Here is a 171,807-nt window from a genome sequence, read left to right as displayed (position 1 = left end):
TTATTTGTTGTTATTCTTTTTCAAAAGAATTAAAAAGCGAATTGACTTCGCAAATGTTTAATTTTAAGTTCTACAACCTAAAATTACCTTACACTTGTAATCAAAATCTTGTTCAGTTTTCAAAGATCTACTCTGACGCAACGTCGTCTTATTATACCTCAACGCCGCATGTAATAATATACCATGTGGTTAATTTATTGTCAATAGAAAGGTTTGACTAATTTTAACCAAATTGTTTTGGCGCACTTAACGACAAGAACTACTATACCAAGGAAACAAAATTACGTCAAGACTTTTTTACAAAAAAAGCATTTAGATCTCTATCTAAATGCTTTTTCTAATTATTTTAGTTCAGGAGCATCAGTATGATACATCGGAACCGTGGACTTGCCACCATTTTGATCAATTAAATCAGTTTTACGTTCTTTGTCAGCCTTATCCAACTGTTCCATTGCATTCTTCGGCTTATAATTATAGTCTTTTCGATCCACAGGCTTAAATCCCTTAGGATGATAGAAACGAAGTAAATCACCATAGATAACTCTATCAGAAAGAGACAAATCACTAGTTACATAGTTCTGAATTCCATCTACTTCCTGTTGTTGTTGCTTATCCGGCTTAATAACTTGACCCGTCTTAGAATCATAGATTGTTCCACCAACCTTAGTGTATTTAGGAGTTACAAAATCTCCATCCCTAAATGGAACAATTTGATTAGGATTATTCCCTAACAAATCATGTCCAAACTGGATCATATCATCATTCTTAATTCCTAATAAATGAAGTAGCGTTGGTAAGACATCGATTTCTCCACCATAAGTATGATCAACGTGCCCATCCAAATTATCAGCATGGATCATAAATGGCACCTTCTGAAAGTTAGCCAAATCATAGTTATTAACCGACTTTTTACCTAACATCTTAGCAATTGCAGGACGATGATTATTAGAAATCCCGTAATGGTCACCATATAATACAATGACACTATTCTTCATTAATCCCGTTGCCTTGAGATATTGTTCAAACTCACCAAAAGATTGATCTAAATAATGAGCCGTTTGAACATAAGGATCAACGGTACTATCCCCCGTTTTAAGAGCAGGGAAAGAAACATTTTGTTTATCTAATTCATAAGGATAATGATTAGTCAAAGTGATAATTTTGGCATAGAACGGCTGTGGTAGCTTTTCAAGATATGGAACTGAATCTTTAAACATAATCTTATCTTTCATTCCATATCCAACATTATACGAAGGTTTCTTCTTATAGTAGTTACTATCAAAGAAGTACTGATATCCCCAAGACTTATAAGTATTATCTCTATTCCAAAAGCTCGGAACGTCTCCATGAAAGACAGCCGTCGAATAACCCTTTTGGTCTAAGATTGCTGGAGCCGCCTGGAACGTATTCTGCGAACCATACGTAACCATCGCAGATCCCTGGGGCAACCCATACAATGAATTTTCAAGCATCATTTCAGCATCTGAAGTCTTACCTTGAGCAACTTGATGGTAAAAGTTATCAAACGAAATCGTATGCTTATCACTATAAAACTTATTAATATTCGGAGTAACTTCCTGTCCATCAACTTTATAGTTGATTAAGAACTGTTGAAAACTCTCCAAATGAATAATAAAAACGTTTTTACCCTTTTCTTTCCCAAAATATTTAACGCTTGGATACGTCTGATGTTGATTAATAAACTTCTTGACACTATTTAAATCTGAAGCTTTAGCCTTTGCTCGCGTGGAACTCTCTTGGTGAGTTTGATATGCATTAAAAGCAGCATATTCATTCAAGCCCAGATACTTAACGATATAATTATTATCAAACGTCCGAGTTAAAAGACCACTCCGGTCCGAATTAGCGAGAGAATATTCTCCCCCCATAAGCAAAACCGAAAGTAAAGTAATTCCAATGGCGTAGCGATACTTAAAGGGACGGTAATCGATTTTAATAATCCTGAAGACTAACAGTAAGATTAAAATCACAACATCCAAATAAATCAAAAAATCCGTTGGATGAAGAATTTCCATCATACTCTTGCCCAAATTATTTTGGACGTCTCCGGTTCCTTTAATAATACCAATTGACAAGAAGTCAGAGAATTCTCGATAATATAAAACATTAGCAAACATCCAAGTCGACTGTAGAAAATCAATTATTAGCATCAGCCAATAAGAAAGCTTGCCACGAAAGTACAAAGCAATCCCAAACAAGAGCAGTCCTGATGGAATTGGATTAACAATCATCAAAAAAGTTTGCATGCCACCCTTAACGCCCAAACTAAAGTCGACGTTATAAACAACCAGAGTAGTTATCCAATACAAAACAACTACCAGCACAAAGAAACCGATAGTAGTATTAAAAAAATTACGAATGCTTTTTAATATTCGAGACATTCTAGCTTCCTCCAAAACTCTTATGACTTTCGCTTTTTAATATCTTCCTATTCTTTTTCTTTTGCGCCTTTTTACTTGGCTTCATCACTAAGGCAAAGGCTCCCAAAATCAAACCTAAGTAATACGTAAGAATCCGCCACAGGATCATCGCAAGTACCAGCTTACTCCCATTAGTAATATAACTTCTAAAAATCATCTCAAAGCTATACTCAGCTCCACCTGCTCCTCCAGGAATTGGAAAAATCGAGATGATCATCACAATCAAAATGTGGAGACTGGTTACCATTACCACATTAGCATTGGTATAACCTAACGAAAGCATAATAAAGTAAGGAATTAAGTAATAAAAAAGCAACTGAAAAAAAGTGATTATGAATATTTTAGCCATCAACTTCCCCTGGTGACCAATTCTCACACTCTCTTTATAAAAGTTATCAATCTTCTTATTTAATGTATTTACTAACTTATAAAATGTAGCATCTTTTACAAACCATTTCACTGGTTTGATACAAATATTAACAAATTTTTTAGTAAATGAATGCCAATACATGATCATAAGTAGTGAAACAATCACAAACATGTGAATTCCAAATCCAAACACAACAAACCATGCCAGAGCGTGCATTTTGTCAATAACGTAGTTAAAACCGATTATTAACGCAATAAAAAAATTAATCACTATCATGGCTTGGTAAACAACAAATTTCATCAATAGTGCAGAACTAGCCCGACCACCATCAACTCCTGATTGAATTAAAACAAATAGTTGAGCTGGCTGACCACCAGATGAAAACGGAGTGATCCCATTAAAAAGTTGCTCCACTAATGGTACCCGAATTGCATCCCGAAAAGTAAAATTTGAATCACTATTTCGAACTAACATGTACGTAATCACGGACTCAAGAGCAAAATAAAGCAAAATGCACCCTAAAGCAACTAATAACCACCAAGGATTAATTTCAACAATATCTCTTATAAGAACGCTAAACTTAATATCTCTAGCTGCATACCATGAAATAAGTAATCCAAGGGCAATCATGATAAGTAGTGAGATTTTATTTCTCCTGGACATTCAATTACCCCTTTTTCGCCTGGTCAAAATAAAAATCATGCCAAGTCTTGGCTAGATGATCCTCGGAATAATAATCAGATGCTTTAAGTGATTTTTCAGCATATGCTTTCAGAAGCTTAGGATCATTTAACAACATCTTAAGTTTTTTATCCATTTCAGCCTCATTATTGGCTGAAATGTAATACCCGTCAATAATTTTTTTATACAAAGACAAATCCCGTAACATAACAGGAATCCCGCAGGAAAACGCCTCTAAAACAGACATCGGGAATAACTCATTATACGACGGTAAAAGAAATAAATCAGCCATATTATAATAATTTACTAATTCTTTACGATCCACAATTCCCGGAAAACTAAGATTTTGAGGTGGATTATCAACCAATTCTTTCAACTCAGAATATCCAGCTGTCATTTTGCCAAATGAAAATCCCCCTGCCCAAATAAATTGAACGTTGGGATTTTGCACTGCTAACTTGCCAAAGTCAAGAACACCCTTTCTGGTCTGAACTTGACCGGTTCCGAGCACCGTAAACCGTTTTGTTCGATAACCATAACTACTTCTAAGAGCTTCCTGTTGGTCTTTTGAAACCGGATAGAACTCTTTTTTACTTACAAAATTTGGAATGTATGTAATTTTCTTTTTATCAATCCCATATTTTTCAAGTTTGGGTATAAAAGTTGGATTTACGACGACAATATGATCCATCCGTTTATAAAAGGCAATTACATACTTATAAAAAATTTGTCGAAATGGAGTAGGAATTTTTAAACTCCCCTCAAGCGTTTCCGGCAAAAAATGAACGTAGCCAATCTTTCGTCCCCGTTTTTTTGAAAATGTAGATAAATAAAACGTTGGATTAATAGTGTGGTAATGACTAATATTCGCTTGATTAAATTTATTAATCTCAATGTCAAACTCGTTTGGAAAATGTTTCTTTAACATCTTAATTAACTCAATGTATGCACTACCAACTCCCTGCCCTTTTACTTTGTCAGCAGTTGAAAACATATCGATCTTTAACATCAACAAAACTCCTCAGTCAGATGTGTTAGTTTGCTTAGCTTTAGTTCGATCAAACTCCTTAATTATATCATCATAAAAGCTCAACATCTGATCCACAAAATATTCAGCTGAAATTTCATGTAATTTTTCTTCACGAACATTTTTTGAATCGGGGTATTCACCACGATGTTCCAAATAATCAACCGTTTCAGAAACAAACTTTTCTTCTGACTCAAACGTCATTCCAATTGATTTATCATCAATTAAGTCATCGGTGTATGGACTTCTTGCCACTACAACTTTGGTGCCAGCAGCAACTGCTTCAATGTATGTTAACCCCTGAGACTCTGAATTAGAAGTAGAAACAAAAACATCTGCCATCCGATAATAATCATTGACATGATCATTATTAATTTCCCCGGTGAAAATAACATGGTCGTTAAGTTTCATATCAGACACTTGCTTCATTAAATCATCTTCGGCAGGTCCTTCACCCACAATTACAAGCATGGCATTCGGAACTTGATCCAAAATCTTAGGTAGTGCATCGATCATTTCAGAGATGTTTTTTTCATAAGCAACTCTACTAACGGAAACCATCAATGGGGTCTCATCACTGATGCCCAATTTTTTTCTAATATCAATATGATCATTTTCTTCATAATGTTTAACGTCAATCCCCGTAGGAATAATTCGAATGGGACTTTTAACCCCATAATCAGTAAGCTTGTCTAGAACACGCTTACTTGGTGCCACCACACCGTCCATGTGGTGGCAAAAAGCTAACATCATTTCTTTTACGTGAACTGGTTTTAATAATTTGCCGTTAGCAACATAGTGCAAATAATCTTCATACATTGTGTGATAAGTGTGAATACAAGGAATATTCAAATTCTTAGCAACAAACTTCCCGATAATTCCAAGTGAAAATTCAGTTTGGGTATGAACAATATCTAGTTTTAATTGTTTAGCAATTTGATAAGCCTGAAATATTCCTCTGACAGCAATTCTTCTTTCGGTAAAAGAAATAAAGGGAACACTTGAAAAACGATAAATGTCTTTTTCATCATCATCATTTTTTTCAACGTTAGGATCAGTTGTAGTAAAAATATAGACATGATTTCCACGCCTTTCCAACTCATCCTTTAACGTTTTGATTGACGTAGCAACTCCACTAACTTGTGGAAAGTAAGTATCTGTAAACAAACCAATATTCACGTTGTTTTCCCTTCTCTCTTTAACGTTAAACAAATGTAATTATATGGGTTTCCCGCATGGTTTGCAACTTTGTGCCAATCTGTTCAAATCTTAATAACTTATCTAATCTGGTATTTTAAAATAAAATCATTAGTCATATGATTAACGTCACTAGTAGTACTTGCATTCTTAATAATATTATCTGATAGTTTACTTGCTGACTTAGAATTAATCTTACTAATATAAGCCCTAGTTTTTAAGATTTGGGATGGAGTGGCTGACAATTCATCAACTCCTAACCCAATCAAAAAAGGAATTACCTGCGGATCACATGCGACCTCACCACAAACGCCAACGGTCTTAGAAGCGTTATGGACGATTCTAACGACTCTTTCAATTAAGCGAAGCACAGCTGGATCACAAGCTTGGTACAAATAGGAAACACGGTCGTTTAACCGGTCAACGGCAACCGTGTATTGAACTAGATCATTAGTTCCAATGCTTACAAAGTCTACTCTTGAAATAATCTTATCAATCATAATTGCCGCCGCTGGAACTTCAATCATCGTTCCTAACTGAACTTTCCCGAGTTTAACTCCACTATCAATCAAATTCTGGCGTTCTTCAGTGTAAATCGAAAGCACCTGATCCAGCTCTGAGACCGTCGATATCATCGGAAACATGATCCGAATTGGCCCATAAGCAGAAGATCTAAGGAGTGCCCTGATTTGGGTCCGAAAAACCTTGCTTTCACCTAAACTATAACGAATGGCACGATAACCAAGAAAGGGATTCGACTCATTATGGGAAATATTAGGCAAATAATTAACTAACTTATCTCCGCCAACATCCATTGTCCTAAAAGTTAACTGCTTTCCCTTCACCTTTGAAACAATGTTTTTGTATATTAAAAATTGTTCGTCTTCATTAGGAAGATGGTCAGAATTCATGTAAATGTATTCGGTACGAAATAATCCAATTGAATCAGCCCCAACTTCTAAAGCATTATCAACCTCGTTTTCGTTACTAACATTAGCACCCAATAGCAGGGAGTGTTCATCCAATGTTTTGGTCGAGCGACCCTTGAACTTTTCCCATGATTTTTTTTGTACTCTAAATTTTTCAAGTTTTGTCTGGAATTTCTTGACTTCATCTGAATTGGGACTTGCAATAACGTTGCCATTACTTCCATCCACAATTAATTGTTCACCATTTTTCAAACGCTTTAGACCGTCCTGTAATCCTAGTACAGCTGGAACATCCATACTTCTAGAGATAATGGCTGCATGAGAATTCTTGGTGCCAACAGCTGTAACAATTCCCTTAATGTTTTTCTTTTGAACTTGTGCAATCTGAGTTGGAGAAATGGAATTAGCAACAATAATCACCGGCTGGTTAATTAGTGACAGATCCGGAGTGTCGACTCCGAGTAGACGTCCCAAAAGTTGGTCGCGGATATCTTCAATATCATGAACCCGTTCCCTTAAATACGGATCATTCATATTCAAAAAAATAGCTGCATATTGATTGAATACACGATTCAATGCAAATGCAGCATTCTTTTTTTCTTCTGTTATGACTCTTTTAACTTCATCAATCAACTCTGGATCAGATAAAACTTCTAAATAAAAATCTAAAATATCAAGATACTTTTTAGCCATAGCACTCCTATTACTTTGTTTGATTTTTATAATAGTAGTTTTTGTATCTTGAAACGTTTTTTTAAGGCGTGCTTTTTCTTCGTCTATACCCAAAAAGGCATCTTTATTAAAAGTTAAATCTGGCTTAGTTAAACAATAAGCTTTTCCAAATGCGATCCCATCACTAACACCAATACCTTTAAAGGTAGTCATATTAGTCGATCAATCCTTCATCTTTCATGGTTTTAGCAATTGCATCAAGAGCTTCTTTAGCATCGTCACCATCGGCTGAAATGGTAATATCAGCACCTTGGCCAACTCCTAATGACATGACACCCATGATTGATTTTAAGTTCACAGATTTATCACCATATTCAAGACTAATATTTGAATCAAATTTGCTAGCAGTCTGAACTAACAAAGTTGCTGGACGAGCATGAATGCCAGTTTCTGCCGTGATTTTGAATTGACGTTTCTCCATAATGAACGCACTCCTTTAATCGTTTATTTAACTCTATTTACAGTTTAAGAATATCAATTTATCATCTAAAAAACAAGTAATTATCATAAATCGCTTACATAATTGTTATGACGCTAATTTTCAGACGAATAATGATAGGTTAAAATGCCCTTTTCGCTGGCTTTTCCTACGATTCTTTTTCGTGTTGGAAAGCTCATAAAAGCCTGTTGAAATTCAGGAAAATCTTTTGGCTCAACCGTCAAATCTTTGATTTTTCCATCCTTTAATTGGTTTAAGAGTTCGGTAAAGTCACTTTCATTTTTATCCATAATTATTGCCTCCTAATCGGTTTCAATGTTACCACATTAAAATAATTTCTAGATCAGTCAAAATACTTGATTGAATGTTATTAGTGCGTATAATATTCATGAATGGTCAATAAAGGTCAGACTTTCGTCTGACAATTTAGTTAAGCAAAAGGAGGCTTAAACTATGGAAGGACAAGGTTCATACGGATTTGGTAGTCTAGATGACTTTCTTCGTGCTATGCAAAATGGCCAAGTCAATGATTATCAAGTTCCACCACAAAGTGGACGCGGCAACGGCCGAAATGGTGCAAAATCAATTCTTTCAACTTATGGAACTGATTTAACTAAAAAAGCTAAAGCCGGAAAACTTGACCCAGTAATCGGTCGTGATAAAGAAACGGCTCGCGCAATCGAAGTTTTAAATCGTAGAGGAAAGAATAACCCGGTCTTGATTGGTGAAGCCGGAGTTGGAAAAACAGCAATCGTTGAGGGTCTAGCTCAAAAAATTGCTGATGGTACTGTTCCAGAAAAACTTCAAAACAAACAAGTAATTCAATTAGACATGGTTTCAATGGTTCAAGGCACAGGTATTCGTGGTCAATTTGAAAAACGAATGCAACAATTAATTAAAGAGGTTCAGTCAAACCGTAACATCATCCTATTCATTGATGAAATTCATGAAATCATGGGTGCCGGTAATGCTGAAGGTGGGATGGACGCAGGTAACGTCTTAAAACCCGCTCTTGCACGTGGAGACTTTCAATTAATTGGGGCAACCACCTTAAAAGAATATCGTGACATTGAAAAAGATTCTGCCCTTTCAAGACGACTTCAACCAATCATGGTCAAAGAACCAACGGTTGATCAGTCCATCAAGATTTTAAAGGGTCTACAAAACCGTTATGAAAACTACCATCTAGTCAAGTATACCGATCAAGCAGTGAAAGCGGCAGCTACCCTTTCCGATCGTTATATCAGTGATCGTTACCTTCCAGACAAGGCAATTGATTTACTTGATGAAACTGGTTCCAGAAAGAATTTAACTTTAAACATTGTTGATCCAAAAACAATTGACAAAGAGATTGACAGTGCTGAAAACGAAAAGAAGACGGCTTTAGATAAAGAGGACTACGAACAAGCCGCTTACTACCGTGATAAAATCAAACGACTTCATCAAAATAAGGATAAGGGTGCTACAAGTGAGAAACACAACACCGTTACCGAAAAGGATATGCAACAGGTTGTTGAAGAAATGACCAATATCCCAGTTGGAGAACTACAAACCAAAGAACAACAACAGTTAAAGGATTTAGCTCCAAACTTAAAGCAACACGTGATTGGACAAGACAAGGCGGTTGACTCAGTTGCTAAAGCCATTAAACGAAATCGAATTGGTTTCAATGGAAGCGGTCGTCCAATTGGTTCATTCCTATTCGTTGGATCCACTGGAATTGGTAAGACTGAAATGGCTAAACAACTTGCCAAAGAATTATTTGGATCAGAAGATTCAATGATTCGATTTGACATGTCAGAGTACCGTGAACCACAATCAGTTGCTAAATTGATTGGTTCACCACCTGGCTACGTTGGTTACGATGAAGCTGGCCAATTAACAGAAAAAGTCCGTCGTAATCCTTACAGCTTGATTCTGTTAGATGAAGTTGAAAAAGCTCATCCAGACGTTCTCCACACATTCTTACAAATCTTAGATGACGGTCGTTTGACTGACTCACAAGGTCGAACAGTTTCCTTTAAGGATACTGTCATCATCATGACTAGTAATGCTGGAAGCGATGCCGAAGCAAGCGTTGGGTTTACACCAGAATCAACTGGTAAAACTCATTCTGTGATGGATAAATTAGGACTTTATTTCAAACCTGAATTTCTCAATCGTTTTGATGACATCGTTGAATTCAATCAACTTTCTAAAGATAACTTGAATCAAATTGTTGATCTGATGATTAAAGATATGAATAACATGTTAGCGTCAAGAAACGTTCACATTGATGTTTCCAAATCGGCCAAAGCAAAAATTGTCGAACTCGGTTACAATCCGTCAATGGGTGCACGTCCACTTCGACGAGTAATTCAAGAACAGTTGGAAGACCAAACGGCTGACTACTTCTTGAATCATCCAGAAACTAATAATCTGGTTGCAGATACGGACAAGAACAACAACATCGTTATTAGTACTAAGTAGTAAAAGAGACCTAGATTAGAATTTTAATCTAGGTCTTTTTTTATTCCCAGAAATGGTAAAATCAATATAAACCATCTTTGGAGGAAAATTATGTTTAATTGGATGAAAAAAATTTTTTCAAAAAATAATCATAACTACAAGCACTCAAAACAGCGCATAAAGCGATCGTTCAGACAAACTAATGTTAACGAAAAAAACTCCATAGATCCAATTGTAACTTCCCCCGCCAATCCATTACCTAAAGAAAAGCATCAATCCATTCCTAAAAAAGAAGTCATCAGAAATCCAAGCACTATTTTTATGGAATTTGTTGATCAAAACGACCTTCAACTAAAACCAACCGAAATTATTAGTGGTACAGTTGGTGACCCAATTAATTTCATCGTTCCCAAAATAAAAAACTACATATTAATTAGTGTTGATGGAATGACTAAAAAAATGCAGGCAAAAAAACAATGGGTCAAGTTTCATTACATCCCTAAGTTAGGCCAACCAGTTAGCGTTTATTGTTTCGATTTTGATTCATTTCGTTTGCTTCTTCCTCCCAAAATCGTGAATGGTCCACTAAGACAACGATTTACATTAAAAGCTCCTATGATTCCTAATTACCAGCTTCACCTGTCGGTTGGTGACTTAAACGGTCAATTCACAAATAAAACCAAAAATATTATCTTATACTACCGCCGTTCTAACTGGAAAGTGGTTCAGTCAGTCAATTATTTAGTTCAAATGAAGATTCCCACCTCCGTTTATGATTCACCAGCGCAAAAGCGAAAATACGATCAAATTTTGCCAGCTGGATCAACTTGGCGAGTCTTTACGGAAATTCGAACTAATCAAGATGATTGGTTAAATCTCGGTGGATCACAATGGATCAAAAAACGATCCACGGTTCGCACCCATAATAATGACAAACGTCTAACCTAAAAAATCCCACTCAATAAGAGTGGGATTTTTTTACAAATTTTTGTCCATGTTATATGTCAATTTAGAGAGTGTAAAACCCTTTTCCATCAATTCATGCATAAACTGATAGGTTCGACTCCTCATTTCTTTGACCAATCGCTGATTCTGATCCTTCAAAAATTCAGATGCATCCTGATCATTCATATTAGCAGCTTGACCCATCGTATCTGATATATGCCCTAAAAATAACTCGTTAGCATGTTTTTTAAAATCACGATCCTGTTGAATAAAATTACTGTAATGAGATTCAACGATCATCGATAGTTTACGATACATCCAGTAAGCACTCTTATCATCCATCGTTAGAGGGGTAACCTCATAACTTGGGTCAGTCTCGTTAACGTTAGCAAAAAATGGAACATATGGACTAAAGGCAGGAATTCCAAAATTTAGCCACATAATTGCTGAACATTTATCACTTACATCGTTTCTAATTTGTAGAACATGTGAATTTTGGGTTCGATTCATTGAGATTGGTCTAAACTGAGTATTCGATTCTTTTGGATCCTTAGCTAATGGATCATATTTGGTTTCGTTATAATGAGAACTCAAAATAAACTCAACATCACTAACTTCAATTTTACGGCTTGCTTTTCTAATAAATGGGAGGTCATTTGAGGTTGGCTCCTGCTCAATCTCAGGATTTAGCACCCTTTGACCATACCAAACCCGAGGTGTGTTGTAATGGTGATCAAATTCATTATGAGTTCCAAAGATATGTCTAAAATTAAATCCCTCTTTATCAGGATTTAACTGGTACTTTTCAACAAACTCTTGTAACCCATCGGAATACATAAAGTTCTCAGGATCATCAAAGTCAACCTGTTGAATTGCAACTTCGTTTGCTACGACCGCATAACAATCGTCAGGAATTCGCTGTGCGACCCAGTGGTGACCAGTAACGATCTCCATGTACCAGACTTCGTTCTTGTCACTAAAAAGGACCCCATTTCCCTCTGGTGAACCATACTTTTTGATTAAATTTCCTAGATAAGTAACTCCATCCCTTGCAGAATTAATGTAAGGAAGAACCATCGATTGTAAAGAATCTTCGGCTAGCCCATGCTGAACAAGCGGATCATGAGCTAAAGCATGCTCGTTTCCATAAACACTTTCAGTGGCACTCATTGCAACATTCTTTTCATTAAATCCACTTTCAGCATAAACGCCTTCTTTTTTAACGTCAGCGTTCGGTGTCATCAAAATTCGGTAACCCGACTTTGGCATTGGGGCAGTAAAACCATTTTGGTTGGATTTCCAAATTTTGTCCTCGTTATGATATGCAGGTTGAACATAAAAACGTTGAGGCGTTAATGGTAAAAAGGTATCATCATTTCGCGAAATCATCGTTGACCCATCAACACTAGCGTCTTTACCAACCATCACACTGGTACAAGCACTTAACTTTTTCATAATTCATATCCACCTTTCACAAAAACTAGTTTATATCGAATATTACGTCAATTCAATCCTAAAGCTTGGCAGTTAACTTGACATCAGGATATTTATCTTTAAACCAGCGTTCTGCAAACTCATTTTCAAAAAGGAATAACGGATCCCCCTTTTGATCCCGTACTAAAATATTTCTAGACGAAGACATCTTTTCGTCCAGCTGGTCAGGGTTAATCCACCGGGCAATTCTATGCCCCATTGGCTCCATCACAACATCTGAGTTATATTCATTTTTCATTCGAAACTGAAATACTTCAAACTGAAGCTGACCGACTGCTCCTAAGATATACTGTCCCGTACTGTAATTAGTGTACAGCTGAATGGCTCCCTCCTGTACTAATTGTTGAATGCCCTTATGAAACGACTTCTGCTTCATAACATTCTTGGCTGAAACTCTCATAAAGAGTTCGGGAGTGAACTGTGGTAGTTTTTCAAATGTAATCGGCTTTTTCCCGGTATAAATGGTGTCGCCAATCTGAAAATTACCAGTATCATAAAGCCCAATAATATCTCCAGCAACCGCTGTTTGAACGTTCTCACGAGTATTAGCCATAAACTCAGTAACGTTTGATAAACGAATCGGCTTTTGGGTACGATCAAGGGTAACATCCATGCCTTTCTGAAATTCACCAGAGCAAATTCGTACAAAGGCAATTCGATCGCGATGACGTGGATTCATATTGGCCTGAATCTTAAACACGAATCCAGAAAATTCTGGTGCTGTTGGTTCAATTTCACTTCCTTGAAGAGTCTTATGAGGACCAGGAGCTGGTGATAGCTTCAAATAAGCGTCCAAAAAAGTTTTAACCCCAAAGTTAACCAACGCTGAGCCAAAGAAGACTGGTGTTTGGTCACCATTGGCAATTTTTTCTCTACTAAATTGATTTCCAGCTTCAGAGATTAAATCCATTTCACTTCGAGCGTCTTGATAAATGCTATCGTCTGCTAGTGAGTTGTCCCTAGTAAGATTGCCATCATCATCTAGTTTAATGAAGGTCTGGCCATCCGCTTCTGGTTTATAAAGTTCAACCCGATGATTATAACGGTCGTATAACCCTTTTAAAATTCGACCAGAGCCAATCGGCCAGTTCATCGGATAAGCCTCAATCCCCAGTACATCTTCCAATTGATCGATTAATTCCATGGGATCCTTGCTATCACGATCAAGCTTATTCATGAAAGTAAAAATTGGAATTCCACGCATTTTACAAATTTTAAATAACTTTTTGGTTTGCGGTTCGATCCCTTTAGCGGCGTCAATCACCATCACGGCAGAATCCACTGCCATGAGGGTCCGGTATGTGTCTTCTGAAAAATCTTCATGTCCCGGTGTATCAAGAATATTAATCCTTTTTCCCTGATAATCGAACTGCATAACCGAACTAGTAACTGAAATTCCACGCTTCTGTTCAATTTCCATCCAATCTGACTTAGCAAAATTCCCACTTTTTTTCGCCTTAACGGTTCCAGCTTCCCGAACAATCCCACCAAAGAGGAGTAGCTGTTCGGTGATAGTGGTTTTCCCAGCATCAGGATGAGAAATAATGGCAAACGTTCTTCGTTTATCGACTTCTTTTTCTAGGTCTGCTTTTTTCATCTTTACTTCCTTTCTGTTATAGATTAATTGTATACCATCAAACAAAAAATCCGGAAAACTCCGGATTATTTTTAACGAATTTGTTGCATTACATAATTAATCGTCTTAATCGAACTAAGTCCATCGTTAATTCGACAGAAGCGATTGTAAAATTGCATAAATTTAGGATCGTTTTCAACGTTTTTGTCTTTTAAATCAGTTGAGATGCCCTTCATTAACTCATCAGAATCATAGACGATCCTTCCAGGCAAATCTCGTTCATAATTCAAGTAAAAACCACGCAATTCGTCCTTATACACGTGATAGTCATAAGGATAGAACAAAATTGGCCGTTTAAGGTAGGCGTAGTCAAAAAAGACTGAGGAATAGTCAGTTACCAGCAAATCCGAAATTAAATATAAATCAGAAATGTTGGAATAGTTCGATAGATCATAGACGAACCCTTTGTAGTCAGAGACGTCTAATGCATTTGAAATCAAGTAGTGCATCCGTAAAATTAGGACGGTGTCACTTCCAAAGTGTTGTTTGAATTCTTCCAAACTAAACGGTAGCTTAAAGGTATATTTCCCCTTGCTCTCAAACTGATTATCTCGGTAAGTGGGCGCATATAGGACAACTTTCTTGTCCCGTGGGATCCCCAATCGATCCTTAATCTTATTAATATCAGTAGGATTATTCCCGTTAATCAATTCATCATTTCTCGGATATCCTACCTTTAAAATCTTATTTTCATAACCGAAGGCACTCCTAAAGACCTTGGTTGAAAAATCGTTTGGTGAAATCAAAGCATCCCAACGATTAGCTTCTTTAACAAAGTTATCATGGTACTTATTGGTTGTCGTACCAGGCATTGAAACTCGTTCAATATCTAACCCTAATTTCTTTAAGGGTGTGCCATGCCAAGTTTGAACATACGTTACATAGTCTGGTTTAACGACCCATGCAGGAAATCTAGCATTGCTAATCCATACCTTAGCCTTTCCCATGGTACGAACCCAACGTCCCGTATTTTTAATTACATAATTAATGTTGTGGTCTTTACAAAATTGCTTTTGTGACTTTTGAATGGACCAGATAAAGTTAATCTTAGGATGTAATTTTTTAAAAACCTGATAGATAGCATAAGGACTATCACTCACTTGACGTCCACCAAAACTCTCAAACACGATCGTCGTAGTAGCAAATGGTGTATGCCCCCGTTTAAACAACTTCCTTAAGCGCAAACGATTAACTTTACTTAATAAGATTTTAAACGATTTCCACAAATGCTTAGATTTCCCGTAAAACTTAGTAAGTCTTTTTGTAGGAGACGGCCGTCTTCTTTTAATAACACGAAGTTGACCTTGCTTTCCCTCTTTTAATACTAATTCACGATTATCACCTAACGAAGAGACGGTTTTAAATGATGAAAGCGAAACATCCATCACCAATCTTTGCTGAAAATGCTTACCATGATAATCATACCTGATATACAAACGATATGTATCCTCATCCTTTAGCTCTTTAAACGGAATGGTAATCGCAAAAATCCCCTGAAACGGTGAATCAGTGATCGGATAGAGCCGTTCACTTTGATCACTTGCTTGCTTAATTACAATTGCCATCTGATCAAGTTTTTGACCGTCAATGTGGTTAAACCCCGTTAATCGTAAATTACCGCCACCAAGCAAATTAACCGAGTTCATCACAAATTGCTTTTTGGATCGGTTCGTTCTGACATAAAAGACCGCCATGCCAGAAGGGTCAATCTCATATTGATAATATGCGTTTGACCCCATCCGCCGAACGGCGCTTACATATTCACTTTCAACTTGGATAAGGGTCCGGTTGTCACGATTCCCACACGAATAATAGAGTTGCCATTCAAATTCATCCTGCCCCACAGAGTCAAAGTGAAATTTATTTGGATCAATTATAATTGCTGCTTCATTGCCACTTACGTCCCTTTTAAGAATGGGAACGGTGATTGAGGCTAAGCTTTCTTTTTCAATCAAAGTAACAGTTGCATCTTCATCAGCGTAACTAGGATTGATTAATTCAAATTCAATTTTCAACTTTGTTTGTTTTGGTATAACGTTAGAAAGTATTGCTCGCATTATTTCTCCTTAATAGTTGAAAATCACGTTTTTACCAAGATATTCAGAAAAGTTAACCATATCATCCAAATCGATAAAAATGGTAGTCTCATTGCCTTCAGCATACTTATTAACTAAGGCAACGTTAAATTCTGACATATCATTATAACGGCTCGCATTGCCATAGTCTGAAATGACATATGATCGAGCATCTGAACCCTTAGACAAATACTTCAAATTACCTAGACTAACATCATAATCGATTAAATCACTAGTTGGTCTAGCAATCTTTAAACTTGTTTTTGGAGGTGAAACAACCGAAGTTTTACTAAGATAAAAAATCCGAGCTGTTCCGCCGTCACTTTGATCCACCCGGCATGCCACGTCACCACGTTGATTTAAAAATTTAATTACTTGATGTTCCTCATTAATCCGTTTGAAAACGGCAGTAGCGTTATCATGATTGTCATAATAAATCGTTTTACTAACGTGGGGCCCGTCATAAAAGATCACTTTGAATAAACCTGATCCAGCCAAGATTTCCTTTCGTTCAGCTTGAACCACCCCATTATGGTCACTGTAGACTTGAACGGGCTGGCCTCTAACCACTCTGTCGTGAACGTTAAATTGGGTTAAATCATTATTTACATCATGATTCTGATCAGAAATACCATGTTGTTTACTAAAAATGTCACACAATTGGATGATTTCTAATCGCGTTTGCTGATGAAAAGAATCAGCTAACTTCCTAATCAAAGTGGCCACGTACTGTGATTGATCGTAGTTTAAAATGGAAATTACAACTTTAATTGAATCACCATCATCGATCATTCTTTCCAGTCGTTCTTTAAATCGGGGCTTTTCAGCTCCATGAACTGAAGTTACTAAAAAAAGTGCTTGTTTCATTTTGCTCCCCTTAAACTAAAACATTCTAATAAATAAAACGAAGAATCCTTGGACTTAAACTAATCTTTCCAATCCTTTTGGCTCGTGACACCTAAATCAGACTTGATCTTAGACGTTGAAATTCCTTGGGTTCGCGGCAGATAAATCACTTTACAATACTCTTTAAGAAAGTCAAACTTACCATTCCAATCGTCACCCATCACAAAGATATCAATCTTATGATCTTTAATATCTTGAATCTTCTGGTTCCATCCCTTTTCAGGAATTACCTCGTCAACGTAGCGGATAGCGTCTAAAATGTACTTACGATCCTCATAAGAATTATAAGCACGTTTCCCCTTTACGGCATTAAACTCATCCGTCGAAAGACCTACCGTCAATGAATCACCTAATTCACGAGCACGTTTTAATAAACGCACATGACCCTTATGAAGCAGATCAAATGTGCCATACGTAATTACTTTCGTCATAATATCTCCTGTCAGAAGACTTTAATTAATACTCCTACTTATCAACAATTAAATGTTAGCATATCTTCCATTATCGTCAATAAAATTCACGATCAATAACCAAAGTTTAATTTGTCTCATCTTTTGATGAATTAGTGGAGTTCGAATCGTCATGTTGAACTAACCAAATATTGTAACAATATTCAATCACAACCTTTGCAATGGCATAAACTGGAATGGCTAGAATCATCCCAAACAACCCAGCAATGTGGCCAGCTGCAAGTAAAATGATAATAATGGTTAGTGGGTGAATCTTTAACGATTTCCCAATCACATTTGGGTACACCAAATTTCCATCAATTTGTTGAACAATAATGACTACCACAATTACCCAGATAACTTGCATAATATTATCTGAAAAGGCAACAAAAAGTGATGGAATGATTCCAATGTATGGACCAACGTACGGGATGATATTACATAATCCGGCGAAGACCCCAAGCAAAAGAGCATACTTTTGGCCAATCAGAAAGTATCCTAAAGTGGTAAACGTTCCAACAAACAGACACTCAATGACCTGGCCACCGATGTAACGTGAGAGGGTATGATTCATTTTTTTAAGTAACGTTACCGTTTGTTTTCTGTGGTGTTTGGAAAGTCCGGGAGTTAATTTTTCAATGCTTGGAAGTAGTTTATTTCCATCCTTTAACATGTAAAACAGAATGACAGGAACAGTAATTGCCGTGATAACCACGTTCGTGGCCATTGAAATAATCGTTCCCGCACTATTCGTCAAATTAGCTAGAACTGTTTTCAAATACGATGAATATGAGGACTGAATCTTGTCAACAATGGGACGCCAGTCCACTTTTTTCAAAAATCCATAACGCGTGATTTTAGTTAGTAATTCCTGCCCTTGTTTAGCAAATTCAGGCGCTGCCCCTACCATGTTAGCCACCTGAGTAATCAACCGTGGTACAAATGAAAACGCCATGTAAACAATAACCCCAATCACAATCAAAAATACAATCGCGGTAGCCCAGGTACGATTAATGTGTTTTGTTTTTGTGATTTTTATTTTCATTAGGAGGTTAACGATCGGATTCAACATGTAATACAAGAATCCCGCTAACAAGAGTGGAACGAAGATTGTTGACACAAAAATTACAATCGGCGAAAAGACAAAACTAATTTTGGAACATAAATAAACGATTCCAACCGCAATCAGAATCTCAACCGTCCAAAAAAATAAAGCCGAATTTTTAAATCTATTCATTTGATTCACTCCAATTAATTTTCTTTTGTGTCCAAGAATTGATCAATATCATCAAGATCAAATCCCTTTCGATATAACGACTGCTTGGCTTTCTGACGTCGACTCATATCATTATACTTTTTATACTTATTCCAAGCCTTGTTACCTTCTTTATCAAGCAACTCATTTTGATGATCGGCATCACTTTGAAAGTCTAGTTCACTAATAATTGTATCAATATCATCAAACGAGTATCCCTTTCGGTACAAAGTCGTCTTGGTTTTTTGAATCCGCTTGTTAAAAGGATAGCGCTGATTATGAGCAAAGATTTTTTGGGCCTGTTTTTTACCATTTTTCAGCGTCATTTCGCTCGAATAATTAACTGAAATTGCCTCATTTATGTATTCATCTGCAATTCCTTTTTGTTTTAAATACCTTGAAACGGCCATGGGGCCTTTATTCTGTTGTTCAACAATTCCCTTGACGTAGGTATCAGCATAATGTTCATCATTAAGTAGATTAATCTGTTCTAGTTTTTCGATCGCTTCATCAACTGCTTCAAGATTGTCTGAATATGATTTTAACTTATCTCTAACTTCTTTTCTTGAACGAGTCTGATACGAAATAAAATCAATAGCCTTATTATATAACTTTGAAACATCGTCCGCCGCCTTAATTTTGTCAATCTCACCTTGGCTTAGCTCAGATCCCTTGAAGATTCCAAACTGAATCATTACTTCTTCACTCACAGGAAAAGCATAATGATCATTGACGTATACATTATATCTTCCCGGTCTTTTTTGAGAAACAATCTTAGTGATCTTTAATTTATTTGCACTTTGCTTATCCATCAGCGCTAACTCCCATCAAATTAACAATTTGAAACTATTCTGATATACTTATTTGAAAACACTAAAAAGGAAGTGGTTTCACTCATGCCAAAAGCACACGTGATTTACGCCACCATTACTGGCAATAACGAAGACGTTGCTGATATCGTCACCGAGGGACTTGAGGACCTTGGCGTAGATGTCGAAGAAACTGAAATTTCTCAAACTGACGCGGACGAACTTAAAGATACCGATATTATTGTGATATGCCCATACACCTACGACGAAGGAGCTCTGCCTGAGGAAGGAATGGACTTTTTTGAAGATTTAGATTCACTAAACTTAGAAGGAAAAGTCTTTGGAGTGGCTGGTTCTGGGGATGTTTTCTATCAAGAATATTATAACGTTGCCGTCGATGTATTTACCAAAGCCTTAAAGGAAACTAACGCTACTCAAGGAGCTAAAAGCGTCAAAATCAATCTTGAACCTGATGAAGGTGACATCAAAGTTCTTGACCAGTTTTCTCGTGAACTAGTGAAAGCCAGTGAAAAATAATTTAGCAAAAAACATCACCACTTAATTCTGGGTGGTGTTTTTCTTTTTGGAACGAAATTTACGTGCACTAGAAATAATAGACCGAACGGATCCGTTTGTTGATTCAATGTTACCAGTAAAGTACTCTTGCATACTGGCATTAATAACGGCGCCAAACATCAGCACGAGTCCAATAAAATACAGCCACAACATCACTACTATAAAAGTCCCTAACGTCTTATAAGCGGTAATATTTCTAAAAAAATACTCAATGATTAGCGAAAAGGCTTGTGACAAAATCATTAAGCCAAGCACAGATATCGCTGAGCCTAAAATCGTATAACGAATCTTAGTTTTAACGCTTGGTACAAAATAGTACAAAAGCATCACAACTATGAAAGATACGGAAATAATAAATGGAATCCGAATGTATGCAACCACTTGCGTTGCAATGGTTGAAAGATGCAGAATTGGTCTTAAGTACGTGATAATTTCTTGACCAAACCCCTGTAAAATCATTAAAACAATCAACAATAGTACCAATAAAAGCATCCACACAAAAGAAATTAACCGATTCATGACGGCATTCTGAGTATCGGCTACGCCATAAGTTCGGTTAACCGTTCGTTGAAATGCAGCCATCGCCTGACTAGCTGACCAAATTACCAGTAACAACCCGATCGATAAGCTACCACCACTATTATTATTATCAAAAGCCGACTTAATCATGGGCAAAAGCATTGTATAAATCGATGATGGAACCGCCGTTCTGATATACATTAAGATATCATTAGGATCTCCGTGTAAAAGTTTAATGATGCTACCAATCATGATTAATATTGGAAACAGTGATAAGAGGGAATAATACGCCAAAACGATGGCAGAATCAGAAACGTTCCCCATCTTAAAATGTTTCATAATTAACTTAACAAATGAAATTACTTTTTGGTTTGTTTTTCGTTCCACAAGCTAGGACTCTCCTTTAAAAGTTGCCTCAATTGCAGATAAGATTTGCTTAGCTGCCGTTCCATCCCCATAAGGATTATGAGCATCAGCCATTTTTCGGTAATCATCTGGATTATCAAGTAAATCCACCATCGCATTTTTAATGGCCTTAGGATCAGTTCCAACTAGTCTCAAGGTGCCCGCTTTAACTCCTTCGGGTCGTTCAGTTGATTCTCTAAGAACCAAAACGGGCTTCCCAAGTGAAGGTGCTTCTTCTTGAACCCCGCCAGAGTCAGACATGATAAAATAACTTCGAGCCGCCATGTTATGAAAATCAATCACATCTAAGGGTGCAATCAAATGAATTCTAGAGTCGCCCTTAAAAATCCGTTGGGCCATCTTTTGAACCACGGGATTAAGATGAACCGGATAAACAACATCTACATCAGGATGTGAATCAACCACCTGTTTAATTGCCTGAAACGTTTGTTTCATCGGTTCACCTAAATTTTCACGTCGGTGCATTGTAAGTAAGATAATCCGGTGACCGTCATCAATATCATCTAAAATTGTATGATGGTAATTATCACTCACCGTTTGATGAAGGGCATCAATGGCGGTATTTCCTGTAACAAAGATGCTCGATTCAGGATGATTTTCCCTTATTAAATTCTGTTTACTTAATTCCGTTGGTGCAAAATACAAATCTGCTAAAACATCGGTTAATTGACGACTCATTTCTTCGGGGTACGGCGAATACTTATTATGAGTACGAAGCCCTGCTTCAACGTGCCCTAACATTTTTTTGTGATAGAAAGAAACGACTGAAGCGGCAAACGTACTGGTAGTGTCACCATGAACCAGGATAATATCGGGATTCGTTTCAGAAATAATCGGTCCTAACTTAGCGATCACAGAAACAGTAATATCTCCGAGTGTTTGATCATTCTTCATAATGTTTAAATTATAATCAGGAGTGATTTGAAAAATGTCGAGCACCTGCTGCAGCATTTCACGATGTTGACCCGTGACCACTGTGATTGGTTTAAATTTGTTTCGATTTCGCTTCATCTCTAAAATAATTGGAGCCATCTTAATGGCCTCCGGTCGAGTTCCAAAAACAATCATAACTTTAATTGGTCTGGTCACATTTAATCCCTCCCATTTGACTAGTACCTTAAGTATATCAAAAGATTTACCTAATTCCGATGCCAAACCACTTTAAATAATGATAAAATGATATTAAACAATCTGTAAATAATTGGTAATGTATTTTTAAATTTAAAAGTTTAATTGCCAAGTACTAAGGAGTAATTAATTTTGGAAAAAATTAGTCTGATTGTTCCTTGTTATAATGAACAGGAATCAATTGAACTTTTCTACAAAACTGTGGAAAAGGTTTTTGCACAAATGAATAAAGACGGTGAAAAGTATGAGCCTGACTATCTTTTTGTAAATGATGGATCAAGCGATAATACCTTTAAGATCATTAAGGATCTTCACGAAAAACACCCTGACACCGTCCATTTCATCTCATTTTCAAGAAACTTCGGAAAAGAAGCTGGGATGGCTGCTGGGCTAAGAAATGCCAAAGGCGATTACATTGCACTAATGGACGTTGATCTCCAAGATCCACCAGAACTACTTCCTAAAATGCTCAAAATCATTCAAACCCAAGATTATGATTGCGTTGGCTGCGTCCAAACAAGCAGAAAACAAAATCCAGTTCGAGCATTCTGTTCTTCGATGTTCTATAAGGTCATCGATAAAATGTCAGACGTTAAAATTAAACCTAACGTTCGAGACTACCGCTTAATGTCTCGACGTTACGTCGATGCTGTAAATGAATTAACAGAATACAATCGATTCTCAAAGGGTATCTTTGCTTGGGTTGGTTTTAACACCAAATACTTAGAGTATCAAGGAGTTCCGCGAGCTGCTGGAGAAACTCATTGGTCTTTCTCACAATTGGTAGAATACTCGATGGAAGGAATTATTGATTTCTCGGATGCCCCACTAACCTTTGCCACTTACGTTGGGATAATTTCATTTTTACTCTCCCTCGTTGGGATTGCTTTTGTCGTTATCAGAGCATTATTCTTTGGAGGCGCAGTATCTGGTTGGCCTTCTTTAGTATCAATTATTCTCCTAATCGGTGGAATCCAACTCTTCTGTTTGGGCATTCTAGGAAAATACATTGGAAAAATTTATTTAGAAACAAAACACCGTCCTCAGTACATCATTAAGGACGAAGCATAGTTTAATCGAAAACCGCCTATAACTTTATAAGCGGCTTTTTTATACAAAAAAAGACTTCACATAAAGTGAAGTCTTTTTGAATTTATTAACTAATCTAGAACATTCCCAGAATTCCATTCAGAATCAAGACCATTATCAGCCCCACAACTGAAATCACGGTTTCTAGCACCGTCCAAATTGAGAAAGTTTGTTTCATAGTTAAGTCAAAGTATTCTTTAAACATCCAGAATCCAGCATCATTAACGTGTGATGCGGCAAGTGATCCAGCACCAATGGCTAGTGCCATCATTACCGGGTTAACGTTCAATGAAGACATCAGTGGCATTACTAGACCAGCAGCGGTCATTCCAGCCACCGTCGCTGAACCCAACGATACACGAAGAATAACAGCGACTAACCAACCAAGGATGATTGGAGATAATGATGAGTGCATCATGATGTTCTTAACGGCATCACCAACACCACCATCAATCAAGACTTGCTTGAAGGCACCCCCACCACCAATAACCAATAGAAGCATGGCAATTGATTTAACAGAGGCTTCAATACTCTTAGAAACGTCACTCATTTTCTTACCACGATGGAAGCCCATTGACCAGATGGCAAATACTAAAGCAATTACCATGGCAATCATTGGGTTACCTAACATCGAGATAATGGCATCAAATCCTGATGGCTTAGCAACGGCCTTCCCACCATGGAAAATTAACTGATAAATAGTGTTAACCGCCATGAAAATAGCTGGTAATAATGAAGTCAAAACCGAAAGACCAAAGCTAGGAGTTTCGTCTAACTTGTATTCTTTAACTTCACCAAAAGCTGGCAGGCTCTTCTTGACTACGAAAGCGCTTGGCACAAACTTTTCGGCAAACTTCGTAAAGACAGGACCCGCAATTAAAACGGCCGGAATTGCAACAATGATACCAAAGAGCAATACCTCACCAATGTTAGCGCCCAAGGCTGTTGCCACAGCCGTTGGAGCAGGTTGTGGTGGTAAGAATCCTTGGGTTGCCGACAAAGCGGCAGCCATTGGAATTCCTAGATAAACAAATGGTACATCGGCTTCAAGGGCAACTGCAAAGACGATTGGGGTAAGTAATACCAATCCAACTTCGAAGAACAATGACATTCCGATAATGAACGAAGCAATCACGATCGCAATCTGTAACCGTTTCTTTCCGAACTTGTCGATCAGAGTCTTAGCGATTCGATACGAACCACCAGAATCAGAAACCAAACGACCGATCATGGCACCGAATCCGAAGACAATGGCCAATTCACCTAATGTACTACCAATACCAGTCTTAATGGCATCGGCAATTGATGCTGGGTTCATTCCTAATCCAAGCGCAACTAAAATAGCTGTGATGATCAAGGAAACAAAAGTATTTAGCTTAAGTTTGATGATCATGAAAAGGAGAAGTGCGATTCCTAAAATCAACACTATGAAGGGCATGTATGACATTTCTTTTCCTCTTTCCAATTATTAAATTAAAACAACGCTATAAATTAATTGTATACGGTTTCATGCTAGTTTTCAACACCAACTTTTAAAACTTAAAAAAAAGAGACACTTAAAGTGTCCCTTTTTTAGTGAAATAAGATTTTAGATAAAACTTGTAATGACACCACCAAGAATGACACAAATCATTCCAAGTGTGACGAATACTAGTTCTTTCTTCGTCTTGTGTTCGTGAAGAACTATGATTCCACCAAAGGTTGAAATAACAACACACATCTGAGAAATCGTAAATCCAGTGGCAACTCCGTTTAATTCAGTCGAAATTAGATAGAAGAAGGCACCAAATCCGAACAAGAATCCGGTAATAATATTTTTATATGAAACAGCTTGTTTAAACGGATTAACCTTGGTTTTATAAGCACTAATAATAACAAAGATCGTTCCCATGATGACCATTCCGATCGTCTGGGGTAGAAATGCTGACCATCCATTGGTATTAGCAATCCTTGGAAAATCAGAGTAGCCGATATATCCAAACATCCCAATTACTAACAGAATTAAACCATTCCGTGTATGCTGGGCGGCATTCTCTTCAGCTGTCTTAGGTTCATTACTGCCATTGTCCTTCAAAGTTGTTAGTAAAACCCCAATGATAATCAAAATAATTGATCCAAAACCAGCTAGCTTGGGAATTAAGCCAGCCCATTCACCAAAGAAGATCACTCCTGTAACTGAAGTACCAACTAACTGCAAACCAGTTGAAATTGGCATCGTTCGCGATACACCAATTTGAGTGAAGGCCATGTACTGAGTCATTTGACCAACTGCCCAAGCCATCCCGGAAAGTAAACACCACCAAAAGTCCTGCATGGTGATCACCGGTTGCTTAAAAATAAAAACAAGTATGGCAATGATTAATGCACCATATGTAGTTCCCATCAACTGATTAACTGGCTTACCACCAATTAACCCAGTTGCAATAGGAAGAAGACCCCAACCTAACGCTGGGAGTAAAGCAATTAAAATATTCAATATAATTTCCTCCTAAAATGTAAATCCTTGTAGAACCCATTATAATCGCCCATAAGCCCAAAAATCAATTAATTAATTGTCATCAGCAACATTTGCCCAAATAAAAAACACCTCATTTAGATGAAGTGTTTTAACGTTTAAAAATGACCCCACTCAGACTCGAACTGAGATCGACCGCTTAGGAGGCGGTTGCCCTATCCAGTTGTGCTATGGGGCCAAAAACATTTTCTATTCTATAACGAATAAAAAATTTAGTAAAGAAACAAACTAATGGTGGTTTTTATGACTACTTGGCTTACCCTTATTCTTTTGTTTTCGTTTTCGGTGTTTGTTCTTTTTAGGTTTAGACTGAACGGACTCACGGGTTTGCTTTTTCTTTGCCGCTTCTCTTTGTTTAAGCTCTTTTTGATGTTCTAACTGTGAATCATCAATGTGATCAACGATCTCACCATTGAAGTAATAAATTGGTTTTAATTCATATTCACTATTATCTAAAACGTGTTTTAAATCACGAAGATCATGATCATCTCCAAAATTAATTACTAGCCCTGGTTCACCCATTCGACCTGTTCGACCCACGCGATGAATATAGGTATTCAATTCATTTGGCAAATCATAATTAATCACTGCTGGTAACTTAGCAATGTCAAGTCCTCTTGCGGCCACATCTGTCGTTAATAATAATTTGATTCTTCCCAACCGAAAATCATCTAGCGCCTTTTTGCGGCTCTGTTTACTTTCACCTGCAGCTAATTTTTGTACTTTGCCATTTCCCTCGTGTTTAAAGAAATTAAAAGCACGATTAAGCGTATCAGTCTGATTAAAAAATACTAATGCTTTAAAACCTTGCATTTTAGATAACCGATTTAACATCTCATTGCGTTTGACACGCGAAATTTGGAAAAGACCGTGAGTTACCTTACCTCTTGTTTGATCAACATCCCTAACATCAATTATATCAGCTGATTTACCCATCTTTTCTTTTAAATGATACAAAACATCAGTATCCGTAGCGGAAAAATAGGCTGCCTGAGCGTCTCTTGGCACTGCGGCAATAATATTTTTAACCTGGTCTAAAGAGGTATCGTTCAACAAATCGTCAGCTTCATCGATGACCACCGTGTCAACATCATTGACCTTCAGTTTGCGTTCGTTAATCAGACTAAGAATTCTTCCGGGGGTCCCAACAACAATCTCGGGGTGTTTTTTTAACTGTTCCTGTTGCCGTTTAACGTTTGCTCCACCAATTAAAGGCAAAATTTTCACTTTAAAAGGAACCGCCCAATCCCTGATCACACCGGCTACTTGCATTGCAAGTTCTTGAGTTGGTTCAATCACAATGACCTGCGTGCCAACCCCCGGCATCGAATTAGCCAAAATTGGCATTGTAAAAGCCACGGTCTTGCCAGAACCAGTTGGTGATAATGCGACAATGTCATTTTCACCCTCAATCATTGGTGCATAAACAGCTTTTTGGATGGGCGTCTGTTCTTTATATCCTAATTTTTCAAAACGTTTAACAAATTGTTCGAGCACACTATTCTCCTATTTGTAAATAATGAATTCCAGCACTATCAGCAAGACGTCCCATTAAAGCATTAACTTTCTGCATCAAATTCAACCCCGCAACGTATCGATTTTCGTAGACAGGATTCCCTGGATGATTTATGACTTCAGCAAAATCATTTGCTTCTGGAATCATCGGATTGTCGGTATAAAGAGGCGAAATCTCACTTTCTTTGCCTTCATTCATTAACTTAGCCGCCGTAAACTCACCAGCATTATCAACTAAAACGGTTTGCTTTCCACAGTAGATTTCTGATTGTTGATACGAAGTTGTCACCTTACTAAAGTTTAAAGTAACATCAAAAGTACCATAATTTAAAACAGCCACTCCACCACCATCGGCTCCCGTTTCAATAAACTTTGGATAATACATCTGGGTTCTTGGTAATCCAAACAAAGCAACGGCATCATATACGGGATAAACTCCTAAGTCTTCCAAGGCTCCGCCACCAAATTTAAGGTTAAAGACATTTGGAGTCTCACCACTAAGCACCTTATCGTAGCGAGAAGAATATTTGCTAAAAGTAAATTCTGCCCCATCAATTTTAATGTCATCAATTTGATCTTGAACCGCTTTAAAAGCGGGCATGTGAACGTTTCGTGCTGCTTCCATCAATCGTGCTTTGGGATGTTGTTTTAAAGTATCAATGGCAGACTGGAATTGATATGGTCCAATAAAAGCAGGCTTCTCTACAATGACATTCTTGTCGTGCTTAAGCGCATCAATGACCTGTTGGTAGTGAATGGCATTTGGTGAAGCAATATAAACTGTGTCGAATTTGTCAGATTCGAAGAAAACCTGTAAATCATCAAAAATGTTGTCACAATCATTTGGCTGAGCAAACTTGCGTGCCGTATCTAATTTTCTTGAATAAACAGCGTTCAACTTATACTTACCAGTACTAATGGCAGCATCAATAAACTTTTGTGTGATCCAGTTAGTTCCAATTATTCCTAATTTAATCATTATAGTTCTCCCATTGCATTTCTTCATTATTTACAATATTTACCTGACCAAGATACTGATTCCACTGCTTCTGATTCCCATTAAAAGCCACAGAATCAAAACTCCCCTTCTGTCCATCAATGTTCAAATGATCAGCAGAATTCATGTTGATAAAGCGCACGTGTGGTTGTTTTGCATCGCCCTCACTATTCAACCAAAAAGCAGCATGTGGAATTGATTTAAACTCTTGGTACATCTTCTCGTTAGTATTAATAATAACAGGTCGATCGTATCTCTGGTACAAAAACTGAACGAATTCATTAATCCGCTTCTTTTGTTGCTTTAAATTTACGTTGTTTTCGTCGTATGGATAATAGTATTGAACTTGAATGACGATTGGAAGCGTCCCGGTATTATCTTTGACTTGAGTTGTAAAATTACTCTCCTGGTCCTCAATACTACTCTTAAATCCGTAAGTATGATAAACCCCAATCTTTAACCCTGATCCCTGACTGCGATTGTAATTATTGTAAAAATTATCGTCAGCAAAGCTTGCTCCTTGAGTAGAACGAATGTACACGAACTTTTGACCTTTCTGTTTAAGTGCCGTAAAGTCGATGTACCCATCGTCTTGATTTACCGTCACACCTTGAACTGGATACTTTTTCAAAAGTAATTCGCGATCACGATTTTTATGGGCAAAGTACATCCAAATGGAAATAACGATAACTAGTAGCAGTAAGCTAACCAGTCCAATTAATGCCCACCGGGTTAATTTTTCTTTTCTTGCTTTTTTTCGAAGGTTGGACCGGTTAATCTCAGTCATTTGGACCTCCTCAATTATTTCTTATAATTAGTATAATTATAAATCAATATTATCACTATTTATTGATATTCGCTTGAATTCAAACGTTGATTTCAATATAATGAAAGCGTTATAAGTAGTATAATTTTTTTACTCGATCACTTGATAAAGTTGGCATAGAATCTGTCATAGAGTGCATCAACTAGCATGGAAGGGAAAGATTATAATGGAAAACGTAATTGGGGTCGACATCGGAACTACAAGTGTCAAAACCGTTTTATACGATGACAAAGGTGAAGTTAAGGGTTATTCAAACGATGGATATACTTTGTATCAAGACACTGCCGACATGGCAGAAGAAGATCCAGAGGAGATCTTCTCAGCGATGATTCAAGGTCTACAAAATGTCCTTAAAAAAGTAGACCCTAAAAAAGACACCATCAAGGGAATTTCATACTCGTGTGCGATGCACAGTTTGATCCTCTTGGATGAGAACCACAAGCCACTTACCCGCGCAATCACTTGGGCAGATAATCGTGCCGTTGAATACGCGGATAAATTAAAAGAAAATGGCATTGGAATGGAACTTTACAAAAAGACTGGTGTTCCAACCCATCCAATGACTCCACTTGTAAAGGCAATGTGGCTCAGAAATGAAAAACCTGATTTGTTTAAAAAAGCCCGTTATTTTGTTGGTGTTAAAGAATACATTAACTACAAATTATTTGGGGTTCTAAAAGAAGACTATTCGATCGCTAATGCAACTGGTCTATTCAATATTTTTGACATGGACTGGGACGATGAAGCATTAAAAGTTGCTGGCATCAAGCGTGATCAACTGCCTGAATTAGTAGACACCACTTATCAATTAAAGGGCTTAAACGAAGAATACGCCAATAAGATTGGAATTGATAAAGATACACCATTTATCATTGGTGCTTCTGATGGTCCCCTGGCTAACTTAGGGGTAGATGCCATTAAACCTGGTGTAGTAGCTGTCACAATTGGAACTTCTGGTGCCGTTCGTGTCGTTAACGACAAGCCAACGATTGATCCTAAGGGTCGTGTATTCTGTTACTACCTAGCTAAAAATATGTGGGTTGTCGGTGGACCCGTTAATAACGGTGGAATTGTCTTCCGTTGGGTTCGTGATCAGCTTTGCTTGCCAGAAAAAGTCACTGCCGAACAGATGAATATTGATGCTTACGATCTTCTAACTGAGATTGCTTCTAAGATTCCAGCAGGATCCGAAGGGTTAATCTTCTTACCGTTCTTGGGTGGTGAAAGAGCTCCGATCTGGGATGCCGACGCTCGTGGAACATACTTCGGTTTGACCAGAAAACATACCCGTGCCCACATGATTCGATCTGCTCTTGAAGGAATCGTGTATAACCTCTACACCGTTATGTTAGCCCTTGAAGAAGTTGTTGGCGAACCAAAGAGTATTCAAGCAACTGGTGGTTTTGCTCGTTCAGAACTTTGGCGTCAAATGCTAGCCGATATCTTTGAACAAGACGTTAACATTCCAGAAAGCTTCGAAGGTACGGCTCTTGGAGCTGCTACCCTCGGAATGTACAGTTTGGGTATGATTGACAGTCTTTACGACGTCAGCAAGTTTGTTGGGGTTACCAACACTCATAAACCAAACCCAAAGAATTACCAAGCTTACCGTGAATTGATTCCAATTTACATTCGCCTAAGTCGTCATCTTCAACCAGAATACAAGAACATCGCTAATTATCAACGTGAACACGAAAATGATTGGAAAACTGGTCCAAAAGACGAAGACTAAATCAATAACATTAGAAAAGCATCCAACTGGATGCTTTTTTATTTTATGTACTGACTTCGATTTGGCCCCATGCTATAATTAATCATTACGCAAAAGGAGTGGATCAAATGCCTCAAAGCAACTTAAAGAAAAATATTGGAATCGGTGCCGCCCTGTCAACTGTCATGGGAACCGTGATCGGTGCTGGGGTCTTCTTCAAAACCGCGAGTGTCGTATCTAACACTCATTCTGTCACTCTCACCATCCTAGCGTGGGTTATTGGCGGTCTTTTAACAATTTGCGGTGGACTAACGGTTTCAGAATTGGCTGCGGCCATTCCTAAAACTGGCGGAACCATTCAATACTTAAAGTACACTTACGGACCGTTAACCGGATTTTTACTGGGATGGGCTGAAATCCTTGTATATTTTCCGGCCAACCTAGCGGCTCTCTCAATTGTTTTCTCCACTCAACTAATTAATTTGTTTCACTTATCAACATCACTCTCAATTACCATTGCAATTATTTGTGCATTAAGTGTTACGTTAATTAACCTTTTAGGATCAAAAGTAGCCGGAAGGGTCCAATCTTTGACACTAATCGTCAAATTAATTCCTATCTTTATCATTGTAATTGCTGGACTATTACTTCCGGGTCACGTTGACGTATCTTTTTGGCCCCCAATCCAGAACCATGGCTCCACTAACCTCTTAACTGCTTTTGGTGGCGGATTACTGGCCACAATGTTTGCATACGATGGCTGGATCAACATCGGAAGCATCGCCGGCGAAATGAAAAATCCCCAAAGGGACCTGCCTAAGGCTATTATTTTGGGTTTAACTTTTATTATGATCATATACGTTTTGGTAAACTGGGTTTTCTTAAAAAATATGCCACTTGATCAAATTGCTGGGAACCAAAACACCGCCTACGAAGTTGCCATGAAACTATTTGGTGGCATTGGCGGAAAATTAGTGACCATTGGTATTTTAATTTCCGTTTATGGCGCTATGAATGGTTACATCTTAACCGGGATTAGAGTTCCGTATGCAATGGGTAAAGACGATCAATTACCATTTAGTAAATACTTTGCAAAACTTTCTAAACACACTGCTACCCCCTATATTTCAGGATTATTTATGTTTATGATCGCTGTCATTATGATTTTCATGGGTAGTTTTGATATGCTAACTGACATGTTAGTTTTCGTGATGTGGATATTTAACTGCCTTTTGTTCGTTGCTTTATTCATTTTAAGAAAACGTGAACCGGAATTAGTTCGCCCATATAAAGTACCGTGGTATCCAATTGTCCCAATTCTCGCATTAGTCGGAGGGATTTTCATCTTAGTTTCAACGATCCTGACCCAAACCGTTTTGGCTATCATTGGTATCGTAGCCACTTTAATAGGAATTCCAGTTTATTATTGGCATAAAATGATGAAAAACAAAACTTCAACTGAAAAATAAAAAGAATCTAGCTCGCTAGATTCTTTTTATTTGCCTTTTTCCAATACTGTTACACTTTCAACGTGTGGTGTTTGTGGAAATTGATCAACTGGCTGAGTAGGTTGTTTAATTTCATAGCCACCATCAATTAAAGCCTGACAATCTCGTACCAGAGTAGCTGGATTACACGAAACATATACTAATCGTTCTGGCTTCATCTCTAAGACACTAGCAATAAAGGTTGGATCGATCCCCTTTCTTGGCGGATCAACCACTACGACATCTGGTCGAATACCCTGTTCTGCCCATTTTTTCATCTGATCTTCAGCCTTTGCAACCACAAAACTAACGTTATCAATATGATTTAATTTAGCGTTTTTTCTGGCATCTTCAATTGCCTCAGCAACCACATCAACTCCATACACATGCTTAACTTTTGGTGCCATTGCCAATGAAATTGTTCCAATCCCGCAGTACGCATCAACCACCACATCATCTTGCGATAATTGTGCCTTATCGATGGCCAAAGAATAAAGTTTTTCAGTCTGAACCGGATTAACTTGGTAAAACGACATTGGTGAAATCAAAAACTTGGTGTTTAAGAGTTCATCCTTGATGTAAGCTTTACCTGATAACAGGATGTTCGTGTCCCCCATCAATCGATTCCCATGAGAATCATTGACATTTTGAATTAAGCTATCTAAACCAGGCAACTGATCATTAATGGATTTAATAATTTCGTCTTTATGTGGCAAGTTTTTACCGTTGGTAACCAAAACCACCATCATCTCACCGGTTGCTTTTCCATAACGGACCATGATATTTCTGATACAACCCTTGTGAGTTGCCTCATTGTAAGCACTAACATGATAAGTTCGTAAAACATCACGAACCTTAATAATGGCATCATCGATGTGAGGGTCTTGAATGTAAAAATCTTCAATTGGAATTAAGTCATGACTATGGCGCCGATAAAAGCCCGTTTCCAGTCTACCATTTAATTTTCTAACCGGAATCTGAGCTTTATTTCGATATTTTGATGGATTATCCATCCCAATCGTTTGAGCAACCTCAACTTTTAAATGATCCTTCTTAAACAATTCCTCAATCTGATGTTGCTTAAACTCTAATTGTTTCGGATATGCAAGATGTTGTAATGGAGCAATTCCAGACTGCGTATACCGTCGATCAATTGCTTGAACTCGATTGGAACTCGGCTCAATAATCTTCTCTAATTTTCCAAAGGCGAAGTTCTTTTTAACTTTAATCACCTTAATCTGAACTTGCTCTCCTGGAAGAGCATCTTCAATAAAAATCGGAAAGTCGGAAACCTTACCAACCCCCATTCCTTGGTAAGTCAAATCAATCACGTTTATAGTGAGGTTTTGGTTTTTCTGTACTGGAGCTTCTTTTTTAGTGCTCATTTGTTCTCCTTACTAAAAAGTTTTGCCGTTACCCGGCAAAACTTATTTTTTACTATCATACGGAAGTTCATCGACTTTTCTGACGAACTTCTTTTCAACATTTTTGACCTGTGGCGCAACACTAGCAGACTCACTGATATCATCGGTCTTAAGGTTGGAATAAATACTAATTCGCTGTTTTAAATCAACAAACTTCATCGGAGCATCACCACCGTATTCACCATCAAGATTAATCTGTAAACGACTATCATCCTCAGGAAAAGCCTCAAATGTATTGGTCTTTTTGTATATAATCCTAGGATCATCAATGTGACGGCCGCCATTAAACGCTTTAGCAATTAATTGCAACATTTCAACTAAATTACCAGTTTTAACGATAATCATGGTAAATTTACCATCATCCATGGCTGCGTTTGGGACAATTTGCTCAAAACCACCCACTGAATTAGTCATCGCTAAAAAAAACATTGAAGCTTTCCCACGATATTCTCCACCATCATATTTTAACCACATCGGAACCGGCTTCACATTTGGCAACATTTCTGCTCCCTTTACTAGGTATGCAAGATATCCAAAAATAGTCTTTAAATCAGAAGGAACATTATAAGTTAATTCTGTCATAAAGCCACCGGCAGCGATATTAATAAAATAATTTGTTAATTCATCATTATATGCTTTACCAACGTCCATTTTGGAAACATTGCCCTTAGTGATTACTTTAGCAGCCTCAACGTAATCATCCCTTGGAATATGCAGTGCACGCGCAAAATCATTGGTAGTACCAGCGGGAATGATTCCTAATTGTGGACGGTAATCACGTGGAGCAATCCCATTAATCACTTCATTGATGGTTCCATCACCACCCGCTGCAACGATTAAATCAAATCCTTCTTCAGACGCACGGGCGGCTTCATCACGTGCTGAATGTGGTTTTGGGGTGGTCGCAAAAGCACTGGCTTCATATCCACCATTCTCCAAAACATCCAAAATATTAACCAACTGCGGTTTTAACATTTCACGTCCAGACGTTGGATTGTAAATTACTCGTGCTTTTTTGACCATTCTTACATCACCCTATTTATCTAAAGAACCTTTCAATAATTTGTTTACAACTTGCGGATTAGCTTGTCCGTGAGTTTGTTTCATAATTTGTCCAACCAAATATCCAACAGCTCGATCTTTACCATTATGATAATCATCAACTGACTGTTGATTGTCCTTTAAGACCCCATCAATAATTGGTTGCAGTTTTTTAGGATCAGATAATTGAACCAATCCTTTTTCTTCAACGAATTTCTTTGGATCTTGCCCTTTAGTAACTGCTTTAAATACTTTTTTAGCCATTTTACTTGAGATGGTATCGTCCATAATCATTTTAATCATGGTTGCCATCGCTTCAGGCGTGATTTTGGTGTCTTCTAAGTTAGCTTGATTATCATTTAGATAAGCATTGACATTATCTTGAAGATAGTTAGCTGCTAACTTAGGATCCGCACCTAATTTAACCATTTTATCATAAAAGTCAGACATTTCTTTGGTCTGAGTGATAACCATTGCATCATAATCCGTGATTCCAAGTTCATTAACGTAACGATCACGACGTTTAGCTGGCATCTCAGGCATGGATTCTTTTAATTCGTTAATCCAATCATCAGAAATACTTAAAGTTGGTAGATCTGGTTCAGGGAAATAACGATAATCATCTTTCCCCTCTTTGACACGCATTAACTCAGTCTTACCCGTCGTTTCATCAAAGCGTCGGGTCTCGGAATTAATCTGTCCTCCAGACATCAACACTTGCTGTTGACGTTGTTCCTCATACGCAAGTGCTTTTCGGACGTAGTTAAATGAATTAAGATTCTTCAATTCAACCTTTTGTCCCAGTTTTTCACTGCCAATGGGACGAACCGAAACGTTAACATCAACACGCATTGATCCTTCTTCCATCTTGACATCTGAAATTCCAGTAAACTGAATTCGTTGTCTTAATCCCTCAAGATAATCGTATGCTTGTTGGGGAGTAGTCATATCCGGTTTCGAGACAATTTCAATCAAAGGGGTCCCTTGACGGTTTAAATCAACGTACGAATACTTCTGTTCATGGGTATTCTTACCAGCATCCTCTTCAATATGCATCTCTTCGATTCCAATTTTCTTCTTACCATTCTTGGTTTCGACTTCAATCCAACCATTTCGAGCCGTCGGCGTATCATTTTGCGTCACCTGATACCCCTTGGGATTATCAGGGTAAAAGTAATTTTTACGGTCAAAATGAGGGTGCTTTTCAATGTTAGCATGCAAAGCCAAAGCCGCCGTTATACCATCAGCAACAACCTGTTTGTTAACAACCGGAAGTGTCCCTGGGTAGCCCCAGTCAATCACGTTCGTATTACTATTGGGCTTGTCCCCAAACTGTGCGGCAGATGGACTGTAAATTTTGGAATTAGTTTTAAGCTCAATGTGGACTTCTAGACCAATGGTTGTTTCAAAATTCATGACTATTTACCTCCCATTTTTGGTGTTTGTTTGTGGAAATCGGTATTTTGCTCAAACGCATATCCCGCCTTGTAAACGGTCTCCTCATCAAATGGTTTCCCCATTAGTTGCATCCCAATCGGAAGACCCTGACTAAAGCCAGCAACTTGTGACATAGCGGGAACCCCAGCCATATTAGCTGGAATGGTTAAAATATCATTCATGTACATTTCAATTGGGTCCTGATCTTCGACTCCAATTGTAAAGGCCGTTACACGAGAAGTTGGACTTAAAATTAAATCATGGTCAGCAAATACCTTTTTAAAATCATTAATGATTAAAGTTCTGATCTTAGCGGCCTGTTTATAATACTTGTCAACATTATCATACGAAAGTGATAAGGTTCCAAGCATAATTCGCCGTTTAACTTCATCACCAAAACCCTCTGATCGCGATTTGATGTACAGTTCATCCAACGTTGTGGCATCGGGTGCTCGATATCCATAACGAATCCCATCAAATCGTTCTAGGTTAGAAGATGCTTCGGCCGTTTGAAGAGCATTATAAGCGGTAACGCCATATTTTGAATTAGGCATTGAAACCCAATCAACCTTTGCACCTAATTTTTTAAACGTCTCTGCGGCATTTTTGATTGCTTGTGAAACATCAGGAGATAACTTATTAACGTATTCCTTGGGAATACCGATTCTCATCCCCTGGACTCCATCTTTAATGTGTTCAGTAAAATCAGGAACTTCCTGTTTTGAACTAGTTGAATCATGTTCGTCATGCCCTGAAATTGCGTTTAAAACTAGAGCATTGTCAAAGACATTTCTAGTAAGGGGTCCAATTTGATCAAAGCTTGAAGCCATCGCAATAAGTCCAAAACGTGATACACGACCATAGGTTGGCTTCATTCCAACAATTCCGGTGAACGAAGCTGGTTGTCTAATTGAACCTCCTGTATCTGATCCAAGTGCAACTGGAACTTCACCGGAAGCAACTGCGGCAGCCGAACCACCGGACGAACCGCCAGGAACTTTGCTGTAATCCCACGGATTGTGAGTGGTTTTAAAGGCTGAGTTTTCAGTTGAACTTCCCATTGCAAATTCATCCATGTTAGTTTTTCCAACGTTGATGGTACCAGCGTTAGAAAGTTTCTTAGCTACCGTGGCATCGTAAATTGAAGTGAAATTTTCTAGCATTTTTGAAGATGCGGTCGTAGGCAATTCTTTAGTAACAATATTGTCCTTTAATGCTAAAGGAATCCCATCTAAAACATTACTTTGATCAATACCACGTTCATCAATGGCTTTAGCATTTTCAATCGCTTTATCATTTAGATTATTAAAAGCATCAATGTTTTGGTCAGTAGTTTTAATGTTACTAAGAGTTTCTTTTACCAAATCAACGGCTGAAACTTCCTTATTAACCAACATTTGGTGAAGTGAGTTAAGATCTTTGTCCAAATAATTCATTATTCATCCTCACTTTCATCAATAATTGCTGGAACTTTAATTAAACCATCTTGCGTGTCAGGAGCGTTATTCAACAAGGCCTTCTGCTCGTGCCAATCTTCGGCCACGTCTTTTCTAGTAACATTGATTCGATCAGTTACTGTATAAGTAGGCTCAATGTCAGTTGTATCAACCTTTTCAAGGGTATCCAACATTTTCAACAAATCATTTAATTGTTGGGTGAATTCAGGTAATTCATCTTTTTTTAATTCAAGTTTAGCTAACCCAGCAATATGTTGGGTTTGTTCTTCCGTAATCTTATCAGCCATTTTATCCCCTCTTTTACTAAATCACTAAATTTTAATAGCTATTAAACACGTGCGAACTGAAGGACTTACCCCCAGCATTCCGGTTCAAATAACTTTGAATTCCATCAGTTGATTTCACGGTAATATCAATTGGTACACTGCCAGGAAGGTATTTCTGAGCAGCATTCTGTAGGTATTGAGTAAAACTGATGATTTCAGTTTGACTATAAAATTGAGTTGTAATGTTAATGTGCATTCCTTGAAGTTGCTTACCCTTGTATTGAGCCTGTGCGGTAATCCCGCTCAAGTTAGGGAAGAAATTCTGAACCTGTGATTTAAATTGATTAAAAGCAGATAAATCATTCGTATTAGGTCCCTTAGAACCATTGGCAATCGGGAACACATATGATTTTTCATTAATTGGTTTCCATGAGTTTACTGACGTCGTCCCCGGATTATTAACCGATGAGGCAAAGAAATTACCACCAGTCAAACTATCGTTTGGAGCTTGCTTATACAATGCGATCACAATTGGAATATTCTTTAATTCTTTATTCTGTCTCAATCGTTTAAGGATAGTATTAGCCATCTCTTTACCTTGTTTCTCAACTACATCATCGGGAATCTTCTGTTGGTACTGACTCCCATACTTCTGTTTAGTGTAGTAGTACACTGAATTGATCCCAAGGCCAATGGTCATACCTTTCATGGTCATTTTATTACCATTTGGAACTAAGAAATCCTGTTCATCCATCTGTTGTAGGTACATCGGGGTTACTTTGCCCTTTTGTTGCGATGGATTTAGTCCCTCAGGATTTTGCTTTGACTTACGATCGAGCCACTTCTCGGCAGTGTCAGTAGAGATGTATTGTCCCTCCTGAAAAACATACTTATCAGTCGAGAAATTCTGCTTGGAAATCCCAAGCAAACCATTCTGAAATCCCTTCAGGTTAAACTGATTATCATTTTGTTGAATGTCAACTCCACGTGATTTACTGGTTTGATAATGTCCATCTTTAATAACACTCTGATAATTCTTACCACCAGTTTCTCCGGTTAATTGTGTATTCTTATTATTTGTATTAGTGGTACTCTTATTAGTACTTCCACAAGCTACTAACATCAACGCGCTAGCCGCCACCATTAAAATTACTTTTAAGCGTCTCAACTTAAATTCCTCCGACTTCTTATCATTCTTTTTGCATTTCATTTTTAAAATGATCTTCATCCCAGACCGGAACCGAAAGAGATTGAGCTTTGGTTAGCTTACTACCTGCATCCTCTCCCGCAATTACTAGGTCGGTATTTTTAGAAACACTACTCGTGACATCCGCTCCATGGTTTTCAAGCCATTCACTGGCTTGTCCCCTAGTTAAATCAACCAACTTTCCGGTCAATACAACTCGTTTCCCATTGAAAAAGTTATCTGGTTGTACTGTCTCTTCATTATTTACATAGTCCATATTAACACCAACATCAACGAGTTCGCCAATTAATTCTCTGCTATCGGCGTTTTCAAAATAAGTATGAACGCTATCAGCAATAACTTGACCAATGGTGTCAATTGAGGCGATTTCTTCGACACTTGATTTCATGAGGTCATCCATGGTTTTAAAGTGGGCAGCAATTAATCGCGCTGCTTTAGCACCAACATGTCTGATGCCTAACCCAAAAAGCAATCTTTCAAGTGAATTACTCCGACTGTTATCAATGGCAGAAAGTAAATTGTTGGCAGACTTATCACCAAACTTGTCAAGAGTGAGCAGTTCATCATAACTAAGGTGATACAAGCTGGCCACGTCTGAAACCATCTTTTTATCAAATAACTGCTTCACAATCTTAGGACCTAAACCATCAATATCCATCGCATTTCTAGAAGCAAAATGATTAATCTGTTCCACTAATTGAGCCGGACACTTCGGATTAATGCAACGTAAGGCAACTTCACCATCTAAGTGGACCAATTGAGCACCACACGAAGGACATTTATCTGGGATGGCGTACGGAACTGAGTCTTTTGGCCTTAAGTCAGGAAGATATCTTTCAACCTCTGGAATAATGTCACCAGCCTTATACAAAACAACGGTATCGCCGACACGGATATCTTTTTTCTCAATGTAGTCCGGATTATGGAGTGACGCCCTTGAAACGGTAGTACCAGCCAGTTGAACCGGATCCATAATTGCGGTGGGAGTGACAACTCCCGTTCTTCCAACGGTCCACTCAATCCTTTTAATCTTAGTATGAACCTCTTCTGGCGGAAACTTGTAAGCAATCGCCCACTTTGGGACTTTAACCGTATGCCCAATTTCCATTTGTAAGGGAAGTGAATTGGTCTTAATCACAATGCCATCGATACCAAAAGTGAGATTATCTCTTGCTTCTGAATATTTTTTAATGTAAGCATCGATTTGATCCATATTGTCAGCCACTTGATAATGCTCATTGATGGTAAAGCCTAATTCTTTTAGTTCCTCTAAAAGTCCACTCTGAGTGGTAGCCTTTAAATCATCATAATTAGCAACGTTATACATAAAAGTACTTAAATGCCGATCCTTAGTAACTTTCGGATCCAATTGTCGGAGACTTCCAGCAGCAGCATTTCTCGGATTAGCAAACGTTGGTTTCCCGTCATTTTGTCGCCGTTCATTTAACTTTAAAAAGGCTTCTTTTCCCATATAACATTCGCCACGCACTTCAATATCAATGGGCCGACTTAATTTTTTAGGGATGGACGGGATGGTTTTCAAATTTTCGGTGATATCTTCACCAATTTGTCCATTTCCTCGAGTTGATCCCTGAACGAATACCCCATGCTCATAACGAAGTGAAATAGCTAATCCATCAATCTTCAACTCACAATTATACTCAGTATCCTTAGGATAATTGTGCTTAAGTCGAATCACAAAATCCTTAAGCTCTTGGGGTGAAAATACGTCACCCAATGAAAGCATTGGAATCTCGTGATTGACTTTTGTAAATTCATTCGAAGTTGCCCCACCAACGTGCTGAGTCGGTGAATCAGGAGTGATAATTGCTGGAAACTTAGCTTCCAGATCCTGCAAGCGAGCATAGTTTCGATCATATTCCGCATCTTCTACGGTTGGTTGATCCTGTTCATAGTACTGTTTTCCCCACTTAATTAACTTTGGTCTTAGTTCTGCGGCCTCTTTTTTTGCTTCACTTTCATTAACCTGATCCATTGGAATCTTAAACAATCTTACCACTCCCTTACTAAGCTATTGAATTTTTGATATGGGTGCAAATGCAGCTAATAGACGTTTAATTCCTTTTTCTGGAAAGGCAATGTCAAGTTCCATATCTTCACCAGTTCCATTAATTTTAACAACAGTTCCAGTTCCCCACGCCTTGTGTTTGACTTTATCACCAATATTCCATGACTTCTTGTCAGCACCAGTTCCTTTAGGCTTTTCGACTTGTTTGTTAGGTCGATGATATGGTTCACTAAAGGATCGATTGGTTCGTTTATTATACTCACTACTGGTGTCAAATGGAGTTTTAGGTCCGGTTGGAATTGAACTTTCATTATCAAGGACATCAGAATTAATTTCATCCATAAATCGTGACTCGGGATTATTTTGCATTCTCCCATATAACATTCGTGAATATGCATTTGTCATATAGAGTTTGGTCTGAGCCCGCGTAATTCCTACATAGGCTAACCGTCGTTCTTCTTCTAACTCACTTTCCTTTTCAGTAGCTCGACTAAGAGGAAAAATTCCTTCTTCCATCCCAACCATAAAGACGACCGGAAATTCAAGTCCCTTAGCAGCATGCAAAGTCATTAAAGTTACCTGTTTAGCCGATTCATCAACATCGTCTTGCGCCGATACAAGGGCCAAATCCGCCAAAAAATCTGTCAAACGACTATCACTACTACCAGTTTGTTCATCATACTTTAAATCAGAATCTTTTGTGACAGAAAGAAATTCTTCAATATTCTCGATCCGTGTTTGTGACTCAAGTGAATTAGTTTTCTTTAGATCTGCCATATATCCAGATTGATCCAAAAGTGCTTCGGTAATTTCCGTAACGGTCATATCTTTTTGCTTTTTTTGAACGTTTGATATGACGTCAGCAAAATTAGCAATGGCATTCCGAGCACGACTGGAGATATTATTGGCCAAGTCAACATTTTGAGCTGCTTCCAGTAGGCTCCATCCATTCTCTGCCGCAAACATTCTCAACTTTTCCACACTCGAACTACCAATTCCGCGCTTAGGAACGTTAACGACCCGTTCAAAACTTAATGAATCACTGGGATTAGCAATGAGGGTCAAGTACGAAAGAATGTCCCGGATTTCCTTACGGTCATAAAATTTATGCCCACCAACCATCGTATATGGAATATTTGATTTCAAGAAAGTCTCTTCAATTACACGCGACTGGGCATTCGTCCGGTACAGAACTGCAAAATCGTTATAAGAATAATGATGTTTACTAACTTCGTCTTTAATCTTGGACACCACGTAATGAGCCTCACTAGCCTCACTTTGAGCACGATAGTACGTTACCTTTTCGCCAGTATCATTTTCCGTCCACAGATTTTTATCTTTTCTCTCAGCATTGTTTTGAATAACGTCGTTTGCAGCACTTAAAATATTCTTAGTTGAACGATAATTCTGTTCTAGTTTCACAACGTGTGCATTTTTATAATCATTTTCAAAATCCAAGATATTATTCATGTTAGCACCACGCCAACCGTAAATGCTCTGATCAGCATCCCCAACCACACACAAATTTTGATACTTTTTGGCGAGCATTGATACTAATTTATACTGTGCCTCGTTGGTATCCTGATATTCATCGACATGGATGTAATGAAACTTATCTTGATAATAATTCAAAACCTCTGGATACTGCTTAAACAATCTAATCGTAAGCATAATCAAATCATCAAAATCGACAGCTTGGTTTTCTTGAAGTCGTTTTTGATATTCGGAATATACCTGTGACACCACTTCTTCAAATGGACTGTTAGCTGAATGTGACTTTTGATAATCTCGTGGAGTCTGTAAATTATTCTTAGCGTTTGAAATGGCACCTAAAATAGCTCTTGGATCATTCTTTTTCGGGTCTAGATCTAAGTCTTTTAAAATTCGTTTTACAAGGGTCTTTTGTTCCCCTGAATCAGTGATAGAAAAAGCACGATTATAACCTAATTTATCAATGTCACGTCTCAAAATTCTCACGCCAAGTGCGTGAAAAGTTGATACCCAAACATCGTCACCACCGACGCCAAGTAATTTACTAACACGTTCCTTCATTTCGCGAGCAGCTTTGTTGGTAAATGTAATCGCCAAAATATTCCATGGCATCACACCTTTTTCCTCAATTAGATAAGCAATTCGATGAGTGAGCACCCTGGTCTTACCACTTCCAGCACCAGCCATAATCAAAAGTGGACCTTCAGTTTGTTCTACCGCTTCTTGTTGCTTATCGTTCATTGTTTTTAGTAGGTCTGTCTTTGACACGTTAACCAATCCTCTCGCTTTGTAAATCCATCATTAATTATAGCAAAATAGAGCCGACAAATTGCCGACTCTTCAATTTTAATAACATTTAATTTTTGGTCCAAATTCCCGTATTCACAATTCGATAAAACGTCTCTTCGACTGAATTGGTTGGAATTAAAATCACTCCAACTACATCATCATCACGTGCATTACTGTGATAATTAAAATAAAATTGCCAGTTTGGTTGAAGAATTCGTTGTCTAAGAACCTGTTCATATTGCTTTTTCGTAAACAAACGAGCAACAACATCACTAATCTTATTAATCTTAGCTAATGGCAATCCTGAAATTGCTCGAAGATGTTGATCATACTCGCTGATATCAGTAGCTAAATTAAACAAAAAACCGGCATTATTAACGGTTGGATCAATGTTTGTAACGTAAATGTTTTGGTCAGCCGTTACACCGAACGATACCTCAAATGAACCAACGTATTTAACATTTTTGCCGATTTGATTAACAATTCTAATCATTTCGTTAATAACGTTAGAATCTGTTTTAGAAGTATCAGTACTTACCGTTTGGAGCATGTTCCCTAAGTAACTAGTTTTAACGGCAGGAAATTGTTGTAAGTCATCTTTAACCGACTTAGTAGCAATAATTGCGTATTCGGAACGATAGGGAACGTAAGATTCAAGGATATAAGGTCCCCTTTTTAACATGTCGGACGCAAGCGCAATATCATTTGATTCATTAATAACAAGTTGTTGATTATTAGTCATGTGTCGTTGAATTGGTTTTAAAATCGCAGGATACCCAATTGAATCGATTGCTTGGTAGATATCTTCCAAATTAATAATAGTGACGTATGGTGACGTATTGACGTTAATTTGATCAAAAAAGGCTCTCTCCATCACACGGTCCTGACTAATCTCTAAAAGAGATTCGCCCTGAGGAACATAAGTATACTTTTCAATTTCACTAATAACCTGAGGATCAATGTCATTTGAAACGTATGTAACTAAATCACACTTTTCAGAAAATTCCCTTAAAGTATCAACATCATTAACGTCACCTGTAAATGCGTAATCAGATTGTCTAGCGATCTCGCTATCTGAATTAGAACTATAGGTAGCAATTTTCAATCCCGCATCGCGGGCCACGTTAACTAATTGCGTGCTACTAAAATAGTCACCAATAATTCCAATTGTGCTTCCTGGGTAGAGTAATACTGAATCCATAGTTTAACCTCCAATAAATCTTTTGTTACATCATTGTTTATCGTATTGATTAAGATGATATTTTTTAATGATTTTAATTATTTTTTCTGCATAAGCTGGGTCCGTTGCATATCCATCGGTACTGAGAGCCTTAGCAGAATCAACGTAATTGTCCGCCGACACAACTTCTTTATATTGCATGGGGTTCCAGTCTGTTCCATGAGCTAGTAAAACAGCATGATCTTCAATTGACTCATCCCAATTATCGTAAACGCGAAAGCTTCCGTGAACCATTGCAGGTGATCCACTCGTATATTCAGTCGTGTTCAAAGTGACACTCTTTTGTCCAGCACCGGCTTTAACACCAAAAAGATTATTATACTTTGAGGCCAAAGTACTTTGGCCCCAATCTGATTCTAAAATAGCCTGGGCAAGAGTAATGCTAGTCAAAATTTTGTACTTCCGTTGCATCTCAACTGATTTCGGTAAAATCTTGTTGATAAATTCCTTATGTTGAACACTAACATTGTTTTGTTCATACCGCGGATTAAAATGAGAATTGCCTAAAATCATCACAGCACCAACGAACATGACTAGCAGGATTAGCACGGTCAGGACATAAGCAACTAATTTGTTTGGCTTTTGCTTCTTTTTCCTAGCCACACTAACCCTCCTTACAAATAAATTTACTGTTTAAATTGTACTACAAAAATGTTAAAAATTGACAAATGTTAATTATTCGTTTATATTTCATTAGTTGAATACAATTGGAGGTGGTCAGTTTGGCAAAGAAACACGATGAACAAACGGAGACCGAAAAATCACCCTTTGAAGTTGGCGATGAAGTATCGTTTAAACTTGAAAAGAATGATTTTACCGGTTATATTGATAAAGCTTACAATAATGCCTTTTTGATTACATTTGAATCTGATGATCCAGAAATAATTGATAAGTATCATAACAAGACCGTTATTAATCACAAAGATCTTAAAATGATTAAGCAAGCTCCACGAATTCAAAAAGATCCTGATGAGGGATCAGATGATGATTCAAAACAAGACGGTGACAAAAAATCATCGGACGCATCAAAGTAACAAAAAGCAGATCGTAATGATCTGCTTTTTTATTTTTGGATTACTTTATTTAACGAAATAATGATAATTGGACAAACAATTGCTGTAATAATCATTTCTATCAGACCGTTGGTTCCAACTACCCCTAATAAGGCATAGATAATTTTATCAACGCTCACATGGTACAGGATTGGGGCTTGTTTTCGATTAAAAATATAAATAAATAACAGCACTAAAATTGTATTGGTCATTGAACCCAAAGCACATGCCATCACAAGTGAAAGCTTATTATTAAGTAATTTTTTTAACCACTTGTAGGAAAAGTAAGCAACTACCGGGATTAGAGCCCGCGGTAAAATGGCCGTAATCGGATTCTCAAAAACAAGTGGAGCAATTGGACTAGTAGGCCACGTAAAGGCCCTTACAAACACAATTACACCCCAGAGCGTGCCAAGAATAAAGCCATCCTTTAAACCAAGCACTAGGGTTGCTACAATCACGGTAATAGGGATTAACGTAATACTTAGTGGTCCAACGGGAATATATCCTAAAATAGGAACAAAGTTTTGAATCAAAATAATGGCAATAAAAACTGACAAAATTGCAATATGATAATTTCGTGTCTTTTTCATTTTAAATTCACCCATTTAATAAAAAAGCGCTCATGCGGACATGAGCGACAAAATATAATCTTCTGATTAACGTTTTGAGAATTGACCAGCCTTACGAGCTTTCTTAAGACCTGGCTTCTTACGTTCCTTCATACGAGGGTCACGTGTTAATAGACCAGCCTTCTTGAGGGCTTCTCTAAAGTCTGGATCAACTTCAAGTAAAGCACGTGCAATTCCTAAACGAACGGCACCAGCTTGTCCTGAATATCCACCACCATTAACGTTAGCTAACGTGTCATAGTTACCAAGTGTTTCAGTAACATTGTATGGTTGTAAAATGATTTCTCTTAAATTAGGAAATGGAATGTAATCTTCAACATCTTTGTCATTGATTACAACTTTTCCAGTACCTGGTACTAAGCGTACACGAGCAACTGAATCTTTACGGCGACCTGTGCCGGTATATTGTACTTTAGCCAATTGTGTTTCCTCCTTAAATTAGGTTCTTAATATCAAGAACTTCTGGTTTTTGAGCTTCATGAGTGTGATCTTCACCTGCATAAACGTGAAGTTTCTTAGCGATTTGACGACCTAATGTACCGTGAGGAAGCATACCTTTAACTGAAGTTTCGATAAGTCGATCAGGTTTCTCTGCTCTCATTTGACCAGCAGTAATTGACTTAAGTCCACCAATGTAAGATGTGTGGTGATAATAGATCTTGCCACTAGCTTTCTTACCAGACAATGCAACTTTAGATGCATTGATTACAATAACATTGTCACCTGTATCTACGTTTGGCGTAAATGTAGGTTTGTTTTTTCCGCGTAAAATAGAAGCAACGACACTTGAGAGACGACCTAATTCAACGCCATCTGCGTCAATAACGTACCACTTGCGATCTACTTCGCCGGGTTTAGCCATATATGTTGTATGCACTTTTAATTCCTCCATGTTTCCGTGTTTGTTCGACACCTAATAAGTTTCCGGGGCTTATCGTGGGGCAAACAATACCAGTTACAATAGTACTAACATTTCCACTGAAAGTCAAATTCATTTTAATCATCTGGATGATGTTTTCGTTTTGAATGTTTTGGATCATCTCCTGGATAATAAACCTTTTTTAAGTACAAGCCATTAGCTGGCATCGTTAAACGGGCCTCGTTTCGATCCTTCACTTTGAATAATCGTTGGATATCATGAACAGGCCGCTTTCCCCGTCCAATCTCCATCAGCACCCCAACCATAATCCGAATCTGATTGTACATAAAACCATCACCATAAAACTCGAACTGCATCTCATTAGTAACTTTATCTAAGTTAGCATCAACCGAGAAAACTGTGCGAACTCGACTTCCCTCCTTTGCACCAGAAGCAACAAAAGACGAAAAGTCATGTTTGCCAACGTAATCATGAATGGCCGCTTCAATCCAATTAAAATTAACGGGAAAACGCCAATGGGCAGTATAATTTCTTTTAAATGGATTGGTAAAGCGCCCCAAATCCAACCGATACAAGTACTTTTTCCCCGTTACATCATAACGAGCATGAAAGTCAGCATTAACCCTTTGCACACTTATTATTTCAATATCCAAAGGACACATACTGTTTAGTCCCTTTAGCATACTTTCCTCACCTAGATCATAGGGAAAGTCAAAATGGGCAACTTGACCTAGGGCATGAACACCTGCGTCAGTTCTTCCAGATCCATAAAGTAAAACATGTTGGCCACTTTTTTGGGCCATTTTGTTAATAATATTAGTTAAAGTACCTTCCACCGTCCGCTGCTTTGGCTGCGTTTGAAAACCAGCAAACTTAGTTCCATCATATGCAAATGTAATTTTATACCGAGTTTTCATCTAATTCCTCACTAAAATAATTACAACCGTTAAAACCATCACGAGCATTAAAGCAACCCAATCAAGGACCGTCCAAGAGACGAGCTGATAATGAGTTCGTTTGACCTCATCAGAGTATCCACGAGCTTCCATGGCATCCGCAAGTTGCTCAGCATGACGAAAAGAAGAAACAAACAAAGGAATAATCAGCGACACTAGGCTTTTAGCTCGTTTCATTAATTTGCCTTTACCAAAATCAACCCCCCGTGCTCTTTGAGCGTTCATAATGTCATTTAACTCATCGATTAGAGTCGGAATAAATTGGAGTGCAATTGAAACCATCATCCCAATCGTTTCAGTCGGAACTTTAACCCACTTAAGCGGTCTCAGAATCGTCTCAACACCAAGTGCAATCATCGATGGACTGGTTGTGATAGTCAAAATAGTAGCAATCGTGATAATAAGGACCAATCGAACAAATATCATGACCGCATTAATAATTCCCGATGAAGTGATGGAGATAAACCATAAATGAAAATAAACCGTTCCGCCATGTCCAAAAAAAACTTGAATCAAGACCGTAAAAATAATTAGCCACAGAATGGGTTTGATCCCCTTTAGAAGCATCTTAATTCGAGAATGGGATAAGTATATCAGTACCAACGTAAAAAGCGTCATACATCCGTAACTGACCCAATTATTGCACATCAAAATAAGCGTAATAATGACAACGGAGCCTAAAATCTTAAATGCTGGATTTAAACGATGAATGAATGAATTTCCAGGAAAGTATTTTCCAAACACAAATTGATCGATTCTACTTCACTCCACTTCGTTTTTGCGTAATTTCGTCAACAACTTCATCAGCTGTTAACGGAATCTTGTTTAATCTGATACCTCGATTAATTAAATCATAGTATATCTGGACAGAATCGGGAAGCGCTAATGAATTTTGATCGATTAACTTGTAATCGCCAAATAATTCCCTGGGAGTTGAATCAGAACAAATTTTTCCATCATTCATAACCACGACGCGGGTAGCGTTTTGTGCCACCACATCCATGTCGTGAGTAACCATGATGATGGTTACCCCATTTTTGTTTAGTTGATTGATGATCTTTAATATCTCAGTCTTGCCGCTAGGATCTAATCCCACCGTGGGTTCATCTAAGATGAGAACGTTTGGATCACATGCAATCGTTCCAGCAATTGCAACCCGACGCATTTGACCGCCAGACAACTCAAAGGGTGAACGTGAATATAGTTCTTCACTAATGCCAACAATCGAAAGCGCCTGAATGGCTCTCTTTTTAGCAACTGCTTCATTTTCGCCAAAATTAAGTGGACCAAAAGATACATCTTTTAGAACATTATCTTCAAATAGTTGTTTTTCCGGAAACTGGAAAATCATCCCGACTTTTTTCCTGAGCTCACTTAGATTATGGTTGTTAGTTTCACTGTTGATTTTAATTTTGCCAACGGTAACACTCCCTGAAGTCGGTTTTAACAATCCGTTAATCATCTGAACTAACGTTGACTTTCCGCTACCAGTCTTTCCAACAACGCCCAAAAATTCACCCTTATTAATCTTTAAACTAACATTACTTAAAGCCTGTCTTTCTGAGGGTAGACCGGGTTGATAAACAAAATCGACGTTATTTAAAATAATGTGCTTATCCATTGACTCATCCCCTCATCATCCATGTACTCGTCAGTAATGTCATATCCTGCATCAAGAAATTTTTGCCTCAACTTCTCACTAAAGGGAAGATCTAAATCCATATCAGCAATTAACTGATGCTTCTGAAAGAAAGCACTTGGTTTTCCGTCAAATACAATTTTACTATTATTAAGTGCTAAGATCCGATCAGATTTAGCCGTCACATTGATATCATGCGTAATGGAGAGAATTGTCATATTTTGCTTTTGATTTAACTGGTTGACAACTCTATGAATTTGTCTAGTAGCCAAGGGATCTAGCATACTTGTTGCTTCATCCAGAATTAAAATTTTAGGATCAAGCACAATCGCTCCTGCAATTGCGACCCGTTGCTTCTGTCCACCAGAAAGACTGCTAGGAATCTCATCTCGATATTCCCACATTCCTACCTTTTCTAACGCCGATTTAACTTTTGGCTTCATCGCATCTCTTGGGACCGCTCGATTTTCAAGTCCAAACGCAACGTCACTTGCTACCGTGGCACCAACAAATTGATCATCTGGATTTTGAAAAACCATGCCGATTGCTTTTCTTGTTTCGCGATCATTACCATGAGAATCCAACTTGATTCCGTCCACCTGAATTTTTCCTTCACTGGGAGCCAGAAGACCATCAATGAGTTTGGCAATCGTACTTTTACCACTCCCGTTCCGACCAATTAATGAAATGTACTCACCCTTTTCACACTGAAAAAAGATATCATCTAATACCTTATGATCATCTTCATTATTATATTTAAAAGAAAGATTGGAAACATTAATGATTGGATTCATGGAATCAGCTCTCCCATTATTAAAATTATGTATAAAAAAATCACTAAAAGATTAAGGCGCATGGAATTGACCACATTCAAGCTAGACTTGGAAAATCCATCATCGTAACACTTTATACCTTTAACCTTAGTGATTCCTATAGTGAAATATTTATTATTCTTAACAAATATCGAAATTATTCGACAAATTGCAAGATTACCATTGGTGCACCGTCACCACGACGAGGCATTGTTTTAAGAATACGTGTGTAACCACCATTTCGGTCCGCATACTTAGGTGCTACTTCGTCAAACAACTTTTGTAATGCACTAGTTACTTTGATACTATCTCCGTCTTCTTTTACATCAGCAATGGTGTTTTGCAAGTAAGCTGCGGCTTGACGACGAGCATTCAAATCACCTTTCTTGCCCAAGGTAACCATCTTGTCGGCTAATGATCTAACATCCTTAGCGCGAGCTTCTGTTGTTTTGATTTGACCGTTAACAATTAAGTCAGTAGTCAAATTACGAAGCAAAGCACGACGTTGAGCACTCGTACGTTGTAATTTGCGATAACTCATAACCGGATATCCTCCTTTTTAGTCTTCTTTACGTAAAGATAGTCCTAATGCTGCTAATTTTTCCTTAACTTCATCGAGTGACTTACGGCCAAGATTTCTAACCTTCATCATGTCAGCTTCAGACTTATCAGTTAATTCTTGAACAGTATTAATCCCAGCACGTTTCAAACAATTGTATGAACGAACTGAAAGATCCAATTCTTCAATTGACATTTCAAGCATTTTTTCTTTATGGCTTTCTTCCTTCTCAACCATAACATTGGCATTCTTTGCTCTGTCAGTTAAATCAATAAATAATTGGAAATGTTGATTTAAAATCTTAGCTGCCAAACTAATTGCATCAGAAGGAGTGATTGAACCATTAGTCCAAACGTCTAACGTCAATTTGTCGTAATCATCACGTTGACCAACACGTGCATCTTCTACTTGATAATTAACACGTTCGATTGGGGTATAAATAGAATCAACTGGTAGAACACCAATTGGCATACCATCGTTTTTGGCTTTGTTTTCTTCAGCAGAAACGTAGCCACGACCTTTGTTGGCAGTCATGTTCATGTGGAATGTAGTTCCGTCAGCAACCGTTGCAATGTGTAAATCTGGATTTAAAATCTCAACATCACTATCAGTTACGATATCGCCCGCGGTTACATCGGCTGGTCCAGTTACATTAATACTCATTGACTTAGTTTCATTGTCATCTGAGTTGATTTTCAAATTAATCTTTTTAACGTTCAAGATAATTTGAGTAACATCTTCAACTACACCCTTTACAGTTGAAAATTCGTGTAGAACACCATCAATTTGGATACTAGTAACCGCAGCTCCTGGTAATGAAGCCAACAAGACACGTCTGAGTGAATTGCCTAAAGTGGTACCATATCCTCTTTCGAGTGGCTCTACAACTATTTCACCATAGTTGTCTGTTTCTTCAATTTTGTGAATGTTTGGCTTTTCAAATTCAATCATTGTAGTCTCTACCCCTTTCAAAACGCATTGAGCAATTTAAAACTTTAACGTTCATTAAATATTAAACTCTACGACGTTTTGGAGGACGAGAACCATTATGTGGAACTGGAGTTACATCACGAATTGCAGCAACTTCCAAACCAGTACTTTGTAAAGCACGAATAGCTGACTCACGACCAGATCCAGGACCTTTAACAGCAACTTCTACTGATTTCATTCCATGTTCCATTGCAGTCTTAGCAGCTGCTTCAGCAGCCATTTGAGCAGCAAATGGGGTAGACTTACGACTTCCACGGAATCCTAATGCACCAGCTGATGACCAAGCAATAGCATTCCCTTGAACATCGGTAATCATAACCAAAGTGTTATTAAAAGTTGAGTGAATGTGTGCTACACCAGACTCAACGTTTTTTCTTGCTTTACGCTTACGAGTATTTTTAGTTTTAGCCATAGAAACTGATAGCCTCCTTCTTTATTATTTTTTACCAGCGATTGTGGTTTTCTTACCTTTTCTTGTACGTGCGTTATTCTTCGTGTGTTGACCTCTAACGGGCAAACCACGACGATGACGCATCCCACGATATGAACCGATTTCTTGAAGAGTCTTGATACTCATAGTAACTTCTCTACGTAAGTCACCTTCGATTGTGTAACCATCAAGAGCTTCTCTGATCTTATCTTCTTGATCAGGTGTTAAATCACGTACACGAACGTCTTCTGATACCCCAGCTTTTTTCAAAACTTGCTGAGCAGTTGTGTTTCCAACACCATAAATGTATGTTAACGCAATAACAATTCGCTTATCACGTGGTAAATCAACTCCGGCAATACGAGCCATTAAAGTCCACCTCCTATAATTTTAATTTGTTTATTTTCCTTGTCTTTGCTTGTGCTTAGGGTTTACTGGGCAAACCACCATCACACGGCCTTTTCTCTTAATAATCTTACAATGTTCGCACATTTTTTTTACTGATGGACGTACTTTCATTTTTATAACCTCCTATATGAAGGGCTTACTTAAATCGATAAGTAATTCGACCCTTTGTTAAATCATACGGTGACATTTCAACGGTTACACGATCTCCTGGCAGGATCCGAATGTAATGCATTCTGATCTTACCAGAAACGTGTGCCAAAATTTCATGACCATTTTCAAGCTCGACCTTAAACATTGCATTAGGTAAAGTCTCTGAAACCTTACCCTCAACTTCAATTACATTATTTTTAGACACGAATAATCCTCCAAAATTACTAAACTCGTAAGCATCACTTACAAATAGACATACAAACTATAATATACCACAACATTGACATTCCAGCAATTAAACGACTTTTACTAATTTAAACTGCTTAGAATTTTCTTAATGTCTTTATTAACGTCTGCAATGTCTTGATCACCCTTAACTGAATGCAAAATTCCGCGATCTTTGTAAAAGTCAATTAAAGGAGCATTACTCTTCTCATTGATTTTCAGACGATTCTTGACAGTCTCAGGTTTATCATCACTTCTTTGATAGAAGACGTGAGCACCGCAAACATCACAAGTACCATCAACTATAGGTTTTTTATATAATTTATGATAAGTTGCGCCACAGTTTTTGCAGATGAAACGACCCGATAAACGTTTGATTAAAACGCTTGGATCAACTTCAATATTAATGACTGCATTCAACTCTTTGCTCATTTTCCTAGTCATTTCCTCAAGACTTTTAGCCTGATCAATGTTTCTAGGAAAACCATCTAACAAATAACCCTTGTCGGTATCAGGTTGTTTAAGGCGATCTTCAACAATCCCACAGGTAACATCATTAGGAACTAATTCGCCCTTATCGATGTATTGTTGAGCCTTAATTCCCATGGGAGTTTTGTTCTTCATTGCTGCCCTAAATATGTCTCCAGTTGAAATATGTGGAATTCCATATTTTTCAACAATGAATTCAGCTTGAGTACCCTTTCCTGCTCCTGGAAGACCCATTAGTAATAAATTCATTGACATTTAAATTCCTCCACTACTTGTTATCATCCGGAGTACTTTGAATAAATCCAACGTACTCTTTTCTCATCATTAATCCTCTAATTTGTTGAATGGTTTCAATAGCAACTCCAACGATAATCAAAAGGTTAGTACCACCTAGTCCAATTGATTCGTTTAAGTTCCAAACATTTTGTGCAATCAATGGAATTAGAGAAACAACACCCAAGAACAAAGCACCAACGGTACTAAGCCTCATCAACAATCGAGAAATATATAACTGAGTTTCACGACCAGGCCATACTCCTGGAATGTAGCTACCTTGTTTTTGTAAGTTTTCCGACAGTTTCTGTGGATTAACTTGAACAAACGCATAGAAGAAAGTAAATACAACAATTAAGAGGGTGTAAAACGCAGCTCCAAGTGGGGTCTGCATGTTAAACAACTTACTTAAAAATTCATACCATCCGGATCCCTGAAAGTTTTTGGTGAAAAACATCAAAATCGTTTGGGGAGTGGAAATAAATGCACTTGCGAAAATAACTGGAATAACTCCAGCAACGTTAACCTTCAAGGGAAGGTAACTGCTGTCTGGTGAACCTGATGTTCTTCTAGTATATTGAATTGGAATTCTACGTTCAGCTTGTTGTACCCAAGTAACAAAGGTAACAATAATCAAAATTACAATAATCAAAGCAATAATAAACAAGGCTGGCTTCCAAATCTCATTCATTGGTGTACCTTCAACGTATTGACGATAAACACTCATAATTCCACTTGGCATTTCAGCAACAATTCCGGCAAAGATGATCATTGAAACTCCCTGACCAATTCCCTTGTCAGTAATCATGTCACCCATCCACGTGGTGAGCATTGTACCAGCAGTCAAAATTAAACCAATACTAATGTAAGTTCCCATTCCGGGATTCTTAACTAGATGAAGACTACTTAAAGCATTAAATCCAGCCGTAATACCAATTGACTGGACAAATGCTAAAACAATCGTTAACCATCTTGTTACCTGATCCAGTTTTTGCCTTCCGACTTCACCTTGTTTTCCCCATTCAACGAATCGAGGAACGATATCCATCTGAAGTAACTGAACAACAATTTGTGCAGTAATGTATGGTGAAACTCCCATTGCAAACAATGAGTAATTAGTTAATCCACCACCACTAAACATATTCAATACATTAACTAAACCTGAGGATGCAACACTTTGCAAAGCTTCCGCATTGATTCCAGGTACAGTAATGTAAGCACCTAAACGGAAAACTGCCAATATAAAAAGGGTAAATAAGATCCTTTTTCTAATATCTTTTTCTTCAAAGGCATTCTTTAAGGTAGTGAACATTAAATCACCTCAGCTTTACCGCCGGCATCTTCAATTGCTTTTTCAGCACTCTTTGAGAACTTGTTAGCTTTAACAGTGAGCTTCTTAGTTAACTTGCCATCTGCAAGAACTTTAACGCCATCATTTGAGCCCTTAATCATTCCAGCTTTAATCAATACATCTGGAGTTACTTCTGAGCCATCATCAAAATTATCTAAATCAGCTAAGTTAACGATCGCTAAAACTTTTCTGTTGAAGTTGGTAAATCCACGTTTTGGAATTTGACGATATAAAGGCATTTGGCCACCTTCAAAACCAACACGAGTTTTGCCACGAGCCTTTTGACCCTTTTGGCCACGACCTGAAGTCTTACCTTTACTACCAAGACCACGACCTAAACGAGTTCTTGATGAACGTGAACCGTTAGCAGCTTTTAATTCATTTAACTTCATTGAATTGCACCTCCCTATCTTTTAAAGAATATTAATCAACTTGTTCAACCTTAATTAAATGAGCAATCTTGAATAGAGCACCACGAGTTGCTTCATTATCAGGTTTAATAACACTACTATTTACTCGTCCCAATCCAAGGGCCTTAACAATCTTACGTTGTTTAGGGAGACGGTGAGCAGCACTATGAACTAAAGTAATCTTTAATTGAGCCATCTTCTAACCCCTCCTTATTATTCGGTTAAGTGATCTGATGAGACACCACGTAATGATGAAATTTCTTCAGCATTCTTAAGTTCCTTAAGACCTTCAAAAGTTGCACGAATTACGTTAACTGGTGTATCAGAGCCTAAACGCTTACTAGTAACATCGTTTACCCCAGCTAATTCCATAACTGATCGAACGGCACCACCAGCAGCAACTCCGGAACCTTCTTCAGCAGGCTTCAACATAATCTTTCCACCGCCAAAACGACCGATAACTTCGTGAGGGATAGTAGTTCCAACGATTGGAACTTCAATTAAGTTCTTTTGGGCACTATCAACGGCTTTTCTGATCGCTTCAGGAACTTCTTGAGCTTTACCAGTACCAAAGCCAACGTGGCCATTCTTGTCACCAACAACAACTAATGCAGCAAAACGTAGTCGACGACCACCTTTAACAACCTTAGTAATTCGGTTGATAGCAACAACGTTATCTTCTAAGTCCAGTTTGTCTGGATTAATAAACTTTGCCATGTGCGTTATATTCCTCCTTTTTTAAAATTCAAGTCCATTTTCACGTGCTGCATCTGCAAGGGCTTGTACACGTCCGTGATATAAGTATCCACCACGATCAAAAACAACATTCTTAACATTCTTTTCAACTGCACGCTTAGCAACTAAAGCACCAACGCTTGCGGCTTGTTCTGATTTGTTGTCTCCGGAAACTTCCTTGTCAACAGTTGAGGCACTAGCTAGCGTTACACCCTTTACGTCATCAATAACTTGAGCGTAAATGTTTTTATTAGAACGGAAAACGTTCAAACGTGGGCACTCAGCAGTACCAGAAATTTTACTTCTAACACGATTATGACGAACTTTACGTGTTTTATTCTTGTCTGGTTTGGAAATCAAAATAGTCACCTCTTATTTTTTATATTGTTAAATTACTTACCAGTCTTACCTTCCTTGAGGGTAATATGTTCATTTTCATATCTGATTCCTTTACCCTTGTAAGGTTCTGGTGAACGGTATGAACGAACTTCGGCAGCAAAATCACCAACATGTTGCTTGTTGATCCCACTAATGTTAATAGTAGTGTTATCTGGAACAGCTACGGTAAGATCTTCTGGAACTTGAACTTCAACAGGGTTTGAGTAACCAACGTTTAGAGTCAAAGTACTACCCTTTAATTGAGCACGATATCCAACTCCAACTAGCTTAAGTGTCTTGTGGAATCCCTTTGTAACACCCTCAACCATGTTGTTGAAGTTAGCACGTGTTGTACCGTGTAGGGCACGTTCTTTGTTGTCATACTTACCAGTTGGAGTAAAGTTCACTTCGTTACCCTTAACTTGCATTTTAATTTCTGGTGAAATTGTAGCATTTAAAGTACCCTTGGGTCCTTTAACAGTTACGTTAGTACCTCTATGATTTACTTCAACACCATCTGGAAGATCAACAGTTTTATAACCAATTCTACTCATATTAACACCTCCAATTCTTTTTTAATTTTTACCAAACGTATGCTAATACTTCGCCACCGACTTTTTTGTCTCTAGCTTCTTTATCAGTAATAACACCATCTGAAGTTGAAATGATAGCAATTCCTAAACCGTTTAGAACTTTAGGAACATCATCTGATTTAACATATGAACGTAATCCTGGCTTTGAAATTCGCTTTAAACCAGTGATTACACGTTGATTATCTTTTCCATACTTAAGGTATACACGGATAACACCTTGTTTATCGTCATCGATGTATTCCACATCGCGTACAAAGCCTTCACGCTTCAAAATTTCGGCAATGTTTCTTTTGATTTTTGATGCAGGAACGTCAACTGAATCGTGTCTTGCCATATTGGCATTACGAATTCGAGTTAAAAAGTCTGCAATTGGATCTGTCATGGACATAAACGTGAAACCTCCTTTTCAGTTTTATTATTTTACCAACTAGCTTTTTTCATGCCAGGAATTTGACCCTTATGGGCAAGTTGTCTTAAACAAATTCGGCATAAGTGAAACTTTTGGTAAACCGCACGAGGTCGACCACAACGTTCACAACGAGTGTAGTTCTGTGTTGAGAACTTAGCTGGACGTTCACTTTTTTTAATTAATGATTTTTTAGCCAATATTAAACCTCCTATTTAGCGAATGGCATTCCGAATTGAGCTAACAATTCATGTGATTCTTCATCCGTATTAGCGGTTGTTACAAGTACGATATCTAAACCTCTAACACGGTTAACATCATCGTAATTAATTTCTGGAAAAATTAGTTGTTCTTTGATACCCAACGTGTAATTTCCACGACCATCAAATGATTTGTTGCTTACACCGTGGAAATCTCGAACACGTGGCAATGAAACATTAACTAACTTATCCAAGAAGTCATACATTCTTTCTCCTCTTAATGTAACTTTGGCACCAATTGGCATTCCTTCTCTAAGACGGAAACCGGCAATTGATTTTTTAGCCTTAGTTACGATAGGCTTTTGTCCAGAAATTAAACTTAATTCATGAACCGCCTCATCAAGGTTTTTAGAATTTGTTACAGCATCACCAACACCCATGTTTAAAACGATCTTGTCAAGTTTTGGGGCTTCCATAACTGATGAATAATCAAATTTCTTAACGAGCGTTGGGAGAATATCTTCTTTGTATCTTTCTTCTAAGCGAGCTGCCATGCGATTAATTTCCTCCTTTCAATTCCAATCCTAGTCGATTGGTTTTTGTGATTTTTTTGAAATACGAACTTTTTTACCATCTTTAACCACGAAGCTTACTTTTGTAGGCTCATTGGTAGATGGGTCGATTAACATTACATTTGAAGCATCAATTGGAGCATCAACGTCAGCAATTCCACCTTGGGGATTGTCTTGTGAAGCTTTTTGATGTTTCTTGATCTTGTTGATTCCTTCAACAACTACACGGTTCTTAGCAGCAATGGTTTTAACGACTTTGCCGTCTTTACCCTTGTCTTTACCACTAATAACACGAACTTTGTCACCAGTTTTCAAGAACATAATCCTGGCACCTCCTTGTTTTCCAATAGTATTAAAGTACTTCAGGCGCTAATGAAACGATCTTCATAAAATTATTACTACGTAATTCACGAGCTACCGGACCGAAAATACGGGTACCTTTAGGACTCTTATCATCGTTAATCAAAACAGCGGCATTTTCGTCGAAACGAATATATGAACCGTCAGTTCTATGTGCAGCAGACTTAGTTCTAACTACCACGGCTTTAACGACGTCTCCCTTTTTGACAACGCCACCTGGTGTTGCTTGTTTAACAGTAGCAACAATCACATCACCGATACCTGCATATCTAACTCTTGAACCACCTAAAACTTTGATAGTCAAAAGTTCACGTGCACCAGAGTTATCAGCAACCTTTAAACGACTCTCTTGTTGGATCATGGTTAGTGTCCTCCCTTCAACTTAAAATCAGAATACGATAGATAAAAAAGCTAGATAATAACTGCCTTTTCAACAACGTCTACTAGACGGAAGCGCTTAGTCTTAGACAATGGACGAGTTTCCATGATGTCAACAATATCGTTAACTTTTGCTTCGTTATTTTCATCTTGAACTTTATATTTCTTAGAATATTTAATACGTTTCCCGTAAGTTGGATGAGTCTTGTAAGTTTCAACGACAACAGTAATGGTTTTGTCCATTTTATCTGAAACCACACGACCTCTGTAACTTTTACGTTCGTTACGTTCTTCGCTCATAAAGTATTAACCTTCCTTTCTATCGTATTCTATTTCTTCAGTTCTTGTTGTCTAAGTGCTGTCTTGATTCTAGCGATTGTCTTTCTGACAGTCTTCAATCTAGCAGTATTTTCCAATTGACCAGTGGCTAATTGAAAACGAAGATTAAACAATTCTTTCTTGTAATCTTGTTCCTTAGCCCGCATTTCATCAGTGGTTAATTCATTAATTTCTTTAGCCTTCATTTGATTCGCCACCTACTTCCTCACGTTTAATAACTCGGGTTCTAACAGGTAACTTCATTGAAGCTAAACGTAAAGCTTCTTCAGCAGTTTCTTTGGAAACACCACCAACTTCGAAAAGAACCTTTCCGCGCTTGACGGTTGAAACCCAACCTGCTGGGGTACCTTTACCTTTACCCATTCGAACACCGATACCTTTTTCAGTATATGATTTTTGAGGGAAAATTTTGATCCAAACTTTTCCACCACGTTTCATATAACGAGTCATGGCAACACGGCAAGCTTCGATTTGTCGGTTACTGATCCAATGTGAATCAAGAGCTTGCAAACCGTAATCACCAAAAGTAACAGTGTTTCCACCCTTTGAATGACCACGCAACTTACCTCTGTGTTGTCTTCTGAACTTAACACGTTTAGGTACTAGCATGCTTATTTCCCTCCTTTTTCAGTTTTTTCCTCCGGTTTATCGGGCAAAACTTCACCACGGTTGATCCAAGTCTTAACACCGATTTTACCGTAAGTAGTATCTGCTTCATTCCATGAATAGTCAATATCAGCTCTAAGTGTATGAAGTGGAACACTTCCGTCTGAGTATCTTTCAATTCGTGTCATATCAGCACCATTTAAACGACCTGAAGATTGAACTTTAACGCCTTTAGCTCCAGAACGCATAACTCTTTGCATTGCCTGACGCATTGCACGACGGAATGCTACTCGACCTTCGAGTTGACTTGCAACGTTTTCACCAACAAGATCAGCTTCTAAATCAGGTTTTTTAACTTCAACAATGTTGACATGAACACGACGTCCAGTCAATTTGTTTAATTCTTTACGAAGACTTTCAACTTCTGCTCCACCTTTACCAATAACCATTCCAGGCTTGGCAGTATGGATAGAAACATTGACACGTTTTGCAGCACGCTCAATGTCAACACTTGATACAGAAGCATCAGCGAGTCTCTTTGCTAGATAGTTACGAATTTTTAAATCTTCGTTTAAGTATGAAGCGAATTTATCGTCGTTAGCATACCATTTAGCTTGCCAACCACGGTTAACGCCAATTCGTAAACCATTTGGATTAATTTTTTGACCCACGTTTATCCCTCCTACTTTTCTGACACTACAATTGTAATGTGACTAGTTCTTTTATTGATTGGTGAAGCAGAACCCTTAGCACGGGGACGGAAACGTTTTAAAGTTGGTCCTTCGTTAACGTATGCTTCACTAACAACTAGATCTTGGCGATCTAAATCAAAATTATTTTCTGCATTTGCTACAGCTGACATCAAAACCTTTTCTACAACTGGTGAAGCACCTCTAGGGGTGAATTTCAAAATTGCAGTAGCTTCTGATACGCTTTTACCTCTAATAAGATCTACAACAAGGCGAACCTTACGAGCGGCGATACGAACAGTCTTTGCAGTAGCTTTTGCTGATGTAACTTGTTGTTCAGCCATTGGTTATCCTCCTTGCTTAAACTGTCTTTTTATCTGCGTCGCCATTTCCATGTCCATGGAAAGTACGAGTAGGTACGAATTCTCCGAGCTTGTGGCCCACCATGTCTTCTTGAATGTAAACTGGGACATGTTTTCTACCATTGTAAACAGCAATGGTGTATCCAATGAAACTTGGGAAAATGGTTGAACGACGTGACCATGTTTTAATTACCGATTTTTTATCTTGATCTTTTTGTGCATCGATCTTTTTTAATAATGATTGATCGGCAAAAGGTCCCTTTTTTAAACTTCGACTCATTATGAAACCTCCTCTGCGATTACTCAATAAATAAATAATTCAGACTACATCTTTGAACCCTTACGGTGTCTAACAATAAACTTGTTTGAACGTGCTTTCTTTGATCTAGTCTTCTTACCAGTTGTCTTCTTATGCCATGGAGACAATGGACTTGGGTAACCAACTGGAGCCTTACCTTCACCACCACCATGTGGGTGATCGTTAGGGTTCATAACAGATCCACGTACGTGAGGTCTTTGACCACGGTAACGAGTTCTACCAGCTTTACCCCATACAACTAATCCATGTTCATCATTACCAACACTACCAATAGTAGCTCGGCAAACTGAAAGTACCATTCTAACTTCACCAGATGGTAATTTAACTAAAGCATACTTTCCTTCGTTACCAAGTAACTGTGCTGAAGCTCCAGCAGAACGAACAAGTTGTCCACCCTTGCCAGGTTTCAATTCAATGTTAAAGATGGTTGAACCAACAGGAATATCAGCTAATTGAAGGGTGTTACCAGCCTTAATATCAGCATCCTTACCAGATTCAACAACGTCTCCGACTTTTAATCCTTTAGGTGCAATGATGTATGATTTAATTCCGTCTTCATAAACGATTAAAGCAATATTTGCAGTTCTATTTGGATCATATTCGATGGTTTTAACGGTTGCAGGAACACCATCATGATCACGTTTGAAATCGATAAGACGGTATCGATGTTTGTTTCCGCCACCACGATGTCTAACAGTCATCTTACCTTGACTATTACGACCACCGCTGTGAGCATTTGACTCAACTAAACTTTTTTCTGGCACGTTAGTAGTAATTTCACTATAGTCAATACTAGTCATATTACGACGGCCATTAGTAGTTGGTTTGTACTTTTTTAGAGCCACGTTATTTCCCTCCTATTCAAAGATTATTCTTCTGAGAAAATTTTAATTTCGTCAGAATCGTTGGACAAAGTAACAATAGCCTTACGACGTTTCTTAGTACGTCCAACATATTGACCTTGTCGCTTTTTCTTACCTTTTACATTCATAATATTAACTTTAACAACTTTAACGTTAAAAATCTCTTCAACAGCATTTTTAACTTGAGTCTTAGTTGCTCGTACATCAACATCAAAAGTATATTTTTTGTCGTCCATTACATCGGTTGAAGCTTCAGTAACTACCGGACGTAAAATGATATCTCGTGCTTCCATTATGCGAGCACCTCCTCTACTTGAGAAAGAGCAGCCTTTGTAATAACAACCTTGTTGCTGTTTAATACATCAAGTGTGTTAACACCCTTGGCATTAATAACTTGCACATTCTTGATATTTCTTGCTGAACGTGCAGCGTTTTCATTGTTATCTTCCAAAACTACTAATGTCTTAGTTGCAGCATCAAGTTTCTTCAAAAGATCTGATAAGTCTTTAGTTTTTGGAGCCTTGTAGTCTAACGAATCTACTACCACTAAATCACCATTGGCAACTTTTTCAGAAAGAACTGATTTAACAGCTAATCTAGTAACCTTCTTTGGAAGGTGATATGCATATGAACGAGTAGTTGGTCCGAAGACAACTCCACCGCCAACCCATTGTGGGGCACGGATGGAACCTTGACGAGCACGACCAGTACCCTTTTGACGCCATGGTTTCTTACCACCACCACGCACCTTACCTCTAGATTTAACACCATTAGTACCTTGGCGTTGTGATGCTCTTTGCATTACGACAGTATCGTAAACAACGTTTTCATTTGGTTCAACGGCAAAAACAGCATCGTTTAAATCAACTGTTCCTTGTTTACTACCATCTTGTTTGTATAATGTTACGCTTGCCATCTACGGTTCCTCCTTTCTTATTTTCTTGATTCGATAACAGAAGTCTTAACTGTTACTAATGATTTATTTGCACCAGGAACGTTACCTTTGATCAATAATACGTTGTTATCAACATCAGCATTAACGATTTCAAGATCTTGAATGGTAACACGGTTGTTACCCATTCGTCCTGGTAATTTCATCCCTTTAACAACTCGGTTAATGATGACACCTAATGAACCGGGACGACGGTGATATCTTGATCCGTGGGTTTCAGGACCACGACGTTGTCCATTTTTGTGGATGTTACCTTGGTAACCATGACCTTTAGTAGTACCCGTTACATCAACGACGTCACCTGGTTTAAATACGTCAGCTTTGACTTCGTCTCCAACTTTGTAATCTCCCAAGTCAACATCTCTGATTTCACGAATGAAGCGCTTAGGAGTAGTTTTTGCTTTTTTAACATGACCTTGTTCAGGTTTATTGCTTAATACTGGACGTTTGTCATCGAATCCAAGTTGAATTGCATCGTAACCATCCGACTTGCTGTTCTTAACCTGTAAGACAACATTAGGAGTTACATCAACAACCGTAACTGGAACGAGTTCCCCGTTATCAGTAAAAACTTGGGTCATTCCGACCTTTTTACCTAAGATTCCTTTTTTAGCCATGAGTACACCTCCGATATTCTGTAATTATTATAGTTTGATCTCGATGTCAACACCGCTTGGCAAGTCTAATTTCATTAATGAATCAACAGTTTTAGGTGTTGGATTCAAAATATCAATCAAACGCTTGTGAGTTAACATTTCAAATTGTTCTTGAGCTTTACTGTACTTAAATGGTGATGCCAATACGGTATATAGAGTTCTGTCCGTTGGTAATGGAATTGGACCAGAAATAGTAGCACCAGTACGTTGTGCGGTTGCCACAATCTTGTCAGCAGCTTGATCTAAAATACGGTGTTCATAAGCTTTCAAACGAATACGAATCTTCTCTTTTGCCATGTTTTTCCCTCCTTCGTCTATTTTCAAAATAAGACTAGCTCCGTGGAAATTACCGGCACATCCTCGCATGGCAAAGCGGCCGGGTGTGTCGCAACCTCCCACATCAAAGCTAAATATTGTACAAATTTTGGACAGTCTATCCCCCAAAACCGAGTACTTAACTATCATACCCGATATTATCTTATTTTTCAAGGCTTCTCATCACATTAAGTATAAAAAAAGTTCCAGAAACTTTTTCAATTTCTAGAACTTTTACAAAAAATTACTTTTCTTCTTTGTTGTTTCCACCATTTTTCTTAATGATGTCTTCTTGGATGCTCTTAGGAACAGCACTGTAATGATCAAAACTCATCACGAATGTTCCACGTCCCTGAGAAGCGGAACGTAAGTCAGTTGCATATCCAAACATCTCTGATAGTGGAACCATCGCATGAATGTTTTGTGCTTTGTCTTGGGCTTCCATACCTTCAACGTTTCCACGTCGTGCGGTAACTTGTCCCATGACATCACCCATGTATTCTTCTGGAACACGAATATCAACTTTCATGATTGGTTCAAGAATAACTGGATCAGCTTTCTTGGCAGCTTCTCTCAAAGCAATAGAAGCAGCAATCTTAAAGGCAGCTTCACTTGAATCAACTTCATGATAACTACCATCATATAACTTAGCTTTCAAGTCAATCAATGGGTATCCAGCTAGTACACCATTCTCCATGGCTTCTTTTAGGCCTTGTTCAACTGAAGGAATGAATTCTCTTGGAACAACTCCACCAACGATGGCGTCTTCAAATTCGAATCCTTTTCCTTCGTCATTTGGTGTAAATTCAATCCAAACATCACCATATTGACCTTTACCACCAGACTGACGAATAAATTTACCTTCAGCCTTAACTGGCTTAGTAAATGCTTCACGATAGGCAACTTGGGGAGCACCAATGTTAGCTTCAACATTAAATTCACGTCTCATCCGTTCAATCAAAATGTTTAACTGAAGTTCACCCATTCCAGCAATCAAAGTTTGACCAGTTTCTGGATTAGTTTCAGCTCTAAAAGTTGGATCTTCTTCAGATAACTTTTGCAAAGCATCATTCATCTTATCCTGATCAGCCTTAGTCTTTGGTTCAACAGCAACCTGAATAACTGGTTCTGGAAATTCCATTGATTCAAGACGTAATGGGTGGTCTGGATCAGTTAAAGAATCACCAGTAGTGGTATTCTTCAAACCAATGGCAGCTGCAATATCACCTGAAAATACTTCTGGAATTTCTTGACGATTATTTGAGTGCATTTGTAGTAGACGACCTACACGTTCACGTTTACCATTCGTAGCATTCAAAACGTATGAACCAGCCTTTAAGGTACCACGATAGACACGGATATAAGTTAAACGTCCAACGTATGGGTCAGTAGCAATCTTAAATGCTAATGAAGCAAATGGCTCCTTATCGTTAGCACGGATGTCAACTTGTTTGTCGTCATCATCTGGGTCAGTAGCAGTGTATGGACGAACATCAAGTGGTGATGGTAAGTAGTCAACTACTCCGTCCATCAACATTTGAACACCCTTGTTCTTGAAGGCTGAACCAGCAAATACTGGGTAAAAATCAAGATTCAAAGTTGCTCGACGAATACCCGCTTTAAGGTCTTCTTGTGAAATCTCTTTACCGTCAAGGAACTTTTCCATCACAGCGTCATCAACGTCTGCAACGGCTTCAATCAAAGCATCATGACGCTTCTGAGCTTCCTCTTGCATGTCAGCAGGAATCTCATCAACATCCCACTCTGAACCTTCCTTGTCTTCATCATAGACGTATGCTTGCATGGTGATTAAATCAATGACACCAGCAAAGTCAGCTTCAGCACCAATTGGCATTTGAACGGCCTGAGCATTAGCACCTAAACGGTCGTGCAGACTTTTAACTGACATATCGAAGTCAGCACCAACTTTATCCATTTTGTTAATGAATACAATTCGTGGAACAGCAAAGTCTGATGACTGACGCCATACGGTTTCAGTCTGTGGTTCAACACCAGCTTGACCATCCAAAACAACAATACCACCATCTAGTACACGTAACGAACGCTCAACTTCGGCAGTAAAATCAACGTGTCCTGGGGTATCAATGATGTTAACACGGTAACCCTTCCATTCAGCAGTGGTAGCAGCTGAGGTAATAGTAATTCCACGTTCTTTTTCTTCTTCCATCCAGTCCATTTGTGAATCCCCTTCATGGGTTTCACCAATTTTGTGGATACGACCGGTATAATACAAGATACGTTCAGTAGTAGTAGTTTTACCGGCATCAATATGGGCAACAATACCAATATTACGAGTTTTGTCTAACGGAAATTCTCGCTTGTTAGCCATTATTTAACTCCTCTCAATCATTCACAATTTCATTATTTTAAAAAAGTGGCTAAATCACTTTAGCCACCCACTTACAGTTAAAAACTAAAAGCTGATTACCAACGATAATGTGCAAAAGCACGGTTAGCTTCGGCCATTTTGTGAGTATCCTCACGCTTCTTAACTGCTGCACCGGTGTTGTTTGAAGCATCGATGATTTCTTTTGCAAGACGCTCGGTCATGGTATGTTCACCACGAAGTCTTGCATAGTTAACAATCCAACGTAAGCCTAAAGTAGTTCTTCGATCAGGACGAACTTCGATTGGAACTTGGTAGTTAGATCCACCAACACGACGGGCCTTAACTTCAAGAACTGGCATAACATTCTTCATTGCTTCTTCAAACACATCAACTGGATCGTTACCAGTCTGTTCTTTAATCATGTCAAATGCACCATATAAAATTTCTGATGCAGTCCCTCTTTTACCATCTAACATCAAATGGTTAATTAATTTAGAAACCAACTTTGAGTTGTAGATTGGATCAGGAAGGATTTCTCTCTTTTGCACTTTTCCTTTTCTAGGCATGTAAAAGTCCTCCTCAATAATAACTTAATTAATTGTCTATTCCTTAGGTTTCTTAGTACCGTATTTAGAACGACCTTGACGACGATCACTTACACCCGCGGTATCTAATGCACCACGAACAACATGATATCTAACACCAGGCAAATCCTTAACACGTCCACCACGAATTAAAACAACACTATGCTCTTGCAAATTGTGTCCAATTCCGGGAATGTATGCGGTAACTTCAATCAAGTTAGAAAGTCTAACACGAGCATACTTACGTAAAGCTGAGTTAGGCTTTTTAGGAGTCATAGTACCAACACGAGTTGCAACTCCACGTTTCTGAGGTGCAGGGTTCTGTGTGTTTTTCTTTTTGTAACTGTTATATCCGAAGCCTAAAGCTGGGGATTTTGATTTAGAAGTTCTAGATTTACGACCTTTACGAACCAATTGGTTAATTGTAGGCATCTAAAAAGTCCTCCCTTTCCTAATATAATATATTTTTTAAGTCCACACATCCAGGCGGTTCTTTTTTGAAGTTAAAAAAATCGCTTAGTTGTTTATAAGCACAATAAGTAGAATACCACGTAGAAAAGGACGTGTCAATAAGACTTCAATTAATTTCCGTACTTTTTGGTGGAGGTTTTGTTGATGATAATTTATTGGTTTATTGTTGGTAGCATCGTTGGATCTTTTATAAACGTTATGGTTGATCGAACCATTACGCACGAAAACTTTGTCTTCGGTCATTCTAAATGTAGTAACTGTGGCAAGTTTCTAAAGTGGTACGAACTCATCCCGATCGTAAGTTACATGATTCAATTCGGAAGGTGTCGGACATGTTCAACTCAATTACCACTTTATTTACTGTATTTTGAGGTAACCGGGGCCACCGCTTTTACTTTATTTCCACCTGTTTGTTTGGATAACATCGAAAATTTATCGCTACTTTTAGTCATGCAGGTTATGGCAACTTTTGACTTGTTAACCTACCATTTCCCTGCGGCATATTCACTTATTGCAGTAGTAATAGCTCTTATAATTTCTAATCCCCCAACAATGATGACTGGAATTTATATTATTGGATATTTAATATTGGTAATAATAAATCATTACTTCCATTTCATTGGTAACGGAGATTTGGATCTCTTTTTGGTCATTTTAATTGCATACGGAATTACTTTTACCAATCTTGTTGTTTTAACCGGATCAATCATAGCAATCATTTACGCCATTTTATTTAAAAAACGTGCGGTTGCTTTTATTCCATTCATATACATTGCCACTCTAATTACATTAATTTGGTTTGCTTAAAGTTAAAAATTAAATTATGATTAATATAATAAGTAAAGTTCTAATATATAGTCGTAATGGGTCGACAGTCTCTACTTGGAACCATAATTCCAAACTATTAGGAAAAAGACCCCAAACTTCTATGTTAGGGTCTTTTTGAATGGGAGATTATTATGAAAGAATTAGAAAAAGCAATCAAAGAGAAGGGACAGGTTCTTCCTGGAAATATCCTAAAGGTCAATTCGTTTTTAAATCATCAAATTGATCCTAATTTGATGTACTCCGTTGGCAAAGAATTTGTCAAACGCTTCTCAAACGATAACATTACTAAGGTAATCACGGTTGAATCATCTGGAATTGCCCCAGCCGTTATGACTGGCTTAGTATTGGGCGTTCCCGTGGTTTTTGCTCGAAAGAAAAAACCATCAACTCTAAACGATGCGGCCTACTCAGCTGATGTATACTCATACACTAAGCAAAAAACTAATCGCATCTTTATTGAGAAAAAGTTTCTCTCACCTGACGATAACGTCTTAATCATTGATGATTTCTTAGCAAACGGCGAAGCCACGAAAGGGATGATTAAGATCGTTGAAGCTGCTCAAGCCAACCTAGTCGGAGTGGGCATCGTGATTGAAAAATCATTTCAACCGGGCGCTAAGTGGATTAAGGAACATGGAATCCACTTAGAATCGCTTGCTCGTATTTCATCCCTTGATAATAACGAGGTCAGCTTTAAAAAAGATTGATTAATATGTATCAAAAAAGGAGCTCATCATATGATGAGCTCCTTTTTTGCTTAACAACTAGTTTTTACTTGAATCTTTTTGTTGCATTTCTTTTTCTACATCACTTAAAGAAGTGACACCCTTGGTATCAGTCTTACCGTCTTCTTCTGGTTCGATGTTTTCATACTTTCCAACACCAGTTCCAGCAGGTAACAATTTACCAATAATAACATTTTCCTTCAAACCAACTAATGGATCAACCTTACCACGAATTGCAGCATCAGTAAGAACACGAGTGGTTTCCTGGAATGATGCAGCTGACAAGAAACTGTTAGTTTCAAGCGCAGCCTTGGTAATTCCAAGTAATACGGGACGAGCCGTCGCAGGTGTTTTACCACTAATCACAGCATCCTTATTACGATCCTTGAAATCATCAATATCCATCAAAGTACCAGGGAGAATGTCAGTGTCACCTGGGTCCATGACACGAACCTTACGTAACATCTGTCTTACCATGATCTCAGCGTGCTTATCGTTAACTTCAACACCTTGTCTTCTATAAACTTCTTGAACCGCAGTTAACAGGTAAGTCTCAGTTGACAAAACATCTCGAACTTTAAGCAATTCCTTTGGATCAATTGAACCTTCATTCAAAGCATCACCACGACGAACCTGATCGCCTTCTGAAACCTTCATGCGGGCTTTAATTGGAACCTTGTACTTCCGGGTATCAGACTTACCTTTAATGGTAACCTCTTTGATGCCTTCAGCAAGATCTTCTTCAATTAATTCAACCGTACCGGTAACTTCACTGATAATTGCTTTACCTTTAGGATTACGTGCTTCCATAATTTCTTGAACACGAGGAAGTCCTTGGGTAATATCTGAACTACTTGCAACACCACCGGTATGGAAAGTACGAAGAGTTAACTGGGTACCTGGTTCACCAATTGATTGAGCAGCAATGGTACCAACAGCTTCACCAACTTCAACTTCATCACCAGTAGCAAGGTTTCGACCATAACACTTCTCACAAACACCGTGAGCAGTGTTACATGTGAAGGCAGAACGAATCTCAACTGAATCAATTCCAGCGTCCACAATTTCTTGAGCAACGTCTTCATCAATCATTTCATTCTTCTTAACAATCACTTTACCAGTCTTAGGGTTCTTAACGGTCTTCATTGCGTTACGACCAAGGATTCTGTCGTACAATGGTTCGATCATTTCGTCTCCTTCGGTAATGGCACGAACAACAAGACCACGATCAGTTCCACAGTCTTCTTCTCTAACAATGACATCTTGGGCAACATCAACAAGTCGACGAGTCAAGTAACCAGAGTTAGCAGTCTTAAGTGCCGTATCAGTCATCCCTTTACGAGCACCGTGGGTTGAAATGAACATTTCCAAAACTGAAAGTCCCTCTTTAAAGTTAGAGGTAATTGGAAGTTCCATGATTTCACCATTTGGTGAAGCCATCAAACCACGCATCCCAGCTAACTGAGTAAAGTTAGAAATGTTACCACGAGCACCAGAGTCACTCATCATAAAGATTGGGTTCTGGGGATCGAAGTTTTTCATTAATTTGTTTTGAATCTCGTCTTTGGCATCATTCCAAACACTAACAACTCGTTCATAACGTTCTTGGTTAGTAATTAAACCACGACGGAATTGTTTAGTGATGGTATCAACTTTCTTATGAGCGTTAGCAACAATTTCTGGCTTTTCCTTTAAATCAGTAATGTCAGAAATACCAACCGTCAAACCAGACTTAGTTGATTTATCGTTCCCCAAATCCTTAATCCGATCAAGAAGTTCTGAGGTTTCAGTAACTTGGTATTGGCTGTAAACTTCGGCAATGATGTCACTTAAAAAGCCCTTCTTAAATGGTTTAACCAATTCAGCGTTCTTTAAGTGTTCATGAATGTCTTCGCCAGGCTTCAAGAAATACTTGTCAGGAACGTATCCGTGCAAGTTAGTTGAAGTTGGTTCATTCAAGTAGGTAAACTTCTTTGGAAGAATTCCATTGAAGATCACTTTCCCAACAGTGGTTACTAAAATCTTATCTTTTTGATCATCAGTAAATGGCTTGTCTGGGAAGGCACTAGCTGGGATACCAATTCTGGTATGCCAATGAACCTTTCCATCACGGTAAGCTAATTCAACTTCGTCTGGGTCGTTGAAAATCATACCTTCACCTTCAGCTCCGGCTTCTTCAAACGTTAGATAGTAGTTACCAATAACCATATCCTGTGAAGGAGTGACAACTGGCTTACCATCTTTTGGAGCCAAAATGTGTCCGGCAGCAGCCATCAATAATCTTGATTCGGCTTGAGCTTCATCAGATAACGGAACGTGAATGGCCATCTGGTCACCATCAAAGTCAGCGTTGTATGCAGCACAAACTAATGGGTGTAAACGCATTGATTTTCCGCTAACTAGAACGGGTTCGAAAGCCTGAATTCCAAGTCGATGCAAGGTAGGAGCACGGTTCAAAAGAACCGGATGTTCCTTAATGACATCAGGGAGAACTTCAAAGACAGCGTCGTCTTGACGTTCAATCTGACGTTTAGCGTTTTTAATGTTAGAAGCTAGACCACGTTTTACTAGCGCATGCATGATGAATGGTTTAAATAATTCCAATGCCATTGATACTGGAAGTCCCATCTGACTTAGTTTCAAGTTAGGACCAACATCAATAACTGAACGACCGGAATAATCAACACGCTTACCTAACAGGTTCTGTCTGAATCGTCCTTGCTTACCCTTTAATAAGTGTGAAAGAGATTTGAGTGGACGGTTACCGGGTCCTGCAACAGGACGGCCACGACGACCATTATCAATCAAAGCATCGACAGCTTCTTGGAGCATTCTCTTTTCGTTCTGAACAATAATGCCAGGAGCGTTGAGGTCTAACAACCGCTTCAAACGGTTATTTCGGTTAATAACCCGACGATATAAATCATTTAAATCAGAGGTAGCAAAACGGCCACCTTCAAGTTGAACCATCGGTCGTAAGTCAGGTGGCATAACTGGAATTGCATCCATGACCATCCATGACAATTGATTCCCAGAAGTAGCAAAGGCCTCAAGAATGTCTAGACGACGTACAGCACGAGTTCTCTTCTGACCAGTTGCTTTTTTAAGCGTATCTTTTAACTCTTTGACTTCTTTATCGATGTCAACATCGTTTAATAAGGTTCTGATTGCTTCCGCACCAATTTCAGCGTGGAAACGATTGCCGTACTCACGCTTTTTGTCACGGTATTCTTGTTCTGAAAGCAACTGCTTCTTCTCCATTGGTGTGTTACCTGGGTCGGTAACAACGTATGAAGCAAAGTAGATAATTTCTTCAAGAGCCCGTGGACTCATGTCAAGAACTAGTCCCATTCGGCTAGGGATTCCCTTGAAATACCAAATGTGGGTTACAGGAGCTGCTAATTCGATGTGCCCCATTCGTTCACGTCTAACCTTTGAACGAGTAACTTCAACACCACAGCGATCACAAACGATGCCCTTGTATCTTACACCCTTGTATTTTCCACAGGCACATTTCCAGTCCTTAGTTGGACCAAAAATTCTTTCATCGAACAAACCATCCTTTTCAGGCTTTAAAGTTCGATAGTTAATCGTTTCTGGCTTTTTAACTTCTCCATATGACCAACTACGAATGGTCTCAGGTGAAGCTAAACCAATTTGCATACTTTTGAATTTATTAACATCAACCATTGGCGTACCCTCCTTTATTATTTATTGTCGTCATTTGTATCATTTTTTGAGTCGGCATCAGATGAAGTTGGAGTTTGTTTCTCATTTTCATCTTTCTTTTCTTTATCCTTCTCATTTTTATCATCTTGTTTTTGAGCAAACTTACTCAATGCGTTCACGTTAACAACATCTTCGTCATCGTCCATGTCACGCAAATCAATTTGTTTGTTTTCGGCATCAAGAACCTTCATGTCCAGTCCCAATGCTTGTAATTCTTTAACTAGTACTCGGAATGACTCAGGAACACCCGGTTTAGGAATTGGATCGCCCTTGACAATTGCTTCATAGGTCTTAACACGTCCAACAACATCATCTGACTTGTAAGTCAAGATTTCTTGGAGAGTGTGGGCAGCACCATAAGCTTCAAGAGCCCAAACTTCCATTTCACCAAAACGCTGTCCACCAAATTGAGCTTTACCACCAAGTGGTTGTTGCGTAACTAGTGAGTAAGGTCCAATGGCTCTCGCATGAATCTTGTCTTCAGCCATATGGTTAAGTTTCAAGTAACCCATGACTCCAACAGCGATTCGTTTGTCAAATGGTTCACCGGTTCTACCATCATACAGAACGGTCTTACCATCAGCTGGCATGCCAGCTTCCTTCAAGGCTTCGGTAATATCTTCACTACGAGCACCATCAAATACTGGGGTGGCTACGTGAATACCAAGCTTCTTAGCAGCCATTCCAAGGTGCATTTCAAGCACCTGTCCAATGTTCATACGTGATGGAACACCCATGGGACTCAATAAGATGTCGATTGGGGTACCATCTGGCATATATGGCATGTCTTCTTCAGGGATGATAACGGAAACGGTACCTTTGTTACCATGCTTTCCAGCCATCTTATCTCCAACTTGAAGTTTACGTTTCTGGGCAATGTAAACTCGAACCATCTTGTTTACACCGGGCTTTAATTCGTCACCGTTTTCTCTAGTAAAGACTTTAACGTCTTGGACAATTCCACCGGCACCATGAGGTACTCGAAGTGAAGTATCACGAACTTCTCGAGCCTTTTCACCAAAGATAGCATGAAGAAGTCGTTCTTCAGAAGATAATTCAGTAACACCCTTAGGAGTTACTTTACCAACCAAAATATCGTTGTCATGAACTTCGGCACCGACTCTGATAATTCCGTCTTCGTCAAGATCCTTTAGAGCATCTTCACCGACGTTAGGAATTTCTCTAGTCATTTCCTCAGGTCCAAGTTTGGTGTCCCTAGTTTCTGATTCATACTCTTCAATATGAATCGAAGTGTAAGCATCATCTTTAACTAGTCGTTCAGAAATAGCAATGGCATCTTCAAAGTTATAACCCTGCCATGTCATAAAGGCAACGGTTGGATTTTGTCCTAATGCAAGTTCACCATTTTCCATGGCTGGACCATCAGCGATAATTTCATCGGCATCAACATGATCCCCAATTTTTACAATCGGAGTTTGGTTATAGTTCTTACCACCGTTAGAACGCATAAACTTCATCAATTTGTACGTATCTAAAGTGCCATTATCACGTCTTACCCTGATTTCTCTTGCGTCAACGTACTCAACGGTCCCAGGATACTTAGCAATCTTAGCAACTCCAGAATCATGGGCTGCTTGATATTCCATCCCAGTTCCAACAAGTGGTGCGTGTGGTCTGATCAAAGGAACAGCCTGACGCTGCATGTTAGCACCCATTAGGGCCCGGTTTGAGTCATCATTTTCTAGGAACGGAATACATGCCGTTGCAACCGCAACAACTTGCTTTGGTGAAACATCCATGTAGTCAACGTTCTTTGAATTCGTTTCAACGTATTGAGACTTATCACGTGCCATAACCTGATCGTCTTGGAAGGTTGCGTCTTCATTTAATGGAGAGTTAGCCTGTGCAATCACGTATTTATCTTCATCGTTAGCAGTTAAGTAATCGATTTTATCGGTAACTTTGTGAGTAGTCCAGTCAACACGACGATATGGAGTTTCGATGAATCCATATTTGTTAACCCGAGCATAACTTGAAAGTGAGTTAATTAGTCCAATGTTAGGACCTTCGGGAGTTTCAATTGGACAGATTCGACCATAGTGGGTGTAGTTAACATCACGAACTTCGTATCCAGCACGGTCTCTAGTGATACCACCAGGTCCTAAAGCAGATAAACGACGTTTGTGGGTCAATTCACCTAACGGGTTAGTCTGATCCATGAATTGTGAAAGTTGTGATGAACCAAAGAATTCTTTAACAGAAGCAACCACTGGTCTAATATTAATTAGTTGTTGTGGTGTTACCGTTGAAGCATCCTGAATGGACATTCTTTCTCTAACAACTCGTTCCATCCGTGAAAGACCAATTCGGAATTGGTTTTGCAGTAATTCACCAACTGATCGAACACGACGGTTCCCCAAGTGATCAATATCATCAACAGATCCAATTCCCTCTTGAAGATCCAAGAAGTAATTGATTTCAGCCAAGATATCTGCTGGGGTAATGTGTTTATAGTCCAGATCAATATTGTCATTACCAATTACTGGAACGACTTTGTCTGGATCTGTATTTGAATATACTTTAATTACTTGAACAGTAACTGGATCAGTTACGACAGCTTGATCGGAAGGATTAAAGGTGTAAGCCTTAAAATCTTTGTTAGCCAAGTACGGCTTCAACTTTTCCATCAATTCTTTGTCAATCACATCACCTTTATTAGCAATGATTTCACCAGTATCTGGGTCAGCTAGGGTTTCGGCCAAAGCTAATCCCATTAACCGAGTCTTCATGCTCAATTTTTGGTTCGTCTTGTAACGACCAACTGGTGCCATGTCGTAACGTTTTGGATCAAAGAATCTTTGGGTTAACAAGTTTCTTGCTGACTCAGCTGTCTTTGGTTCACCAGGACGCAAGCGTTCGTAAATATCCTTTAATGATTCCTCAACACGAGAATCATCGGCATCCTTATGGACGTCTTTTTCAAGGGTAAGTGAGAGACTATCATTAGTATTTCCAAAAATCTCAGTGATTTCATCATCTGAACCAAAACCAAGGGCACGAACTAATTCAGTCAAAGGAATCTTTCTAGTACGATCAATTCGAACGTATGAGATATTCTTTGCATCAGTCTCAAATTCCATCCAAGCACCACGGTTAGGGATCACAGTTGAACTGTAAATTTCACGACCATTTTTGTCGAGATCTTTATGGTAATAAACACCTGGTGATCGCACTAATTGAGAAACGATAACACGTTCTGCACCGTTAATGATGAAAGTTCCTTGGTCAGTCATAAGTGGAAAGTCACCAAAGAAAACATCTTGAGTCTTAATCTCACCGGTTTCATGGTTGGTTAACTTGAGAGTGACGTGTAATGGGGCTGAATAATTTGCCTCATGAGCACGTGCTTCATCAACCGTGTACTTAGGTTCCAATAGTTTATAATCAACGAAATCTAGTGAAAGCTTTCCCTGAAAATCCTCAATTGGCATAATATCTTTAAACATTTGACGCAAACCTTCGTCTAAGAACCAGTTATAAGAATTAGTTTGAATCTCAATCAAATTTGGAAGATCCAATACCTTCTTAATTCTGGAATAACTTCTACGGGTTCTGTGTTTTCCATACTTTACAATGTGTCCTGCCAAGTTATTCACCTCTCCCTAAAATTCCACGAAAAAGAAATGTTACGTTTTTGTTACAAAAAGCCATATTTCTGGTTTTTGAGCAAAAAAAATCCAAAAATAAGATCTAAATCTTACTTTTGGTTCTTATAAACGCCATCACGGACAATAGATCGCAATGACTCATTTCAATTCCCAGTTACATACTCTACATATAATACAAAGAATCAAAGTAAAAGTCAATCAATACGCACAAAAACTCTCAGCAAAATTTTACTGGGAGTTTTAACGTTATTTACTTAGAATTTCTTCTTTAGGATTCTTAACTTCACGTCTATTGATCGTAATCTTGTTTTTATGCGCACCGATCGTAATCTGATCACCAGGTTTGAACTTACCCGCTAGTAAGTCTTCACTCAGTGGATCTTCAACTTTATCCTGTAAAGCTCTTCGAATTGGTCTTGCACCATAAGTTGGATTGTAGCCAACTTCAGCAACTAAATCAATGGCAGCTGGAGTTATTCTAACCTTGTAACCCAATCCATTAGCACGATCAATCAGTTCTTGAGACATTAATTTAACGATTCGGTGTAATTCTGACTTAGTCAAGGAATGGAAGATCACCGTATCATCAATTCGGTTCAAAAATTCTGGTTTGAAGAATTTCTTCAACTGTTCTTGAATCGTGGCCTTCATAGCATCGTAGTTATCATCATTACCGGACTTTTCAGCGGCAAATCCAACGGTGTTCTTGTATTGAAGCTCAGTAGCACCAATGTTGGAAGTCATAATGATAACCGTGTTTCGAAAGTCTACTTTTCGGCCCTTGGCATCGGTTAGGTACCCGTCATCTAGAACTTGAAGTAGCAAGTTAAAGACGTCAGGATGAGCCTTTTCAACCTCATCAAGTAGAACAACCGAGTATGGATGCTTTCGAACCTTTTCGGTAAGTTGACCACCTTCATCGTAGCCAACGTAACCAGGAGCTGATCCAACCATCCGGCTAGTCGAATACTTTTCCATGAATTCACTCATGTCAACTCTGATCATGTCATCTTCTGAGCCAAACATTGCCTTAGCTAAATCCTTGGCAAGTTCAGTTTTACCAACTCCAGTTGGCCCAAGAAACATGAATGATCCAATGGGACGATTGGGATCTTTAAGTCCACTTCGTGCCCGACGAATTGCTCTTGCAACTGCTGAGACAGCTTCATCTTGTCCCACAACTCGTTCGTGTAAAATCTTTTCTAAGTTTACTAAACGCTTCTTGTCAGACTGTTTCAAATGAGTAACTGGAATTCCAGTCCATTCGGAAACAATTTGAGCAATATCTTCAGCATTTTCTTTTAATTGATAATTATGGGTCTTGTTAGCATCATTTTCTTTAATGCGTTGTTTTTGGGTTAAATCAGCAATCTCTTTTTGTAACTTTTGTTCTTGCTTACGAATTGAAACCGCATCTTCAAAGCGCTGTTCCTCAATGGCTTTGTCCTTATCATTTTTAACGGAACTAAGTTTTGACTCAGCACTTGCCAATTTGTCATCTTTTCCGGTTGAATCCAGTCTAACTTTAGCGGCACCTTCGTCCATCAAGTCAATTGCCTTGTCAGGAAGATAACGATCACTAATGTAACGACTAGATAAATCAACGGCCGCATTAATGGCATCATCAGTGATTTGAACGTGATGGTGTTCTTCGTATTTGGGACGTAATCCCTTAAGAATCTTCCGTGATTCATCCTTACTTGGTTCTTCAACTTCAACCGTTGCAAAACGACGTTCTAACGCTTCATCAGATTCAATGTACTTCTGATATTCATCTAAGGTAGTAGCCCCAATGACTTGAACCTGACCACGAGCAAGAGACGGCTTTAAAATATTTGAAGCATCAACTGATCCCTCAGTTCCACCAGCACCAATCAAGGTATGCAACTCATCAATAAAGAGAATGACATTTCCACTATCTTCGACTTCTTTTAAGACCTTCTTTAAACGATCTTCAAATTGGCCACGATACTTAGTACCAGCAACCAGTGATCCCATGTCTAATTCCATTACCCGCTTATTTTGCATATCAGCAGGAACGGATTTATTCACAATCTTTTCCGCTAAACCTTCGGCAATGGCAGTCTTACCAACACCAGGTTCACCAATTAAAACTGGATTATTTTTAGTTCTTCGACTCAAAACCTGAATGACACGACGAACTTCAGAGGTTCTTCCAACCACTGGATCAAGCTGATTATCTCGAGCAGCTTTCGTCAAATCACGTGCTAGTGAATCTAAAGTTGGAGTTTCGCTTTGTTCTGACTCACCATTTGAATTGTTTTCAGAAGCCATATTAGTATCTGCAACCCCCATTTTCCGGATCGTTACTTTCCGGACTTGTTCTGGGCTAACTCCCAGGTTAGTCAAAATTCTTGAAGAGAGCATCGCATCATCACTAGTTAAAGCTAGCAAAATGTGTTCAGTTCCTACTTTGGTTGAGCCATACTGTTTAGCAATCTTCCCAGCTAAAGCTAAAATTTCCTTCATTTTCGGAGAATACGGCAAATACGTGTTTCCATCTACCTTCAAATTACCATATCCAGCCAACTGCTCAATTTCTTCTCTAACGTCCGCCTCGCTGACGGCAAGTTGTTGGAGAGTTTGATAAGCAATCCCATTCTTCTCAATGGTAAGTGCCAATAGCATGTGTTCGGTTCCAACAGCTTGGTGCTGGAAACTCTTAGCTTGTTCTTGGGCAATTACCAAAACATTTTTTGCACTAGGGGTAAATAAATTATGCATATGCAAATCTCCCTTCATTTCTCTTCAAATCATAATCCATAATCAAACTAACACTCATATTTAAGCCGGTAAAGTAAAGCCTCCAGAACACTCGCTCTAACCTGATATTCCATTGCTTGATCAGGCAGTTTAATTGCCTCTTTCTTTAAAATAGCAGCAATCATGTTCTTCTCTTTCTCGGTAATGACTCCATTAGCATATAAGGTGGTTAAAATTGATTCTTCATCCTTCTCGGAAATTTCATCACCGATTGAATCAATCAAACTGTCTAGGACATCCGAATTATCCATTAAATTGATTTTTTCAATCCTGATGTAACCACCACCACCACGTTTGCTTTCAACTAAATAACCATTACGCAACGTAAAACGCGTCTTAATTACATAGTTAATTTGTGACGGCACCACGTCAAAATGATTGGCAATGTCTGATCGACGAATCTCGACTCGTTCTTGATCATTATCACCTAGCATATCCTTCAAATAATCTTCAATAATGTCCGATATATTACGGCTTGCCATAAACTCATCTCATCTCTGACTAATGTTGACTATTATTATACAAAGAAGATTCGTAAATTCCAAGTAAATACTCTTGGAAACCAAGGTAATAAAAAAATCGGGAAAACAAGATTCGAACTTGCGACCTCCACGTCCCGAACGTGGCGCTCTACCAAGCTGAGCTATTTCCCGATGCTTAAATATTAAAAAGTATATAAAAATCGGGAAGACAGGATTCGAACCTGCGACCCCCTGGTCCCAAACCAGGTGCTCTACCAAGCTGAGCTACTTCCCGATGAATGCACCTAGTAGGAGTCGAACCTACAACCTTCTGATTCGTAGTCAGACACTCTATCCAATTGCGCTATAGGTGCATAATTATTAAACGTTCACATTCATCAGCGAACATATATTATTATACCAGAAGTATCCGAGTTTGGGAAAGAAAAATAAAAAAAGTAACCAGAAAAAATCTAGTTACCTTTACCACCACAATAATACGCCCACTACCACGATAATCGTAACGACTAGAATCGAAACATAGAACCATTCGTTCTTTAACTTGGAATCATTTTTGACGTTAATTCGAATGTCGTGACGTTTAGAAACGTGTTTTTTATTATTTAATTTAGGATCATCGATAATTTTTAAGAAGGTTTGTTGGGCAGACTTCCCTTTGGGATGCTTGAACTTAAAGTACTCACCATCAGGCTTTAAAAAGCTCCCATCCACATCATCTTGAGCGTAAATGTCGATGATGTTTAAAAGCTGTTGCTTTAGTTTTGGATCAAGAATTGGCGCCGCTAGCTCGACTCGATTATCCATGTTTCTTGTCATTAAATCCGCAGAAGATATCCACAATTTAGAATCATCCTGAGTGAAGAAGCCATAAATTCGGCTATGTTCCAAAAACTCACCAACAATACTCGAAACTACAATTTTTTCTTTTTTCCCGCAAATTCCAAGTTTAAGACAACAAGCTCCTCTAACAACGAGCCTAAATGGTACACCCACTCTAGCTGCATCGTAAATGGCTGAAATCACTTCTACATCAGTCAACGAATTAATCTTTAAGAAGACTGCTCCCTTTCCAGTTCTTAAATAGCTTTCTTTAACTTCTTGGATCCCATCAATCACTTGATCTTGGATTTGATGGGGAGATGCCGATAACACTTGATAACTTGGCTGAGCAGCGTCCGGAGCCTGTAAATAATCGAAAAACTTCGCTAAATCCTGAACATAGTCATCCTTACTGGTAAAAAAACTAAGGTCGACAAATCCCTTCGCCGTCTGCATGTTGTAGTTTCCCGTTCCAACTTGGATATAGCCCTTTGGATGATCGCCATCTTTTGTTAAAACCAAACAAGTTTTGCTGTGAACTTTCATGTCTTTCTTTCCAAAAATAACATGAACGCCAGCATTTTTCAGTTTTTCAGTCACCTTCAAGTTGTTCTTTTCATCAAACCGAGCTCTTAATTCAACCACAACGGTGGTTTTAATTCCCTTTTGAGCGGCTTTTGCTAGTAAATCAACCACTTCAGAGTGTTTGGAAACACGGTACAGGGTTTGTTTAATCGCAACTGTTTTAGGATTTTCGACCGCTTCTTTTAAGAACTGCAAAAACTGACTAAACGAATCATACGGATACTGGATAAGAAGATCCTTTTGATCCAAATACGAAAGCATTGAGGTAGAAGCAGGCCAAGTTCGTGGGTTAAATTTGGCGTAACAATATTCGGGATAATCAGGCGAATACTTGCTGACGATCTCAAACAGATAAGTTAAATCAACTGGCCCAGGAATCTTAAAAATGGCATTCTTTTCGATCTTAAACTTATCAATAAAATCGTTTAAGAAATCACTATCGGTATTACCATCAAATTCCTCAACTTCAAATCGGGTTACCTTCCCCTTTTCCCTATCAACCAGATACTGACGCATCCGAGAAATTGTTTCAAAGTTATTATCCTCTTTTTCAACATCTAGGGTGGCATCAAGGTCTCTGGTGACTCTAAAGACGACCGTTCCACTAATTTCTTTTCCATTAAAGAGACGTTTGAGGTTATGGTTAATCAAATCTTCAAGTAAGATATATGTGTCAATCCCATTCGACTTAACCGAAACCAAACGATCAAACTTAGAAGGAATGGGAATAATCCGAATGGCTTTTTTATCATCACCCTTGACTAGGACACCAATTGCAATTTGTTTATTGGAAAGAAATTTTAATCCATAATTTTCATAAAACTCTTTAAAAACGAGTGACGGTTGAATTTTTTGAATAAAATATTGATTGACCTGATCCTTCTGTTTGTCATTCAGTTCTTCATAGGACTCAATTGAACAAATGTCTTTATCGTTTAACTCTTGATTTAATTTATCGTAATCATTGTATTGGATCTTAAAATTCTCGTTATTACGATCATGAATCTGGTCCAGGATCTGGCTATAGTGAAGCCCCGACTTTTTTTCAATCCCATTATCACTGAGCTCCATTTGTCCCTGAACGCTTGGAACCCTGACACTATAAAATTCATCTAAATTATTTGACCCAATTGCTAAAAACTTCAGCTTTTCCAAAAACGGAGTGAACGATTCAGTCGCTAAATTAATCACTCTTCGATTAAATAAAGTCCAACTCAAATCCCGGTTATAGCATGAGTCAACGTACTCTTCATTTCTCTTCATGTTATTTCAAATCCTTAATAAACGTATCATAATCAATCTCAACTTGTCTCATGTATTCATTAGCGAACTCAATGAATGATTTTTTGACTTTGTCGCTATTTTTTAGGTAACCAATAATCATCGGAAACGTTGGTGATTGACTGTGTGCTCGTGCAAGTAAAATCACACAAACTAACACGTAATCCTTAAAAGCGTCTAAATCCAACTTATTAAGATTTACGGAACCTTTCATATCTTTAAACTGACGAACGTAATAACTCTTATTACTAGTATTAAACCACCCTAAAAATGGGTCCGAGGCAGTTTGAAGAATCAGCTGACAATCAACAATATTTTCACCCAATGAATCATTTTTATTCATACCAATAACGTTATTTTTATAAATTGGAAGTGCTTGTTTAATCTGCAAAACCAAGTAATTATTGTTAGCATCCTCTAGTAAAACTAAAAAGCAAAGGGTTCCAACACTTCCCACTCCCACACTGTGTCTTACAATGTCGACAATCTGGAAGTTAGAGAGAAAGAAACGAATATCACTCTTGGTATGGTTGTAGTAACGATCAAGTCCATCACTAATTTTCTGGTAATCTTTTTTTCCGATGTGAACCGTAACTGGTTCGTTATCAATAAAACGCCGCTCCCCGTTTTTAAGAACGGTTGTATACTTTTCCACCGCGTAGTCAGAAGTACTTCTAAGGGCCTTGTTAATACTCTTAGCGGTGATTTTTTGAAACGATTTTTTGAAATGCTTCTCACCGTCTTTTAATGTACCAAAAATCTTAGAAATATTTCTGATGGAATTAGGCAATGTCAGTTTATCCATAGCGGGAATCTCCGTCATTCTGACCAATGCACTACGATAGGCTTCCAAGACATCCCTTAAAAACGGATTGACTTCATTTTCGATGTCAAATCCTTGCTGTTTAGCAACAAGTAAGGCGCTTACCAGAAAACGCAACAAGTCATCTTCAAAGTGACCTACGTGAGATTCGTCAAAATCATTTAAATCAAACAAAAGTTGGTGCTCTGGAGAACCATAAAAACCAAAGTTACCAAGGTGAGCGTCACCCGCAATCAACAGATTGATATCACTCATGGGAATGGTAGCTAAATCATGATTCATTAGCTCGACGCTTCCCCGATAAAAAGAAAACGGATTTTTGGCCATTCGTTCTCGTTTTAATCCCAGAAGTCCACTAAGTAGCAGTGAATCACGTTCAGTCAAAATTGGCTTAATGTCCCGCTTTCTAGCTTTGAAATTCCGCATGGCTTCCATGTTGGCATCATTACTCATCTTCTCACCAACATGAATTAATTGATCATCATTCATCGAAACGTCATTAAGTAAAGCACTTACGTTATTGAGCCCATAAGGCGATTTTTTCTCGAGTTTCATATCGTTTCTCCTTTATTTGATCAATCATCTTGTTATCGTAATTCTAACTTGTCATGTAACTGGAAATCAACTTATTACCCATATCACAACATTAATTTAACTCTATGATAGCGCTGTCTGAACCGTATTTCTACCTTGAATCGGTATTTTAAATAAAAAGAGAGTCCTATTACTAGGGCTCTCTTACTGTTTTAAATTTTAAATGCCGGGGACCGGGATCGAACCGGTACGGTCATCACTGACCGCAGGATTTTAAGTCCTGTGCGTCTGCCAATTCCGCCACTCCGGCATGATGATAACAAAAAAGCGGAAGACGGGATTCGAACCCGCGACCTCCACCATGGCAAGGTGGCGTTCTACCACTGAACTACTTCCGCATATGCCGACTATAGGATTCGAACCTACGACCTCTTCATTACTAGTGAAGCGCTCTAGCCAACTGAGCTAAGTCGGCGAAAAATCAATGCGGGCGAAGGGATTCGAACCCCCACGTCCTAAGACACTAGAACCTAAATCTAGCGCGTCTGCCAGTTCCGCCACGCCCGCATAATAATGTGTTACTGGCAATGAGCCGTGGCGGGTTCGAACCGCCGACCCTCTGATTAAAAGTCAGATGCTCTACCAACTGAGCTAACGGCTCAAATGGAGGATACAGGGATCGAACCTGTGACCTCCTGCTTGTAAGGCAGATGCTCTCCCAGCTGAGCTAATCCTCCATTGATAGATATCATTGCAATGAAGCGCAACGACAACTATTAAATAATATCATTTTGATGTTTAAGCGTCAAGAACAAATTGGTTACGCTTCAACCATCAATTCTTCTCAAACCAGTCATACAACAAATATTATTATACCGGAATGTCTTATTGATTTCTACTATTTTTGTTAAAATTTTTCATTTTTTACAATCTTCTTCATCCCATGCATATAAGGTTGAAGAACTTCGGGCACATTCACCGTTCCATCTTCATTTTGATAGTTTTCAAGGATAGCGGCAACCGTTCTACCAACGGCTAAGCCAGAACCGTTTAACGTATGAACGTACTGCAATTTGCCGTTCTCATCTCTGTATTGGATGTGAGCTCGTCTTGCCTGAAAATCAAGTGTGTTAGAACAACTTGAAATTTCGCGATACCGATTTTGAGCTGGCATCCAAACTTCAAGATCATGGGTTTCGGCGGCAGTGAAGCTCATGTCACTTGATGTTAGCGTGATGACATGATAAGGAAGACCGAGTTTTTGAAGTAATGTTTCTGCTTGATGCGTGATTTCTTTTAAAGCATCCCAGGACTCTTCGGGCTTAGTAAACTGGACCATTTCAACTTTGTTAAATTGATGCAATCGAATTAAGCCCCGAGTATCTTTTCCGGCACTTCCCGCTTCTGATCTAAACGCCGGGGTCAAGGCGGTGAACTTCACTGGCAGTTTTTCTTCTGGAATGACTTCGTCGCGATAGAAATTAACCAGTGGAACTTCAGCAGTCGGAATCATGGTCAGGTCACTATCCTTAATCTCAAACCCAGCCTTATTTTCTAGGAATTTAGGAAACTGCCCGGTCCCAAACATTGAATCAGAATTAACCATGTAGGGGGGTAAGACCTCGGTGTAGCCAGCATCGGTATTTTGGTCCAAATAAAAATTATATACCGCCCGTTCTAATTTGGCTCCTGCGCCTAGATAGTATACGAAACGACTTCCTGATACTTTAGCACTTCGCTTGAAATCTAAAATATCTAAGTCTTCGCCAATTTCCCAGTGGGGTTTAGGGGTGAAATCAAACTTCCGTGGTTCACCAATTCGTCTTAACTCTTTTGAACCCTCTTCAGTTAAACTAACGGGAACTTCATCAGCGGGAACATTGGGTAAATGAGCCTCAATATCGTGTTGTTCGGCTTTGATAGTCTCTAGTTTTTCATCTAGTTCTTTGATCTCTTTTCCCACTTCTCGCATCCTGGTAATTTGATCATTGGCGTCTTCTTTGTTTCGTTTTAACTGCGAGATTTTTTCGGATACTTCGTTTCGTTCAGCTTTAAGTGACTCACTTTTAACGATCAGATCACGCCGTTCTGAATCTTTTCTAAGTAAATTGTCAATCACTTCGCCAGGCACATTTCGCTCGGCTAGCTTTCCCTTATACCAGTCTGGATTACTTCTAATCAACTTCATATCTAACATTTTAATTTCCTCCCTTAAAAGACACAAAAAGACCCTCGTCATGTTGGGACGAAAGTCTTTTCGCGGTACCACCCAAGTTCCAATTAAGGCACTCGATTAATTAATAACGGTAATTGCCGTGCGGGATTAGCCGCCCGAAATACGTGCTGGAATTTTCAAATGACAATTCTCACCGACATTGTCTCTCTGTGATTCTACTTAATAGGCACGTCACGTTTACTTATTGCGTCAATTATACAATAATCTTCTAAATTATCCTAATACTTCCTGAATTTTGTCAGAAAGTCTCTTTAAAACTTTGGTTCTCGCGTTCGCATCTTCGACAAAATCATACTTATCCCCGTTAATCCTAATTTTGGGAGATAAGTCATAATCCTCGTACCATTTTGAATATCTCTGGTTTAATTCCCGATAGTATTCATACAAACTACTGTCATTATCGATTTGTTCGTACTTTCTTCCACGCTTTTTAATTCTTTTGAGCATCGTATCAAAAGAAATATCAATATAAATCAGTAGGTCCGGCGTTTTCTTATACTTACCGTTAGGGATCGGCTCCATCATGTTCTTTAATAAAGAATCATAAATTTGAACTTCTGTTTCAGTTGCTCGACCAAGGTCAGCGTTTAGATGAAACAGTAATGAATCTTCAAAAATTGAACGATCCATCACGCTGTACTTATCAGAAGAAGCTTCTTTAATGCTATCCAAACGTTTATTTAAAAAATAAATCTGAAGCAAAAAAGCATACTTCTTTGGGTCTTTGTAAAACAACGGAAGAATCTTATTATCATCAACGGACTCGTAATAGGCTGGTGAGTTTAATTTCTCAGCCAATAATGTCGTTAACGTGGTCTTCCCTGCTCCAATAGTTCCTGATAATACAATCATTTATTTGATCCCCTTAGACTAGTTTAAAGAATTTGCAGTTGTAATTGTACCATTTAAAAATCATGAATTTAAGACTGGCTTTCATTCTTTTTAATTTCATCCGTGTAATCTTCTGAAGGTGAGACATCCACTTGATCGAGTGGAATTATATGGGTATGATGAACGAATTTGTATCCAAAGTACAAGATGATAACCAATGGAACACTCATATAGGTGACCGCAATCTCAAATAAGTTAAAGTGGGCAAACGCACCAATATCTTGACCACAAATAACCACGATACACAGGATTAAGGTGATAATCGGTCCTACAGGGAACCAGGTTGCATGATATTTAAGTTCTGAAACCTTGTGTCCTTGTTTTATAAACGCCCTTCTAAATCGATAATGCGAAAGAGCAATCCCGAACCAAGCAATAAACCCAGTTAAACCGGAAGCAGCTACTAACCACATGTAAATCTTAGATCCAAAGATACTGGTCATAAAAGTCAACAACGAAATTACCATGGTTGCTAAAAGTGCTAGCACGGGAATCCCACGCTTTGATACTTTCCCGAAGACCTTTGGAGCATAGCCTTCATCAGCCATCGAATACAACATTCGCGTTGAAGCGTACATCCCAGAGTTAGCTGAAGAAATTACGGAGGTTAAGATGACCGCGTTCATGATACTTGCAGCTCCAGCTAATCCGGCACGTTCAAACACGATCGTGAACGGACTAATGGCAACATCTGAGGCACTTGATCCCAACAAATCGGGACTTGTATAAGGAATGATGGCAGCGATCACAACAATTGCCAGAATATAGAATAAAATGATGCGCCAAAATACTTCGTGAATCGCTTTTGGAACCGTCTCCCGCGGATTCTCTGACTCTCCAGCGGTAATTCCAACTAACTCAGTCCCTTGAAATGAGAATCCAGCAATTACGAAAACACTCAGAATTCCGGGAATTCCGTTGACGAAGGGAGCCTGCTTATAGGTAAAGTTCCTCATTCCAATAAAGTGACCACCCATAATTCCAAAAATGGTCAAAACTCCAACGGCTAAAAAGATAAAAATCGTAATCACTTTGATCAATGACATCCAGAACTCAGTTTCTCCAAACGCCTTGACGGACAAGATATTAATTAACAAAATCAGTGACAGAGCCGCTAAACTCCAAATCCAGCTTGGAAAATGTGGTAGCCAGAATTGCATGACAATTGCTACCGTACTAACGTCAACCGCCACCGTAATTGCCCAGTTAAACCAGTAGTTCCAACCCATCGCAAACCCTAGAGCCGGATCAACGTACTTAGCTGAATATGTAGCAAATGATCCAGAGACTGGCATATTAGTGGCCATTTCCCCCAAACTGGTCATCAAAAAATAAACCATGATTCCCATACATACATATGCTACTAACGCACCACCAGGACCAGCGTTATGAATTGCTCCACCACTAGTCACAAAAAGACCAGTTCCAATACAGCCACCAAGGGCGATCATGGACACATGACGAGACTTTAATCCCCGCTTCACCTGTCCGTTTCCATTTTTTTCAGACATAAATTCTCCTCCTAAATAATTAAGAAGAAACCTAATAACAAAACGACAAAGAAAAAGACCCTCTTGAATAACTTCCAAAAGAGTCCACAAATTCTTACTAATCGTAATCTTAGAAAGCTCTCCGTGCAATACACGACAGTCCTTAATTTATTAAATCAAGACCCAACCAATCATTTACCACGTGATCAGTTTCGGCAACTTTCCCTTTCATAAGCCCTCATCGATTAAGTGAATCTCTGGCCAATTACTGATAAAAGTCGCGCCTCTTCTTAGAATTCATATTTCATTATAGATAAAGTATAAGTGATAAGTTAACGATTATCAATCACTTTCATGAAATTAGTAAATTGTATTCTGAAAAATCCTCGTTATACTTAATTCTTTGGCCCACTTTACGTACCCATATTCACAAATTTGAAGCCATGTATAAGCAATTAAAGCAGCGCCAACGGTATCTGAAGGAAAATGAGCATTCAGGTAAACCCGTGAGATCATCACTAGGAAAAGAACAATTGCTAAAATAGTTCTGATAATCCATTTAGTTGACTGGCGATTAATCATTGGAACCACTATGATCCACAGAACACTAATCACTAGAAAAGCTCCTAAAACATGTCCACTAGGATAACTAAAGCCAGTGTCACCCGGCAAATGCATTGAGGGACGGGGCTTCGCTACGATGTGTTTAATCACGAATCCAATGGCATCTCCACCAAAAACCAGTACCAGCGAAAAGAATGCCGGTATCTTGTACTTAAACCACCACAACAAGATAGCAATTATAAGTATCCACACAATGTCCATCTTGGGACTCGCGACAAAACTAATCATTGAGAAAATGGTTTCTTCAAATGAAGATGGATACCCTTGAATGGTCCCGATTATCATTGAATCTAAAAAACCAACGTATCCAAAACTCATCTTGACTCCAATCGTCAGAATTAACGATAAGAGAAACGCAATTGTTAATTTGTACGGACGACTAACGTCCTTTCCGATCATCATAAATGCCTTACCTCCAAGAATTCATATAAAAAAAGTATAACATAATATCGATTAGCCGATTGAAAGAAGCGCCAAAATCGCCGTGATTGGTGTGATATAATTGCACTATGAATTTTATAGATTGGAGTCTTATTAATGATTCACAGCCTTATTATCATGTTACTGGTAGGAGTTTTTGCGGGTGTGCTAGGTTCAATTCTAGGAATCGGTGGTGGGATGATCATTACCCCGGTTTTAACCATCGGATTTAATCTCGACATTAAATATGCGATTGGTGCAAGTATCATTGCCGTGATTGCCACCAGTTCAGGAGCAACGATCGCCTATCTAAAAGACAACGTATTAAACTTACGGGTAGCCATGTTTCTAGAAATTGCCACCTCCATTGGTGCCGTTGCCGGTGCTTTACTAACTGGAGTGATCAATCCAATCTTTCTCTACGTTTTATTTGGCCTGTTACTCTTCTTTTCCGGTTTAAACATGGTTAAAAAAATTTGGGGAAAACAGGTTCAAACAAATGCAACTAGTGAAGATAAGATCGCAAAAGAGCTCAAACTAAATGGTTCTTACTACGACAAAAACCTAAAAAAACAGATTGACTATAAGGTGACAAACGTTCCAGCTGGTTTAACCGTAATGTTTGGCGCCGGAATTGCCAGTGGCTTGCTGGGAATTGGATCTGGTGCCTTTAAGGTGATTGCAATGGACACCTTCATGAAGATGCCACTCAAACCATCAAGTTCCACCAGTAATTTAATGATGGGGGTCACGGCAGCAGCGAGTGCCACCATTTACTTTTTCAACGGATCAATTTTGCCTCAGATTGCCGTTCCACTGGCACTTGGGATTATCGTTGGAGCAACCGTCGGGTCACGCGTAATGCAAATCATGCCTTCCAAGTTAATTCGAATTATTTTTATTCCCATCCTAATTTACCTTGGCGTTCAAATGATTCTTAAAGGATTTGGGGTGAACTTCTTATCATGAGCACTCAAAATAATGTAAATCAAAGTGAAAAAAATCAAAAAGCTGAAAACATTCGAATTGAACAATTAATCGGAAAAATTATGCGTATCGGCGTGATTGTTTCCGTCATCATCATGATCTTTGGACTTGCCTTGTACCTAATTACCGGAACGACTGGGTTTGGTAGTCATTATTACCTAACCTCGTTTGGTCAACTGCTAAAAGGAATTATTCAATTAAAGCCCTATTCCATCATGATGCTAGGTGTTTTTGCTTTAATCTTAACGCCGGTTCTAAGGGTGGTCGTATCAATCTATTCATTTTATAAAGAACACGATAAGATGTACGTCATCATTACCACCATCGTTTTCATCATTTTGATGATTAGTTTCTTCCTTGGAACGTACCTGCATCTTTAAACAACTCTAAGCCAAAAGCGGAATTAGACAAACTGTCTAATTCCGCTTTTTTTGAATAATCAACTTAATTTAAATAGTCTTCCATCCGACTTAGTGCTTCCTTTAAATCATCACTAGAAGCAGCGTAGGAAATTCGCACGTGGCCCTTACCGGCATCACCAAACGCTGATCCGGGAATTACTCCAACTTTAGCGTTTTGCGCTAAATCTTTGGCAAAACGAACGTCATCATTTCCGTAAGTTGCTGGAATTTTTACGAAGATATAAAACGCTCCGGTAGGATCAATCGGGTCAAGTCCCATCTTCTTTAAACGTGGAATGGCCTCATCACGATTTTTCTGGTATTCGTCTCGCATCGAAAAAGCATCATCCATCCCATTCTTAAGTGCCTCAAGTGCGCCATACTGAGCTGGATCTGATGGTGACGAAACTAAATAACCATGCATCTTATTAGCCTGGGTGATAAATTCAGCGGGTCCAACCGTGAATCCCAGTCGATAACCAGTCATTGCGTGAGATTTAGACACTCCATTAATTACAATCGTTTGATCAGGTAAATACTCTGCCAGTGAATGATGCTTAATATCATAGGTTAACTCACTATAGATCTCATCGGTAATCACAAAGAGCGAATGTTGTTTAAGAATTGGAACCAGTGCTTTTAACTGCTTTGGCGTATATTCAACTCCCGTTGGATTATTTGGATAATTTAATATCAAAGCCTTGGCACTGGGATGCTTTGAGAGTGCCTCATTCAATTCTTTAGGGGTCAAAACAAAATAAGAATTGGACGTATCAATAAACACTGGTTTTCCACCAGCAAAGCGTACTAATGACTCATAAAGTGGGTAAAAAGGCGCCGGGATTAAAACCTCATCGCCAGGATTAACCGTGGCAAGAATCGACGAAGCAAGCGCTTCGGTTGCTCCCATGTTAACCATTACTTCAGTATCAGGATCATACTTTAAATTATATTTCTTTGCCATAAAGTTGCTGATGGCATCTCTTAAGGATTTGATTCCCTTATGAGGAGAATAATGTGAGTGGTTATCTTCAATACTCTTCATCATTGCTTTTTTAACGTGTTCAGGAGTGTTAAATCCTGGTTCTCCCACCGATAGCATAATCAACCCGTCAATATCAGAAATCGACTCCGAAAAAGCTCTAATTGCTGATGGCTGCAGTTGAGTTAAATTCTTGTTAAACCGATTTTGTAAGTTTTCATTTAAAGTAGGCATGTTAATCCTCTTCCTTATCGTCATCGTCAAGAAATTCAATCATTAAATTAAATCTCTTTTGACTAATTCTTCGCCAATTTCAACCGTATTTAGTGCAGCACCCTTTAACAAATTGTCCGCTACGACCCACATGTTATAGGCATCATCATTTTCCTGGTCCGGTCGAACTCTTCCAACGTATGTATCTTCCTTACCGGCAGCGTCGATTGGTTGTGGGTAGAGTTGTTTTTTGGGATCATCTTTAAGGGTTACTCCAGGGGCATCACTTAAAATCCTTTGGATCTTTTCACGACTGGCGGCTTTCGCATCCTTAACAGTGAAATAAACTGACTCACCGTGACAAATCTCTACTGGAACTCTGACACAGGTAGCAGTCACTTTAATATCTCCAGAATCCATATCATTCAGCATGATTTTCTTTGTTTCGTGAATCATCTTCCACTCTTCATGGGTATAACCGTCTTTTTCAAACACATCGATTTGGGGCAAGAGGTTGAATGCCAACGGATAATGTTCCTTTTCACCTTTGACTGGGAAAATGTGAGCATCCATTTTTTTGCCATCAAGGTGTTCTTGTGCTTCATCTTTTAATTCATCAAGTCCACTCTGACCGGCACCTGAAGCAGCTTGATAAGTAGAAACAATAATTTGTTTTAACCCAAACTGCTTTCTAATCGGCTCTAACGCCACTACCATTTGAATGGTGGAACAGTTTGGATTGGCAATGATCCCATGATGATTCTCTAAAGCATCCGGGTTCACTTCTGGCACAACCAGAGGAACATTTGGGTCCATTCGAAACGCACTCGTATTGTCAACCGCAACGGCACCACGCTTCACGGCTTCTGGTAACAATTTTTTGGAAACCGAACCTCCGGCTGAAGCAAGGACTAAATCAACACCGTTAAATGAGTCGGGAGTGGCCTCTTCGACGGTTAACTCGTCGCCTTTATACTCGAGCCTTTTCCCAGCGGATCTTTTAGAAGCCAACAATTTCAGACTTTTAACCGGGATACTTGATTCAGCTAACTTATCCATGAGACGTGTTCCAACGGCACCAGTGGCACCTAAAATTGCGACATTATACTCTTTCATTACTACTTGCCCCTCTATAAAATATTTTCTAATCCAATAACTAACCCATCTAAACCGTCAACTCTTTCAATGGCAACCTTTAAACCATTCATAAATGAATCACGATCAAAGGAATCTTGACGAATGGTGAGCGCTTCACCATCTCCGCCAAAAAGCACCTGTTCATGGGCAACGTATCCAGGAAGCCGAACGGAATGAATCGGAACTCCGTCATACTCAGCTCCGCGAGCACCCTTTAACGTTTCGTCGGTTGAAACGGGTTCTGGTTGTTTCTTTCTCCCCTCACTGATTAACTTTGCGGTATTAATGGCGGTCCCAGACGGAGCATCCTTTTTATCCTGATGATGCATCTCGATCACCTCAGCATCAGGGAAATACTGAGCTGCCTCTTTAGCAAATTTCATTAACAATACCGCCGAAATTCCAAAGTTAGGGGCAATAATCCCACTCACATTTTCATCGTCCGCTAATTTTCGCAGCTCAGCTAGTTGATCATCACTTAACCCACTGGTTCCAATGACCGGATGAATCCCATTATCCAAGGCAAATTTAGTGTTTGGATAAGCTGCTTTTGGAACCGTAAAATCAACCCAAACGTCTACATCTGGTCCCTTAATCTGATCAAAATCGTTATAGACTTTTACGTCTTTAGGTAAATCATAACTTTCAGGGCTTAAATCGCCCGCTTTCGGGTCATATACACCTACCAACTTAAAATCATCATTATTTTCAATCATCTTAACGGCTTTTTGACCCATTGAGCCACGAAAGCCCGCTACTAATACTTTAATCATTTAAGATATCTCCTAGTGAATTGACATCTAGTGCTTTTGCCAATTCTTTTTTCTCATCTTTATTTAGGGTAGCAATTGGTAAACGACAGCCACCCACACTTAAACCGTTAGCATTTAAAGCTGCTTTAGTTGGTGATGGGGATGGATACATAAATAACGCTTGCATCTTTGGTGTTAACCAACGTTGAAGCTTACCAGCCGCTTTGTAATCCCCCTGATCTAAATCATCGTACATTTCCCTTAATTGCTTGCCATAGACATGCGAAGCAACCGAAATGACACCACTGCCACCCAACATTTTCGTTGCCAGAGCTTGAGGATCTTCACCACTGTAAACCAAGAAATCATCTGGAGTGTTGGAAATAATGTACTCCATATCAGGCAGTGAACCGCACTGTTTAATTCCGGCGATGTTATTGTATTCGGATAATTCCACGACCGTTTCCTTATCCATGTTGACTCCCGTTCGTCCGGGAATGTTATAGATGATGATTGGTTTGTCCGAATGATCGGCAACGTACTTAAAGTGTTCCTTCATGCCCCGTTGATCGGGTTTGTTGTAGTAAGGTACCACTACCAAGCCGTAATCAATCCCATCTAATTGCATCACTTTTTGGTTAAACTCAGCCGTTTGTCGCGTATTGTTAGAGCCAGTTCCTGCAATCACTGGATATTTATCCCCAACAATTTTGCCAAATTCGCCGTACAGTTTCATTTTTTCGTCTTCAGATAATGTCGGAGTTTCACCAGTCGTTCCGCCGACCACAAATCCATTGGTCCCTGTATCAACCAAATGTTTAATCAGCTTCTTAAGCCGTGTAATATCAACTTCCCCGTCATCACCAAACGGAGTGACGATGGCCGTTAATAAATCTGCTTTTTCTACCATGATTATGATCTCCTCTACTTTTTTGTTCCTTGTTGCATTCGATAATTCAAAAATCCGATAATAGCTCTACTTCCAATCGCAATTGCCTTTGGATTGGGAGTAAGCGTCGCCTCATGAAGCTGAGACTTGGGGTCACCAATGCCCAACCAGAACATTGTTCCCGGGATTTTTGACAACAAATAACCAAAATCTTCCCCCGTCATGGCGGGCATCGTGTTAATAAAATCAACGTCTTTTTGATTTTCCATGTAATTAATAAAATTACTAGTTAACTTCGGATTATTCTCGACTGGCAAATAACCACCCTGATTCAAGTTGAGTTTAACCTGGCAGTTATAACTTACTGAAATCCCATTAGCGACTTCTTTTAACCGCTTATCAATCAATTCAATCATTTTCTGGGTTAGACCCCGAATCGTTCCTTCAATTCGAGCATGACCAGCGATCACATTTCGAATGGTGCCGGCTTCCATTTTTCCAAAGGTAACGACTCCGCCTTCAATTGGATCAACACTCCTTGATACAATCGTTTGAACCTGATTAATAAACTGACAGGCGGCCACAATCATATCGTTAGCGTCTTGTGGATAAGCAGCATGACCACTTTTACCGATCAGGTCAACGTTGACCTCGGTTGTCCCAGCGAACAGCGTGCCCATCCGACAACCGATTGCCCCAACAGGAAGCTGGGGGTTGTCATGTAGACCATAAAATTCATCTGGATGCCACTTCCCGGTAAAAATACCGTCCTCGTATGCCACCTTACCGCCATTTTCACTTTCTTCAGCTGGCTGAAAAAACACTAACAAATTATCTTGGGGTTGATGAGCGGCATAGTAATTCAGGATACTCAACGCAACCGTCATGTGGATATCATGACCACACGCATGCATCACACCATCATTTTTTGATACAAATGGTAAATTCGTTTTTTCTTTAACTGGTAACGCATCAATATCCGCTCGGTATCCAATGGTGCGCTTGGGATCAGTTCCATGGATCAGCACCAAAATCGCAGTTGGTAACTTTTCTGGTACGTTAACTTCCATATAGTCCGCTTTAAATTTATCAATGACTTCTTTTAGATATTCATGGGTCTGAAACTCATGCATCGCTAATTCCGGAATTTGGTGAAGATGACGATAAATTTCAAGGAGATCATCGTCACTCAACCTAGTCGAGTTATCTGACACATTCATCACTTCCTTAAATCGTCTTCAAGTTTAGTCTTGGACTTGGTCTGCGTGTCAATGTCTTTGATCTTTTTAGCGGGAACCCCGGCAACCATGGTATTGGGCTCAACATCATGTAAGACCACCGAACCGGCTGCAACTACAGCACCCTCGCCAACGTGAACTCCTTCAATCACCACGGCGTTGGCCCCAACTAGCACGTTATCATCAATTCGAACTGGTTTAGCACTCGCTGGTTCAATCACACCGGCCAAAACAGCACCAGCACCGATGTGACAATGCTTGCCAACAATCGCACGACCACCAAGGATGGTCCCCATGTCAATCATGGAATCATCACCAATCTCAGCTCCAATGTTGATTAATGCTCCCATCATTATGACAACATGCTTTCCAATTGAAACTTGATCACGAATAATAGCACCAGGTTCAATTCGAGCGTCCAAATTCTTGGTGTCAAGCAACGGAACTGCCGAATTTCGTGCATCACTTTCAATTTCATAACTACTGATTAATTTTTTATTCTTTTTAAGAAACTTTGAAACGTTAGTCCAGTCACCAAAAATGACACCAGTTTTGTTAGTGGTAAAATTTTCAATTCCTTTCGGAAACTTGATCTTTCCTAACTTACCTTTCAAATAAACTTTGACTGGGGTCTTTTTGTCTGAGTTAGAAATAAATTTAATGATTGACTGTGCATCTAATTGTGCCATCTTCTAGTTCTCCTTTAATTTCTTATCTAAGTGGATCAGGTCCGCATAACTCTCACGTTGGACCGCTAACTGTGATTTACCATCTTCAACAAACACAACGGCTGGACGCGGATTTCGATTATAGTTGGAAGCCATTGAGTATCCGTAAGCCCCGGTGTTAAAGATTACAAAAATGTCTCCCGGTTTGCTCTTTGGAAGAGGCTGATTCTTAATCAAGATATCACCTGATTCACAGTATTTCCCAGCAATTCGAACGGTTTCAACTGGCTTTCCATCAGCATTGCCTGCAAGAGCGCCTTCATAGTCAGCTCCATATAAAGCTGGCCGAATGTTATCGCCCATCCCGCCATCAACGGAAACGTACGACTTAATCCCGGACACATCTTTTCTGGAACCAATCGTGTACAAACTATAACCTGCTGAACCGACGATTGAACGACCCGGTTCAATCCAAATTGATGGAGTTGGTAAATCATCCTCAGTTGTTTTTGCTTTAATCTCATCCACAATGGCTGAGACAAAGTCCTCTGGGGCGACGGGATGTTCTTCATCGGTGTATTGAATGCCAAAACCACCACCAACGTTGATTACTTTTGCCGTGTAATCAAAATCGTCATGCCAGTGCTTCATTACGTCAACAAGTTTATCGGCAGCTCCCACAAAGCCTTCGGGTGAAAAAATCTGAGACCCAATGTGAGCATGGACCCCTTTCATATTCATTCGCCTCTCGGAAAGGACCTTTTGTAAAGCTTCATCAGCTTGTCCTGATGCCAGATTGAACCCAAACTTACTGTCGACCTGACCCGTTTGGATGTACTCATGAGTGTGAGCTGAAATACCGGGGGTAATCCGTAACATCACGTCAATGTTTTTACCTTGCTCTTCTAGCACGTCGTGGAGTAACTCAATTTCATGGAAATTATCCAACATAATCGTTCCCACTCCGTTTTTGACAGCCATCGTTAGTTCGTCTTTTGATTTATTATTGCCGTGAAAACTGACCCGTTCCATCGGAAAATCAGCTTGAAGCGCGGTGTACAACTCACCACCGGAAACTACGTCAATTCCAGCTCCCTCTTGCTTCACAATTTGATACATTCCAACCGTGGCAAACGCCTTACTAGCATAATTAACCGAGTAACTAACTTTACGGTCTTCAAAAACCCGTTTAAATTTTTCAATTTGACTCTTGATCTTACTAACGTCATAAACCTCTAGGGGTGTTCCATATTCTTTTGCTAAATCACTGGCTTTAATCCCACCAATGTACAAATCATGATTCCTTATGTCTTGCTTATCAATAACTGACTTCATCTCGCACCTCTTAAATAATTTATAAAAAAAGATCTTTTTGCTCAGGAGTTGAACAAAAAGATCTAAAAATAATTAATTTGACATTATTTGATCAAATATTCTTGAATAGCTCCCCGCAGAATATCTGCGACAGTCCGCGATTTATTAAATCACGTCCCAGCACCAGTGTCATTGCTCTGACAGAATGCTTCGGCAAACAACCCTTTCACTAACTTCTTCGACGAGTAAATCTCCATTAGCTAATCTTGTTACCTGCAACCTCTATTTAAATTTGTTAAAAATATAACCCATTTTGACCTGTTCGTCAATTAATATCATCTAAATTAATAACTATTTCACATATTTTGGGTTCCAAGATTGATAAATTAAAAATTAATGCTACAATTCAACTTAATTAAATTCTTAAGGATGAATAATTCATGAAAGTAACCAAATTCGGTGGAAGCTCACTAGCCAACGGAACCCAATTTCAAAAGGTAATTAACATCATCAAATCAGATCCAGATCGGAAGGCAGTCGTTGTTTCTGCTCCCGGAACTCGCTTCAAGGGTGACGTAAAAGTTACCGACCTATTAATCGAGTACGCTAACAAAGTTCTTGACCATGAAGATTTTTCTGACGTTCTTAATCAAATTATTGATCGCTATCAAGAAATTGGTGAATCATTTAACGTTCAGACGAAACAAATTAACCAAATTGTCTCACAGTTAAGAGAATTACCTAATCAATCGTTCCCGGATTTTGCTCATTTAATGAGTACCTTTAAAGCTCAAGGAGAATACCTCAACGCACAAATGTTGACGATGATTTTAAACCAACTGAAAATTCCCGCAAAGTTTATGGATCCAAAAGAAATTGGTTTTAAAGTCACCGGCGACGTTGCCGGTGCACAAATCAATCCCGTTACCTACGGAAACATCAGAAGATTTCGTGACGTTAAAGAAAAAATGATCTTCCCGGGATTTTTTGGGGTCAATGATGATAATCAAATCGCTACCTTTTCAAGGGGTGGTTCCGATATCACCGGCTCAATCGTGGCTCGTGGACTTCAAGCTGATTTATACGAAAACTTTACCGATGTCAACGCAATCTATTCGGTTGACCCGCGGGTGGTTAAAAACCCGAAAGCTATCGACGTAATGACTTATAGAGAAATGAGAGAACTCTCGTACGCTGGCTTTTCAGTCTTTCATGATGAAGCCATCATTCCAGCGATTCAGGTTGGCATTCCCATTAACGTGAAAAACACATCGGCTCCTGATCTACCCGGAACCCTGATTGTTCCTGAAAATAAATTTCAGCCAACTCGCGTAATTACCGGGGTAGCCAGTGCCAAGCACTTCTCAGCACTGTACATTCATCGCTACCTGCTTAACAAACAAGTGGGTTTTACCCTTAAGATTCTCAAAATTCTGTACAAATACAACGTGTCATACGAACACATGCCCTCTGGAATCGATGACCTGACCATTATCTTTGATAAGGCCCAACTAAATGACCATATCGTCAAAGAAATTACGAGAGAAATCAAAGATGCGCTTCATCCCGATCAGATTCGTTGGATTAATGACTATGCCATCATCATGATCGTTGGCGAGGGAATGCAGTCTGATAATCACACCATTGAAAAAATCATTCGGCCATTAACTGACAATGGCATCTCCATTCACATGATTAATCAAGGGGCTTCCAAGATTTCCGTCATGCTTGGGACTGACATTAAAGACTCAGACAAAGCGGTCAAGTTAATCTACAGAAACTTCTTTGACAACAACCGACTAATTTATTAGGAGACTAAATTATGACTAAATTACTTAAAGTACACGGATCCGAAAATCAATTCTTTATTTTAGACCAAACTGAATTAAATCAAAAACTAACTGACTCAGAACTTAAAAAACTTGCTCAAACCATTTCAGACCCCAAAAATCACATTTTAAACGGCGCCGATGGGGTCCTGGTGGTTGATTCATCAAATCACCCCAATGCACTGGGAAAAATGCGAGTCTTTAACGCCGATGGTAGTGAAGCTTCAATGTGTGGAAACGGACTTCGGACCGTTTCACGGTACTTGTCACAAAAGTTTGGTCAGGATGCTTTCAAGGTTGAAACCAACGACGCAGATCTAGATGTCACAAAAGAAAGTGACATTGCACCTGGAGTTCCCGCCTTTAGTGTCCAAATCTCACCAATCTCATTTGATGCTAAGAGTCTGCCCCTTGAAAACATCAAAACCCCACTGTTAGATCAGCCTGTCAATGATTTCATTTCTGGATTAGATTATTCAGCGGTCGCAGTACCTAATCCCCATCTCATTAGTTTTATGAGTATGAATCAAGTGAAATCAGACGATTTAGTTAAGTTAGGCAAAATGCTAAACGGAAAAAACAAATACTTTACGGACGGTGTAAACGTTAGTTTTGCTAACGTCATGAATCAAAATGAACTTTTCGTTCGAACCTTTGAACGGGGTGTAGGACTTACAAATGCCTGTGGGACTGGAATGACGGCCACTAGTCTAATTTACGAAATCCTAACTCATGATTCAGACTTTGACGAAACCGTCAATATTTATAATCCAGGTGGGATGGTAAAAACCCACATAAAACGCAGTGGGGTTCACTACGATCTTCATTTGATTGGAAATGCGACTTTTACTAACGAGTTAAATATTAGTGAAAGTGACCTAAGAAACGCCAACCTCGATAGTATTCAAATCACAGATACCGGTGAGGAACAGGATTATCAAGACTTTGTCAAACAGCTTCAAACTAACTAAAAACCACATTGACCTCGGTCAATGTGGTTTTTACTTTCAATTAAGATACGATTCCCTTCAAAAGATGGGTAATGTGAAAGAACAGTTGAATCGCCAACTCGGCTAGTAAGAATCCAATTGCCAACGCTCCTGCAATCATCGCAACTTGCATTAAGTAAACAAACGCTAAGTGCGTGTTTCCCGTTGCAATGTATTTCATAACTTCATAGGCCTGTCCTCCGGGAACAAGCGGAACGAGCGCTGGAATGTTAAAAACGATGATTGGCATTTTTTTGTACCGAGCTGCCAGCATTCCCAAGATACCAATCGTAAATGCCCCAAAGACATTTCCACCAACGTAACCACCAAAGATCGAATTGTAGGTTAAGTACACTAAATAACTGGCAACTCCAACCAATCCACCTAAATTAAGCGCACGTGGTGGAACGTTGATCAAAATTGCAAAACAAAGGGTGGCAACGTAAACTCCAATTATTTTCACTAAAATTTCAATCATAAACACCCCTATCCAAACCACTTCAAAGCAAGTGCCACTCCAAATCCTAAAGCACAGGCTCCCATAATGGCTTCCATTGCTCTTGCTGGTCCACTCACAAGGTTACCAGACATTAAATCTCGAACCGCATTAGTGATTTGGACTCCAGGAACAAGCGGCATCACACTCCCGATAATCATATTATCCACACCACTTCCAAGTCCCAACTTTCTCGCTAGCATGGCTAACATGCCAATTGAAATGGCCGCAGTAAATTCGTTTATAAACTCAACTTTCACGATACGATTCAAATAGTCAAAAATAATCCAACCTAACATCCCGATTAGACAGGTAATAAAGAACACCGAATAATCACCACGAAAAACCACTTCAATGGATCCTGAAAGGACCGCAGCCGCTAACATTTTCATCCAATACGGAAAATAAGTATCTAGATCACTAACGTGTTGTAATTCTTGGTAGAACTGCTCTAGCGTTGTCTTGTGTTCCGCAAAACGTCGCGATAAATCATTCACAGCCGTGATTTTCCTTAGGTCAAAAGCCCGCTTATCAATCTCAGTAATCTGAGTTTCAGAATTATCATTAACGGAAATCATAATTCCAGTAATCGTAATGTAAGTCTTCAAGTTTGGCATCCCAGCATTTCGTGCGATTCGTTTAATGGTGTCATTAACTCGTGTCATTTCTGACCCATTCTCAATCATGATTTTACCCGCTAACATACAGGTCTTAATGACCAAATCACTATAATTACGAAAACGCGAATCTGGATCCAGTTGATTCTTCCCAAACATGCGACTCACCCCTTTTCTTTAATATTTCTAGCATATCAAAATATAAGTAAAAAATCTCATTGAGTTTTCGTTACAAAAAACTATTTTACGAATGGTACCCAGACAGATATAATTAAATTAGATTTGTAACGGTATCATACAGGAGGAAAAATATGAGTGACAATGTAAAGTTTAGTGATTTAAGTGAGCAGGCCCAAAAAAAGGTTGTTAACGATTTTGTTCCTTTCTACATCAAACTATTTAGGAACAACAACTTGGAAGTGATGAGTACTTTTGACGGTGAATCTGGTGTAATTGCCGATTTAAACCGTGAGATCGTTACCCTGAGTAATAATAGTCCACGAGACGTTGTCGCTGATATCATTGAACTTGATTACGATGATTTCGCTAGTCTTTTAAGTAAATTAAGTCAGACTTACTTTGAAAACGGCAATCCCACCACTGATTGGTCAGAATGGTATGTTAACGAAACCAATAAATTAGATCCAGACAGCACTTTATAGATCACTTTAAAATCACAAAAAAACAGTTTCTTTCTCTAGCAGATAGAAACTGTTTTTTTATATGTCTTTGCCGTTATCGTAGAATAAATCATCATGTCTTCCACGGTCAACTTCTGGTTGAATCGTGACATGGTCAATGTGATACTTACCCTTCAACAATTTATTAATCTTATCGTAAATTAATTGAACCTGGTCTAGGGGCATATTTTTCATATTAACGTGAGCCGAAAAAACGATGCTGTTCTCATCCACCATCATCGCGTGGACGTGGTGAACGCTGGTCACCCCATCAATTTTTAATAAATCTTTTTTAATGGCAGCGTAATTTAGTTTGGGTGCACTTTCCATCAAAATGCCAACCGTTTTTTTAATAATGGGCCAACTTTCCCACATAATATAAAGTGCGACTAAAACCGTCACAATTGGATCCACAATTGTCCACTTAAAAAGCGAAATAAGAATTCCACCAATAATAATTCCTAACGAGGATAACGAATCACTCAACAAGTGCAGGTAGGTGGCTCTCATATTTAAATTATGTTTAGCCCCCTTATTCAATAAAAAGGCGGAAAAAAAGTTGGCAATGGTTGAAACCACCGCAACTACCAACATCACCGGACCATTAATTGTTTCTGGATGTGAAATTCGCTTAACAGCTTCAATAATTAAGAAAAGCGAAATTAAAATCAAAAACAACGAATTCAGAAACGCCGAAATAATTTCGGCTCGTTTAAAGCCATAAGTATTCTGTTTGGTTTGCTGCTTTTTACTGATTCGATGAGCAATATAGCTCAATACAATTGAAATGGAATCCCCCAAATTATGGAAGGCATCCGAAAGAAGTGACAAACTTCCCGAAAAGATTCCACCCAAAAATTCAAGAATCGTAATGACTGCATTTAATACCGTTACTTCGAAAAATCTCATTCCAGATAATTGATCATTATTCATAATCTTTCTCCTTTAATTCGATTTAAAAAATGTTCCCTGTATAGTGACTCTCTGGCATCTTAGTAAAATCATAAGCCTGAAGTTGCTCGCCATTTTTCAGGTAAGCATGCAAACTTTCTGAGATCATTAGGTTAAGTGGTTCATCCTTTTGCTGAAAAACCACAACGGGCTTTCCCATTTGAACGCCTGCGCCAATCTCATAGGCCGTCCCACTATCAACATTATTACCAACAAAATCAACCACAGCCACCACGGCCTTAGCTGCTTTTAGGTTTTCCATGTCACGATGATAGATCTCGTTTGCCCATGGAAGGGTGAACTGTTCATTTTCAGCATCCTGATGTTTACGTGGCGAATAAAAATCAGTCACCGTTGAGTTTGCTTCTAATGCGTGTTCAACAACTTCAATTCTTTGAATTTGTTCGTCACTAAAAAATGGACTTGCTAAATAAATTTGGGCCATGTTAACTCTCCTATTCTCTGTTTAGTCTTCTACCATTCGCCATTCACCCTCACCAGCTTTTGAAATTAAATTCAAAAAGTGAAGAGCTTCTTTCGCTTGGTCCTGATCGTGTTTATATAGTTCGTTTAATCCGGCACCCGTATTAACTGGTCGTGACAAATCAAATTGACCATTTTTACCCGACTGACCAGTTGCCATTGCTACCACAATCTCGCCACTATCAACCTTAGTAACAATGAAAAAAATGGTAAAATCATCGTCTTTTTTCATGTAAGCAGGCATTGCCCAAATGTCGTCAGCAATTTGCTGCATCTCATAATCTTTGAACTTATAGTCAAGGTGATTCTTCTCATTCACCGGCTTATTAAGTACAAACATCATTTTATCAAAAGATTTTTCACCTAACTGGATGTTATCTTCCATGGAACATTCTCCTTACTGTACTAATTTTATTGTAGCAAACTTTAAAAAATTTACATACTAATTTTTGGAAATCACCTTTTCCATATCATCAGGCAACTTGGCTTCAAAACTTAACTGCCGTTCTTGAAATGGATCAAAGAAAGAAAGTTTATAGGCATGTAACGCCTGCCGCGTAATCCCCCGATCAAGTGAACCATGATAAAGTTCATCACCAAGTAACCGGTGCCCAATTGACGTCATGTGAACCCGAATCTGATGGGTACGTCCAGTGTGAAGTTTAATTTCCAATAATGAGGCATTATTTAGGTCTTTTTTAACCCAGTATTCCGTCTGCGCGGCCTTTCCAGACGCAATTACCTGTCTCGCAAAATTATCACCAATTCGTCCGATCGGTTGATCAATGATCCCATGTTTTTGGGCCATTTTGCCAGAAACGATTGCTAAATATCGCTTATCAATTTCATGACGATTCAATTCTTCATTGCCATAACTATTTGCCAAACGATTTTTGGCAACCAAGACCACTCCACTAGTAAACCGATCCAAACGGGTAATAATGTGCGGTCGTAAATTGGCGGCTTTTTCGTTTACTAAGTGACCCTTAATCCGATTCACCAGTGTATCAGATTGATTGCTTGGACCTGGAACTGACGTTAACCCAGCTTCTTTATTAACCACTAGCCAATTATCATCTTCGTAAATTACATTAATTGGTTCAAAACTAATCGCAATTCGTGGATCAGATAATTCATTTGGAATAAAAACGGAGACAACATCTGCAAAGGAAACGTTAACCGACGGCTTGACGACCTTCCCATTAATCTTAAAAGCATTTTTTGTTCGCTTTAGGTCTGCATACATCCGGTGACTAATCCCATGTTGACCCAAAAAAGCCTTTAGCGATATGGGACTAGTATGAGAACTTTTAAAATTAACCTTCATGGCTTTTACTCCTTTGACCAAAATAAATAAGGCGGTGCATCAACTGCACTGCCCTAATTAAATATTTTTCTGCGTAAGAATTTAATGTCCCATACACCAACGGCTCCCATAGCTAGTAGAATAATTCCACAAACTACAAAAGTTAATGCCGGTTTGTTTGAACTAAAGACTGAATCAATCCCACCTAAAGCAATCGGGGCTAAAAAGATTCCACAATTACTACCAATCAACAAGATTGAAGTGGTTAAGTTCAAAGTTCCCTTGGATGAGATTTCAGTTGCAATGTTTAAAATGTAAGAGACCACAATCGCATCAAGAAAAGTTACTAGGAAAAAGCCAAGCGCTGCACTAAAGAACGAGTGTGATAACCCAATCCATAACTGACAAACTCCACTAGCAATAATCCCGACGGGTAATAAATACTTCTTCAACTTCATCAGTGCCATACTGAAGATTATACCACCAACTAAACCAAAGATTGGCGCAATACTGATAACAACCGCTGACTGTTGCGTGGAGCCAATGCCGGTTCCCTCAATAAATTCAGCAATTCGAACGGTAGCTCCTACATACGTAATCTGATAGCCAGCAAGTAACATGGTCCAGAAAAGAACATCAGTATTAATCTTTGGAAAGTACTTGTTTTTCCGTTCCGCCTGATAATGTTCCACTTTTGGTGGCGAAGGAACAAAGAAGAAGAACAAGATGGCAACCGGAAATGCTAAAGTATAAATTAGAAAGGCACTATGCCAACCAAAATCAACCAGTAATGCACCAGCAACATACGCTGAAATAGCATTACCTAACATTTCAAATCCACTTCTAACTCCCATCAGTTGATTCTTTTCTTTTCCCTTAAAGAAGGTTCCAATCAGACTGACGGCTAGTCCATTTAACAAACCCAGTCCAATTCCAAAGGCAAATCGCGAAATAAGCATTACATAATAATTAGTAACAAAGATGGGAATCACTCCAGCGATTCCACTGACCAATAGCCCGAGTATAACGGTTCTTTTAGCACCAATCTTTTTAGCAATCCAACTGCTTCCAAGCAGGAAGATAATCACTGCTAATGCTGGCATGGTGGCAATTAACTCAATACTTGAATATGAATGCCCCGGAAATGCACGCTGCCATTGTGGTACTTCAGCTGAAACTGACAGTGATGACGCTAAAACTAACGAAACCGCCAACAACGAAAACTTCATCATTGGAGAATACTTTTTCTTTTGTTGATCCATGAACACCCACCATCCCTTGTTACTTAATTTGTTACTTAATGAGTCGATTATACAAAAAAAGAGTGGCAAATGGAAGCCACTCTAGCTTAATCAACAAATTAATTGTTTATTCTTTAATCTTTCCCATGTGAAGGGTGAACGCATTCACAGCCACAATGATGGTTGAAGCCGACATAATCAAGGCACCAACGGCTGGAGAAAGGATAATTCCAATCGGAGCTAAGATCCCAGCAGCAAGGGGCATGGCAATGATATTGTAGCCAGCTCCCCACCAGAGGTTTTCAACCATTTTCCGGTTAGTTGCTCTGGCAAGATCCAAGAAATCAATGATATCTTCTGGATCACTTCTAACCAAAACAACGTCAGCCGATTCGATGGCAATATCAGTTCCAGCACCGATAGCCACTCCAATGTTAGCACGTGACAAACTGGGAGCGTCATTGATACCATCACCAACCATCATGACATCATTGCCTTTGCTCTGGTACTCTTTAATAATTTCTTCTTTGTTTTGAGGGAGGAGTTCTGAACGATAATCAATATCACCCAACTGATGAGCAACTCGCTTAGCGGCCAAGTCATTATCACCAGTGAGCATCACAGGAGTAATGTTCATTCTTCTAAGTGCCTTAATTAAGTCAATTGACTTAGGACGAAGAACATCTCCTTGGGCAATCACACCAAGTACTCTATCATCACTTACCAAATAACTAATTGAATTACCCTGACTAGCAAGATCATCAAATTGTTTCTGATCGTAGTCCAAGTGATTATCAGTCAGATACTTAGCGGTTACAATCTTATACTCTTTTCCATCAATTTGTCCCGTTAGTCCAACTCCTTGAATGGCTTGAACGTTTTTGGCTGGGACGACTGTAACTTGCTCCTTTTTAGCCTTAGCTAGGATTCCAGCAGCTAAAGGATGACTGGAATTAGCTTCCAGATCAGCAAACTTAGTCAAAAGTTCTTCGTTACTCATGTCTGAATCAGATACTACCTCATTGACCTGAAAGACTCCTTCAGTCAAAGTCCCAGTCTTATCCATGAAGACGTAATCCAAACGTTTAACCTCTTCAATTGACTGACGATTTCTGATTAACAGTCCATTTTGAGCGGCAATTGAGGTGCTTCTAGCCACAACTAGTGGGATCGCTAATCCTAAAGCGTGAGGACATGCGATAACTAGAACCGTAATCATTCGTTGAAGCCCATAACTTAATCCGCTTAGAATCGTCCAAACGACCAATGCCAGGATTCCAATGATCAGAGCGCCATAGAACAACCAGCGTGAAACCTTGTCAGCTAACGTTTCCGCCTTTGACTTTTCCTTTTGGGCGGCTTGTACCATTTTAATAACTTGAGCTAAGTATCCATCTTTAGCAGTGGCAGTAACCTTGACTTGCAAACTACCATCACCATTAACGGAACCACCAATTACTTTACTTCCCTTTTTCTTAGTGACTGCCTTCGATTCACCAGTTACTAAAGCTTCGTTTACAGCACTAGTTCCAGAATCAACCACGCCGTCAGCTGGAACTTTTTCACCCGGTTGAACCAAAACAACGTCGCCAGTTTTTAGCTGGTCTAGTTGAATATCCTTGGTTTCTCCATTAGGCTCAACCAAGTGGGCAGTGCTTGGAAGGAGCGCAGCCATTTTTTTAAGCGCATCACCCGCGTTCATAACCGCATCCATTTCAATCCAGTGACCTAGTAGCATAATGACAATCAAACTTGCTAGTTCCCAGAAGAAATTCATCACATGACCGTTTGGATTGATGAAGGTGTTCATGATAAAAGCATACAAACTATAAAAGTATGAAGCTGAAATACCAAGTGTAATCAACGTCATCATCGCCGGAGCATGATTTTTCAACTCATTTTTGGCCCCACTAAAGAATGGTTGACCACCATAAAAGAACAGAATGGTTGAAAGAATCATTACAATCCAATCAGACCCCGGAAAGGTAATCTGAAACGGTAATTTCATTCCCATAAACGGAGAAAGCAGCAAGATGGGAATCGTAATAATCAATGAAATCCAAAAGCGCCGTTTGAAGTTACCCATGTTCATCATGTGGCCGCCGCCCATATCCATTGAACCGTTCCCCATGTTCATGGATCCATGATCCATCTTCATCGAGCCGTGGTCCATTTTCATTTTAGAATTACTCTTCATGTTCATTTGGTTATTATTACCGTTTTGGGGGTTCATATTTTTCATATTATGATCATCATGATTCATATTCATTTTCCCCATTGAATCATGTTTTCCATTGTTCATATCCTTCATTAAAAAGCTCCTTTCTACTGACAATCCATGCCCATATCGCCTGGCAAGCAGTTACAATCCACTTTATCGGGTGCGGTTTTTAACTTTTGTCTCAAAACTTCACCTAACTTGTGAATGTCACTCTTACTAATCTTACTTTGACTAATCAAATCCATAATGGTCTGACCCTTACGCATGTCACACATTTGTTCAAAAAGTTCTTCCGCACTTAGATTCATCGCATTCTGTTCGTTAACAGTTGGCGAATAAACAAAATAACGTCCTTTTTTAGACCGAGTCAACAATCCCTTCTTAACCAATCGACTAAGTAATGTTTTAATCGTGGACTCTTTCCAATCACGTTTTTTCGCAATCGTGTCAATGATTTTTCGTGATGAGCTATCCCCCATCGTCCAAATCAATCGCATAATCTGCCATTCAGCGGGCGTAATTTCTTCAATTTTTTTGGTTTGATCCAAATAATTCACCTCCAACCTACGGTTTACATTTGTAAATTCATTTTTAATCATAATCTACATTTGTAGATTATGCAACCATTTAATCTATTTCTCCATAAAAAAATCGCTCAATCATTGAATTATAACGATTGAACGATTTTTACTTTAATATTTTCTAAGATAAACTTTATCAACAATGTGCCCCTCACCCTTATGAATAATAAGGTTGGCTCTTTCACGTGTTGGTAAAATATACTCATTTAAGTTCGGTAAATTGACGGTTTTCCAAACGTTCTCTGCCATTTTAACCGCCTGTTCCGGTTCCTCTTTTGCGTACTTATAGTAATAATTAGTCGGATCCTTAAAGGCCGTTTTCATCAACTTCTTAAAGCGGTTAAGGTACCAGGTCTCAATTAGTTCCGGCTTAGCATCGATATAGATCGAAAAATCAGTAAAGTCACCAATGTAGAGCTTCTGATGATCAGGAATTTGAAGTGTATTAATTCCCTCAATGATTAAAATATCGGGATTGGTGATGACATCATAACGATGAGGAATAATGTCATACGTTTGATGAGAGTATACTGGCGCTTTGACTTCTTTTACGCCAGCCTTAATCTTAACCAAGAACTGAATCAATGATTCCATGTCATAACTTTCAGGAAATCCCTTGCGATCGAGAATGCCCTTTTCTTTTAAGATTTTAGTTGGATACAAAAACCCATCAGTCGTGATTAGTTGCGTTTTCATGTCCGGTAATAAATCAGTAAAAAGGTATTGAAGTAAACGCGCTGCGGTTGATTTCCCCACGGCTACACTTCCCGAAATTCCGATGATAAATGGAATTTTAGGCGTTTTACGCTTTAGAAAATCACTTTCAGTAAGTTCCCAATCTTGGTAGTGCTTGGAAGCCAGTTCCAATAAGCGTACCAATGGCATGTAAATATCAGAAACATCATCAAGTGAGATCTGATCATTAAAGGCCTTTAATCTTTCCAAATTAGCCTGTGTAATCGGAGCCGATTCATTTGGATAAAACTGCTTCCATTCATTTTTACTGAATTCATAAAAATCCTTCAACAAAATTCACCTACTTGGTCACTAAATCATACTCATCTTTAGGCACGTCCTTGAACGTCGGTGATAACTCTCCAACCGAAATCACATCCAGACGGTGCATCGCCCGACTACAGATTGTGTACACTAACTGGTCATCACGTTCAGTTGGATATTCCGTTTTAGAACCATTCCACATTACAACGGCGTCAAACTCGAGTCCTTTAGCTAAATAAGCTGGAACAATAATAACACCCTTTACTAACCGCTGATTTTCGGTTTGAATCAACGTGGATTTAATCCCATCTTCTTTTAGCTCATCATGAACCCGTCGACACTCGTCTAACGATTTAGCGATGACGGCCGTGGTATCATTTGCTTGATCATTTGCCTGAATCGTATTCTTTAAAACGTTTATTCCATTATTGAAGTCTTTGACAACGTTAATTTTAGGAAGCTCACCACTTCTAGCAAACGATTGGATCTTACTGCCATCTGGGATCAGATATTTGGTAAAATCAGTGATTTGTTCGGTTGACCGATAAGACTTATTAAGTTCAATGACCCTGGTTTTCTCGGGATCAAACATCGTCTTCATTTCCCGCAAAAGGCTATTGCTACTCTCATGAGTAAAGATCGCTTGGTTAAGGTCTCCTAGTAAAGTAAACTTTGCCCTCGGAAAATTAAACTTGAGGTAAGCCAACTGAAATGGGGTATAGTCTTGAACTTCATCGGCAAACAGGTAACGCATGTGAATATCAGGACGTTTCCCAGATATTAAATCATACAAGTAAAGATAAATTGAAATATCAGCATCACTAATTTTGCCATTTTTCAATCGCTCAATTGATTTTTCAACCCCGTCATTCCATTCCTGTTCATCAATTCCGTACTTACTCAAATCGGTAATCCGAGGAACGTTTCTAATCAGATTAACGAACTGACGATTGATACTAACAAACCGACCACGAGTAATGGCCTTTCTAACATTTCTAAAGGCGTTTTGAACAATCTTTTTAGCTAAGAAATTATATTCCTTATCAGGATTATCCATGCTTTCACCATACTTAGCATAAATTGCCTGAAGCTGTTGCTGGTCAAGTCCTTCAATGGTCTCTTCAACCCACTTCTTTTTCATCTCACTACCAATGTGACGATTTAAAATCTTATTAAGTTCTTCCTTAGTAGCTTCTAAACGATTTCGTAAGTTATAGTTCTCGTTAAAACTGTAGTAAATTTCGCTAATATCTTCCTTTGAAATAAATACATTATCTTCAAATTTAATGTCTTTAAACTGAAAGTTCTCCTTATTTAAATGGTGGGCGTACTTTCCAACTAGATCAAAGAAATCTAGGCTGTTCTTAAAGTCAACCACCTTCTGTTGGTGTTTTTCATGGGTTTCTACAAAGCGTTCACCAATGGTTTCAACCTCCAGGTGGGGAACCCGGCGGTTAGTATATTGGTAATACGTCATTTGAACCATATTTTGTTCCCCTAATTCGGGTAAAACTTCATTGATGTAGTCATTAAACAACTGGTTAGGTGAAAATAAAATTACCTGACCCGAATTCAAATTGCCACGATAACGATAAAGTAAGTATGCAATTCGTTGCAAAACCGCAGCCGTCTTTCCTGATCCGGCCGCTCCCTGAACAAAAAGCAAATCAGAATCAGTGTCACGAATGATCTGGTTCTGCTCCTTTTGAATCGTGGTAACGATACTCTTCATTTTGGTATCAGACTGATGACTGAGATTTTCGAGAAGTAAGTTATCCCCAAGGGCCTCGTCTGTGTCAAAGATGGTTTCAATCTTACCGTTCTTAATTTCAATCTGTCGCTTTAACTTTACGTCAACCTTTTGGGGACCAGCTGGTGAATCATACGTCATTTCACCAATCCCACTATCGTAGTAAATACTAGAAATAGGTGCCCGCCAGTCGTACACCAGATAATCGTCTGGATTATCGGTAAATGACGCTAGGCCAATGTAAATGGTCTCGGTGTGCTTCTCGCCTTCTTCGTGAAAATCAATTCGAGCAAAGTAGGGATTTTGGTCCAGCCGTTTTAGCGTATCAAGGTCCCTTGCAGCGTTCTTCCAGCGGTTCTCACGCTCCGAAAGTAATTGTTGTTGCTGTCTAACCGAGACGCCCGTCTCCATCTGTCCACTATATGTACTTGTCTTTAAACGAACATCGTTAAAAAAGTTCTTTTGGATTTCCGATTGGTCACCCTTCGCTTTTTTAATTTTTTTAGCAGCATCGACCTCTGCCATTTCAATTTTGCTTTCAACAAAATCAAGGTGCTTCTGTTCTTCATCTTTAATTGAATTTTCCAACGGATAATCCCTCCTGCTTGCTAAACTTGACTAAATATTCTAACATATTAACTCAGCTGAACAAAATATATAAACCAAGGTGATCGTAATATGGATTCAATCTCATTAGTAATTGTTCTACTTGCGGCCTTAATAACTCCATTAGTGATGGCACGATTCCACATTTCAATGCTGCCAACCGCAGTCGTTGAAATCTTAGTTGGAATCATATTAGGCCCCAGTTTATTCAACATCGTTTCTGACTCAAACATTTTATCCATTCTTTCCAAGATTGGTGTAATTGTCCTACTGTTTTTGAGTGGAATGGAAATCGATTTTTCCTTATTTAAGCCCAAAAACAAAAATCCCAGTGAACTAGAAAAAAAATCAAACCAAACTGCTCCACGATTTTCCTCCGTTCAACTAGCCTTTATGGGTTATGCAACGGTTATCATTCTAGCATTAATTTTAGGATACTTCTGTAAACTAACCGGACTATTCAGTGACTTCTGGTTAGCTTCAATCTTGTTTGCTACCATCTCACTTGGTGTGGTCATCGCAGCTTTAAAGGAAAAAGACGTTACTGGAAGCGCCTTTGGCCAAACCATTCTGTTAATTGCCGCCCTTGGTGAAGTGTTACCGATCTTTGCCTTAACGATCTACGCCTCGGTATTTGGAACCGACAGTAAATCATTATGGCTCATCCTGATTCTATTTGTCGTAGCAGGCTTTTTACTGTGGTGGTTCAAACGTTTCTTCAAGTTTTCAGACAAAATCAATAAGTCAACCACCCAAATTGACATTCGGTTAGCTTTCTTCATCATCGTTTTACTATCAACGATTGCCGTCTTTGTTGGATCAGAGGATATCTTAGGGGCATTCATCGGTGGAATGGTCTACAAATTACTACAACCATCAGAAACCACGAAGGATCGACTCGATTCAATTGGATATGGGCTCTTCATCCCGGTCTTCTTTATCATGAGTGGTGTCGGTTTGAATGTCAAAGAGTTACTGTCAAACCCAGCGACTTTGGTCTTAATCCCCGTCTTCTTCGCTAGTTACATCATAGCGAAGTTAGGCCTTTATCCCATCTTTAGGTTACGTTTCAATAAGCAAAACTCACTGGCTGGAATGGCCCTCCCGAGTGCAACCATTACCATGGTTCTAGCAATCCTCCAAGTTGCTAAGGGGATGAAGGTAATCACATCACAACAGTCTGGGGCATTTTTGCTTGCAGCGATTATTACCTGTATCATTGGACCACTGGTCTTTAACAAAGCCTTTAAAGTCGAACCAGAAACCTATCCTAAGATTAAGGTTAATTTCTTTGGGGTTAACTTAACTACCATCCCAGTTGCTCAACAACTTTCCACTGGGTGGTACGACGTTAACGTATACACTGATAATCAGGAACACTACCGCTCGTATAACAGTCAGGCTAATGTTCATCTTGTTTCTAAACTTGACCCAAGATTCTTAATCGACAATGGCTATTTTGACTGCGACATCGTTGTAATGGCCTACTTTGATTCAGAGAAAAGTTACGAATTGGCCAAATCGGCTAAAAAGTATGGTGTCAAACGGGTTATCGCTCGTTTTGAGAATCGCGACGTCCTTGATAAGCATCAAGATGAACTCCTCTCTCTAGGAGTTGAGATATATAACAACCTTGCCGTCAATATTGCCATGCTAAGAGAGTTGATTGAGGTCCCGTCAACGTTTAAGATGATTGAATCTAACGAATCAGTTCTCCATGAAGTTAAACTAACTAATCCGAGTTTGGCCAATACTGCAATTAAAGACCTTCCCTTTAGTAATGACATTACCATTAACGAAATCTTTCGCGACCATAAACTACTTCACCCGACCGGTGAAACGATCCTAAGATTAGGCGATCAAATTATTTTCTCCGCCCAAAAGGGAACCGGCATTCAAATCAGAAGTGATTTTAACCCGGAAGCATCACAAAATTAGATTAATTAATCCACTGACATCATCTTAGTCAGTGGATTTTTTATCTGGTTCACGATGATTTACGTAAAACAATATAATGATTATTTTAAATGATTACTAAATTATACCAATTCCACCCGTCCCGTTTATCTTGGACGTTAAAATATGCTAGAATTAAGCAACTAGTGAATCAGGAGGAAATAAAAATGACTTCAATCAATTTATATTTTGTCAGACACGGCCAAACATATTTGAATCGTTACCATCGCTTACAGGGATGGGCAGATTCAGCTTTAACCGATAAGGGAATCACCGATGCAATCGATGCCGGAAAACACCTTAATAAGGTTGATTTCAACAAGGCATACAGTAGTGATACCAAAAGGGCCCGTGACACTGCTGAACTAATCCTAAAGGAAAATCCATCAGGACTAATTGAACCGATCGAAATGGAAAACCTCAGAGAAGAAAATTTTGGATACTTTGAGGGCAATGACATGGGACAAGTTTGGCACATCATCGGGGGACCGTCCGGCGCTGATTCATATGGTCAAATGATCGCCACTTATACGATGGAAAAGACCCGCGACATGATTGCTGACGCCGATCCATACGGGGATGCCGAAAATGATTCACAGTTTTGGGAACGAGTTCAAACCGGACTGGACGAAATCGTTAACAATGCTGAAGATGGCGATGATATTCTCATCACCGCTCATGGAACTCTCATTCGCAGTATCGTTAGTCGTTTTAGCGATATCGATATTAGTGAACCCATTCAGAATGGCAGCGTCACTAAGGTTGAGTATAAAGATGGTGATTACGTTATCAAATACTATAACAATATTTCAGATCCAGTCTAAAGGAGTATAAATGATCGACAACTTTACTGATGTAATTACAATTGGTTTAGACTTAAATGACGCCAATTTTCAGTACTCAATGGAGGAACTTAACAACTTGGTCACTGCAAACAACATGCACAGCGTTGAAACTGTGACCCAAAAATTGGATCATCCTGATCCGGCAACCTACTTTGGCAAAGGTAAGGTTGAATTTCTAGAACAACTCGTCAAAACGACTGGGACAGACATCATTGTAGCAAACGATGAACTCAGTCCCAGTCAAATTCGAAATCTAGAAAAACTAACGAACGCTAAAATCATTGACCGAACTGGTTTGATTTTGGAGATCTTCGCAAACCGTGCCCGTTCTCGTGAAGCGAAGTTACAGGTCCAACTGGCCAAATTAAACTACCAACTCCCGAGGCTTCGTACTAGTGCTAGTCAACGATTAGACCAACAGTCTGCTGGTGGCGGACTAGCTAACCGTGGTGCTGGTGAAACTCAAATTGAATTGAATCGGAGAACCATTCAACATCAAATCACGCACGTTCGTCACGAATTAAAGGAAATTGACAAATCGTACGACACTCAAAGTAAAAAGCGCAAACAAAATGATTTAAAAACCATCGCTCTTGTCGGTTATACCAACGCGGGGAAATCCACGATTATGAATCAACTGGTAAAACGATTTGGTGAAAACGAGGAAAAAGAAGTCAACGTTAAAAACATGCTGTTTGCTACCTTGGACACGAGTGTAAGAAAGATTGAATTGCCAAATCACAAGCGCTTTCTTGCAACCGACACGGTTGGTTTTGTCAGTCAACTTCCCCACCAACTGATTCAAGCCTTTCAATCAACTTTAAAAGAGGCCAGCAACGCTGATCTTTTGGTACAGGTGGTTGATTACTCCGATCCCAACCAAGAACTAATGATGCAAACTACTGAAAAGACTTTAAGAGAAATTGGAGTCCCTGATATTAACATGATTAAGGTCTTCAATAAAGCTGATAAGAGTGGAGAAAATTACCCCGTTCGCGAGGGCAATAACATCATCATGTCAGCTCTTGACCCTGATTCAATTAATTTATTAATCGACGTAATTTCTCAAAACCTGTTTAAAGACTACGTCAAAAAGACATACCTCATTCCTTTCAGTAATGGGCAAGTGGTTTCAGACCTAAATGAAAACGAAACGGTCTATCAAACTGACTACACCGATCGGGGAACCAGGCTGAAAGTGGAACTTCCCGAAACATCGGCTAAAAAATACCAAAAATACGAAGTTAATTAATAAAATCCCATTGACATTTAATATGGATCGCGGTTAAATGGTCCTATACTAATTTAAGAGAACAATATTTAAAGAAACCGTCCAAGAGAAGCCAACGTTATTCTGGAAGTTGGCTGACTAATCTTTATTTAACCACCTCTTAAAACACATTAATACACAACAAAAAGCGCTCTGAATATTTCAGAGAATTTTGGGTGGAACCGCGCACATTTGCGTCCCTGACATTTAGTTGTCAGGGACTTTTTTATTCTCAAAGGGAGGAATTTTATATGAAGAAACCAAAAGAAGAGTCAAATGTAAAGTTAAACCGTTCTTTAGGAATCTGGTCCGCACTCTCACTTGTAGTTGGAACCATCATCGGAGTTGGAATCTTTGTTAGACAAGCGGCCGTCCTAAATGACGCGGGATCTGCAACTGGTGCCATGCTAGCTTGGCTAGCCGGTGGACTTTTGACCTTAGCTGCGGGACTTTCAATTGCCGAGATTGCCTCACAAATCCCTGAAACTGGTGGACTATACGCATACATGGAAGTTATTTATAACAAGTTTTGGGGCTTTTTATCAGGATGGATGCAGATCATTGTTTATGGTCCCGCGATGATCGCTTCACTTGGAGCTTATCTTGCCATCCTATTAGGTGACTTTTTTCATATCTCACCAGAATGGAACATCCCAATCGCAATCATTGCAGTTGTTGCGGTTGGTCTATTAAATACCTTTCCCAATCGATTTGGAGCGGCTTTTTCCATCATTACTACAATTTGTAAGCTCGTCCCAGTCGCAGCGCTTATTATCTTCGGACTTTTCTTTGGTCACGCCGATGCTTTTACTCAGAGTGTTAGTGACGTCCATTCCTCCGTTGGTGGTTTTGGAGTTGCCATGTTAGCCACTCTATTTGCCTTTGACGGGTGGATCCTAGTTGCTAACCTTGGTGGGGAAATCAAAAACCCCAAAAAGATGCTACCACGCGCTATCACCTTCGGAATTTTAATCGTCATTGCCATTTATATGCTAGTTTCATACGGTGTTTTAAAAAGCATTGGACCTCAGAAAATTCATGATCTTGGAACAAATGCCATTCCATACATGGCTAACAAAGATTTTGGAATGATTGGTGGAAAGATTTTAAGTATCGGTATCATTATCTCAATCATCGGTTGCATGAACGGAAAAATCATGACCTTCCCCCGTATCATGTATGCCATGGCGAAAGAAAACCAACTTCCATTCTCTAAGCAGTTAGCTTATCTCAATCCGAAGACCAGAACGCCAGTAGTCTCAATCGCTGCTGTTCTGATGATCGTAATCATCATGATCTGTTTCTTTGATGCCGACCGGCTCTCAGAACTATGTATCTTTACCGTCTATTGTTTTTACGTGATGGCATTCTTTGGAGTTTTCATCCTTAGAAAACGTCACCCCGACCGAAAGCGAGTTTTCTCAGTTCCACTGTATCCATTTACACCAATCGTAGCTATTTTGGCCTCCCTTTTCGTAATCTGTTCAGAAATTGGATCAGACTTCATTGGGGTCGTTTGTTCACTAGGAATTGTTGCACTCGGGATTCCAATCTATTACTTTGAAGTTACTCTCAAAAGAAATAAGGCGAAAAAATAAGAGATCTCGTTGAGATCTCTTATTTTTTCTGATATGCAATTTTAATCTGAACCGCATAGTCGTCAGCCCCATCAATTAAGCCAGCTCGACCAGAAGTCTTGTATCTTCCCCCAACCAAAAAGGCTTCAGCTAGATACAACTTAACTTTATTCTTATCGATCCTTTGAATATCCTCAAAACCAGCTTTAACAATGTGACCAACGGGTTCACAATTAACCTGATTCATCCCTGCATATACTTCATACTGACCATTTTCTTCTCTTAAATCGAAGTAAGGAATTAACACTCCATCACCCAAAGCGTAGACGCGATGCTTAGGATTAGCTTTAATTTCGGAAAGAAGCGCCCGATCGCCCAATCCATTGTAATCATCACTCGCAACTTTTTTGGTAATCATGGTATCGGCTAACTGATGAATGTTATGTCGTTCACTCATTGTCGATTCCAATTTAGCTGGCATCGTTTTTCTTTCATCAAATAAACCGTTGGCCGGAATATTACGATAACGACGGCTTCCACCACGCGCCTCGGTTTGTTGATCAGTTTCCTTGGGCTGAATGTGTAAGACCTTATTAATGACCGGTGTAACATCAAACTTCGCCCGTTTCTTAGTAAAGTAATACATGATGTTTAGGTACAAGAAGTACGCCAAAATCAAGACAACTAAGAAGACTAGAAAACCCCTAATCATAAAACCATTTACAACAAAACGGTAGGCAACGTACAAAAGGTAAAAGTCGCCTAGAATCCCTAAAATGACGTAAATTCGGCTTTTGGTGTTTGTTTCAATCGTTATATATCCAAGATAATGATTAATAATATCTAGAAAACTAAACATTAATGTTCACCCCCAGGATTAGTCGTATTGGCTTGGGTATTATTCTGAGTATTGTTAGAAGTAGTTCCCGTACCGTTATTAGAATTACCGTTATTTCCGGTATTCTGACTTGATTTTTCGGTATTTCCACCGTTATTATCAGTTGTCTTCTGATTGTTATTACCAGTCTCCGAATTATTTCCATTCGTGCTGGTCGAATTATTTTGCTCCTGTCCACCAGAAGTTGTTTTACCTTGTTCATTATTTGGTGACTTACTATTACCAGCGTTATTGTTATTATTCATATTATCTTGTTTAGTCCCAGAACTATTGGATTCATTTTTACTATTATCGTCATTAGAATTCGAGTTCTGATCCTTATTGCCCTTATTGTTGTCATTATTCTTCTTAAAGTCAAAAATAGAACGTTTCTGACTTTGATGGGTAGTAACCTTAGCACCCTCATGGGTATTGGTAGCTTTATTAACAACAATATTGGTAGCTCCTAGCGCTAAACAAATTGAAATAATGGCAAATGGAGTAAGAAATGGTGGCACTCGATTTGGCATTTAATCATCCTCTCAACGTATATTCTCTTTTGTGAAGCTTAATTATTGCACTTAAAAGTAAAGAATTTATTCCAGTCGATAAAAGAATTCTTTAAAGTTGGCTTTTTAGATTTAGTACAATTTGATCAATCTGATTCTTAGTTTGACTCCATTTCTCATTATCAATCACAATTGACCGATTTTCCAAAGCAGCTGGAAGCTTTAAATCACGCGCGTCTTCTTTACTTTCCATCCGAACTTTAATCTGAGCTAGAGTGTCCCCACGATCAATCATGCGCTTTTTAAGCTCAGCCGGATCTTTAACTTTCAAAAAAATAACAACCGCTTCTACTCCTAATCGATCCTTGTACGTAATGGCACCCTTCGTGTCTAACACAATTGAAACAATGGGAGACTTTGAAAAAGCACGATCTAATCCTTCGTACGATGATCCATAACAGTGCCCTGAGTATTTTACTGATTCTAAAAGATGAAGTTCTTTAAAACTTGTCGGCGATTCAAAATAATAATCCACTCCATCTTTCTCTTGATCTCGTGGTGCCCTAGTCGTATGAGTAATCACCTTAGGAATCCCATATTTTTTCATTAAATAATCCGAGATAGTGGTCTTACCAGTGCCAGCGGCTCCAGTAATCACAATTACAAATCGTTTATTTGACATAGTGGTCCTCAATGTATTCGTTGGCCTTTTTAAGTGGTGGAAGCAAGTTATCGTATGTAACTAACTTCAAAGCTTCTTCGTAAGTGCACCAACGATCTTCACTAATCTCTTCCTTCTGTCTGGTAACCGAAGTGTCAACCGGAACTTTCGTCACAAAGAAAGTTACCACTTTGTGGTGGCCATTCTTCATGTCATACTCGACCTTTACATCAAAACCATCATCAATTTGACCATGAATTCCCGTTTCTTCTCTTAATTCACGTTTAGCAGCCTGTTGTAACGTTTCATTTCCCTCAACGTGGCCTTTAGGATATCCCCAAAAATCACTAGTTGCACTTTTTAAAAGTAAATATAGTGGTTGGTCGTCTTTTAACTTAAAAACAATCGTTCCACCGTCAATTTCATTAATCATAAAAATGCCCCATTTATCTGTTTCTTTCATTGTACCAAAAAATCAAAAACTACACTGATTTAATACTGAACTTAAGCATAATTGGTGAAAGGATCGTCGAAAGTACAATTACCATAATAATCTCGGAGTATAGTTCAGGAGCAAGTAGATGACTAGCTAATCCAATTTGAGCGACAATGAGAGCCATTTCACCTCTTGACACCATTCCTGCACCCACCACATTAGCGTCTTTTAGGGTTAATCCAGTCAATTTTGCTCCAATACCACATCCAATCCACTTGGTAAGGACTGCTAGGATGGTCATTACTACAACAATTAACCACGTGCTTGAAAGCCCCTTAAAACTCATCTCCATCCCAATTGCAGCAAAAAAGATTGGGATAAAGAAGGAATAACCAATTCGATTAGCACTTTCAATCACCTGATTATGAAGTGGCGTACGCCCAATTGCAATTCCAGCAAAGAACGCCCCTAACACCGTGCTTAGATTGGCTGCTTCAGCCAGATATGCCATGATCAAACAAATGCTAATCCCCATAATCGACACGGCTGAATTGGCAGGAAGAAGGTCAGCTAACCGCATGAGCCAAGGTGCAATCCATTTGATGACAACAAAAATCAATCCAAAAAACAAGATCTGAAACGTAAACAGAACAAACAGGTTTTTAGATCCTGATCCCGTCCCAAACACACTTGAAAAAACACTCAACAAAATAATTGAAATCACATCGTCAACCACTGCAGCCCCTAAAATGGTTGCTCCCGCGACCGATTTCAGCTTACCAAACTCTTGAAGCACTTCGACACTAATGGATACTGAAGTGGCTGAAAAGATTACTCCCCAAAAAAGCGCTCTTTCAATCCCCTGGCCCAGTATTTGACCATAAAGGGTAAAAGCGACCACCGGTAAAATGACCCCACAGATGGCAACGCTAACGGCTGGCTTTAAGTACTTCTTGACCAGCTCGAAGTCACATTCTAATCCCGCAATAAACATCAAAAAGATGACCCCAATTTCGGATCCAACCGAAACCAGATGATTTAAACTAACCAGGTGCAAAACCGCGGGTCCAATTAATAAGCCGGCCAAAATCTCTCCTACCACCGCCGGCATCCCAATCCTTTGACTTAAAACTCCTAAAATCAACGTTGAAAGTAAAATCAATCCAATTGTTGCTAAATATTCCATATAACCTCCGTTATCCCTCAAAAAAAGCAGAGTTTGCCAATTTGACAAACTCCACTAATTTAATAAAACTTATGTTCTTTTATCATTTTCTTTGCATTAGGGTTAGGTTTGGACCTAGCTTCAAACAAGTAATAGGTAGCTCGTCTTTCCTCAAACATTTGGGCATGACTACTACGCAATTTGTAATTCTTAATTAACGCATCACGTCCACCCTTTCTAGAGCCACTGCTCATGTACTTGTACAACTCAGCGTTACTCTTGTTACTTGTATTGTCAACCCTAATTACCAACCATTGAACTTGTTTCTTCTGATCCACCTTGTTAGCTGATCTCATCATTTTAGGATAAGCGCGGCTAGGAATATTATTACGTTCGAAGAAATAATGAGTTGGGTACGCACCGGAACTAGTGTAAAAACCATTCTCCAAACGACTGTATGTTAGAAGAGTCGGAGTTCCCTTACTCTCGTCTCTAATAATCTTTCCAAACGAAACTTGAGCAGGTTGTTGGTACTGCCCCTTCTTAGGATTAAGAGTAACGTATAAATTTTGGGGATGCAACTTCGAATAAATAAAGTTATTGTTTGATCCAAGGACAAAGGTTAAGGCCATACATAGTGTTACGACAACAAACGTCCAAGGGAGAGCGAGCTTTCTGTTAGATTCAAAGTGTCTGATAAAAAACACCAGTACAAAGATCGTTGTTACCATGATAAATGGGAAATACGCTAATTGATAGTACTGATAGATTTTACCAAAGGTATGACCATATACAGCTACAATCGCATTTACAATCATCATGAACAAGAAGAGCGACTTTGAAATTCCGTCTTTAAAGATTTCATGGTCAAATAAAACATAGATTAAGCCCAAGAGACCAAAGACCACCGTGATCGGATACTGCGTCAGAAATTTCATAAAGAATCCAGTTGCCATTAGAATCTTCGTTGGTACAATTCCAGAGGAACCGTAAACGGTCATGTTAATGGTAAAGTAAACGTGGATAAAGGACTTAAGACTTCCCGTTACCAAGAAGTAGATTAACCATGGAACAAGTGCGATTAAGAAACTTAGTCCACTAAAGAAAATCAATCGCCACATTTCTTTAAAGCGGTGATGATAGACGTAGAAGACAAACATAAAGACATAAAATCCAATCCACGGACCAAGTAAAGTGTACTTCGAAAAGAAGACCACTCCGACCATGAATCCTTGAATCATCCATTCCCACCATTTGATATCAAAATCATTTTGGCAAGCCTTTAAAGCAACATAAATCAAGTATAAAACGGCTGGGAATACGAAGAATTCAACCGAACCACCATAGTCATAAAATGGCTGAAGCACGGAAAAGACTGGCATGAACAATGAAATTACAAATGACCAATTCTGTGACAAGTATAATCTAGCAATCTTGTAAGCCATGGTCATAATAATGATCATCGCAATAATCTCAAACGGTACCATTCCAACGAGCGATCGTTTTGTGATTAGTGAGGCTAGTCCATAAAGCAAATAAACAAAGGGCCCCTTTTGTTCAAAAACATCCTTATAGGGAATGATTCCGTGAAACATTGCTTTACCAACAGTGAAAAAATTATTACTGTCAGGTGATGTATCAAAATAATAGAACGGTGAAGCAAATGACAAAAGTAGAATTATGATAATACTCATTACTACAAACGTTAAACCAAATAAATAAGGTTTAGTTTTTAGTTTTTTTAACATACATTGTTCTTCCAATCATTAAGAATTTAAGCTCACACTCAATAATAAAAGCAATTATACCACATTCCTCCACTCAAACGCGGAGCCATCGGACTTCATAACCTTATTTTAAGATTATGCTTTTCTTTTTAATAACCAATATACTGACTTCCGGTTATTGGGAGCCTTTTGTTCATGAGTGGATACGACTCGATAATTCTCTAACAGGGTTTTCGATGCTGGTCTAGTAGAATAGTGTCTGCCAAAGTACGTTTTGATTGAATCAGCTTGATTGGTCTTTACTACAATCCATTCAACCGCCTTTTTTTTGACAACCTTGTTCTGTGACTCAACCATTTTCGGGTTCTTATCATACGAGATATTGTTGATCTGGAAATAATACTGTGTGGGAAGAGCCCCTGATACCGTGTACATACCAAGGTCAAGATATCCGTAGTTAAGAAGGGTTGGCGTCCCCTTACTCTCTTTTCTGATAATCTTGCCAAACTTTTCTTGTGCAGTCTGCGGATCACTCGGATCGAGCGTCTCCTGATTGTTATTTGGAAATAACTTTGATTTCTGAAAATTGCCGTTAACCCCCATGGTAAAGAACAGGACTAAAAGCGTCATCAAAATAAACGTCGAAACAAGTCGCTTACTAGGCAATGTAATTTGCTTATAATTTAGTCCCATTGCAATTAGAACGACCAACGTTACAAGAACGTACGGCATAAACGCTAATTGGTAATAAACGTATAAGGTGTCTGGAGTATAGCTGTATACAGCAAAAAAAGCACTCACAAACATCATACACAAAAAAATATTCTTTCCCGCTCCATGATTAAAGACGGCAAAAAGAATTAACGGAATTACACCCAAAACAAAAAGTTGCGGCTTATCAATTAAAAATTCACTAAAGATGGCTAAAGATCCAGCAATCTTCGTGAAAAGTCCACCATTAGCCGAGGCACTATAAACCGTCATGTTGGAAACAAAATAAACGTCGTAAAAGGCTTTAAACGAGTTAGTAACGAAAAAATAAATTCCCCAGGGTACTATTGCGGCCAAAAAACCAACGCCACTTGCAAGGATCATCTTAAAAAGATTACGAAATTTTCTATGGTACAAATAAACCAGCGCAAAAATAATGTAAAACGCAATCCACGTTCCCAACAACGTATATTTAGATAAAAAAACCACCCCGACTAGGAATCCTTGAACTAGCCAGTTCACGTTACTAATCGCAAAATGATTGTGGCATGCTTTAAAAGTTAAATAAATGGCCGACAAAATCATCGGAAATACGAATTCTTCTACCAGACCACCGTAAGTAAAATACTCTTGAAACATTAAGAAGAAAGGCGTTATCAGCGCCAAAATTGAAGCAGTTGGTTTACTAACGTATAAATTAGCGGTTTTAAAAACCAAAAATAACGAGGTCGCTAACGCAATTATTTCTGCTATGGTAATTCCAATAATCGAATAGTGACTGATTAAATAAGCGAGCCCATAAAGCAGATAAACGTATGGCCCCTTTTGCTCAAAAACATCCTTGTACGGAACTAGCCCGTGCATCATACCCTTGCCGACCGTAAAGAAACAGTTGACGTCGGGCGAATAATCAAAATAATAAAGTGGGGATGCGTAACTAAACATCCCAATGAAAATTAATGCTACGACCACAAAAGCCAAAAAATAACGAACGTTTACATTTTTAATGAAACGTTTTATACGGAACTCCATTTCCGATCCTACTCCTTTTTAAACCGTTCCTATTATATCCTAGAATAATTGTTATGTACACGTTTGAACGTGTATCACACTGGTACGTTGATTCTTCCACACTTTTTTTACCGTTTTAAAGTGTTATCATAATAATTAAATTAACTAGGTAGGTGAATGTTATGAAACAAGGAACTAAAATCATTACATTAGATAATGGTTACCACCTATGGACTAACACTCAAGGGACCGGAGACATCCATCTTCTGGCCCTTCATGGTGGCCCTGGTGGAACACATGAATACTGGGAAAACACCGCGGAACAATTGAAGAAACAAGGACTAAACGTCCAAGTTCATATGTACGATCAACTGGGTTCGTGGTACTCTGACACTCCCGACTTTGACGATCCAAAGGTAGCTAACAAGGTCTTAACCTATGACTACTTTCTTGATGAGGTTGAAGAAGTCAGACAAAAACTCGGAATCGATAAATTTTATTTGATTGGTCAATCTTGGGGTGGTGCTTTAGTTCAGATGTACGCCGCTAAATATGGTGATCACCTAAAGGGTGCCATTATTTCTTCAATGGTTGATCGGATTGGGGACTATACTGACCATTTAGCTCAAATTAGAGAAAAAGCACTTACCCCCGAACAATTAGCGTACATGAAAAAATGCGAAGCAAATAACGACTACGATAACGATAAGTATCAAGAATTGGTCGAACTCTTAAACCGTGAATATGTGGATCGCAAGCAGCCGCCTGCAATTGCCCACGTCGTTGATACCATGAGCAAACCGATCTATAACGCCTTTCAGGGTGATAATGAATTTGTTATCACTGGAAAATTAAAAGACTGGGACTTTACTGATCATCTAAAGGACATCAAAGTTCCAACCTTGGTCACTTTTGGTGAACACGAAACCATGCCAATGGAAACCGGAAAACGAATGGCTAAAATGATTCCAAACGCTCAATTCGTTTCAACTCCAAACGGTGGTCATCACCACATGATTGATAACGCTCCCGTCTACTACGACCATTTGGCAAACTTCATTCGACAAGTTGAAAATGGAACTTTCAACCAAAAATAGGCAAACGAAAAGGCACTTCAAAACGAAGTGCCTTTTTATTTTTGGTTTAAACTTAATTTTTCGACATCAATGGTCTTGTCAACCAGTCCATCATAAAAGCTGGCTTCATGACTAACGATGATGGCATTCCCAGGAAACTTAATAATCGCCTGTTTCAGAGCATTCTTAGTCTCATCGTCCAAATGATTAGTCGGTTCATCCATGATTAAGAAATTACTTTTCACAAATTCCATCAAAGCTAATTTGACCTTAGTTTGTTCTCCACCAGAAAGTTCACCAATTGGCTTCATGGCGTTAGCAGCGTCAAGTCCACAGCGACCCAACTGGGAACGAATCTCCTTTTGTGTCAACTTGGGGTACTTATCCTGAATGATTTGGAGGGGCGTCATCTTACTATTCGGCCAGATCAAGTCTTGGCTGAAGTAGTTAACCTTCGCGGAGGGAGAAAAGTTAGCCTTTCCACCCTTTGCCGGAATTTGTCCGAGGATTGATTTAATTAAAGTTGACTTTCCAACTCCATTAAAACCCTGAAGTCCAACCTTCTGATCAGTATTAACGGAAAAGGTCACCGGCCTAAGTAACGGTCGATCGTAACCAACTGACAGTTGATCAACTACTAGTGCGTTCTGAGATCCAGTATCAGCATACGGAAAATCAAAAGAAGCCTGAATGTTACTGGAAGGTGGTTCAATCACATCCATCCGTTTTAACATCTTTTCCCTTGATTTAGCCATATTGGAGTGACTCCCGGCCTTGTTTTTCTGAATAAATGTCTTAGCCTTGGAGATTTCCTCCTGTTGCTTTTCGTACTCACGCTGTTGGGTCATTTCCTTCTCATCTTTTTGTTTCATGGCCGACTTAAAGTCGCCCCGGTACTTAGTGACCTTCCCAAACGCAACGTTAACGATGCAATTCGTTACTTTTTCTAGAAAGTCGTAGTCATGGGAAATGATCATCGCTGCCCCATCAAAACTATTTAAATAATCTTCCAACCAATTAATGTGAGCCGTATCCAAATAGTTAGTCGGTTCATCAAGCAAAATTACATCGGGATGTTCCAAAATCAATTTCGCTAAAATAATTTTGGAACGTTGTCCCCCACTCATTTCAGAAATGGTTTGGTCTCTTCCAATGTCGTCAAGACCCAATCCATTAATCACCTGCTCGACTTCAGTGTCAATGTCATAAAAATTACGAGATTCAAGTTGTTCCTGGATTCTTCCCGCTTGTTCAAGTAACTTTTCGTCCATATTGTCGGCATACTTTACGTACAAATCGCTCATATGCTGATTCATGTTGTAGAGGTCTGAAAAGGCGGTATGCAAAAAATCAATCAATGTCATTCCCTTGGGAATGTTAACGTACTGATCTAGGTAACCAACTTTGGTCCCCTTTTGCCATTTGATGTCACCAGATAAGGGTAACTGTTTATTGGTCAAAATCTTAATCAAAGTTGATTTTCCAACTCCATTTTGGCCCACAATTCCCATGTGCTCACCTTTATTTAGCTGAAATGTAGCATCTGAGTACAGGTCTTTATCAGCAAAACTCATACTTAGATTAGATACACTTAATAACGCCATTATATAATTCCCTCCATTATTTCATAACTTATACCGTAACACCGAATCGCAATCAACGTCAATCAGGTGAATTTGAGTGGTATAATTATATGTACATTTTTAAAAAAGAGGAGTGCCTATGAAAATCAAAGATATTGATCACATCACCCTATCGGTAAATGACATCGAGAAATCGATGCGCTTTTACCACGAGGTTTTAGACTTACCCGTTGTGATCGAAACTGATTCTAGAATTGAATTTCAGCTGGGTCACCAACGACTCGTTTGTGTCACAAACAAGGAAGATAACGTCAAACCAGAAAATCCAACCCCAGGTTCGACCAGTTTCAGCGTGGTTGCAAGAGATCCACTTGACTCAATCCAGTCTCATTTAGCTAACTACTTTATTGAAGTAGTTGCAGGACCGATCGAAAGTCAGGGACATAACGGTAAAATGAATTCACTATTTATCAATGATCCGGATAAAAATTTGATTGAAATTAGAGAGTATCAACGATAGGAATGAAAGGGAATACAACCCGGCTAAAATCCCCGTCAAATAGTGTTTTTCAATTTTACAACCATAATCATTTTTGTTATATTCGTCGAATACGCAAAAAGAAAGGATACTTATGAAAAAAGAAAATTCGAAGGACAATTCAAATCAAAATGTTGCTAAACCGAAAATGAGCCTTTTTAGTGTCACGATGCTGGCACTGAGTTCTATCATTGGTTCAGGATGGCTATTCGGTGCCTGGGAGGGTGCTAAAACCGCTGGTCCAGCTGCCATTATTTCGTGGATCATCGGTGCCGTCGTGATCGGTGCAATTGCGTTTAATTACATCGAATTAGGAACCATGTTCCCGGAAAGTGGAGGGATGAGTAAGTATGCCCAGTATACCCATGGGCCGCTTCTAGGATTCATCTCATCATGGTCCAACTGGGTCTCACTTGTAACGCTGCTTCCAATCGAAGCGGTCGCTGCCGTTCAATACATGAGTTCATGGCCTTGGTCATGGGCCAGTTGGACCCATGGTTTTTACGCCAATGGCACGGTTACTACCGAAGGGTTATTCGTCGTCTTTCTCTTCATCTTAGTGTTCACCCTGTTAAACTACTGGTCAGTCAACTTACTAACTCGTTTTACTACTCTAACTTCAATTTTTAAAATTGTGGTTCCAGTTCTTACCATTATTATGCTACTTGCTTCTGGTTTTCATCCCGGAAACTTCAACAACGTTCAAACTGGTGGATTTTTCCCATACGGAACGGCTCCAATCTTTGCGGCTACCACCGTATCTGGAATCATCTTCTCTTATAATGCTTTTCAAACGGTCATAAACGTTGGTGATGAGATTACCAATCCTAAGAAAAACATCTGGCGTGGAATCGTTATTTCACTTTTAATCAGTATCATCATTTACGTTATGTTACAATTCACTTTCGTTGGTGTTATCGATCCGTCAACTTTAGCCAAATACGGTTGGCATGGTCTGAATTTCAGTTCACCATTTGCTGATTTAGCCATTATGTTGAACTTGAACTGGCTAGTAATCTTGCTCTATTTAGATGCTTTTGTTTCACCATTTGGAACCGGAGTATCATTTGTTGCCTCAACTAGTCGGACACTAGCAGCAATGACCGAAAACGGTCATATGCCAAAGTTTTTAGGTAAGATTAACCAAAAATGGGGAACCCCTAGAATTGCAATGATCGTAAACTGGATCGTCAGTTGCATCTTGGTCTCGGTGTTCAGAAACTGGGCTGTTTTAGCCAGTGTTATCTCTACTTCAACCCTGATTGCATACTTAACTGGCCCAGTTACCCTTGGATCACTACGTCTCCACGCCCCTCACTTCAAACGTCCAGTCAAAATTAGTTTTGCTGGAATTATGGCGCCACTTGCCTTTGTCCTAGCTAGCTTGGCAATCTATTGGGCAATGTGGCCTACTACCATTGAAGTCATCCTTGTTATTATGCTGGGACTTCCGTTCTACTTCTTCTACGAAAACAAGAACGGTTGGAAGAATACTTTGACCAAGTTCCGTGGCGGAGCTTGGATGGTAGCCTATTTAATCTTCATGTCAGCATTTTCGTATATCGGATCCGCACCATTTGGTGGACAAAACTGGATTCATTACCCATATGATTTTATCGTAATTATTGTAGTTGCACTTCTGTTCTTCTACTGGGGTGTCTTTAGTTATCAGCGCACTGGTAACATGCTTAACGCTAAAAGCGTTAATGAACAAGTTGATGATGATCAAGTCAACCATTAGTTAAGTTAATGCAAAATCATAAGGATTTTGTTATAATGCGTATGCATCTTGTTTTTCTTGAAATGGATGGAGGGATTCTTATGAATAGTCAAGATCCAGATTCGAGATACGAACGTTATGACTTTAATGCCGCAAATGGTCCAAAGCACCAAAAGAAAAACTTTAAGGCTTGGCCATGGGTTCTAGGACTAGTAGTAATCGTGATCCTGCTAGTCTTTGGAATTCACTTTCTGACAAGCGGCAATGGGAATCGGATGAATGGATCCTCCACAAGTCAACAGAGTAGCAGAGCTATTCAATCAGAAAAGAAAGCAAAACACTTTAATAAGGCGGAACAAGCCACGACCAACAGTGCAGCGTCAGTGAACAAGAACCAACAAGCACCAACAAATCAAAGTGGGTCACAGTCATCCAACGAAAATAATTCCAATGGAAACAGCTCAACGAGTGATTCTAGTTCGATGTTTGCTACACCAAAATCATTTGATTCGGTTCAAGACGCTAAAAACTATGCACATGCCACTCAAAGCAGTTGGTTAGCAGCTGGTTACTCTAACTTTACGATTGAGCGGAACGGCCAAGGCTTTTACACCTTGCAATTTGTTAAATAAGGAACTATTTATAGTTCCTTATTTTTTTATATTCAAATGAATTTGGTATAATGAAGTGTATAGGAGGTACTATTATGAAAATTAATACTCCACTTCAAAATGGATTTTTACCTGATAAGTATACTAAACACGCTGACCCAGATGAAATGTTAGATGGTAATCCAATCATTTCATTTCCGATCAAAATCTCTGATGTTCCAAAAAACGCAAAGTCACTAGTAGTTATCCTACTGGACGATGATTCAATCCCAGTTTGTGGTTTTACTTACATTCACTGGGTGGCTGCTAACATTGATCCAAATATATCTGAAATACCAGAAAATGCTAGTCAAGATCAATCAATTAACATGACTTTGGGAAAAAATAGTTTAGCTGGTGGACTAGTACACGTTACTGATTCGAAATTAAATCAACACTACATTGGTCCTACTCCTCCCGATAAACCACACGATTATCAGTTGCATGTTTATGCCTTGGATCAAAAACTAGATTTAACCAACGGCTTTTGGCTTAATGAACTAAAGAAAAAAATGGCAGGACACGTCCTTGCCAGTGCCGAACAAATTTTACCAGTGAAAAACTAAAACGGAGGCTTTCATAATGCTAAATGGATACAAACACATTCTAGTACCAGTTGATGGATCAAAAGAAGCAGAGGCAGCTTTATACAAGGCAGCAGCGGTAGCCCAAAGAAATAAGGGTCGAATTGACGTCTTAAACGTGATTAACACCACTAATTATGGATACAGCCTAGGAGTTGTTGATGGCAGTGTTATCACCCAAATTGTCAATGAAGAACTTAACTATTTAAAAGATTTAGTTAAAAAGGTAAAAGACCAAACTGGTATTGACGATATTCATATCCATGCTCGGTTTGGAAGTCCAAGGGAAGTAATTACTTACGAATTCCCTAAGGACCATGAAACCGATCTAATTATGATGGGTGCAACTGGTAAGGGTCGTTTGCACCGCATGCTTGAAGGTTCAGTTACCGGATACGTTAACTCACATGCCGCCTGTGATGTGATTATCGTTAGAACCAACATGGAGAATACCCCAATCAAATAATTAAGACTTATTTAAACAAAATAGCTAAGCCCTTGCGCTTGGCTATTTTTTATTGCCTTTTAAAGGTCAATTCATTTCAGCCATCTAGCTGAATCACGTTAATTGTTATATGATGTTAGATGTTAGTGTACAAATTTAAAATAATTAAAAGGAATGTTTGCAATGCACATCAAAAAAAGAAAACACACCAAATCATTCATTGCCCTCTTTATCGTCATCGTGATCGCCATCTTCGCCGGTGGCGGTTATTATTATTGGCATAATCATGGTAGTTTTCTCAGTAAATTAGACGTTAATCAAAGCGATACCGCTACTGTGTTCATTCCTGGACTAGGTGGAAATAACATCACGACTGGTTACATGGTTGACACCCTAAATCGTTACCATCTAGCAACCAAAACCTTACAACTGTATGTTAAAAAGGATGGCACCGTTAAGACCACTAAGCAGTTCCATAAGTTTGGTGCTGATAATCCGACCGTCCAAATTGTCTTTCAGGACAATCATCATCCCTATTTTCAATCAACTCAAATGCCAAACGTAATGCGCTATCTGTACAAGAAGTACAACGTTCGTTCAGTTAACATGATCGGACATTCTTCTGGTGGAAACATTATTTACTATTACCTAGCTCATTATCCCAATCTCAAAAACGTTCCAAAGGTTAAAAAATTCATTTCCCTTGCAACGAACTATGCTCCAAACGATCCTGATGTAAAAAACCTACCAAAAGACCTTCAGATCCTTAACCTAGTTGGTGATATGAACCATTCTGGAACGGATGGAGAAGTTACAATGAAGAGTGAGATCCCAATGAAGAATCTTGTGACTGGCTACGTCAAAAGTTACAAGCTCTACGTATATCACGGAAACAGTTCCCAAGCTCAGCACACAATGCTTCACGAGAACCCATCCATCGTTAAGATCATCGCAGAATACTTCTTCACCGATAAGATGACCCAATAATTGGAGAATTTAATTAATGGCTTTAACCAATAAAAATCATTTATATCAGCTCGTGTACGTGCTGAGTTACGTTGTTTTTCTGGCATCGTCAGTAATTCTTTTGAATAGTCAATTTAATAACGTATATTCCGCTAAAAGTTTCTTGCAATGGCAAATTGCTGGAATAATCACGTTAGTTGTCATCGGAATTCAAATCGTACTGCTACTTACAAGGAAACATAGCTCTAAACAGTGGACAGTTATCATCATCATGGCAGTCATCTATATCTTGTCATATCTTTTTCATTTAAATGTGATTACCAGCACCCTATTTTTATTGTTCTTATTCATGGCCAACGCTGACTTATTAAATCAAGATGCATTTGCAACCATCGACCTTGCAACTAAGCTCGTTGTTCTATTTGTGATTTTGGCCTTTTTGATTTTACACGTCTTTCCACCACAAAATGCCATTTCATTTACCAGAGGATCATCCACTAGATATGCAATTGGATTCACTCATCCAAACGTCTTAAGTGGTTTCATCTTAAGCATTTTCTGTTCGGCCCTCTTGCTACTACAAAACAGTCGGAAAAAAGTAACGTATCTCGTATATGCCTTTATTTTCGTTAGTTACTTAATCATTGCCTACCTGACTGGTTCACGTGGATTTATGGTTGCGGGCGCTATCCTCGTACTTGGATTTTCACTGAGTTTTGTTCCCAAAATCACTCACCTACTACCAAAAATCACTTGGATCCTTGTTTCATTGACTTTCGTAGTAGGAATCGGCATGGTCGCCTGGGGTTCATCACTGCCATTATTCAACGTGTTGAATCGTGCCCTTTCGGGTCGCCCCGGACAACAGTTAACCGTCATTCAATATTTCTATTCGCCAAAGCTAATTGGACAAAATATGCCCTTGTTAGGTGCTCGGTCAAACTTATGGGTTGATAACACGTTCTTGTTCATCTTATTAAGTACCGGTTTCATTGGTTTAATGCTGTTACTGGCATTGTTTCTTGCTAGTGCTTACAAGGCTAAACAGGACAATAACTATTTCCTTTGTGTGATTTTAATTGCCCTTGCTGTTCAAGGCATCATTGAAACCCAACTTACTAATGCTTACATGTTTGCACCGTTTATTTACGCATTTGCCCGAGTAATCCAGCCAGATCATTTTCATCAGCAGGCAATTGGAAGACACGTTAAAACCACATAAACAAAACCCATCATTAATGATGGGTTTTTTAATTGATATTAGTTTCACAAAAATATAACATGAAATAGAAAGAATCAATTAATTTCAAAGGAGGTCATAAATTTGCGTTATCTAGCATTTTTAGGCTCACAAAGTAAGGATGGCTTGACTGCTAAGTACCTTGACGCAGTTATTTCAGGTCTTCCAAATGATGCGCAGGTTGAGACATTATTTCTGCAAGATTATGACATTAAACCAGATAATCTCAAAAACCCCAATCCAACGCTTGACATGATTGAAAAGAAAATGGAAGAAGCGGACGTCTGGATCATCGCATCTCCGACGTATTTTGCTGATTTATCAGGAGTTACCAAAAATCTATTCGATTGCATGCGTCACCGGATGGTTAAAATGAACAGTATTGGTGACACCCTACCCGGCAAGTTTAAAAACAAACACTACCTTAGTCTGACAACTTGCTTTCTCTCCTCATTTCAAAATTTTTTTACCGGTATAACCGATCAAACCTTTCGGACCATTGATAAGATCATGACCGCAGCTGGTCTAATCAAACTTGGAGAGGTCATCGGAACTCACACCTGGGGAAGTAAGGGAATTCCTAATCCTAAAAAAATTGAACTGTGTAAACGATGGGGACAAAAGATTGCCAACAAGCCACGAAAGGATGATAGTACTTTGAAACGTTATATCGAATTATTTTGTATGATTGCAGTAATGTCACTAGTGACAATGTTAATTGAAGGATTAGTTTTTGGACTGAAATTTAACGGAGAATTTTGGCTCTTCTACGTCGCATTTGTGGTTATTTTCTATGTTCTCCTAGCAATCCTACTTCACTTCTTTACGTTCTTAAGACATCGTCGTCGTTAAACTTAAAACTAAATAAAAGCGATCAATTGTTAACAATTGGTCGCTTTTATTCTAATCATTGCTTTTTTCAATCTTAATTGAATCGGAAAGATGATGGTCGTCTAGTCGGTACAAGTTGTTGAAGAATTCAACTTCAAATGAAGCCGGATCATCAGGATATTTTTGCTCCGCTAGTTCACCAGCAATGCCAACAATGGCCGTTCCAAGTGCAATTTCATGAACACTTTGATGGTGAGCGGCAACTACGCCGATGACACCATCTAACACATCTCCAGATCCGACGTTGATTGCTAATTCATGACTGCCATTGTGGACCACATACGTTTCCTTTCCATTCGAAATTACGTCGTCAACTCCTGAAATGACAACCGTGGAATGAAATTGTTCGGCAGCCATTTTAGCAACCTGAACGAGATCACCGTTACCGTCAGCAGCATCAATTCCACGACTGCCCCAGTCAATCCCGGCAATAAAGGCAATCTCACCAATGTTGCCACGCAAGACATCAATATTAACTTCACTACTAATCTTCTTAAAAACTTCCGTTCTTAATTCCGAGGCACTTACAGCGACCGGATCAACTACCACCGGTAAACGACGGTTATTAGCCGCTTGACCAGCAATCACATCTAGCTTAATACTATCGTCGTTCATCGTCCCAAGGTTTAAGACCAAACTGTTAGCAATTGCCACCAAATCATGACCCTCATTTGAAGAGTCACACATAATTGGTGAACCACCAACATAACTAATTGCATCCGCTACCTTTTGTGGGGTCACCATGTTAGGAATGTCCAAAACAACGGGATTTTCCTTTCTAATTTCTTCTAGAATCGACGTCATACTATCATTTCCTTTCTAATTCACTAATTGTCTTTTCCACATTGGTACTGTCCATAATTGCTGATATTACTGCAATCCCAGCGTTTGAAACCTGATAAATTGACTGACAGTTACTTGCATTAATTCCACCAATCGCAACTACCGGTAAAGAGACTTGTCGTTGTAGTTGAACTAAACCAGAAACGCCAATCGGTGACTCGGCATCTGCTTTACTAGTGGTCGGAAAAATTGGTCCAATTCCTAAATAATCAATGCCAGTGAGAGGTTCACTACGTTTTAACTCTTCTTTGGTACTGATCGACAATCCAACTATCATGTCTGGATTATCATGAATCACCTTTTGCACGCTCTCATCACTTTGACCAACGTGAATTCCGTCCGCATTAATTTGGTTGGCCAAATCAACGTCATCGTCCACAATTAGTGGAGTATGATGTTCAGTGGTTAAATTACGAAGCTTCTTTCCCATCTCAATCCTTTTTAAACCCGTAAGTGAACCCGGACCCTTTTCACGGTACTGAAAAGTAGTGACACCAGCATCTAAAGCCTGGTCAATGTGATCTAAAAATTCAGTCTCAGAACCAGCAAAATTTTGGGTACCTGCCACCAGGTACATTTGCAGCATTTTTTCGTTAAATTGCATCTTTATTACTCCCACATTCCATGATTTAAGGGACCGTGTCCGTGACCAATAATCAACGGTTTCCTGATGATTTTATCCAGATAATCTTTTCCAAAACGAATGGCAGTTTCCATACTTTCACCACGCGTTAAAGCCGCGACAATTGCTGAAGAAAGTGTGTCTCCCGTTCCATGAGTTCGCACCGTATTCACCCGCTCGGCCGTCAACCAAAAATCAGATCCATCCTTTAAAAGAACATAGTCCTTTACGATCTTATCGGTACCATGTCCGCCTTTAATCATGACGTTTTTAGCACCAGCAATTTGAATTTTTTGCGCTGCCCTTTTGATTGCTTCATCGGAAGTAATGGACTGCTTCGTAATCTTTTCAGCTTCAGGTAAGTTTGGTGTTACTAAATCGGCCAGTGGGATTAGTTCGTTAATCAAAGTTTTAATGGCACCATCTTCCAGTAGCACTGACCCTCCCTTAGCTACCATAACAGGATCGACAACAATTTGACCCAATTTGTACTTTTTAATGTTATCTGTCACTAAATGAACGTGTTCTTCGTCAAACAAAGCTCCGGTCTTAGTTGCTTTAATATCAAAATCATCACAAACGGAAGCAAACTGCTCATCAATAATTTTTTTCGGAAGTGGATACGTATCTTGAACACCAATGGTGTTTTGTGCCGTCACTCCCACTACCACGTTGGTGCTGAACACATGACAGGCCTGCATCGTTTTAATATCAGCTTCCATCCCTGCTCCACCACCGGAATCGGTGCCAGCAATTGTTAAGGCTTCTGGATATTGATTTATTTCACTACTCATAGTTCCCTCCTAAAAAGTTCTAAGCGTCATACATTTTGTTCCAAAAATCCAATTCATAATGACAACTATTATGAAAGACTTGATTTGCGGTGGCCCTTTCGTTTGAATGAGTTTCCGCCTGGAGATTAATAAAAGCAAAAATTTGCTTTACTTCATCTGCATCAGCGTAGAATTTGATCCAGTCACTAAATGGATTATTAACAAGGCTAGTTTTATTTAGTTCAGTAGCAACTACATAGTAAGTCCAAATACACGGCGCAAGTACACTCAATCCAACTAGAATGGACTTAGTGCTAACGGCTTCACGCATACTTCCAACGTAATCCTTGGTAACGCTAAACATGCGGGCATCTTGAAGCTCATCATCAGTCACTTTTGCAACTTTTAACATGACCTCGTGCGGTGTGCTTTCGTTTTTAATTCCGGTAACGCAACCTACCAAAAATCTTTTCAAATTAACATCACTTGTTTCAGTCTGAATTTGTTGAAACTGTTTAGCGTAACCGTCTAGATACATTTCGTCTTGTTGAACGTAGTTAATTAGCGCCTTTTCTGGCACTTCCCCGTTTTGAATTCCTTTAACATAATCACAATTCATGATTTGATTCATTATTGTTGTCGCATTACTTATCAATTCATCGGTGAATTTATTTGTCATCAACTACTAACATCTCCCAAACAAAAAGGCTCCTCATAATAATGAGGAGCCTTCAATTATATTCTTAATTAAAGATCGCACGATTCCTTTCGCAGGTATTAACCAGTTCAAGTTCAATGGGTATAGTCTCAGCCACTTGGCACCCCCTCCTACAGCTATTCAATTAAACTTATTATATTCCTTAAAATTTGGCATGACAATCCTAATCAACTACTTTAGCACCCAAGACGGTCTTAAAGTGATTCATTGCAAACTTCTGACCCAAATCGGAAAAGGTTGCCACCCCACTTTTATGAATAACCAAGTTATAAGCAAGGTTATATCCGGCAATTGCGGTGTGCAAGACACAAATGTCGGTGCAGACACCCACGAGATGGAGAGTCTTAACGTTTCTTTCACGAAGTCTAAGATCCAGATCAGTGCCAGCAAACGCACTGTACCTAGTCTTATCCATTTGCCAAACGTTATCTAACTTTTGGTTTTCATCAAACCATTTTCCGACCTTACCATATAGCTCACGACCCCAGGTCCCTCGCACGTTATGAGTTGGGTACAACTTCGTCTCAGGACTGTATGGATCATCCTTTTTATGAACATCAGTTGGAAAAATAACAAACTGACCATCATTTTTGAATTTTTCAGCCAAGTCGCTAATTGATTGGTCTAACGCTTGAGCTGGCTTCCCGGCGGTCAATGACCCTTTATCATCAACAAAATCATTGGTGTAATCAATGATTAAAAGCGCACTTTTTTCTTTATCAGCCATTTTTAATCTTCTTTCTTAAAAATCTGACGGCTTCTCGGGATATTTAATTTCTTTTTCGGAGCGATCTTGAGCAGCTTTTACGTATACCTTGGCAACGTTATCGGGCTGCATTTCCTCACTACTGCCGGATAGTCCTTGAATTGTAATCAAACCAACGTAGATATTATCATCTTGAACCGCATCATGAAGTGAAAAGGCGTAATCACTTAAAGCCGCTTTAGTTGCTGCTAAAGTGACGTTCCCCTTGGTAGGATGAAAGGCAGCTCCACCACCAGTAATCAGAATGTTCCGGTTTTCTTTTTGATCGTCTGAAAGACCAACGAACTGACGGGTGGTGGTAACGGCACCGAAGACGTTGGTATTGTACATTTCTTTAACTTGGTCTAACGGTAATGAGAATGGTGTATCTAAAGTCTTGTTACCCACATTATAAACCATAGTTTGAGGAATCCCGTACGCCATTTTAATCTTACTAAATACGTTTGTTACCTGAGCTGGATCGGTAACATCAGCAACAATAAAATCAGCTTTAATCCCCTCTTGATCCAAATCTTTAACAAACTGCTTTAACTGAGCAGCATCTCGAGCCACCATAATCGGTGTCTTGCCAGTTTCACCAAACTTTTTGGCAATTGAAAAGCCAAATCCCTTTCCAACTCCAAAAATTACTACACTTTCACTCATAAAATTCCCTCCTAAAGTTGATTCAAGAAAAGTTTACCACCATTTGAGGAAACAAACCTTTTTAATGTTTGTGCTTAGTTTTAAAGTTTCTTTTAATAATCTTAACGAAATGTTAACATATTATACGTGTTACAAATTAGAATAATATGTACAAAAGTCCAAATACTGATGACTATAAAAGCTGGATACTTAAATTCTTTATAGGAGGTTTCTTTATGAAACTAAAATTAAACGTTTGGATAGGAATTGACGATATTATAAATGCAATTGTACTATTTTTTGCAATGTTCCTAATCATTGGCAGTTCTTTCGCGGATGCATTTGGTGGCACACAATCTCTCGGAACTACTGCAGTTATACTTAATCTTTTTGCAGTAATAGGACTAATTTTACATATTGTCCAATTACAGCAAAATCGTCGCTGGGGTAGCACAATTGTATCTCCAATACTAGGAATTATTGGGAACGCAATTTATTTCATCACACCACTTCTTTCAATTGTTTCTGTAATTCTTCTAATCATTTCAGCGGTATTTGCTTTCATGCAAAAAATTGTTAAGCCTACACAAACCCCATTAAGAAAAGTCTGGTATAAAGTTTGGTGGGAATATGTAGCAATTATTATATCTATCATCGCATTCTTTTTAGTGTCTAAGGCACAGACAGGATCTGATGATCACGCCTCAAATAACGTAAACCAACATATTAGTAAAGAAATCAATAAAAACACAAACGCGACCATTTCTAAAAAGCAAAATAATAATTTGATTCATTTTGATGGGGATAAAATCGTCACTCCTAAGGGTGTCGTACAAGTAATTAAAGAAGCAACTGGAGACACTACTGATGGAAAAACTGGAGTTATTTTTATGTATAAAATTACTAATAACTCAAACAAACCATTATCACCAAACCAGATTTTAGAAGATAATCAAATTAATGTATATCAGTCACTAAACGATTCAAAAAAACCTGCTGATTCAAGTCAAGCACTTGATTTTAATTCCCTGATGAATTCCAGCGATGATAATGCTAACAACATCACTGAATCAATTGATAACGATAACAGTAATTGGAGTAAAACTAAGATTGACCCTCATAAAAGTATCACAATGAGTGATGGAAATGTTTGGAAGGTCCAAGATGACAAAACTCCATTAATTTTGTCCGTTGGTGATAGCATTCAAAATGTTGATAGTAGTAAAATTAATAAGAACAAAAACTCTTATACAATTCCATCATCACTAGAAAAGATTTCAATTAATCAATGGAATGGATGATCGTTTAAACACAAAAGGAGCCCCACTACTAAAAGTAATGAGGCTCCTTTGCGACTTAATCTCCGTTAACTAAGTATACCAGTTTTAATAATTTTGTCAGCCCTTACATTTGCTTTCTATAAGTGTTTTCAAAATACCTGATAAGCAATATATGCCCCAAGTGTTTGTCACACTTTTATTATACTTAAAAATTATCTCTTGAGTTTTAGAAAATTCATTTAATGATTTTATACTTTGCAAGAGTAGCAGCAATAACTAAAATAATTTTCTTGGTTATTACCAACGTTAACATATCGTTCTCATAACAATAAATGAATAAAAATCAAAACAAAAGCACACTTTTTAATCGAAGTGTGCTTTATTTATACACGTAATCAGCGCGCAAAGAGATAATTCATTTGAACCATCTACGTGAAATCATTATAACCATCACTCAAAAACTATTCAAAGTTACCCAACGTCCAGCATCTCTCATTTTGCGGATTAAGGCACATCTACGCTAGTTATTTGTTTAGACAAGTCGTTTCTATAAAATATGCATTATAAAAAACAAAAAATTGCTTGATAATCTATCTAATAAGAACAAATAGAGACCAAGCAATTTTCAAATACCATTATATGAAAATTTTAAAGGTAATATTAATGCGCCCCCCGAGAGTCGAACTCGGATCATGAGGACCGAAATCTCATGTGCTATCCATTACACTAAGGGCGCTTAACAAATACTATGCTATCGATAAACACAGTAAATTGCAAGTAAATTATTCATTTGCGACCTTATTTGCGTTTGCTTCAAGATCTAACTCTAACTTTAGCGAATTATCCTTAAAGTCGTCAACTAAACTTTGTCCCTTTGAAACGTATTTTCCAACCGTTCTGCCAGTGATACTAACAAATTCAATTGTTTTATCATCAACTACTTTGGCAGAATCATAATGTCCTTCTTCCGCTGCATCTAGATAGGCTTGAGCTAATTCCTCCACGTTATCAAGGATCAGCTCATCTAGTGTAATCGTTTTGCCTTCTTTTTTTAGTTCTTCTAACAAATTTTTAATCTCGTCCATTGTCTCAGGAATTTTTTCACTCATATTAAACCCTCTCACTAAAAGAAAACCACCGGTAAATCAATATCGGTGGTTAGTCCATTACTTTTCTTTTTGCACAAACGTCTTGTTTGGAACTCTGATTAAAATGAATTGGTTAGCATCCTTACCAGCATGCATCCCTAAACCGTTCCAAAAGTTTCCTTTATATCTTAGGGTAACCACCTTGGCCCATGCATTTTGAAAATGCTCGTCATTTAATTTGATGTTTTTATGCTTCAACTTGTAACTACGGCCAGTGACTTCAGCGTTTCCACGCGTAGTGACCACCTGCGCATTTGTACTTGGCAGTTGATACTTAATGTTCTTTAGCCAGAACGAATACTGCTGGATTGGTCCCTTATTACCCTCAACCTTTACGTAGTAAGAACCATTCTTATCACTTTGAATAATCAATGGTTCGACTTGAGACGTCGTAATCACGTTGCGATTATTGGTTTTAGTAATATTTCTGAAGAAGGTCGTATATACCATCAAAGTCAGTAGCAAAACAAAAACAACAATTTCACCAACTGATATCAAGAAATTACGCCATTCAAAAGTTTTTTTATCCTCGATAATCATCTTAATTCGTCGTGATCGAATGTTTTTAATCATAAAGATCAACACGATTAACACAATTATCCATGCAACTACACCTATAAGATTCCACCATGAATTCATGAAAGTATCCTCCGCTTTATTTTCCTGTCTCCCCTATTCTAATTGAAAATTGATTTTTATGCCATATTTGATATACTAAGTTTAATTAAACATTGGGGTGCCGAGTGGCTGAGATCATACCCGTTGAACCTGACTTGGACAATGCCAGCGCAGGGAATATAAGATTAAGCTTAGATACATCAGCTGGACGTTCTCGCACTCGCGCTTGAAACGTCTTTTTTTATGGAGAATAATCAATGATAACAATTAAAAATCTATCATTTTCATATCCCGAACAGGATAAAATTCTAAATCAAGTTAATTTAAGTTTCGAACCAAATAGCATCAATCTCCTGTTTGGACCCACTGGTAGTGGGAAAACCACCCTCTTAAAACTAATTGCTCAATTGTATCCAAAGTATAGCAAGGGCCAACTAACCGGAAAGATTAACATGGATGAAAAGCCAGCCATGTTATTTCAGGATCCCAATCACCAGTTTGCGATGAAGACCGTCAAAGAAGAACTCATTTTTGCTCTCGGCAACCTTCACGTCGATCCCGTTAAAATGCCCAACCGGATTGACTCTGCCTTAAAGTTTTGTGGTATTAGTGAACTTAAAAATCGTGCCATTACCACCTTGTCGGGTGGCGAAAAGCAGAAAGTTGCCTTAGCCGTGACAGTTGCGATGAAACGTCCCGTCCTTCTACTGGACGAGCCATTCAGTAACGTTGATGTTGATAGCAAAAAAGACATCATTGAACGTCTAATCCAGTTAAAGAAAAAAAGTAATCGAACCATCATTATTTCCGACCACAACCTTTCTGACTATCTCGACGTGGCAGATCATTTCTTTAACGTCCAAGCCGGCTCCGTTCAAGCGGTTACGGCTGATCAGATTAAAGATGAACTTGCAAACGACCCTAAAGAAGAGATCCACTACAAGATTATGTCAGACAACGATCCCGTGATTAATTTATTAAATTTTTCCATGACGAACGGTAATCAAAATCTGATTGAACCAGAAAACATTGACCTCTATCCCGGAGTCACTTATCTAAATGGAAAGAATGGAAGTGGAAAGTCCACTTTCTTTAAGGCGCTCGCTCGCCTCCATTCATACAACGGGGTTGTCAAAATCATGAATCATAACATTAAAAAATCATCCCTTCCCTCTCTCATGAAGTCTGAAAACCTGATCTTTCAAAATTCAGAAGATCAATTTTTAACCATCACGCTTAAAGACGAACTGACCCTAGCCAAGAAAAATGCCATCACCAAACAATGGACTGATGACCGGATTAACGACCTTCTAAAGGCCTTACATCTTGATCATCTCTTGGAACGGGTGGTTTATTCACTAAGTGGTGGGCAAAAGAAAAAGCTCCAAATCGTGATTATGTTGATTCGGGATGCGCCCATCCTCATGCTTGACGAACCATTCGCCGGTCTTGACCAAAAATCAACCGTCATTATTTCGCGGATCCTTGAGAACGAGGCCAAAAACGGGAAAACCATTATTTTTGCTTCCCATCAGCGGACTGACCTCGTCGAAAATGCTGATTTCTTTATTGAACTTGCTAATCATCGATTAACTTACAAGGAGGACGTTCATGAATCCTAGTCTAAAATTCGTTCTGGTATTGATCATTGCCCTAGAAGTTTCTTTCACTACTAGTATCGTTGGTAACAGTGTGCTAATCGTCTGTGGCCTAGCCTATCTCATAGTGAAACACGTAAACCTCAAGCGTTTGGTATTGATTCTTCTGATTGCCTTCATTCCGGCAGTTGGGTTACTGATCTCTCAGATTTTATACGCTAAAAGTACCCACGCTGGCATCCTATTATTTACCCGAATCTACGTTTACATCGTCTATGGGGCAGCCTTCACGTTGACCACTAAATTATACGAACTGGTTAATTCGCTCGAACAAAACCTTCGGCTCCCAAGTAAATTTGTTTATGGTGCCATGGCGGCTTTCAACCTCCTACCTGAAATTCAAACCGAAGTTAATAAGATTAAAACTGCTAGTTTAATGCGGGGAGTTAAACTACACTGGTGGTCACCAACCCTATACTTTAAAGCCATTTTATCGGCAATTCGCTGGTCGGAGAATTTAGCCCAGGGAATGGAATCACACGGTTTTGTCGAGGGCCAACCACGGACATTTTATCAGACCATTAAAATCACCAAGGTGGACTGGCTCGTCTTTGTTTTTAACGTCATCTTACTTCAAGTAGTTCTACTTCTGCTCTAGTATTCTTTGTCTCAAATAAATAAATTAATGTATAATAGACTCAAGTAAGCGAAGTAGAGGAGGTAGCAAAATGAAAATTGGAGAAGAATTTAGTCAGGTAGCAACCGATCTAATTAAATTCCAAGAAAAACATGACATCCCTGACAACCAAATGGCCGTTGACCTACACATGACGGTGGAGAGATTTCATGCCATCAAGAGTATGCAAATTCAGCCTACTCAGGATGAAGTAAAAATAATTAAGCAGTTTATTGTTCATAACAAATAAAAACGATGACTTTTATAAAAGCCATCGTTTTTTTATCCGATTTGTTGCTCAATTAGATATGAGTCAAGGTATCCAAATGCAATCTCGTCAATATCTCCGAGATTAATGAGTTGGTTATTCACGACGAATAACTTTGCCTTATCAACGATTTGAACGGTTATCTGACCATGCTCGTACTTTACGGGAAATCCTAGGTAAGATTGGCCGTCATTCATTTTTATTCTAACCACCCGTTGAAATTTGATGGCCATTTGAATCGTAGCTTCAAATAAATTAATCGTCGAATCAAAACTTCGATCATTATTTAACACGGGTTGAACGAAGACGCCGTTAGCAGAGTTGATGGACACGAAGTGATTGATTAACCGCAAATAGTCACTTTTAATCACTAATTTATCAATCTCATCAATCTTAATGAGTTCATATCCACCAAACCGTCCCATCATGTCGACCAACGAAAACATGACAGAATCAGAATTGACCGCTTTCACCTGACCAATGAAAAACAAATCAGAATGAATCTTCGGTATCATCACAATTCTTCTTCCTGTTTCCATGGCCGAGTACAAGTTGGCTTCAATGGCTAATTGTCCGTCGATGACTTTTGGGGTAATGTGTTTGGCAAATAAAACTGACTTAGAATCCGTTAATAACTTTAATTCGGTTCCAAGAAACTCAACCGAACGAACCAACGGCTTAATGATGGTCTTATGGGTCACGTTTTCGTTGTCAAATTTATCAACAACGGAAAGTGAAAATTCAAAGTCCGACAGTGAATTAATGAACCCCTCAACGGAATTGCCGTCCTGAGTTACCACCATCACCGCTTGTTGGTCGACAAATGAATTGCCCAAAATCTGGGTCAATAGATCATTTTTAGAATTAAGCTTCATTACTTCCTGCTTAGTTCCATTCAGTTTTAATTGCCGGGACATCCGGATACGACCCTCCATCTTAGTGAGGTCCTCACTTTGAAAGTCAATATCATCGATATCTCCATAAACAACGTAGACCAGCCCGTTAGCAAGTCCGTAATCATCGTACGTGATCAAAATCGCACCGGCAGCATCAAGAGCAACGACCACACCAGTATAGAAGACCGTTGTATTTTGCTGGGTCAAATTTACCAATAAATTGTTATTCATCGAATACTTCAAGTCCTTAACAACTTGATTAACTGAATTATCCAAACAATCACCCGCTTCTCTAATAACATCAGTTTAATCTTATCACATGTGTGGATTCGACCAAGTTTAGTGCGCTTATCATAACATAAATTTTGCGTTCTTTTTAAGCTTTCACTTTCTATTTTCATTTATTGGGCGAATGCTTTAAACTAATAGTGAGGTGAAAATATGTCGAAGAAGAAAATAGAACGTAAACAACGCCAAAACATCATCATTGATATGAATGATTTTATCATTAAATATGCCGCTACAATGTTAGGTGAAAACAAGACTAATCTAGCTCAGCAAGTCTATGAAGCCGGTAAAAACGACGTCAAAGGATTAGATAAATTATTTAACGATGCCGGCTACGGACGAAGAGAACAATACGAAGACATTGCTGAAGGATATGTTTGTAACTTCTATCACGTAATGCCAGATCAAACAAAAACTGAGGTTGATCGGCTAACCAAAGAGGCAATGAATTACTTAGGATCTCATGCAAACGAGTTCAATCGTTGGCGTGAAGAATAAAACAACTTCGTTTGAAGTTGTTTTTTTATTGAAAAAAGGAGGTGGAAATAGTGAACAAAGTTGGAGTCAGAGATCTCGTTGAATTTTTACTTCGAAGTGGAGATTTAAATAGTAGTCTTAGTAGTCTGAACACGGCTCAAGCTGGCACTAAAATCCACCGGAAAATTCAAAAGAAACGTCCTAGTAACTATGAAAAAGAATACTATCTAGAAAAGAAAGTCCAAGTTAATCAGACTGATTTTCTGGTTCACGGTCGTGCCGATGGTGTCACCATGAGTGATAAATCAGCCACAATCGAAGAAATCAAAACCTCCGACATTGAATTTAATGATATTCCGGAGAACAAGATGATTCTTTACTGGGGGCAAGTAAAGGCATATGCCTACTTGCTGATGACAAAAGACCCCTCCATTAAATCAGTCACCATGCAGCTGACGTACGTCCAAACTCCCGAAGAAGAAATTACGCAAAAGGAACGTTCAATTACATACGAAGATTCCAAACGTTTCTTTGATAACTTAATTCACGAATTTGGAGAATGGCTCGAACTTAAAGACCAGTTAAATGAAGAAAAACGAACTACCGCCAAAAAAGTTCAGTTTCCCTTCCCAGCGTATCGAACGGGTCAGCGTGAACTGGCAGCTGCGGTTTACAAGACCGTCGCTTCCAACCGCCACCTGTTTGCAGAAGCTCCAACTGGCACCGGTAAAACCATTTCAACCCTCTTTCCCACCGTCAAAGCCATGGGAAATGACCTCATCTCAAAAGTGTTTTACTTAACGGCCAAACAAAGTACTCGACAAGTTGCTGAAGATGCCGTCAAGCTCATGAGTAATCACGGATTACGACTTCGAAGCATTACCCTCACCGCTAAAGACAAGATTATGTTTGATGATGAACGTGACAAATCACCAGAGGATAATCCCTATATGCTTGGCTACTATGATCGCTTAAAGCCAGCCCTAAAAGACATTTTAAAAAATAATCACCAGATCACGCGTGACGTGGTGGAAAAGTACGCTAAAAAATACACACTCGATCCCTTTGAATTCTCGCTTGATATCAGCCTTTTTTGTGACGTTATCATTGGTGACTACAATTACTTATTTGATCCCCAGGTCCACCTTCAACGCTTCTTTGAAGTGCAAGATTATCAGAATTTTTACCTAATTGACGAGGCCCATAACCTAGTCGATCGTTCCCGTGACATGTACTCAACCGAACTATCATCTGAACCATTAGAAAAAGTTATCAAGCTTCTATCAAAGAACAAGGAACAAAACGCAAAGGTCTTAACCAAGTTACGATCACTCAAACGTCAATTTAATGCAATCGCCAAACCACTAAAGGAAGATCATCAATTCGAAGTCGCACTCGATGATCCACTTGATAAATTTACAAAAGCGGTCACTAACCTAGTCAAAGTCCTCCGGAAATGGATTGCAAAACAAGACGACGGTGATGACCTGGACCTGGTGCTTGATTTTTTCTTTCAGTGTACGGGATATCTCAAAATTAACGAGTACTATGGTCCAAATTACAAAACGAGAATTCTCATCAGTGGCACAAACACGACCGTTCGTCTCTTCTGTATGGATCCAAGTCACAATCTAGCCGAGACCCTGAACCTTGGTGGCGGAGCAGTGTTGTTTTCGGCCACCCTTTCACCGATGGACTACTATGCCAAGGTTCTAGGTGATGAGGACAATAGTTTAAAGTACCAACTGCCCTCCCCATTTTCCAAAGCAAACCAGAATATCATCATCACTTCTTACATCAATACTACGTTTCAAAAACGCGATCAAAGTATTTCTAAAATCGTTGATACCATCTACAAAATGATCAGTGGAAAAACCGGCAACTACCTGATTTTTGCCCCATCAGGTGTGTACCTAGAAAAAATCTACGATGAATTTAGCAGACAACACCCCACGGTTAAAACAGTTAAACAAGAAGCCGGAATGAATGAAGCAGCGCGTTCTAATTTTATCAATCAATTCAATCAACCAAAGGACCATCCGGTTGTCGGATTTGCCCTTCTTGGTGGCATCTTTTCGGAGGGAATTGATCTGGTCGGTGATAAATTAATTGGAGTTGGAATTGTTGGGGTCGGACTTCCAGGACTGAATCCAGAAACCAACCTGATTCGGGACTACTTTGATGCCGAAAACGGCCACGGATTTGAATACGCCTACCAGCTTCCGGGCTTAAACAACGTTTTTCAGGCTGCTGGACGCTTAATCCGTGGTAAGCATGATCATGGAATCGTTGTATTAATGGACCAAAGATTTACCCAGAAAAGGTACACTAGCCTTTATCCACAACAATGGAAAAATTATCAGATTGCTCACAACCCTCATGAACTAGAGCATGACATCAAACAATTTTGGAATAATACGAAGGAGAAAAACCATGACGAAACTTGAAAGTTACCACCCAATTTTTACCGCTCACCTTGAAATGGATTGGCTAACTACCATGAATCTTGGCGAAATAACCACACTGTTAAACGGTCGTACAATCGCCAATGTTCGCCTGGATGGTGAGTATAACCCCACTAGAACAGCCGATCTAGTTAATCTTGACATGCGTAAAATCATGAAATCTCAGGCTCTGATTTGGGGCGTGTTGGACAAAAAAACTCACACTCTACTCGGAATCTTTGCCATCAGTAATTTAGACAATAACCAACCACAATTTAATTTTATCTTTGAGGTTGGAATTGCTCCGGATCTAATTTCCGAATTATTAAGTCATATGATTAAGTTTACTTTTGCAGAATTAAAACAACGAAGCATCTCCATTTTATTAAATAATAATAAGCATAATCTTATAGGTATAATAAAAGGATTAGGGTTCTCTCAAGTGGCTCAATCCCCGAAATCCGCTAGATTTCAATTATTTCAGTGATTTCAGTTGAATTGTGTTCCATAAGCTACTAGAATGATTATTGAAATAAAAGAGTAACATTATAATGTATGGGAGTGCATATTTATGAATGAAAAAGAGAAGAAAGAAGCGTATGGGAAAGCCATGGACATTCTTAAAAGTAATAATGTCCGAATTACCCCACAACGACAAATTATTTTAAAGTACCTTATCGATCACAATAATCATCCTTCGGTTGAGACCATCTTCCATTTCTTGGAAGAAACCTTCCCTAACCTTAGCATGGCAACTGTTTACAATAATTTACGTTTATTTAAAAAGTTACGAATTGTGATTGAATTACCAAATCCAGATGGTGGATATCGTTATGATTTTTACAGTCATCCTCATTTCCACGCCATCTGTGATACTTGCGGTAAGATCATTGATATCAATGATCCGAAATTCAAGCAAATTGATGAAGAGCTTCAAGACGCCACTAGAAAAGTTGGCTTTGACCCCTCTGTTTCAAACGTTGAGGTCCATGGGATTTGTAAAGAATGCCAGGAAAAACAAGCGGCACAAAACGATCAAGGAAAAAGTACTAACAGTAAAATGGTTGAAATACCAAGTGCGTCCTCAAAAAAATAATTTTATTTCAAAAAAGCACAATGATGTCATTGTGCTTTTTTAATACCCAATTTTTCAATTCGTATTTACTATCACAAGACATTGAGGTAAAATAGTAACTGAGCTAGATTATAATCATTATAAACTGGAGGAGTCAGTTATGTCAAAAATGAAAACATCACTTGCCCAGAAAATCAATGTTTTGCGGGCAAGTGTTATGGGTGCCAATGATGGGATCCTATCGGTTGCTGGAATTGTCCTGGGGGTCGCTGGGGCATCGACCAGTAATTGGGCAATTCTAATCTCAGGTTTAGCGGGAATGCTTGCTGGAACGGTATCCATGACGATGGGAGAATACGTCTCGGTTAATACCCAGAAGGATTCACAACGTCAGGCAATTGATCTCGTCAAACAGGGCCTTAAAAATCATTACGATGACGAGTTTAACTTCGTTAAAAATAAGTACCTTAAAACCGGGATGGCAAACGCCCTAGCCGAAAAAGCCACCTCCGAAATGATGCAAAAGGATCCTCTCACTACCGTGGTTCGTGAAAAATATTCATTTGATCGAAATGATTTCACCAATCCTTACGCCGCTGCCATCGCATCAATGATCTCGTTTCCAACTGGATCAATTCTTCCCCTGGTCACCATCTTCGTTGCACCAGCGCAATACCGTGTGCTTGGGACCTACATTGCCATCGTCTTGGCTCTTTCAATCACCGGATATGTTGCTGCTATTCTAGGAAATGCTAATCGGACTAAATCACTAATACGAAACGTCATTTCAGGGTTAGTAACCATGACAGTTGCCTATCTCGTTGGTCGTTTAGTCGGATTATTATTTTAGGAGGTAAGAAGATGCGTCTTCAATTAAAGAAACACCTAAGGAAACATCCAAAAGATAATAACGACAACACCATGGATGAGAAACTAAACAACCTCCGTGCTGGCGTTCTCGGATCAAACGATGGAATTCTCACCGTCGTTGGGGTCCTTTTCTCGGTTGCCGTAGCTACTACGAATCCCCTCACCATTTTTATCGCCGGACTATCAGATTTACTTGCTTGTGCCTTTTCAATGGCCGGAGGCGAATATGCTTCGGTAAGTTCCCAACGTGACACCGAGGAAGCGGCCGTTAAAACCGAAAGTAAGCTTTTAAAAACCAATTTCGATGGCGAAATGGCAAGTGTCGTTCAATTTTACATGAGTCGTGGAGTTAGTAAAGAAACGGCAACTGAAATTGCCAAGGATTTGTTATCCAAAAAACCACTTGAAACGGTGGTAAATGTCAAATATGACCTTCAGTTAGGAAAATATCTGAGTCCTTGGAGTGCCGCTTTCTCATCGCTGTGTTCTGCCGCACTTGGTGGGACCCTTCCACTACTTGCCATGACGTTACTTCCGGTCGGACTTCAGTGGCCTGGAACCATCATCGCTGTCATTATTGCTGTAGCCATCACCGGATTCTTAAGTGCTGAGCTCGGCAACGGTCTGGTGAAGATTGCGGTAATTAGAAACGTCATTGTGGGAATCATTACCATGATCATTCACTATGGGATCGGACAATTCTTCTAACATATTTCTCACCTTTTAACATTAATTTTAAAATAAAATTACATTACGAGAACCTACATCAGAGTAAGGACATAGAACCGATAAAAACCGGTGTGCCGCGCTTTATAAATGGTAGAAAAGTTGACATATACGGTTCTACTTGTTAAGTTGGTTAATGTAGATATTTTTACTTTAATTGTCAGTGTTAATCGAAAGGAGGAGTTCTGTGGCTCAAAATAATAATGAAAAAATCAAAGTTGATCACATCACTAAAATCTTTGGTCCTCATATTAAAAAAGCACAAGAACTTTTATCTAAAGGAGAAGATAAGGCTCAAATTCTTGAAGAAACTGGTAGTACCGTTGGAGTTGATAATGCTAACTTCTCAATTAAAAACAACGAGATTTTCGTTATCATGGGACTATCTGGTTCAGGTAAGTCAACCATGTTAAGAATGTTTAATCGCTTGATTGACCCTACTTCTGGATCCATCTACTTAGACGGAGAAGACATCATGAAGTTTGATAAGAAACAACTACTTGACCTCCGTCGTAAGAAAATGAGTATGGTATTTCAAGGTTTTGGCTTACTTCCTAACCGTACAATCCTTGAAAATGCTGCTTTTGGACTAGAAGTTCAAGACGTTAAAAAAGAAGACCGTGACAAAAAAGCCCATGAATCACTTGAGATGGTGGGACTTCACGGCTACGACGACAGTTATCCAACTGAACTATCTGGTGGGATGCAACAACGAGTTGGCCTAGCACGTGCCATCACTAATGATCCAGATATTCTTTTGATGGACGAAGCTTTCTCAGCCCTTGATCCATTGAATCGGCGTGAAATGCAGAATGAATTATTGGAACTACAACGAAAGTTGCATAAGACCATTATTTTTATTAGTCATGACCTAAACGAAGCACTACGAGTTGGGGATCGAATCATGATGATGCACGATGGTGACGTCATTCAGGTTGATACACCAGAAGATTTACTTGATCACCCTAAAAACGATTACGTTAAGAAATTCATCGAAAACGTTGACCGTTCTAAGATCCTTACTGCTTACAACGTCATGGTTAAACCTAATACCGTTAACATCGAAAAAGACGGTCCTAAGTTAGCCCTTCGTCGGATGAAGGAAGACCAAATCTCAAGTATCTTTGTTGTTGATTCACAAGACCACTTCGTTGGAATTGTCGATGCTGATGACGTCAACGAAATGATTGATAAACACGAAAAAGATCTTCACATCGCATTAAAAACAAATGTTCCAACTACTGCTCCAAGTACACCAATCGGTGACTTGTTCAACGCCATTTCTAAATCACCAATCCCATACGCGGTGGTTGATGACGAAAAGCATCTGAAGGGTATCATTTTAAGAAGTGCCGTTCTTGATGCCATGGCTACGAAGAAAGGAGGAGATAACTAATGAATAGTTTGTTATCTATTGCTAGCATTGGTGCAATTCCCATTGCCAAGTGGGTCAATGACTTTTTTGCTTGGTTAACTGGATTTGCTGGTTTCTTTAATGCAATTACGCTTTTCTTAAATACCGTTATGAACGGAATCCAATGGGTTTTTGACATTATCCCAATTTGGTTGTTTATTGCCATTATCCTACTTGGAACATGGTTCTTATTCAGAAAAACAAAACACTGGGGCTTCATGCTCTTTGAACTTCTTGGCTTCCTTTTAATCTGGAACCAAGGATACTGGCGTGACATGACTCAAACTTTGGACTTGGTTCTGACAACCTGTCTTTTAATTGTCATCATTGGAGTTCCACTTGGAACCTGGATGGCTAAAAGTAAGATTGTGGAAACCATTGTGAGTCCAATCATGTCATTTCTTCAAACCATGCCAGCCTTTGTTTACTTGATCCCTGCCGTTGCTTTATTCGGAATCGGTCAAGTTCCTGGTGTATTTGCTTCCGTAATCTTCTCAATTCCACCAATCGTCAACATGACCAACCTTGGAATTAGACAAGTCCCAAGTGAATACCTTGAAGTATCGGAATCATTTGGTTGTACCGCATGGCAAAAACTCTTCAAAGTTCAGTTCCCATTAGCAAAACCAACCGTTATGTCGGGGATTAATCAAGGAATTATGCTTGCCCTTTCGATGGTTGTTATTGCTTCAATGATTGGAACAATGGGACTTGGAGAAGCCGTTTACTTCGCCGTTGGTAGAAATGACGTTGGTACTGGTTTCGCAGCTGGTATCGCAATCGTTATTCTTGCCATTGTTCTTGATAAGATCAGTAAAGGCCTTGGTGGTGCCAATAAAACTGATGCAAGATCAAACGAATAATGAATAAGAAATTTACAAAATGGATTCTAGGAATCACTTCCGCGTTACTTTTAGCGGTAACTCTAACCGCATGTAGTGTAAATCCACCAAAGTACAATCCCAACGCTAAAGTTGGACCACAAGTTAACTACACAATAACTGGAATTGATTCCGGAGCCGGAATCATGTCATCAACCACCAAGGCGTTAAACACCTATGGACTTAAGAAAGAAAAATGGCAACTTCAGGCTAGTTCTACTGCTGCCATGCTTTCATCTCTTGATAAAGCGCTCAAATACAAACAACCAATCGTAATTACTGGTTGGACCCCGCACTGGATGTTCCAAAAGTATCCTATCAAGTTCTTAAAAGATCCAAAGAATGCCTATGGTAAAGGTGAACACATTCAAACTATCATCCACAAGGGATTTGAAAAGAAAAATCCTGGCGCAACAAAACTTCTCAGACAATTCCACTGGAACGACGAATTAATGAGTGAAGTCATGTTTAAGATTGATAAGGGTGAAAACGCTGAAAAAGCCTCAAAAGAATTCATCAATAAACACCCTGAACTAGTTAAACAATGGCTTAACGGTGTTCCTGAGGGACACGGTCAACCCGTTAAACTGGTCCTTGTTTCCTGGGATTCAGAATTGTCATCATCCAACGTGGTTGCACAACTGCTACGAATGAAGGGTTACAAACCAACCCTTTCAGCAATGGAAGCTCAACCAATGTGGACGGCCCTTTCAACTGGATCGGCCGATGCTTCGACTGCTGGTTGGTTGCCAACAACGATGGCACCGATGTACAAGAAGTACAAAAACAACGTCGAAATCGTTGGTACCAGTATTGACAAGGCTAAAGTTGGCTTAGCCGTTCCGAAGTACATGAAGAACGTTAACTCAATTGAAGACTTGAAAAAGTAAATAATCGTAAAAAATGAGTCTCATGAACAACATTCATGAGACTTTTTTGATACCATTTAATTATGAGAAAAGATTCGAAAGGACAATGACTATGACTAACAAAGAATTTCCAATTGATAAGTCTGAACTAAAAACCGACTTCTATGACGCCATTAACGGCTCATGGATTAAACAAGCAACCATTCCGTCTGACCACTCTTCAACCGGTGGTTTCATGGACCTAGTTGACGATATCGACAAGACCCTGATGAAGGATTCAGCCGACCTATCAAGTGGCAAGTTACCTGCTAAAACCCCTGAACTCGAGGAATACAAAAAGTTCTATAACATGACCAATAACTTCAAAAAGCGTGATGAAGATGGTGTTAAACCCTTAAAACCAGTCCTTGATCGAATCAGTAATCTAGAAAACTACGATGATCTAAACGATCAACTTCCTGATTGGATCCTTTCTGGACTCCCAACCCCATTTTCATTAGGACTTGATCCTGACATGAAGAACGCAAAAGTGAACGCTCTCTTTGCAAGTGGGCCTGCTCTTTTCATGCCTGACAAAACTTACTATGAAAAAGACAATGAAGCTGCTAAAACGTTAATGCCAATTTTCATTCAAATGACCACCAAGTTGTTTGAAGTGGCAGGATATAGTGAAGACGAGAGTCAAAAGATCGTTGAAAATGCGGTTGAATTTGATCGTTTAATTGCCCCAAACGTCAAATCAGCTGAAGAAGCTGCTGACTACAGTAAAATGTATAACCCAGAAAGTCCCGACGAATTAGCTCGGTCAACCAATGCTCTGAACCTAAAGGAAGCCATTAACCAATTAGTTGGTACCCTTCCTGAAAAGATCATCGTCACCGAACCTCAATTCTTTAGTAATCTTTCTGAACTCTTAACTTCATCTCACTTCCAACTTATGAAGGACTGGATGCTTGTAAAGACGCTTAATGGATACAGTGGTGCTCTTTCTGACGAATTCCGGGTAATTGGTGGAACTTACAGTAGAGCGCTCTCAGGTAAGAAGGAAGCCACTAATAAAAAGAAGGCTGCCTACTACCTTGCATCAGGAACTTTTGATCAAGTGGTTGGTGATTATTATGGGAAAAAATACTTTGGTGAAAAAGCCAAAGCTGACGTTCACCAGATGGTCAATAGTATGATCGACGTTTACAAAAACCGACTTTCAAACAACCAATGGTTAAGCGATGACACTAAAAAGATGGCAACCAAAAAACTTTCCACCCTGGGGGTTCAAGTTGGATACCCTGACGAACTCGATCCGCTTTACAAGAGATTTCACGTTACTGAGGAAAAAGATGGTGGCACGGTTCTAAGTAACCTGCTTAACTTTGAAAAGATTGCTAACCAGGATGAATTCTCCAAGTGGAACAAGCCAGTGGAACGAGAACGTTGGGAAATGAGCGCCAATACCGTGAACGCCTACTACCATCCCTTTAAAAACATCATTGTCTTCCCGGCTGCCATCCTACAAGCACCGTTTTACAGTTTAGATCAACCAGAAAGCGCTAATTATGGTGGCATCGGAGCGGTCATGGCTCACGAAATTTCACACGCCTTTGATAATAATGGCTCTTTATTCGACCAGTATGGCAACCTGAATAATTGGTGGACTAAGTCCGATCACGAACACTTCTCCAAGTTAGCCCAGAAAATGATTGACGAATTCAACGGCATTCCATTTGCGGGTGGTAAAGTTAACGGTAAATTGACCGTTTCAGAGAATATCGCTGACGCGGGTGGTCTTAGCTGTGCTGAAGAAGCCGCTAAAAATGGTGATGACACTGACTTATACCAGTTCTTTACTAACTGGGGTCGGATTTGGAGAATGAAAGCTACTCCAGAATACCAGAATCTATTACTATCAATTGACGTGCATGCGCCCGCCCCACTTCGGGCATCCGTTCAGGTCAAGAATCTTGATGACTTTTACACGACTTTTGACGTAACTTCTGAGGATCAGATGTACTTAAAACCTGATAAACGTGTTCAAATCTGGTAGGATGTAAGTGAAAAATAGAACAGATGGGAGTGTATAATATGAAACTTACTGATTATATCGACAAACAAATTCAATTCTTAGATCAACAATTACAAGACGCTAAAGATAAGAGTGAGGTTAAGGGCCAATACCTCATTGAATCAAAGATTAACGAACTCCAAGCATTAAGCCGTGCCGTTGAAAAGGGTGTCGTTAACCAACTTTAATTAAAATAAAAGCGAGAGCACATTAATTTGTGCTCTCGCTTTTTTGTTTGGTTATTCAGCGAACAGGAATCTTTCAATAATTCTTGAAGCCATCTGATTATTCAATAACTTACTGTGTTGCCCGGATCTTCCACTTACTTTAATTTCCTGGTAGTCCGAACCCGGGACAAGCTTTCTTAATTCACGAGCAGACGAAGTGGTGACTCGTCCGTCAGATTTATTTGTCTTGCTCAACTGACCATAAACATTGAGGACACTCACGCCCTTTGGAAAACTCTTAGAGGCATCCTTTAACTCACTAACTTTCGGGTAACGATGATTCACAACATCAGTTACCGGCATGATGCCCCTGTATGGTCCACCAATTGATATGAACTTGGTCAGTCGCATATGATTTGATTCTTGACCATACGCCACGGCGTTCTGATAAATCGTTAGACTCCCAGAGCCGAATCCCAAGGCATTATATTGTTGATAATGGTATTTATGATTTAAATGAACGAGAATCTCATTCAGCCACTTCGCCTGAATTACCGTTGAAGCAGTATTGTCAGTAAAGTTGACCTTAATAATCGGATATTTAGCGTGCACGTTTCCATTAGGATGGTAATAAATCTTACCGTCAGGATAAACGTTAATCTTCATGGCATACTCACCGCCCTCACGACTAGAAGTAACCGTCAGGTGATTAGCAGCCTTGGAAGTTTTATTTAGGTCTGATACAAATAAAATGGGGGTGTGCTCACCACGTTTTACACCATCAACGTTAATCCCAAATTCAATAAAAAGAAAACCTGCCACAACAATGGCAATTCCAATCGCAAATAAAAAAATGTTTTTCTTTGCTGCTTTTTCCAAAAAATCACTCTTCCTTTGTTCATAAATTAGGAATCCCAGTGACACAAAAATCCCGCACAAAAACTCCGGAACGCGCAGGCACCGGTTTCCAAATACTAATACACAATCGTGTATGAAACATAGTCTTATTAGATTTAAAGCTCATCTTGTTTTCTTCCGGCAAAAAAGAAGTAAAAACAGGCACCAATGATACCCAACAACAATACTAACATAACCACCCAGAAGATGCTCTTTGAAACCGCTTTATTTATTGAATGGGTCGCTGAAATTGGGTTGTTGACAGTGAAACCACGAGTAAATTTCCAGACCTTAGTTCCCTTAAATTGAGGATCATTAGAAATCATTTTTAAGTGAAGCAAGTAGCGTCCGTTCGGTAATTGGTTAGTAGACCTAGGAATCAGGTAATTAAACGAACTATTAGGCGCGATTACGGCATCTGAAGTTGTATGTGAGTATAAAACATTCATACTGTTAATCGATGTAACATCAGTCTTAATCTTAGTTTTTCCAAGCACCGCTGCCCCGTCATTTGATAACTTGACTTCCATCAAATTAGGATTATCAGCATTCAGCATCTTAATCCCATTCATTTTGATATTAGCAGGTTGTTTGCCATGCTTTAACTGAATTCCAACCGAATATGAATACAGTGAATTGACTGGTGATGACGACTGATTGCCATTATCCTCGACAACGTAAAGGCCACCAAGAATGGTTCCCCTGAAATCTTGAAATTGCCTGTCGTTTGGGACATTTAGATTTAAAACAACGGTTTGTTTTTGTTGCGGTTGAAGCGAAACTGACTGATCAGAAGCTTTTGCAAAACTTACCAACTGCTCAATTGGAAACTGACGGTTATTACTAGTGGCCCTCTCCTTATTAGCGTAACTAATCGTGGGAGCTCCAGACGTAGTAGCGGGATTAATTCCCAATTTAACCTTTAATGGCATGTTAGTGCTTCGGTTAATCAACTGAACTTTTAGCTGCTGTTTCATCCCAGGAGTTGCCTTAATATCGAAATAATCAGCTCCCTTTTGTTGGCCTTTCACATCTTTGATCTGAGGAAGAACTTCCAGTGGGACCTGATTTTGTGTATCGGCCTGAGTGGAAATACTTCCAACTAAGAAGAAAAGAACAAAAGCACCGAGCGCAACCATCGTAACCATTAACCTTTGAACTACTTTCATTATAACGCCACTCCAATTTCCAAGTTTAATCATTCATTACGCACAAAAGACGACAACAATCCTTAAATTATCATCGTCTTAATCATTAATCGCCTTCAGAAGGACCATGCGACAGGTTCCAAGTCAACGTTCCACTAGAATTCTGTGGATTGCCACCGAGACCCGCTTTGTTATCCTTTAAAACATCTTCATCTAAATTCAATCTAATGTTATCCAAATTCCAAAATGTCTGATAGGTTGAATTATCCAAACTCACATCATTACTTGAGACAATCGGGGTTTCCTGTCCATTAAAATTAATGATGTTAGAAAGATTGTTTCCCGTTTTATTCCACTGCGCAAGTCCCGTGCCACTTGGGGTGCTTAATTCTTGGAGAAAACCATCACCAAGTGAGGATCCACCCAGAATTAGTGATGCATCATTTAGCAGGTTCCCTTGATTATCATTTGCACTAGCCGTAACCGATAAGTTCCAACCGTCATCGTTTATTTCGTTCCCAGCAGAATTAGTAAACTGGGTAAAAATTCCCGGATCAGAACTATTTGGATTGTAAGCTAACGAGGTTCCCTGCTCAGAAATTGGAACCGCCAAATGACCATTAGTTGGCGAGGCATTCCCACCGTTCATGTTAAACTGCATACTTTTAGGAACTGCGTCGAGCCTTAACATTGCCGGATCATTACTGTCAGCGGGGTTATTAGCTCCTGAAACTTGATCACCTGGATCGACATTTTGAGGAAAACCATTGTCATCCTGTGTTTGCGGTTGATATGGATTAATGACCCCAGGTTTACTAACACCGTCGACCGGTTCTGGAGTCTCCTTCGTGTAAAACCAGCTGGAATCGTTGTATCCAGCGGCAAAAGCCGTAATGGTCTCGTTGGCAGTCAGATAGGTCTGTTGTCCGTTCTTTTTCGGCAAGGTATACCTAAAGTGTCCGTTAGAATCAGTCTTTGCAACGTACTCCCTTTTGGAGATATTATCAGGCGCTTTAGGTTGAAACATTGGATATCCAAAGGCGTAACCATCATTCGGGATACTATCGTTGTTACCAACATTGGGTTGGATGTTCGGATCCCCCGTCAAACTAACATACGCATTTGCATAGGGAGCCCCGTTGTCATCCGTGACGGTCCCGTCAATCTGGTACGAGTACTTTGAATCCCTCGCATCATTTAACGAATGGTCAAATTGAAGGTTACCTTGGTACTGGGACGTTCCCACTTTCAATCGCGAATATTGATACGGGTCAAACGATGTGGGTTGAAAGGTATCATTTGGATACGACCACCCACTAGCTGGTGATTGTTCCCAACTCCACTGTGGCGAACCGTCATTGTCAGAATTAGTTAAGTTCCAGGCCGAAAATGGTTGATTAGCACCAAATTCAATCTGTCCACTCCCGGATGTGCGACCACGATTAACTGAAATAATTGGTTCGTTAACCGGATGACTATAGTTACTCATCCGCAAATCGCCATACCCCAGTTTACGTAAATCAACGTTCCCAGTTAGTGACTGAATTGCCATTCTTGAGTCATTATTTTGAACATTCTTATCAATGTTTAGGGTTGGCTGTTGATCAGAACTTGGGTCAAGTACGGCAACTTGATTGGGAGCAAAGGTAATGTCTCCGTTAGCAAATATGCCCGGACGATTAGTTGCTGGACTCCCGTAACCATGATTACTATTGACCGTTAAAGTTGAACTCCCAATGTTAATGCCAGACTGAGCACTACTATTGGACCGATTATAGGAAGTGATGGCCGTATGACCAGGCGTCATATCAATATTAACCTTGGAATAATTACCAATACTAAAGTCATTTTGATTATTACCACGTCCCAGATCAAATCCAGAAGTTTGCCCTGAGTTACCACTATTACCACCACCAAACGAGTTTTTAGCGGTCGCATCCATATCGACATTGACATTGTTACCAATCGCAATTTGTCCCAGACTAAACGGTTGGCCAGTATTAGGATTAGTGGGAACATTTTGAATCCGCTGATCCCATCGTTCGTCTCCCCAGTCACCAATTTCAAAATTAGGAAGCGAAGCATTGTTATTACTGGTGGTTTTAACGTTAGTTGGATTGGAACTATCATTACTATCGGCAATCCATAATGCACATGCTTCCATTAGTTGTTGACCACCAAAGGGAATATTAGTATTAGTTCGCCCCATCGCTGAATACTGATTAACCTGATTCAGCCGAATCTGGCCCTTTAAAACGTCTAATCCACCATAGTCGACAAACGGTTGGGAACCGGTATACGAATAATTGTTGTAAGTTTGCACATCACCATGAATTCCACCGTTGCTATCACAAAACATCCCATAATAATTACCACCATACACGTTCAAGTTGTTAACCTGAATGTCTGGGAACTGGGAAGTTCCGTTCGAATTGCTACCATTATTTCCATGCCAATCAAAGCTATTCCCGCCTAAATCAACCGTTGGACCATTAACGTGTTGATCATCTGGATTACTATTAGAAGATGTAACTTGTCCGTCGACCACCAGATTGCCACTTGGACGAGAAGCAGCCTGAACCTGCCGCATCCCCGTATCAGGAGCGGCAAAATCATTTGCAATTAAAATATGATCGACGTTTGAATTCTGGATGGCCGCAACAAAGCTACTCCAGTCGCCAACCGAGACAGTCGATAAATCAGCCGTTTTTATTTGCGCAGCTGACAACTTAGTGGCGGGCACATACTTACCTGCCTTAAAATCACTCTCATCATTCTGACTTTCTTGCATCAATTTCGTGTACTTAACACCCTTTTGGTTCGGATCATCGTTACTTGAGGTTTTTGTCTTCTGGTCGTTTTTAGATGACGCCTGATTCGGCTTATCACTATTTGAACTTGTCTTTTTAAATGAACTGCTTTGACTAACAGAGGTAGCTTGACTAGTTGATGAACTAGCTTTTTTAGTTGCTTCTTGAGGATCACTTTCGGATTTTGCCGAAACAGAACGATTTAAACTCGCTGTATACAAGCATAGGATCGTACTAGCCACTATAAATAACCCGGTCAGCCCACCGAGAGCTACTCGTTGGATCCATCTGTTCTTTTTCAACGTTCATTCCTCCCCGATTTAAGACTCACAGCTTGTGCTTTCGATGATTAATTATTACCAGAGATGCCAAAATTACGACAATCAGGCTTAACGCAACTATAATTCCGATTATGATAAAGAGCGTTCGATAAGAAAACGTCCTGATGTAATCAACCGGACTAACGATAAATTCCCTTTGTAATTTAACGTGATTAGCCGACTCATTAACTGAATTCTTCCCCTTGAGATTAACGGTGGCAATATACTTGCCGGGCAATAATTGCTTATTTAGTGGTTGCTTGATCGCAAATTGACTGTTGGGGGCTATCTGACCCTTACTAATCTCGGTACTTGTCATAATTCGGTTCAACGTCACGTTCTTCAACGTTGCATTAGCCTTCACGTTATCTAACATGGCCGGTCTTTTATTTACTAGTCCAAAAGTAAACATTGCATGCTTGACGGCATCTTTCTTAAGATCGTTCTTGGTTGCCTCAATCTCACTACTCTGCGGTTTCCCCTTCCTAACCTGAATCGGGATGGTGTAAGAAAATTGATTATTAATCTCACCCTTAACTACCGGCGCAGCTTGTGTAAAAGTTACTGCCCCAAGGATCTCGCCATTAAAGTTGCGGAACTTATCATTGTTTAAGTTGAGCGACATTTTCACGATTCGAGTTTGCCCGGGTGCTAACTGAAAATTACGATCACTTAACTCATTAAATGAGACCACCTGGCGCATGTTAACGGGCAATCCATGAAATTGACTTTGATTATTATTAAAAAATAACGCCAGCTTAGATGATGTCGACGCAGAATCAACGCGGGTACTAACCTGACAAGCATCGGTTTTACTTAAATTAGTTAACGAGACGGCGATGGGATAATCACGTGCTTGGTTAGTTACAATCTGATAGTACGAGTTATCATGTGACACATGATAACTGTCATCAATCTTGACCTGAATTGGGGTTGTACTGCTCATATCAGCAGCAGAAGCCGTTAAAGTAGCCGAAACTTCCACCATAAATAAAGCAATCAACGTGATCAATAGTACTTTCACGAACTTTTTCATAATTAGTGTCCTAACTTTTTAGTGAACCTGAGGAGCATAGTTCCAATCGATGGTGCCGTTGTATTCATTATCTTGACTGGGAACTTTATCATAGCCAGTAAAACTACTACTATTAAACGGAACTTCCAGTCGGACGTCCCCTAACGTCCACGCTAATTCATACACACCAAACGAACCAACCGGAGTCGTTGACTGATCAGCAGGACCATTATTAGTATTTGACAACATTACCGGAGCATTTGCATCCGTCGTAATGGTGGTAGTTCCAATGTTGTCTGGTGACGCTGGTTGTGAGATATTATTGTACACAGCATCCCCAATGTCATACTGAAACAGTTGGGTATTATTCAGTTCAATGTACGCTCCAGAAAGGGCATCTCCATCACCGTTAACAAACCCATTTCCATTCCCATCGGCTTCAAGCGTAGCCTTTAACTCCATCGGTCCGGTATCACCAAAATCATGAACTTGGACAAACACAAAGTTATTCTGATTTCCATCTTTAGACGTGCTGGAGCCACTTGAAGTTAACGGACTATCCGCAAAATGTGGGTCACTGAGGGCCTGAAAGGTTAAATTTTTGGGGACATAATCAACGGCATCTTGATTATTATTCTCACCAGCCGCTCCATTATCACCAATGTTGGAATTGTCACTTGGTGTAAAAGGATTGATGATTGGAACATTAAATCTTCCCTGAACGTTTAGGCCAACGTTGGTATCATTATTTTGGGAATAATCAATTAACCCATCGGCTTTGACAACTCTAGAACATAAGCACACTAACAAAACCATGCTGCATAGAAAGAGCCCTACATATTTAACTTTTGCTACCAAACTCGTCGCCTCTTTTATCTCAAAGAATAAAAAAGTAATCTTCTTTAATAACAACTTGTTAACTAAACCAGATGTCTTGCTTCATATTTTAGAATAATTATTAATTTATCACTTAATTAATTGATATTGTAACACGATCCCCTTCAATCTTTAAATTTTATAAAAATAAATGTGATGTTCTTTCACAAAGACATCGGTTAATTTATGATTAGAAATAATAGGCCCAGTAGTGATATATTAGAGGTGTGAGATTTTAACTAAATTTGGTAATTAAAAATTATTTTTACGCTTTATTTAATTTTAATTATGGAAGAAAAACAATTTATCCAACTAATAAAAGGAGATATTCACTTGATTACTTTAAAATCAGATCGTGAAATTGAAAAGATGGCAGAATCCGGTGCGGTGCTAGCTGGTGTCCACAATGGTTTGAAGAAAATCATTAAGCCGGGCGTTGATACTTGGGAGATTGAAGAATTCGCTGACAAGTACATTACCGACCACGGAGCTACTCCATCAGAAAAAGGCTTTGATGGTTATAACTATGGCACTTGTATCTCGATCAACAATGAGGTTGCCCATGGAATCCCACGTCGGGGTTTAAAGTTAAAGGAAGGCGACATTGTCAAAGTTGACATGTGTGTCAATAAAGACGGTTTTGAAAGTGACTCCTGCTGGTCATACGCGGTTGGTGAAGTCTCACCTAAGATCAAGAAACTCATGGAAGTTACTGAAAAAGGCCTCTACTTAGGAATTGACCAAGCTCAAGTTGGTAATCGAATTGGAGACATTGGGGCTGCCATTCAACACTACGTTGAAGACGAAAACCACATGGGTGATGTTCGAGAGTTAATTGGACACGGTATCCAGCCTTCAATTCATGAAGATCCAGCTGTTCCAGCTTATGGGGTTGCCGGTCACGGAATGCGTCTCAGACCAGGCATGACCATTACCATTGAACCAATGGTTAACCTTGGAACTTGGAAAATCAAAGATGACTATGATAAAAAAGACGATTGGACTTACTACGTTAGCCAAGATGGCTCATACTCAGCCCAATACGAACACACTTTAGCAATCACTGAAGATGGTCCTAAAATTCTCACTTCTCAGGATCACGTTGCTGACGCTAAATACATGTTCAAAAAATAAAGATAATGAAAATGGGTACGAAATCATTAAGAATTTCGTACCCATTTCTTTTTTGTTCTCCATTCCGCTTCGCTATGCTAGTATGGATTTGTTTCAGACTGAATCAGGGATGAAAGGTGGGATAAAAATGAAAAAATCAATCAAAATTGCGGGAACCTTAATGGCATTATTGGTTTCACTGATTGCTTTTAGTTCTCTCACAAACTCAACCACTGAGGCCGATCAGAAAGTTGACCCGAACATTGGTTTTCGCTATGAACACCCCACCGCCAAATACTACATTCGGAGAGGAACCCCCAAAGCGTACCAAGCCATCATTGAACAGGCCGCTAGAAACTGGAATAAAACCCACGCTTTTACTTGGGTTCGTTCCAAAACCAAAGTTCCGACAACCATCGGCACCACCAATAGTAACACTGGATTCTGGAAGGGTAATCGGTACGCCGGAGTTACTCTGAATCTTACTAAAACCGTCAACGTTAAAAATCACACTTATCAGTCAGGTGCCAAAATCACGCTCAATCCGCGGGTAATGAGCAACATGGAATACACTTACAAACAGCAACTGCTAACAACCGAACACGAATTTGGTCATGCAATGGGGCTTAAGCACGATCACGCTCAAGAAAGTATCATGTTCCCAAATGACACCTACTATAACTCACTTGATCCTAATCAGATCGGGCTCAGCGATATCCAAGGTTTAAAAACCCTGTACCACGAAAAATAAAACAATTTTAAAGGGATGCCACTTTCATAAAGTAGCATCCCTTCCTTATTTCCATCCGTAAGTCTTCAAATCCATATCACGCTTAGGTAGCTTAGACACATATGGGTTTCCTTTAACATAGAAACGATACGGCTTATCCGTCCAAGTTCCTCGATCACTAACCCCAATTCGTCCCGACTCAACTACTTCTTTTGGAACTTTGACGTGATCAATGTCTAGGTCAAGGGCGGTGTCACCGAGCTCAATCAAGTTCATATCCTTGTTATAAATACCCAAGGCATCCATCAACTTTCCGGGACCATTAGTCAATTCAAAACCATTTTTCTCACGATTTTGTTTCATCAGGTCAATTCCTTGGTAAGGTTCGATTCCACGAATCAAGATCCCCTCTGGCACGTCCTTAGCCTGAGCGGCAACGTCCAAACAAAGTCGACCATGAATGGAGTAGATATAAATCGTCCCTGGCACCCCATACAAAGCCTCATTCGATGGCGTTCTTTTTCCTTGATAGGCATGAGCTGCTGAATCTTTTTGCCCTAGGTAGGCTTCTGCCTCGGTGATGTACCCACTCATCAGTCCTTTTGGAGAATGATAAATTAGTAACGTCCCAAGCATCTTTTTAGTAATCTCATCGGTGGTACCTTCATTAAAAAAATTTCTTAACTTATCTGACAAAACACTTACCTACCCTACCTATTATTAAAGACTAATCGACTAACGAATGATGATGGTTGAAATCTTAGACTTTTTAACTAGTTTAACACTAACACTCCGATTTCCGTGTTCACCAGTTGCATCGGCACCACAGATCAAAAGGTCAGCTTTGAATCTAGGGGCGATGGCATCTAAGATCTCATCATCAATACTTCCACCAACCGAAATGATTGGGGTAACATCATCAACGCCGGCGTTTGTTGCGGCATCAGCATAATTTCCGACAACTTCTCGCAACTGATTCCGTTTTGCTTCGATTTTACTTGGTGTTAAAGAATCATAAATATTAATATCATTATTTTCTAACACCGAGCAAATTCCAAGTGACGCATTGAATTTAATGGCCATCGTTACCGCATAACGAAAAGCCCGCTGGGTTGACTTACTGTCATCCGGATCCACGGTCAGTAAAATCCTTTCAAATGTTAACGGTTCAAATTTTTCCATCTTTTTCATCTCCTTTCAGTAATATCATATCATTAATTTCATGATTTTCGGTAAAAAAATAATCAGTAGTAAACTACTGATTATCATCAATTCGTTATTCTTTATTGGGATCAGGTAAGGAGCGTTCGCTACTACCGTTTTGAGCGTCTTCAATACTTTTAACCATTTTTTTAGCGTGAATTCGGCGCATTTTTTCTTTTTTCTGCTTAATTCTTAAATTGTCCATGGCTTTATTTTTAAGCACAATTCCCTCATCATTTTTGACCATGTGATAAATCGATATCAAAATCATGATACATACAAACATCAATGGGAAACCAGCAATCGCACAGAAAGTTTGAATTGTTCCAAAACCACCCACAACGACCAGTCCAAATGAGAATAAGACGAAAACAACCACCCACGTCATGCGATTAAACTGAGTTGGTTCTTGACCTTCCTTTAGTCTAAGACTCGTGAACGATGAAACAATAAAGGCCGAAGACGAAATGGTCGTCGCCAGAAAAATAAAACAAGAAACACAGTAAACAATAAACACAATTATTTTAAAGGGTAAATTGGAGAGAACTGCGGTAATAACCGCCGCTTGCCCCTGCGTGTTCAAGATATGAACAAGGTTAATCTGGCCGGTTTTCTGTAACCATAACGAATAACCACCAAGGATGGCATAAAAGCTCAAACATCCAACGGAGCCGTATCCAAGCATTCCAATCAAAGTAGAACGAATGGTTCGACCCCTGGAGATTCGGGCAATAAATAACCCCATGACCGGCATGTAAGACAACCACCAGCCCCAGTAAAAAATGGTCTCTTGTTTGGCAACGTCGGCTGGTCCATTAGGAATGGTATTGGTAGACATGGAAACAAACTTATCGGCCAAAAGGCCTAAACTGTTAGTTTCTGAACTTAGGATATAAATGGTGGGGCCAACCAACAAAACGAAGGCTAAGAAGATAATTGCCGTCCAGATATGAGCGTCACTCAAACGGTCAATTCCACCATTTAAACCCTTATAAACGGTCCAGGCAAAGATGACAAACAACACCGCAAAAAGTGCCGTTTTCAGTTCCAGGTTATCAGGAATTCCTAATAAACGACTTAAAACGTTGGAAATAATTGGAATTTCCATTCCAACCGATGATCCAACACCACCCATAATTCCAAAAACAACCAGAAAGTCAACTAACTGTCTAGTGTAATACTTCCACTTAGCCTCACCCTGAATGAAATCAATGGCTGAACTAAGCCGTTGCACCTTCCCATGTTTAACGAACAAAATGTAGGCAATGGCAATCGTTGCTGGAGCAAACATCATCCATGCCATGGGTCCCCAGTTAAACTGACCAAACATGTGCGCATAATTATACGCATTCTGTGAGAATGGTTTGGCCCCAAAGGGTGGATGTTGCAAGTACCGAAGTGGATCTACCATACTCAACATCAAGATGCTGGCATCGATCGCAGTTGCAAAGACCATGCTTCCCCACTGCAGGTCACTATACTCTGGCTTTGAGTGCGGCTCACCCAAACGGATAGCACCGTACTTCGAAAATATTAACCACATAAAGAAAAGGAAGTTAATTATGTAGACCACCATATAGGCCCATCCCATTTGGTTGGTAATCCAATTCAAAGCAACTGCTAGGATTCCCTGCAATTTGGAACCACCAATAATCAGAATGATCGAGCCAATTCCAAAAATTAATAAGGTTGGAATAAAGACGAATTTATCAATATTAAATTTTTTAAAAATAAAGAAATCCCTCCAAATGCTTTTTTTCACAACAAAAAACGCTATGCATGGTGCTCATAGAGACACTTGCATAGCGTTGTAAAGGTCACACAAATGATAATTACTTATCTTTCATTATCATTATACACAACTAAGATAATAAGTAAAATTCGTTAATTATTATCAATCTTTTTTAATACCTGAGCTGGATTACCAACTAGCACCACATCGTCTCCAAATGACTTAGTAACAACGGCACCAGCACCAACTACCACGTTGTTTCCGAGTGTTACTCCGGGAACAATGGTGACATGACCGCCAAACCAGGCATTATCACCGATGGTAATGGGAGCGGCCATCTCAACGTCCGCGATTCGCTTTTTAGCGTTTAATGGGTGAACGTTTGTATAAAGTCCACAATTAGGGCCTATGTAACAATTTTTACCAAATGTGATCGGAGCCGTATCAAGCAGCGTCAATCCATAGTTAGCGTAGAAGTTATCGCCAATATCAATATTGAACCCATAATCAAATTCGATCCCGGTCTCAACAAAAAATCTTGGTCCACTCTTTTTTAACAAGGTTTGAACCAATTGGTTCCGTTTCTCATTATTAGGGGTATTATTAGCCTCCTGTAACTGCTTTCGACAAAGGATCCTCCTGCTAATCAGTTCTTTATCAAATTGATTATAGGGTTCACCCTTAGTCATTTTTTCTCTTTCACTCGTCATTGAATCACTCCTTTTAGGTCTCAACCTTATTATTAGGCAAATTTACATTTTGTCCATAGTCTGATTCAATTTCTCGTCCACGAAGACGTTCCCTTTATTTGTGGCATGACCCTTCGTCCAACCAAATTGGATGTTAGGAAACTGATGCAATAAATCATCCAACTGTTGCCAGAGTTCCTTGTTTTTAAGTTCTCCGCCACTACGTTTCCATCCGCGCTTCTTCCATCCGTCAATCCAGTGCTTAGTAATGGCGTTTAAAACGTACCTTGAATCGCTGACAACTCCAACGCTCTGTTCGTTAAGCTGATGATCAAACAACCATTTCAAAGCCTCAACAAGGGCCATGATCTCCATCCTATTATTAGTTACGCCATACTCACCACCCGAATCAACGTGCTGACCAGTAGGAGCATCAATTAAGTATGCCCACGCCGCCTTATCGTCTGATTTGACGTGCCCTCCAGCAACGTTACCGTGATTTCTGGAGCCACCGTCGGTAAATACAATGATGGTGGGACGTTTGTCTACTTTACTTTCCACCGGATGATTTTTAACTTGCTCACCATATAAGTACGCGCCGGCTTCTTTTTTGGTTGCAAAACTTTTATACTCTGCACCCGGAAATCCATCAACTTGTTTTTTAGTGAGTTCCCACGTCGGATAAATTCCAGGGTGTCTCCCCCGCTTTACCGCGTAATACTTCTTATTCTTTGCCATTTTAGCTCCATTTGAATTAAAATCTTAATTAATTATTACATTTAATCATATCGTTTTGCATTTTGTAATATTTATGCGAAAATAACATACAGGAGGGGATTCATACAATGGCCGACATAGCTGCAAAATTAATTACAGTTGATCAAGCGTTAGCAATGCTCAAGGACCGTCATGCTCAAAAAAATGAACGTTTTCCCAAGTTAATGACTCCCGGTAAATACATTTTACCAGATTACTTCTTAACTAGAAAAAGGGAAGCGTTTAAGATTAGAAAGCATACTTTCTTAAAGCGGCGCTCCCGCTCATACGTTGCTTTCGATTCAGAGAATGGTCAGACGCTTTGGTTGCACAATTTCCCTAGTCTATCAGAAGCATTATTCTGGTTAGATACCGGCCTTAAA

General features: G+C 39.0%; 170 protein-coding genes, 11 tRNA genes, 1 pseudogene and 5 riboswitches (1 of these 187 cut by a window edge). Of the genes and pseudogenes, 46 read left to right on the top strand and 136 right to left on the bottom strand.

From position 1 onward, the window contains the following. Positions 1-341 precede the first annotated feature (341 nt). The 7 genes from AC6UDD_RS02030 to ykzS form a co-directional block, all read right to left on the bottom strand. Positions 342-2,402, bottom strand: a complete 2,061-nt coding sequence (locus tag AC6UDD_RS02030; RefSeq protein WP_500718081.1) for an LTA synthase family protein — start codon at positions 2,400-2,402, stop codon at positions 342-344. A gap of 1 nt (position 2,403) precedes the next feature. Continuing rightward, a complete protein-coding gene (locus AC6UDD_RS02025) occupies positions 2,404-3,474 on the bottom strand; it encodes a lysylphosphatidylglycerol synthase transmembrane domain-containing protein (RefSeq protein WP_500718078.1) in 1,071 nt (356 codons plus the stop codon). 4 nt (positions 3,475-3,478) lie between these two features. Further along, complete coding sequence (locus tag AC6UDD_RS02020) at positions 3,479-4,501, bottom strand: glycosyltransferase family 4 protein (protein ID WP_500718075.1); 1,023 nt, start codon at positions 4,499-4,501, stop codon at positions 3,479-3,481. A 12-nt stretch (positions 4,502-4,513) separates the two neighbouring features. Beyond that, positions 4,514-5,698: a glycosyltransferase family 4 protein gene (locus AC6UDD_RS02015; RefSeq protein ID WP_500718116.1), complete on the bottom strand. Its 1,185-nt coding sequence runs from the start codon at positions 5,696-5,698 to the stop codon at positions 4,514-4,516. 98 nt (positions 5,699-5,796) lie between these two features. After that, positions 5,797-7,530, bottom strand: a complete 1,734-nt coding sequence (ptsP, locus tag AC6UDD_RS02010) for a phosphoenolpyruvate--protein phosphotransferase (protein WP_500718073.1) — start codon at positions 7,528-7,530, stop codon at positions 5,797-5,799. Position 7,531: 1 nt separating this feature from the next. Further along, positions 7,532-7,798 carry a phosphocarrier protein HPr gene (locus AC6UDD_RS02005; RefSeq protein ID WP_500693598.1) on the bottom strand — a complete coding sequence of 89 codons (267 nt, stop codon included), beginning with the start codon at positions 7,796-7,798 and terminating at the stop codon, positions 7,532-7,534. A 113-nt stretch (positions 7,799-7,911) separates the two neighbouring features. Beyond that, a complete protein-coding gene (gene ykzS, locus AC6UDD_RS02000; protein ID WP_500718069.1) occupies positions 7,912-8,106 on the bottom strand; it encodes a protein YkzS in 195 nt (64 codons plus the stop codon). Positions 8,107-8,269: 163 nt separating this feature from the next. Between ykzS and AC6UDD_RS01995 the strand changes: the two genes are divergently transcribed. Together AC6UDD_RS01995 and AC6UDD_RS01990 are read left to right on the top strand one after the other, a co-directional pair. Then, the gene (locus AC6UDD_RS01995; RefSeq protein ID WP_500718065.1) at positions 8,270-10,285 is read left to right on the top strand and encodes an ATP-dependent Clp protease ATP-binding subunit; all 2,016 of its coding nucleotides are present in this window, start codon (positions 8,270-8,272) and stop codon (positions 10,283-10,285) included. A 90-nt stretch (positions 10,286-10,375) separates the two neighbouring features. Next, a complete protein-coding gene (locus AC6UDD_RS01990; RefSeq protein WP_500718063.1) occupies positions 10,376-11,212 on the top strand; it encodes a MucBP domain-containing protein in 837 nt (278 codons plus the stop codon). Between the two features lie 30 nt (positions 11,213-11,242). Here the strand turns inward: AC6UDD_RS01990 and AC6UDD_RS01985 are convergent, their stop codons facing one another. The 7 genes from AC6UDD_RS01985 to recX all read right to left on the bottom strand — a co-directional run bounded on the left by AC6UDD_RS01985 (position 11,243) and on the right by recX (position 19,836). Continuing rightward, the gene (locus AC6UDD_RS01985; protein ID WP_500718059.1) at positions 11,243-12,664 is read right to left on the bottom strand and encodes a C69 family dipeptidase; all 1,422 of its coding nucleotides are present in this window, start codon (positions 12,662-12,664) and stop codon (positions 11,243-11,245) included. A gap of 58 nt (positions 12,665-12,722) precedes the next feature. Beyond that, positions 12,723-14,300, bottom strand: coding sequence for a peptide chain release factor 3 (locus tag AC6UDD_RS01980; RefSeq protein ID WP_500718053.1), 1,578 nt, complete (start codon positions 14,298-14,300; stop codon positions 12,723-12,725). A 71-nt stretch (positions 14,301-14,371) separates the two neighbouring features. Continuing rightward, positions 14,372-16,396 carry a CDP-glycerol glycerophosphotransferase family protein gene (locus tag AC6UDD_RS01975; RefSeq protein WP_500718051.1) on the bottom strand — a complete coding sequence of 675 codons (2,025 nt, stop codon included), beginning with the start codon at positions 16,394-16,396 and terminating at the stop codon, positions 14,372-14,374. 9 nt (positions 16,397-16,405) lie between these two features. Next, positions 16,406-17,281 (bottom strand): hypothetical protein, encoded by an 876-nt coding sequence (locus tag AC6UDD_RS01970; protein ID WP_500718049.1) that lies wholly within the window; start codon positions 17,279-17,281, stop codon positions 16,406-16,408. Positions 17,282-17,340: 59 nt separating this feature from the next. After that, positions 17,341-17,751: a glycerol-3-phosphate cytidylyltransferase gene (gene tagD / locus AC6UDD_RS01965; RefSeq protein ID WP_500718046.1), complete on the bottom strand. Its 411-nt coding sequence runs from the start codon at positions 17,749-17,751 to the stop codon at positions 17,341-17,343. 106 nt (positions 17,752-17,857) lie between these two features. Then, positions 17,858-19,006 carry an AI-2E family transporter gene (locus AC6UDD_RS01960; protein ID WP_500718042.1) on the bottom strand — a complete coding sequence of 383 codons (1,149 nt, stop codon included), beginning with the start codon at positions 19,004-19,006 and terminating at the stop codon, positions 17,858-17,860. Between the two features lie 14 nt (positions 19,007-19,020). Continuing rightward, positions 19,021-19,836, bottom strand: a complete 816-nt coding sequence (recX, locus tag AC6UDD_RS01955; RefSeq protein WP_500718039.1) for a recombination regulator RecX — start codon at positions 19,834-19,836, stop codon at positions 19,021-19,023. An 84-nt stretch (positions 19,837-19,920) separates the two neighbouring features. Here recX and AC6UDD_RS01950 point away from each other — a divergent pair, with 84 nt between their 5' ends. Continuing rightward, complete coding sequence (locus AC6UDD_RS01950; RefSeq protein WP_500718037.1) at positions 19,921-20,370, top strand: flavodoxin; 450 nt, start codon at positions 19,921-19,923, stop codon at positions 20,368-20,370. A gap of 21 nt (positions 20,371-20,391) precedes the next feature. On the opposite strand, the gene AC6UDD_RS01945 is transcribed toward AC6UDD_RS01950, so the two are convergent. Next, on the bottom strand, positions 20,392-21,315 hold the full coding sequence (locus AC6UDD_RS01945) for a YihY/virulence factor BrkB family protein (RefSeq protein WP_500718033.1): 924 nt from the start codon (positions 21,313-21,315) through the stop codon (positions 20,392-20,394). Between the two features lie 3 nt (positions 21,316-21,318). Next, positions 21,319-22,422 (bottom strand): non-hydrolyzing UDP-N-acetylglucosamine 2-epimerase, encoded by a 1,104-nt coding sequence (gene wecB / locus AC6UDD_RS01940; RefSeq protein WP_500718112.1) that lies wholly within the window; start codon positions 22,420-22,422, stop codon positions 21,319-21,321. 192 nt (positions 22,423-22,614) lie between these two features. Here wecB and AC6UDD_RS01935 point away from each other — a divergent pair, with 192 nt between their 5' ends. Next, on the top strand, positions 22,615-23,553 hold the full coding sequence (locus AC6UDD_RS01935) for a glycosyltransferase family 2 protein (RefSeq protein ID WP_500718029.1): 939 nt from the start codon (positions 22,615-22,617) through the stop codon (positions 23,551-23,553). 94 nt (positions 23,554-23,647) lie between these two features. Here the strand turns inward: AC6UDD_RS01935 and AC6UDD_RS01930 are convergent, their stop codons facing one another. The 6 genes from AC6UDD_RS01930 to AC6UDD_RS01905 form a co-directional block, all read right to left on the bottom strand. Then, positions 23,648-25,009: a gluconate:H+ symporter gene (locus AC6UDD_RS01930; protein WP_500718109.1), complete on the bottom strand. Its 1,362-nt coding sequence runs from the start codon at positions 25,007-25,009 to the stop codon at positions 23,648-23,650. 150 nt (positions 25,010-25,159) lie between these two features. Further along, positions 25,160-26,047: a GRP family sugar transporter gene (locus tag AC6UDD_RS01925; RefSeq protein ID WP_500718025.1), complete on the bottom strand. Its 888-nt coding sequence runs from the start codon at positions 26,045-26,047 to the stop codon at positions 25,160-25,162. 144 nt (positions 26,048-26,191) lie between these two features. After that, positions 26,192-26,264 (bottom strand) — tRNA-Arg (locus AC6UDD_RS01920). A 50-nt stretch (positions 26,265-26,314) separates the two neighbouring features. After that, entirely contained in the window at positions 26,315-27,583 is a 1,269-nt protein-coding gene (locus AC6UDD_RS01915) for a DEAD/DEAH box helicase (protein WP_500718020.1), read from the bottom strand. A gap of 1 nt (position 27,584) precedes the next feature. Continuing rightward, a complete protein-coding gene (locus AC6UDD_RS01910; protein WP_500718017.1) occupies positions 27,585-28,580 on the bottom strand; it encodes a Gfo/Idh/MocA family protein in 996 nt (331 codons plus the stop codon). Next, the gene (locus AC6UDD_RS01905; RefSeq protein WP_500718014.1) at positions 28,573-29,385 is read right to left on the bottom strand and encodes a GH25 family lysozyme; all 813 of its coding nucleotides are present in this window, start codon (positions 29,383-29,385) and stop codon (positions 28,573-28,575) included. Before AC6UDD_RS01905 ends, AC6UDD_RS01910 begins: the two co-directional genes overlap by 8 nt. A 205-nt stretch (positions 29,386-29,590) precedes the next feature. Between AC6UDD_RS01905 and gntK the strand changes: the two genes are divergently transcribed. Together gntK and AC6UDD_RS01895 are read left to right on the top strand one after the other, a co-directional pair. Continuing rightward, positions 29,591-31,156: a gluconokinase gene (gene gntK / locus AC6UDD_RS01900; protein WP_500718010.1), complete on the top strand. Its 1,566-nt coding sequence runs from the start codon at positions 29,591-29,593 to the stop codon at positions 31,154-31,156. A gap of 107 nt (positions 31,157-31,263) precedes the next feature. After that, positions 31,264-32,604 carry an APC family permease gene (locus AC6UDD_RS01895; protein WP_500718008.1) on the top strand — a complete coding sequence of 447 codons (1,341 nt, stop codon included), beginning with the start codon at positions 31,264-31,266 and terminating at the stop codon, positions 32,602-32,604. 26 nt (positions 32,605-32,630) lie between these two features. On the opposite strand, the gene rlmD is transcribed toward AC6UDD_RS01895, so the two are convergent. From rlmD to AC6UDD_RS01845, 10 genes are all read right to left on the bottom strand, one after another. Beyond that, a complete protein-coding gene (rlmD, locus tag AC6UDD_RS01890; RefSeq protein WP_500718004.1) occupies positions 32,631-34,007 on the bottom strand; it encodes a 23S rRNA (uracil(1939)-C(5))-methyltransferase RlmD in 1,377 nt (458 codons plus the stop codon). A gap of 42 nt (positions 34,008-34,049) precedes the next feature. Further along, the gene (locus AC6UDD_RS01885; RefSeq protein WP_500718000.1) at positions 34,050-35,069 is read right to left on the bottom strand and encodes a diacylglycerol kinase; all 1,020 of its coding nucleotides are present in this window, start codon (positions 35,067-35,069) and stop codon (positions 34,050-34,052) included. A 12-nt stretch (positions 35,070-35,081) separates the two neighbouring features. After that, positions 35,082-36,503, bottom strand: a complete 1,422-nt coding sequence (gene gatB, locus AC6UDD_RS01880) for an Asp-tRNA(Asn)/Glu-tRNA(Gln) amidotransferase subunit GatB (protein ID WP_500717997.1) — start codon at positions 36,501-36,503, stop codon at positions 35,082-35,084. A 2-nt stretch (positions 36,504-36,505) separates the two neighbouring features. Next, the gene (gatA, locus tag AC6UDD_RS01875; protein WP_500717992.1) at positions 36,506-37,960 is read right to left on the bottom strand and encodes an Asp-tRNA(Asn)/Glu-tRNA(Gln) amidotransferase subunit GatA; all 1,455 of its coding nucleotides are present in this window, start codon (positions 37,958-37,960) and stop codon (positions 36,506-36,508) included. Next, entirely contained in the window at positions 37,960-38,268 is a 309-nt protein-coding gene (gene gatC / locus AC6UDD_RS01870; RefSeq protein WP_500717987.1) for an Asp-tRNA(Asn)/Glu-tRNA(Gln) amidotransferase subunit GatC, read from the bottom strand. The genes gatA and gatC overlap by 1 nt, the downstream gene beginning before the upstream one ends. A 31-nt stretch (positions 38,269-38,299) precedes the next feature. Further along, on the bottom strand, positions 38,300-39,457 hold the full coding sequence (locus AC6UDD_RS01865) for a CamS family sex pheromone protein (RefSeq protein WP_500699295.1): 1,158 nt from the start codon (positions 39,455-39,457) through the stop codon (positions 38,300-38,302). After that, positions 39,438-41,456: an NAD-dependent DNA ligase LigA gene (gene ligA / locus AC6UDD_RS01860; protein WP_500718105.1), complete on the bottom strand. Its 2,019-nt coding sequence runs from the start codon at positions 41,454-41,456 to the stop codon at positions 39,438-39,440. Before ligA ends, AC6UDD_RS01865 begins: the two co-directional genes overlap by 20 nt. 30 nt (positions 41,457-41,486) lie before the next feature. Continuing rightward, positions 41,487-43,742 (bottom strand): DNA helicase PcrA, encoded by a 2,256-nt coding sequence (pcrA, locus tag AC6UDD_RS01855; protein ID WP_500717981.1) that lies wholly within the window; start codon positions 43,740-43,742, stop codon positions 41,487-41,489. 88 nt (positions 43,743-43,830) lie between these two features. Beyond that, positions 43,831-44,964, bottom strand: a complete 1,134-nt coding sequence (locus AC6UDD_RS01850; RefSeq protein WP_500717978.1) for an ATP-grasp domain-containing protein — start codon at positions 44,962-44,964, stop codon at positions 43,831-43,833. Positions 44,965-44,994: 30 nt separating this feature from the next. Further along, entirely contained in the window at positions 44,995-45,606 is a 612-nt protein-coding gene (locus AC6UDD_RS01845; protein ID WP_500717975.1) for a glycoside hydrolase family 73 protein, read from the bottom strand. Between the two features lie 119 nt (positions 45,607-45,725). Here AC6UDD_RS01845 and AC6UDD_RS01840 point away from each other — a divergent pair, with 119 nt between their 5' ends. After that, entirely contained in the window at positions 45,726-46,037 is a 312-nt protein-coding gene (locus AC6UDD_RS01840; protein WP_500717972.1) for a DUF2187 family protein, read from the top strand. A gap of 29 nt (positions 46,038-46,066) precedes the next feature. Here AC6UDD_RS01840 and AC6UDD_RS01835 read toward each other — a convergent pair whose 3' ends face one another. From AC6UDD_RS01835 to rpsL, 39 genes are all read right to left on the bottom strand, one after another. Continuing rightward, the gene (locus tag AC6UDD_RS01835; RefSeq protein WP_500717969.1) at positions 46,067-46,648 is read right to left on the bottom strand and encodes an ECF transporter S component; all 582 of its coding nucleotides are present in this window, start codon (positions 46,646-46,648) and stop codon (positions 46,067-46,069) included. A 66-nt stretch (positions 46,649-46,714) separates the two neighbouring features. Beyond that, a complete protein-coding gene (gene rpsI, locus AC6UDD_RS01830) occupies positions 46,715-47,107 on the bottom strand; it encodes a 30S ribosomal protein S9 (protein ID WP_500696539.1) in 393 nt (130 codons plus the stop codon). Positions 47,108-47,120: 13 nt separating this feature from the next. Then, entirely contained in the window at positions 47,121-47,564 is a 444-nt protein-coding gene (rplM, locus tag AC6UDD_RS01825; protein ID WP_500693566.1) for a 50S ribosomal protein L13, read from the bottom strand. 119 nt (positions 47,565-47,683) lie between these two features. Beyond that, positions 47,684-48,484 carry a tRNA pseudouridine(38-40) synthase TruA gene (truA, locus tag AC6UDD_RS01820; RefSeq protein ID WP_500717963.1) on the bottom strand — a complete coding sequence of 267 codons (801 nt, stop codon included), beginning with the start codon at positions 48,482-48,484 and terminating at the stop codon, positions 47,684-47,686. Beyond that, positions 48,485-49,267, bottom strand: coding sequence for an energy-coupling factor transporter transmembrane component T family protein (locus tag AC6UDD_RS01815; protein ID WP_500717961.1), 783 nt, complete (start codon positions 49,265-49,267; stop codon positions 48,485-48,487). A gap of 13 nt (positions 49,268-49,280) precedes the next feature. Next, complete coding sequence (locus AC6UDD_RS01810) at positions 49,281-50,144, bottom strand: energy-coupling factor transporter ATPase (RefSeq protein ID WP_500717959.1); 864 nt, start codon at positions 50,142-50,144, stop codon at positions 49,281-49,283. Continuing rightward, positions 50,123-50,956 (bottom strand): energy-coupling factor transporter ATPase, encoded by an 834-nt coding sequence (locus tag AC6UDD_RS01805; protein WP_500717956.1) that lies wholly within the window; start codon positions 50,954-50,956, stop codon positions 50,123-50,125. Before AC6UDD_RS01805 ends, AC6UDD_RS01810 begins: the two co-directional genes overlap by 22 nt. A gap of 175 nt (positions 50,957-51,131) precedes the next feature. Further along, positions 51,132-51,515, bottom strand: a complete 384-nt coding sequence (rplQ, locus tag AC6UDD_RS01800) for a 50S ribosomal protein L17 (RefSeq protein ID WP_500700794.1) — start codon at positions 51,513-51,515, stop codon at positions 51,132-51,134. Between the two features lie 18 nt (positions 51,516-51,533). Further along, entirely contained in the window at positions 51,534-52,484 is a 951-nt protein-coding gene (locus AC6UDD_RS01795; protein WP_500693560.1) for a DNA-directed RNA polymerase subunit alpha, read from the bottom strand. Positions 52,485-52,545: 61 nt separating this feature from the next. Further along, complete coding sequence (rpsK, locus tag AC6UDD_RS01790) at positions 52,546-52,935, bottom strand: 30S ribosomal protein S11 (RefSeq protein WP_010022745.1); 390 nt, start codon at positions 52,933-52,935, stop codon at positions 52,546-52,548. Between the two features lie 24 nt (positions 52,936-52,959). Further along, a complete protein-coding gene (rpsM, locus tag AC6UDD_RS01785; RefSeq protein WP_500693559.1) occupies positions 52,960-53,322 on the bottom strand; it encodes a 30S ribosomal protein S13 in 363 nt (120 codons plus the stop codon). 30 nt (positions 53,323-53,352) lie between these two features. Continuing rightward, positions 53,353-53,472: a 50S ribosomal protein L36 gene (rpmJ, locus tag AC6UDD_RS01780; protein ID WP_010022743.1), complete on the bottom strand. Its 120-nt coding sequence runs from the start codon at positions 53,470-53,472 to the stop codon at positions 53,353-53,355. Between the two features lie 25 nt (positions 53,473-53,497). Then, positions 53,498-53,716 (bottom strand): translation initiation factor IF-1, encoded by a 219-nt coding sequence (infA, locus tag AC6UDD_RS01775; RefSeq protein ID WP_010022742.1) that lies wholly within the window; start codon positions 53,714-53,716, stop codon positions 53,498-53,500. Between the two features lie 104 nt (positions 53,717-53,820). Next, the gene (locus AC6UDD_RS01770; RefSeq protein WP_500717954.1) at positions 53,821-54,480 is read right to left on the bottom strand and encodes an adenylate kinase; all 660 of its coding nucleotides are present in this window, start codon (positions 54,478-54,480) and stop codon (positions 53,821-53,823) included. A gap of 13 nt (positions 54,481-54,493) precedes the next feature. Further along, positions 54,494-55,810 (bottom strand): preprotein translocase subunit SecY, encoded by a 1,317-nt coding sequence (gene secY, locus AC6UDD_RS01765; protein WP_500699280.1) that lies wholly within the window; start codon positions 55,808-55,810, stop codon positions 54,494-54,496. Beyond that, entirely contained in the window at positions 55,810-56,241 is a 432-nt protein-coding gene (gene rplO / locus AC6UDD_RS01760; protein WP_500717951.1) for a 50S ribosomal protein L15, read from the bottom strand. Before rplO ends, secY begins: the two co-directional genes overlap by 1 nt. A gap of 31 nt (positions 56,242-56,272) precedes the next feature. Continuing rightward, positions 56,273-56,455 (bottom strand): 50S ribosomal protein L30, encoded by a 183-nt coding sequence (rpmD, locus tag AC6UDD_RS01755; protein WP_500693555.1) that lies wholly within the window; start codon positions 56,453-56,455, stop codon positions 56,273-56,275. Between the two features lie 17 nt (positions 56,456-56,472). Next, entirely contained in the window at positions 56,473-56,976 is a 504-nt protein-coding gene (rpsE, locus tag AC6UDD_RS01750) for a 30S ribosomal protein S5 (protein WP_500693554.1), read from the bottom strand. Between the two features lie 21 nt (positions 56,977-56,997). Then, the gene (rplR, locus tag AC6UDD_RS01745; RefSeq protein WP_500693553.1) at positions 56,998-57,354 is read right to left on the bottom strand and encodes a 50S ribosomal protein L18; all 357 of its coding nucleotides are present in this window, start codon (positions 57,352-57,354) and stop codon (positions 56,998-57,000) included. 32 nt (positions 57,355-57,386) lie between these two features. Next, the gene (rplF, locus tag AC6UDD_RS01740; RefSeq protein WP_500717949.1) at positions 57,387-57,926 is read right to left on the bottom strand and encodes a 50S ribosomal protein L6; all 540 of its coding nucleotides are present in this window, start codon (positions 57,924-57,926) and stop codon (positions 57,387-57,389) included. 28 nt (positions 57,927-57,954) lie between these two features. Beyond that, on the bottom strand, positions 57,955-58,353 hold the full coding sequence (gene rpsH / locus AC6UDD_RS01735) for a 30S ribosomal protein S8 (protein WP_010022729.1): 399 nt from the start codon (positions 58,351-58,353) through the stop codon (positions 57,955-57,957). Between the two features lie 32 nt (positions 58,354-58,385). Then, positions 58,386-58,571, bottom strand: a complete 186-nt coding sequence (locus AC6UDD_RS01730; RefSeq protein ID WP_010022727.1) for a type Z 30S ribosomal protein S14 — start codon at positions 58,569-58,571, stop codon at positions 58,386-58,388. Between the two features lie 11 nt (positions 58,572-58,582). Then, positions 58,583-59,125 carry a 50S ribosomal protein L5 gene (rplE, locus tag AC6UDD_RS01725; RefSeq protein ID WP_500693551.1) on the bottom strand — a complete coding sequence of 181 codons (543 nt, stop codon included), beginning with the start codon at positions 59,123-59,125 and terminating at the stop codon, positions 58,583-58,585. Between the two features lie 30 nt (positions 59,126-59,155). Further along, a complete protein-coding gene (gene rplX / locus AC6UDD_RS01720) occupies positions 59,156-59,464 on the bottom strand; it encodes a 50S ribosomal protein L24 (RefSeq protein ID WP_500693550.1) in 309 nt (102 codons plus the stop codon). Between the two features lie 31 nt (positions 59,465-59,495). Further along, positions 59,496-59,864: a 50S ribosomal protein L14 gene (gene rplN, locus AC6UDD_RS01715; protein WP_039144780.1), complete on the bottom strand. Its 369-nt coding sequence runs from the start codon at positions 59,862-59,864 to the stop codon at positions 59,496-59,498. A gap of 50 nt (positions 59,865-59,914) precedes the next feature. Further along, the gene (gene rpsQ / locus AC6UDD_RS01710) at positions 59,915-60,181 is read right to left on the bottom strand and encodes a 30S ribosomal protein S17 (protein ID WP_039144781.1); all 267 of its coding nucleotides are present in this window, start codon (positions 60,179-60,181) and stop codon (positions 59,915-59,917) included. Between the two features lie 29 nt (positions 60,182-60,210). Continuing rightward, a complete protein-coding gene (rpmC, locus tag AC6UDD_RS01705; RefSeq protein WP_010022719.1) occupies positions 60,211-60,405 on the bottom strand; it encodes a 50S ribosomal protein L29 in 195 nt (64 codons plus the stop codon). Then, the gene (rplP, locus tag AC6UDD_RS01700; RefSeq protein ID WP_500693549.1) at positions 60,395-60,829 is read right to left on the bottom strand and encodes a 50S ribosomal protein L16; all 435 of its coding nucleotides are present in this window, start codon (positions 60,827-60,829) and stop codon (positions 60,395-60,397) included. The genes rpmC and rplP overlap by 11 nt, the downstream gene beginning before the upstream one ends. Before the next feature lie 2 nt (positions 60,830-60,831). Continuing rightward, positions 60,832-61,497: a 30S ribosomal protein S3 gene (rpsC, locus tag AC6UDD_RS01695; protein ID WP_500693548.1), complete on the bottom strand. Its 666-nt coding sequence runs from the start codon at positions 61,495-61,497 to the stop codon at positions 60,832-60,834. An 11-nt stretch (positions 61,498-61,508) separates the two neighbouring features. Next, a complete protein-coding gene (gene rplV / locus AC6UDD_RS01690; protein ID WP_010022715.1) occupies positions 61,509-61,859 on the bottom strand; it encodes a 50S ribosomal protein L22 in 351 nt (116 codons plus the stop codon). 16 nt (positions 61,860-61,875) lie between these two features. After that, complete coding sequence (rpsS, locus tag AC6UDD_RS01685; protein ID WP_010022714.1) at positions 61,876-62,157, bottom strand: 30S ribosomal protein S19; 282 nt, start codon at positions 62,155-62,157, stop codon at positions 61,876-61,878. 44 nt (positions 62,158-62,201) lie between these two features. Beyond that, positions 62,202-63,041, bottom strand: a complete 840-nt coding sequence (gene rplB / locus AC6UDD_RS01680; RefSeq protein WP_500693547.1) for a 50S ribosomal protein L2 — start codon at positions 63,039-63,041, stop codon at positions 62,202-62,204. A 23-nt stretch (positions 63,042-63,064) separates the two neighbouring features. Then, positions 63,065-63,352, bottom strand: a complete 288-nt coding sequence (gene rplW, locus AC6UDD_RS01675; RefSeq protein WP_500693546.1) for a 50S ribosomal protein L23 — start codon at positions 63,350-63,352, stop codon at positions 63,065-63,067. Next, positions 63,352-63,975 carry a 50S ribosomal protein L4 gene (gene rplD, locus AC6UDD_RS01670; RefSeq protein ID WP_500717946.1) on the bottom strand — a complete coding sequence of 208 codons (624 nt, stop codon included), beginning with the start codon at positions 63,973-63,975 and terminating at the stop codon, positions 63,352-63,354. The genes rplW and rplD overlap by 1 nt, the downstream gene beginning before the upstream one ends. Positions 63,976-63,992: 17 nt before the next feature. Next, positions 63,993-64,628 (bottom strand): 50S ribosomal protein L3, encoded by a 636-nt coding sequence (gene rplC / locus AC6UDD_RS01665; RefSeq protein ID WP_500696532.1) that lies wholly within the window; start codon positions 64,626-64,628, stop codon positions 63,993-63,995. Positions 64,629-64,655: 27 nt separating this feature from the next. Continuing rightward, positions 64,656-64,964, bottom strand: coding sequence for a 30S ribosomal protein S10 (rpsJ, locus tag AC6UDD_RS01660; RefSeq protein WP_500693543.1), 309 nt, complete (start codon positions 64,962-64,964; stop codon positions 64,656-64,658). Between the two features lie 262 nt (positions 64,965-65,226). Then, entirely contained in the window at positions 65,227-67,332 is a 2,106-nt protein-coding gene (gene fusA, locus AC6UDD_RS01655) for an elongation factor G (protein ID WP_500717944.1), read from the bottom strand. Positions 67,333-67,427: 95 nt separating this feature from the next. Beyond that, positions 67,428-67,898 carry a 30S ribosomal protein S7 gene (gene rpsG, locus AC6UDD_RS01650; RefSeq protein ID WP_500693541.1) on the bottom strand — a complete coding sequence of 157 codons (471 nt, stop codon included), beginning with the start codon at positions 67,896-67,898 and terminating at the stop codon, positions 67,428-67,430. A gap of 36 nt (positions 67,899-67,934) precedes the next feature. Further along, a complete protein-coding gene (gene rpsL, locus AC6UDD_RS01645) occupies positions 67,935-68,348 on the bottom strand; it encodes a 30S ribosomal protein S12 (protein ID WP_010022704.1) in 414 nt (137 codons plus the stop codon). A 183-nt stretch (positions 68,349-68,531) separates the two neighbouring features. On the opposite strand from rpsL, the pseudogene AC6UDD_RS01640 reads away from it, so the two are divergent. From AC6UDD_RS01640 to AC6UDD_RS01630, 3 genes and pseudogenes are all read left to right on the top strand, one after another. Then, positions 68,532-68,774 (top strand): annotated as a pseudogene (locus AC6UDD_RS01640) (prepilin peptidase); the annotation flags it as partial. A gap of 72 nt (positions 68,775-68,846) precedes the next feature. Continuing rightward, positions 68,847-69,194, top strand: a complete 348-nt coding sequence (locus AC6UDD_RS01635; RefSeq protein WP_500718120.1) for a hypothetical protein — start codon at positions 68,847-68,849, stop codon at positions 69,192-69,194. 21 nt (positions 69,195-69,215) lie between these two features. Continuing rightward, positions 69,216-69,311, top strand: a riboswitch (purine riboswitch). A 35-nt stretch (positions 69,312-69,346) separates the two neighbouring features. Beyond that, a complete protein-coding gene (locus AC6UDD_RS01630) occupies positions 69,347-69,922 on the top strand; it encodes a xanthine phosphoribosyltransferase (protein WP_500717942.1) in 576 nt (191 codons plus the stop codon). A gap of 57 nt (positions 69,923-69,979) precedes the next feature. Here AC6UDD_RS01630 and rpoC read toward each other — a convergent pair whose 3' ends face one another. The 19 genes from rpoC to AC6UDD_RS01535 form a co-directional block, all read right to left on the bottom strand. Then, complete coding sequence (gene rpoC, locus AC6UDD_RS01625; protein WP_500717939.1) at positions 69,980-73,630, bottom strand: DNA-directed RNA polymerase subunit beta'; 3,651 nt, start codon at positions 73,628-73,630, stop codon at positions 69,980-69,982. A 17-nt stretch (positions 73,631-73,647) separates the two neighbouring features. Continuing rightward, entirely contained in the window at positions 73,648-77,286 is a 3,639-nt protein-coding gene (gene rpoB / locus AC6UDD_RS01620) for a DNA-directed RNA polymerase subunit beta (RefSeq protein ID WP_500717936.1), read from the bottom strand. A 258-nt stretch (positions 77,287-77,544) separates the two neighbouring features. Further along, positions 77,545-80,043, bottom strand: coding sequence for an ATP-dependent Clp protease ATP-binding subunit (locus AC6UDD_RS01615; RefSeq protein WP_500717933.1), 2,499 nt, complete (start codon positions 80,041-80,043; stop codon positions 77,545-77,547). A 47-nt stretch (positions 80,044-80,090) separates the two neighbouring features. Continuing rightward, positions 80,091-80,564, bottom strand: coding sequence for a CtsR family transcriptional regulator (locus AC6UDD_RS01610; RefSeq protein ID WP_500699270.1), 474 nt, complete (start codon positions 80,562-80,564; stop codon positions 80,091-80,093). 97 nt (positions 80,565-80,661) lie between these two features. After that, positions 80,662-80,735: transfer RNA gene (locus tag AC6UDD_RS01605), tRNA-Pro, on the bottom strand. Positions 80,736-80,764: 29 nt separating this feature from the next. Then, positions 80,765-80,838, bottom strand: a tRNA-Pro gene (locus AC6UDD_RS01600). Positions 80,839-80,843: 5 nt separating this feature from the next. Continuing rightward, positions 80,844-80,917, bottom strand: a tRNA-Arg gene (locus AC6UDD_RS01595). Between the two features lie 109 nt (positions 80,918-81,026). Beyond that, entirely contained in the window at positions 81,027-83,231 is a 2,205-nt protein-coding gene (ppk1, locus tag AC6UDD_RS01590) for a polyphosphate kinase 1 (RefSeq protein WP_500717930.1), read from the bottom strand. A gap of 1 nt (position 83,232) precedes the next feature. Beyond that, on the bottom strand, positions 83,233-84,627 hold the full coding sequence (locus AC6UDD_RS01585; RefSeq protein ID WP_500717925.1) for a DUF2252 domain-containing protein: 1,395 nt from the start codon (positions 84,625-84,627) through the stop codon (positions 83,233-83,235). 203 nt (positions 84,628-84,830) lie between these two features. Then, positions 84,831-84,916 (bottom strand) — tRNA-Leu (locus AC6UDD_RS01580). Positions 84,917-84,932: 16 nt separating this feature from the next. Then, a tRNA-Gly gene (locus AC6UDD_RS01575) sits at positions 84,933-85,004 on the bottom strand. A 3-nt stretch (positions 85,005-85,007) separates the two neighbouring features. Further along, positions 85,008-85,081: transfer RNA gene (locus AC6UDD_RS01570), tRNA-Thr, on the bottom strand. Between the two features lie 10 nt (positions 85,082-85,091). Beyond that, positions 85,092-85,173, bottom strand: a tRNA-Leu gene (locus AC6UDD_RS01565). A 21-nt stretch (positions 85,174-85,194) separates the two neighbouring features. Then, a tRNA-Lys gene (locus tag AC6UDD_RS01560) sits at positions 85,195-85,267 on the bottom strand. 3 nt (positions 85,268-85,270) lie between these two features. After that, positions 85,271-85,343 (bottom strand) — tRNA-Val (locus tag AC6UDD_RS01555). Positions 85,344-85,513: 170 nt separating this feature from the next. Further along, positions 85,514-86,803, bottom strand: a complete 1,290-nt coding sequence (gene serS / locus AC6UDD_RS01550; RefSeq protein ID WP_500717921.1) for a serine--tRNA ligase — start codon at positions 86,801-86,803, stop codon at positions 85,514-85,516. 252 nt (positions 86,804-87,055) lie between these two features. Next, a complete protein-coding gene (locus tag AC6UDD_RS01545) occupies positions 87,056-87,694 on the bottom strand; it encodes a deoxynucleoside kinase (RefSeq protein ID WP_500717919.1) in 639 nt (212 codons plus the stop codon). Positions 87,695-87,762: 68 nt separating this feature from the next. Beyond that, positions 87,763-89,244 carry an amino acid permease gene (locus AC6UDD_RS01540; RefSeq protein ID WP_500717914.1) on the bottom strand — a complete coding sequence of 494 codons (1,482 nt, stop codon included), beginning with the start codon at positions 89,242-89,244 and terminating at the stop codon, positions 87,763-87,765. Between the two features lie 106 nt (positions 89,245-89,350). Further along, a riboswitch (Lysine riboswitch) is annotated at positions 89,351-89,520 on the bottom strand. Positions 89,521-89,583: 63 nt separating this feature from the next. Beyond that, positions 89,584-90,249, bottom strand: a complete 666-nt coding sequence (locus AC6UDD_RS01535) for a phosphatase PAP2 family protein (RefSeq protein ID WP_500717910.1) — start codon at positions 90,247-90,249, stop codon at positions 89,584-89,586. A 135-nt stretch (positions 90,250-90,384) separates the two neighbouring features. Between AC6UDD_RS01535 and AC6UDD_RS01530 the strand changes: the two genes are divergently transcribed. Both AC6UDD_RS01530 and AC6UDD_RS01525 read left to right on the top strand, forming a co-directional pair. After that, a complete protein-coding gene (locus AC6UDD_RS01530; protein WP_500717906.1) occupies positions 90,385-91,236 on the top strand; it encodes a sulfite exporter TauE/SafE family protein in 852 nt (283 codons plus the stop codon). Continuing rightward, positions 91,233-91,634 carry a DUF1634 domain-containing protein gene (locus tag AC6UDD_RS01525; protein WP_500717903.1) on the top strand — a complete coding sequence of 134 codons (402 nt, stop codon included), beginning with the start codon at positions 91,233-91,235 and terminating at the stop codon, positions 91,632-91,634. The genes AC6UDD_RS01530 and AC6UDD_RS01525 overlap by 4 nt, the downstream gene beginning before the upstream one ends. Positions 91,635-91,698: 64 nt before the next feature. Here the strand turns inward: AC6UDD_RS01525 and AC6UDD_RS01520 are convergent, their stop codons facing one another. From AC6UDD_RS01520 to lysA, 7 genes are read right to left on the bottom strand one after another with little or no spacing between them, the layout of a single operon-like run. Next, positions 91,699-92,871 (bottom strand): aminotransferase class I/II-fold pyridoxal phosphate-dependent enzyme, encoded by a 1,173-nt coding sequence (locus tag AC6UDD_RS01520; RefSeq protein WP_500717900.1) that lies wholly within the window; start codon positions 92,869-92,871, stop codon positions 91,699-91,701. 42 nt (positions 92,872-92,913) lie between these two features. Further along, positions 92,914-93,966 carry an aspartate-semialdehyde dehydrogenase gene (locus AC6UDD_RS01515; RefSeq protein WP_500717897.1) on the bottom strand — a complete coding sequence of 351 codons (1,053 nt, stop codon included), beginning with the start codon at positions 93,964-93,966 and terminating at the stop codon, positions 92,914-92,916. A 14-nt stretch (positions 93,967-93,980) separates the two neighbouring features. Continuing rightward, on the bottom strand, positions 93,981-94,760 hold the full coding sequence (gene dapB, locus AC6UDD_RS01510) for a 4-hydroxy-tetrahydrodipicolinate reductase (protein ID WP_500717894.1): 780 nt from the start codon (positions 94,758-94,760) through the stop codon (positions 93,981-93,983). Beyond that, positions 94,753-95,649, bottom strand: a complete 897-nt coding sequence (dapA, locus tag AC6UDD_RS01505) for a 4-hydroxy-tetrahydrodipicolinate synthase (RefSeq protein WP_500717892.1) — start codon at positions 95,647-95,649, stop codon at positions 94,753-94,755. The genes dapB and dapA overlap by 8 nt, the downstream gene beginning before the upstream one ends. Before the next feature lie 14 nt (positions 95,650-95,663). Further along, positions 95,664-96,848: an N-acetyldiaminopimelate deacetylase gene (locus AC6UDD_RS01500; RefSeq protein ID WP_500717889.1), complete on the bottom strand. Its 1,185-nt coding sequence runs from the start codon at positions 96,846-96,848 to the stop codon at positions 95,664-95,666. Then, a complete protein-coding gene (dapD, locus tag AC6UDD_RS01495; protein WP_500717884.1) occupies positions 96,848-97,555 on the bottom strand; it encodes a 2,3,4,5-tetrahydropyridine-2,6-dicarboxylate N-acetyltransferase in 708 nt (235 codons plus the stop codon). Before dapD ends, AC6UDD_RS01500 begins: the two co-directional genes overlap by 1 nt. Positions 97,556-97,558: 3 nt before the next feature. Then, positions 97,559-98,869, bottom strand: a complete 1,311-nt coding sequence (gene lysA / locus AC6UDD_RS01490) for a diaminopimelate decarboxylase (RefSeq protein WP_500717879.1) — start codon at positions 98,867-98,869, stop codon at positions 97,559-97,561. A 98-nt stretch (positions 98,870-98,967) separates the two neighbouring features. Further along, positions 98,968-99,141, bottom strand: a riboswitch (Lysine riboswitch). Positions 99,142-99,288: 147 nt separating this feature from the next. Here lysA and AC6UDD_RS01485 point away from each other — a divergent pair. Further along, positions 99,289-100,659 carry an aspartate kinase gene (locus tag AC6UDD_RS01485; protein ID WP_500717874.1) on the top strand — a complete coding sequence of 457 codons (1,371 nt, stop codon included), beginning with the start codon at positions 99,289-99,291 and terminating at the stop codon, positions 100,657-100,659. Positions 100,660-100,670: 11 nt separating this feature from the next. Further along, positions 100,671-101,648, top strand: a complete 978-nt coding sequence (dapF, locus tag AC6UDD_RS01480) for a diaminopimelate epimerase (RefSeq protein ID WP_500717872.1) — start codon at positions 100,671-100,673, stop codon at positions 101,646-101,648. A 40-nt stretch (positions 101,649-101,688) separates the two neighbouring features. Here dapF and AC6UDD_RS01475 read toward each other — a convergent pair whose 3' ends face one another. Together AC6UDD_RS01475 and AC6UDD_RS01470 are read right to left on the bottom strand one after the other, a co-directional pair. After that, a complete protein-coding gene (locus tag AC6UDD_RS01475; protein WP_500693517.1) occupies positions 101,689-102,144 on the bottom strand; it encodes a threonine/serine exporter family protein in 456 nt (151 codons plus the stop codon). Positions 102,145-102,152: 8 nt separating this feature from the next. Next, positions 102,153-102,938 (bottom strand): threonine/serine exporter family protein, encoded by a 786-nt coding sequence (locus tag AC6UDD_RS01470; protein WP_500693516.1) that lies wholly within the window; start codon positions 102,936-102,938, stop codon positions 102,153-102,155. 152 nt (positions 102,939-103,090) lie between these two features. Here AC6UDD_RS01470 and AC6UDD_RS01465 point away from each other — a divergent pair, with 152 nt between their 5' ends. Further along, positions 103,091-103,441 carry a hypothetical protein gene (locus AC6UDD_RS01465; protein ID WP_500717868.1) on the top strand — a complete coding sequence of 117 codons (351 nt, stop codon included), beginning with the start codon at positions 103,091-103,093 and terminating at the stop codon, positions 103,439-103,441. A 57-nt stretch (positions 103,442-103,498) separates the two neighbouring features. On the opposite strand, the gene AC6UDD_RS01460 is transcribed toward AC6UDD_RS01465, so the two are convergent. The 9 genes from AC6UDD_RS01460 to helD all read right to left on the bottom strand — a co-directional run bounded on the left by AC6UDD_RS01460 (position 103,499) and on the right by helD (position 113,579). After that, positions 103,499-104,392: a cation diffusion facilitator family transporter gene (locus AC6UDD_RS01460; RefSeq protein WP_500717864.1), complete on the bottom strand. Its 894-nt coding sequence runs from the start codon at positions 104,390-104,392 to the stop codon at positions 103,499-103,501. Positions 104,393-104,414: 22 nt separating this feature from the next. Then, the gene (locus AC6UDD_RS01455) at positions 104,415-104,855 is read right to left on the bottom strand and encodes a nucleoside 2-deoxyribosyltransferase (protein WP_500717862.1); all 441 of its coding nucleotides are present in this window, start codon (positions 104,853-104,855) and stop codon (positions 104,415-104,417) included. 21 nt (positions 104,856-104,876) lie between these two features. After that, complete coding sequence (locus tag AC6UDD_RS01450; RefSeq protein ID WP_500717859.1) at positions 104,877-105,278, bottom strand: hypothetical protein; 402 nt, start codon at positions 105,276-105,278, stop codon at positions 104,877-104,879. Between the two features lie 57 nt (positions 105,279-105,335). Further along, positions 105,336-106,220: an RluA family pseudouridine synthase gene (locus AC6UDD_RS01445; RefSeq protein ID WP_500717857.1), complete on the bottom strand. Its 885-nt coding sequence runs from the start codon at positions 106,218-106,220 to the stop codon at positions 105,336-105,338. Between the two features lie 53 nt (positions 106,221-106,273). Next, a complete protein-coding gene (locus AC6UDD_RS01440) occupies positions 106,274-107,461 on the bottom strand; it encodes an MFS transporter (protein ID WP_500717854.1) in 1,188 nt (395 codons plus the stop codon). 106 nt (positions 107,462-107,567) lie between these two features. Continuing rightward, positions 107,568-109,751: a heavy metal translocating P-type ATPase gene (locus AC6UDD_RS01435; RefSeq protein WP_500717852.1), complete on the bottom strand. Its 2,184-nt coding sequence runs from the start codon at positions 109,749-109,751 to the stop codon at positions 107,568-107,570. 14 nt (positions 109,752-109,765) lie between these two features. Further along, positions 109,766-110,218, bottom strand: a complete 453-nt coding sequence (locus tag AC6UDD_RS01430) for a CopY/TcrY family copper transport repressor (protein WP_500718102.1) — start codon at positions 110,216-110,218, stop codon at positions 109,766-109,768. Positions 110,219-110,353: 135 nt separating this feature from the next. Next, the gene (gene coaA, locus AC6UDD_RS01425) at positions 110,354-111,268 is read right to left on the bottom strand and encodes a type I pantothenate kinase (RefSeq protein WP_500717850.1); all 915 of its coding nucleotides are present in this window, start codon (positions 111,266-111,268) and stop codon (positions 110,354-110,356) included. A gap of 10 nt (positions 111,269-111,278) precedes the next feature. Next, on the bottom strand, positions 111,279-113,579 hold the full coding sequence (gene helD, locus AC6UDD_RS01420) for an RNA polymerase recycling motor HelD (RefSeq protein ID WP_500717845.1): 2,301 nt from the start codon (positions 113,577-113,579) through the stop codon (positions 111,279-111,281). 90 nt (positions 113,580-113,669) lie between these two features. Here helD and AC6UDD_RS01415 point away from each other — a divergent pair, with 90 nt between their 5' ends. The 4 genes from AC6UDD_RS01415 to AC6UDD_RS01400 all read left to right on the top strand — a co-directional run bounded on the left by AC6UDD_RS01415 (position 113,670) and on the right by AC6UDD_RS01400 (position 119,266). After that, positions 113,670-115,535 (top strand): cation:proton antiporter domain-containing protein, encoded by a 1,866-nt coding sequence (locus AC6UDD_RS01415; RefSeq protein WP_500717841.1) that lies wholly within the window; start codon positions 113,670-113,672, stop codon positions 115,533-115,535. A 185-nt stretch (positions 115,536-115,720) separates the two neighbouring features. After that, positions 115,721-116,377, top strand: coding sequence for a histidine phosphatase family protein (locus AC6UDD_RS01410; RefSeq protein WP_500717836.1), 657 nt, complete (start codon positions 115,721-115,723; stop codon positions 116,375-116,377). Positions 116,378-116,387: 10 nt separating this feature from the next. Further along, a complete protein-coding gene (hflX, locus tag AC6UDD_RS01405) occupies positions 116,388-117,650 on the top strand; it encodes a GTPase HflX (protein WP_500717832.1) in 1,263 nt (420 codons plus the stop codon). A 269-nt stretch (positions 117,651-117,919) separates the two neighbouring features. Continuing rightward, a complete protein-coding gene (locus AC6UDD_RS01400; RefSeq protein WP_500717826.1) occupies positions 117,920-119,266 on the top strand; it encodes an APC family permease in 1,347 nt (448 codons plus the stop codon). A gap of 19 nt (positions 119,267-119,285) precedes the next feature. On the opposite strand, the gene AC6UDD_RS01395 is transcribed toward AC6UDD_RS01400, so the two are convergent. The 7 genes from AC6UDD_RS01395 to AC6UDD_RS01365 form a co-directional block, all read right to left on the bottom strand. Next, on the bottom strand, positions 119,286-120,104 hold the full coding sequence (locus tag AC6UDD_RS01395) for a DUF6681 family protein (protein ID WP_500717822.1): 819 nt from the start codon (positions 120,102-120,104) through the stop codon (positions 119,286-119,288). Beyond that, entirely contained in the window at positions 120,104-120,652 is a 549-nt protein-coding gene (locus tag AC6UDD_RS01390; RefSeq protein WP_500717819.1) for a hypothetical protein, read from the bottom strand. The genes AC6UDD_RS01395 and AC6UDD_RS01390 overlap by 1 nt, the downstream gene beginning before the upstream one ends. A 91-nt stretch (positions 120,653-120,743) precedes the next feature. Next, positions 120,744-121,313 carry a guanylate kinase gene (locus AC6UDD_RS01385; RefSeq protein ID WP_500717817.1) on the bottom strand — a complete coding sequence of 190 codons (570 nt, stop codon included), beginning with the start codon at positions 121,311-121,313 and terminating at the stop codon, positions 120,744-120,746. Further along, complete coding sequence (locus tag AC6UDD_RS01380) at positions 121,303-121,725, bottom strand: bis(5'-nucleosyl)-tetraphosphatase (protein WP_500717815.1); 423 nt, start codon at positions 121,723-121,725, stop codon at positions 121,303-121,305. Before AC6UDD_RS01380 ends, AC6UDD_RS01385 begins: the two co-directional genes overlap by 11 nt. A 49-nt stretch (positions 121,726-121,774) precedes the next feature. Beyond that, positions 121,775-122,914: a cation:proton antiporter gene (locus AC6UDD_RS01375; RefSeq protein ID WP_500717812.1), complete on the bottom strand. Its 1,140-nt coding sequence runs from the start codon at positions 122,912-122,914 to the stop codon at positions 121,775-121,777. Between the two features lie 59 nt (positions 122,915-122,973). Beyond that, positions 122,974-124,641, bottom strand: coding sequence for a glycosyltransferase family 39 protein (locus tag AC6UDD_RS01370; RefSeq protein ID WP_500717810.1), 1,668 nt, complete (start codon positions 124,639-124,641; stop codon positions 122,974-122,976). A 114-nt stretch (positions 124,642-124,755) separates the two neighbouring features. Then, positions 124,756-126,363: an ArnT family glycosyltransferase gene (locus tag AC6UDD_RS01365; protein WP_500717808.1), complete on the bottom strand. Its 1,608-nt coding sequence runs from the start codon at positions 126,361-126,363 to the stop codon at positions 124,756-124,758. Between the two features lie 161 nt (positions 126,364-126,524). Here AC6UDD_RS01365 and AC6UDD_RS01360 point away from each other — a divergent pair, with 161 nt between their 5' ends. Further along, positions 126,525-127,439: a proline-specific peptidase family protein gene (locus AC6UDD_RS01360; protein ID WP_500717804.1), complete on the top strand. Its 915-nt coding sequence runs from the start codon at positions 126,525-126,527 to the stop codon at positions 127,437-127,439. A 35-nt stretch (positions 127,440-127,474) separates the two neighbouring features. Here AC6UDD_RS01360 and AC6UDD_RS01355 read toward each other — a convergent pair whose 3' ends face one another. Beyond that, entirely contained in the window at positions 127,475-129,022 is a 1,548-nt protein-coding gene (locus AC6UDD_RS01355; protein WP_500717802.1) for an ABC-F family ATP-binding cassette domain-containing protein, read from the bottom strand. Between the two features lie 118 nt (positions 129,023-129,140). Between AC6UDD_RS01355 and AC6UDD_RS01350 the strand changes: the two genes are divergently transcribed. The 8 genes from AC6UDD_RS01350 (at position 129,141) to AC6UDD_RS01315 (ending at position 135,996) form a co-directional block, all read left to right on the top strand. Next, positions 129,141-129,521, top strand: coding sequence for a VOC family protein (locus AC6UDD_RS01350; protein ID WP_500717800.1), 381 nt, complete (start codon positions 129,141-129,143; stop codon positions 129,519-129,521). A 112-nt stretch (positions 129,522-129,633) separates the two neighbouring features. Then, a complete protein-coding gene (locus tag AC6UDD_RS01345) occupies positions 129,634-131,280 on the top strand; it encodes an APC family permease (RefSeq protein ID WP_500717798.1) in 1,647 nt (548 codons plus the stop codon). Between the two features lie 80 nt (positions 131,281-131,360). Beyond that, positions 131,361-131,891, top strand: coding sequence for a hypothetical protein (locus AC6UDD_RS01340; RefSeq protein WP_500717794.1), 531 nt, complete (start codon positions 131,361-131,363; stop codon positions 131,889-131,891). A 74-nt stretch (positions 131,892-131,965) separates the two neighbouring features. Beyond that, positions 131,966-132,475 carry a YbhB/YbcL family Raf kinase inhibitor-like protein gene (locus tag AC6UDD_RS01335; RefSeq protein ID WP_500700824.1) on the top strand — a complete coding sequence of 170 codons (510 nt, stop codon included), beginning with the start codon at positions 131,966-131,968 and terminating at the stop codon, positions 132,473-132,475. 16 nt (positions 132,476-132,491) lie between these two features. After that, positions 132,492-132,959, top strand: coding sequence for a universal stress protein (locus AC6UDD_RS01330; protein ID WP_500717791.1), 468 nt, complete (start codon positions 132,492-132,494; stop codon positions 132,957-132,959). A 162-nt stretch (positions 132,960-133,121) separates the two neighbouring features. After that, positions 133,122-133,925: an alpha/beta fold hydrolase gene (locus AC6UDD_RS01325; protein ID WP_500699226.1), complete on the top strand. Its 804-nt coding sequence runs from the start codon at positions 133,122-133,124 to the stop codon at positions 133,923-133,925. 16 nt (positions 133,926-133,941) lie between these two features. Continuing rightward, positions 133,942-135,126 carry an O-antigen ligase family protein gene (locus AC6UDD_RS01320; protein ID WP_500717788.1) on the top strand — a complete coding sequence of 395 codons (1,185 nt, stop codon included), beginning with the start codon at positions 133,942-133,944 and terminating at the stop codon, positions 135,124-135,126. Positions 135,127-135,228: 102 nt separating this feature from the next. Then, positions 135,229-135,996 (top strand): flavodoxin family protein, encoded by a 768-nt coding sequence (locus tag AC6UDD_RS01315; RefSeq protein ID WP_500717786.1) that lies wholly within the window; start codon positions 135,229-135,231, stop codon positions 135,994-135,996. 51 nt (positions 135,997-136,047) lie between these two features. Here AC6UDD_RS01315 and thiM read toward each other — a convergent pair whose 3' ends face one another. The 6 genes from thiM to AC6UDD_RS01285 form a co-directional block, all read right to left on the bottom strand. Then, the gene (gene thiM, locus AC6UDD_RS01310; protein ID WP_500717782.1) at positions 136,048-136,839 is read right to left on the bottom strand and encodes a hydroxyethylthiazole kinase; all 792 of its coding nucleotides are present in this window, start codon (positions 136,837-136,839) and stop codon (positions 136,048-136,050) included. Positions 136,840-136,843: 4 nt separating this feature from the next. Then, the gene (gene thiE, locus AC6UDD_RS01305; protein ID WP_500717780.1) at positions 136,844-137,482 is read right to left on the bottom strand and encodes a thiamine phosphate synthase; all 639 of its coding nucleotides are present in this window, start codon (positions 137,480-137,482) and stop codon (positions 136,844-136,846) included. Positions 137,483-137,487: 5 nt separating this feature from the next. Continuing rightward, on the bottom strand, positions 137,488-138,294 hold the full coding sequence (gene thiD / locus AC6UDD_RS01300; RefSeq protein WP_500717778.1) for a bifunctional hydroxymethylpyrimidine kinase/phosphomethylpyrimidine kinase: 807 nt from the start codon (positions 138,292-138,294) through the stop codon (positions 137,488-137,490). 19 nt (positions 138,295-138,313) lie between these two features. Next, positions 138,314-138,952: a TenA family protein gene (locus tag AC6UDD_RS01295; RefSeq protein ID WP_500717775.1), complete on the bottom strand. Its 639-nt coding sequence runs from the start codon at positions 138,950-138,952 to the stop codon at positions 138,314-138,316. Between the two features lie 66 nt (positions 138,953-139,018). Then, a riboswitch (TPP riboswitch) is annotated at positions 139,019-139,109 on the bottom strand. Between the two features lie 45 nt (positions 139,110-139,154). Next, a complete protein-coding gene (locus AC6UDD_RS01290) occupies positions 139,155-139,718 on the bottom strand; it encodes a cysteine hydrolase family protein (protein ID WP_500717773.1) in 564 nt (187 codons plus the stop codon). Positions 139,719-139,733: 15 nt separating this feature from the next. Continuing rightward, a complete protein-coding gene (locus AC6UDD_RS01285) occupies positions 139,734-140,402 on the bottom strand; it encodes an SDR family NAD(P)-dependent oxidoreductase (protein WP_500717771.1) in 669 nt (222 codons plus the stop codon). 215 nt (positions 140,403-140,617) lie between these two features. On the opposite strand from AC6UDD_RS01285, the gene AC6UDD_RS01280 reads away from it, so the two are divergent. After that, positions 140,618-141,682 (top strand): DUF5067 domain-containing protein, encoded by a 1,065-nt coding sequence (locus AC6UDD_RS01280; RefSeq protein WP_500717769.1) that lies wholly within the window; start codon positions 140,618-140,620, stop codon positions 141,680-141,682. A 643-nt stretch (positions 141,683-142,325) separates the two neighbouring features. Here the strand turns inward: AC6UDD_RS01280 and AC6UDD_RS01275 are convergent. The 3 genes from AC6UDD_RS01275 to AC6UDD_RS01265 form a co-directional block, all read right to left on the bottom strand. Then, positions 142,326-142,397: transfer RNA gene (locus AC6UDD_RS01275), tRNA-Arg, on the bottom strand. A 46-nt stretch (positions 142,398-142,443) separates the two neighbouring features. Next, a complete protein-coding gene (locus tag AC6UDD_RS01270) occupies positions 142,444-142,770 on the bottom strand; it encodes a hypothetical protein (protein WP_500717766.1) in 327 nt (108 codons plus the stop codon). Positions 142,771-142,827: 57 nt separating this feature from the next. Further along, positions 142,828-143,448 carry an LVIS_2131 family protein gene (locus AC6UDD_RS01265; RefSeq protein WP_500717764.1) on the bottom strand — a complete coding sequence of 207 codons (621 nt, stop codon included), beginning with the start codon at positions 143,446-143,448 and terminating at the stop codon, positions 142,828-142,830. A gap of 83 nt (positions 143,449-143,531) precedes the next feature. Next, positions 143,532-143,621, top strand: a riboswitch (TPP riboswitch). A 63-nt stretch (positions 143,622-143,684) separates the two neighbouring features. Here AC6UDD_RS01265 and AC6UDD_RS01260 point away from each other — a divergent pair. The 3 genes from AC6UDD_RS01260 to AC6UDD_RS01250 all read left to right on the top strand — a co-directional run bounded on the left by AC6UDD_RS01260 (position 143,685) and on the right by AC6UDD_RS01250 (position 145,951). Continuing rightward, positions 143,685-145,049 carry an ATP-binding cassette domain-containing protein gene (locus AC6UDD_RS01260; RefSeq protein ID WP_500717761.1) on the top strand — a complete coding sequence of 455 codons (1,365 nt, stop codon included), beginning with the start codon at positions 143,685-143,687 and terminating at the stop codon, positions 145,047-145,049. After that, positions 145,039-145,683, top strand: a complete 645-nt coding sequence (locus tag AC6UDD_RS01255) for an energy-coupling factor transporter transmembrane component T family protein (protein ID WP_500717759.1) — start codon at positions 145,039-145,041, stop codon at positions 145,681-145,683. The genes AC6UDD_RS01260 and AC6UDD_RS01255 overlap by 11 nt, the downstream gene beginning before the upstream one ends. A gap of 70 nt (positions 145,684-145,753) precedes the next feature. Then, positions 145,754-145,951 carry an LBP_cg2779 family protein gene (locus AC6UDD_RS01250; protein ID WP_500693476.1) on the top strand — a complete coding sequence of 66 codons (198 nt, stop codon included), beginning with the start codon at positions 145,754-145,756 and terminating at the stop codon, positions 145,949-145,951. 32 nt (positions 145,952-145,983) lie between these two features. On the opposite strand, the gene AC6UDD_RS01245 is transcribed toward AC6UDD_RS01250, so the two are convergent. Continuing rightward, positions 145,984-147,141 carry a hypothetical protein gene (locus AC6UDD_RS01245; RefSeq protein WP_500717756.1) on the bottom strand — a complete coding sequence of 386 codons (1,158 nt, stop codon included), beginning with the start codon at positions 147,139-147,141 and terminating at the stop codon, positions 145,984-145,986. Between the two features lie 165 nt (positions 147,142-147,306). Between AC6UDD_RS01245 and AC6UDD_RS01240 the strand changes: the two genes are divergently transcribed. The 11 genes from AC6UDD_RS01240 to AC6UDD_RS01190 all read left to right on the top strand — a co-directional run bounded on the left by AC6UDD_RS01240 (position 147,307) and on the right by AC6UDD_RS01190 (position 158,156). Further along, positions 147,307-147,651, top strand: a complete 345-nt coding sequence (locus AC6UDD_RS01240; RefSeq protein ID WP_500693474.1) for a hypothetical protein — start codon at positions 147,307-147,309, stop codon at positions 147,649-147,651. Between the two features lie 47 nt (positions 147,652-147,698). After that, positions 147,699-150,077, top strand: coding sequence for an ATP-dependent DNA helicase (locus tag AC6UDD_RS01235; RefSeq protein WP_500718099.1), 2,379 nt, complete (start codon positions 147,699-147,701; stop codon positions 150,075-150,077). After that, positions 150,064-150,561 carry a hypothetical protein gene (locus AC6UDD_RS01230; RefSeq protein ID WP_500717754.1) on the top strand — a complete coding sequence of 166 codons (498 nt, stop codon included), beginning with the start codon at positions 150,064-150,066 and terminating at the stop codon, positions 150,559-150,561. The genes AC6UDD_RS01235 and AC6UDD_RS01230 overlap by 14 nt, the downstream gene beginning before the upstream one ends. An 84-nt stretch (positions 150,562-150,645) precedes the next feature. Continuing rightward, positions 150,646-151,170, top strand: a complete 525-nt coding sequence (locus tag AC6UDD_RS01225; RefSeq protein WP_500717752.1) for a Fur family transcriptional regulator — start codon at positions 150,646-150,648, stop codon at positions 151,168-151,170. Positions 151,171-151,309: 139 nt separating this feature from the next. Next, positions 151,310-151,999, top strand: coding sequence for a VIT1/CCC1 transporter family protein (locus AC6UDD_RS01220; protein WP_500717749.1), 690 nt, complete (start codon positions 151,310-151,312; stop codon positions 151,997-151,999). Between the two features lie 11 nt (positions 152,000-152,010). Beyond that, on the top strand, positions 152,011-152,727 hold the full coding sequence (locus AC6UDD_RS01215; protein WP_500717745.1) for a VIT1/CCC1 transporter family protein: 717 nt from the start codon (positions 152,011-152,013) through the stop codon (positions 152,725-152,727). 205 nt (positions 152,728-152,932) lie between these two features. Continuing rightward, on the top strand, positions 152,933-154,141 hold the full coding sequence (locus AC6UDD_RS01210) for a quaternary amine ABC transporter ATP-binding protein (RefSeq protein ID WP_500717743.1): 1,209 nt from the start codon (positions 152,933-152,935) through the stop codon (positions 154,139-154,141). Next, the gene (locus AC6UDD_RS01205) at positions 154,141-155,022 is read left to right on the top strand and encodes an ABC transporter permease (protein ID WP_500717741.1); all 882 of its coding nucleotides are present in this window, start codon (positions 154,141-154,143) and stop codon (positions 155,020-155,022) included. Before AC6UDD_RS01210 ends, AC6UDD_RS01205 begins: the two co-directional genes overlap by 1 nt. After that, complete coding sequence (locus AC6UDD_RS01200; protein WP_500693467.1) at positions 155,022-155,930, top strand: glycine betaine ABC transporter substrate-binding protein; 909 nt, start codon at positions 155,022-155,024, stop codon at positions 155,928-155,930. Before AC6UDD_RS01205 ends, AC6UDD_RS01200 begins: the two co-directional genes overlap by 1 nt. Positions 155,931-156,021: 91 nt before the next feature. Further along, on the top strand, positions 156,022-157,950 hold the full coding sequence (locus AC6UDD_RS01195; protein WP_500717738.1) for a M13 family metallopeptidase: 1,929 nt from the start codon (positions 156,022-156,024) through the stop codon (positions 157,948-157,950). Positions 157,951-157,988: 38 nt separating this feature from the next. Next, the gene (locus AC6UDD_RS01190) at positions 157,989-158,156 is read left to right on the top strand and encodes a hypothetical protein (RefSeq protein WP_010022596.1); all 168 of its coding nucleotides are present in this window, start codon (positions 157,989-157,991) and stop codon (positions 158,154-158,156) included. 51 nt (positions 158,157-158,207) lie between these two features. Here the strand turns inward: AC6UDD_RS01190 and AC6UDD_RS01185 are convergent, their stop codons facing one another. From AC6UDD_RS01185 to AC6UDD_RS01165, 5 genes are all read right to left on the bottom strand, one after another. Further along, the gene (locus AC6UDD_RS01185) at positions 158,208-159,014 is read right to left on the bottom strand and encodes an alpha/beta hydrolase (protein ID WP_500717736.1); all 807 of its coding nucleotides are present in this window, start codon (positions 159,012-159,014) and stop codon (positions 158,208-158,210) included. Positions 159,015-159,148: 134 nt separating this feature from the next. After that, the gene (locus AC6UDD_RS01180; protein ID WP_500717734.1) at positions 159,149-160,201 is read right to left on the bottom strand and encodes a WxL protein host-binding domain-containing protein; all 1,053 of its coding nucleotides are present in this window, start codon (positions 160,199-160,201) and stop codon (positions 159,149-159,151) included. Positions 160,202-160,286: 85 nt separating this feature from the next. Then, the gene (locus AC6UDD_RS01175; protein ID WP_500717732.1) at positions 160,287-163,292 is read right to left on the bottom strand and encodes a pectate lyase-like adhesive domain-containing protein; all 3,006 of its coding nucleotides are present in this window, start codon (positions 163,290-163,292) and stop codon (positions 160,287-160,289) included. Between the two features lie 25 nt (positions 163,293-163,317). Then, positions 163,318-164,346 carry a WxL protein host-binding domain-containing protein gene (locus AC6UDD_RS01170; protein WP_500717730.1) on the bottom strand — a complete coding sequence of 343 codons (1,029 nt, stop codon included), beginning with the start codon at positions 164,344-164,346 and terminating at the stop codon, positions 163,318-163,320. 18 nt (positions 164,347-164,364) lie between these two features. Continuing rightward, positions 164,365-165,183, bottom strand: coding sequence for a hypothetical protein (locus AC6UDD_RS01165; protein WP_500717728.1), 819 nt, complete (start codon positions 165,181-165,183; stop codon positions 164,365-164,367). 351 nt (positions 165,184-165,534) lie between these two features. Here AC6UDD_RS01165 and map point away from each other — a divergent pair, with 351 nt between their 5' ends. Together map and AC6UDD_RS01155 are read left to right on the top strand one after the other, a co-directional pair. Then, on the top strand, positions 165,535-166,335 hold the full coding sequence (map, locus tag AC6UDD_RS01160; protein ID WP_500717726.1) for a type I methionyl aminopeptidase: 801 nt from the start codon (positions 165,535-165,537) through the stop codon (positions 166,333-166,335). Positions 166,336-166,462: 127 nt separating this feature from the next. Then, positions 166,463-167,065, top strand: coding sequence for a matrixin family metalloprotease (locus AC6UDD_RS01155; RefSeq protein WP_500717724.1), 603 nt, complete (start codon positions 166,463-166,465; stop codon positions 167,063-167,065). A gap of 45 nt (positions 167,066-167,110) precedes the next feature. On the opposite strand, the gene AC6UDD_RS01150 is transcribed toward AC6UDD_RS01155, so the two are convergent. The 5 genes from AC6UDD_RS01150 to AC6UDD_RS01130 all read right to left on the bottom strand — a co-directional run bounded on the left by AC6UDD_RS01150 (position 167,111) and on the right by AC6UDD_RS01130 (position 171,406). After that, on the bottom strand, positions 167,111-167,740 hold the full coding sequence (locus AC6UDD_RS01150; RefSeq protein WP_500717721.1) for a DNA-3-methyladenine glycosylase: 630 nt from the start codon (positions 167,738-167,740) through the stop codon (positions 167,111-167,113). Between the two features lie 39 nt (positions 167,741-167,779). Further along, positions 167,780-168,226 (bottom strand): universal stress protein, encoded by a 447-nt coding sequence (locus tag AC6UDD_RS01145; protein WP_500717719.1) that lies wholly within the window; start codon positions 168,224-168,226, stop codon positions 167,780-167,782. Positions 168,227-168,320: 94 nt separating this feature from the next. Then, positions 168,321-169,943 carry a BCCT family transporter gene (locus tag AC6UDD_RS01140; RefSeq protein ID WP_500718094.1) on the bottom strand — a complete coding sequence of 541 codons (1,623 nt, stop codon included), beginning with the start codon at positions 169,941-169,943 and terminating at the stop codon, positions 168,321-168,323. 188 nt (positions 169,944-170,131) lie between these two features. Next, the gene (locus tag AC6UDD_RS01135) at positions 170,132-170,689 is read right to left on the bottom strand and encodes a sugar O-acetyltransferase (RefSeq protein ID WP_500717717.1); all 558 of its coding nucleotides are present in this window, start codon (positions 170,687-170,689) and stop codon (positions 170,132-170,134) included. A 42-nt stretch (positions 170,690-170,731) separates the two neighbouring features. Beyond that, the gene (locus AC6UDD_RS01130; protein ID WP_500717715.1) at positions 170,732-171,406 is read right to left on the bottom strand and encodes a ribonuclease H family protein; all 675 of its coding nucleotides are present in this window, start codon (positions 171,404-171,406) and stop codon (positions 170,732-170,734) included. Positions 171,407-171,513: 107 nt separating this feature from the next. Between AC6UDD_RS01130 and AC6UDD_RS01125 the strand changes: the two genes are divergently transcribed. Then, positions 171,514-171,807, top strand: the 5' portion of a protein-coding gene (locus AC6UDD_RS01125) for a hypothetical protein (RefSeq protein ID WP_500693453.1). 147 nt of this gene lie beyond the right edge of the window; only the first 294 of its 441 coding nucleotides appear in the window; the start codon lies at positions 171,514-171,516; the stop codon falls past the right edge of the window.

The organism is Fructilactobacillus sp. X2R1C3, from assembly GCF_059901425.1.
Note: the sequence above shows the minus strand (reverse complement) of the source record. Positions and strands in the feature narration are given on the sequence as shown.

Coding starts and splice junctions, on each gene's coding strand:
- AC6UDD_RS02030 (WP_500718081.1), bottom strand. CDS start 2,402: ATGTCTCGAATATTAAAAAGCATTCGTAATTTTTTTAATACTACTATC.
- AC6UDD_RS02025 (WP_500718078.1), bottom strand. CDS start 3,474: ATGTCCAGGAGAAATAAAATCTCACTACTTATCATGATTGCCCTTGGA.
- AC6UDD_RS02020 (WP_500718075.1), bottom strand. CDS start 4,501: ATGTTAAAGATCGATATGTTTTCAACTGCTGACAAAGTAAAAGGGCAG.
- ptsP (WP_500718073.1), bottom strand. CDS start 7,530: ATGACTACCTTTAAAGGTATTGGTGTTAGTGATGGGATCGCATTTGGA.
- AC6UDD_RS02005 (WP_500693598.1), bottom strand. CDS start 7,798: ATGGAGAAACGTCAATTCAAAATCACGGCAGAAACTGGCATTCATGCT.
- ykzS (WP_500718069.1), bottom strand. CDS start 8,106: ATGGATAAAAATGAAAGTGACTTTACCGAACTCTTAAACCAATTAAAG.
- AC6UDD_RS01995 (WP_500718065.1), top strand. CDS start 8,270: ATGGAAGGACAAGGTTCATACGGATTTGGTAGTCTAGATGACTTTCTT.
- AC6UDD_RS01990 (WP_500718063.1), top strand. CDS start 10,376: ATGTTTAATTGGATGAAAAAAATTTTTTCAAAAAATAATCATAACTAC.
- AC6UDD_RS01985 (WP_500718059.1), bottom strand. CDS start 12,664: ATGAAAAAGTTAAGTGCTTGTACCAGTGTGATGGTTGGTAAAGACGCT.
- AC6UDD_RS01980 (WP_500718053.1), bottom strand. CDS start 14,300: ATGAAAAAAGCAGACCTAGAAAAAGAAGTCGATAAACGAAGAACGTTT.
- AC6UDD_RS01975 (WP_500718051.1), bottom strand. CDS start 16,396: ATGCGAGCAATACTTTCTAACGTTATACCAAAACAAACAAAGTTGAAA.
- AC6UDD_RS01970 (WP_500718049.1), bottom strand. CDS start 17,281: ATGAAACAAGCACTTTTTTTAGTAACTTCAGTTCATGGAGCTGAAAAG.
- tagD (WP_500718046.1), bottom strand. CDS start 17,751: ATGACGAAAGTAATTACGTATGGCACATTTGATCTGCTTCATAAGGGT.
- AC6UDD_RS01960 (WP_500718042.1), bottom strand. CDS start 19,006: ATGAATAGATTTAAAAATTCGGCTTTATTTTTTTGGACGGTTGAGATT.
- recX (WP_500718039.1), bottom strand. CDS start 19,836: ATGGATAAGCAAAGTGCAAATAAATTAAAGATCACTAAGATTGTTTCT.
- AC6UDD_RS01950 (WP_500718037.1), top strand. CDS start 19,921: ATGCCAAAAGCACACGTGATTTACGCCACCATTACTGGCAATAACGAA.
- wecB (WP_500718112.1), bottom strand. CDS start 22,422: ATGATTGTTTTTGGAACTCGACCGGAGGCCATTAAGATGGCTCCAATT.
- AC6UDD_RS01930 (WP_500718109.1), bottom strand. CDS start 25,009: ATGCCCTTCATAGTGTTGATTTTAGGAATCGCACTTCTCCTTTTCATG.
- AC6UDD_RS01910 (WP_500718017.1), bottom strand. CDS start 28,580: ATGATTAAATTAGGAATAATTGGAACTAACTGGATCACACAAAAGTTT.
- AC6UDD_RS01905 (WP_500718014.1), bottom strand. CDS start 29,385: ATGACTGAGATTAACCGGTCCAACCTTCGAAAAAAAGCAAGAAAAGAA.
- gntK (WP_500718010.1), top strand. CDS start 29,591: ATGGAAAACGTAATTGGGGTCGACATCGGAACTACAAGTGTCAAAACC.
- AC6UDD_RS01895 (WP_500718008.1), top strand. CDS start 31,264: ATGCCTCAAAGCAACTTAAAGAAAAATATTGGAATCGGTGCCGCCCTG.
- rlmD (WP_500718004.1), bottom strand. CDS start 34,007: ATGAGCACTAAAAAAGAAGCTCCAGTACAGAAAAACCAAAACCTCACT.
- AC6UDD_RS01885 (WP_500718000.1), bottom strand. CDS start 35,069: ATGGTCAAAAAAGCACGAGTAATTTACAATCCAACGTCTGGACGTGAA.
- gatB (WP_500717997.1), bottom strand. CDS start 36,503: ATGAATTTTGAAACAACCATTGGTCTAGAAGTCCACATTGAGCTTAAA.
- gatA (WP_500717992.1), bottom strand. CDS start 37,960: ATGAATTATTTGGACAAAGATCTTAACTCACTTCACCAAATGTTGGTT.
- gatC (WP_500717987.1), bottom strand. CDS start 38,268: ATGGCTGATAAGATTACGGAAGAACAAACCCAACATATTGCTGGGTTA.
- AC6UDD_RS01865 (WP_500699295.1), bottom strand. CDS start 39,457: ATGAAATGCAAAAAGAATGATAAGAAGTCGGAGGAATTTAAGTTGAGA.
- AC6UDD_RS01850 (WP_500717978.1), bottom strand. CDS start 44,964: ATGGATTCAGTATTACTCTACCCAGGAAGCACAATTGGAATTATTGGT.
- AC6UDD_RS01835 (WP_500717969.1), bottom strand. CDS start 46,648: ATGAAAAAGACACGAAATTATCATATTGCAATTTTGTCAGTTTTTATT.
- truA (WP_500717963.1), bottom strand. CDS start 48,484: ATGAAAACTCGGTATAAAATTACATTTGCATATGATGGAACTAAGTTT.
- AC6UDD_RS01810 (WP_500717959.1), bottom strand. CDS start 50,144: ATGGATAAGCACATTATTTTAAATAACGTCGATTTTGTTTATCAACCC.
- AC6UDD_RS01805 (WP_500717956.1), bottom strand. CDS start 50,956: ATGAATCCAATCATTAATGTTTCCAATCTTTCTTTTAAATATAATAAT.
- rplQ (WP_500700794.1), bottom strand. CDS start 51,515: ATGAGTTATCGCAAATTACAACGTACGAGTGCTCAACGTCGTGCTTTG.
- AC6UDD_RS01795 (WP_500693560.1), bottom strand. CDS start 52,484: ATGATTGAATTTGAAAAGCCAAACATTCACAAAATTGAAGAAACAGAC.
- rpsK (WP_010022745.1), bottom strand. CDS start 52,935: ATGGCTAAAACTAAAAATACTCGTAAGCGTAAAGCAAGAAAAAACGTT.
- rpsM (WP_500693559.1), bottom strand. CDS start 53,322: ATGGCTCGTATTGCCGGAGTTGATTTACCACGTGATAAGCGAATTGTT.
- rpmJ (WP_010022743.1), bottom strand. CDS start 53,472: ATGAAAGTACGTCCATCAGTAAAAAAAATGTGCGAACATTGTAAGATT.
- AC6UDD_RS01770 (WP_500717954.1), bottom strand. CDS start 54,480: ATGTCAATGAATTTATTACTAATGGGTCTTCCAGGAGCAGGAAAGGGT.
- secY (WP_500699280.1), bottom strand. CDS start 55,810: ATGTTCACTACCTTAAAGAATGCCTTTGAAGAAAAAGATATTAGAAAA.
- rplO (WP_500717951.1), bottom strand. CDS start 56,241: ATGAAGTTAAATGAATTAAAAGCTGCTAACGGTTCACGTTCATCAAGA.
- rpmD (WP_500693555.1), bottom strand. CDS start 56,455: ATGGCTCAATTAAAGATTACTTTAGTTCATAGTGCTGCTCACCGTCTC.
- rpsE (WP_500693554.1), bottom strand. CDS start 56,976: ATGGCAAAGTTTATTAATCCAGACAAACTGGACTTAGAAGATAACGTT.
- rplF (WP_500717949.1), bottom strand. CDS start 57,926: ATGAGTAGAATTGGTTATAAAACTGTTGATCTTCCAGATGGTGTTGAA.
- rpsH (WP_010022729.1), bottom strand. CDS start 58,353: ATGTCCATGACAGATCCAATTGCAGACTTTTTAACTCGAATTCGTAAT.
- rplE (WP_500693551.1), bottom strand. CDS start 59,125: ATGGCAGCTCGCTTAGAAGAAAGATACAAAGAAGATATTCTCCCAACG.
- rplX (WP_500693550.1), bottom strand. CDS start 59,464: ATGTTCTTGAAAACTGGTGACAAAGTTCGTGTTATTAGTGGTAAAGAC.
- rplN (WP_039144780.1), bottom strand. CDS start 59,864: ATGATCCAACAAGAGAGTCGTTTAAAGGTTGCTGATAACTCTGGTGCA.
- rpsQ (WP_039144781.1), bottom strand. CDS start 60,181: ATGAGCGAAGAACGTAACGAACGTAAAAGTTACAGAGGTCGTGTGGTT.
- rpmC (WP_010022719.1), bottom strand. CDS start 60,405: ATGAAGGCTAAAGAAATTAATGAATTAACCACTGATGAAATGCGGGCT.
- rplP (WP_500693549.1), bottom strand. CDS start 60,829: ATGCTAGTACCTAAACGTGTTAAGTTCAGAAGACAACACAGAGGTAAG.
- rplV (WP_010022715.1), bottom strand. CDS start 61,859: ATGGCTGAACAACAAGTTACATCAGCAAAAGCTACTGCAAAGACTGTT.
- rpsS (WP_010022714.1), bottom strand. CDS start 62,157: ATGAGTCGAAGTTTAAAAAAGGGACCTTTTGCCGATCAATCATTATTA.
- rplW (WP_500693546.1), bottom strand. CDS start 63,352: ATGGAAGCACGAGATATCATTTTACGTCCGGTAGTTACTGAAGCTTCA.
- rplD (WP_500717946.1), bottom strand. CDS start 63,975: ATGGCAAGCGTAACATTATACAAACAAGATGGTAGTAAACAAGGAACA.
- rplC (WP_500696532.1), bottom strand. CDS start 64,628: ATGGCTAAAAAAGGAATCTTAGGTAAAAAGGTCGGAATGACCCAAGTT.
- rpsJ (WP_500693543.1), bottom strand. CDS start 64,964: ATGGCAAAAGAGAAGATTCGTATTCGTTTGAAAGCTTATGAACACCGT.
- fusA (WP_500717944.1), bottom strand. CDS start 67,332: ATGGCTAACAAGCGAGAATTTCCGTTAGACAAAACTCGTAATATTGGT.
- rpsG (WP_500693541.1), bottom strand. CDS start 67,898: ATGCCTAGAAAAGGAAAAGTGCAAAAGAGAGAAATCCTTCCTGATCCA.
- rpsL (WP_010022704.1), bottom strand. CDS start 68,348: ATGCCTACAATTAACCAATTGGTTCGTAAAGGTCGTAAATCTAGAACT.
- AC6UDD_RS01635 (WP_500718120.1), top strand. CDS start 68,847: ATGGCAACTTTTGACTTGTTAACCTACCATTTCCCTGCGGCATATTCA.
- AC6UDD_RS01630 (WP_500717942.1), top strand. CDS start 69,347: ATGAAAGAATTAGAAAAAGCAATCAAAGAGAAGGGACAGGTTCTTCCT.
- rpoC (WP_500717939.1), bottom strand. CDS start 73,630: ATGGTTGATGTTAATAAATTCAAAAGTATGCAAATTGGTTTAGCTTCA.
- AC6UDD_RS01615 (WP_500717933.1), bottom strand. CDS start 80,043: ATGCATAATTTATTTACCCCTAGTGCAAAAAATGTTTTGGTAATTGCC.
- AC6UDD_RS01610 (WP_500699270.1), bottom strand. CDS start 80,564: ATGGCAAGCCGTAATATATCGGACATTATTGAAGATTATTTGAAGGAT.
- ppk1 (WP_500717930.1), bottom strand. CDS start 83,231: ATGAAGAGAAATGAAGAGTACGTTGACTCATGCTATAACCGGGATTTG.
- AC6UDD_RS01585 (WP_500717925.1), bottom strand. CDS start 84,627: ATGAAACTCGAGAAAAAATCGCCTTATGGGCTCAATAACGTAAGTGCT.
- serS (WP_500717921.1), bottom strand. CDS start 86,803: ATGTTAGATATGAAGTTGATTAGAAGTAATCCAGACTGGTATAAGGGA.
- AC6UDD_RS01545 (WP_500717919.1), bottom strand. CDS start 87,694: ATGATTGTATTATCAGGAACTATTGGAGCAGGGAAGACCACGTTAACG.
- AC6UDD_RS01540 (WP_500717914.1), bottom strand. CDS start 89,244: ATGTCTGAAAAAAATGGAAACGGACAGGTGAAGCGGGGATTAAAGTCT.
- AC6UDD_RS01535 (WP_500717910.1), bottom strand. CDS start 90,249: ATGATGATCGGAAAGGACGTTAGTCGTCCGTACAAATTAACAATTGCG.
- AC6UDD_RS01530 (WP_500717906.1), top strand. CDS start 90,385: ATGATTCACAGCCTTATTATCATGTTACTGGTAGGAGTTTTTGCGGGT.
- AC6UDD_RS01525 (WP_500717903.1), top strand. CDS start 91,233: ATGAGCACTCAAAATAATGTAAATCAAAGTGAAAAAAATCAAAAAGCT.
- AC6UDD_RS01520 (WP_500717900.1), bottom strand. CDS start 92,871: ATGCCTACTTTAAATGAAAACTTACAAAATCGGTTTAACAAGAATTTA.
- AC6UDD_RS01515 (WP_500717897.1), bottom strand. CDS start 93,966: ATGAAAGAGTATAATGTCGCAATTTTAGGTGCCACTGGTGCCGTTGGA.
- dapB (WP_500717894.1), bottom strand. CDS start 94,760: ATGATTAAAGTATTAGTAGCGGGCTTTCGTGGCTCAATGGGTCAAAAA.
- dapA (WP_500717892.1), bottom strand. CDS start 95,649: ATGGTAGAAAAAGCAGATTTATTAACGGCCATCGTCACTCCGTTTGGT.
- AC6UDD_RS01500 (WP_500717889.1), bottom strand. CDS start 96,848: ATGAATGTGTCAGATAACTCGACTAGGTTGAGTGACGATGATCTCCTT.
- dapD (WP_500717884.1), bottom strand. CDS start 97,555: ATGGCACAATTAGATGCACAGTCAATCATTAAATTTATTTCTAACTCA.
- lysA (WP_500717879.1), bottom strand. CDS start 98,869: ATGAAGTCAGTTATTGATAAGCAAGACATAAGGAATCATGATTTGTAC.
- AC6UDD_RS01485 (WP_500717874.1), top strand. CDS start 99,289: ATGAAAGTAACCAAATTCGGTGGAAGCTCACTAGCCAACGGAACCCAA.
- dapF (WP_500717872.1), top strand. CDS start 100,671: ATGACTAAATTACTTAAAGTACACGGATCCGAAAATCAATTCTTTATT.
- AC6UDD_RS01475 (WP_500693517.1), bottom strand. CDS start 102,144: ATGATTGAAATTTTAGTGAAAATAATTGGAGTTTACGTTGCCACCCTT.
- AC6UDD_RS01470 (WP_500693516.1), bottom strand. CDS start 102,938: ATGTTTGGGAAGAATCAACTGGATCCAGATTCGCGTTTTCGTAATTAT.
- AC6UDD_RS01465 (WP_500717868.1), top strand. CDS start 103,091: ATGAGTGACAATGTAAAGTTTAGTGATTTAAGTGAGCAGGCCCAAAAA.
- AC6UDD_RS01460 (WP_500717864.1), bottom strand. CDS start 104,392: ATGAATAATGATCAATTATCTGGAATGAGATTTTTCGAAGTAACGGTA.
- AC6UDD_RS01455 (WP_500717862.1), bottom strand. CDS start 104,855: ATGGCCCAAATTTATTTAGCAAGTCCATTTTTTAGTGACGAACAAATT.
- AC6UDD_RS01450 (WP_500717859.1), bottom strand. CDS start 105,278: ATGGAAGATAACATCCAGTTAGGTGAAAAATCTTTTGATAAAATGATG.
- AC6UDD_RS01445 (WP_500717857.1), bottom strand. CDS start 106,220: ATGAAGGTTAATTTTAAAAGTTCTCATACTAGTCCCATATCGCTAAAG.
- AC6UDD_RS01440 (WP_500717854.1), bottom strand. CDS start 107,461: ATGGATCAACAAAAGAAAAAGTATTCTCCAATGATGAAGTTTTCGTTG.
- AC6UDD_RS01435 (WP_500717852.1), bottom strand. CDS start 109,751: ATGAAGGATATGAACAATGGAAAACATGATTCAATGGGGAAAATGAAT.
- AC6UDD_RS01415 (WP_500717841.1), top strand. CDS start 113,670: ATGGATTCAATCTCATTAGTAATTGTTCTACTTGCGGCCTTAATAACT.
- AC6UDD_RS01410 (WP_500717836.1), top strand. CDS start 115,721: ATGACTTCAATCAATTTATATTTTGTCAGACACGGCCAAACATATTTG.
- hflX (WP_500717832.1), top strand. CDS start 116,388: ATGATCGACAACTTTACTGATGTAATTACAATTGGTTTAGACTTAAAT.
- AC6UDD_RS01400 (WP_500717826.1), top strand. CDS start 117,920: ATGAAGAAACCAAAAGAAGAGTCAAATGTAAAGTTAAACCGTTCTTTA.
- AC6UDD_RS01395 (WP_500717822.1), bottom strand. CDS start 120,104: ATGTTTAGTTTTCTAGATATTATTAATCATTATCTTGGATATATAACG.
- AC6UDD_RS01390 (WP_500717819.1), bottom strand. CDS start 120,652: ATGCCAAATCGAGTGCCACCATTTCTTACTCCATTTGCCATTATTTCA.
- AC6UDD_RS01385 (WP_500717817.1), bottom strand. CDS start 121,313: ATGTCAAATAAACGATTTGTAATTGTGATTACTGGAGCCGCTGGCACT.
- AC6UDD_RS01380 (WP_500717815.1), bottom strand. CDS start 121,725: ATGATTAATGAAATTGACGGTGGAACGATTGTTTTTAAGTTAAAAGAC.
- AC6UDD_RS01375 (WP_500717812.1), bottom strand. CDS start 122,914: ATGGAATATTTAGCAACAATTGGATTGATTTTACTTTCAACGTTGATT.
- AC6UDD_RS01370 (WP_500717810.1), bottom strand. CDS start 124,641: ATGTTAAAAAAACTAAAAACTAAACCTTATTTATTTGGTTTAACGTTT.
- AC6UDD_RS01365 (WP_500717808.1), bottom strand. CDS start 126,363: ATGGAGTTCCGTATAAAACGTTTCATTAAAAATGTAAACGTTCGTTAT.
- AC6UDD_RS01360 (WP_500717804.1), top strand. CDS start 126,525: ATGAAACAAGGAACTAAAATCATTACATTAGATAATGGTTACCACCTA.
- AC6UDD_RS01355 (WP_500717802.1), bottom strand. CDS start 129,022: ATGGCGTTATTAAGTGTATCTAATCTAAGTATGAGTTTTGCTGATAAA.
- AC6UDD_RS01350 (WP_500717800.1), top strand. CDS start 129,141: ATGAAAATCAAAGATATTGATCACATCACCCTATCGGTAAATGACATC.
- AC6UDD_RS01345 (WP_500717798.1), top strand. CDS start 129,634: ATGAAAAAAGAAAATTCGAAGGACAATTCAAATCAAAATGTTGCTAAA.
- AC6UDD_RS01340 (WP_500717794.1), top strand. CDS start 131,361: ATGAATAGTCAAGATCCAGATTCGAGATACGAACGTTATGACTTTAAT.
- AC6UDD_RS01335 (WP_500700824.1), top strand. CDS start 131,966: ATGAAAATTAATACTCCACTTCAAAATGGATTTTTACCTGATAAGTAT.
- AC6UDD_RS01330 (WP_500717791.1), top strand. CDS start 132,492: ATGCTAAATGGATACAAACACATTCTAGTACCAGTTGATGGATCAAAA.
- AC6UDD_RS01325 (WP_500699226.1), top strand. CDS start 133,122: ATGCACATCAAAAAAAGAAAACACACCAAATCATTCATTGCCCTCTTT.
- AC6UDD_RS01320 (WP_500717788.1), top strand. CDS start 133,942: ATGGCTTTAACCAATAAAAATCATTTATATCAGCTCGTGTACGTGCTG.
- thiM (WP_500717782.1), bottom strand. CDS start 136,839: ATGACGTCGATTCTAGAAGAAATTAGAAAGGAAAATCCCGTTGTTTTG.
- thiE (WP_500717780.1), bottom strand. CDS start 137,482: ATGCAATTTAACGAAAAAATGCTGCAAATGTACCTGGTGGCAGGTACC.
- thiD (WP_500717778.1), bottom strand. CDS start 138,294: ATGAGTAGTGAAATAAATCAATATCCAGAAGCCTTAACAATTGCTGGC.
- AC6UDD_RS01295 (WP_500717775.1), bottom strand. CDS start 138,952: ATGACAAATAAATTCACCGATGAATTGATAAGTAATGCGACAACAATA.
- AC6UDD_RS01290 (WP_500717773.1), bottom strand. CDS start 139,718: ATGGCTGATAAAGAAAAAAGTGCGCTTTTAATCATTGATTACACCAAT.
- AC6UDD_RS01285 (WP_500717771.1), bottom strand. CDS start 140,402: ATGAGTGAAAGTGTAGTAATTTTTGGAGTTGGAAAGGGATTTGGCTTT.
- AC6UDD_RS01280 (WP_500717769.1), top strand. CDS start 140,618: ATGAAACTAAAATTAAACGTTTGGATAGGAATTGACGATATTATAAAT.
- AC6UDD_RS01270 (WP_500717766.1), bottom strand. CDS start 142,770: ATGAGTGAAAAAATTCCTGAGACAATGGACGAGATTAAAAATTTGTTA.
- AC6UDD_RS01265 (WP_500717764.1), bottom strand. CDS start 143,448: ATGAATTCATGGTGGAATCTTATAGGTGTAGTTGCATGGATAATTGTG.
- AC6UDD_RS01260 (WP_500717761.1), top strand. CDS start 143,685: ATGATAACAATTAAAAATCTATCATTTTCATATCCCGAACAGGATAAA.
- AC6UDD_RS01255 (WP_500717759.1), top strand. CDS start 145,039: ATGAATCCTAGTCTAAAATTCGTTCTGGTATTGATCATTGCCCTAGAA.
- AC6UDD_RS01250 (WP_500693476.1), top strand. CDS start 145,754: ATGAAAATTGGAGAAGAATTTAGTCAGGTAGCAACCGATCTAATTAAA.
- AC6UDD_RS01240 (WP_500693474.1), top strand. CDS start 147,307: ATGTCGAAGAAGAAAATAGAACGTAAACAACGCCAAAACATCATCATT.
- AC6UDD_RS01230 (WP_500717754.1), top strand. CDS start 150,064: ATGACGAAACTTGAAAGTTACCACCCAATTTTTACCGCTCACCTTGAA.
- AC6UDD_RS01225 (WP_500717752.1), top strand. CDS start 150,646: ATGAATGAAAAAGAGAAGAAAGAAGCGTATGGGAAAGCCATGGACATT.
- AC6UDD_RS01220 (WP_500717749.1), top strand. CDS start 151,310: ATGTCAAAAATGAAAACATCACTTGCCCAGAAAATCAATGTTTTGCGG.
- AC6UDD_RS01215 (WP_500717745.1), top strand. CDS start 152,011: ATGCGTCTTCAATTAAAGAAACACCTAAGGAAACATCCAAAAGATAAT.
- AC6UDD_RS01205 (WP_500717741.1), top strand. CDS start 154,141: ATGAATAGTTTGTTATCTATTGCTAGCATTGGTGCAATTCCCATTGCC.
- AC6UDD_RS01200 (WP_500693467.1), top strand. CDS start 155,022: ATGAATAAGAAATTTACAAAATGGATTCTAGGAATCACTTCCGCGTTA.
- AC6UDD_RS01195 (WP_500717738.1), top strand. CDS start 156,022: ATGACTAACAAAGAATTTCCAATTGATAAGTCTGAACTAAAAACCGAC.
- AC6UDD_RS01190 (WP_010022596.1), top strand. CDS start 157,989: ATGAAACTTACTGATTATATCGACAAACAAATTCAATTCTTAGATCAA.
- AC6UDD_RS01180 (WP_500717734.1), bottom strand. CDS start 160,201: ATGAAAGTAGTTCAAAGGTTAATGGTTACGATGGTTGCGCTCGGTGCT.
- AC6UDD_RS01170 (WP_500717730.1), bottom strand. CDS start 164,346: ATGAAAAAGTTCGTGAAAGTACTATTGATCACGTTGATTGCTTTATTT.
- AC6UDD_RS01155 (WP_500717724.1), top strand. CDS start 166,463: ATGAAAAAATCAATCAAAATTGCGGGAACCTTAATGGCATTATTGGTT.
- AC6UDD_RS01145 (WP_500717719.1), bottom strand. CDS start 168,226: ATGGAAAAATTTGAACCGTTAACATTTGAAAGGATTTTACTGACCGTG.
- AC6UDD_RS01135 (WP_500717717.1), bottom strand. CDS start 170,689: ATGACGAGTGAAAGAGAAAAAATGACTAAGGGTGAACCCTATAATCAA.
- AC6UDD_RS01130 (WP_500717715.1), bottom strand. CDS start 171,406: ATGGCAAAGAATAAGAAGTATTACGCGGTAAAGCGGGGGAGACACCCT.